The sequence below is a fragment of the Pseudomonas sp. DCA-1 genome, assembly GCF_046523955.1.
Classification (GTDB): Bacteria; Pseudomonadota; Gammaproteobacteria; order Pseudomonadales; family Pseudomonadaceae; genus Aquipseudomonas; species Aquipseudomonas putida_Y.
This window is the reverse complement of record NZ_CP169881.1, coordinates 955920-1183108: the sequence shown is the minus strand read 5'-3', so window position 1 is coordinate 1183108 and position 227189 is coordinate 955920. Positions and strand designations below refer to the sequence as shown.

The 227189-nt window shown below is 61.3% G+C and carries 207 protein-coding genes, 9 tRNA genes, 3 rRNA genes, 6 pseudogenes and 1 riboswitch (2 of these 226 cut by a window edge); of the genes and pseudogenes, 113 read left to right on the top strand and 112 right to left on the bottom strand.

What is annotated here, in order from left to right:
- From ACE4QZ_RS05785 to ycaC, 3 genes are all read right to left on the bottom strand, one after another.
- Positions 1-223, bottom strand: partial view of a monovalent cation:proton antiporter-2 (CPA2) family protein gene (locus ACE4QZ_RS05785; protein ID WP_103463270.1) — the 5' portion only. The gene continues 974 nt to the left of window position 1, outside the view; the window shows 223 of its 1197 coding nt (coding positions 1-223); it begins with the start codon at positions 221-223; its stop codon lies beyond the left edge, outside the window.
- A gap of 36 nt (positions 224-259) precedes the next feature.
- Entirely contained in the window at positions 260-1075 is an 816-nt protein-coding gene (gene ppk2, locus ACE4QZ_RS05780) for a polyphosphate kinase 2 (RefSeq protein ID WP_014755312.1), read from the bottom strand.
- A 106-nt stretch (positions 1076-1181) separates the two neighbouring features.
- Positions 1182-1802: an isochorismate family cysteine hydrolase YcaC gene (gene ycaC / locus ACE4QZ_RS05775; protein WP_003247424.1), complete on the bottom strand. Its 621-nt coding sequence runs from the start codon at positions 1800-1802 to the stop codon at positions 1182-1184.
- Positions 1803-2012: 210 nt separating this feature from the next.
- On the opposite strand from ycaC, the gene ACE4QZ_RS05770 reads away from it, so the two are divergent.
- The 4 genes from ACE4QZ_RS05770 to ACE4QZ_RS05755 all read left to right on the top strand — a co-directional run bounded on the left by ACE4QZ_RS05770 (position 2013) and on the right by ACE4QZ_RS05755 (position 7234).
- On the top strand, positions 2013-2402 hold the full coding sequence (locus tag ACE4QZ_RS05770; RefSeq protein ID WP_103463271.1) for a YybH family protein: 390 nt from the start codon (positions 2013-2015) through the stop codon (positions 2400-2402).
- Positions 2403-2494: 92 nt separating this feature from the next.
- Positions 2495-3994, top strand: a complete 1500-nt coding sequence (locus ACE4QZ_RS05765; RefSeq protein ID WP_021784752.1) for a purine-cytosine permease family protein — start codon at positions 2495-2497, stop codon at positions 3992-3994.
- Positions 3995-4007: 13 nt separating this feature from the next.
- Positions 4008-5438 (top strand): aldehyde dehydrogenase family protein, encoded by a 1431-nt coding sequence (locus ACE4QZ_RS05760; RefSeq protein ID WP_103443474.1) that lies wholly within the window; start codon positions 4008-4010, stop codon positions 5436-5438.
- A 578-nt stretch (positions 5439-6016) separates the two neighbouring features.
- Positions 6017-7234 carry a DUF3422 domain-containing protein gene (locus ACE4QZ_RS05755; RefSeq protein WP_021784750.1) on the top strand — a complete coding sequence of 406 codons (1218 nt, stop codon included), beginning with the start codon at positions 6017-6019 and terminating at the stop codon, positions 7232-7234.
- Positions 7235-7260: 26 nt separating this feature from the next.
- On the opposite strand, the gene ACE4QZ_RS05750 is transcribed toward ACE4QZ_RS05755, so the two are convergent.
- From ACE4QZ_RS05750 to ACE4QZ_RS05740, 3 genes are read right to left on the bottom strand one after another with little or no spacing between them, the layout of a single operon-like run.
- Positions 7261-9672, bottom strand: coding sequence for a DUF3772 domain-containing protein (locus tag ACE4QZ_RS05750; protein ID WP_103463272.1), 2412 nt, complete (start codon positions 9670-9672; stop codon positions 7261-7263).
- Between the two features lie 56 nt (positions 9673-9728).
- The gene (gene ada / locus ACE4QZ_RS05745; protein WP_021784748.1) at positions 9729-10781 is read right to left on the bottom strand and encodes a bifunctional DNA-binding transcriptional regulator/O6-methylguanine-DNA methyltransferase Ada; all 1053 of its coding nucleotides are present in this window, start codon (positions 10779-10781) and stop codon (positions 9729-9731) included.
- A gap of 47 nt (positions 10782-10828) precedes the next feature.
- Complete coding sequence (locus ACE4QZ_RS05740) at positions 10829-11455, bottom strand: DNA-3-methyladenine glycosylase family protein (RefSeq protein WP_103463274.1); 627 nt, start codon at positions 11453-11455, stop codon at positions 10829-10831.
- Positions 11456-11626: 171 nt separating this feature from the next.
- On the opposite strand from ACE4QZ_RS05740, the gene ACE4QZ_RS05735 reads away from it, so the two are divergent.
- Positions 11627-12142, top strand: coding sequence for a sigma-70 family RNA polymerase sigma factor (locus ACE4QZ_RS05735; RefSeq protein ID WP_103463275.1), 516 nt, complete (start codon positions 11627-11629; stop codon positions 12140-12142).
- On the top strand, positions 12129-13085 hold the full coding sequence (locus ACE4QZ_RS05730; protein WP_103463276.1) for a FecR domain-containing protein: 957 nt from the start codon (positions 12129-12131) through the stop codon (positions 13083-13085). The genes ACE4QZ_RS05735 and ACE4QZ_RS05730 overlap by 14 nt, the downstream gene beginning before the upstream one ends.
- 7 nt (positions 13086-13092) lie before the next feature.
- Here ACE4QZ_RS05730 and ACE4QZ_RS05725 read toward each other — a convergent pair whose 3' ends face one another.
- The 3 genes from ACE4QZ_RS05725 to ACE4QZ_RS05715 form a co-directional block, all read right to left on the bottom strand.
- A complete protein-coding gene (locus ACE4QZ_RS05725) occupies positions 13093-14250 on the bottom strand; it encodes an MFS transporter (protein WP_103463277.1) in 1158 nt (385 codons plus the stop codon).
- An 83-nt stretch (positions 14251-14333) separates the two neighbouring features.
- Positions 14334-14471, bottom strand: coding sequence for a hypothetical protein (locus tag ACE4QZ_RS05720; protein WP_003247435.1), 138 nt, complete (start codon positions 14469-14471; stop codon positions 14334-14336).
- Positions 14472-14573: 102 nt separating this feature from the next.
- Positions 14574-15788 (bottom strand): MFS transporter, encoded by a 1215-nt coding sequence (locus ACE4QZ_RS05715; protein WP_103463278.1) that lies wholly within the window; start codon positions 15786-15788, stop codon positions 14574-14576.
- 166 nt (positions 15789-15954) lie between these two features.
- Here ACE4QZ_RS05715 and ACE4QZ_RS05710 point away from each other — a divergent pair.
- Both ACE4QZ_RS05710 and ACE4QZ_RS05705 read left to right on the top strand, forming a co-directional pair.
- Positions 15955-16071, top strand: a pseudogene (locus tag ACE4QZ_RS05710) (peptide ABC transporter substrate-binding protein); the annotation flags it as partial.
- A 95-nt stretch (positions 16072-16166) separates the two neighbouring features.
- A tRNA-Met gene (locus ACE4QZ_RS05705) sits at positions 16167-16243 on the top strand.
- A 126-nt stretch (positions 16244-16369) separates the two neighbouring features.
- Here the strand turns inward: ACE4QZ_RS05705 and ACE4QZ_RS05700 are convergent.
- On the bottom strand, positions 16370-16984 hold the full coding sequence (locus ACE4QZ_RS05700; protein ID WP_021784741.1) for a LysE family translocator: 615 nt from the start codon (positions 16982-16984) through the stop codon (positions 16370-16372).
- Between the two features lie 208 nt (positions 16985-17192).
- Here ACE4QZ_RS05700 and ACE4QZ_RS05695 point away from each other — a divergent pair, with 208 nt between their 5' ends.
- On the top strand, positions 17193-18110 hold the full coding sequence (locus tag ACE4QZ_RS05695) for a LysR substrate-binding domain-containing protein (RefSeq protein WP_103463279.1): 918 nt from the start codon (positions 17193-17195) through the stop codon (positions 18108-18110).
- On the opposite strand, the gene ACE4QZ_RS05690 is transcribed toward ACE4QZ_RS05695, so the two are convergent.
- The 4 genes from ACE4QZ_RS05690 to ACE4QZ_RS05675 all read right to left on the bottom strand — a co-directional run bounded on the left by ACE4QZ_RS05690 (position 18050) and on the right by ACE4QZ_RS05675 (position 21459).
- Complete coding sequence (locus ACE4QZ_RS05690) at positions 18050-18625, bottom strand: D-Ala-D-Ala carboxypeptidase family metallohydrolase (RefSeq protein ID WP_103463280.1); 576 nt, start codon at positions 18623-18625, stop codon at positions 18050-18052. The genes ACE4QZ_RS05695 and ACE4QZ_RS05690 overlap by 61 nt on opposite strands.
- Before the next feature lie 57 nt (positions 18626-18682).
- Positions 18683-19138 (bottom strand): ribosomal protein S18-alanine N-acetyltransferase, encoded by a 456-nt coding sequence (gene rimI / locus ACE4QZ_RS05685; RefSeq protein ID WP_004575708.1) that lies wholly within the window; start codon positions 19136-19138, stop codon positions 18683-18685.
- A complete protein-coding gene (locus tag ACE4QZ_RS05680; protein WP_103463281.1) occupies positions 19135-19917 on the bottom strand; it encodes an energy transducer TonB in 783 nt (260 codons plus the stop codon). Before ACE4QZ_RS05680 ends, rimI begins: the two co-directional genes overlap by 4 nt.
- Positions 19918-20262: 345 nt before the next feature.
- On the bottom strand, positions 20263-21459 hold the full coding sequence (locus tag ACE4QZ_RS05675) for an IS256 family transposase (RefSeq protein ID WP_004575957.1): 1197 nt from the start codon (positions 21457-21459) through the stop codon (positions 20263-20265).
- Positions 21460-22221: 762 nt separating this feature from the next.
- Between ACE4QZ_RS05675 and mksB the strand changes: the two genes are divergently transcribed.
- From mksB to mksF, 3 genes are read left to right on the top strand one after another with little or no spacing between them, the layout of a single operon-like run.
- Positions 22222-23511, top strand: coding sequence for an Mks condensin complex protein MksB (gene mksB / locus ACE4QZ_RS05670; RefSeq protein WP_021784160.1), 1290 nt, complete (start codon positions 22222-22224; stop codon positions 23509-23511).
- Positions 23501-24208, top strand: coding sequence for an Mks condensin complex protein MksE (mksE, locus tag ACE4QZ_RS05665; RefSeq protein ID WP_103463282.1), 708 nt, complete (start codon positions 23501-23503; stop codon positions 24206-24208). Before mksB ends, mksE begins: the two co-directional genes overlap by 11 nt.
- A complete protein-coding gene (gene mksF, locus ACE4QZ_RS05660) occupies positions 24205-27036 on the top strand; it encodes an Mks condensin complex protein MksF (RefSeq protein ID WP_021784162.1) in 2832 nt (943 codons plus the stop codon). Before mksE ends, mksF begins: the two co-directional genes overlap by 4 nt.
- 171 nt (positions 27037-27207) lie before the next feature.
- Here mksF and ACE4QZ_RS05655 read toward each other — a convergent pair whose 3' ends face one another.
- The 5 genes from ACE4QZ_RS05655 to rplU form a co-directional block, all read right to left on the bottom strand.
- A complete protein-coding gene (locus ACE4QZ_RS05655; protein WP_021784163.1) occupies positions 27208-27669 on the bottom strand; it encodes a CreA family protein in 462 nt (153 codons plus the stop codon).
- Complete coding sequence (proB, locus tag ACE4QZ_RS05650; RefSeq protein ID WP_021784164.1) at positions 27666-28784, bottom strand: glutamate 5-kinase; 1119 nt, start codon at positions 28782-28784, stop codon at positions 27666-27668. The genes ACE4QZ_RS05655 and proB overlap by 4 nt, the downstream gene beginning before the upstream one ends.
- Positions 28785-28869: 85 nt before the next feature.
- The gene (cgtA, locus tag ACE4QZ_RS05645) at positions 28870-30096 is read right to left on the bottom strand and encodes an Obg family GTPase CgtA (RefSeq protein ID WP_003247460.1); all 1227 of its coding nucleotides are present in this window, start codon (positions 30094-30096) and stop codon (positions 28870-28872) included.
- Positions 30097-30284: 188 nt separating this feature from the next.
- Positions 30285-30542, bottom strand: a complete 258-nt coding sequence (rpmA, locus tag ACE4QZ_RS05640; protein WP_003247464.1) for a 50S ribosomal protein L27 — start codon at positions 30540-30542, stop codon at positions 30285-30287.
- A 38-nt stretch (positions 30543-30580) separates the two neighbouring features.
- Positions 30581-30895, bottom strand: a complete 315-nt coding sequence (gene rplU / locus ACE4QZ_RS05635) for a 50S ribosomal protein L21 (RefSeq protein WP_003247466.1) — start codon at positions 30893-30895, stop codon at positions 30581-30583.
- Between the two features lie 244 nt (positions 30896-31139).
- On the opposite strand from rplU, the gene ACE4QZ_RS05630 reads away from it, so the two are divergent.
- From ACE4QZ_RS05630 to ACE4QZ_RS05620, 3 genes are all read left to right on the top strand, one after another.
- On the top strand, positions 31140-32108 hold the full coding sequence (locus ACE4QZ_RS05630; protein WP_010951940.1) for a polyprenyl synthetase family protein: 969 nt from the start codon (positions 31140-31142) through the stop codon (positions 32106-32108).
- 159 nt (positions 32109-32267) lie between these two features.
- Entirely contained in the window at positions 32268-32609 is a 342-nt protein-coding gene (locus ACE4QZ_RS05625) for a zinc ribbon domain-containing protein YjdM (RefSeq protein ID WP_021784165.1), read from the top strand.
- Between the two features lie 84 nt (positions 32610-32693).
- Entirely contained in the window at positions 32694-32939 is a 246-nt protein-coding gene (locus tag ACE4QZ_RS05620) for a hypothetical protein (protein WP_021784166.1), read from the top strand.
- Between the two features lie 94 nt (positions 32940-33033).
- Here the strand turns inward: ACE4QZ_RS05620 and ACE4QZ_RS05615 are convergent, their stop codons facing one another.
- The 5 genes from ACE4QZ_RS05615 to ACE4QZ_RS05595 form a co-directional block, all read right to left on the bottom strand.
- Positions 33034-33651 (bottom strand): FKBP-type peptidyl-prolyl cis-trans isomerase, encoded by a 618-nt coding sequence (locus ACE4QZ_RS05615; protein WP_003247482.1) that lies wholly within the window; start codon positions 33649-33651, stop codon positions 33034-33036.
- 85 nt (positions 33652-33736) lie between these two features.
- Positions 33737-34042, bottom strand: a complete 306-nt coding sequence (locus ACE4QZ_RS05610) for a DUF6482 family protein (RefSeq protein ID WP_021784167.1) — start codon at positions 34040-34042, stop codon at positions 33737-33739.
- A gap of 217 nt (positions 34043-34259) precedes the next feature.
- Positions 34260-34748: a TIGR00645 family protein gene (locus tag ACE4QZ_RS05605; protein WP_003247486.1), complete on the bottom strand. Its 489-nt coding sequence runs from the start codon at positions 34746-34748 to the stop codon at positions 34260-34262.
- 101 nt (positions 34749-34849) lie between these two features.
- Positions 34850-35188 carry a hypothetical protein gene (locus tag ACE4QZ_RS05600; protein ID WP_021784168.1) on the bottom strand — a complete coding sequence of 113 codons (339 nt, stop codon included), beginning with the start codon at positions 35186-35188 and terminating at the stop codon, positions 34850-34852.
- Positions 35189-35350: 162 nt separating this feature from the next.
- The gene (locus tag ACE4QZ_RS05595) at positions 35351-37789 is read right to left on the bottom strand and encodes a Lon protease family protein (protein ID WP_021784169.1); all 2439 of its coding nucleotides are present in this window, start codon (positions 37787-37789) and stop codon (positions 35351-35353) included.
- Between the two features lie 250 nt (positions 37790-38039).
- Between ACE4QZ_RS05595 and ACE4QZ_RS05590 the strand changes: the two genes are divergently transcribed.
- The 4 genes from ACE4QZ_RS05590 (at position 38040) to ACE4QZ_RS05575 (ending at position 41590) form a co-directional block, all read left to right on the top strand.
- Positions 38040-38528: a DUF3015 domain-containing protein gene (locus ACE4QZ_RS05590; RefSeq protein WP_021784170.1), complete on the top strand. Its 489-nt coding sequence runs from the start codon at positions 38040-38042 to the stop codon at positions 38526-38528.
- Positions 38529-38599: 71 nt separating this feature from the next.
- Positions 38600-40453: a DUF4105 domain-containing protein gene (locus ACE4QZ_RS05585; protein WP_021784171.1), complete on the top strand. Its 1854-nt coding sequence runs from the start codon at positions 38600-38602 to the stop codon at positions 40451-40453.
- Positions 40454-40668: 215 nt separating this feature from the next.
- A complete protein-coding gene (locus ACE4QZ_RS05580; RefSeq protein WP_003247495.1) occupies positions 40669-41025 on the top strand; it encodes a lipoprotein in 357 nt (118 codons plus the stop codon).
- A 67-nt stretch (positions 41026-41092) separates the two neighbouring features.
- Positions 41093-41590 (top strand): GreA/GreB family elongation factor, encoded by a 498-nt coding sequence (locus ACE4QZ_RS05575; RefSeq protein WP_021784173.1) that lies wholly within the window; start codon positions 41093-41095, stop codon positions 41588-41590.
- 32 nt (positions 41591-41622) lie between these two features.
- Here the strand turns inward: ACE4QZ_RS05575 and gdhA are convergent, their stop codons facing one another.
- The 3 genes from gdhA to ACE4QZ_RS05560 all read right to left on the bottom strand — a co-directional run bounded on the left by gdhA (position 41623) and on the right by ACE4QZ_RS05560 (position 45558).
- A complete protein-coding gene (gene gdhA, locus ACE4QZ_RS05570) occupies positions 41623-42963 on the bottom strand; it encodes an NADP-specific glutamate dehydrogenase (protein ID WP_021784174.1) in 1341 nt (446 codons plus the stop codon).
- A 221-nt stretch (positions 42964-43184) separates the two neighbouring features.
- Positions 43185-44852 (bottom strand): energy-dependent translational throttle protein EttA, encoded by a 1668-nt coding sequence (gene ettA, locus ACE4QZ_RS05565; protein WP_003247499.1) that lies wholly within the window; start codon positions 44850-44852, stop codon positions 43185-43187.
- Positions 44853-45156: 304 nt separating this feature from the next.
- Positions 45157-45558, bottom strand: a complete 402-nt coding sequence (locus ACE4QZ_RS05560) for a hypothetical protein (protein ID WP_103443465.1) — start codon at positions 45556-45558, stop codon at positions 45157-45159.
- A gap of 248 nt (positions 45559-45806) precedes the next feature.
- Here ACE4QZ_RS05560 and ACE4QZ_RS05555 point away from each other — a divergent pair, with 248 nt between their 5' ends.
- The 3 genes from ACE4QZ_RS05555 to ACE4QZ_RS05545 all read left to right on the top strand — a co-directional run bounded on the left by ACE4QZ_RS05555 (position 45807) and on the right by ACE4QZ_RS05545 (position 52398).
- Positions 45807-49637 (top strand): EAL domain-containing protein, encoded by a 3831-nt coding sequence (locus tag ACE4QZ_RS05555; protein WP_021784176.1) that lies wholly within the window; start codon positions 45807-45809, stop codon positions 49635-49637.
- 305 nt (positions 49638-49942) lie between these two features.
- A complete protein-coding gene (glyA, locus tag ACE4QZ_RS05550) occupies positions 49943-51196 on the top strand; it encodes a serine hydroxymethyltransferase (protein ID WP_014589625.1) in 1254 nt (417 codons plus the stop codon).
- 248 nt (positions 51197-51444) lie between these two features.
- Positions 51445-52398, top strand: a complete 954-nt coding sequence (locus ACE4QZ_RS05545; protein WP_279935460.1) for an arsenic resistance protein — start codon at positions 51445-51447, stop codon at positions 52396-52398.
- Positions 52399-52545: 147 nt separating this feature from the next.
- Here the strand turns inward: ACE4QZ_RS05545 and ACE4QZ_RS05540 are convergent, their stop codons facing one another.
- Positions 52546-53430, bottom strand: coding sequence for a homocysteine S-methyltransferase family protein (locus tag ACE4QZ_RS05540; protein WP_279935461.1), 885 nt, complete (start codon positions 53428-53430; stop codon positions 52546-52548).
- A 118-nt stretch (positions 53431-53548) separates the two neighbouring features.
- Between ACE4QZ_RS05540 and ACE4QZ_RS05535 the strand changes: the two genes are divergently transcribed.
- Both ACE4QZ_RS05535 and ACE4QZ_RS05530 read left to right on the top strand, forming a co-directional pair.
- Positions 53549-54370, top strand: a complete 822-nt coding sequence (locus ACE4QZ_RS05535; RefSeq protein WP_279935462.1) for an ABC transporter substrate-binding protein — start codon at positions 53549-53551, stop codon at positions 54368-54370.
- Positions 54367-55188, top strand: a complete 822-nt coding sequence (locus ACE4QZ_RS05530) for an amino acid ABC transporter permease (RefSeq protein ID WP_003247513.1) — start codon at positions 54367-54369, stop codon at positions 55186-55188. Before ACE4QZ_RS05535 ends, ACE4QZ_RS05530 begins: the two co-directional genes overlap by 4 nt.
- 60 nt (positions 55189-55248) lie before the next feature.
- Here the strand turns inward: ACE4QZ_RS05530 and ACE4QZ_RS05525 are convergent, their stop codons facing one another.
- The 3 genes and pseudogenes from ACE4QZ_RS05525 to ACE4QZ_RS05515 all read right to left on the bottom strand — a co-directional run bounded on the left by ACE4QZ_RS05525 (position 55249) and on the right by ACE4QZ_RS05515 (position 56781).
- On the bottom strand, positions 55249-55608 hold the full coding sequence (locus ACE4QZ_RS05525) for a hypothetical protein (RefSeq protein ID WP_020191670.1): 360 nt from the start codon (positions 55606-55608) through the stop codon (positions 55249-55251).
- 5 nt (positions 55609-55613) lie between these two features.
- Positions 55614-55730, bottom strand: a pseudogene (locus tag ACE4QZ_RS05520) (type VI secretion system tube protein Hcp); the annotation flags it as partial.
- Between the two features lie 121 nt (positions 55731-55851).
- Positions 55852-56781 (bottom strand): malate dehydrogenase, encoded by a 930-nt coding sequence (locus tag ACE4QZ_RS05515; RefSeq protein WP_049586352.1) that lies wholly within the window; start codon positions 56779-56781, stop codon positions 55852-55854.
- Positions 56782-57214: 433 nt separating this feature from the next.
- Here ACE4QZ_RS05515 and ACE4QZ_RS05510 point away from each other — a divergent pair, with 433 nt between their 5' ends.
- Positions 57215-58600 (top strand): GntP family permease, encoded by a 1386-nt coding sequence (locus ACE4QZ_RS05510; protein WP_410480417.1) that lies wholly within the window; start codon positions 57215-57217, stop codon positions 58598-58600.
- Positions 58601-58696: 96 nt separating this feature from the next.
- Here the strand turns inward: ACE4QZ_RS05510 and ACE4QZ_RS05505 are convergent, their stop codons facing one another.
- From ACE4QZ_RS05505 to ACE4QZ_RS05470, 8 genes are all read right to left on the bottom strand, one after another.
- Positions 58697-59395, bottom strand: a complete 699-nt coding sequence (locus tag ACE4QZ_RS05505) for a hypothetical protein (RefSeq protein WP_346649011.1) — start codon at positions 59393-59395, stop codon at positions 58697-58699.
- Between the two features lie 245 nt (positions 59396-59640).
- Positions 59641-59853 carry a hypothetical protein gene (locus ACE4QZ_RS05500; protein WP_019750407.1) on the bottom strand — a complete coding sequence of 71 codons (213 nt, stop codon included), beginning with the start codon at positions 59851-59853 and terminating at the stop codon, positions 59641-59643.
- Positions 59846-59974: a hypothetical protein gene (locus ACE4QZ_RS05495; RefSeq protein WP_258036626.1), complete on the bottom strand. Its 129-nt coding sequence runs from the start codon at positions 59972-59974 to the stop codon at positions 59846-59848. Before ACE4QZ_RS05495 ends, ACE4QZ_RS05500 begins: the two co-directional genes overlap by 8 nt.
- Positions 59975-60468: 494 nt before the next feature.
- Complete coding sequence (locus ACE4QZ_RS05490) at positions 60469-60696, bottom strand: hypothetical protein (protein WP_103463290.1); 228 nt, start codon at positions 60694-60696, stop codon at positions 60469-60471.
- A gap of 564 nt (positions 60697-61260) precedes the next feature.
- Positions 61261-61719, bottom strand: a complete 459-nt coding sequence (locus tag ACE4QZ_RS05485; protein ID WP_135192643.1) for a helix-turn-helix domain-containing protein — start codon at positions 61717-61719, stop codon at positions 61261-61263.
- The gene (locus tag ACE4QZ_RS05480; protein WP_392525353.1) at positions 61716-63137 is read right to left on the bottom strand and encodes a type II toxin-antitoxin system HipA family toxin; all 1422 of its coding nucleotides are present in this window, start codon (positions 63135-63137) and stop codon (positions 61716-61718) included. Before ACE4QZ_RS05480 ends, ACE4QZ_RS05485 begins: the two co-directional genes overlap by 4 nt.
- 187 nt (positions 63138-63324) lie before the next feature.
- Positions 63325-63714: a hypothetical protein gene (locus ACE4QZ_RS05475; RefSeq protein ID WP_003247529.1), complete on the bottom strand. Its 390-nt coding sequence runs from the start codon at positions 63712-63714 to the stop codon at positions 63325-63327.
- Complete coding sequence (locus ACE4QZ_RS05470; protein WP_275966838.1) at positions 63707-65107, bottom strand: PAAR domain-containing protein; 1401 nt, start codon at positions 65105-65107, stop codon at positions 63707-63709. Before ACE4QZ_RS05470 ends, ACE4QZ_RS05475 begins: the two co-directional genes overlap by 8 nt.
- Positions 65108-65749: 642 nt before the next feature.
- Here ACE4QZ_RS05470 and ACE4QZ_RS05465 point away from each other — a divergent pair.
- From ACE4QZ_RS05465 to ACE4QZ_RS05435, 7 genes and pseudogenes are all read left to right on the top strand, one after another.
- The gene (locus ACE4QZ_RS05465) at positions 65750-67582 is read left to right on the top strand and encodes an AAA family ATPase (RefSeq protein ID WP_156867338.1); all 1833 of its coding nucleotides are present in this window, start codon (positions 65750-65752) and stop codon (positions 67580-67582) included.
- Positions 67583-68098: 516 nt separating this feature from the next.
- Positions 68099-69814, top strand: coding sequence for an Eco57I restriction-modification methylase domain-containing protein (locus ACE4QZ_RS05460; RefSeq protein ID WP_156867337.1), 1716 nt, complete (start codon positions 68099-68101; stop codon positions 69812-69814).
- A gap of 40 nt (positions 69815-69854) precedes the next feature.
- Complete coding sequence (locus tag ACE4QZ_RS05455) at positions 69855-70022, top strand: hypothetical protein (RefSeq protein WP_410480416.1); 168 nt, start codon at positions 69855-69857, stop codon at positions 70020-70022.
- A 60-nt stretch (positions 70023-70082) separates the two neighbouring features.
- Positions 70083-70235 (top strand): annotated as a pseudogene (locus ACE4QZ_RS05450) (transposase); the annotation flags it as partial.
- Between the two features lie 76 nt (positions 70236-70311).
- A complete protein-coding gene (gene tnpB, locus ACE4QZ_RS05445) occupies positions 70312-70671 on the top strand; it encodes an IS66 family insertion sequence element accessory protein TnpB (RefSeq protein ID WP_009687920.1) in 360 nt (119 codons plus the stop codon).
- Positions 70672-70689: 18 nt separating this feature from the next.
- Positions 70690-72222 (top strand): IS66-like element ISPpu15 family transposase, encoded by a 1533-nt coding sequence (locus ACE4QZ_RS05440; RefSeq protein ID WP_410480278.1) that lies wholly within the window; start codon positions 70690-70692, stop codon positions 72220-72222.
- A gap of 44 nt (positions 72223-72266) precedes the next feature.
- Positions 72267-73282 (top strand): annotated as a pseudogene (locus tag ACE4QZ_RS05435) (IS3 family transposase); the annotation flags it as partial.
- On the opposite strand, the gene ACE4QZ_RS05430 reads toward ACE4QZ_RS05435, so the two are convergent.
- Positions 73221-73676: a hypothetical protein gene (locus ACE4QZ_RS05430; protein ID WP_410480415.1), complete on the bottom strand. Its 456-nt coding sequence runs from the start codon at positions 73674-73676 to the stop codon at positions 73221-73223. The pseudogene ACE4QZ_RS05435 and the gene ACE4QZ_RS05430 overlap by 62 nt on opposite strands.
- A 142-nt stretch (positions 73677-73818) precedes the next feature.
- On the opposite strand from ACE4QZ_RS05430, the gene ACE4QZ_RS05425 reads away from it, so the two are divergent.
- The 3 genes from ACE4QZ_RS05425 to ACE4QZ_RS05415 all read left to right on the top strand — a co-directional run bounded on the left by ACE4QZ_RS05425 (position 73819) and on the right by ACE4QZ_RS05415 (position 76381).
- Positions 73819-74559 (top strand): cold-shock protein, encoded by a 741-nt coding sequence (locus ACE4QZ_RS05425; RefSeq protein WP_185279738.1) that lies wholly within the window; start codon positions 73819-73821, stop codon positions 74557-74559.
- Between the two features lie 660 nt (positions 74560-75219).
- Entirely contained in the window at positions 75220-75462 is a 243-nt protein-coding gene (locus tag ACE4QZ_RS05420) for a hypothetical protein (RefSeq protein WP_128610141.1), read from the top strand.
- Positions 75455-76381 carry a site-specific integrase gene (locus ACE4QZ_RS05415; protein ID WP_185279739.1) on the top strand — a complete coding sequence of 309 codons (927 nt, stop codon included), beginning with the start codon at positions 75455-75457 and terminating at the stop codon, positions 76379-76381. Before ACE4QZ_RS05420 ends, ACE4QZ_RS05415 begins: the two co-directional genes overlap by 8 nt.
- A gap of 337 nt (positions 76382-76718) precedes the next feature.
- Here ACE4QZ_RS05415 and ACE4QZ_RS05410 read toward each other — a convergent pair whose 3' ends face one another.
- The 6 genes from ACE4QZ_RS05410 to ACE4QZ_RS05385 all read right to left on the bottom strand — a co-directional run bounded on the left by ACE4QZ_RS05410 (position 76719) and on the right by ACE4QZ_RS05385 (position 80733).
- Positions 76719-77498, bottom strand: a complete 780-nt coding sequence (locus tag ACE4QZ_RS05410) for a replication initiator protein A (protein ID WP_198035920.1) — start codon at positions 77496-77498, stop codon at positions 76719-76721.
- A gap of 243 nt (positions 77499-77741) precedes the next feature.
- The gene (locus ACE4QZ_RS05405) at positions 77742-77945 is read right to left on the bottom strand and encodes a helix-turn-helix transcriptional regulator (protein WP_128610139.1); all 204 of its coding nucleotides are present in this window, start codon (positions 77943-77945) and stop codon (positions 77742-77744) included.
- A gap of 106 nt (positions 77946-78051) precedes the next feature.
- Positions 78052-78798: a hypothetical protein gene (locus ACE4QZ_RS05400; RefSeq protein WP_280070249.1), complete on the bottom strand. Its 747-nt coding sequence runs from the start codon at positions 78796-78798 to the stop codon at positions 78052-78054.
- Positions 78795-80009 (bottom strand): tyrosine-type recombinase/integrase, encoded by a 1215-nt coding sequence (locus ACE4QZ_RS05395; RefSeq protein ID WP_156867335.1) that lies wholly within the window; start codon positions 80007-80009, stop codon positions 78795-78797. Before ACE4QZ_RS05395 ends, ACE4QZ_RS05400 begins: the two co-directional genes overlap by 4 nt.
- A gap of 166 nt (positions 80010-80175) precedes the next feature.
- Positions 80176-80251 (bottom strand) — tRNA-Thr (locus tag ACE4QZ_RS05390).
- Between the two features lie 71 nt (positions 80252-80322).
- A complete protein-coding gene (locus tag ACE4QZ_RS05385; protein ID WP_012051131.1) occupies positions 80323-80733 on the bottom strand; it encodes a pilin in 411 nt (136 codons plus the stop codon).
- Positions 80734-80949: 216 nt separating this feature from the next.
- Here ACE4QZ_RS05385 and ACE4QZ_RS05380 point away from each other — a divergent pair, with 216 nt between their 5' ends.
- Genes ACE4QZ_RS05380 through yacG form a run of 4 tightly spaced genes read left to right on the top strand, consistent with a single transcriptional unit; the run spans position 80950 to position 83847 of the window.
- Positions 80950-82158 (top strand): type II secretion system F family protein, encoded by a 1209-nt coding sequence (locus ACE4QZ_RS05380; protein WP_021784186.1) that lies wholly within the window; start codon positions 80950-80952, stop codon positions 82156-82158.
- Between the two features lie 2 nt (positions 82159-82160).
- Positions 82161-83027 carry a prepilin peptidase gene (locus ACE4QZ_RS05375; RefSeq protein ID WP_410480414.1) on the top strand — a complete coding sequence of 289 codons (867 nt, stop codon included), beginning with the start codon at positions 82161-82163 and terminating at the stop codon, positions 83025-83027.
- Positions 83027-83650 carry a dephospho-CoA kinase gene (gene coaE, locus ACE4QZ_RS05370; RefSeq protein WP_004575721.1) on the top strand — a complete coding sequence of 208 codons (624 nt, stop codon included), beginning with the start codon at positions 83027-83029 and terminating at the stop codon, positions 83648-83650. The genes ACE4QZ_RS05375 and coaE overlap by 1 nt, the downstream gene beginning before the upstream one ends.
- The gene (gene yacG, locus ACE4QZ_RS05365; protein WP_010951889.1) at positions 83647-83847 is read left to right on the top strand and encodes a DNA gyrase inhibitor YacG; all 201 of its coding nucleotides are present in this window, start codon (positions 83647-83649) and stop codon (positions 83845-83847) included. Before coaE ends, yacG begins: the two co-directional genes overlap by 4 nt.
- Positions 83848-84040: 193 nt before the next feature.
- Here yacG and ACE4QZ_RS05360 read toward each other — a convergent pair whose 3' ends face one another.
- Positions 84041-84748, bottom strand: coding sequence for an energy-coupling factor ABC transporter permease (locus tag ACE4QZ_RS05360; protein ID WP_021784188.1), 708 nt, complete (start codon positions 84746-84748; stop codon positions 84041-84043).
- Between the two features lie 87 nt (positions 84749-84835).
- On the opposite strand from ACE4QZ_RS05360, the gene ACE4QZ_RS05355 reads away from it, so the two are divergent.
- The 4 genes from ACE4QZ_RS05355 to ACE4QZ_RS05340 all read left to right on the top strand — a co-directional run bounded on the left by ACE4QZ_RS05355 (position 84836) and on the right by ACE4QZ_RS05340 (position 87638).
- Complete coding sequence (locus tag ACE4QZ_RS05355; protein ID WP_103443441.1) at positions 84836-85267, top strand: hypothetical protein; 432 nt, start codon at positions 84836-84838, stop codon at positions 85265-85267.
- A 55-nt stretch (positions 85268-85322) separates the two neighbouring features.
- Complete coding sequence (locus tag ACE4QZ_RS05350; protein WP_003247546.1) at positions 85323-85952, top strand: DUF1780 domain-containing protein; 630 nt, start codon at positions 85323-85325, stop codon at positions 85950-85952.
- Between the two features lie 132 nt (positions 85953-86084).
- Positions 86085-86258: a DUF3094 domain-containing protein gene (locus ACE4QZ_RS05345; protein ID WP_008091951.1), complete on the top strand. Its 174-nt coding sequence runs from the start codon at positions 86085-86087 to the stop codon at positions 86256-86258.
- 84 nt (positions 86259-86342) lie between these two features.
- Positions 86343-87638, top strand: a complete 1296-nt coding sequence (locus ACE4QZ_RS05340) for an NAD(P)/FAD-dependent oxidoreductase (protein WP_410480413.1) — start codon at positions 86343-86345, stop codon at positions 87636-87638.
- Positions 87639-87824: 186 nt separating this feature from the next.
- Here the strand turns inward: ACE4QZ_RS05340 and ACE4QZ_RS05335 are convergent.
- The 8 genes from ACE4QZ_RS05335 to rluD form a co-directional block, all read right to left on the bottom strand.
- Positions 87825-87900, bottom strand: a tRNA-Lys gene (locus ACE4QZ_RS05335).
- Between the two features lie 5 nt (positions 87901-87905).
- A tRNA-Pro gene (locus tag ACE4QZ_RS05330) sits at positions 87906-87982 on the bottom strand.
- A gap of 47 nt (positions 87983-88029) precedes the next feature.
- Positions 88030-88105 (bottom strand) — tRNA-Lys (locus ACE4QZ_RS05325).
- A 6-nt stretch (positions 88106-88111) separates the two neighbouring features.
- A tRNA-Pro gene (locus tag ACE4QZ_RS05320) sits at positions 88112-88188 on the bottom strand.
- A gap of 4 nt (positions 88189-88192) precedes the next feature.
- Positions 88193-88268, bottom strand: a tRNA-Asn gene (locus ACE4QZ_RS05315).
- Positions 88269-88630: 362 nt separating this feature from the next.
- Positions 88631-91195: an ATP-dependent chaperone ClpB gene (gene clpB, locus ACE4QZ_RS05310; RefSeq protein WP_274119214.1), complete on the bottom strand. Its 2565-nt coding sequence runs from the start codon at positions 91193-91195 to the stop codon at positions 88631-88633.
- A 249-nt stretch (positions 91196-91444) separates the two neighbouring features.
- The gene (gene pgeF / locus ACE4QZ_RS05305) at positions 91445-92185 is read right to left on the bottom strand and encodes a peptidoglycan editing factor PgeF (protein WP_021784193.1); all 741 of its coding nucleotides are present in this window, start codon (positions 92183-92185) and stop codon (positions 91445-91447) included.
- Complete coding sequence (rluD, locus tag ACE4QZ_RS05300) at positions 92182-93144, bottom strand: 23S rRNA pseudouridine(1911/1915/1917) synthase RluD (protein WP_003247554.1); 963 nt, start codon at positions 93142-93144, stop codon at positions 92182-92184. The genes pgeF and rluD overlap by 4 nt, the downstream gene beginning before the upstream one ends.
- Positions 93145-93291: 147 nt before the next feature.
- On the opposite strand from rluD, the gene ACE4QZ_RS05295 reads away from it, so the two are divergent.
- Both ACE4QZ_RS05295 and ACE4QZ_RS05290 read left to right on the top strand, forming a co-directional pair.
- Positions 93292-94311, top strand: a complete 1020-nt coding sequence (locus ACE4QZ_RS05295; protein WP_021784194.1) for an outer membrane protein assembly factor BamD — start codon at positions 93292-93294, stop codon at positions 94309-94311.
- Between the two features lie 94 nt (positions 94312-94405).
- Positions 94406-94636, top strand: coding sequence for a PP0621 family protein (locus ACE4QZ_RS05290; protein WP_003247559.1), 231 nt, complete (start codon positions 94406-94408; stop codon positions 94634-94636).
- A 59-nt stretch (positions 94637-94695) separates the two neighbouring features.
- Here the strand turns inward: ACE4QZ_RS05290 and thiO are convergent, their stop codons facing one another.
- Genes thiO through ACE4QZ_RS05265 form a run of 5 tightly spaced genes read right to left on the bottom strand, consistent with a single transcriptional unit; the run spans position 94696 to position 97517 of the window.
- Positions 94696-95793: a glycine oxidase ThiO gene (thiO, locus tag ACE4QZ_RS05285; RefSeq protein ID WP_274103381.1), complete on the bottom strand. Its 1098-nt coding sequence runs from the start codon at positions 95791-95793 to the stop codon at positions 94696-94698.
- Between the two features lie 54 nt (positions 95794-95847).
- Entirely contained in the window at positions 95848-96237 is a 390-nt protein-coding gene (locus ACE4QZ_RS05280) for a type IV pilin protein (RefSeq protein ID WP_021784196.1), read from the bottom strand.
- Between the two features lies 1 nt (position 96238).
- On the bottom strand, positions 96239-96703 hold the full coding sequence (locus tag ACE4QZ_RS05275) for a hypothetical protein (RefSeq protein ID WP_103443436.1): 465 nt from the start codon (positions 96701-96703) through the stop codon (positions 96239-96241).
- Positions 96700-97338 (bottom strand): PilW family protein, encoded by a 639-nt coding sequence (locus ACE4QZ_RS05270; protein ID WP_021784198.1) that lies wholly within the window; start codon positions 97336-97338, stop codon positions 96700-96702. Before ACE4QZ_RS05270 ends, ACE4QZ_RS05275 begins: the two co-directional genes overlap by 4 nt.
- Positions 97335-97517 carry a prepilin-type N-terminal cleavage/methylation domain-containing protein gene (locus ACE4QZ_RS05265; protein ID WP_021784199.1) on the bottom strand — a complete coding sequence of 61 codons (183 nt, stop codon included), beginning with the start codon at positions 97515-97517 and terminating at the stop codon, positions 97335-97337. The genes ACE4QZ_RS05270 and ACE4QZ_RS05265 overlap by 4 nt, the downstream gene beginning before the upstream one ends.
- A gap of 109 nt (positions 97518-97626) precedes the next feature.
- Between ACE4QZ_RS05265 and ACE4QZ_RS05260 the strand changes: the two genes are divergently transcribed.
- Positions 97627-98109, top strand: coding sequence for a GspH/FimT family pseudopilin (locus ACE4QZ_RS05260; RefSeq protein WP_103443435.1), 483 nt, complete (start codon positions 97627-97629; stop codon positions 98107-98109).
- A 76-nt stretch (positions 98110-98185) separates the two neighbouring features.
- On the opposite strand, the gene ispH is transcribed toward ACE4QZ_RS05260, so the two are convergent.
- The 6 genes from ispH to murJ all read right to left on the bottom strand — a co-directional run bounded on the left by ispH (position 98186) and on the right by murJ (position 105521).
- Entirely contained in the window at positions 98186-99133 is a 948-nt protein-coding gene (ispH, locus tag ACE4QZ_RS05255) for a 4-hydroxy-3-methylbut-2-enyl diphosphate reductase (protein WP_021784201.1), read from the bottom strand.
- Between the two features lie 14 nt (positions 99134-99147).
- The gene (fkpB, locus tag ACE4QZ_RS05250) at positions 99148-99585 is read right to left on the bottom strand and encodes an FKBP-type peptidyl-prolyl cis-trans isomerase (RefSeq protein WP_010951871.1); all 438 of its coding nucleotides are present in this window, start codon (positions 99583-99585) and stop codon (positions 99148-99150) included.
- Positions 99578-100093, bottom strand: coding sequence for a signal peptidase II (gene lspA, locus ACE4QZ_RS05245; protein WP_014589581.1), 516 nt, complete (start codon positions 100091-100093; stop codon positions 99578-99580). Before lspA ends, fkpB begins: the two co-directional genes overlap by 8 nt.
- Positions 100086-102917, bottom strand: a complete 2832-nt coding sequence (gene ileS, locus ACE4QZ_RS05240) for an isoleucine--tRNA ligase (protein ID WP_103443434.1) — start codon at positions 102915-102917, stop codon at positions 100086-100088. Before ileS ends, lspA begins: the two co-directional genes overlap by 8 nt.
- Entirely contained in the window at positions 102914-103864 is a 951-nt protein-coding gene (ribF, locus tag ACE4QZ_RS05235; RefSeq protein WP_410480412.1) for a bifunctional riboflavin kinase/FAD synthetase, read from the bottom strand. The genes ileS and ribF overlap by 4 nt, the downstream gene beginning before the upstream one ends.
- Before the next feature lie 118 nt (positions 103865-103982).
- Complete coding sequence (murJ, locus tag ACE4QZ_RS05230) at positions 103983-105521, bottom strand: murein biosynthesis integral membrane protein MurJ (protein WP_021784204.1); 1539 nt, start codon at positions 105519-105521, stop codon at positions 103983-103985.
- Positions 105522-105771: 250 nt separating this feature from the next.
- On the opposite strand from murJ, the gene rpsT reads away from it, so the two are divergent.
- The gene (rpsT, locus tag ACE4QZ_RS05225) at positions 105772-106050 is read left to right on the top strand and encodes a 30S ribosomal protein S20 (RefSeq protein WP_003247625.1); all 279 of its coding nucleotides are present in this window, start codon (positions 105772-105774) and stop codon (positions 106048-106050) included.
- A 160-nt stretch (positions 106051-106210) separates the two neighbouring features.
- On the opposite strand, the gene ACE4QZ_RS05220 is transcribed toward rpsT, so the two are convergent.
- The 10 genes from ACE4QZ_RS05220 to ACE4QZ_RS05175 all read right to left on the bottom strand — a co-directional run bounded on the left by ACE4QZ_RS05220 (position 106211) and on the right by ACE4QZ_RS05175 (position 119071).
- Positions 106211-108511, bottom strand: coding sequence for an MlaD family protein (locus tag ACE4QZ_RS05220; protein WP_410480411.1), 2301 nt, complete (start codon positions 108509-108511; stop codon positions 106211-106213).
- Entirely contained in the window at positions 108504-109127 is a 624-nt protein-coding gene (locus tag ACE4QZ_RS05215; protein ID WP_021784206.1) for a paraquat-inducible protein A, read from the bottom strand. The genes ACE4QZ_RS05220 and ACE4QZ_RS05215 overlap by 8 nt, the downstream gene beginning before the upstream one ends.
- The gene (locus ACE4QZ_RS05210) at positions 109114-109773 is read right to left on the bottom strand and encodes a paraquat-inducible protein A (protein WP_021784207.1); all 660 of its coding nucleotides are present in this window, start codon (positions 109771-109773) and stop codon (positions 109114-109116) included. The genes ACE4QZ_RS05215 and ACE4QZ_RS05210 overlap by 14 nt, the downstream gene beginning before the upstream one ends.
- A 271-nt stretch (positions 109774-110044) precedes the next feature.
- Positions 110045-110160, bottom strand: a 5S ribosomal RNA gene (gene rrf, locus ACE4QZ_RS05205).
- Between the two features lie 131 nt (positions 110161-110291).
- Positions 110292-113184: ribosomal RNA gene (locus tag ACE4QZ_RS05200) — 23S ribosomal RNA — on the bottom strand.
- A 243-nt stretch (positions 113185-113427) separates the two neighbouring features.
- A tRNA-Ala gene (locus tag ACE4QZ_RS05195) sits at positions 113428-113503 on the bottom strand.
- A 25-nt stretch (positions 113504-113528) separates the two neighbouring features.
- Positions 113529-113605: transfer RNA gene (locus ACE4QZ_RS05190), tRNA-Ile, on the bottom strand.
- A gap of 84 nt (positions 113606-113689) precedes the next feature.
- Positions 113690-115226, bottom strand: a 16S ribosomal RNA gene (locus tag ACE4QZ_RS05185).
- Together the 16S, 23S and 5S rRNA genes with 2 tRNA genes alongside form the textbook arrangement of a ribosomal RNA operon.
- 931 nt (positions 115227-116157) lie before the next feature.
- A complete protein-coding gene (locus tag ACE4QZ_RS05180) occupies positions 116158-117651 on the bottom strand; it encodes a CoA-acylating methylmalonate-semialdehyde dehydrogenase (protein WP_003255276.1) in 1494 nt (497 codons plus the stop codon).
- A gap of 73 nt (positions 117652-117724) precedes the next feature.
- Positions 117725-119071: an aspartate aminotransferase family protein gene (locus ACE4QZ_RS05175; RefSeq protein ID WP_021783990.1), complete on the bottom strand. Its 1347-nt coding sequence runs from the start codon at positions 119069-119071 to the stop codon at positions 117725-117727.
- A gap of 118 nt (positions 119072-119189) precedes the next feature.
- On the opposite strand from ACE4QZ_RS05175, the gene ACE4QZ_RS05170 reads away from it, so the two are divergent.
- The 5 genes from ACE4QZ_RS05170 to ACE4QZ_RS05150 all read left to right on the top strand — a co-directional run bounded on the left by ACE4QZ_RS05170 (position 119190) and on the right by ACE4QZ_RS05150 (position 123543).
- Positions 119190-120107, top strand: a complete 918-nt coding sequence (locus ACE4QZ_RS05170; RefSeq protein WP_021783989.1) for a LysR family transcriptional regulator — start codon at positions 119190-119192, stop codon at positions 120105-120107.
- A gap of 90 nt (positions 120108-120197) precedes the next feature.
- Positions 120198-120860 (top strand): TetR/AcrR family transcriptional regulator, encoded by a 663-nt coding sequence (locus tag ACE4QZ_RS05165; RefSeq protein WP_003255279.1) that lies wholly within the window; start codon positions 120198-120200, stop codon positions 120858-120860.
- A gap of 9 nt (positions 120861-120869) precedes the next feature.
- Positions 120870-121454 carry a YigZ family protein gene (locus ACE4QZ_RS05160; RefSeq protein ID WP_325950064.1) on the top strand — a complete coding sequence of 195 codons (585 nt, stop codon included), beginning with the start codon at positions 120870-120872 and terminating at the stop codon, positions 121452-121454.
- Positions 121455-121822: 368 nt separating this feature from the next.
- Positions 121823-122509, top strand: coding sequence for an SDR family oxidoreductase (locus tag ACE4QZ_RS05155; protein WP_021783987.1), 687 nt, complete (start codon positions 121823-121825; stop codon positions 122507-122509).
- Between the two features lie 86 nt (positions 122510-122595).
- Complete coding sequence (locus tag ACE4QZ_RS05150; RefSeq protein ID WP_021783986.1) at positions 122596-123543, top strand: adenosine deaminase; 948 nt, start codon at positions 122596-122598, stop codon at positions 123541-123543.
- A gap of 20 nt (positions 123544-123563) precedes the next feature.
- On the opposite strand, the gene ACE4QZ_RS05145 is transcribed toward ACE4QZ_RS05150, so the two are convergent.
- A complete protein-coding gene (locus ACE4QZ_RS05145) occupies positions 123564-124277 on the bottom strand; it encodes an ArsR/SmtB family transcription factor (protein WP_021783985.1) in 714 nt (237 codons plus the stop codon).
- Between the two features lie 490 nt (positions 124278-124767).
- On the opposite strand from ACE4QZ_RS05145, the gene ACE4QZ_RS05140 reads away from it, so the two are divergent.
- Positions 124768-124965 (top strand): hypothetical protein, encoded by a 198-nt coding sequence (locus ACE4QZ_RS05140; RefSeq protein WP_103463468.1) that lies wholly within the window; start codon positions 124768-124770, stop codon positions 124963-124965.
- Here the strand turns inward: ACE4QZ_RS05140 and ACE4QZ_RS05135 are convergent.
- Both ACE4QZ_RS05135 and ACE4QZ_RS05130 read right to left on the bottom strand, forming a co-directional pair.
- On the bottom strand, positions 124916-126097 hold the full coding sequence (locus ACE4QZ_RS05135) for a multidrug effflux MFS transporter (RefSeq protein WP_103463358.1): 1182 nt from the start codon (positions 126095-126097) through the stop codon (positions 124916-124918). The genes ACE4QZ_RS05140 and ACE4QZ_RS05135 overlap by 50 nt on opposite strands.
- 107 nt (positions 126098-126204) lie before the next feature.
- Positions 126205-126402, bottom strand: a complete 198-nt coding sequence (locus ACE4QZ_RS05130; RefSeq protein WP_014589568.1) for a heavy-metal-associated domain-containing protein — start codon at positions 126400-126402, stop codon at positions 126205-126207.
- Between the two features lie 145 nt (positions 126403-126547).
- On the opposite strand from ACE4QZ_RS05130, the gene ACE4QZ_RS05125 reads away from it, so the two are divergent.
- The 5 genes and pseudogenes from ACE4QZ_RS05125 (at position 126548) to ACE4QZ_RS05105 (ending at position 131904) form a co-directional block, all read left to right on the top strand.
- Positions 126548-126934 (top strand): hypothetical protein, encoded by a 387-nt coding sequence (locus tag ACE4QZ_RS05125; protein WP_021783984.1) that lies wholly within the window; start codon positions 126548-126550, stop codon positions 126932-126934.
- Positions 126935-126986: 52 nt separating this feature from the next.
- Positions 126987-129386: a heavy metal translocating P-type ATPase gene (locus ACE4QZ_RS05120; protein WP_410480410.1), complete on the top strand. Its 2400-nt coding sequence runs from the start codon at positions 126987-126989 to the stop codon at positions 129384-129386.
- Positions 129383-129793, top strand: a complete 411-nt coding sequence (gene cueR / locus ACE4QZ_RS05115) for a Cu(I)-responsive transcriptional regulator (protein ID WP_021783982.1) — start codon at positions 129383-129385, stop codon at positions 129791-129793. The genes ACE4QZ_RS05120 and cueR overlap by 4 nt, the downstream gene beginning before the upstream one ends.
- 167 nt (positions 129794-129960) lie before the next feature.
- Positions 129961-130998: pseudogene (locus ACE4QZ_RS05110) on the top strand (cache domain-containing protein); the annotation flags it as partial.
- A 138-nt stretch (positions 130999-131136) separates the two neighbouring features.
- Positions 131137-131904: a methyl-accepting chemotaxis protein gene (locus tag ACE4QZ_RS05105; protein ID WP_370626959.1), complete on the top strand. Its 768-nt coding sequence runs from the start codon at positions 131137-131139 to the stop codon at positions 131902-131904.
- A 66-nt stretch (positions 131905-131970) separates the two neighbouring features.
- Here ACE4QZ_RS05105 and ACE4QZ_RS05100 read toward each other — a convergent pair whose 3' ends face one another.
- Together ACE4QZ_RS05100 and ACE4QZ_RS05095 are read right to left on the bottom strand one after the other, a co-directional pair.
- Positions 131971-132750: an AraC family transcriptional regulator gene (locus ACE4QZ_RS05100; RefSeq protein ID WP_410480409.1), complete on the bottom strand. Its 780-nt coding sequence runs from the start codon at positions 132748-132750 to the stop codon at positions 131971-131973.
- 89 nt (positions 132751-132839) lie between these two features.
- Positions 132840-134117: an acetyl-CoA C-acetyltransferase gene (locus ACE4QZ_RS05095; RefSeq protein ID WP_103443429.1), complete on the bottom strand. Its 1278-nt coding sequence runs from the start codon at positions 134115-134117 to the stop codon at positions 132840-132842.
- Positions 134118-134234: 117 nt separating this feature from the next.
- Between ACE4QZ_RS05095 and ACE4QZ_RS05090 the strand changes: the two genes are divergently transcribed.
- From ACE4QZ_RS05090 to ACE4QZ_RS05055, 8 genes are all read left to right on the top strand, one after another.
- A complete protein-coding gene (locus ACE4QZ_RS05090; protein WP_338444581.1) occupies positions 134235-135587 on the top strand; it encodes a 3-oxoacyl-ACP reductase in 1353 nt (450 codons plus the stop codon).
- Positions 135588-135589: 2 nt separating this feature from the next.
- Complete coding sequence (locus ACE4QZ_RS05085) at positions 135590-136441, top strand: MaoC family dehydratase (RefSeq protein ID WP_410480408.1); 852 nt, start codon at positions 135590-135592, stop codon at positions 136439-136441.
- Between the two features lie 77 nt (positions 136442-136518).
- Positions 136519-136824, top strand: a complete 306-nt coding sequence (locus tag ACE4QZ_RS05080; protein ID WP_021783976.1) for a MazG-like family protein — start codon at positions 136519-136521, stop codon at positions 136822-136824.
- On the top strand, positions 136821-137570 hold the full coding sequence (locus ACE4QZ_RS05075; RefSeq protein ID WP_410480407.1) for a methyltransferase domain-containing protein: 750 nt from the start codon (positions 136821-136823) through the stop codon (positions 137568-137570). The genes ACE4QZ_RS05080 and ACE4QZ_RS05075 overlap by 4 nt, the downstream gene beginning before the upstream one ends.
- Before the next feature lie 22 nt (positions 137571-137592).
- Complete coding sequence (locus ACE4QZ_RS05070) at positions 137593-138228, top strand: DUF4136 domain-containing protein (RefSeq protein ID WP_021783974.1); 636 nt, start codon at positions 137593-137595, stop codon at positions 138226-138228.
- Positions 138229-138247: 19 nt separating this feature from the next.
- Positions 138248-138817 carry a DUF4136 domain-containing protein gene (locus ACE4QZ_RS05065; protein ID WP_021783973.1) on the top strand — a complete coding sequence of 190 codons (570 nt, stop codon included), beginning with the start codon at positions 138248-138250 and terminating at the stop codon, positions 138815-138817.
- A 247-nt stretch (positions 138818-139064) separates the two neighbouring features.
- On the top strand, positions 139065-139535 hold the full coding sequence (locus tag ACE4QZ_RS05060; RefSeq protein ID WP_021783972.1) for a prepilin peptidase: 471 nt from the start codon (positions 139065-139067) through the stop codon (positions 139533-139535).
- 119 nt (positions 139536-139654) lie between these two features.
- Positions 139655-140431: a response regulator gene (locus ACE4QZ_RS05055; RefSeq protein ID WP_410480406.1), complete on the top strand. Its 777-nt coding sequence runs from the start codon at positions 139655-139657 to the stop codon at positions 140429-140431.
- A gap of 74 nt (positions 140432-140505) precedes the next feature.
- Here the strand turns inward: ACE4QZ_RS05055 and ACE4QZ_RS05050 are convergent, their stop codons facing one another.
- A complete protein-coding gene (locus ACE4QZ_RS05050; protein ID WP_103463360.1) occupies positions 140506-142170 on the bottom strand; it encodes a ShlB/FhaC/HecB family hemolysin secretion/activation protein in 1665 nt (554 codons plus the stop codon).
- Between the two features lie 92 nt (positions 142171-142262).
- Positions 142263-144617: a peptidoglycan glycosyltransferase PbpC gene (gene pbpC / locus ACE4QZ_RS05045; RefSeq protein WP_103463361.1), complete on the bottom strand. Its 2355-nt coding sequence runs from the start codon at positions 144615-144617 to the stop codon at positions 142263-142265.
- A gap of 77 nt (positions 144618-144694) precedes the next feature.
- Between pbpC and ACE4QZ_RS05040 the strand changes: the two genes are divergently transcribed.
- Positions 144695-144988 carry a hypothetical protein gene (locus ACE4QZ_RS05040; protein ID WP_004577004.1) on the top strand — a complete coding sequence of 98 codons (294 nt, stop codon included), beginning with the start codon at positions 144695-144697 and terminating at the stop codon, positions 144986-144988.
- A gap of 63 nt (positions 144989-145051) precedes the next feature.
- Here the strand turns inward: ACE4QZ_RS05040 and ACE4QZ_RS05035 are convergent, their stop codons facing one another.
- Entirely contained in the window at positions 145052-149953 is a 4902-nt protein-coding gene (locus tag ACE4QZ_RS05035) for an alpha-2-macroglobulin family protein (protein ID WP_410480405.1), read from the bottom strand.
- Positions 149954-150232: 279 nt separating this feature from the next.
- On the opposite strand from ACE4QZ_RS05035, the gene ACE4QZ_RS05030 reads away from it, so the two are divergent.
- The 3 genes from ACE4QZ_RS05030 to ACE4QZ_RS05020 all read left to right on the top strand — a co-directional run bounded on the left by ACE4QZ_RS05030 (position 150233) and on the right by ACE4QZ_RS05020 (position 152480).
- The gene (locus ACE4QZ_RS05030; protein ID WP_103463363.1) at positions 150233-151588 is read left to right on the top strand and encodes an MATE family efflux transporter; all 1356 of its coding nucleotides are present in this window, start codon (positions 150233-150235) and stop codon (positions 151586-151588) included.
- 96 nt (positions 151589-151684) lie between these two features.
- Entirely contained in the window at positions 151685-152071 is a 387-nt protein-coding gene (locus ACE4QZ_RS05025) for a polymorphic toxin type 44 domain-containing protein (RefSeq protein WP_172402827.1), read from the top strand.
- Positions 152049-152480, top strand: coding sequence for a hypothetical protein (locus tag ACE4QZ_RS05020; protein WP_021783966.1), 432 nt, complete (start codon positions 152049-152051; stop codon positions 152478-152480). The genes ACE4QZ_RS05025 and ACE4QZ_RS05020 overlap by 23 nt, the downstream gene beginning before the upstream one ends.
- 35 nt (positions 152481-152515) lie before the next feature.
- Here the strand turns inward: ACE4QZ_RS05020 and speA are convergent, their stop codons facing one another.
- From speA to ACE4QZ_RS05000, 4 genes are all read right to left on the bottom strand, one after another.
- Positions 152516-154429, bottom strand: coding sequence for an arginine decarboxylase (speA, locus tag ACE4QZ_RS05015; RefSeq protein WP_010951840.1), 1914 nt, complete (start codon positions 154427-154429; stop codon positions 152516-152518).
- 151 nt (positions 154430-154580) lie between these two features.
- The gene (locus ACE4QZ_RS05010; RefSeq protein WP_003255318.1) at positions 154581-154952 is read right to left on the bottom strand and encodes a translation initiation factor Sui1; all 372 of its coding nucleotides are present in this window, start codon (positions 154950-154952) and stop codon (positions 154581-154583) included.
- Between the two features lie 239 nt (positions 154953-155191).
- Positions 155192-155725 carry an NUDIX hydrolase gene (locus ACE4QZ_RS05005; protein WP_021783965.1) on the bottom strand — a complete coding sequence of 178 codons (534 nt, stop codon included), beginning with the start codon at positions 155723-155725 and terminating at the stop codon, positions 155192-155194.
- 2 nt (positions 155726-155727) lie between these two features.
- Positions 155728-156795 (bottom strand): DUF2333 family protein, encoded by a 1068-nt coding sequence (locus tag ACE4QZ_RS05000; protein ID WP_021783964.1) that lies wholly within the window; start codon positions 156793-156795, stop codon positions 155728-155730.
- A 248-nt stretch (positions 156796-157043) separates the two neighbouring features.
- Here ACE4QZ_RS05000 and ACE4QZ_RS04995 point away from each other — a divergent pair, with 248 nt between their 5' ends.
- The 6 genes from ACE4QZ_RS04995 to accC all read left to right on the top strand — a co-directional run bounded on the left by ACE4QZ_RS04995 (position 157044) and on the right by accC (position 165212).
- Entirely contained in the window at positions 157044-158399 is a 1356-nt protein-coding gene (locus ACE4QZ_RS04995) for a diguanylate cyclase (protein ID WP_028697777.1), read from the top strand.
- 143 nt (positions 158400-158542) lie between these two features.
- A complete protein-coding gene (locus ACE4QZ_RS04990) occupies positions 158543-160504 on the top strand; it encodes a methyl-accepting chemotaxis protein (protein WP_410480404.1) in 1962 nt (653 codons plus the stop codon).
- A gap of 342 nt (positions 160505-160846) precedes the next feature.
- Positions 160847-162640, top strand: a complete 1794-nt coding sequence (locus ACE4QZ_RS04985; RefSeq protein WP_410480403.1) for a protein-disulfide reductase DsbD — start codon at positions 160847-160849, stop codon at positions 162638-162640.
- A 179-nt stretch (positions 162641-162819) separates the two neighbouring features.
- Positions 162820-163275, top strand: a complete 456-nt coding sequence (gene aroQ, locus ACE4QZ_RS04980; protein ID WP_003255330.1) for a type II 3-dehydroquinate dehydratase — start codon at positions 162820-162822, stop codon at positions 163273-163275.
- Positions 163276-163374: 99 nt separating this feature from the next.
- The gene (gene accB, locus ACE4QZ_RS04975; protein ID WP_021783960.1) at positions 163375-163839 is read left to right on the top strand and encodes an acetyl-CoA carboxylase biotin carboxyl carrier protein; all 465 of its coding nucleotides are present in this window, start codon (positions 163375-163377) and stop codon (positions 163837-163839) included.
- Between the two features lie 17 nt (positions 163840-163856).
- The gene (accC, locus tag ACE4QZ_RS04970; RefSeq protein WP_003255333.1) at positions 163857-165212 is read left to right on the top strand and encodes an acetyl-CoA carboxylase biotin carboxylase subunit; all 1356 of its coding nucleotides are present in this window, start codon (positions 163857-163859) and stop codon (positions 165210-165212) included.
- Positions 165213-165267: 55 nt separating this feature from the next.
- Here accC and ACE4QZ_RS04965 read toward each other — a convergent pair whose 3' ends face one another.
- On the bottom strand, positions 165268-167121 hold the full coding sequence (locus tag ACE4QZ_RS04965) for a sigma-54-dependent Fis family transcriptional regulator (RefSeq protein ID WP_238090217.1): 1854 nt from the start codon (positions 167119-167121) through the stop codon (positions 165268-165270).
- Between the two features lie 283 nt (positions 167122-167404).
- Between ACE4QZ_RS04965 and ACE4QZ_RS04960 the strand changes: the two genes are divergently transcribed.
- The 7 genes from ACE4QZ_RS04960 (at position 167405) to ACE4QZ_RS04930 (ending at position 175354) form a co-directional block, all read left to right on the top strand.
- Entirely contained in the window at positions 167405-168460 is a 1056-nt protein-coding gene (locus tag ACE4QZ_RS04960; protein ID WP_135192546.1) for an ATP-NAD kinase family protein, read from the top strand.
- A 22-nt stretch (positions 168461-168482) separates the two neighbouring features.
- Positions 168483-169460 (top strand): thiamine pyrophosphate-dependent dehydrogenase E1 component subunit alpha, encoded by a 978-nt coding sequence (locus ACE4QZ_RS04955; RefSeq protein WP_010951830.1) that lies wholly within the window; start codon positions 168483-168485, stop codon positions 169458-169460.
- 33 nt (positions 169461-169493) lie between these two features.
- Positions 169494-170516, top strand: a complete 1023-nt coding sequence (locus ACE4QZ_RS04950) for an alpha-ketoacid dehydrogenase subunit beta (protein ID WP_021783957.1) — start codon at positions 169494-169496, stop codon at positions 170514-170516.
- Positions 170513-171619 (top strand): acetoin dehydrogenase dihydrolipoyllysine-residue acetyltransferase subunit, encoded by a 1107-nt coding sequence (locus ACE4QZ_RS04945; RefSeq protein ID WP_135192545.1) that lies wholly within the window; start codon positions 170513-170515, stop codon positions 171617-171619. Before ACE4QZ_RS04950 ends, ACE4QZ_RS04945 begins: the two co-directional genes overlap by 4 nt.
- Before the next feature lie 52 nt (positions 171620-171671).
- Positions 171672-172736, top strand: a complete 1065-nt coding sequence (locus tag ACE4QZ_RS04940; RefSeq protein WP_223279163.1) for a 2,3-butanediol dehydrogenase — start codon at positions 171672-171674, stop codon at positions 172734-172736.
- Between the two features lie 212 nt (positions 172737-172948).
- The gene (locus ACE4QZ_RS04935; RefSeq protein WP_021783955.1) at positions 172949-174682 is read left to right on the top strand and encodes a C13 family peptidase; all 1734 of its coding nucleotides are present in this window, start codon (positions 172949-172951) and stop codon (positions 174680-174682) included.
- A gap of 27 nt (positions 174683-174709) precedes the next feature.
- Positions 174710-175354, top strand: a complete 645-nt coding sequence (locus ACE4QZ_RS04930) for an oxidoreductase (protein ID WP_021783954.1) — start codon at positions 174710-174712, stop codon at positions 175352-175354.
- Positions 175355-175461: 107 nt separating this feature from the next.
- Here the strand turns inward: ACE4QZ_RS04930 and ACE4QZ_RS04925 are convergent, their stop codons facing one another.
- The 4 genes from ACE4QZ_RS04925 to ACE4QZ_RS04910 form a co-directional block, all read right to left on the bottom strand.
- Positions 175462-175749 carry a YceK/YidQ family lipoprotein gene (locus ACE4QZ_RS04925; RefSeq protein ID WP_021783953.1) on the bottom strand — a complete coding sequence of 96 codons (288 nt, stop codon included), beginning with the start codon at positions 175747-175749 and terminating at the stop codon, positions 175462-175464.
- A complete protein-coding gene (ubiX, locus tag ACE4QZ_RS04920) occupies positions 175746-176375 on the bottom strand; it encodes a flavin prenyltransferase UbiX (RefSeq protein ID WP_021783952.1) in 630 nt (209 codons plus the stop codon). The genes ACE4QZ_RS04925 and ubiX overlap by 4 nt, the downstream gene beginning before the upstream one ends.
- Positions 176372-177721 carry a UDP-N-acetylmuramate:L-alanyl-gamma-D-glutamyl-meso-diaminopimelate ligase gene (gene mpl, locus ACE4QZ_RS04915; RefSeq protein WP_003255349.1) on the bottom strand — a complete coding sequence of 450 codons (1350 nt, stop codon included), beginning with the start codon at positions 177719-177721 and terminating at the stop codon, positions 176372-176374. Before mpl ends, ubiX begins: the two co-directional genes overlap by 4 nt.
- 66 nt (positions 177722-177787) lie before the next feature.
- Positions 177788-179803: a sigma-54-dependent Fis family transcriptional regulator gene (locus ACE4QZ_RS04910; RefSeq protein ID WP_028697783.1), complete on the bottom strand. Its 2016-nt coding sequence runs from the start codon at positions 179801-179803 to the stop codon at positions 177788-177790.
- Positions 179804-180057: 254 nt separating this feature from the next.
- On the opposite strand from ACE4QZ_RS04910, the gene ACE4QZ_RS04905 reads away from it, so the two are divergent.
- The 10 genes from ACE4QZ_RS04905 (at position 180058) to ACE4QZ_RS04860 (ending at position 190300) form a co-directional block, all read left to right on the top strand.
- Positions 180058-181578 carry an aldehyde dehydrogenase family protein gene (locus ACE4QZ_RS04905; RefSeq protein WP_021783950.1) on the top strand — a complete coding sequence of 507 codons (1521 nt, stop codon included), beginning with the start codon at positions 180058-180060 and terminating at the stop codon, positions 181576-181578.
- Positions 181579-181804: 226 nt separating this feature from the next.
- The gene (gene eat, locus ACE4QZ_RS04900; protein WP_021783949.1) at positions 181805-183253 is read left to right on the top strand and encodes an ethanolamine permease; all 1449 of its coding nucleotides are present in this window, start codon (positions 181805-181807) and stop codon (positions 183251-183253) included.
- A gap of 46 nt (positions 183254-183299) precedes the next feature.
- Entirely contained in the window at positions 183300-184694 is a 1395-nt protein-coding gene (locus tag ACE4QZ_RS04895) for an ethanolamine ammonia-lyase subunit EutB (protein ID WP_021783948.1), read from the top strand.
- Between the two features lie 8 nt (positions 184695-184702).
- On the top strand, positions 184703-185521 hold the full coding sequence (gene eutC, locus ACE4QZ_RS04890; RefSeq protein WP_103443583.1) for an ethanolamine ammonia-lyase subunit EutC: 819 nt from the start codon (positions 184703-184705) through the stop codon (positions 185519-185521).
- A 108-nt stretch (positions 185522-185629) separates the two neighbouring features.
- Positions 185630-186088 (top strand): GNAT family N-acetyltransferase, encoded by a 459-nt coding sequence (locus tag ACE4QZ_RS04885; protein WP_021783946.1) that lies wholly within the window; start codon positions 185630-185632, stop codon positions 186086-186088.
- A 189-nt stretch (positions 186089-186277) separates the two neighbouring features.
- Entirely contained in the window at positions 186278-186925 is a 648-nt protein-coding gene (locus tag ACE4QZ_RS04880; protein ID WP_021783945.1) for a DedA family protein, read from the top strand.
- A gap of 24 nt (positions 186926-186949) precedes the next feature.
- Positions 186950-187765: a zinc-dependent peptidase gene (locus tag ACE4QZ_RS04875; protein ID WP_021783944.1), complete on the top strand. Its 816-nt coding sequence runs from the start codon at positions 186950-186952 to the stop codon at positions 187763-187765.
- Between the two features lie 92 nt (positions 187766-187857).
- The gene (gene ppa, locus ACE4QZ_RS04870) at positions 187858-188385 is read left to right on the top strand and encodes an inorganic diphosphatase (protein ID WP_021783943.1); all 528 of its coding nucleotides are present in this window, start codon (positions 187858-187860) and stop codon (positions 188383-188385) included.
- A 186-nt stretch (positions 188386-188571) separates the two neighbouring features.
- Positions 188572-189273 (top strand): XRE family transcriptional regulator, encoded by a 702-nt coding sequence (locus ACE4QZ_RS04865; RefSeq protein WP_053870459.1) that lies wholly within the window; start codon positions 188572-188574, stop codon positions 189271-189273.
- A gap of 568 nt (positions 189274-189841) precedes the next feature.
- Positions 189842-190300 carry a hemerythrin domain-containing protein gene (locus ACE4QZ_RS04860; RefSeq protein WP_021783941.1) on the top strand — a complete coding sequence of 153 codons (459 nt, stop codon included), beginning with the start codon at positions 189842-189844 and terminating at the stop codon, positions 190298-190300.
- Between the two features lie 230 nt (positions 190301-190530).
- On the opposite strand, the gene ACE4QZ_RS04855 is transcribed toward ACE4QZ_RS04860, so the two are convergent.
- Entirely contained in the window at positions 190531-191511 is a 981-nt protein-coding gene (locus tag ACE4QZ_RS04855; RefSeq protein ID WP_031322473.1) for a zeta toxin family protein, read from the bottom strand.
- Positions 191512-191660: 149 nt separating this feature from the next.
- Positions 191661-191802: riboswitch (FMN riboswitch) on the top strand.
- An 80-nt stretch (positions 191803-191882) separates the two neighbouring features.
- On the opposite strand from ACE4QZ_RS04855, the gene ribB reads away from it, so the two are divergent.
- From ribB to ACE4QZ_RS04830, 5 genes and pseudogenes are all read left to right on the top strand, one after another.
- Positions 191883-192533, top strand: coding sequence for a 3,4-dihydroxy-2-butanone-4-phosphate synthase (gene ribB / locus ACE4QZ_RS04850; protein WP_274102520.1), 651 nt, complete (start codon positions 191883-191885; stop codon positions 192531-192533).
- Positions 192534-192778: 245 nt separating this feature from the next.
- Complete coding sequence (locus tag ACE4QZ_RS04845) at positions 192779-193021, top strand: exodeoxyribonuclease VII small subunit (RefSeq protein ID WP_003255380.1); 243 nt, start codon at positions 192779-192781, stop codon at positions 193019-193021.
- The gene (gene ispA / locus ACE4QZ_RS04840) at positions 193018-193905 is read left to right on the top strand and encodes a (2E,6E)-farnesyl diphosphate synthase (RefSeq protein WP_103443416.1); all 888 of its coding nucleotides are present in this window, start codon (positions 193018-193020) and stop codon (positions 193903-193905) included. The genes ACE4QZ_RS04845 and ispA overlap by 4 nt, the downstream gene beginning before the upstream one ends.
- Before the next feature lie 177 nt (positions 193906-194082).
- Positions 194083-195978, top strand: a complete 1896-nt coding sequence (dxs, locus tag ACE4QZ_RS04835; RefSeq protein WP_103470211.1) for a 1-deoxy-D-xylulose-5-phosphate synthase — start codon at positions 194083-194085, stop codon at positions 195976-195978.
- A 103-nt stretch (positions 195979-196081) separates the two neighbouring features.
- A pseudogene (locus ACE4QZ_RS04830) lies at positions 196082-197954 on the top strand (TonB-dependent receptor domain-containing protein).
- Here ACE4QZ_RS04830 and ACE4QZ_RS04825 read toward each other — a convergent pair.
- The 13 genes from ACE4QZ_RS04825 to ltrA all read right to left on the bottom strand — a co-directional run bounded on the left by ACE4QZ_RS04825 (position 197932) and on the right by ltrA (position 208484).
- Complete coding sequence (locus ACE4QZ_RS04825; protein WP_103470212.1) at positions 197932-198744, bottom strand: cobalamin-binding protein; 813 nt, start codon at positions 198742-198744, stop codon at positions 197932-197934. The pseudogene ACE4QZ_RS04830 and the gene ACE4QZ_RS04825 overlap by 23 nt on opposite strands.
- Entirely contained in the window at positions 198744-199163 is a 420-nt protein-coding gene (locus ACE4QZ_RS04820) for a hypothetical protein (RefSeq protein WP_021783934.1), read from the bottom strand. Before ACE4QZ_RS04820 ends, ACE4QZ_RS04825 begins: the two co-directional genes overlap by 1 nt.
- The gene (ribA, locus tag ACE4QZ_RS04815; RefSeq protein WP_003255389.1) at positions 199160-199777 is read right to left on the bottom strand and encodes a GTP cyclohydrolase II; all 618 of its coding nucleotides are present in this window, start codon (positions 199775-199777) and stop codon (positions 199160-199162) included. Before ribA ends, ACE4QZ_RS04820 begins: the two co-directional genes overlap by 4 nt.
- A 180-nt stretch (positions 199778-199957) precedes the next feature.
- Positions 199958-200701, bottom strand: a complete 744-nt coding sequence (locus ACE4QZ_RS04810) for a substrate-binding periplasmic protein (protein ID WP_028697791.1) — start codon at positions 200699-200701, stop codon at positions 199958-199960.
- Between the two features lie 16 nt (positions 200702-200717).
- Positions 200718-201221 carry a phosphatidylglycerophosphatase A gene (locus ACE4QZ_RS04805; protein WP_028697792.1) on the bottom strand — a complete coding sequence of 168 codons (504 nt, stop codon included), beginning with the start codon at positions 201219-201221 and terminating at the stop codon, positions 200718-200720.
- On the bottom strand, positions 201218-202186 hold the full coding sequence (gene thiL / locus ACE4QZ_RS04800) for a thiamine-phosphate kinase (protein WP_028697793.1): 969 nt from the start codon (positions 202184-202186) through the stop codon (positions 201218-201220). The genes ACE4QZ_RS04805 and thiL overlap by 4 nt, the downstream gene beginning before the upstream one ends.
- Before the next feature lie 18 nt (positions 202187-202204).
- Complete coding sequence (nusB, locus tag ACE4QZ_RS04795) at positions 202205-202705, bottom strand: transcription antitermination factor NusB (protein ID WP_003255393.1); 501 nt, start codon at positions 202703-202705, stop codon at positions 202205-202207.
- Entirely contained in the window at positions 202702-203178 is a 477-nt protein-coding gene (gene ribE, locus ACE4QZ_RS04790; RefSeq protein ID WP_003255395.1) for a 6,7-dimethyl-8-ribityllumazine synthase, read from the bottom strand. The genes nusB and ribE overlap by 4 nt, the downstream gene beginning before the upstream one ends.
- A gap of 91 nt (positions 203179-203269) precedes the next feature.
- Complete coding sequence (gene ribBA, locus ACE4QZ_RS04785; protein ID WP_021783930.1) at positions 203270-204361, bottom strand: bifunctional 3,4-dihydroxy-2-butanone-4-phosphate synthase/GTP cyclohydrolase II; 1092 nt, start codon at positions 204359-204361, stop codon at positions 203270-203272.
- Positions 204362-204379: 18 nt separating this feature from the next.
- Positions 204380-205045: a riboflavin synthase gene (locus tag ACE4QZ_RS04780; protein ID WP_003255399.1), complete on the bottom strand. Its 666-nt coding sequence runs from the start codon at positions 205043-205045 to the stop codon at positions 204380-204382.
- 42 nt (positions 205046-205087) lie between these two features.
- The gene (ribD, locus tag ACE4QZ_RS04775) at positions 205088-206218 is read right to left on the bottom strand and encodes a bifunctional diaminohydroxyphosphoribosylaminopyrimidine deaminase/5-amino-6-(5-phosphoribosylamino)uracil reductase RibD (RefSeq protein ID WP_103463370.1); all 1131 of its coding nucleotides are present in this window, start codon (positions 206216-206218) and stop codon (positions 205088-205090) included.
- A gap of 2 nt (positions 206219-206220) precedes the next feature.
- Positions 206221-206685 (bottom strand): transcriptional regulator NrdR, encoded by a 465-nt coding sequence (gene nrdR / locus ACE4QZ_RS04770; protein ID WP_003255402.1) that lies wholly within the window; start codon positions 206683-206685, stop codon positions 206221-206223.
- Between the two features lie 92 nt (positions 206686-206777).
- Positions 206778-208484, bottom strand: coding sequence for a group II intron reverse transcriptase/maturase (gene ltrA, locus ACE4QZ_RS04765; protein ID WP_031637794.1), 1707 nt, complete (start codon positions 208482-208484; stop codon positions 206778-206780).
- A 1152-nt stretch (positions 208485-209636) separates the two neighbouring features.
- Between ltrA and ACE4QZ_RS04760 the strand changes: the two genes are divergently transcribed.
- From ACE4QZ_RS04760 to ACE4QZ_RS04745, 4 genes are all read left to right on the top strand, one after another.
- Positions 209637-210083, top strand: coding sequence for a YbaY family lipoprotein (locus ACE4QZ_RS04760; RefSeq protein ID WP_021783928.1), 447 nt, complete (start codon positions 209637-209639; stop codon positions 210081-210083).
- Positions 210084-210743: a class I SAM-dependent methyltransferase gene (locus ACE4QZ_RS04755; RefSeq protein ID WP_021783927.1), complete on the top strand. Its 660-nt coding sequence runs from the start codon at positions 210084-210086 to the stop codon at positions 210741-210743.
- Positions 210744-210774: 31 nt separating this feature from the next.
- Positions 210775-211647 carry a thioredoxin gene (trxA, locus tag ACE4QZ_RS04750; RefSeq protein ID WP_103463371.1) on the top strand — a complete coding sequence of 291 codons (873 nt, stop codon included), beginning with the start codon at positions 210775-210777 and terminating at the stop codon, positions 211645-211647.
- Positions 211648-212008: 361 nt separating this feature from the next.
- A complete protein-coding gene (locus ACE4QZ_RS04745) occupies positions 212009-213337 on the top strand; it encodes an IS110-like element ISPpu9 family transposase (protein ID WP_230064507.1) in 1329 nt (442 codons plus the stop codon).
- A 157-nt stretch (positions 213338-213494) separates the two neighbouring features.
- Here ACE4QZ_RS04745 and ACE4QZ_RS04740 read toward each other — a convergent pair whose 3' ends face one another.
- Entirely contained in the window at positions 213495-213839 is a 345-nt protein-coding gene (locus ACE4QZ_RS04740) for a hypothetical protein (RefSeq protein WP_021783925.1), read from the bottom strand.
- 129 nt (positions 213840-213968) lie between these two features.
- Between ACE4QZ_RS04740 and ACE4QZ_RS04735 the strand changes: the two genes are divergently transcribed.
- The 5 genes from ACE4QZ_RS04735 (at position 213969) to ACE4QZ_RS04715 (ending at position 217952) form a co-directional block, all read left to right on the top strand.
- A complete protein-coding gene (locus ACE4QZ_RS04735) occupies positions 213969-214544 on the top strand; it encodes a DUF2796 domain-containing protein (protein WP_103463372.1) in 576 nt (191 codons plus the stop codon).
- Positions 214545-215255, top strand: a complete 711-nt coding sequence (locus tag ACE4QZ_RS04730; protein WP_021783923.1) for an ABC transporter ATP-binding protein — start codon at positions 214545-214547, stop codon at positions 215253-215255. It abuts the gene before it with no gap.
- A complete protein-coding gene (locus ACE4QZ_RS04725) occupies positions 215255-216520 on the top strand; it encodes an ABC transporter permease (protein WP_021783922.1) in 1266 nt (421 codons plus the stop codon). Before ACE4QZ_RS04730 ends, ACE4QZ_RS04725 begins: the two co-directional genes overlap by 1 nt.
- Positions 216521-216646: 126 nt before the next feature.
- Positions 216647-217159: a DUF3299 domain-containing protein gene (locus ACE4QZ_RS04720; protein WP_028697796.1), complete on the top strand. Its 513-nt coding sequence runs from the start codon at positions 216647-216649 to the stop codon at positions 217157-217159.
- A 109-nt stretch (positions 217160-217268) separates the two neighbouring features.
- The gene (locus ACE4QZ_RS04715) at positions 217269-217952 is read left to right on the top strand and encodes an OmpW/AlkL family protein (protein WP_021783920.1); all 684 of its coding nucleotides are present in this window, start codon (positions 217269-217271) and stop codon (positions 217950-217952) included.
- Here ACE4QZ_RS04715 and ACE4QZ_RS04710 read toward each other — a convergent pair.
- Positions 217940-219154, bottom strand: a complete 1215-nt coding sequence (locus ACE4QZ_RS04710; RefSeq protein WP_410480402.1) for an MFS transporter — start codon at positions 219152-219154, stop codon at positions 217940-217942. The genes ACE4QZ_RS04715 and ACE4QZ_RS04710 overlap by 13 nt on opposite strands.
- Positions 219155-219256: 102 nt before the next feature.
- Here ACE4QZ_RS04710 and ACE4QZ_RS04705 point away from each other — a divergent pair, with 102 nt between their 5' ends.
- Positions 219257-219700, top strand: coding sequence for a winged helix-turn-helix transcriptional regulator (locus ACE4QZ_RS04705; protein WP_103443409.1), 444 nt, complete (start codon positions 219257-219259; stop codon positions 219698-219700).
- A gap of 30 nt (positions 219701-219730) precedes the next feature.
- On the opposite strand, the gene ACE4QZ_RS04700 is transcribed toward ACE4QZ_RS04705, so the two are convergent.
- Positions 219731-220663: an NAD-dependent epimerase/dehydratase family protein gene (locus tag ACE4QZ_RS04700; protein WP_021783917.1), complete on the bottom strand. Its 933-nt coding sequence runs from the start codon at positions 220661-220663 to the stop codon at positions 219731-219733.
- Entirely contained in the window at positions 220656-221540 is an 885-nt protein-coding gene (locus ACE4QZ_RS04695) for a sugar nucleotide-binding protein (protein WP_021783916.1), read from the bottom strand. The genes ACE4QZ_RS04700 and ACE4QZ_RS04695 overlap by 8 nt, the downstream gene beginning before the upstream one ends.
- A gap of 261 nt (positions 221541-221801) precedes the next feature.
- Between ACE4QZ_RS04695 and ACE4QZ_RS04690 the strand changes: the two genes are divergently transcribed.
- Genes ACE4QZ_RS04690 through ACE4QZ_RS04680 form a run of 3 tightly spaced genes read left to right on the top strand, consistent with a single transcriptional unit; the run spans position 221802 to position 224505 of the window.
- Complete coding sequence (locus tag ACE4QZ_RS04690) at positions 221802-222842, top strand: TauD/TfdA family dioxygenase (protein WP_028697800.1); 1041 nt, start codon at positions 221802-221804, stop codon at positions 222840-222842.
- Positions 222843-222859: 17 nt separating this feature from the next.
- Positions 222860-223651: a TSUP family transporter gene (locus ACE4QZ_RS04685; protein ID WP_021783912.1), complete on the top strand. Its 792-nt coding sequence runs from the start codon at positions 222860-222862 to the stop codon at positions 223649-223651.
- Positions 223652-223659: 8 nt separating this feature from the next.
- The gene (locus ACE4QZ_RS04680) at positions 223660-224505 is read left to right on the top strand and encodes an alpha/beta hydrolase (protein WP_028697801.1); all 846 of its coding nucleotides are present in this window, start codon (positions 223660-223662) and stop codon (positions 224503-224505) included.
- An 11-nt stretch (positions 224506-224516) separates the two neighbouring features.
- Here ACE4QZ_RS04680 and ACE4QZ_RS04675 read toward each other — a convergent pair whose 3' ends face one another.
- Entirely contained in the window at positions 224517-225326 is an 810-nt protein-coding gene (locus ACE4QZ_RS04675; protein WP_021783910.1) for a helix-turn-helix domain-containing protein, read from the bottom strand.
- A 178-nt stretch (positions 225327-225504) separates the two neighbouring features.
- Here ACE4QZ_RS04675 and ACE4QZ_RS04670 point away from each other — a divergent pair, with 178 nt between their 5' ends.
- The gene (locus tag ACE4QZ_RS04670) at positions 225505-226947 is read left to right on the top strand and encodes an alanine/glycine:cation symporter family protein (RefSeq protein ID WP_021783909.1); all 1443 of its coding nucleotides are present in this window, start codon (positions 225505-225507) and stop codon (positions 226945-226947) included.
- A 63-nt stretch (positions 226948-227010) separates the two neighbouring features.
- Positions 227011-227189, top strand: partial view of an asparaginase gene (locus ACE4QZ_RS04665; RefSeq protein WP_021783908.1) — the 5' portion only. Its footprint extends 820 nt past the window's final position; the window shows 179 of its 999 coding nt (coding positions 1-179); its start codon is at positions 227011-227013; the stop codon falls past the right edge of the window.

Here is a 227189-nt window from a genome sequence, read left to right as displayed (position 1 = left end):
CCAGGCCAATCACGAACAGCAGCATGACCACGCCCATTTCCGACAGCCGCGCCACGTTGTCCGGGTTGCCGAGCAGGCCAAACACCGACGGACCAATCAAGATACCCGCCAAGAGGTATCCCGGTACTGCGCCCATTTTCAGACGCTGCGCCAGCGGTACCAGAAGCACCACAGCCAAAAGGAATACCACCGTCGCCTGCAACAGGCTACCGTCATGTGGCATGAGCTCGTACCTTCGCAGCTCCCTGCAGGGAGGGGTTCAGAAACGTTCTTCGACGAACTTGAACGGGTAGGCGACCGCCTTGTACTTGCCGATCTTGCCGCGTTTGGGCAGCTTCACGTGCTGGTCGCGGGTTATATCCTTGTAGGGAATACGGCTGAGCAGATGGCTGATGATATTCAGCCGGGCGCGACGTTTGTCGTTGGAATTGGCCATGAACCACGGCGCCCAAGCGGTATCCGACGCCTGGAACATTTCGTCACGCGCTTGGGTGTATTCATCCCAGCGGCTATACGACTTGAGGTCCATCGGTGACAACTTCCACAGCTTGCGGCCGTCGTTGATGCGATCCTGCAGGCGCCGGGTCTGCTCGTCGGCGCTGACTTCAAGCCAGTACTTGATGAGGATGATCCCTGAATCGACCATGACCCTTTCGAACCCGGGTACTCCGGTCAGAAACTTGTCCACTTGCTCGCCAGAGCAAAAGCCCATTACCCGCTCAACGCCCGCACGGTTGTACCAACTGCGATCGAAGATCACCACTTCACCCGCCGCAGGCAGATGGCCCAGGTAACGCTGCACGTACATCTGGGTCTTTTCCCGCTCGGTCGGTGCGGGCAGCGCCACTACACGAAACACCCGCGGGCTGACACGCTCGGTAATGGCCTTGATGGTGCCACCCTTGCCGGCGCCATCGCGGCCTTCGAAGACAATGCATACCTTCAGGCCCTTGGCGACCACCCACTCCTGTAGCTTCACCAACTCTACATGCAGGTTCTTGAGCGCTTTTTCGTACGCCTTACCGCCCAGCTTTTCTGGCTGTTTTTTGGAGGGCTTCCTGGACGGCTTCGACATGACACGCTCCTGAAGGCGAATGAAGAGTGAGTATGGTCGATTAATGCCAGTTTGCCGCTTCGCTTGCAGATTGATGTGGGGGCTGTCGTGCAGCCCCCGGGAGGCACTATTTGGCCAGCTTGTTGTAACTGGTCATCAGGTTGCGGTAGTCCGGGATATGGTTGGAGAACAGGGTACCCAGCCCTTCGATGTCGTTGCGCCAGTCACGGTGCAGTTCGCAGGCCACGCCGAACCAGGTCATCAGCTGCGCCCCGGCAGCCTCCATGCGTCGCCAGGCCGAATCACGGGTCAGTTCGTTGAACGTGCCAGAAGCGTCGGTGACGACGAATACCTCGAAGCCCTCCTCCAACGCCGACAGGGCCGGGAAAGCCACGCATACTTCAGTGACCACGCCAGCAATCAGCAGCTGTTTCTTGCCGGTGGCTTTTACCGCTTTGACGAAATCTTCGTTGTCCCAGGCGTTGATGTTGCCCGGGCGTGCAATGTAAGGGGCATCAGGGAACTGCTCTTTCAGCTCCGGCACCAGCGGGCCGTTGGGCCCCGTCTCGAAACTGGTGGTGAGGATGGTCGGCAGCTTGAAGTATTTGGCCAGGTCAGACAGGGCCAAGACGTTGTTCTTGAAGCGGTCGGGGTCGATATCCCTTACCAGCGAGAGCAAGCCGGTCTGGTGGTCGACCAGCAGTACGGCTGCGTTGTTCTTGTCCAGACGCTTGTATTGGAAGGTCACAGTGGATCTCCTTGCTTCAGCGGGTTGGGAGTATCAGCGTAGGCAAGGATGGAGGGTGGGAGAGACCGTCAGTCGGCTTGCCTGTACTGCTATGTGCCCCATCACTTCACAAATTCCTGAACTGATTATTTGCCGCCAGCGATTTTTCCCCTCGCCAACCGCCACCAGAATCGCTTCACCACAATCACAAAAAACCGTGAGGCCACTCCCGTGGACCAGACACTCCAAGTGCGGCAAGCTGCCGCCGACCTCGTCGCGGCGTTCGCCAGCAACGACACCGCCCGCTATTTCGCCTGCTTCAGCGAAGACGCCACCTTTCTGTTTCACACCTTGCCGTATCCGCTGCTGTCGCGTCGCGCCTATGAAGAGCTGTGGGCCCAGTGGCAGGCCGAGGGCTTTACCGTGCTTGCCTGCGAATCGGGCAACGCCCATGTAAGCCTGCAAGGCGACGTGGCTATTTTCATGCACGATGTGGCCACGCGTATCCGCATCGCCGGTGAAGAGCAGCAGTTGAGCGAGCGCGAGACCATCGTCTTCCGCCGCCTTGGTGAACAGTGGCTGGCCTGCCACGAGCACCTGTCGGTCGTAACGCCGGCCTGATCACCCTTTACGCGGCGCTGCCGCCCTGCCATCGCACCCACAAAAAGGCCCGCGCACTGCGCTGGCTACAACAACCGCGCTGGAGCACCACCATGAGCCACTCGACCGGTATCGAGACCAACGGCGTCGAACAGATCCCCGCCGATCAACGCGACGCCTCCCCGCTGGACCTGTTCCGCCTGATCTTCGGCGGTGCTAATACCTTCGCTACCGCCGTATTGGGCAGCTTCCCGGTGCTTTTCGGGTTGTCATTCCAGGCCGGTGTGTGGGCGATTCTGCTTGGCGTTGGCATCGGCGCACTGATCCTCGCCCCGATGGGGCTGTTCGGCGCGCTTAACGGCACCAACAACGCCGTTTCATCAGGCGCGCACTTTGGCGTACACGGGCGCATCGTCGGCTCGTTCCTGTCGCTGCTCACGGCGGTGGCGTTTTTCTCGCTTTCGGTGTGGAGCTCGGGCGATGCATTGGTCGGTGGTGCCAAGCGCCTGGCCGGCCTGCCAGAGACCGACCTGACCCTGGGCCTGGCCTACGGCTTGTTCGCGGTGCTGGTACTGGTGGTATGCATCTTTGGCTTCCGCTTCATGCTGTGGGTCAACAAGATTGCCGTGTGGGCCTCGAGCCTGCTGTTCCTGCTAGGCATCGTCGCCTTTGCCGGGCCCTTCGATGCGGGCTACGCAGGCAGCGTCAACCTTGGCCAGGCAGGTTTCTGGGCTGCGTTCGTCGGCGCGGCGATCCTGGCCATGAGCAACCCGGTGTCGTTCGGTGCGTTTCTGGGTGACTGGTCGCGCTACATTCCACGTGAAACACCCAAGGCGCGCATCATGCTGGCCGTGATCGCGGCACAGGGGGCGACGCTGATTCCGTTCCTGTTCGGCCTGTGTACGGCCACCCTGGTCGCCACCCAGGCGCCGGACTACATCGCCGCCAACAATTATGTGGGCGGCCTGCTGGCGGTAGCGCCAAGCTGGTTCTTCCTGCCGGTGTGCCTGATTGCGGTGATCGGCGGCATGTCCACCGGCACCACCGCGCTGTATGGCACCGGCCTGGACATGTCCAGCGTGTTCCCACGCATGCTCAGCCGAGCCGGCGCCACCCTGCTGATCGGCGTGCTGGCGATCGGCTTCATCTTCATTGGCCGCTTCACCTTCAACCTCGTGCAGAGCGTATCGACCTTTGCCGTGCTGATCATTACCTGCACCAGCCCGTGGATGGTGATCATGATCCTTGGCCTGATTACCCGCCGCGGCTTCTACCACGCCGACGACCTGCAGGTGTTCACCCGCGGCCAGCGTGGTGGCCACTACTGGTTCCTGCACGGTTGGAACTGGCGCGGCATGGGGGCGTGGATCCCCAGCGCGGCGGTTGGCCTGTGCTTCGTCAACCTGCCGGGGCAGTTCGTCGGCCCACTGGGTGACCTGGCTGGCGGCATCGACCTGAGCCTGCCGGTCACGCTGGGGCTGGCTGGCGTGCTGTACCTGCTGTTGCTCAACCTGTTCCCTGAACCTGCTGGCGTGTATGGCCCCTTGGGCCCGCGATGGGTGCGTTGCAAAAGCACCGCGCATACGCCTGTGACCACTGCCGAAATGGCCTGACTGGAAACCGACCATGACCACTTCCCACTATATCGCCGGCCATTGGGTCGAAGGCCAAGGCAGCGACTGCATCAGTGTCAACGACCCTGCACTGGGGCAACCGTTCGCCGAGCTGATGGCCGCCAGCGTGAGCCAGGTCGACCAGGCCGTCGCCGCTGCCCGCAGCGCCCTGCCCGCCTGGAAAAGCACCGGCGCCAGTGAACGTGCCGCCTTCCTGCGTGGTTTCGCCGAACAGCTCGGGCAACGCCGTGAAGCGCTTGTCACCCTGCAGATGCGCAATAACGGCAAACCGCGTCACGAAGCGGAAATCGACCTGGATGACGCCATCGCCACCTTTGGCTATTACGCCGAGCTGGCCGAGCAACTGCCATCGAAAAACCGCACTGTGCCGCTGGCTGCGCCGGGTTTCACCGCCCGCACCCGCCTTGAACCGGTGGGCGTGGTCGGCCTGATCGTGCCGTGGAACTTCCCGTTGGTGACCAGCGCCTGGAAACTTGCTCCGGCCTTGGCCGCCGGTTGCACCGTGCTGCTCAAGCCTTCAGAGGTTACGCCGCTGATCGAGCAGGCCTACGGCCAGATCGCCGACGCCTTGGGCCTGCCGGCCGGGGTACTGAACATCGTCAACGGCAAGGCCGAGACCGGCGCCGCGCTAAGCAACCACAACGGCCTGGACAAGTTGTCGTTCACAGGTAGCAACAGCGTCGGCAGCCAGGTGATGCGCAGCGCTTCGGCGCAGTGCCGGCCGGTGACGCTGGAACTGGGCGGCAAGTCGGCCATCGTGGTGTTCGAGGATTGCGATGTCGACCAGGCGGTGGAATGGATTGTGGCCGGCATCAGCTGGAACGCAGGTCAGATGTGTTCGGCCACATCGCGGCTGCTGGTGCAGGACGGCATTGCCGATACATTGCTGCCGCGCTTGCAGGCGGCACTGGCAAACTTGCGGGTGGGTAATCCTTTGACCGAAGAGGTCGACATGGGCCCGCTGACCAGCCAGGCGCAGTGGCTGAAGGTGGCCAGCTACTTTGCCACGGCGCGGGAAGAAGGTTTGCAGTGCCTGGCTGGCGGCCATGCACTGGACCGTGAAGGCTGGTTCGTCAGCCCAACGCTGTATACCGATGTGCCGAAAGACAGCCGCCTGTGGACCGAGGAAATCTTTGGCCCGGTGCTCTGCGCACGGCGCTTTGCCACCGAGGAACAGGCCATTGCCGAAGCCAATGACAGCCGCTTCGGGCTGGTCGCCACGGTGTGCTCCGCCGACCTGGAACGCGCCGAACGCGTGGCCGATGCGCTGGAAGTTGGCCATGTGTGGATCAATTCGGTGCAGGCGGTGTTCGTCGAAACGTCATGGGGTGGCACCAAAGGCAGCGGGATCGGCCGTGAGCTGGGGCCTTGGGGGTTGTCAGCCTATCAGTCGGTCAAGCATGTAACCCGCTGTCTGGGCTGATATCGCAAGGGGCCGCGTTGAAGCTTTTCACCGGTGTCAGTCGGCAGACAGCAACCTGCAGATTCAACGGCGGCAATGCCTGGAAAGGCTTTGAAATCGAGGTGATTAATCATCAAACCGTGGGGCAAGGCGAAATCTATGGTTTTCCGGCCTCCTCGCGGGTAAGCCCCCACAGGTAATCCACAACACCTCAGGCCTGTGGTCATCTTGTGGGAGCGGGCATGCCCGCGAAGAAACCAACGCGGTGGATGGCACCGGCTCTGCCGGTGTTCGCGGGTGAACCCGCTCCTACAACGGCCTGTGCTGTGTGTAGGAACGGGTTTACCCGCGAATACGGTGGCGGCTGCGACGGTGAGCGGCCGGTGGAAATTGGCCAGCAGGGCCGGCCCTTTCGCGGGTAAACACGCGCCTACAGGCGACCGCGAAGGCTTTTCAACTGTTGAGCGCCCACGAGCAGTTTCACCCGCGAAGAGGCCGGTACAGGCCATACAAACATTCCCCCCGCGTGACTTTCTCCAGTGCCCGCAAAGTCCCACTTCCTGGTAGCCCCATAATCACAACACCAGGCCGGACCACCCATGCACCCTCAACGCACCGCCTTGCACAATGAACTGCACGCCCGTCCGTCACTCTATTTCGACGGCCCGGCGCATGTCTTCCACCTGGCCTTGCTCGGCGGCGATGCTGCCTGTACAGCATTGCTACAACGCTGCTGCCCTGATGTTTCGGACACCGGTGCCGCACAAGGCATCACTGACATGGATGGCCACCCGTTCAAATGGGAGCGGCACACCGAGTTCTTCACGTTGACGCTGGTTGTGCCATGCACCACAGCCGATATCACATGGCAAACCCTGCCGCCGGTGCTGGCCGAGGCGATTGCGCCGCAGGCGGCGCAGGTGATCAATGCAGTGCAGGTGCTGGTACGTCACGAACAGGACCTGAACCTGGCCCACTACGGTTTCAAAGACCCGTGCGGCTCGTGCGTGGGTGGTGGCGATGCGGTGGTGTGGAGCGACTTCCGCCTGACCGAGGATGGCACCAACCGCTTCCTGTTCATCAACAGGCGCCTCAATGCCTACCGCCAGGGCCGCATGATCCGCCGCCTGCTGGAAATCGAGACGTACCGCATGATGGCTTCGCTGACCCTGAGCACGGCCAAGCAACTGAGCCAGGAACTGGATGCCTTCGACAATACCCTGGTCTGCCTCTCCGAGCGCAGTGCCGGGGTCGATGGCCATGATTCCAAGGGGCTCTTGGAAGCCATTGCCCACCTGTCACGTCAGGTTGTAAGCCGCACGGTAAAAACCCGTCACCGCTTTGGCGCCACCCAGGCCTACGCACAGCTGGTGTTCGAACGCCTGGGGGAGTTGCGGGAAAGCCATGTGGGTGACTGCCAGCGCCTTGGGGTATTCATCGAGCGCCGGTTCAAGCCGACCGTGCGCTACTGCGCAGCCACCGAGCAACGGCTGGAGCAGTTGGCGAAGAACGTGGCCAACCTGGGCGACTTGCTGCAGGCGCGGGTGCAAGTTGAGATGGAGGAGCAGAACGCCGAGATCTTGCGCAGCCTCAATGCCCGGGCAGATGCCCAGGTGAAAATCCAGCGAGCGGTGGAGGGGCTGTCGATCATCGCCATCACCTATTACCTGCTGAATCTGTTCAAGCTTTTGTATGGCGGGCTGAATGTACTGGGGTTGGGACTGACGGCGCGCGATGGCTTGATGGCCATGGCGCCGCCAGTCCTGCTGGTGCTGCTGGTGATACTGCTGCGTATCAGGCAGGCCAAACAGCATTGAGTTGGGGGTGCCTTGCCCCCCGATGCCTACACCGACTCGTCAGCCGGCCGCGCACCTTCCTGCACCAGCACCATGCTCTGCGGCGAAGACAGTGGAATGCCTTCATCACGCAACCGGCCAAGAATGGTGAACAGAAGGTCGCTGCGGGTGCCGGACACCTGTCGCGGCCCGGCCACGTAGCCACTTACACCAATCACCATACCGCTGGCCGTCAGGTCCTTGAATGACACCGAGGCAGCGGGCGCGTCCAGAATCGCCTCATGCTCATGGTAAGCCGCCAGCAGCAACTCCCGCACACGGTTGGCATCAGTCTCCAGCGGCAGAGTCAGGGTAATGCTGACCACGCCCAGCGCATTGCCCATGGTCACGTTGCGCACGTTCTGCGAGATGAACTGCGAGTTGGGCACGATCACCGTGGAACGGTCAGACATCTGGATCTCGGTGGCGCGCACATTGATGCGGCGGATATCGCCCTCGACACCCGCCAGGCTGACCCAGTCGCCTACCTTGACCGGGCGCTCGGTCAGCAGGATCAGGCCGGAAATGAAGTTCTGCACGATCTGCTGCAAACCGAAACCGATACCGACCGACAGGGCACTGACCACCCAGGTCAGGCTGGTGAGGTTGATGCGCAAGGTCGACATCACCAGCATGGCCAGGAACAGGAAACCCAGGTAGCCCACCAGGGTTACCAACGAGGCCCGCATGCCGGCGTCCATGTCGGTTTCCGGCAGCAGGCGATCGCTTAGCCAGCGCTTGACCACACGGATGGCGAACAGGCCGCCGAGGAAGATCGCCAGGGCCAGCAGGATGTCCTGCGGCACGATGTTCAGGTTGCCGAGTAGCTTGCCCCCGGTCCCATCCCAGTCGCCAAGGCTCAGCAGCAATTCGCTGGGGCTGGTGCCTGACGGCATCAACACCAGCAACAGCGCCAGGAACAGCACGATGGTGCGGCCGACACCGGCCAGTATGGTGCTGACCTGCGCCTGGTGACGAGGCGCCAGGCCCAGGGTCGAGGCCAGTGCCAGGCCACCGGGCTGGCGGGGCGACAGCAGGGTTTCGCACAGGTCGCCGAGGAAGGTGGTCAGCAAGTAGGCACAGGTGATCACCAGGCTGACCCACAACAGCTTGGCGGTGAGGAAATAGGCGAGTGTCAGGTAGCCGGTGAACAGTGCCAGCAGAATCAACGTCAGCCAGATGACCATCACGAACGGGATCAGCCCGGCCAGGCCCGTCGGGCGCTGCAGGTCATGCTTGCGCAGGGTGCGGCGATAACACAGCAGCGCGCTGGCAAAGGTGGACGCCACCACCAGCGCGGTCAGCCCGTTGACGGCCACCGTCAGCGCCAGACTGACGCCGATCACGCTGTTCATGCGCTCCATGGTCATCATGACCATCAGTGCCAATGCCAGCACCTTCGGGAACCAGCCCAACGCACTGGCGACTTGGTCGTGGATCGCCGGCAGCCGCCAGGACGGGCGCTGCAGCATCAGCATGGCGCGGCCCAGGCCGGTAATGAAGGCACTGAACACTACCAGGGTGAGGATGTGGTTGGTCAGGCTGGCGATGTCCGAACCCAATTGCGCATTGCTTTCCAGCCCCCAGCGCAGCAACGAAACCGAGCCGGCGATGGTACCCAGGGTGGCCAGGCTAACGCCCAGAGCCAAGGCGCTGCGGCGCAGGCGGCCGTCGGGCAACCAGCGGACCATGGCACTGGCCAGCATGCGTTCAAGCACGCGCCGCACCAACGTCCACACCAGAATCGCTGCCACCAGGCTGGCAACGAACTGCCAGCGGTTTTCGGCGCTGAAGGCGCTGCCGATGGCATCGGCCGCCTCGCCGCGCAAGTCACGCAGGCGCGCCACGTCATCCTGGGTGGGGCGGATGATGCTCTGCCAGAACGCCGGGCTCAGCGGCGAGGCTGCACGGCTGGTGATTTGCGAGTTGAACTGGCTGCGGCGCAGGTTGACGATTTGCGTGGACAGGTCGCGGGCCGACTGGGTCAGCTTGGTGGCCTGATCCTGCTGGGCTACCAGCGCCTTTTTCTCGGCCTCCAGCGCTTTGCGCTGCTGTGTCAGGGTAGCGGCCTCGTCCGGCTGGGCCGGGCCGATGACCTTCAGCTGGTCGTCGAGCCTTCCCACGTCGGCAGTGCGCTGTGCACTCAATGCATCAGCTTGACGCTGAACCTGCATCGCTGCGAGGCGCAGTTGCGACAGCGCGTCGTCGTTGGCGTCGCTGGTGACGCCCTGGCGGATGAGGTCCAAGTGGTCGCTCAGCTGTTCGAGGCTGGCGTTTTCGTCCAATGCTGGCGCTTCGGCAGCCGTCAGATTGGACAATGGCGTGGCTGGGGCCGACCAGGCCGGGCTGGCAAGTACCAGCATCAGGGCCAGCAGGACCAGCAGGCCCGGGCAATAACGGTCAAGGCTGACACGCCTCATCGAATATTCCTCTTAGCAATTCGATTTGGCGGGGGATTCTACGCGGCTTCGGGCAGTCAGGAGAGTGCCGTTTCTCGCTTCAGCAACTGCTGTTTGCGCTCCACGCCCCAGCGGTAGCCGCTGATATCACCATCCCGGCGTACCACGCGGTGGCAAGGGATGGCCACGGCAATAGGGTTGGCCGCGCAGGCCATGGCTACCGCCCGCACGGCCTTGGGGGCGCCAATGCGCGCGGCGATGTCGGTGTAGCTGACCCGGCTGCCGGCCGGCACCTCACGCAGCGCCTGCCACACTCGCTCCTGAAACGCGGTACCTTGCACATCCAGCGGCAAGGCCAGGCCCAAAGCCGGCGCTTCGACGAAACCGATCACTTCGGCGACCAGCTGTTCGTAAGCGCTGTCACCGCCAATCAGGTGGGCCTTGGGGAACTGGTCCTGCAGATCGTGCAACAGGGCCTCGGGGTCGTCACCCAGCAAGATTGCGCAGATGCCCTTGTCACTCTGGGCTACCAGTATTGCACCCAGCGAGCACTGGCCAAGGGCGAAGTGAATGGTTGCCCCGGCGCCGCCGGCGCGGTATTGCCGGGGGCGCATGCCCAGGCGCTGGTCGGCGCTTTCGTAGAAGCGGCTGTTGGAGTTGTAGCCGGCGTCGTAGATAGCATCGGTGACCGAACGCTGGCCATCTTCCAGGTGCGCACGCAGCCGCCGGGCACGGAAGGCCGTGGCATAGGCTTTGGGGGTGACCCCGGTTTCAGCCTTGAACAGCCGATGCAGGTGGAAAGGGCTGACGGCCAGCCGTGCACCGAGTTGGTCGAGGCTTGGCGCGGGGTCGCTGGCCTCGATCAAGCGGCAGGCATGGGTGACGAGCTGGCTGTGTCGGGTGGCACTGGCCTTGCTGATACAGCGTTTGCAAGCGCGGTAGCCGGCAGCCTCGGCGGCCGCGGCGGTGTCGTAGAACTCGACGTTCATGCGCTTGGCCTGGCGTGATTTGCAGCCGGGGTGGCAGTAGACGCCGGTGGTACGTACGGCATAGACAAAGTGGCCCGTAGCGGCAGTGTCTCGGCACGCTACGGCTTGCCAGCGTTGGTCGGGGGTGGTGTACAGGTTCATCTATGATTCCCGGATATGTTGTTGCCTGTACAGGCGATGCAAAAACCTCAGGCCCGCCACAGGTACCAGGCCGCCACGGTACGAAACGGCCGCCAGGCGCCGCCCAGCGAGCGCATTTGTGCCGGTGTCGGCGCCTTCTCCAGCCCCTTGAGCCGCCGATACCCCTCGCGCACGCCAAAATCGTCCACTGGAAGAATGTCGGACCGCCCCAGGCTGTAGATCAGCAGCATCTCCACCGTCCACCGCCCTACTCCACGCAGCGCTACCAGGCGTTCGATCAACGCCTCGTCAGCCATGGTTAACGCCTGCTCCCGCGTGGGTACCAGGCCCTCCAGGGTGGCTTGAGCAATGCCCTGGACCGTCTCCAGCTTGCTCGCCGAAAAGCCGCAGGCACGCAGGGTTTCCGGGTTTACCGCCAGCAACTGCTCTGGCTGCGGAAAATCATCTGCCGGAAACAGCGCCAGCAACCGCCCCAGGATCGCCTCGGCGGCACGGGCGTGCAGTTGCTGGTAGGCAATCGCCCGCACCAACGCCTCATAAGGCTCACGTCCCGGCGTAGCCTGGTGCAGGCAGGGCCCGATCGCTGCGATGTGCCGCGACCAGTCCGGGTCGAGTGCTGCCAGGTGTTGTGTGGCCTCGCGATAGGCCTCGGGCGAAAGGTCGGCCAGCATCATGGCACCTCCATCAAATCGATTGCAGGTCCAGCTTAGCGCAGCCGTTCATCGGGCAAACGCCGGTTCTTGCGCAGTTAATCTTTGGCATGCCATTGCTCGGCGCCATCTTCCCCGCATAGAATTGAGAACCATTCACAATCGCAAACATCACTGGACTGGGCCTTCTCTACGATGCAGATCAACGACACGCTCAAGCCAACCGAGGTTGCTCTGCTCTACCAGTCTCACCATGCCTGGTTGCGTGGTTGGTTACGCAGCCGGATCGGTTGCAGTGAACATGCCGCAGACCTGGCCCAGGATACCTTCGTGCGGTTGTTGCGCGCCCGCCAGGTGTCGCCGCTCAAAGAACCGCGCGCCTACCTTAGCAGCATCGCCCGCGGCTTGATGATCGACCAGTTCCGCCGCCGTGCGCTGGAGCGGGCCTACCAGGAAAGCCTGGCTCACCTGCCCGAAGCAGAAGTGCCCAGCGAAGAGGATAAGCTTGTCATCCTCGATAGCCTGGAACGCCTCGACCGCGCCTTGCACCAGTTGAAACCGCGCGTGCGCCAAGCGTTCCTGCTGGCCCAGCTAGACGGTTTGAGCATCGCGCAGATTGCCCAACGTCTGGAGGTGTCCAGGGCCACCGTTGAACGCGACCTGGCCAAGGCCCTGGGCGTCTGCTACCGGTTGCGCTATGCCGATGCCTGATGATACGCCCGCACAGGCTCAGGTCGATCAGGCCATCGACTGGCTGGTGAAGCTGCGTTTCGACAGCCCCAGTCCGCGCACCGAGCAGCAGTTTCAACACTGGCTGGCCAGCCACCCACACAACTGCCTGGCCTGGCAGCGGGTCAGTAATCTGGGCGATGAACTGGCCGGGCTGCCCAAGGACCTGAGCCGGCGCACCCTGGACGCGAGCCAGCCCCCCAAAGCCAGCCGCAGGGACCACCTGAAGTTGCTGGGGCTGTTGGCCGTGGGCGGCAGCCTGGGCTGGGCCGCGCGCGAAACGCTAGGCCTGCCACAACTGCTGGCCGACACCAGCACCGCCACAGGCGAGCAGCGCCGATGGCAAGGCAGTGATGGCAGCCGAATCCAGCTCAACACCGCCAGTGCCATCGACTTGCACTACAGCGCGGAGCAACGCCAGCTGAAACTGATCCATGGCGAGGTCAGCCTGGACAGCAACCCCAGCGACAACCGCCCGTTCCACATCGCCACCCGTGTCGGCCCGCTGACCACCTTCGATGGCCAGCTGTTGCTACGCGAAAACGGCCAGGGCCTGCTGCTGTCGGTGCGTCGTGGTGAAGTCACGTTGTTCCCTGCCTTGGCCTCAGCGAGGCAAGTGCTGCCAGGTGAAACCCTGCAAGTCGGAACCAACGGCAGCATTCAGGCCAGAACGCTGCACAACGACCCCTGGGGCTGGACCGAAGGTGTACTCAGCGTGCAGCAGATGCCACTCGCCGAGTTTGTTACCGAACTTGGCCGCTACCGACCGGGCCTGCTGCGCTGCGCTCCAGAAGTGGCGGGCTTGAAGGTTTCAGGCACCTATCAGTTGGCTGACACCGGGCAAATCCTGCAACTGCTCACCCGCAGCCTGCCCGTGCGGGTCGAGTACAGGACGCGCTATTGGGTAAGCATCGGCGCGGCGTAAAGGGATATCACTGCGCCACAGCCCGCATCCGCCCACGTCGCCGGTATGACTGCCTGGCAAAGCACACGAACAGCCCGGCCATCAGCGCCAGCGCCATGGGCAAACCGTGGGGCGCGACATTCATGGCTGCCCCACTGACCAGCGGCCCTACCAGGCTGCCCACACCCCACAGCAAGCCCACACTGGCATTGGCAGTGACCAGGTCCTGGCCCTTGAAGCGCTGCCCGATCAGCACCAGCGCCAGGGTATAAATGCCACCCGCCACCGCGCCCAGCACTACCAACAGCGGCCACAGCAGCCAGGTCAGGTTCAGCAGCCAGGGCAAACCGATGCCGATCACCATCGCCACCAGCCCGCACGCCAGGTGCAGCCCGGTGCGCTCAACCCGGTCGGCCAACCAGCCCAGCGGCAGCTGGAACAGCATGTCGCCGGCAAACACCACCGTCACCATCAATGCCGCCACGCCAACGGCAAAGCCATGGCTGGTGGCGTACACCGGCAGCAGCGACAGCACCACAGCATCGAAGAACGAGAAGAACAGCACCGCCATGCACAACGCCGGAGCCACCCGGAAGAATCCGGCCAGGCCGAAGCTTTTTTCGCCCTCTTCGTGCTCGACATGGTCGTTGGGCACGGTCAGCACGATGCACAGCAACGCCAGCCCATAACAGACCGTGACGACACCCGTGATCCAAGGGCTATCGGCGCCCAGCACTGCCAGCATGGCCGGGCCGAGCACCTGAAAGCCCGTAAAGCTGGTGCCGTACAGGGCCATGATCTTGCCGCGGTTATGCTCGGGGCACAGTTCGTTGACCCACGACTCGCCAAGGATGATGGCGATCCCCATGCCAAGCCCCAGGCTCAGGCGCAGCAGCGCCAGCAGCCACAACGAGCCGAACGCCGACTCGAGCAAGGCGATGCTGACCGTGCACAGGCTGAAACACAGCAGATAGATGGTGCGGCGGGTGAGATGGCGGCAGCAGACGTCGACCAGAAAAGCAGAGAGCATCATGCCGGCGGCTGGGATGGCCGAGATGATGCCGATTTCCAGTGTGCTCGCCCCCGCTTCATGCAGGCGCAACGACACCAGCGGCAAGCTGGCCCCCAAACTGAAACCCACGACAGAAACGGCGAACAACAAGCCCGCCAACAAACGCATGTTCATGTACCACTCCTGGCAAACCGAAAAGACGTGCAGAAACAGGCGCGCACGCCGGGACGGCGAGCGACGCGAAAGCGCAGATCAGTTCAGGCGAGGTGTGGCGAGAAGGTGAAGGCAAACAGCACGCTGCGGCGGCGCTTGAGCACCGTGTCACTCGGCCATGCACGACGCAGTGCCTGGAAGGCAGGCTGGCGGGCGTGTGGGAGGGACTGGGTACGGCGCATTGCTTTGGCTACTACGCAGGTGATTGAAAAAGAGGCGGCACTCTAGCCACCTCCGGGGGGCGAGTCAATTGCCCGGGGGCCTGGCAGAGGCCCCCGGCGCTCTCAGCGTTTACCTGTACTTGGCAGGAACACCGCCAACAACCCGAACAATGGCAGGAACGAGCACAACCCGTACACATACTCGATACCATGCAGGTCTGCTACGTACCCCAACAGCGCAGCGCCAATGCCACCAAAGCCGAACATCAGACCGAAGAAGATCCCGGCAATCATGCCCACGCTGCCCGGCACCAGTTCCTGCGCATACACCACGATCGCGGAAAACGCAGAAGCCAGGATAAAGCCGATCACCACACTCAGTACTGTGGTCCAGAACAAATCGGCATACGGCAGCGCCAGCGTGAACGGCGCCACGCCCAATATTGAAAACCAGATGACTGCCTTGCGCCCGATACGGTCACCGATCGGCCCGCCAAAGAAGGTGCCCGCCGCCACCGCGCCGAGGAACAGGAACAGGTGCAGCTGCGAGCTGGCCACCGACACACCGAACTTCTCGATCAGGTAGAACGTAAAGTAGCTGGTGAAGCTGGCCATGTAGAAGTACTTGGAGAACACCAGCAGGCCCAGCACGATCAACGCCGCAATGACCCGATTACGCGAAATGCCGTGGGTAGCCTGAACCGCCTTGCGCGCCTTGGCCTGATTGAGGTGCTCCTTGTACCAGCCGCGCAGCATCAGGGTGACGCCGAGGAAGAACAGCCCAGCCACGCCGAACCACGCCACATGGGTCTGGCCGAACGGAATGACGATGGCCGCTGCCAGCAGCGGGCCCAGAGCGGAACCGGTGTTGCCACCGACCTGGAAGGTCGATTGGGCCAGGCCGAAGCGCCCGCCCGAGGCCAACCTTGCAATACGCGAGGTTTCCGGGTGGAAGGTCGACGAGCCGATGCCCACCAGCGCCGACGCCAGCAGGATCATCGGAAAGCTGCCAACGAAGGCCAGCATCACAATCCCCACCAACGTGCACAGGGTGCCTAGCGGCAGCAGATTTGGCGTGGGCCGGCGATCGGTGAAGAAGCCGACCCAAGGCTGCAACAGCGAGGCGGTGATCTGGAACGTCAGGGTGATCATGCCGATCTGGGCGAAGCTCAGGTCGTAGTTGGCCTTGAGCATCGGGTAGATCGCCGGCAGCACTGACTGGATCAGGTCGTTGATCAAGTGCGCCAAGGCGCAGAAACCGATGATACGCATCACCAACGGCGTGGCTTGGCTTGCCGCTACCGGGGTGGGTGCGGTGGAGGCACTACTGGTGGCCATTTACCTAAATCTCCGTCCTCAGGTTTGGGATCCGATTATCGGGAAACAAATAGATACATAGCTACCTTTTTATTCGCCTGTTGCCACACGCTTGAAAACGACTGCATCTGGTGCAGGGCACTCGCTTGCAGATAGCCCGCCATGCAGGGCGAGCAGCGGATGGTCTCGGCGGGTGTGCGGCGACTTCTACCTCGACCGGCGTGGCCAAAGCCTGCAATCCCTGGCTGCAACCCAGCAGCTGCAGTTGCTGGACGTGCGCGGGCACTGGCTTCTGGTGCACTGAAACCGGGGCTGGCCGCTAAGTTTTTGAAAGCGTGCAAATTTTTTTTGAAATGAGTGTTGACAGAGGGGGCGTTCAAGAGAATAATGCGCGCCATCGGCTACATAGCTCAGTTGGTTAGAGCATAGCATTCATAATGCTGGGGTCCGGGGTTCAAGTCCCTGTGTAGCCACCAAACAAGACGAAGGGCTTACCGCAAGGTAAGCCCTTTTTCTTTGCCTGCAAAAAAGTTCGCTGGCACCAGCGTAAAACCCTTCCAGCAGCAACCTCGAATCTCAGCTTGGCTACTGCAATCGCCGCCTCAACGCATTCCGGTCACCGCCACAGCCAGGCCCAGCCCGATCAATGCCAGACCAATGGCCCGGTCCACCAGCACTTGCCGCTCGATCATCGCCTTGCGCAATGCCGTACTGGAGAAAAATACCGCCACCAGGCTGAACCACAGCCAATGGGCAACGGACATGAACGCACCGTAGGCGAAGTTCAGCGTCAACGGGCTGCCAGGCTGTACCACCTGGGTGAAGGCACTGATGACAAACAACATGGTCTTGGGGTTGAGGGCATTGGTCAGAAAGCCGGTGCGCAGCGCTTGCAGTACGCCGGCAGCGGACCGGCCAACCCCGTCCAGGCTGATGCGCCGGGTGTTGGTCAATGACTTGTACCCCAGGTAGATCAGGTAGCCCGCACCCAGCACTTTCATGATCAGGAACAGCGCCGGGCTCTGGCTGATGATTACGGCAATGCCCAACACTGTGTACAACACATGCACCTGCACCCCCAGGGCGATGCCTACGGCAGCAGCCAGCCCGGCCTTGCGCCCCTGTGCATAACTGCTGCGGGTGACCATGGCGAAGTCTGCGCCGGGGCTTATGACGGCGAGCAAGGTGAACAGGGCGACGGCAATGAGTTCGGTCATGCTGAGGGTTCTCGATAGGCGATGGAAATGCACAGACCGCCAATTATCAAGCGCTTACCGACGCGGAAAAATCGATTTATGCTGAGATAAATCTGATAGTTTTTTTCACAGACATTTACAGCCTGCCTGGGCCTCTTCGCGGGTAAACCCGCTCCCACATGCCACCTATTTACCCGCGAAGAGGCCGGCAAAGCTGAACCGGGATATCATGAAACTGCCGCCACTCAACGCCTTCCGCTACTTCGACATCGCCGCCCAGACCGAGAGCTTCGTGCGCGCCGCCGAGCACTTGCACGTCACTCACGGCGCGGTCAGCCGCCAAATACGCCTGCTGGAAGAAAGCCTTGGTGTGGAACTGTTCGAGCGCCGCAACCGGGCCATTTTCCTCACCCCCGCCGGCCGTGCCCTGCAAGGCACCACCCAGGCGATCTTCGAGCAGCTGGAGGGTGCCGTGCAGCGTTTGCAGCACCAGGTCCGCGACAATGTGCTTGTGCTGTCCTGCGAGCCGACCATCGCCATGCGTTGGCTGATCCCGCGCTTACCGAGATTCCATGCCGCCCACCCCGACCTTCAGTTGCACCTGGTAGCCGCAGGCGGCCCGCTGGACTTCGCCCGCAGCGGTATCGACCTGGCAATTCGCCGCGACGACTTCCACTGGGACAACCAGCTGTACAGCCAGAAAATCTGCGACGAATGGATCGGCCCGGTTTGCCACGCCGCCTCCCCTGCCCTCCTTGAAGGCCAACGGCTGCTGCACAGCGCCACCCGTCCCACTGCCTGGCCCACCTGGCTGCGGCTGAGCGGCCAGCAGGCACGACACAGCGAACGCAGCGACTACGAACATTTCTACCTGTCGATTCAGGCCGCCAGCGCCGGCCTGGGCCTGGCCATTGCCTCAGCCCTGATGGTGCGCGACGAACTCGACAGCGGGCAGTTGCAGGCGCCGTACGGTTTTGTGCGCGATGGCTCGGCCTACCACCTGCTCAGCCCACAGCCCCTGCCCGACAGCGACAAGTGCCAGCGCTTCGCCGAGTGGATAATGGACGAATGCCGGGGTTGCCTGGCTCATTTGGGCTTGATGCAGAACGACGACCCGGCACTGCCATCGCCACCCCAGGTGCGATAGCCGGCGGTATCCACATGAATGCGGCCTGATGGGTAGCGGCCCAGGCCCATGTTCCAGGTTTGGCCGTGCTGCTGCCAGAAACGGCACAGCGGATTGGGATCGGCCCACGCCGGCAGCAGTATGTCGACGGCGAACGCGCGGGCATGCGCACTGTTGGCTGCCCCGCCCGCACAGGCGTTCAGACGCGGCTCACGGTAAGCCGAAACCACCTCGAACTGGCGCAGGATGCCTTGGTCGTCGAGTGCATTGATCAACGCGAGGGTCGAGCGTACAGCCGCCCAATTGGCGGGGGGCGGTACGGCGAAAGGCGATGCGTGGCACTGTTTCCAGTCCGATGCCGAGCGCAGCAACTGGTGAATTGGCACTACACCGTAAAGCCGGGCATCTACCAGCATTTCACGGAAGGGGCGGGTTTGATGATCACCCGCCCACTGGGCGAACATCCAAACGTCGCGCTCGTCTGCGTGGGCCGCGCTTGCTACACACAGGCCCGCTGCCAAAAGCAGTTTTCTCATTTTTTATCCGCCCCTGCCGAGAACAAAGCCTGCGCGCCCGGGTACACCCCTGCAAAGTCAGTCTTCGAACAGGGTGCAGGCCATCACCAGGGCGTCTTCACGGCCGCCGGCGATCGGATAATAGTCGCGGCGGCGGCCAATTTCGTTGAAACCGTAACGTTCGTATAAACGATAGGCCGACTGATTGCTGGCGCGCACTTCCAGGAAGCATTCGCGGCCATTGAGCTGATAGGCCCGGGCCATCAGGTGCTCGAGCAGACGCAGGCCCAGGCCGCAGCCTTGGTTTTCCGGTTTTACGGTGATGTTGAGCAGGTGCGCTTCGTCGATGATCACGTTGATCACGCCATGACCCACTTGCTGCTGGCCGTCGAACATCAGCCAGACTTCGTACGATTTGAGCGCATCCTGAAAGATTCCACGGGTCCAAGGATGACTGAACGCGGCATATTCGATCTTAAGTACGGCATCCAGATCCGCCTCGGTCATCGGGCGGAAGCTGATTGAGTCACTCATTCAACGCTCTTCCAGCGCGCCATCAGCTGGCGCATGGCTTTCCAGACGTCCGCCTTGCGTTGCGGCTCGTCCATCAACAGTTCAAGGCCCGGCAATGCCCAGGCGTCGCCCAGGCTGTCAAGCGTCAGGGTTTGGTAGTAGGCCTCGGCGTCGGCATTGGCGGCAAAACGCAATGCAGGCAGGCCGACCAGCCACAGACAGGTACACGGGGCGTCTTCCAGGCGGGCCTGAACGAAGCCCTGGACGAAATCGCGCGCAGCCTCCGGCCCCTGGTCCATGTTGCCGCGCACCAGCAGTGGCCAGCGAACCGGCTCGCCGATGATCTGCGGGGCGTCGGGCAGGCCGGCGGCGCGCAGCATGTCCTTGAGCAGCAGGTAGGAGGGGTCGCGGCTTTGGAACGGCTGGCCGGTGGCCAGCTCCACCAGCAGCAAGCAACTGCCGGCGCGCAACAACTGCAGCGAGAAGCGCGGTGGCGGCACGGGCACCGGGCGCGGAGCTGCGGGCTCTGGTGCTTCGGCGGGTTTGACGGCGGGTTTGGGCATACTGCCCGGCCGCGGGATCTCGATTTTCGGCCGCTCGCCGGAACGGGCCTGGGGGATGACGGGCGTTTCGTTGGTTGCCGACGCCGGCCGGACTTCGAAATCGATGTCCTCGACCGGCGCAACCGGCAGCAGCAGTTCGGGCCGCGACGGTGCGGCGAACGGCAGCTCGGCGCGCGGCAGCCAGTGCACCACTTGCATGGCGGAAAGGTAGGCGCGGCGACGGGGTTCGGTCAGCAAGGGGCGGGTATCCGAGGGGGTGACGGCAATTGGGCATTCTAACGTGTACGCCGTGGTTTTTGCAGCGCCTATCAGACCGAGCGCCGCCCGCGCGGCGCATCGCGAGCTACGCTCGCTCCTACGTTTGTTTCGGGCCAATTATTCCTGTGCCATTTGCGCGCGAACGCCTTGGCGCATGGCGCAATATCACGTCTTACAAACAAGGCGGTCGCGCGCGCCCGTCACAGGCGTTACTGGCCCGAAACAAACGTAGGAGCGAGCGCAGCTCGCGATGCGCCGCGCGGGCGGGATCGTGTCCCGGGAAGTGGTGTAACTCATCATGGTTCTGGCCGCTGAGTTCGCCGTTTAGTTGATCACGGCCGACAGCTTGGCCTGTGGATTATCGCTGACTGCCTCAAAGGCCTCCAACTGCATGTAACGCCGTTGCAGGCACCACTCGTCGTTCTGCTCCAGCAGCATCGCGCCTACCAGCCGTGTGATTGCAGGATCGTTGGGAAAGATGCCTACGACGTCGGTGCGGCGTTTGATCTCCGCGTTAAGCCGCTCCAGTGGATTGGTGCTGTGTAATTGCTGTCGGTGCGCTTTTGGAAACGCCATGTGAGCCAGCACTTCATCCTCGCAGCCGTCCATGAGTGTCGCGATCTTGGGGTATTTTTCGCGTAGCTGATCAGCGACCAAACGCCATTGCTGATGGCATTCGGCACGGCTGTCCTGGGCGAAGACTGTGCGCAGTAGGGCCGCCACCATGGTGCGCTGACCTTTGCCGACGTGGGCCATGGCATTACGCATGAAATGCACACGGCAGCGCTGCCAGGTCGCGTTGAAGACCTTGGAAACAGCCGCCTTGAGCCCTTCGTGGGCGTCGGAGATGACCAGTTTCACGCCCCGCAAGCCACGTCGCGTGAGGCTGCGCAGGAAGTCTGTCCAGAACGGCTCAGCCTCTGACGGCCCAACCCGCATGCCCAGGACTTCGCGGCCACCGTCGGTGTTCACGGCCACGGCGATTATTACGGCGACCGAGACGATGCGTCCGGCCTCCCGCACTTTGACGTAGGTGGCATCGATCCAGAGATAGGGCCAGTCGCCCTCAAGCGGGCGGTCAAGGAAGGCGTGAACGCGCTCATCGATCTCACCAGCTAGCCGTGAGACCTGGCTTTTGGAGATGCCGGTCATGCCCATGGCTTTGACCAGCTCGTCCACTGAGCGTGTTGAAACGCCTTGGATGTAGGCCTCCTGGATGACTGCCGCCATGGCTTTCTCAGCGGTGCGTCGAGGTTCAAGGAAACCAGGGAAATAGCTGCCTTGGCGCAGCTTGGGAATCTTAAGGTCGACGTCGCCTGCGCGGGTTTGCCAAAGACGATCGCGGTAGCCATTACGGCTATTTGTCCGGTCTGGGCTTTTGACATCGAAGCCCGCGCCGCACAGGCCTTCGACGTCGAACTCCATCATGCGCTGGGCAACGAACTGGATCATTTGCTTGAGCAGATCAGCGTCTGCCCCTTTCTCAACCAACTCGGTCAATGCGATAGTGGGCTTGGTCATCGTGGTTTCTCTGGTGAGTGTTTGGTCTTCGCAAACTCAACGTTAGCCAAGAACCACGATGACCATCCTCTTTCGCCCGCAGGGCGCCTTCGGCTGGTTCAGTTACACCACTTCCCGGGACACGATCGCGGGCGGCGCTCGATCTCGACCCCACCCTCACCCCCCGCCATACACCTACACACCACAGAATATCGCGTCGTACAAACAAGGCGGTCGCGCACGCCTGCCACAGACATTACTGGCCCGAAACAAACGTAGGAGCGAGCGCAGCTCGCGATGCGCCGCGCAGGCGGCGCTCGGTCTCCCAGGCGACGCACCTCTACCGCCATACCCTCAAGGCCACACCGCCTGGCATGACGTTGCGCAATGGCCGGGTGTGCTTGCCGTGGGTTTTTTGGGGGGGGGCAGAAATCGAGCGCCGCCCGCGCGGCGCATCGCGAGCTGCGCTCGCTCCTACGTTTGTTTCTGGCCAGTAACGCCAGTGACAGGCGCGCGCGACCGTTTTGTTTGTACGACACAATATCGCGCCAAGCGCCAAGGCGCCCGCGCGCAAATCCCCCAGAAATAACTGGCCCGAAACAAACGAGCGAGCGCAGCTCGCGATGCGCCGCGCGGGCGGCGCTCGATCTCGCCCGCACCCTCAAACCCCCGCCATACACCTACACACCACAAGGTTATCCCTCATTACAGACCAAGGGGTAAAAACCACCCCCGCGAATGCAGTACAATCGCCCCCTTTTTCTTGGCAACGAGTCGAAGCCAATGATCGAACCCAAGCGCGTCCTGCGCGCCCTAGCCGAACACTGGGCCCTGATCGAGCCGCTGTGCGAGCGTTTCGACCAGGGCACCCTGAGCCTGGTCGAACTGCGCCAGCATGTGGCTCGCCAGCAGCTCGAAAGCACCCCGCAGGACATCACCCAGCTACTCGACGTTTGGATCCGCCTGGATATCCTGGTCCCGGTGGCCAAAAGCCCGAACCGTTTCGAGCTCAACGCGCAGATCCACGACTTCCTCGCCTACCTGCGCCGCGAACACCGGCTGGGCCTGTGCCTGGAGATCGAAGCCTACTTGCGCCACCTGGAGCGCCTGGCCGGGCACATCCAGGATGCCTTCGACAACCGCGACAGCGACGACCTGGCACGCCAGCTGCGCCTGCTCGACATGCGCGTGCGCGATGTGCTGAAAAAGCTCGACAACGACGAGCAGGCGCTGGTGGCCGTGGCCGAACGGGCCAAGACCAGCAACCGCCAGATTCCGCTGCGCCAGCGTTATGCCGAAGTACTGGCCACCTGGGACGAATACGTCGAGCCGATGATCCAGCTGGTCAACGCCGACGGCGCCTTCGAGCAAGGTGTACGCAAGGTCGAGACCGTGCTGCTGAAACTGCTGGGCGAACAAGCGCGCCTGGGCCACTTGGTCGACGACGACATGCTGCTGCGCACCCACGCGCGCATCCTGGAAATGCAGACCAACGCCCAGTTGACCCTGCGCCACGCCCGCGAACTGCTGCTGCCGCTGCGCGAAGAAGCCCGCCGGCACAACGCCGTGACCCGCGGCGCCGCGCTGGCCCTGTCGGTGATCCGACGCAAGGGCATCGATGCCGTGCCGCAAGCGGCCATGCCGATGTTCACCCGCCCGCAAAGCACCTTCCTTGGCAGTGCCAGCCAGGTCGAGGCCTACGTTTACGCACTGGCCCGCTTCGAGCCCAAACCGGCGCGTTTCCCCAAAGCCCACAAGACCCAGTCCGACGCCCTGCCCCGTGCTCCGCGCACGGTCAAGGAAATGACCGAACGCTGCGAACAGGCCCTGCCACTGCCCGACCTGATGGTCTGGCTGCTGGAGCAGGAGCCCGAAGGCGCCACCGATGAGCTGCTGTACTGGTTCTCGCGTCTTTCGCGGGAAAAGCGCTTCAAGCGCGAACGCCTCGACCGCCGCGAATACACAACTCAGGAACACCTGGTCAGCCTGCGTTCGTTCGCCCTGACCTCCAGCCGCGAAGACGCCCCCAGCGCGCCTACCGAACCCAACGCGAGCCCAGCCCATGCATCTTGATCTTTCCGAACTGTCCCAGCTCGCGCCGATCTTCCGCGAGCTGTTCAAAGGCTTCCACATCAGCCGGCGCGACCCTGAGCTGTACGCCCAGCTGTCGAACTTCCAGGACCAGTACCGCACCCTGTTCAAGGCCCTGGGCTTCGAGCTGGTATGCGACACCCGTGGTTTCTACTACTTCGTGCCGGACATGACCGCCGCGCAGGTCAACAAGACCGCGCAGCGCCTGTCGCTGTTCACCTTCATTCTGGTCGAGCACCTTGCTGACCAGGGCCGCGACCCGATGGCCGTGCTCGACGGCGGTAGCATCGGCCGCGACGAACTGCCCTCGCTGCTGGACAAGTACCGCGACCTGTTCCTGCAGGCCGAAGTGCAGACCGTGGACGAGCTGGAAGAAAAAATCCTGCGGCGCATGACCCAGCTCGGCTTCGCCCATGAGGAAGGCGGCATCTACCGCTTCCTGCCGCCCATGCACCGCTTCCTCGATGTGTGCCTTTCAGTGCAGCAGGACCGCGACCTGGCCGCCACCCTGCACAGCGACCTGCCGCTGCCGACCCCGGTACTGGTCGAGGAAGAAAGCGCCGAAGAACTCAACCGCACCGACGACCCGCTCGACCTCACGCCTTTCCAGGGCGAGGAAAGCGAAGAGGACGCCCTGGCCCGGGCCATCCGCGAAGAGCAACAGGAGATTGACGCATGAGCCAGGAACGCTACGGCATCCGCCGCTTCGCATTGCTCAACACCGCCGGCTACAGCCTTGGCCTGTTCCCGCTGGAGCACCCGCTGTCGGTATACGGCGCCAACAACCTGGGTAAATCGGCGTCGATCAACGCCCTGCAGTTCCCGATCCTGGCACGCATGTCGGACATGAGTTTCGGCAAATACAGCCTTGAGCAGTCGCGCCGCTTCTACTTCGCCAGCGACACCTCGTACATTCTCTGCGAACTGAGCCTGCCCCACGGCCCGCACGTGATCGGTGTGGTCGGGCGCGGCCCGGGCGGCGGTTTCGGCCACCAGTTCTTCGCCTACAAGGGCGAACTGGACCTGGCCCACTACCAGAAGAACGACACCTGCCTGCGTCAGAAAGAGCTGTTCACCAACCTTGAACGCCTGGGTATCAAGGCTTACGAACTGAAGCCGGACGAACTGCGCCGACTACTGGTGGGCGGCCACACCTCGGTGCCGCTGGACCTGACCATGATCCCGCTGCGCTCCACCAGCGAGCAAAGCCTGAAAACCTTCCGCGCGCTGTTCATCAATCTGCTGCACATGCGTGAAATCACCGCCGCCAAACTCAAGCAACTGTTCCTCGACGCCTTCGAGCACAGCCTGCGTTCCGGCAGCGTCGACTACATCGCTGCGTGCGAGGAAGCCTTCCGCGACGTACGCCGCATGGAGCAGGACTACAACGCCCTGGTCGCTGCCGGCCCGCTGGTCGAGGCCCTGGCCGGCGGTGTGGCCCAGCGGGACATCCTGCGTGGCAAGCTGCACCGCATTTCGCCTGTGCTCGACACCCTGCTGGGCACCTGGCAGGAATACGCCATGGCGCGCAAGGAAGAGCTGGTCATCCAGTCCGAGCACTACCGTGGTGAGCAGGACCGCCTGCAAAACGACCAGCGCGGCGGCACCCAGGAGCTGATGCGCCTGGAGCGTGAAATCAGCGGTATCCAGCGCTGGCTAGGCGAGCTGTCGGTGCTCAAGCACCGCTTTGCGCTGGTCGACGACGTCAAGGTGCTGGAACAGCAACTGCTGGCGGCCAAAGACGCCCACGACGAACTGGCCGGTGCTCTGGCCCAGTCACGACAGTTCAGTGCCGAAGACCTCGACGAGCGCGTACGCGACCTGGAAAAACGCCTGAAGCAGGTCAAGCAGCAGCTGGATCACGCTGACAACAACAGCTACGCCCGCCTGCGCGAAGAGTTCTCGCAACAGGACGTGGACCGCCTGATGCGCCTGTTCAACGGCGCATTGTTCAGCCTGCCGCTGGGCGACCGCGGCATCGAGCTGGACGATAGCGACCTGTGGGTGAAGTCGCTGGAAGCGGTGCTCGACGGCTTCAAGGGCGAGCGCTTCGAGGCCCCCGGCCTGGCCATCGATCTGACCCACATCGACCCGCCGGCCCTGCAGGCCCTGGCCGACCGCGCCGCCCTGCGCGACCAGAAAGAGCGCCTGGAAAAAGAGCTCAAGCAGCTAAAAACCCAGCAGGCCGTGGCCGCCGACCGCTCCGCCTCCAAAGCGCAGACCGAAACCCTGTACCAGGAAGTGCTGGACGCGCAGAAGGCGCTGGAAGACTTCCGCCGCAGCCAGACCCTCGCCGCCGAAGAGCCCGAGAAACTGGAACAGCTCTCGCAACTGGAAGCGGCCCAGGACGAACTCAAGCGCTCCAGCGACGCCTTCACCGAGCGCGTCCAGCAGCTGTCAGCCAAGTTGCAACTGGTCGGCCGCCAGCTCGGCGACCTCGAGTCCAAGCAGCGCACCCTGGAAGACGCCCTGCGCCGTCGCCAACTGCTGCCGGCCGACCTGCCCTATGGCACGCCATACATGGAAGCCATCGACGACTCGATGGACAACCTGCTGCCGCTGCTCAATGACTACCAGGACAGCTGGCAAGGCCTGCAGCGGGTGGACAATCAGATCGAGGCGCTGTACGCCCAGGTGCGCCTGAAGGGCGTGGCCAAGTTCGACAGCGAAGACGACATGGAACGCCGCCTGCAACTGCTGGTGAACGCCTACGCGCACCGTACCGATGAAGCCCTGACCTTGGCCAAGGCACGCCGCGCCGCGGTCACCGACATCGCCCGAACCCTGCGCAACATCCGCAGCGACTACGACAGCCTCGAGCACCAGCTGGCCCTGTTCAACCGCGAGATCAACAAGCGCCAGGTGTCCAACCTGGAAAGCTTCCGCGTGGTACTGGCGCCGAACAAGGAAGCGCTCAAGCACATCGACCAGATTATCCACAGTGCCGGTCAGTACGAAGAAGGCGAAACCCTGTCGGTCTTCGACCTGACCCAGAGTGCCGATCAGGACAACAAGAACGAGGAGGCCAAGGAGTACCTGGCACGGCTGGTAGCGGCCAACCACAACCAGCTGGGCCTGAAGGACCTGTTCGAGCTGGCGTTCGAGATCACCAAGGTCAATGGCCAGCCGGTCATCCACGCCGACATCGACGGTGCGGCGTCCAACGGCACCACCATGACCATCAAGGCGCTGACCAACATGTACCTGTTGCTGCACCTGATGGACCGTGACCTGGCCGGGCGCATTCGCCTGCCATACTACCTGGACGAAGCGGCAGACATCGACGAACGCAACCAGGCGGCACTGCTGGAGACCAGCCTGCAACTGGGCTTCGTGCCGATTCTGGCGAGTGTGAAACCACAGGTATCGGCACACGTTGCGATCGACCTGGAAGGTGGCAGCGGGCCGAACGGCATCTACATCGACGAGGCGGACTGGAAGTTCATCAGCCGGCTGGATGAAGTGAAGGCGGTTGTGCGTGAGGATCAGGCCGAGGAACTGGCCTGAGATAGCTGGGGCCGCTTTGCGGCCCTATCCTGCATGCGCTGATCCCTGTGGGAGCGGGCTTGCCCGCGAACACGGGCGAAGCCCGTGCCATCCACGGCGATGTCTTCTTCGCGGGTAAACCGCTTGTGTCGCGATAGGAGGCCGACGGCCTCCCGGCAACCTACCAGGCTATCAATGAGCCCAAGGCAGGATCGGAATGGCAGTCACCGCATTCTGCGGACTGCCTTCGATCATGCGGTCGCTGTACACCAGGTACACCAGCGTATTGCGCTTCTTGTCGAGAAAGCGCACCACCTGCATGGTCTTGAACACCAGCGAGGTACGTTCCTTGAACACTTCCTCGCCATCTTTGAGCTCACCCTTGAAGTTGATCGGCCCGACCTGACGACAGGCAATCGATGCCTCCGCCCGGTCCTCGGCCAGCCCCAAGCCCCCCTTCACCCCGCCAGTCTTGGCCCGCGACAGGTAGCACGTCACGCCCTCTACCTTAGGGTCGTCGAACGCCTCGACCACAATGCGGTCGTTCGGCCCGAGGAACTTGAACACGGTGGACACCCGGCCGACCTCTTCAGCGCCGGCCAGCATCGGCAGCACGAACGCTGCCACAGCGATTACCTTCTTCAGCGGGCTCATACCAGCACCAGGTTGTCGCGGTGTACAAGTTCCGGCTCGGCGCTGTAACCAAGGATCGACTCGATGGCGTCGGACGACTGACCAATGATCTTCTGCGCCTCCAGGGCGCTGTAGTTGGCCAGGCCGCGAGCCACTTCAAGGCCGTCCGGGCCGACGCACACCACCATCTCGCCACGACGGAAGCTGCCCTGCACAGTCTTCACGCCAACCGGCAGCAAACTCTTGTTGGCCTGACGCAGCGCTTGCACGGCACCGGCATCCAGCACCAGGGTGCCACGGGTTTGCAGGTGACCGGCCAGCCATTGCTTGCGCGCCGCGAGCATGCCGCGCTCGGGCGACAGCAAGGTGCCCAGGCGCTCGCCCGCCTTCAGGCGGTCCAGCACGCGCTCGATGCGGCCACCGATGATGATGGTGTGGGCACCAGAACGGGCAGCCAGGCGCGCCGCACGCAGCTTGGTCTGCATGCCGCCACGGCCCAGGGCACCACCGGTACTACCAGCCACAGCATCCAGTGAGGGGTCGTCGGCACGGGCTTCGTAGATCAACTGCGCTTCGGGATTGTTGCGCGGGTCGGCATCGAACATACCATCGCGGTCGGTGAGGATCACCAGCAGGTCGGCCTCGACCAGGTTGGCCACCAGCGCCGCCAGGGTGTCGTTGTCGCCAAAGCGGATCTCGTCGGTGACCACGGTGTCGTTTTCGTTGATCACCGGCACCACCCCCAGATCAACCAAGGTGCGCAGGGTGCTGCGGGCATTCAGGTAACGCTTGCGGTCGGACAGGTCGTCATGGGTTAGCAGGATCTGCGCGGTGTGCTTCCCGTGCTCCCCGAAGCTCGACTCCCAGGCCTGCACCAGGCGCATCTGGCCGAGCGAGGCAGCCGCCTGCAGCTCGTTCATCGCACTCGGTCGCTTGGTCCAGCCCAGCTGGCTCATGCCGGCAGCCACGGCCCCGGAGGAGACCAGTACCAACTCCACGCCTGCCTCACGCAGCGCGACCATCTGCTCGACCCAAACGGCCATTGCACCGCGGTCGAGGCCCTTGCCATCGGCGGTCAGCAGAGCACTGCCAATCTTAACGACCCAGCGCTTGGCGCCCGTCACCTTGCTTCGCATCTTCTTCCAACCTATGTCGAATCTGTAGATACCGTGGATACAAAAACGCCGCTCCAGAGAGCGGCGTTTAGTGTACTGCAACCGATCAGTCGCGCACGTAAATGATTTCCGGACCGTCTTCGTCGTCCTCGAAATCATCGTCCCAACCGTCATCGTCGCCGATGTCGTGCACGCTCTTGACGCCGGTACGACGCAGGGTGCGGGCGTCGTCCAGGGCCTGCAGCTGGGCACGGGCTTCGTCTTCGATGCGCTGGTCAAGGTCGGCCAGCTCTTCGGCGTAGGCCGGGTCGTTGGCCAGGCGGTCGGCGCGGTCTTCGAGGTAGCGCATCAGGTCGTGGCTGAGCTTGTCGGTGCCCTGCTTGGAAATGGCCGAGATCACGTAAACCGGGCCTTCCCACTCCAGACGGTCGATCACTTCCTGCACACGTTCGTCGCGCTCGTCGTCCATGACCATATCGGCCTTGTTCAGCACCAGCCAGCGCTCACGCTCGGCCAGCGACGGGCTGAAGCGGGTCAGCTCGTTGACGATGACTTCGGCGGCATCGGCCGGGCTGCTTTCGTCCAGCGGCGCGATGTCCACCAGGTGCAGCAGCACGCGCGTACGCGCCAGGTGCTTGAGGAAGCGGATACCCAGGCCGGCACCTTCAGAAGCGCCTTCGATCAGGCCGGGGATGTCGGCGATGACGAAGCTCTTCCAGCGGTCGACACTGACCACGCCCAGGTTTGGCACCAGGGTGGTGAACGGGTAGTCGGCGACTTTCGGCTTGGCGGCCGAGACCGAACGGATGAAGGTACTCTTGCCGGCGTTGGGCAAGCCCAGCAGGCCGACGTCGGCCAACACCTTCATTTCCATCTTCAGGTCACGCTGCTCACCCGGTTTGCCTGGGGTGGTCTGGCGCGGCGCACGGTTGGTGCTCGACTTGAAACGGGTGTTGCCCAGCCCGTGCCAGCCACCTTGCGCGACCATCAGCTTCTGGCCGGGGGTGACCAGGTCACCGATCACTTCCTGGGTGGAAGCATCGATCACGGTGGTGCCGACCGGCACGCGCAGGAACAGGTCTTCACCCTTCTTGCCGGTGCAGTCGGTGCTACCGCCGTTGGAGCCACGCTGGGCTTCATGGTGACGGGTGTAGCGGTAGTCGACCAGGGTGTTCAGGTTTTCGTCGGCAATCATGTACACCGAGCCACCGTCACCGCCGTCACCGCCGTTAGGGCCGCCGTTCTCGATGAACTTCTCGCGACGGAAGCTCATGCAACCGTTGCCACCGTCACCGGCCTTGACCCGAATGGATACTTCGTCAACAAACTTCATTAAAACCGCCTCTCGTCGGTAGACGAGCTGAATGACTCAAAAACATGAGGCTCTTGCAAAAATGAGCGCGGCGGCCCCGTACGACCGTAGAAACCAACGCCGGCAACCCAGACAAACAGCTTTGCAAGAGGCTCACCACAAACGAAAAAGCCCCGTCGCATGACGGGGCTTCTGGAGCGACGTCGCGATTAAGCGGCGACGATGCTCACGTAACGGCGCATGAACTCGCCTTTCTTCTCGAACTTGATCACGCCTTCGATCTTGGCGAACAAGGTGTGGTCCTTGCCCATGCCAACGCCGTAGCCAGCGTGGAATTCGGTACCGCGCTGACGGACGATGATGTTGCCTGGCTTGATAACCTGGCCGCCATACATCTTCACGCCAAGGCGTTTCGATTCTGAGTCGCGACCGTTACGAGTACTACCACCAGCCTTCTTGTGAGCCATGGTTCAATTCTCCAAATAAATTCAGGGGATCTAGGGGATTAAGCCTGGATGCCGGTGATTTTGATCTCGGTGAACCACTGGCGGTGGCCCATACGCTTCATGTGGTGCTTACGACGACGGAACTTGATGATGCGAACCTTGTCGTGGCGGCCTTGCGAAACGACTTCGGCCACTACTTTAGCGCCAGCAACAACTGGAGCACCGATGGTGACTTCTTCACCGTTGGCGACCAGCAGAACGCGATCGAAGGTCACGGATTCGCCAGTGGCGACTTCCAGTTTTTCGATCTTGAGGAATTCACCTTCAGCGACTTTGTACTGCTTGCCGCCGGTAACGATTACTGCGTAAGACATGGTATTTCTCCGATAATCCTGCTCACCCAGCGCTTTATATGATGAGTATTGGCTGGCATGGCTGCACAGGGCTGGAACGGCCCGGCGCAATTGCGTAAGGCAGGTGCTGCCCAGGAAGTTAGGGTGCGCGATTGTACGCAACCGCGGTTTTGCTTGCAAGTGCCGCCCCCGGCCAGCTGGCACCGCGCCTTGACACACCGGGACCCGCGACCTAGCATGCCGCGCAACCTCACTGGAGCAGCCGATGCAACCCCAAACCTTCTACCGCGCGGTGGCTGATGATTTCAGCGCCGTCGACGAGATCATCAAGAAGCAGCTGACCTCGCGCGTGCCGCTGGTATCGAAGATCGGCGACTATATCACGTCCGCCGGTGGCAAGCGCCTGCGTCCCCTGCTGGTACTGCTGTGTGGCAAGGCCCTGGGCCGCGAAGGCGACGACCTGCGCCTGCTGGCCGCCACCATCGAGTTCCTGCACACCGCCACCCTGCTGCACGACGATGTGGTCGACATGTCCGGCATGCGTCGCGGCCGCTCTACCGCCAATGCCCTGTGGGGCAACGCGCCAAGCGTACTGGTGGGCGACTTCCTTTATTCGCGCTCGTTCGAAATGATGGTCGAACTGGGCTCGATGCCGGTCATGCAGATCCTGTCCAAGGCCACCCGCGTGATTGCCGAAGGTGAAGTGCTGCAACTGTCGCGTGTACGCGACGCCAGCACCACCGAGGAAGTCTACATGGAGGTCATTCGCGGCAAGACGGCGATGCTGTTCGAAGCGTCGACCCACAGCGCTGCGGCACTGGCCCAGGCCACCGACGAGCAGCGCGAAGCCCTGCGTACCTTCGGCGACCATCTGGGCGTGGCCTTCCAGCTGGTCGACGACCTGCTGGACTACAAGGGCGACTCGCAGACCTTGGGCAAGAACGTCGGTGACGACCTGGCCGAGGGCAAGCCTACCCTGCCGCTGATCTACACCATGCGCGAAGGCACTGCCGAGCAGGCGGCGCTGGTACGCCAGGCGATCCAGAAGGGTGGCCTGGAAGATCTGGAACAGATTCGCGTCGCGGTCGAGGAATCGGGTGCGCTGAAGTACACCGCCGAGCTGGCGCGCGATTACGTGAAGCGTGCCATCGCCTGCCTCGAAGTGCTGCCTGCCAGTGAATACCGGGATGCGCTGGTTGAACTGAGCGAATTTGCGGTCGCGCGTACGCACTGACAGACCGAGTCGTCTTCATTCGCGGGCAAGCCCGCTCCTACACCATCTGTGGGGAGCAGGCTTGCCCGCGATGCTTTTGTCCGGACATAATCACTTCCGGGAAAATACCTTTTACAATGTGGGCTTTTAACCGCCCGTCTGTTTGTTTGAGGAACCGAAGTGAGCACTCTGCCACCCTGCCCAAAATGCAACTCCGAATACACCTATGAGGATGGCACTCAGCTGATCTGCCCTGAATGCGCCCACGAGTGGTCGGCCAGCGGCGATGCCGAGGCGACCAGCGACGAGGTGGTGAAAAAGGACTCGGTCGGCAACATCCTGCAGGACGGTGACACCGTCACCGTGATCAAGGACCTCAAGGTCAAAGGTTCGTCCCTGGTGGTCAAGGTCGGCACCAAGGTCAAGAACATCCGCCTGTGCGATGGCGACCACGACATCGACTGCAAGATCGACGGCATCGGCGCCATGAAACTGAAGTCCGAGTTCGTCCGCAAAGTCTGATCACACAAAAATCTGGCAATCGGCGCTTGCCATTTAGGTAATAGGAATTATTCTCATTGGAACCGCTATCCAAGGAGAATCTCCATGACTTACCTGATCGACGCCTGGCTGGAACGCCCCCACCCCTACCTGCGCATTCTTCATCGGGAAACCGGCGAAGTGTGCGCGGTCCTTGAAGAAGAAGCCCTCGACGAACTGCGTGACCAGGGTGACCTGGACATGAGCGGGCTGAATTCGAGTGAACCGGGGGTACTCAAGGAACTGGTACGGAATCTGTTTCTGTTCTGCTATGCGCGGGCATTGCACCCTGGGGGGACAGACTGGAATTGAGGCCGGCAGGGCCGGCCTCTTCGCAGGTGAACCCCACCCCTACAGAAAAAGGTGGGCTTACTCGCGAATGGGCCGCAAAGCGGCCCCAACGACCTTACAGAACGTCGAGCAGTTCGACGTCGAACACCAGTACGCTGTGCGGTGGGATGCTGCCAACGCCTTGGGCGCCGTAAGCCAGCTCGCTTGGCACGTACAGGCGCCATTTGCTGCCAGCGTTCATCAGTTGCAGGGCTTCGGTCCAGCCAGCGATCACGCCGCCTACCGGGAACTCAGCCGGCTGGCCACGCTCGTAGGAGCTGTCGAACACGGTGCCGTCGATCAGGGTGCCGTGGTAGTGGGTACGCACGTTGTCTTCGCGGGTCGGCTTGGCGCCTTCACCAGCGGTCAGCACTTCGAACTGCAGGCCCGAAGCCAGTGTGGTGATGCCTTCACGCTTGGCGTTCTCGACCAGGAATTCCTTGCCAGCAGCAGCGGCGGCTTCGGCCTTGGCTGCAGCTTCGGCTTGCATCACCTCGCGGATGACCTTGAAGCTGGCCGACAGGTCGGCTTCGCTGACGCGGCTGTCGGCACCGTTGAAGGCATCGGTCAGGCCGGCCAGGATGGCTTCCAGGCTGACGCCCGGTGGCGGGTTGTCGCGCAGCTGGCCGCCCAGCTGACGGCCGATACCGTAGCTGACGCGAGTTTCATCGGTAGACAGGTTGAGTTCGGACATTGTCGTGCTCCACTGCAGGGCGCAGTGCAGCCGCGCCCTTGATAAAAAGGGCGAGCAGCCTAGCACACTGAGGCGTTGTGAGCAGCTACCAGGCCGAACGCTGGGAAATCGGCAACTTCAGGTCTTCTTCCGGGTGCGTACCCATACCGCACATTTCATCCTGCACCGACCAGTGCACCAGGTTCATCGAAACCATGGGGATGGTTTGCAGCAACTTGCGCGCATCTTCCACCGAGTGCACGCGCAAGCGCTCACCGCGGGTATCGGACAGGGGGTGAGGATGGCCTTTGACCCGGGCCTCGAGCAGGTAGTCACCGCCTTCGATGGCGATCAGGTTCAGTTCGTCGACATGGCCAGCCCTGGCCTCGGTATTGAGCTGATGCAGGTTCATGAGAGCACCTCGCGATGGGAACCACGCATGAGAGCTCATTTTTTGTACAGGAAGGGAGAATGCGCAAGGCATGACTGACGCCACTCGTCAGTTGAGCCTAGATCTCTGTGGGAGCGGGCGTGCCCGCGAAGCAGGCCACGCGGTGGCTGCCACCGGCTTTGCCGGTGTTCGCGGGCATGCCCGCTCCCACGGGAGTTGCAGTGAGGCCTGGCGGGACTCAGTGCTTGGTCAGCTTGTCCAGGTAGCCCATGCAAAACGCCGAGACCACGAAGGTCATGTGGATGATCACGTACCACATCAGGTAATCGGTGGAGATGTTCTGCGCATCCATGAACACCCGCAGCAGGTGAATGGACGAAATCGCCACGATCGACGCGGCAACCTTCATCTTCAGCGACGAGGAGTCCATCTTGCCCAACCAGTTGAGCTTTTCCTTGCTTTCATCGATGTCCAGTTGCGAAACGAAGTTCTCGTAGCCGGAAATCATCACCATCACCAGCAAGCCACCGACAAGCGACATGTCGATCAGTGAAAGGATCACCAGGATCAGGTCAGCTTCGCTCAACGCAAAGACATTGGGCAGGACGTGGACCACTTCCTGGAAAAATTTCAGCGCCAGGGCCAACAGGCCGAGGGACAAGCCGAAGTAGATCGGTGCGAGCAGCCAGCGCGAGGCATACATCGCGTTTTCGAGGATACGTTCCATGAAGTTCAGGACTCATCAGGTGACTAAAAAAGCGACGGCGAGTATAGCCAGCCACCTGTTACAGCAAAAGCCCGGGGGCTGCTCCGCAGCCCCGGCATTCTTCAGTTCTCAGGATGAAACTGGTAATCCCCCAGGTTGCGACACCGCTCACCATTGATCCGCCGCAACTGCGCCTGCAAATGCAGACACCAGATCTGCGGGTCTTCCGCCACCTGATAACCATGCAGGGTCAGGCTGTCGACAATGGCATTGAGCACCGACTCAGCCACCAGCGGCCCATGAAACGGCCCCTGTGCCTTGATCGCGGAGGGTTGTTCACCGGCCATGCCGGCGGCGAACAGCAGGGTCCACATGCCGTTATCCCCGGCCAGTGGACGAATGCTGCATTCGATACGAGTCACCAGGCCCAGGCACTGGCGTGTGAGGCTGAGGTTGCGCATGGCCGCGTCCCCTCCAATGAGCCTTGTTCAGCCCGAAACCCTCAGGCTGTTTCCATCCTGAACGCTGTACCGTCCTTAAGTTCCAGCATAGAAGAACAGTTCAGAAAGATGGAAAACTGGCGCTGAACGGTAGCACATCGCCGCCAGCGCCAGTTTGTTGACTCAGGCCGGTTTGGCTTGGGCAATCACGTCTTCAAGGCGTTCCTTTTCTGCCTTCTCGATGTCTTCCTCGCTGATCATCTCGGCAATTTCCCGCAGGCGCTCCACCACACGGGCATTGACGCTGCCCTCGGTGAACAGCCCCTTGTCGTCGAGTACCCCGGCCTCCTCGCCCACCAGCAGGCTCAGCGCCTCATCCGCCTGACTGACCGCGTAGACGTGGAACATGCCGTTCTCCACCGCCTGCAACACGCGCTCGTCAAGCATCAAGGTGGCAACGTTGGCACGCGGAATGATCACCCCCTGCTCGCCGGTCAGGCCACGCGCCTCGCAGAGGCGGAAGAAGCCCTCGATCTTCTCGTTGACCCCTCCCACCGCCTGTACTTCACCGAACTGGTTGATGGAACCTGTGATTGCGAAGCACTGCTTGAGCGGCGTGCGCGACAAGGCCGAGATCAGCGTGCAGGCTTCGCCCAGCGAGGCGCTGTCGCCGTCCACGTAGCCGTAGGACTGCTCCAGGGCGATGCTCGCGGAGATCGCCAACGGGAATTCCTGGGCATAGCGGCTGCCCAGGTAACCGGTGAGGATCATCACCCCTTTGGAGTGGATCGGCTGGCCAAGGTTGACCTCACGCTCGATATCGACAATACCGCTGCCGCCCGGGTACACGGTGGCCGAAATACGCGCTGGCATGCCGAACGCCGAGTCGCCCACTTCCAGCACGGTCAGCCCGTTGCACTTGCCGATGGCCGCGCCTTCTGTGTCGATCAGGATGATGCCGGCAAGCATGTCGTCCAGCACCCGTTGCGACACACGCCCGGTACGGGTGGCCTTGGCCTTGAGCGCCCGCTCGATGTGGCCCGCATCGGTCATTTCGTCACTGGCCAGCTGGCGAATGAAATCAGCCTCGCTGACCAGCTGGAACAGGTCACCGATACGCGCCGACAGGCGCGACTGGTTCTCGGCCAGACGAGCACTGTAGGTGGCCAGACGCGCCACCGCGTCGCTAGTCAGCGGCGCCATGCCCTCTTCGTTGGTGCGGGTGCGCAACAGTTGGGCGAACTGCTCCAGGTTCTCGTCGACCATCGGCATGTCTTCATCGAAGTCCACCAGCACGCGGAACATCTCCTGGAAGTCCGGGTCGTGGTCCTGCAGTGCGTAGTACAGCTGGCGCGAGCCGATGATCACCAACTTGACGTTCAGCGGAATCACCTGCGGCTGCAGGCTGACGGAGGCAACACGGCCCAGCTCACCGATTGGCGACTCCATCTTCAGCTTGCGCGACTGCAACGCTCGCTTGAGCGCATCCCATACGAACGGCTCGCCCAGCATCTTCTCGGCTTCCAGAATCAGGAAGCCGCCGTTGGCGCGGTGCAGCGCGCCTGGGCGCAGTTGGCGATAGGAGGTATACAGCGCACCTTGGTCGGTGCTGTATTCGATACGGCCAAACAAATTGTCGTAGGTCGGGTGCGGCTCGAACACCACCGGCGCGCCACCGTCAGCGTGGTGGCCCACCACCAGGCTAGGCGCGTACTGCTCTTCGAGCAGCTTGCGGGCCACGGCGTCGGACTTGCTGTCATCGACCAGTTGCTCGACCAAGGTACGCAACAGGTTCAACTGCACCGATTGCAGGTAGGCGCAAACCGCCGCGTTTTCGGCGTACTTTTCCGAAAGCGGCGCCAGCAACGGCTGCAGCGCCAGGGTGATGGTTTCTTCGTTGAGCTGACGCAGCTGGTTGTTCGATTCGCGCTTCCATTGCGGCAGGCTGGCCAGTTCTTCGTTAAGGCGCTCCTCAAGCAGGGCAATGTCCTCGTGGAACTGCTCGCGCACCTCTTCCGGCAATTGGGCAAATTCCGCTTCATCCAGCGCCTTGCCATCGGCCATCGGCGTGAAGGCGACGTTGCTGGCATCGCGGTACAAGGCCACGTCCTTTTCCAGCGACGCGCGCTCGATCACATCCAGCGCGCGGTCATAGCGCTGGTTGAAAGCGCGGTCGATGGCGCCCTTCTTCTGCTGGTAGGACGGGTGTTCGAACACCGCCGGGAACGTCGACAGCAGGTTGTCGATCAATCCGCCCATGTCGCTGATGAACTCGGCGGCGCTTCCGGACGGCAGCTCCAGTGCACGTGGTTCACGGGTGTCGTCGAAGTGGTTGACGTAAACCCAGTCGGCCGGGGTTTGCTGGCGCTTGCCCTCGGCCTTGAGGTAGCGCTTGACGAACGAGAAGCGCCCGGTGCCGGGCTCGCCCATTACGTACACATTGTAACCGGGGCGCGGCATGGCCACGCCAAACTGCAGGGCCTCGACAGCACGTTCCTGGCCCAGGACTCCGCGAAACGGCTCCAGATCGTCGGTATGGGTAAAGGCAAACTGCTCGGGTGAGAAACGCCGGGTCAGGGCTTCAGGCGCAAGACGCAGGCGCGCAGCGACAGGATCGGGCATTGGGTTTCCTTACTTCGGCGGGGCAGATACGCAGCATTCTGGCGCTGCCCGCGCGCGCCTTGCAAGGCTCCACGGGACTTTATGTCGCAGCCGGTGCAGTCATGTGACAGCAAATTTTTCGCAATCAACAACGCAACCTTTAGATCGTGCCTAAACTCCAAGCTGCGCGGGTGGGTGAAAAGCTTTCCCGACCTGGCAACCGAGTTGCCAGAAACCCTGACCCTTGGTTAAGACAAAGAGAACAAATGCTATGAAACGGATTCTTCTGGGTACTCTGTTCACCGTGGTCTCGCTGAACGCCATGGCCGAAGCGCCAGGCGGCCCGAACTGCGGCTGGGGCAACATGCTGTTCGAAGGCCAGCGCGGCACGCCGGCACACTTCCTGGCTTCTACCACCAACGGCACCTCCGGTAACGCCACCTTTGGCATGACCTCCGGCACCAACGGCTGCTCGACCAGGGCTTCGCTGACCTACGGCGGCAAGTCCTGGTTCGCCATGAACGGCATGATGAACGAGCTGTCCGAAGACATGGCCATGGGCCAGGGCGAAGCTCTGACCACCTATGCCGTCGTTCTCGGCGTAGCACCGGAAGACCGCAGCTACTTCAACTCGGTCACCCACCAGCACTTCAACCAGATCTTCAGCAGCGCCGACGTCACTGCCGAAACTGTCCACAGCAACACCCTGGCCGTTCTGAAGAGCGACCCACGCCTGGCCAAATACGCTACCGAGGCCTAAGCACAGCTGCTCCCGCCCCACCCGGGGCGGGTTTCGCCTTTTTCGGCATCGTCAAGAAGTAGTTGCCCGATATGCTCAAACGCTTTGCTTGCCTGGCGCTGTGTGCCTGCGCCCCTGTTCATGCCGCCCCTGTGCTGGATCCAGGCCGTCTCCAGCAATTGGCCAATACCCCTTACTGGCTCGCCATTGGTCATTATGAAACCGCCAAGCTAGGCGGCTGGCGCAGCTATGTGGATGATGATGCGTTCTTCCTCGCCGAAGATGGCGCGCACCATCCGGACCAGGAACTCAAGGCTACGGTCGATGCGCTGTATGCCCCGGCCAGTCTCGGTGACAAGCACGCCCAGTGCGTATTCCCCGCGCGCACCCGCTGGCTTCGTGAACAGCTAGACCTGCAAGACTTGCCACAACCGGACTGCCAGGAATTCAAGACCTGGTACCAGTCGATCGACCCGCACAGCGCCGCGTTGATCTTCCCGGCAGCCTACCTGAACAGCCCGTCGTCGATGTTCGGTCACACCCTGCTGCGCATCGACCAGTCCAACACCCGCAGCGACGACACCACGCTGCTGAGCTACGCCATCAACTTCGGTGCCTATATCGAAGGCAGCGACAACAGCATCCTGTACGCCTGGAAAGGCCTGATGGGTGGCTACCCGGGGCTGTTCGCGCTGATGCCCTACCAGGAAAAACTGTCCGAATACCGCAGCCTGGAAAACCGCGACCTGTGGGAATACCAGCTAGACCTGACCCCCGAAGAAACCGGACGTATGGTCGAGCATGTGTGGGAGCTGAAGCAGATCCAGTTCGATTACTTCTTCTTCGACGAGAATTGCTCCTATCGCCTGCTGGAGCTGCTGCAAGTGGCCCGGCCGAGCCTGGACCTGACGTCTCAGTTCCCGCTGACCGCCATTCCCACCGACACGGTAAAAGCCGTGAAGCAGTCCGGCCTGGTCGCCAGCGAAACTTACCGCCCCTCTCGTGAGCGTGAATTGCTGGCCAGGGCCGAGCCACTCGACCACAACGAAAAGCGCCAGGTGCTGGCTGTAAGCGCCGACACTGCGCAATTGCAAAGCCCTGAATTCCAGGCCTTGCCTCGCGAACGCCAAGCGTTGGTGCAAGATGCCGCGTATCGTCTTGAGCGCTATCGGGCCAATGGCCAGGAACGCGACCCAGGGCAGGCCAAACGCAGCTTCGAGTTGCTGCGGGCGATCAACAGCAACCCGCCGCGCCCCCTGCAAATCGAACGCCCCGGCCTGCCCGAAGATGGCCATGACTCGCGCACCTGGCAGTTGGGCGTGGGTACCCGCGAAGACCGCGCCTACGCCGAATATGGCTTGCGCATGGCCTACCACGACCTGAATGACAACGCCTATGGCTTCCCGCTGGGCGCACAGATCGAAATCCTGCAATTGAAGCTGCGCCAGTATGAAGGCAACGATTGGCAGGTGCAGCGCCTGGACCTGGCCACCATCCGTTCATTGACACCCCGTAACGAGCTGCTCAAGCCTTGGTCATGGCAAGTGGCTGGCGGGCTGGAGCGGGTGCCGGGCAAGCATGATGACGAAGTGCTGGTGAGCCATGTGAATGGTGGCGCTGGCGGCACCTGGCAGCTGGCCGACGGTTTGCTGGGGTTTGCCTTGGGCACGGTGCGGGTCGAGCATCACAACGACTTCGCACAATTCATTGCCCCGGCGGCTGGCTTCAATGGCGGCCTGCTGTGGCGCAATGGGTTGGGCAACATGACGCTGGAGGCCAAGGGCGATTACTTCACCAACGGCGAGGTGCGGCGCAGTTTAAGCCTGAACCAGCAGTGGGAAATCAGCCAGAACCTTGGGCTTCGGTTGAGCGCTTCGCGTGAGTTCAGCCACCTGGCCACGGCACAGAACGAGGTGATGCTCGAGCTGAAGTGGTATCACTACTGAAGCTGCTTTGCGGCCTTTCGCGGGCACGCCCGCTCCCACAGGGTCTCCACACGATTCGAGGCCTGTGAAGTCCCTGTGGGCGCGGGCTTGCCCGCGAATTGGTCTGTTAGGCTGGCAAAGCAGTGTGACTGAACCAACTCTTTGACACTGTTTTGACATCTACCCGACAAATCGCCACCTAGACTTTCCACCATCAACTGGAGGGCTTTGTGGCTATGTCGCGGTACTGGTTCGGCGTGTGCATTGCGTTGTTGCTGTCAGGTTGCGAAACCACCCACGAGCAGATGGTCAACCACGGTTACCCTCCCGCCTATGCGGATGGCTTCCAGGACGGCTGCAGCAGTGGCCGCCAGGCGGCCGGGCTGATGGTGGGCAACTTCCGCAAAAACGTACCCCGCTACCTGCACGAGCGTCAGTACGAGACCGGCTGGGACGATGGCTTCCGCCAGTGTCATGCCATGCAGAACAGCGAAGAACAGCGCCAATACCACGAGCGTTTCTGGGACCAGCGTGACCGCGAGTGGGAGCAGGAAAAAGACCGCGGCGCTGCCAAGGCCTATCGCCACAACTGAGTCGCAAACGGACATTCCTTTAAACCGGCGGCCTGCCATGATGGTCTCACGCACAAGGAGGCCTTGCATGAGCCGAGCATTCGTCAACGAAGACCAAGCCGCCGCCCAGGCCGACCAACCGGTTGAGCGGCGCATCAGCGAACAACCCAACTACGTCACCGCCAGCGGCCTGCGCCAGCTGCAAGCCCACTTGGCCGAGCTGAATACCTTGCGCAGCGAACTGCAGGCTCAGGGTGAGCGTGGCGACAAGCAGCAGCTGGCCGATACCGAACGCGACCTGCGTTACTTCAACGCACGGGTGCAGAGCGCACAGGTGGTGCCGGCGGCCACTTCTCGCAGCAAGGCGCAGATTGGTAGCCGGGTGCGATTTGTCGATGCGCAGGACCAGGAGCATGTTGTACGGCTGGTGGGCGAGGATGAAGCAGATGCCGGGCGAGGCCTGATCAACTGGGGCTCGCCATTGGGGCGTGCCTTGCTGGGCGCGGGGCCTGGAGATGAGGTGGTATGGCGCCGGCCGATGGGCGAGCAAGTAATTGAAGTGCTCGAGATCGAGGGTGAGCCCTGAGGGGGCCGCACAGCGGCCCCAAGAACTTCAGGTCAGACCACGCCTTGCGCCAGCATCGCATCGGCCACTTTCACGAAGCCCGCGATGTTCGCCCCTTTGACGTAGTTGATACGGCCATCAGCCTCTTCACCGTAGTGCACGCATGCATGGTGAATCGACTGCATGATGCTGTGCAGCTTGCTGTCCACTTCACCGGCAGTCCAGAGCAGGCGCATGGCGTTCTGCGACATTTCCAGGCCCGACACGGCTACGCCGCCGGCATTGGAGGCCTTGCCTGGGGCATACAGAATGCCGGCGTCCAGGAAGATGTCCACAGCCTCGAGGGTAGTCGGCATGTTGGCGCCTTCGGCCACACAGATGCAGCCGTTACGCAGCAAGGTGCGGGCATCTTCGGCGCCCAGCTCGTTCTGCGTGGCGCATGGCAGGGCGATATCGCACGGCAGGCTCCACGGGGTCTGGCCCTTGCGGAACTCCAGGCCGAACTGCCCGGCCAGCTCGCTGATACGGCCACGCTTGACGTTTTTCAGCTCCATCAAGGCGTCCCACTGGGCATCGGTCAGGCCGGCCTCGGCATACAAGGTTCCTTCAGAGTCAGACAGCGAGATCACCTTGCCGCCCAGGTCCATGACCTTGCGCGCAGCATATTGGGCGACGTTGCCCGAACCGGACACCGCCACGCGGCGGCCGTCGATACGCTTGTCCTGACGCTTGAGCATTTCTTCGGCGAAGTAAACGCAGCCATAGCCGGTGGCTTCCGGGCGGATCAGGCTGCCGCCATAGGTCATGCCCTTGCCGGTCAGCACCGAGGTGAACTGGTTGGCCAGGCGCTTGTACTGGCCGAACATGAAGCCGATTTCGCGGGCACCCACGCCGATGTCACCGGCCGGTACGTCGCAGTCGGCGCCGATGTGACGATACAGCTCGCTCATGAACGCCTGGCAGAAGCGCATCACTTCGGCGTCGCTCTTGCCTTTGGGGTCAAAGTCCGCGCCGCCCTTGCCGCCGCCCATGGGCAACGAAGTCAGCGAGTTCTTGAACACCTGCTCGAAGGCCAGGAACTTCAGCACGCTTAGGTTCACCGACGGGTGGAAGCGCAGGCCGCCCTTGTACGGGCCAATGGCACTGCTCATCTGAATGCGATAACCGCGGTTGACCTGCACCTTGCCCTGGTCATCGACCCAGGATACGCGGAACAGCAAGGCGCGCTCAGGCTCGACCATGCGCTCGAGGATACCGGACTGCAGGTAGCGGGGGTTGGCTTCAAGGAATGGCCACAGGGTGCGAAGCACCTCTTCTACGGCCTGGTGGAATTCTGGTTGGCCAGGGTCACGCTGCTTTAGGCGTGCAAGAAAATTGTCGACAGATTCGATCATGGTAGACATCTCACCAAGAGGATTGGACTTATTGGTTTTTTCAGGAATGTACCAAGAAGCAATCGCACCGGAACAGGGCGAAATGTCGTTTTTATGAAATTATTTGGTGCGTTTTATGTAAGTGTATACAAAACACGCTCCCAATTACCCGTTTTCAGCCTTCCACCAAGCACAAAAATGGGGCTCCTTTGAGCCCCATTTTTGTGCATCAGAAAACCGGCTTACTGGGCCAGCTTCTTGTGCCGTACACGGTGCGGCTGGGCAGCAGCATCACCCAGACGCTTCTTGCGGTCGGCTTCGTACTCGGTGTAGTTACCCTCGAAGAAGACCACGTTAGAGTCGTCTTCGTACGCCAGGATGTGGGTAGCCACGCGGTCCAGGAACCAACGGTCGTGGGAAATCACGATCGCGGCGCCCGGGAAGTCCAGCAGGGCTTCTTCCAGCGAACGCAGGGTTTCGACGTCAAGGTCGTTGGACGGTTCGTCGAGCAGCAGAACGTTACCGCCTTCCTTCAGGGTCAGGGCCAGGTGCAGGCGGCCACGCTCACCACCGGACAGGTCCTTGACGAACTTCTGCTGATCGCCACCTTTGAAGTTGAAGCGGCCAACGTAGGTACGCGAAGGGATCTCGTAGTTGCCGATGCGGATCTGGTCGGAACCGTCGGAGATCTGCTGGAACACGGTCTTGGCGCCGTCCAGGTCCTCGCGGCTCTGGTCCACACAGGCCAACTGCACGGTTTCACCGATCTCGATGCTGCCCGAGTCCGGCTGCTCCTTGCCCATCAGCATGCGGAACAGGGTCGACTTACCGGCACCGTTACCACCGATCACACCAACGATGGCACCTTTGGGCATGGCGAACGACAGGTTGTCGATCAGCACACGGTCACCGTAGCCCTTGGTGACGTTCTTGAACTCGATAACCTTGTCACCCAGGCGCGGACCGGCCGGGATGTAGATTTCGTTGGTTTCGCTGCGCTTCTGGAATTCCTGCGACTGCATTTCTTCAAAGCGCTGCAGACGGGCCTTGGACTTGGACTGGCGGGCTTTGGCGCCTTTGCGCACCCACTCCAGTTCCTCTTTCATGGCCTTCTCGTGGGCGCTCTGCTGCTTGGACTCCTGCGCCAGACGCTCCGACTTGGCTTCCAGCCAGCCCGAGTAGTTGCCTTCGTACGGGATGCCGGCGCCGCGGTCCAGCTCCAGGATCCAGCCGGCGACGTTGTCGAGGAAGTAACGGTCGTGGGTAATGGCTACCACGGTGCCCGGGAAGTCGTGCAGGAAGCGCTCCAGCCAGGCCACCGAGTCGGCGTCCAGGTGGTTGGTCGGTTCGTCGAGCAGCAGCATGTCAGGGGCCGACAGCAGCAGGCGACACAGAGCCACACGGCGCTTTTCACCACCGGACAGGTGTTCGATGCGCGCATCCCAGGCAGGCAGGCGCAGGGCGTCGGCAGCGACGTCCAGCTGGCGCTCCAGGTTGTGGCCATCAGCGGCCTGCAGGATGGCTTCCAGCTTGGCCTGCTCGGCGGCCAGCTTGTCGAAGTCGGCATCCGGCTCGGCGTAGGCCGCGTAGACCTCGTCCAGGCGGGCCTGGGCGTCCTTGATCACGCTGACCGCTTCCTCGACCACTTCACGTACGGTCTTGGTTGGGTCCAGTTGCGGTTCCTGTGGCAGGTAACCCACGTTGATGTCGGGCATCGGACGGGCTTCGCCGTCGAATTCCTTGTCGACGCCCGCCATGATCCGCAGCAGGGTCGATTTACCGGCGCCGTTCAGGCCAAGTACACCAATCTTGGCGCCTGGGAAGAACGACAGGGAAATGTTCTTGAGAATTTCCCGCTTCGGCGGCACGACCTTGCTCAGCCGATGCATGGTGTAGACGTATTGAGCCAAAACCAAGCCCTCTAATCAGATAGGTAAAGACATCGCCGATCGCCCCGGCACGCAGTGGCCAGGGGGATGTGTTTACGGGGTGTCATTGAACAAAGTCGACCATTCTACGCCAACGCGCGGCGTTGCATAGGAGGGGCCGATGGTGGGGTGTGATCAGTGCGGTCACTGGGATGAATTCATTGCCTGTGCCGGCCTCTTAGCGGGCACGCCCGCTCCCACAGCGTCACCACAGAGTCTGAAGAATCCGCGATTCCTGTGGGAGCGCGCGAGCCCGCGAAAGGGCCGGCACAGCAGCAGAAGAGGCTCAGACGTGACGCTGCTTGACCTTGCCCCGCGGCAACCGGCAACGGTCGCCCTGCTCGGCCAGGCGCGCGGCCCAGGCGGACTTCACGCTGAAGCCGCCGCTGCGGGCAGGTTGCTGCTCGGCCACCTTGGCCGGTTTGGCAGGCGCTGTGCTGACCACCTTGGCTGCCGGCTTGGCCGCAGTCACTGTCGGCGTTGGTGGCTCTACTGCCACCTTGGCAGTCTTGCGCAGTTCAGCCAGCGACGGGGCCTTGCTTTTGGCGGCAGCGGCCGCCTCGGGTTTGCCCAGCGAACGCTGGCAAGACTTGCAGGATACGTCCTCGGTCACGGCAGTGCTGACAAGGGTCTGACTGCTGCGCCCGCAGGCGGAATCGAGGCCATTGGAGGAAAAGTGAGTAACCAAAACCGAACATCTCCGATGCGTTGTCATGTGAAGCGGGCGCTATTCTCGCACAGGTTGCAGGGGCTTGCCGAACCACCGGGCAGCCACCACCGGTCAACACGGCTGGCACTTTGCCATAATCCGAGGCATGCTAGCCGGTTTCGGGTATCCGGCCTTATAGTGCGCCTCCGCGGTGCGCAAGCCCGGTGCCGGCACGCGCCGTGCAAGATCATTCCCTGCCATCGCCAGCCCAATCGCAGGATCAACGCTTGACCAACCTTACTCATTCGTCGTCATTGCGTTCCGCACCACAAGCACCCGCCACCATACTGCGCGGGTCGATCAAGGGTGCGCTGGCGCTGCTGGCCCTGATCCTGCTGGGACTGCTGGTGTGGCAGCTATTCGCCCAGTTCAAACATACTCAGGCCGACTTGCGCAAACAGAGCCTGGACGCCTCTGCGGAACTGGCCGACCACCTGAGCCTGAACATGGCGCTCAAGGCGCAGCAGGCCGTGAACGTGGTGCAACCCTACCCAGATGCCCCCACCCCTGCCGCCCTGCCCAGCCTGCTCGGCACCCTACGCCAGCGCCTCCCCGCCCTGCAGAGCGCGGCCTGGCTGGACAACACCGGGCAACTGCGCGCCGACAGCCTGGCAGGCAGCCCCGACCGCAAGCTGTTTGATGAGTTGCTTGCACTTAGCCAGGGACGCCCGTACTTCTTCACCAATTCGGCCGACAACCACATCCTGTACCTGCTGCTGCGCCAGGATGCCGCACAGGGTCACGGCTACTGGCTACTGCGCCTGTCACCGGACTATTACCGCGAGCTCACCCTCCACCTGGAGGGTAGTGGGCACCCGCAGTGGCTGCTGGAGAACAGCCGCAGCGGCGAAGTGCTGCTGCGCAATGTCGCAACCGATACCAGCGACGAGCCGCTGCAAAGCGTGATGCTGGCCTTTATCGAAAACAGCACCTGGCAGCTACACGGCCTGTTCGACGCCAAACTGGCCCGGCAAACGTTGTTGCCGGCGCTGATCGGCAAATGCCTGCTGGTACTGTTCTGCGCCCTGCTGCCGGTACTGGCGCTGATCAACATGCGGCGCCGCCAGCGGGCGCTGCAGGAAGACCGCAGGCGCTATCAGGAAATTTTTGAAGGCACCGGCGTGGCCCTGTGCGTGCTCGACCTGTCCAGCCTGCCCGGTCAGCTCGATCGCTACCACCTGCGCAACCGGGCCGCACTCAAGCACAGCCTGGCGCTGGACCCGAACCTGCGCCGCTCGCTGCTGCTGGAGCTGAAGATCACCGAGGTCAACCAAGTGGCGCGCCAGCTGCTGAACATCGACTGCCACGAAGGGGCCTGGCAGCGGCTGATCGATGGCACTGGCGACAGCCGCGACAGCATTGGCATGCAACTGATCGATGCACTGATCGAACAACGCCCGTTGCTGGAGCTGGAAGTGCGTCTGCCGACACCCCAGGGAGACGAGCTGCACCTGTGGCTGATGGCTCGCCTGCCGCTGCAGCGTCGTGATTACCAGGCAGTGATCCTCAGCATCAGCGATATCACCAGCCGCAAACAGGTGGAGCTGTCGCTACTGGAACGCGAAAGCTTCTGGTCGGACGTGGTACGCACCGTACCCGACCAGTTGTATGTGCAGGATGTGCCCAGCCAACGGATGATCTTCAGCAACCGCCACCTCGGCCAGACCCTGGGCTACGACCGCACCGAGCTGGCACAGATGGGCGACCGCTTCTGGGAGCTGCTGCTGCACCCCGAGGACGCCGCACACTACCAGGCACTGCGCCAGCAACAGCGCGACAGCGGTCATGACCAACCGCTGCACTGCCAGCTGCGCTTCCGCCACCGCGACGGAGGCTGGCGCTGCTACGACATCCGCGAGCAGGTGCTGACCCGCAACGCCGAAGGCCTGGTTACGCGCATCATCGGTGTGGGCAAGGATGTGACCGTTCAGATCGAGGCCAGCCAGTCGCTGCGTGACAGCGAGCAACGCTACCGCATGCTCGCCGAAAGCATCAGCGACGTGATTTTCTCCACCGACAGCCAGCTCAAGCTCAATTATGTCAGCCCCTCGGTAAAGAGCGTGCTGGGCTACCAGGCCGACTGGATCTTCGCCAACGGCTGGCAATCCATCGTCGCCAACCCGGCCCAGCTCACCGGTATCTACAGCCTGATGGAGCGTGTCAGCAAGGCCATGGGCGATCCGGCGCAAATGGCGCAATTGTGCAGCCAGTTACCCACCCAACTGTTCCTGTTCGACTGCCTGCGTGCCGATGGCCGCAAGATCCCGATCGAGCTGCGCCTGGTGCTGGTGTGGGACGATGACCAACGCTTCGAAGGCGTACTTGGGGTGGGCCGCGACATCAGCCAGCAACGCCGCGCCGAGAAAGACCTGCGCATGGCCGCGACCGTATTCGAACATTCCACGTCAGCGATCCTCATCACCGACCCGGCCGGCTATATCGTCCAGGCCAACGAAGCGTTCAGCCGCGTGAGCGGTTACGCCGTCAGTGAAGTGCTCGACCAATTGCCGGGCATGCTCACTGTCGACGAACAGCAGGAAGGCCACCTGCGCTATGTGGTCAAGCAACTGCACCAGCGCGGCAGCTGGGAAGGTGAGGTGTGGCTCAAGCGCCGTGACGGCGACCATTACCCGGCCTGGGTCGGCATCACGGCGGTACTGGACGACGAAGGCGACCTGGCCAGCTACGTGTGCTTCTTCACCGACATCAGCGAACGCAAAGCCAGCGAACAGCGCATCCACCGCCTGGCCTACTACGACGCCCTTACCCACCTGCCCAACCGCACACTGTTCCAGGACCGTTTGTACAATGCCCTGCAGCAGGCCGAGCGGCAGAAGGCCTGGGTTGTGCTGATGTTCCTCGACCTCGACCGCTTCAAACCGATCAACGACTCCCTCGGCCATGCGGCCGGCGACCGCATGCTCAAGGACATGGCCCTGCGCCTGCTGGCCTGCGTGGATGACGATGACACGGTGGCACGCATGGGCGGCGACGAGTTCACCCTGCTGCTGCAGCCGCGCCCCACCCGCGAAATGGCCCTGAACCGCGCCATCCACGTGGCCGAGAACATCCTCGGCAGCCTGGTGCGGCCGTTCGTGCTGGAAAACCGCGAGTTCTTCGTCACCGCCAGCATCGGCATCGCCCTCAGCCCACAGGATGGCAGTGAGCTGAGCCAGCTGATGAAGAACGCCGACACCGCCATGTACCACGCCAAGGAGCGCGGCAAGAACAACTTCCAGTTCTACCAGGCCGAAATGAACGCCAGCGCCCTGGAGCGCCTGGAGCTGGAAAGCGACCTGCGCCATGCCATGGAGCAGAACGAGTTCATCCTCTATTACCAGCCGCAGTTCAGCGGCGACGGCAAGCGCCTGACCGGCGCCGAAGCGCTGCTGCGCTGGCGTCACCCGACCCGCGGTCTGGTGCCGCCGGGCGACTTCATCCCGGTGATCGAGGAACTGGGCCTGGTGGTGGACGTGGGCGATTGGGTGCTGCGCGAGGCCAGCCGCCAGCTCAAGGCCTGGCACAAGGCCAAGGTGCGAGTGCCGAAAGTGTCGGTGAATATTTCGGCGCGGCAGTTCTCCGACGGCCAGCTGGGCACGCGGATTGCCAACATCCTGGATGAAAGCGGCCTGCCGCCGGCATGCCTGGAGCTGGAGTTGACCGAAAGTATCCTGATGCGCGAGGTAAACGAGGCGCTGCAGATTCTTGCCAGCCTGAAGAACCTCGGCCTGAGCATTGCGGTAGACGACTTCGGCACCGGCTACTCGTCGCTCAACTACCTCAAGCAGTTCCCCATCGACGTACTGAAGATCGACCGTACCTTCGTCGACGGACTGCCCGAAGGCGAGCAGGACGCGCAGATTGCCCGGGCGATCATCGCCATGGCCCACAGCCTCAACCTGGCAGTCATCGCCGAGGGCGTGGAAACCCACGAACAGCTGGAGTTTCTGCGCGAGCATGGTTGCGACGAGGTGCAGGGCTATCTGTTCGGGCGGCCGATGCCGGCGCATCAGTTCGAGGCGCAATTCTCCAACGAGACCTTGTTCATGTTCCATTGACCCGCACGCTGCCTGTTCACAAGGTTCCCGTAGGAGCGGGTTTACCCGCGAACACCGGCGAAGCCGGTGCCATCCACCGCGCCGGCTTCTTCGCAGGTAAACCCGTTCCTACAAGTACGGTGCCGCAACCGAATCCTGCATAAAAAGCGGACCTGCGAGTCAACTCCTGCCCGCGCCCAGCCCAGAAACGGCGCGGGATGCAAGATGAAGCCCATTGGTCCGCGACTTGATGCCACTTCATATGCCAGCCGCGAATCAATCGGTTAGAATGCACACCCAAATTACCCCGATCCTTGAGGACCGCCATGTTCAGCCGTGATTTGACCATTGCCAAGTACGACGCCGAGCTCTTCGAAGCCATGCAGCAAGAAGCTCTGCGCCAGGAAGAGCATATCGAGCTGATCGCTTCGGAAAACTACACCAGCCCGGCAGTCATGGAAGCTCAGGGCTCGGTCCTGACCAACAAGTACGCCGAAGGCTACCCAGGCAAGCGCTACTACGGCGGTTGCGAATACGTCGACGTCGTCGAGCAACTGGCCATCGACCGTGCCAAGGAGCTGTTCGGCGCCGACTACGCCAACGTACAGCCGCACGCTGGCTCCCAGGCCAACGCTGCCGTCTACCTGGCCCTGCTGTCGGCCGGTGACACCATCCTGGGCATGAGCCTGGCACACGGTGGCCACCTGACCCACGGTGCTTCGGTAAGCTCCTCGGGCAAGCTGTACAACGCCATCCAGTACGGCATCGACGGCAATGGCCTGATCGACTACGACGAAGTCGAGCGCCTGGCTGTCGAGCACAAGCCGAAGATGATCGTTGCCGGCTTCTCGGCCTACTCGCAGGTTCTGGACTTCGCCCGCTTCCGCGCCATCGCCGACAAGGTCGGTGCCTACCTGTTCGTCGACATGGCCCACGTTGCCGGCCTGGTTGCCGCTGGCGTGTACCCGAACCCTGTTCCGTTCGCTGACGTGGTCACCACCACCACCCACAAGACCCTGCGCGGCCCGCGCGGTGGCCTGATCCTGGCCCGTGCCAACGCCGACATCGAGAAGAAGCTGAACTCCGCCGTCTTCCCGGGCGCCCAGGGCGGCCCGCTGGAGCACGTCATCGCGGCCAAGGCCATCTGCTTCAAGGAAGCCCTGCAGCCAGAGTTCAAGGCTTACCAGCAGCAGGTCGTGAAGAACGCCCAGGCCATGGCCAGCGTGTTCATCGAGCGCGGTTTCGACGTGGTTTCCGGTGGCACCCAGAACCACCTGTTCCTGCTGTCGCTGATCAAGCAGGAAATCTCCGGTAAGGATGCTGACGCCGCCCTGGGCAAAGCTTTCATCACCGTCAACAAGAACTCGGTACCGAACGACCCGCGTTCGCCGTTCGTCACCTCGGGCCTGCGTTTCGGCACCCCAGCCGTTACCACCCGTGGTTTCAAAGAAGCCGAGTGCAAGGAACTGGCGAGCTGGATCTGCGACATCCTGGCCGACCTGAACAACGAAGCGGTGATCGACGCCGTTCGTGAGAAGGTCAAGGCCATCTGCAAGAAGCTGCCGGTTTACGGCAACTGATTGGCGCTTGCCTGAAGTGAAAGAGCCCGGCCCAGTGCCGGGCTTTTTCGTGAACGGACCATGAAACACGTTCGCAGGCCTGATACACATCCTGTGGGAGCGGGCGTGCCCGCGAAGAAGGCTACGCGGTGGATGGCACCGGCTGCGCCGGTGTTCGCGGGCACGCCCGCTCCCACAGGGAATGATTTCGAGCAGCCACGTGCCATCACGTATTACCCTGTTTGACACCACCAACCACAGGCCACACCTTGACCAGAGAGCAACTCGAAACCCGGCAGATCCCCATCTACTTCGCCGCCGTACTGGCCGCTATCGCCTTCGGCCTGCTGGCCAGCGACACTGCGCGCCAGCTTGAAGCCCTGATCACCCCCGCCATCGCCGTGCTGATGTACGCGATGTTCCTGCAAATACCCTTCCTCGACCTGCGCCAGGGCCTGGGTAACCGCCGCTTCATCACCGCCCTGCTACTGGCCAATTTCGTTCTCGTTCCGCTGCTTGTCTGGGCCATCACCCGCGGGCTGGTGGAACACCCGGCGATCCTCGTCGGTGCCTTGCTGGTACTGCTCACGCCCTGTATCGACTACGTGGTGGTGTTCACCCACATTGGCAAAGGCGACTCACGCCTGACCCTGGCCGCAACCCCCGTATTATTGCTGGCGCAACTGGTGCTGCTGCCGGTGTATCTGGCCCTGATGCTGGGTGGCAGCAGCCAGGTGGCAATCTCCATCACCCCGTTCCTGGAAGCCTTCGTGCTGTTGATCGTGTTGCCGATGGCCCTCGCGGTGCTCACCAGCGCCGGTGCCCGGCGCTCGCGCGCCGTCGCGGCCTGGAACGACGCCTGGGCGTGGTTGCCGGTGCCGGCCATGGCCTTGGTGCTGATGGTGGTGATCGCTTCGCAGATTGTCGTGGTACTGCGTGATTTCGACCGTCTGCTGCCGGTGGTTCCGGTATACATCGGCTTCATGCTGCTGGCGCCGGTGCTTGGCTTCATCTGTGCGCGCCTGCTGCGCCTGCCGGCCAGCGAGGCACGCTCGGTGACGTTCAGCGCAGCCACGCGCAACTCGCTGGTGGTGCTGCCGCTGGCGCTGGCGCTGCCAGAAGAGATGCGCGGGTTGGCAGCGGCAGCCGTGATCACGCAAACCCTGGTAGAGCTGGTCAGCGAACTGATCTATATACGAGCGGTACCACGGTTTGTGCGCTGACCCGTGCCACTCGTCATAGAGAAAAGACTATTCGGGGCACACAGCGAACACCCGCACCTCTTCCAGATAGCCGACCTCGATACGCCGGGCCAGGCTCAACGTCAGCGACTGTTCGCCTCTAGCAAAGCCGCCCGGCCACGTGGGCGCTTAAGCCAGGTTGCGCTTCAGCTCGGCGATATGCTCCGGGCCGATGCCGCAGCAACCGCCGACCATGCTGGCACCACGCGCACGCCAGTCCTTGGCCCATGCCAGGTAACCCGGCGGATCGAGGTCTTCGCGCAGTACGTCCAGGCCATCGTTGGCAGTGGCTTCTTTGGGCTGCGGCGGGAAGGCGTTGGCATAGGCACCGATGGCAATCTCGGCGTTGTGTCGCTCGATGACCGAGCGCGCGACATCAATGGCGGCGCCGATCACCTCAGGCTGGCTGCAGTTGAACAACACCGCAGCCACCCCCAGGCTGACTGCGGCCTCGATGGCTTCGGCCACTGGTTCTCCGGAACGCAGGCGCGGTACGTCGTCGACGTCCTCGTCCTGCAGGGTGAAGGACACCCAGAACGGCCTGCCGTCTGCCGGCAAATGGCTATGAATGGCCCGCACTTCGGCCACGGAACTCTGGGTTTCGGCTAGCCACAGGTCAACATGCGGGGCCAGGCCCTGGAGCAACGGGGTCAGCACCTCTGCCACACGCTCGGGCTGGAACAGGTCGGGGCGGTAGGACCCGAACAGCGGCGGCAGCGAACCTGCCACCCTGACCGGGTGCGCGCCGCTATCTGCCGCGTGCCGCGCAAGCTGGCCGGCGATATGGGCCAGCTGTCGCCCTTCGGCGGCAAAGCGTTCTTCACCGATGTGGAACGGCACTACTGCATAGCTGTTGCTGGTGATGACCTGCGCACCCGCATCGATGAAGGCTGCATGCACGCCCACGACCGCCTCCGGCGCCTCGCTCAGCGCCAGCGCCGACCACTCGGGCTGGCGAAACGGTGCACCGCTGCGCTGCAGCTCTCGGCCCATGCCACCGTCCAGAATTACCATCGTTCGCTCTGCCATATAACTTCTCTGAAGGTTCTTATGAATAAAATTCATTATGGGGATTAGGGTTATAACTATTAAATACCCTATCACCCATTTGCCCAACATATCAGGTATGTACATGCGATTTTCTTCTCTGCTGGGTGCGGGCCTTGTACTGCTCGCAACTGCCACCCAAGCCTTTGCTGGCGCCACGTTGGAGCGGGTTGAATCGCGCAAGGAAATGGTCAACGTGCTGATGGAAAGCTACCCGCCGTTTTCCTTCCTCAATGACCACAACCAGCTCGACGGTTACGACGTGGACGTGGCCAAGGCAGTGGCCGACAAGCTCGGCGTCAAACTGCGCATGGAAACACCGTCCTGGGACGTGATTGCCGCTGGCCGCTGGAGCGGGCGCTACGACATCTGCATTTGCTCGATGACCCCGAGCAAGGCGCGCGCCGAGGTATTTGACTTCCCCGTGGAGTACTACGCATCGCCCGCCGTGATCGTGGTCAATGCCTCGGATGAGCGCATCCATGGCGCCAAAGACCTGGAAGGCCGCAAGGTGGGTTCGATCAGTGCATCGAGCTACGAAAGCTACCTGAACAAGAACCTGGTCATTGAAGGCAAGGAAGACCAGAAGATCGATTACCCGTTCGACTTCGTGCAGGCTGCGCCCTACGACACTGAAAACGTCGCCTTCCAGGACTTGGGCCTGGGCACTGGCGTGCGCCTGGACGCCATCATTACCAACCTGGTGACCGCGCAGCCGCGCCTGCAGCAAGACAAGCGCTTCAAGCTGGCCGGCGCGCCGCTGTATGAAGAGCCCAACGCGGTGGCCATCGAAAAAGGCGACCCTGAGTGGGATGCCAAGGTACGCCAGGTGTTCGCCGAGCTGAAGGCTGATGGCACCCTGGCCAAGCTGTCGCAGAAATGGATTGGCGCCGACATCAGCAAATGAGCACCTTCCCCCCCTCCCCCAAGCCCGTGGCAAAGCCAGCGGGCGCCGGCCTGTTCGGCTTTCGCACCCGGTTATTGCTGACCTGGCTGGCGCTGTTCGGGCTGTTTGTCGCCTTCTTCCTCAGCTTTGACCTGAAGTTCGCCATCATTCTGGAGAAGTTTCCCAACCTGGCCGGTTTCAAGCTGGGGCCCAATGGTTTTCTGCAAGGCGCCGCACTGACCCTGTTCCTGTGCCTGTGCTCGATGGTGGTATCCGTGCTGCTCGGTTTTGCCGCCGCGCTGGCACGGTTATCCAACAGCGCGGTACTGGTGGGTGTGGCCAGCTTCTACACCTCGTTCTTCCGTGGCACGCCGCTGCTGATCCAGATTCTGCTGATCTACCTGGGGCTACCGCAGGTGGGCCTGGTACCCGGCGCCATCAGCGCCGGCATCATTGCCTTGTCGCTGAACTACGGGGCCTACCTGAGCGAAATCTTCCGCGCCGGCATCCTCGGCGTCGCCCGCGGGCAACGTGAAGCAGCATTGGCGCTGGGTATGCGCACGCCGCAGATCTTCTGCCACATCATCCTGCCCCAGGCCATGCGGGTGATCATTCCGCCCACCGCCAACCAGTTCATCTCGATGCTCAAGGACTCGTCGCTGATTTCCGTGATGGGGGTTTGGGAGGTGATGTTTCTGGCGCAGTCGTATGGGCGCTCGAGCTATCGCTACCTGGAAATGCTGACCACCGCCGCCGTGATCTACTGGGTGCTGTCGATACTGCTGGAACTGCTGCAGGCGCGGCTGGAACGGCATTTTGGCAAGGCTTATCAGCGCTGAGGGCTGCGGCTCGTGCAAAAACCGACAGGCCTGACCGCGCCCCATGCAGGAGCGGCCAGGCTACGCGTAAGTAAAAATAATCAGCGCGGTGGCCAGCAGGATGTGAATGACCAACAGACTCACCAGCAGTCGTCTCATGCTTGAGGGGAAACGTTTGACTTCATCGAAGTCAATCAACCCCCTGCGCACGAAGAGGCTCGGGATAGCCAGCACCATGGAGATCAACCCCGTACGCATAACCTTGCCCAGAAGGCCTGCATGTTGAAACGTGATTTTATTGCCGGTCACGAAGCTACAGCGCGTTAGCAACGACTCGTAGTACTCAGTGTATTTATGTGCGATGAAACACTGTACGACCATCGCCAGCATCATGGGGGCAAGAATCAGAATCGCAATTAGCCCAGGCTCAACTTCATTCACTCCGATACTTCCTTGAGATGCTGGCCCGAGCATCTGGCTTCCAGCAGCTTACAACTCGCGCGGTCGAGAAACTTGGTGAACGTGAAGTTGGTCAAGGTGGTACGTCCCGATGTTGCACCGCCCATGCCTACCTCTCCTTGGTAATGGTGGGTCTGAACCCCAATGAACGGGTGTGACAGGTACGGAGGCAAAGTGTTCCCCCACTGCCCGAGCCGCCACACCCGATGCATGACGCTTCAAGCTCTACAACGCCTTCATCTCTGCAATATCCCGCGCCACCTGGTCGGCAGAGTGGTCGAACATCGCCTGTTCCTGCGCATCCAGCGGCAACTCGATAATCCGCGCAAGCCCCTTCTCTGCCAGTACACAGGGCACACCCATGGCGATATCCGTTCGCCCATACTCGCCCTCAAGAATCGCCACCGCCGGCAAAATACGGTTCCGCCCATTGGCGATCGCATCGACCATCTGCGCAATGGCCACGCCCGGTGCATCGCAGGCGCTCCCCGTCTTCTTCAACCCCAGAATCTCGCCGCCGCCCTTACGGGTGCGCTCGACAATCTGTTCGATCTGCTCGCTGGACAGGAAGTGCGACAATGGCACCGAGCCAATCTGGCAGTAGCGCATCAGCGGCACCATGCTGTCGCCATGCCCGCCCAGCACCAACGCCGTGATATCCCGTGCAGAAAACCCGGTTTGCTCGGCGATGAAGCACTTCATGCGCGCGGTATCCAGCACCCCCGCCTGCCCGAACACCTTGTCGCGCCCCTGACCGCTCACGCTCCAGGCGCGGTAGGTGAGCACATCGACCGGGTTGGACACCACCAGCACCGTCGCTGTCGGCGCGTGGTGCTTGATATCCGCCATGATGCTGTCGAGGATTGGCAGGTTGGTACTCAATACATCCTGGCGCGACTGGCCGGGCTTGCGCGGCACGCCCGCCGTGATCACCACCAGCTCGGACCCCTCCAGCATCTCGGCTTTGGCCCCGCCGTGAACATGGGTATCGGAACCTGAATCCACAGCCGCCTGCCAAACGTCCAGCGCCTTGCCCTGCGCCAGTTCACCCTGCACGTCCATCAACACCAGCTCACGGCACAACTCATCCCGGGCGATGATCTGCGCCGCCGCCTCGCCGACCAGGCCGGCACCCACAATCGTTAATTTGTTCACCAGACACCTCCCAGCGGCGCGCGCCACCAGGAACACGCCTGCGTATAGAGAGAAGTATTGCCTGCCGGGGCTAAATGGCCACCCAAGATGATGCGACGACCTTCACTTGACAGTGTTCCACGGCAGCGCAAATACTTTGGCCAGATTCATATAGATGACCATACAACAAGGTGAATCAACCAATGACCATGCTGCCCAAGCGCCCCGTCGCCACACCACCGCCCACCGGCCTCAGCGCCACGCCTCCCTGCTGCCCATCTTCCGTTACCAGGCGGCCGCCTGTGAGCGGCAGCTAGCGCAAAGCTGCGTTCCCTTCCTCGAAACCGTAGCAGCAGCCGCAACGGCAGCCACCTGGGCATGCCCCGTGGAAACGCCCGTCACGCCTTCAAACCCTGAGTGCAGCCCGAGCGCCAGCCCAACCGAGACTCCTTGAATGACTCCCTTAGATATACAGCTATTACTGACGGCACTGGCCAGTGTTCTGGTGCTGGTGGCGCTCATCGTTTCGCGCCTGAAAATGCATCCGCTGCTGGCCTTGCTGGTGGTGTCCATTGGCGTGGGCTTCGCGACGCATATGGCGCCAGGCAGCATCGTCGCCCACCTGCTCACCGGCGCCGGCAAGACACTGGGCGCAGTGGGGGTGGTGATTGCGCTGGGTGCGATGCTCGGCAAGATCCTGGCTGACGCTGGCGTCACGGAACAGGTCGCGGATGTCATCCTCAAGCGCACCTCCGACCGCATGATCCCTTGGGCCATGATGCTGGTTGCCTTCGTCATTGGCATCCCCATGTTTTTCGAAGTCGGCCTGGTGATCATGCTGCCGCTGATATTCAGCGTGGCGCGCAAACTGGAAAGCAAGGCGCGCTTCAAAGGCTCGGCGTATGTGTATGTAGGTGTGCCGGTCATTTCGGCGCTTGCCGCCATGCACGGCATGGTACCGCCGCACCCAGGCCCACTGACCGCCATCGCCGTGCTCAAGACCTCGGTTGGGCCCACCATGCTCTATGGCTTCCTTGCCGCCATTCCGGCAATGATCCTGGGCGGCCCGCTGTACGGCATGTTCATTTCACCGCGCATGAACACGCGGCCCGATCAGGCATTGCTGGACCAGTTCACACTGGCTGAAAAAGCCGATGGCCAACCCCGCCCCGGGGTAATGGTCGGCATGCTGGCCGCATTGCTGCCGGCCATCCTGATGCTGGTGCATGCCGTCGCCGAGATGCTGCTGCCCAAAGGCAATGCGCTGCTGGAACTGGCCAGTTTCCTGGGCAACCCGCTGATCGCCATGCTGCTGGGCGTGCTGTTCGCCGGCGCCAGCCTGGTGCTTGCGCGCGGCGGCGACGCCGAACAGCTGCGCGATGCACTGGGCAAAAGCCTCAAGCCGATTGCCTCGATCATCATGATCATTGCCGGTGGCGGTGCCTTCCAGGAGATGCTGACCAGCGCCAAGGTAGGCGATGCCATTGTGCACCTGACCCAGCAATCTGCCTTCCCTCCCCTGATTCTGGGGTGGCTGATCGCGATGTTGCTCTCGGTGTCTACCGGTTCCGCCACGGTCGGTATCGTGGGTGCTGCAGGCTTGCTGGCACCGCTGGCAGGTGCAGACCCCAGCCTCAACCTGCCTTTGCTGGCCTTGTCCATCGGCTGCGGTTCGCTGTTCTTCAACTATGCGAACCATGCAGGCTTCTGGATGGTGAAAGAATCCTTTGGCATGACCATGGGCGAAGCCACCAAGACCATCTCGGTGGTGCAGTCCATTGTGGCGGTGGTTGGCTTGATCGTGGTGTTGCTGCTGAACACGGCGTTTGCTGTGAGCTGAAGCGGCTTGCAACAACTGCCCTAGATCATCCCAAGGTCTGCACGGATGGTGCGGACCTTGGGTCACGATGAGCTGCAGAGCAGGTTCACACCGACGTCAGTACTGGTTTTTGTTCAGCTTCTCGGCCAAGGGCGGATAGTAGATCTGGCCGATCTCATCCGATGACCACCACGCCCAGTGCAGCAGGCACAGGGTGACGATGCTCAGTAGCGCATAGCCCTTCCAGCCAAACCAAAAGGTGAAATAGGCCATTAATCCGGGCAGTTGGAAATGAGCACTAACCCCAGCATCTGCAATTGCCATCAGCACCAGGCCGAACACCAGTACCCCGGCTTGGAAGCGCTGTTGCCGCCACTCCTCGCGCTGCGTGGTCCTGCGTTTCCAATAGTTGTAGAGGAATTCGTTGCCTTCACGAAGGCTGTGCTCTCGCAGTGCACTGAAGGTCACGTAGTTGGGAAACAGCGAATAATCTCGCGGGCCCTGAAGCCGCTGCCACGGAATAAAGCTGCCCATGATCGCCGCCACCCGCGCCAGCACCGGGATTACCACCGACACCACCAGGCAGAAGAGCATGATGCCCACGAATATACGCCCGACATTTTCCCAGACGATCGCCATGTCCCCCGAGAAATCCAGCAAGGTTGTACCCAGTGAGTGCATGAGCGCGATATCGATGAAAAAGCCTACATAGGCCAGCTTCAATGCCCAGCGTACTTCCCACGCCTTTTCGAATACCGCGCCCGGCAGCCCGGCGATAGGGTTGGTGGTTTTCAGGCTGTCTCTGTTTTGATCCATGCAGAATCCTCGGTAGTTGGCACATGGCCAGGCAAATGGTCAGGGCAAAGCGCATTAAGTGCGCTTTGCCTGATTACCATGCACTACAGAGGCGCGAGCGTTCTACTCAACTTGAGGCAGTTGCTACCATCCCCGCAGAAGGGGCTGCTTTTGTGTTGCATGTCCAAGGGCTGCAAAGCAGCCGTTCATGCATCCACACCGCAGTGCCATGCCATCTTCCGCGGTGCCCGCTAATCAGCCGGGTCCTACCCACCCTGCTCCATCACCTTCCCACACTGCTCACTGGCCAATCGGCTGATGATCCGGATCGCTTGGTGGATACCGGCCGTGTTGCGAAAACTCAGCCGCGGGTTGTGTTCGCACTCGAGCATTTCGTCGTGCTGGACCAGGGCCTCGCCTAGCAGTTCGAGGGTCCAGGCGTAGCTTTGGATGGTGGAGAGGCGTTCTTGGTCAGTCATGGCGGGCCTCCGATTGGACGGAGGTGAAGAAAGGTGTGCCGACGCTGCGCTCACTCAGGGCCGCCGAAGAACGACGGCGGCGGACGGATACGCGGATCTGTAACGGATTTACGGTGGTCATGCATGAGTTCCTTTCGTGATGGAACTGCCACCGCTCGCGGCCAAGCAAGTTAAGGTGGCAGCAGTACGCGGGTTGGCCGACCGGGACGAAAGGAGCCCGGCACACCCGAAGGTGTCCCGCGCACCACCGCCATAACGCAGCACCGCGGGCACAAAAAAAGCGCCTGCGATTAAGATTGGGCGCTGATGCGCCTTTCGATTCCGACCGGCCAAGGTCGCATCGCCGATGCTTCGGCGACGTAGGGACTTTATTCCTGGGTGGCGGTTTTCGCAAGTTTCTCGGGGTACGAATAGCCAACGCACGCCGTAGGAAAACGGATTACCACAGGTCACATGCACTTCCCAAGATGAATGCGATCCGTGTAGGAGCTGGCTTGCCTGCGAAGGGCTGCGCAGCAGCCCCATACCCCGACATGACTGCAACAGTCCATCAGCGGCCTTCAACAGACTAAGCCAGGCGCAACCTGCGATACCTGGCCTAATCAACCTCATCGCCTAACCCTCCAACTCCTGACCACCGCGTTCCAACACCTTCCCACACTGCTCACTGGCCAACCGGCTGATGATCCGAATCGCTTGGTGAATCCCAGCCGTATTGCGAAAGCTCAGTCGTGGGTTGTGTTCGCATTCCAGCATTTCGTCGTGCTGGACCAGGGCTTCGCCTAGCAGTTCGAGGGTCCAGGCGTAGCTTTGGATGGTGGAGAGGCGTTCTTGGTCAGTCATGGCCGCACCTCCGAATGACCGGGGACGGAGCGGGATTGGCTGACGGCAAGGTAGCTGATGGCCGTTGAAGAACAACGGTGGAGAACGAATGCGAGGGTCCTGCTTGGACTTGAGGTAAGCATGCATGAGGCTCCAAGTTTTAGTTGGAGCTGCCACGATCCTTCCTACGGGATTGGGTGGCAGCTGTGTGCAGGGTAGGAATACCGGGAAACTTGGAAACCCGGCCAGGCCGAAGCCTGCCCACACACAGCCGCCATGACACAGCACGGCAGACACAAAAAAAGCGCCAGCTGTGGTGCAGGGGCGCCTAGTGCATGCGCCAAGTTTACCAACGGGTTCCTACGCCCGGTCACGGGATTTACCGTGACGCAGAGATTTAGCCTCACATTGCTTGGCGGGGCAAGTATGGAAGTTGTAGGAAACGTCTCTTAATAATGTACGAACGGCGCCGAAGCAGCTGTTATTGCTTATAAACGAACGCGAAGTTTCAGCACCGAACTTCGCGTCGGGGACAAATCCTTACAGGAACATGGGATGAGACTTTATTTGCATCCCACATCAATCTCACTGTTCCTGACTGCTTTTCCGTGCCCGTGGCGATGCCGGCCTCGACACTGTCTTCTTCGCTTTGGCTGCCGCAGGGCTTTTCCCGCGTTTGGGTCCGGCCACCACCCCGGAACTGGCCAGCGGCGCGCCCACCGCCATTGGCCCACCAGGCTTCGTCTGGCCGACGAGCGTTGCAGTGGGCTGATCTTTGGCTGTCATCACCATACCCATCCGCACGCCAAAAAGCCGAAGCACGGCCTCCAAAGTGCTGAGCTTCGGGTTCGACTTCCCGCTTTCCAGTTCGTACAGGCTTTTCGTGGACATCTTGCACATGGCCGCGAAGGTCTCTTGGTCAAGCCCGGTGACTTCGAGCCGTAGACGGCGGATGGATGCCCCAATTGGATCGAGCCCCGCCGCGTTGCGCTTGACGATATCCTCTACAAGCTGGGCGCGCTCTTCAGGCTGTAGTTTTTTCATCGCAGTCCCCACTCCACGAGTCGCTTGTCCAGGTTATTCACGGGTAGAGAGGCTGCATTGCGCATCGATTCGGGCGCATCGGTCAGCAAATCGGGCAACGCCCGGAATGCCTCAGCCGCATGCATCAACCGTTGCAGCAGGACATCGGGATCGGTGTAACCAACCAGCTCAGCGCAGTTATCGCGCCAATTGGAAGACCCCTTGCGCTCCGCCGCCCACTTCGTCGTCCGCGTGATGCCCTCTTCATCCAGGATCATTGGCGCGAGGTCATAGATTGGCGCCAAACGAAACTTCCCACCCACACGCATGATGGAGGTGTTGCGGCCGTGGTTATCGGTGTTCCCTAGAATGCGGTTCAGCAGATCGCGCCGCACGTACTCGAACACCAGGTCGTCCACCTCATCCTGCTGGCCGTTATCGATCCATAGGCCTACCAGTCGGTGAACCACTTCGGCATGCGCCATCGGATGCGCGTAGCCGGTAATGCCGCAGATCGAGTACACCGACTCCAGCGGTATACGCTCCACCACGCCATCCACTACTCGGCGATCAAATCGTGGCATCCAGAGGCTTGGCTTCAATGCCTCTTCAAGCGCCAAGCCATCAGTGGCAACCGTATCAAGGCCGAGGGCAGCAACCGCCTTGTAGTAATGAAACTCTGTTCGCAGGATGTCTTGGTCGCGCTCGCCGCCTCGATTACGCGCGAACTTTATCAGCCAGTGACGGCACGCCTGGTCATCGGGGAGCATCGCATCCGCATACAGAGCACCGCCGTGGGCTTCGGTCATGACTAGCTTGGGGGCTTGCCCGTTGGCACCGGTAGCACCGCCCAACGCCGCGCCGGTTTCATAGGCGTACTCAAGAAATTCGTTCGTTCTGTCCACGACCTCAGCACGCGCGAAAGCCTCGTTTCGATCCGGCTGAAGGCCTTCCACCGATTCCTTGATGCGCAGGTGCCCAATAGGCGCCGGGGTGAAGCGCTCCAGAAGGTACAGCCCCATTTCCACACCTTCGGGCTTAAGACGCCCATAGCGGGATTCAAGAGAGTCCTTGGCAGCACCAGAGGGAATGATGTCGTAGAGGAATGCTGGATACCCTTTGACGTCATGGTGGTCCCAGTTCAACGGAAGGTTAACGCTTAGGGCGAGTTCGCAACGATCCTCCATGCGATCAACGTTCGCGATGATGTAGTCGCCGTCGTAGGCGACAAGGCATCTTCCATCAGCAACACGCTCGGGGTTCTCAACCGTGAGTGTCGCTGCATCGCGCCATGCACCATCGGAGAAAGCCTGGATCGTGAGTCTGAGCGGCATCGCGACACCATTAATCAGTACTTTAATGCTGATTATCATAGTGTGCATGGCTGGAATCAGCAATATTTTGCCGATTAAAAGCTTAAGCACGGATAAAACCGGCATCACACTACCGATTATGCATTCGCAGCGCGCGGGAGGGGGCTAGAGGTCGTTGCTGCGCCTGGAAGGCAGGAAGTGTGATTCAACCTTTGGGTTATAGGACCATGTTTAATTGCGTTGGGTAGGTGGTGGATGGCACGGGCTTCGCCCGCGTTCGCGGGTAAACCCGCTCCTACAGGGGGGGGAACGGCTACGCCTTGATGAATCCATAGGTCACCCACATCCAAGCGAAGCCAAAGGCCGTCAGCCACGTGGATACCTGTAGAGCCAACTTAAGTTTTGCAGGGAAGTTTTCTAGTTCTTCGATGTCCAGATGCCCTCGGCGCATATGTACGCCAGGCCAAATGAGTATTCCACAAAGAAACGTTATCAGCAGCCACCGAGCGCCAAAGCGCCGCGTGCCCAAAAACAGTTTCATTTGCTCCAGGCCGGGATGACTTTGGATAGCCGAGGTTGCAACAGTGAAATTTCTTGTACCCGCGATGAATGCACTGACCGCGCAACCGGCCAACGCGATCACGAACGGACACGCCAGCATTATCCACTTCAGCCACACGGGCCAACTCTCGAACTCAGTCATAATGTGATTCGTAGATCAGCTCGCCCATTTGCTCACCGCCCTCCGCACCGGCGATGCTCCCAGCAAAAGCCCCTCCCCCGACCAGCGCAATGCCACATACCGGCGCCCCGAAACCCGCGGTACCAGCAGAGAACACCCCACATACAGCGAGCGCAGTGATCCCAGCAATCTTGCCACCCACGATCCCTCCCGCCAGCCCCCCAGTGAAAGCACCTGCCTCAGACAAACGAATTTTTTTGCAGGCTTCGGTTTCCCCTGCACGGCAGGCCTCTTGGACTTTCAGATAGGAAGATGTACCACCTAAGCCAATTCCGACATGCCCACCATACCGAAGGTACTTACTAAGCTTCGCCACTTTGTCCAAGTACGTGGCGTACCCAGGAATCTGCCCTGGCCCGCCGGCTTTCGACCAATGATGCACAAGGCTCTTGGTCGAGATATTCAAGCTTTTCTTCAGCCGCTCGTAGGCCCCTAGATTCAGATGTTTATTTAGAAAAGTCGCTTTCAACTGACCATCTAGCTGCTCCAATAACAGCCGTCGTTCGGCGAAGAACGATGGACTATTCAGATGGCCATGGCGCAGAAATTCTTGCTGATGCAAACGCTCGATGTTGCCAAGTGTGCTGCGAAGCTGCCGGAGGCCGTGGTCCATCATGTCCTTACCCACACCCATGGAGAGACTGGCGTCACTAAGCAGTCCGGCAATTTCAGCCTGATACTCCATCATGAAATCTGACTCGGCAAAATCGAGTACAGCCAAGGAACGTCGCGCGCGCTCGGCGGCCGCCATTAGTTGTCCCTCCTCCTGGGTGCAGGCATAACCGTTATCCGGATCGCCGATGACGAAGATTTCCCCTGCCTTGAACCCCTGCTCGAAAGTCGGGTTCAGGCGTTGCAGGTACGAAATGGGCAAGGTCGAATCATGGCTAGCCAGCTCCAACAGAATCTGCGGGAACGACATGCTCCGGGGCACCACATAGAATCCCGGCTGCATCTGCCCAGGCAACCCGCCAACCATGGCGTGCGAAGCCCCTGCCAAAGCGCTAGAGCTCCCAGGGCCAGCGGGTTTGAGGCTAGTGCGTACGGCAACCGGCAGCCGCGGCGGGGGCATTTCCCCTAAAGGCGCCACCACCCGGTTGCTACCCTCTGGGCAACCGCAATCAACTAACGCGCCATCCATGGCGACTGGCTGGCCATCCGAGATGAAGTGCCACACCCCTTCGACGACCTTTCCTTCCAGCCCGCAAAGTGGACAAGGTGTGGTGGGATCCCCCATCCTCAGGACCATTCGTCCCTCGTCGAGGTAACCTTCCCCAGTGGCGATGCAAATCGCACCTGTGGTGGTTACATCACCGTCTACTGCTTGGCCAAGCCCATCCAGACTGACGCGCATTTCAGAGTCCCTTGCGAACTGTAGGAGCGAAAGAACCTAACAGCTAAGAAGGGGCAAATGAGGCCTCGAGCAGCTAACGAGACGATTCCTACGAGCAACGCGGATTTAGGACTAGGCACGACCTAACGGTTTGAGAACGGGACAACGGGAACAAAAAAGCCCGCACAAGGCGGGCTTCTATTGGTGCCAGGTAGCGAGAAATCGCCATAGGCCAACTGATTCTGGTGCGGAGACAGGAATCGAATCCGGACGATACAGACCCCATAAACAAAGGCTATGATGCGTTCCGAATTCCATTAAGGTACTCAATTAGGTACTCATACCCTCGAGACAAACCGTTTACCCGGCAAATCCAACATGAACTGTGTGACGGCCAAATAATATCTATGGGCCACCCGCCCACCCTGGCGCTTTGCCATCCTCTACCTATAATCGATGCGCACCCCAGCGACTAACCACACCGCTGCGACCTACAGATTGTGATTCGAAGATCCACTGGCTCAGTGGAGCCTCGGGTTCACATCAATGCCTGAGGCCTCTTGATGATATTTCCTTCCGGCAGAATGGACATCACTTTTGGCCGTTGAGGACTGACAGCGGTTGGTAAGGAAACGAAGACATACACAGATCAGGGATCTCACGATGCGCCTTAAGACCGTCAAGCTCAGTCATTTTCGCGGCTATAGCACACCCACCGTCATTCCTATCGATTCATCTATGACCGGTATTGTGGGTCGAAACGACTTTGGGAAGTCGACCATCCTGGAAGCTTTGGCCATCTTCTTCGACAGCGCGGACATCAAACCCGACAAGAGTGATATGAACTGCTTCAGTCTAGCGGAGGGTCACACTCAGTTCGAGATTGCCTGCGAGTTCGACGACCTGCCTGAGGCTTTGGTGCTGGATGAAAATGTACACACCTCGCTATCACAGGAATACCTGCTGAATGCGGCTGGCGTCCTGGAGGTCGTCAAAACGTTCAAAGCGAGCACCGGCAAACTGGACAGTACAGCCATCCGCTGTGAGCATCCGTCTGATAAAGCGCTCGCTAGCCTACTCAGTCTGAAAATGGTCGACCTGAAAAAGCTCGGCGCACAATTTGAGATCGCTGATCGAGTAGCAGATCAGCGGGTGGCATCCCAATGGCGGAAAGCCATTCGCGATGCGGCCGGAGATGTTGCCTGCCAAGAGACGCTTCTTGATGTAGGCAAGGGGCTGTCCACAGAAGGCAAATCTGTTTGGGATAAAATCGAGGCGCTGCTGCCAACTTTCGCGCTCTTCAAGGCGGACAGGGAGAGCAGTGACGGTGACGCCGAGGCCAAGAACCCTCTACAGCAGGCGGTCAAGGAAGCCCAAGCAGCGCTACAGGAGCAGATCAGTGAGCTAGAGCGGCAGATCGAGAGCAGTGTGTTGGACGTTGCTGGACGCACCCTCGACAAACTTCGAGAAATGGCTCCGGAGTTGGCTAATGAATTGACTCCCCGTTTCAAAGAAAAGCCCAAGTGGAGCTTCAGCTTTACTCTTGAGGGCGAGAATGGCATCCCCATAAATAAACGCGGCAGCGGGGTACGTAGGCTCATTTTGCTCAACTTCTTCCGAGCTGAGGCCGAAAAAAATGCAGTGGCTGGTAGCCCACGCAACGTGATCTACGCAATCGAAGAGCCGGAAACCTCACAGCACCCCAACTATCAGATGATGTTGATGAAGGCGCTTCTGGAGCTATCCAATCAGACCAATAGGCAGATCATCGTCACCACCCACGTCCCTGCGTTGGCCGGCCTGATGCCCATCGACGGCATCCGTTACGTAACCAAGGACGAACACGGCGTCCCCATTGTAAAAATGCCAACCAAGGAAGTACTCACGGAAGCCGCCGAGAGTCTAGGCGTACTGCCCGAGACAGGAATGGAACGAGCAAAAGGGGTCGTCCTGGTGGAGGGCAAGTCCGACGTCACCTTCCTCCGTCACACTTCAAATACCCTCAAAGCAGGGGGACACCTCCCATCCAGCTTGGAAGACGCAGGAATCGTCCCGATCCTAATTGGTGGCTGTGGCAGCGTTAAGCATTGGGTAACCCTCAATCTTGCGGACGATCTTGGACTGCCTTGGTGTGTGTTTTTGGACTCCGACATTGGCGGAAGCCCGGAGCAGGTTGCAGCCATCTTGAAACGTAAGCAAGAAGTCGAGGGACAGGGACGAGCGTTCTACTCGACTCGTAAACGTGAGATCGAAAACTACTTGTGCCCCGACATGATCGATGCCCAAAGTGGAAAAAGAGTTACGTTCACAGACACTTGCGACGCCAAGAAAATCATCGGCAAGGCAGTTGGCATGAAGCCAGACGATGTGATTGACAAGTTCTGGCCGCTAATGACTGCTACGCAGATCATTGATCGCTCTACGTATCATGACAATGGTGTAGATCGCGCTGAACTCAAGGACCTGTTGGAGAATCTGCTCAAGCTAGTTGCCTGAACTCTGCAACTGCTAACGAGCCTTACAGGCAGCAGTCGCTGCGCGGCCGTACGCTTCGGATTGACATCGGACGGCCGCACCCAACCTATTTCGAACCAAATCGAAACAAGATGTCGCCCAACCCGCGACCTTCGTAACACCCATGCCACCTTCCCGGTATGACGACGGCGCGTCAGGTAAGAGGTCGATAAAATCAAGCTATGTGGCCGTACCCATGACGACGAAGCTCTAGAACGAGAGCGAGATGGACGCCCACCTCAGCATGTGCCTTCTCTGTCATTCCGATCTGGTGTCCAACACGGCTTCTGCATGTCGATCAGCTCGTCGTTGGTCATCCCGTAACACTCTGGGAAAAGGATTCAGGTATCCTAGATCGTTTGCGGGAACCCCACGTGTCGCCCTCAAGGCAGCCCCAAATACCCTAAAGCATGCCATCAAATTGCAGATGGCCATGGCAACGGGATCCCCGTGAAAGCACTTTTTCTACGGCATTTACCGCAATCGACGAGGTAGACGATGCACCCGCAGCCAATTTTCTTTCAGGCTTCGTTCCCTTTGGTGGAGTGCCCAATTGCCACTGCGACGGAAGCCTTGGCATCGGGTGGTGGCATCGAAGCACTAGGTGCGATTTTTACTCGTATCGAGGTCGTGAATTTTATTTTGGATCTCGCTGGGTATACCTGTGATCAGCCGCTCCACAAACAAAGATTGCTAGAGCCATCGTTCGGCGCAGGCGACTTCCTCTTGCCTGCCATTGAGCGCTTGCTAACTGCTTGGCGCGCAGATGAGGAGAGAGAGTCTGGTATTGAAGGGTTAGCAAATGCAATCTGTGCCGTTGAGCTTCATCGCGACACTTTTAGCAGAACTTATTCGGCAGTAATCGACCTACTTGCACAGAATGGATTTTCACCAGATTCAGCTGAGAAACTAGCCGACGGCTGGCTAATTCAGGATGACTTCCTGCTTCAGTCCTTCGAAGAAGGCTTTGACTATGTTGTAGGTAACCCACCGTACGTGAGGCAAGAGCTCATACCCGCACCGCTGCTCGCGGAATATCGTCGCCGCTACAAAACCCTATATGACCGTGCTGACCTGTATGTTCCCTTCATCGAGCGCTCACTGTCACTTCTGACTAAATGCGGGAATTTAGGCTTCATATGTGCAGATCGCTGGATGAAAAACAAATACGGTGGCCCTCTGCGCCAGATGGTTGCTGACAGTTTTCACCTTAAGGTCTATGTGGATATGACAGACGCACCTGCATTCCATACGGATGTCGTCGCCTATCCCGCAGTAACGATTATATCTAGAGAGAAAGCGGGAAAAACGATGGTTGCGCATCGGCCAGCCATTGAAAAAGCCAGCCTGACAGCGTTAACGCATAAACTTTTAGCTAAAGAGCAAACAGCACAATCGGCAGATGTTAGGGAAATAGCTAAAGTTACCAACGGGTCTGACCCATGGCTATTGGAATCATCTGACCAAATCGCTCTGATACGTAGGCTGGAGAATGAATTCCCCTGCTTGGAGGACTCAGGCTGCAAAGTAGGCATAGGCGTAGCTACAGGTGCAGACAAAGCCTTTATTGGTCCATTTAACTCACTAGATGTTGAACCAGATAGAAAGCTTCCGCTTGCGACTACAAAAGACATAGTTTCAGGGGAAGTAGCATGGACGGGGCTTGGCGTAATAAACCCATTCAAGGATGAGGGTGGGCTTGTCGACCTGGAAAATTATCCTCGATTAAAAAAATACCTAGAGGCACGCCGGGACGTTATTGCAAATCGTCATTGCGCGAAAAAAACACCCGCTAGCTGGTATAAAACCATTGATAGAATCACTCCTTCACTAACTAGCAAACAAAAGCTTCTAATCCCTGATATCAAAGGAGAAGCTCACGTTGTCTATGAGGCAGGGGAGCTTTACCCACACCACAATTTGTATGTTGTGACATCGGAGTCTTGGAACTTACGAGCATTGCAAGCTGTTCTGATGTCAGCCGTATCTAGGCTATTCGTAGCGACGTACTCTACGAAAATGCGAGGTGGCTTCCTTAGATTCCAGGCTCAGTATCTTCGGAGAATTAGACTTCCCCTCTGGGAAAGTATTCCCGAAGAGCTGCAAAGAGAACTAATCTACGCTGCAGAAAGCCTAGACATCAACGCCTGCAATGTGGCGACATTCAAAATTTATCGCATGACTACAGAAGAAATCAGATCAATCGGCGGGTAGTGCCAGCTGTAGTACTAAAGATCTAATTAAGGGAATAAACGTGAATTTTGACTGGCTAGATGAACGAGTTAAAGACGCCATTGGCAAATTTTGGACTACGCGTGATGGTGGCAAGGGTGTCTTGGCGGGAAAAACACTGGACGCTTTCGTTCACATCATAGAGAAGACTGTCCAAGATAGTGGCCTGAAAGACGCTAAAGCATACTGAATCGCCCCTGGTTTCGTAGACACCTCCAAGCCTCATAATGAGGCCCAAATAGGAGGTGCCATGAGTCGTCAGCGTTACCCCGAAGAGTTCAAGATCGAAGCGGTCAAGCAAGTGACCGAGAAAGGCAAACCCGTCGCCGATGTCGCCCAGCGCCTGGGCATGTCCGTACATAGCCTTTACGCCTGGATCAAGGTCTACACCAAGGTAAGGGATCCATCATCCCCACATTCCAACCGTCCACCTGATTCCCGATGCTGTGCTCCCGATTTCTTTCTGGAGCCAGCCCACCATGATGCGCCCCGACAGCAAAGTCGAAAAAGTCTACCTCTACCCCAAGCCCGTGGACTTTCGAAAGTCCATCGACGGCCTCACTGCCCTGGTCGAACTGGACATCAAGGTCGCCGTGTTCGACCCGGTACTTTTCGTCTTCCTCAATAAAGCCCGTAACCGCATCAAGGTGTTGTATTGGGAGCGCAACGGCTTCTGCCTTTGGCTCAAGCGCCTCGAAGCCGAGCGTTTCAAAACTTCACCCGACGCGACCGACGAAGCTATCGTACTGACCGTCCAGGAGCTGAATTGGCTACTCGACGGTTTCGATCTCTGGCGCAACCGTCCGCATCAGGTTTTGACTCCTCGTTTCGTCGCCTGAGCGGGTATAATCCGGGCCATGATTTCAGTGCCCGATAACCTTCCTGACGACCCTGTCGCGCTCAAACTACTGCTTGCGCAGTTGTTGGCCGAGCGCACGGTCGACAAAGGTCAGATCGTCGACCTTAAGGAACAGGTCAAGCTGCTGCGTGACCGATTATTCAATCGCAAGTCCGAGCAAACCGTCGAGTCCAACACGCCCCAACTGGCGTTGTTCAATGAACCCGAAAGTCAGTGGGTACCTACCGCTGATGATGCCGACGAAGAAGTTGTTGCGCCAAGCAAGCAGCGCGGCAAACGCAAGCCACTGTCGGCTGACCTGCCACGCATTGAAGTCATTCATGACTTGCCCGAGCACGAACTGACTTGCGCCTGTGGTTGCCGCAAACACGTGATTGGCGAGCAAACCAGCGAACAGCTCGACATCGTGCCGATGCAGATCCGTGTGCTCAAACACGTACGCAAAGTCTATGGCTGCCGTGGCTGCGAAACCGCGCCGGTCACCGCTGACAAGCCGGCCCAATTGATTGAAAAGAGCATGGCCAGCCCCAGCGTGCTGGCGATGTTGCTGACCACCAAGTACGTCGATGGCCTGCCGCTGCACCGCTTCGAGACGGTGCTGAACCGACATGGTATCGAGATCCCCCGGCAAACCCTGGCCCGCTGGGTCATCCAGTGCAGCGAACACTTTCAGCCACTGCTGAACCTGATGCGTGACCGCCTGCTGGAAAGCCCGGTGATCCATTGCGATGAAACTCGCGTGCAGGTGCTCAAAGAGCCGGATCGTGATCCGACCAGTCAATCCTGGATGTGGGTGCAGGCCAGTGGCCCGCCTGATCGACAAGTCGTGCTGTTCGATTACACCACCAGCCGCGCGCAGGAGGTGCCGCTGCGCCTGCTGGAGGGCTATCGCGGTTACGTGATGACCGATGATTACGCCGGTTACAACGCGTTGGCGCTACAGCCGGGCGTTGAACGACTGGCGTGCATGGCGCATGTCCGGCGTAAATTCGTCGAAGCGCAGAAGGTGCAGCCTAAGGGCAAGACCGGTCGCGCCGATGTTGCGCTGACGATGATCAACAAACTGTATGGCATCGAACGCGACCTCAAGGATGCCAGCGATGAACAGCGATTCCTCGGTCGTCAGGAACGAAGCCTGCCGATCCTTGAGCAGTTGAAAAGTTGGCTCGACAAGACGCACTCACAGGTGACACCGCAAAGCGTACTGGGCAAGGCGGTGCTTTACCTGGCAAACAACTGGAACCGCTTGGAGCGGTATGTCGAGGCGGGCCACCTGCCGATCGACAACAACCTGGCAGAGCGGGCCATAAAGCCGTTTGTGATCGGGCGCAAAGCTTGGCTGTTCAGTGACACGCCCAAGGGAGCCACGGCTAGCGCGCAGATCTACAGCTTGGTCGAAACCGCCAAGGTCAACGGCCAAGAGCCCTATACGTGGCTGCGCCACGTCCTGGAGCGACTGCCGCACGCCTCATCGGTAGCAGACTACGAAGCGCTGCTGCCATGGAACTGTTCGCCAGAGATGCCACGGTAGCCTTGGCTTCCACCTTGTGGAAGGTGGGGTTCATGGATCGGTTACACACCAAGCCCCAAGAGCAGCGTCAGCAAGACGACGATCAGCAGGCCGAATTGCGCAAGCTACGCGCTGAACTCAAGCGCGTGACTGAAGAGCGAGACATCTTAAAAAAGGCCGCCGCGTACTTTGCCAAGGAGTGCGGCTGAAGTACGCCTTCATCAAGAAGCACTCGACTGATTACCCGGTGCGGCGCCTTTGCCAAACCCTCAAGGTGCACCCCAGCGGCTACTACGCCTGGCTGGCCGAGCCTCAATCTGCCCGAGCAAAAGAAGATCAACGTCTGCTTGGCTTGATCAAGCACGCTTGGCTAGAAAGCGGAGGTGTATACGGCTACCGCAAAATTCACGATGACCTACGTGAGCTGGGAGAGGAATGCGGACGAAATCGAGTCGGGCGCTTGATGCAGGCGGAGGGGCTGCGTTCGCAAACGGGCTATCGGCGGCGTCCAGGGTTTTACGGTGGAAAACCAACAGTGGCCTCGCCCAACCACCTCGCGCGGCAGTTCAAGGTCAGTGAGCCGAACAAGGTCTGGGTGACAGATATCACTTACATCCGCACCTATGAAGGATGGCTCTATCTAGCGGTAGTGCTGGATCTGTTCTCACGCCAAGTAATTGGTTGGTCAATGAAGCCAAGGATGTGCAGCGACCTGGCTATCGACGCAATGTTGATGGCTGTGTGGCGACGCAAGCCACAGCAGCAAGTGATGATTCACTCAGATCAAGGTAGTCAGTTCAGTAGCTCAGATTGGCAAAGCTTCTTGAAGGCTAACAATGTAATCAGCAGCATGAGTCGGCGGGGAAACTGCCACGACAATGCCGTAGCCGAGAGCTTTTTCCAACTTTTGAAGCGGGAGCGCATCCGACGAAAGATCTACACAACCCGTGAAGAAGCCCGAAGTGATATTTTCGATTACATCGAAATGTTCTATAACCCTAAACGCCGACACAGCAGTGCTATGCAGCTGTCTCCAATAGAGTATGAGAAACGCTATTTCCTGAGCTTGGAGAGTGTCTAGGAAACCAGGGGCGATTCAGATCGATCAGCATTGCCTGCCTTGCTTCTAGAATGTAAATTCTAAGTGGCATTGTCGATTCAATATTATACATGTTTGGAACAGAAGAGACCTCTACAGGTCGCAATAGAAAATCACTCCTAGTTACTTCATCCACCAGATAGATAAGTCGTTCCTTACAGCCAACCAGACCAAACGCTAAATACATCCCCTTTGAAACCCCCAAAACATTAATTCTCTTACCACTTTCTTCACTGGGAAAAAAGCTAGCAATTTGGATTTTCTCTCCACGCCGATAAACTATCCCGCCCCACGATTTCTTATTTATGAATCCAGGCATGTTATTAGCAAAAGGACTCTCAATAAATCCATCATCATCGATAAGAATTTTGCGCATGTTATTGAACCAAGTCCGCGAGTAGTCGAGTCAGCATAAGGATGCCGCCCTCGCCTCACAACCGAAGTCCTCACAGTTACTCGGTGGTGACACCTGATACCCTGAGATACCATGGCTGCCTTCCAAAAAGGACAGCAGGTTCATGAGCGAGAAACCAGATCAGGAAGATACCCTCACCTCAGGCATCGTACGCAGTTTCATGCCCGAGAAGGGGTTTGGCTTCATCCAAGGAGATGATGGACGCAGCTACTTCGTCCACATCAAAAACGTAGAGGGCGGAGAGCTGTTCGATGGGCAGTCAGTAGCATTTGAAGGGCAGCCGGGTCCGAAAGGATACAGAGCAGTGAGGGTCAAACCAGGAGAGCGCCCACCGCCTCCAGGCTATGCCTACGAGTCTCCGAATCACTTCATATGGACAAGAGATTCGAAGGCACGTGGTTTCGACACCATTTTCACTTTTGGGAGTGGCTGGGCTGAATCCAACAATCCAAATGAGGCTCGGGCTCTACTAGAGAAAGCAAGCATGGAGCGCGGAGGCAACGCCGTCTTGAATGTACAGCTTGAGAAGTACAGCCGCAGTGATGGCTGCTCCAACTATCACTACACCGTGCACCGTTTCACAGGCGACTACGCGAATGTCCAGAAAATCGTGACCACCACGGATCAAAACTGGATAGCAGTCTGCGCTCAATGGGAGCGGGATGTTTTGGCTCGCATCGAAAATGAAAACGCCCAGATCACAAGTTGGGATAGCGGCGTAACCAGCCTGGTACCACCCGGAGCATTCAAACACGGAGCTATTCTGCTCTTGAGCTGGACGGCCACCTTCATAAAAATCCTGGGCCTCGCCATTTTGGCCTTAGCTAAGCAGATGCGTCGCTAGCAGGATCAAAGGCCTCAACTCCTCATAGCGTGAATGCAAAGTCGGCTGAAGCTGTCACCGTAAAAACTCCCCACACAGGATGTGCTCAGCACATCTGACTGAATACTGTCCCCTATCGCGTCACAACGCTTTGTGCCCGCTATGTAACGCGCCTTCTTGGCGCGTTACATAGCGGGCACACTCGACCATTCCAATTTGACGCAACAAATACAACGCAGCGACATTGCGTTGTTTGGCCATCCCCATTTCCGTAAGCTGAACACGAACCAAACCGCACTGCCCGGTGGTCTCGTTACCCGTGTGACTCACGGGTTGGGACTGTGGCAGGGGGCCCGGCCTGCGTCATCGCGGGCCCTAGCCCATCGGCCATACCTGCGTCATCGCGTGTGTGCCCGTGTTAACGCCGACTATGTGTCGGAACCATCAACGACCAATCACCAAAGGAGAAAAGACAACCCAACATAATCAGCCAGATCCAATGGCAGCCGAACCTGAGCGGACACTCAGGAACTCACTCGGAGACTCCGAGTAGGCGTGAACAGTCCCCGCCTGCATCTGATGCAAAGGGGGGCGAACAGGCACACATCGAACCATCTGCGGATGGTGTGCCGCTGAACCACTATCGGTCAGGAGTTCTTACACCCGGATGGAGAGAACCACATGAGCGATTTCGATGCGCAGAGTATTACTGCACGCCTAAAAGCCGAGTCTAGGATTCGAAGAAAACCGCGAACATACGCCCAGCGTCGTTCATTGTTGGACAACTACAAGTATGAGCTGTTGCAACTCGATCAAGCAGGTTGCAATGGCAGTGAACTGCAACGCTGGGTAGCTGAAAAAGGCATCAAGATCCAACGCTCGACCGTGCACCGATGGCTACACCGGAACCGACAAAGTGGCTAAGTTTGCCAAGCCGGCGAAGCAAGCTGCATCGGTGATGAAAAAGCTCCAGGGCACCTACATCCGTTCGGTGGGCACTGTCCGTAACTATGAGCAGCGATTGGTACGCATCACCGCTTACCTGCGCGAGCATCGCTTAGGCAGCCTCCGTGGAATGACACCTGACCGCGCTATTAGCTACCTCCAGCAACGAGCCACGACCGTAGGCCAGAAAACTTTGGATATGGAGCGTCAGGCTCTCCAAGCGATGATGCAACACGTCACCCTCCAGCTGCCACCAGGCAAGACACTAGAAGTAGTCAAGAGCAGCGCGACTGCTCGCACGAGCACAAAGAAGCACCCGACGCTGGGTCGCCGCTTGGCCGACCAAGCACGAGCATATAACCGCGAGCAGATTACGCTGATCGCATCTCGCCAAGCTCCGCACAACGCTCTTGCGACAGAGATTGCGTACGCAGCTGGTCTCCGTGCTCATGAATTGCTGAGCCTGCAGAGGACTCATCGGCGTGGAGCGGATGAACGTCCGGCGCACGGGATGAAATTCGCGGGAATTCGGGAAACCACGATCAGCTACACCGTTCACGGCAAGGGTGGACTGGTTCGCGAGGTGCGTATCCCGATTCCACTGGCTCAACGCTTGGAAAGGAGCCGGCTGGCAGCGCCGCGCGTCATAAAGGATCGCGGCATCAACTACCAGCAATTCTATGAGATCGGCGGCGGACAGCCGTGGAGCAAAAGCGTTAGCACTGCCTCGAGGCAGGCTCTCGGCTGGTCAAATGGCGCCCACGGATTACGACACACGTACGCTCAAGAGCGAATGGCTTCACTACAACGTCAACTCACACGGAAACAAGCACTGGAGGTGGTTTCACAGGAACTGGGCCACTTCCGCCCAGAAATTAGCGAGGTCTATCTACGTTGACCACCACCGTCGAAGCGAACCTGACTCACAGCAGCTTTCTCTTCGTTTTCGGTACGTCACTGATTCTCATCGTTGTGCATCTCCTTCTCCTTGCCGAAAGCAGAAAGGCGAGAGCGCAATCTCAAATCAACGCTTTCAAGCAGAGCCTGGCTAGCATGTGAGGAAGCTATGTTTTACAGGGTTTTTGAAGGATTCAAAGCTTTAGACCTGAAAAGGCCGATTAATCCCTTATTTTTCAACGATATAAAAATTTCAGGAGTGGGCAATGGACGGGCCCTAGTGGTTAATCGACGGAAAATGGTGTGCAATGGACGGAATGTGGTGGGTAATAGACGGGTTATCCACAGCCTGAATCCCAGCCTCGTCGTGTCATGATCAGTTGCGGCCCGGATTGTCCAGCCTCCTCGTATAATTCATATTCAGGGAGATTATTCAACCTGATTAGAACCCTTAGAGTTCGACAGAACTCCTTAAAGCTTGTAACCCCGCTTCGCTCATAAACGGTTCTAAATCCCCACCGAGCCCTATCATTCCCCGCTGCACGTCGAGCCAAACGATAAATAAAGCGCCCAATAGCTGATTCGATTAGAAAATAGTCTGCACCGACAGTGAGAACTGTAGATTTTGGACTGCGCGTCACTTGCGAGTAGATCCAATTAGGCGCCTCAATTTCAACGCGATCTAGTCTGCCGCTGCCTGTGACGGAAAGCACACGATACCCACTAATAAGGCTTTCACTTTTCACCTCACGCATTATGAGCTTACTCTTATGTACAGCACGAGAAACCACACTTTTAATTACGGTTCCCTTTAAGCGATCCAATGCTGACTCAATTCTTCCCGACTGACCACCACCATCGCCGCGCTGACTAAACCTCAGCATATCCGAGACATGCATGGTAAAAACACGACTCGGCATTGCGCTGTGGCCTTTTTTATGGCGATTCATCGATTCGGTCAAATGCGATATCAACATCAACACAATATCGTAGTCCCAGATCGTTGCCATCCCATCTGGCCCTGCCTTCACCTCGACATAGCCATCTTTCAAGTTATACCGTATAACTTCACCTGCACGCTTTTCCTTTTTGGACATTCGAAACAGCGCAATATCCATAAAGTGTCGACTATCTTTGGCCGCGATGCTTTCAGCTGTTACAAAAAAATCAACTAGCTCTACTTCTTCCGCGCTTTTACTTATGCTAGCTTCACGACACCTAGAATTTAATTCCTCCCAGGACTCACCAGGACGAGCTTGATCTTGGATTCGCGTCCCACTAACCCTAGCCTTAACTTGCGCCCAGGACTCACCTGGACGCGCCTCCTTTAGTAATCGTTCATGACTGGATGACAATTTGCATCATCCCTGCGACGCGTTAATTTTCTCAGCGATCCACGCATTCACATGCTCCGCTGGCCATGCCACAGAATTCGCTCCGAGAGAGATTCCAGGAGGAAACTCACCGGCTCGAATCAAGCGGTAGATCTGAGACTTGCTCAGCCCCACAAGGGCACAGACTCCCGGCAGGCGAAGCAGTAGAGGTGAGACAGGTTGGATAGCCATCTTGGCGGATCTCCTTGGAACCGGATTGGATGGCTATCGATTGAATGGCACCTGAGGCTGTGAGTCTTGGCAATTGCCATTTTTACAGGGAAATGCCAAAAAAACTCTAGCGAGGTTTCTTTGTACCCTTACGAAAACTATCATCCATGTATTTTTCTAGCGTTTTATGACTTCTAGGCATATCGGCTTCCGCGGCATCTGCAAGGTTTAAAATTGTCGTGCACAGGTTATATATTGAACTAGAGTCATGTAGCCTAGCGGCACGTAACTTGATAGTATCAGCACGCATTCTGGCCTTATCATCTACAGGCTGCTCAGTGTGAGCCCTGTCAACTTCCTTAATCAAATCAACCAAACCACTGATTATCTGACCAATCGACGCCATCTCTTTTGCCCGAGACGCCTTCCCTTCATTACTGATTTCGATTTTTGCACTAGCCTCCTCAACCAGAAAGTATTTAGGAACTTCAATTCCTGCCTGCCCAAACCACTCAGCCAAAGTCTTCTTGGACAAGAATATTAGGCCTGCCGGCACATCCCTAGTATCTCGACAACTTTCAGAGTATGTAGTAACAAGATCAAACCCTTCCTTAGATACAGAACCATACAAACCATAAAAATAGTTCAAGACACCTTCAAAAAAAAGCTTATATTTTCGAATCGAATGTCGCGAAGAATCTACCCTCCCGACCCAGAATACATGGCTAGGCAGTGCAAACCTTCCTTGGGCCTTATACTCTTGGTGTAGCTCGCCAATCAACTCATGTAGAGCGTGCGCTGCATCGGGAACATCAACGCCGTAATATTTAGCATATTCAGAAACCAGCTCAGGCAGACGTATTTCATCACTCATACGGCACTCTCCCTCATCTTTCTATAAGCGTCAGTAGTTGACGACAATTCATCAAGATGATCGGCATACCATTGAAGCATTTCGCGACGCCCCTCTAAGTACTGAGCGTGGTTATAGGTGCCGCGAATACTATTTTTGTCTACATGTGCAAGCTGAGTTTCGACCCACTCACTGCGATACCCCTGCTCATGCAGAGTGGTGGACATCGTGTGGCGGAATCCGTGTCCAGTAGCCCTGCCATCGTAGCCGGAGCGCTTGAGCAATTGATTAATAGCAGCTTCGCTCATCGCCTTCGCCGGATCGTTCCGACCTGGGAAGGCAAGCGTGTAGCCGCCTGTAATGCCTTGGAGTTCACACAAAGCGGCGATTGCTTGCTTGGACAAAGGGACTAGGTGGGCGCGGCGCATCTTCATCCGGGCGGCCGGAATCATCCAGAGCTTTTGTTCCAAGTCAAACTCAGACCAGGGGGCGCCTCTCAATTCAGCGGTCCGTACCCCCGTCAGAATGAGCAGTCGGGTAGCAATCTTCACTACATCATGGCCAGGACACTCCTGAAAGCTGCGTATCAACTCAGGAAGCTCGGAGATAGGCAGAAACGGATAGTGTCGAGACGTCGGGGTCTGCAGTGCTCCTCCGATGTCTGCGATTGGGTTGTACTCGATACGTCCAGTGGCAATCGCAAAACGATAAACTTCTTGGCAACGTTGCCGAACCTTACGCAGCTTCTCCAGAGCGCCCCTGGACTCGATACGGCGGAAGACCTGCAACCACTGCATGGGCTTGATATCAGCTAACGGGAAAGACCCGACTTGCGGAAAGATATCGAGCTCGAAGGCCTCGATTACATCAGTGGCATAACCTGCTGACCAACGAGGCGACTTGTGCTGATGCCACTCCAACGCCAGGCTCTTGAAAGTATTCGCACGTGAGACCGCTGCCTGTGCTCGTGCAACCTTTCGCTCAAGCCCAGGATGTCGCCCCTGCGCCACAAGCTGACGGGCCTCTGAGGCATGCTGTCGCGCCTGCGCAAGAGTTACTTTTTCGATGGTGCCAAGCGAAATGTGTGACTGCTTGCCATCCAAGCGGAATCGAAAGCGCCACGACTTGCCACCCGCTGCACGAATCCAGAGAAACAAGCCTCCCCCGTCGGCAAGCCCATAGTCCCGTTCACGTGGAGCGGCATTCTTAACCTGTAGTGCCGTCAAAGGCATGCTGAGTACCCATGGATTATTGAACCACAGTAAGGTACTCGCACAGGTACTCAAAGGACAAGCACTGGGATGGAACTGGATGGCACTGCATAAAACAGAAAGCCCGCACTAGGTGGGCTTTTGAGGAGTTTCATGCGACTGCTTGGCACTGCATGAATCTATTGACTGGTGCCGGAGACAGGAATCGAACCTGCGACCTTCGCGTTACGAGTGCGCTGCTCTACCGACTGAGCTACACCGGCGTGTAGCGCAACGTACCACTGCTCACACCCGCAACGCAAACCCCTGTTTCCGCTGGTTTATTGCCCTGCCCTCAAGCCCCCTTGCACCCTTTGGGCGCCAGGTCTTCCTCGATGTCGGTCGTGCACGCCCAGCCGCTGGCCGAACGCGTCAGGGTCAGGGCCTTGCCCAGCGCGTTGGCAGGCGCATCCACCAGGGTGCAAACAATGCTGCCGCTACCATCCGCGGCCTTGCCGCTCGCCGTGATCGCACAATGCGCCGTCGCCGGCTGGCCACCCAGGGCGGCAACATCCGCTACATCCTTGCCATCATTCAGCCGCAGATCCATCGCCGTCTTCAGCGCGCTGATCTCCAGCAACCCGGCCGCGGCCTTGGAGCGTGCCTGGTGGTTGGTGTACATCGGTAAGGCGATGGTCGCCAGAATGCCGATGATCGCGACGACGATCATCAGTTCGATCAGGGTGATACCGCGTTGCCCTTTCATGAACGTAGTTCCTTTTTGATTCGCTTACACATTGAGGTCAGTTGCGCCCCAACCGGCAGCGGCGCAGTAGGCCTGAACAGACACCTTTTGTCACCCCTGCCCGCACGGGCGTCATCTTCGCTGAACTACTCTAGTGAGCATCACGGACGCCTGCCCTTGCATGGACGCGGCAAGCTGTTTCCAGGCTTGTCGCCGGGGCTGAACAAGGACCTTTGCATGACTTCATCTTCACTTCTCTACCGCTGGCACGGCACCGACGCCAATGGCACGCCGGTCAGCGGCCAAACACCCGGGCGCAGCCCGGCTTATGTGCGCGCCGGGCTGATTCGCCAGGGCATCACTGTGGCGAGTTTGCGGCCGGCCAGCGGGCTGGCGTTCAGCTTGCCAAAGCGGCGCGAAAAGGCTGACCCGGCGGGGTTCAGCCGGCAGTTGGCGACGTTGCTCAAGGCCGGGGTGCCGCTGCTGCAGGCGTTCGAGGTGATGGGCCGCAGTGGTTGCGATGCGGCGCAGGCGGCGTTGCTGGAAAGATTGAAACAGGATGTGGCCTCGGGCCTGGGGTTGGCGGATGCGTTGCAGCGTCACCCGGCATGGTTCGATGCGCTGTATTGCAACCTGGTACGGGTGGGCGAGCAGTCCGGTACGCTCGACCGGCAGCTGGAGCAGCTGGCCGGCATGCTGGAACAGCGTCGGGTGCTGCACAAGAAGGTGCGCAAGGCGATGATCTACCCGCTGCTGCTGTTGCTGACCGGGCTGGGGGTGTCGGCAATCTTGTTGCTGGAGGTGATTCCTAAATTCGAGAGCATGTTCTCGGGCATGGGTGCGGCGTTGCCGGCATTTACCCAATGGGTGATCAACTTGTCCACAGGGCTGAGCCGGTTTGCGCCGCTGCTGCTGGTGATGGGCGTGGTGCTGGGTGTTGCCGTGCGCCAGCTTTACCGGCAGCACGCGCCAGCGCGCCTGTGGATATCTCGGCGGGTGCTGGGCTTGCCCGTGTTTGGCAAGTTGCTGGGGCAGGCCGCGCTGGCGCGGTTTGCGCGTAGCCTGGCAACGTCCTACGGCGCCGGGGTGCCGTTGCTGGATGCGCTGGGGACGGTGGCGCGGGTAACGGGTGGCGACCTGCACGAGCAGGCGGTGTTGCGGCTACGCCAAGGCATGGCCAATGGGCAAGGGCTGAACCAGGCGATGGCCGGTGAACCGCTGTTTCCCCCCTTGCTGGTGCAGTTGACGGCCATCGGTGAATCCAGCGGCACGCTGGACCAGATGCTGGAAAAAGCCGCCAGCCATTACGAGGAACAGGTCAGCCAGGCGCTGGACCAGTTGACCAGCCTGCTGGAGCCGGCCATCGTGCTGATCCTGGGCTTGCTGGTGGGTGGCCTGGTGGTGGCGATGTACCTGCCGATCTTCCAGTTGGGTAGTTTGATCTGAACATGACTTTATGGGCTTTGCTGGCTGAACAGCCAGCGTATTTCCTCACCCTTGCCACGGCGCTCGGCCTGCTGGTGGGCAGCTTTATCAACGTGCTGGTGTATCGCCTGCCGATCATGCTGGAGCGCCAATGGCAGCGTGAGGCGCAAGAGGTATTGGGGCTGCCGACCACGCAGCACGCGCGTTTCGACCTGTGTCTGCCCGCCTCCCGGTGCCCACACTGCGCACACCGGATTCGTGCGTGGGAGAACATTCCAGTCATCAGCTACCTGGCCTTGGGCGGGCGCTGTTCGTCCTGCAAAAACCGCATCAGCCTGCGTTACCCGGTAGTGGAAGTGGCCAGCGCGCTGCTGTCGCTGGTAGTGGCCTGGCGCTTTGGCGCTTCGGTAGAGGCGTTGCTGGCTCTGCCGCTGACCTGGTGCCTGCTGGCACTGAGCCTGATCGATGCGGACCACCAGTTGCTGCCGGATGTGCTGGTGTTGCCGACCATGTGGCTAGGGCTGATCGTCAATGCCTTTGGTATCCATGTGGCCCTGGCCGACGCACTGTGGGGCGCAGTGGCCGGGTACCTCAGCCTGTGGACGGTGTACTGGGTGTTCAGGCTGGTCACCGGCAAGGAAGGCATGGGCTATGGCGATTTCAAGCTGATGGCGCTGATCGGGGCGTGGGGGGGTTGGCAGGTGCTGCCGTTGACGCTGCTGTTGTCGTCGGTGGTTGGGGCGCTTGTTGGCCTGTGCCTGCTGCGTTTTCGCCGGCATGCCATGGGCACGGCAATCCCGTTTGGCCCTTATCTGGCAATTGCGGGGTGGATTGCCGTGCTCTGGGGTGATGAAATATACGCCTCATACATACAACTGCTTGGATACTGATGACCACTGCGGCCTTTACCCCCTGGATTCTCGGCCTGACCGGCGGCATTGGTAGCGGCAAAAGCGCCGCTGCCGAGCGCTTTGTCGAGCTTGGCGTGCACCTGGTCGATGCCGACCAGGCGGCGCGCTGGGTTGTCGAACCTGGTCGCCCGGCCCTGGCCAGCATCGTCGAGCGCTTCGGCCCGGGCGTGCTGCAGGGCGACGGCCAGCTCGATCGCGCCGCCCTGCGCCAGCTGATTTTCGCCGACCCGGCGCAACGCAAATGGCTGGAACAACTGCTGCACCCGCTGATCGGTCAGGAGATTTTCAGCTATCTGGCCAAGGCGCAGTCGCCTTATGCGGTCTATGTGTCGCCGCTGCTGATCGAATCGGGCCAGCACCACAAGACCCAACGCGTGCTGGTGATCGATGCGCCGCAGGACCTGCAAATAGCCCGAACCCTGGCGCGGGACAACACCAGTGCCGAGCACGTGCAGGCCATTTTGCAGGCGCAGTTGGCCCGTGAGGATCGCCTGCGCCATGCCGATGATGTGGTGGTCAACGACGGCGGCCTGGCCGCGCTGCATGAGCAGATTGACCGCCTGCACCACTTTTACCTGACTTTGAAAGGAGGCCAGCCATGAGCCAGCCATTGACCGTCGATTGCCCAACTTGCGGCGCGCCTGTGGAATGGAGCGAAAAAAACGCGTTCCGACCGTTTTGTTCGGACCGTTGCAAGCTGATCGACCTGGGCGCCTGGGCGGCTGAGGAGCACAAGATTGCGGGGTCGGAAGAGTCCGAAGATGAGCTGTATTCGGGGGACCTGGAGCCGCGGCATTGAGCTGATCCACAAATACAACGCGGGCCCACAACCCGCGCGGTACCTGTGGGAGCGGGCAAGCCCGCGAAGCAGGCGGCGCAGTGGATGGCACGGGCTTCGCCCGTGTTCGCGGGCATGCCCGCTCCCACAGTGAGAGTGCAACCTCTGAGTGCTGTGCATTACCCCCGAAGAGGCCGGCACAGCCACCACACACTCACCGCTCATCTTCCTTCCACGGCGCCTGCAGGTACCGCGTCCGGTTGAAGGTTTCCAGCCACTCGGGGCAAAACACCACCAGCGCACTGATCACCATGCCGTTGATGAACGCCTCGGGGAACATCATCAGCCACAGGTAGCCCACAAAGTCGCTGAGCCACTCCGGCAGGGCAAAACGCCCGTCCAGCCACAACACCCCTAGCGCTGCGGGGACGCAAACCAGCACGGTCAGCGCGGCCGGAAAAAAACCCGAACAAAAGATGTAAACGAACAGGTTGCGGGGCTGGGCACGCTCCACCAATACTGCGCACACCTCGGTAATCAGCACCGGCAAGCCAACCAGCAACAAACCATTCAACCCCAGCGCCGCCAGGTCCTGACGCCCCAGCGCCAGCAAGCCTAGCTGGGCCATGAACCCACCCAGCACCGCCAGCGGCCAGTCCAGCAACAGGGTGACCGCCGTCATGCCAATAAAGTGGTACGACACCCCGGTATCAAAGTCGCGCCGCACCAGCCACAGCGCAAACAGGCAGAACACCGTGCCAAACAGCAAATGCTGGCGGCGCCGGTCGGTAAACAGTTCAACCCAGCGAACCTGGCTGACCGCCCAGATCAGCAACGGCACATAACCCAGCCAGCCGAGGGTAAGGGTGGTGCCGGATAACACCTGCGCGCTGATCACCTGAACAATACCCTTTGCAGCCATGTGGATAAAACCGAGTCTACACCCATTCTCCCATGCCTTCGGCTGCGGTAGGCTGTCGCCTTCCATTCGATGCAGGAAGCATTGGTCATGCTGGAAGGAACCAACCCCGCCCTGCTACTGGCAGCGGCACTCAACGCCATCATCGGCGTAATTCACCTGGCCATCATCGCCGTGGGGCCGCGTTGGTACCGTTTGTTCGGGGCCGGCGAGCGCATGGCGGTGGCCGCCGAAAAGGGCCGCTGCTACCCGGCGCTGATCACCGCCGCCATCGCCTGCGTGTTGCTGGCCTGGTCGGCCTATGCGCTGTCGGCTGCCGGGGCGATCGGGCGGCTGCCCTTGCTGCTGCCAGTCATTTGCCTGATCACCCTGGTGTATTTGCTACGCGGTCTGCTGGGGCCAGTATTGCTGGCGGGCACCGGGCGTTCGCAGCGTTTTATCGTGGTCAGTTCGCTGATCTGCCTGGGCTTTGGCCTGGTGCATCTGGTCGGGCTGGTGCAGCAGTGGCCAGTGCTGGGCTGATTCTCACGCTTAAACAGCATCTTACCGTCATCGATTAGCGGCTAAGCTTGTCTGCATGGATGACTCAGACTACCTGCGCCTGCTTACCATCCAGGCCGAACAAGCCAATGCCTTTCTCTCCAACGCCCGTAAGTGGGAGCGGGAGCGTTGGGTGTGCCAGCGCCTGTTGCAGGGGCTGAACATTCCCTACCGCAGCGAGGACTTCACCCCGGCGGGGCAGGAGCCACCAGACGTGCTGTTCCGCGACGCCGCCTTCGAGGTGTTTTTCGTGCTCGACGAGGGCCGCCGGCTGAACGATGAATGGCGCGAGGAGCTGCAGCGGCGGCGCAGTGCGTTTTCCCTGGCGCAACTGGTACGCCGCGAAGCACGCCCACGGCGCATCAGTGCCACCGAACTGCTGGGGCGCCTGGCGCCCACCTTGCGCAAGAAGGCGCACAATTACCGGGAACGCGGGCTGGAGCTGAACGAGCTGGACATCATCGCGTTCTCCAGCCTCAAGCGCGAAGTGCTCGACCTCAACACCCACTTCCCGCCGCCTACCGAATACCTGCGCCAGGGCTGGCGCTCGCTGTCGCTGGTCGGGCCAACCTTTGCCCGGGTACTGTTTGCCCACCCCGATGCGCCGGATTTCCTGCGCGGCAACCTGGGCCGCAGCATCGTCTTCGACGTAGGCATCAGTCTTTGATCCAGTGCAGCGACTGTTTGCGATGGCGTACACTCGGCGCCAGGGATAGAAAGCATTATCATTTGTTTCAAGCGCCTGCGCGAACGCTGTAGCGTTTGCACAGTCACAAACGTCTACCTGACGAGGCCCACCATGACCAGCCGCCTGAACCCGGAAGATCAGCGTCGTGTCGATGAGTATCTGCGAGCCCCCCAGCACCAAGTCGAGCGCAGGCCCTTCCGGCCGTGGCTGCTCCTTGTGCTGGTGCTGGCCGTGACCATCGGGTTGGGTCTCATCAGCCGCCTGCTGAGTGGACTGGTGCTATGAGCTGCTTAGCGCTCGCCCTCCCCTCGTGCAGTTTGCGGCCGGCCCCCAGGGCCACGAATTCCGTAAACCTTATGAGATATTCCCATGACTCATCGCATCGTGATTGTCGGCGGCGGCGCCGGCGGCCTGGAACTGGCGACCCGCCTGGGTAAAAGCCTGGGCAAGCGCAAGCAGGCCGAAATCACCCTGGTCGACACCAACCTCACGCACATCTGGAAGCCACTGCTGCACGAAGTGGCCGCCGGCTCGCTGAACTCCTCGGAAGACGAACTGAACTACGTGGCTCAGGCCAAGTGGAATCACTTCAATTTCCAGCTGGGGCGCATGAGCGGCCTGGACCGTGAAGGCAAGCAGATTCAACTGGCTGCCACCCTCGACGAAGTGGGCCGCGAGCTGCTGCCTGCGCGCACCCTGGGCTACGACACCCTGGTGATCGCCGTGGGCTCCAACACCAACGACTTTGGCACCCTGGGCGCAGCGCAGCACTGCCTGTTCCTGGATACCCGTAAGCAGGCCGAGCGTTTCCACCAGCAACTGCTGAACCACTACCTGCGTGCCCACGCCGGCGACGTGGCCAGCGAAAAAATCAGCGTAGCCATTGTCGGCGCCGGTGCCACCGGTGTAGAGCTGGCGGCCGAGCTGCACCACGCTGCCCACGAGCTGGCGGCCTATGGCCTGGACCGCATCCAGCCCAAGGACATGCACATCACCCTTATCGAGGCGGGCCCGCGTGTTCTGCCGGCGCTGCCGGAGCGCATCAGCATACCGGTTCACAAGACCCTGGAAAAACTCGGGGTGAAGGTGATGACCAACGCCGCGGTCAGTGAAGTGACCGAGGACGGCCTGAAAACCAAGGACGGTGAAGTGATCCAGGCCAGCCTGAAAGTGTGGGCAGCCGGTATCCGCGCGCCAGGTTTCCTCAAGGACATCGATGGCCTGGAAACCAACCGCATCAACCAGTTGGTCGTGCGCCCTACCCTGCAAACCACCCGCGACGACAACATCTTCGCCTTCGGTGACTGCGCCGCCTGCCCGCAACCTGGCAGCGACCGTAACGTGCCGCCGCGTGCACAGGCAGCGCACCAGCAGGCTTCGATGCTGGCGCAAAGCCTGAAGGCGCGCCTGGAGAACAAGGCCCTGCCGACGTACGAGTACAAGGACTATGGCTCGCTGGTATCGCTGTCGCGCTTCTCGGCGGTGGGCAACCTGATGGGTAACCTGATGGGCAGCGTGAAGCTGGAAGGCTGGCTGGCGCGCATGTTCTATGTGTCGCTGTACCGCATGCACCAGATGGCGCTGTACGGGTTCTTCCGCACGGCGTTGATGATGCTGGGCAGCAAGATTGGCCGGGGTACCGAGCCGCGCCTGAAGCTGCACTAACAGGCGCCCGCATGCCCTGTATGGCGCGGGTTTACCTGTGAATGCGATGGTGGCTGCACTGCCGCATTCGCGGGTGAACCCGCTCCTACAAAGGGGCGGTGTGGCAAACAGGTGGGATTTGCACCGATGGGCGCATTTTTCGAGGCAAAAGAAAAAGGGCATCTCATGCGAGATGCCCTTTGTTCATGGTGGGTCGTGTAGGATTCGAACCTACGACCAATTGGTTAAAAGCCAACTGCTCTACCAACTGAGCTAACGACCCAAAAATGGTCGGGGTGAGGGGATTCGAACTCCTGACATCCTGCTCCCAAAGCAGGCGCGCTACCGGACTGCGCTACACCCCGAGTGTTTCAAAAAAAAGGGCATCTCTTTGGAGATGCCCTTTTCTACATGGTGGGTCGTGTAGGATTCGAACCTACGACCAATTGGTTAAAAGCCAACTGCTCTACCAACTGAGCTAACGACCCGGAAAATGGTCGGGGTGAGGGGATTCGAACTCCTGACATCCTGCTCCCAAAGCAGGCGCGCTACCGGACTGCGCTACACCCCGAGATTGGCTCCGCGACCTGGACTCGAACCAGGGACCCAATGATTAACAGTCATTTGCTCTACCGACTGAGCTATCGCGGAACTGAACTTCGGCACAACTCCGAAGACTGTGTTCGCTTCGGACTCTTTAGCTTCTTCGCTTTTGCGTTGTCGCTGCTGAGGCCGGCTATTCTACATTCTTCGTTTTGCTTGTCAACCACTTTTTTTCATTCAACTTACTGATTTGTAAGTTGTTTTGCGATCACTGATGTTGCTGGTGATTCGCTTAGTGCCTGACAACGCGGCGTATATTAGGGGCACTCTAAATTTGATGCAAGCAAAAATTTCAAAAATTTCAGGCGGTTACCCCGGATTGGCGCAAAGGCCCGAAATAGCTGGGCTGGACCGGCATTTGTAACAGGCAAAAAAAGCCCCGCAAACGCGGGGCTCATGGTGCAACACAATCAGCCGAAGACGATTTCGTCGCCTTCCACCCTGGCGGTGATCGCCGTACCGGGCAGGAACTTGCCGGCCAGAATCAGCTGCGCCAGCGGGTTCTCGATCCAGCGCTGGATCGCCCGCTTCAGCGGCCGTGCGCCGTATACCGGGTCGTAACCCACGGCAATCAGCTTGTCCAACGCCTCTGGGCTCAGGCTCAGCGACAGTTCGCGCTCCAGCAGGCGGCTGCGCAGGCGGCCGAGTTGGATTTCGGTAATACCGGCAATCTGCTCGCGGCCCAATGGCTCGAACACCACCACTTCGTCGATGCGGTTGATGAACTCCGGACGGAAGTGTGCCCCCACCGCATCCATCACTGCCGCACGCTGTGCCTCGCGGTCACCCACCAGTTCCTGAATCTGCGCCGAGCCCAGGTTGGAGGTCATCACGATCACGGTGTTGCGGAAGTCCACGGTGCGCCCGTGGCTGTCAGTCAAGCGGCCGTCTTCCAGCACCTGCAGCAGCACGTTGAACACATCCGGGTGGGCTTTTTCCACCTCGTCCAGCAGCACCACCGAGTAAGGCTTGCGCCGCACGGCCTCGGTCAGGTAACCGCCCTCTTCATACCCGACATAGCCTGGCGGTGCACCGATCAGGCGCGCTACGGAGTGCTTCTCCATGAATTCGGACATGTCGATGCGCACCATCGCCTCTTCGGTGTCGAACAGGAACTCGGCCAGCGCCTTGCACAGTTCGGTCTTGCCCACACCGGTCGGGCCGAGGAACAGGAACGAACCACTCGGCCGGTTCGGGTCAGACAGCCCGGCACGTGAGCGGCGTACGGCGTTGGCGACGGCGGTTACCGCCTCGCCCTGGCCAATCACGCGCTGGTGCAGCAGCTCTTCCATTTTCAGCAGCTTCTCACGCTCGCCTTCGAGCATCTTGGCCACAGGAATGCCGGTCCACTTCGACACCACTTCGGCAATTTCTTCCTCGGTGACCTTGTTGCGCAGCAACTGGTTGTCGGACTTGCCGTGCTGGTCGACCATCTGCAGGCTGCGCTCCAGGTCCGGGATCACCCCGTACTGCAGTTCGGCCATGCGGTTCAGGTCGCCTTTGCGACGGGCGGCTTCCAGTTCCTGGCGAGACTGCTCGATCTTTTGCTGGATCTGCGCCGAGCCCTGCACTTCAGCTTTCTCCGAAGCCCAGATTTCTTCCAGGTCGGAATACTCACGCTCCAGCCGCTCGATTTCCTCGGTCAGCTTCTCCAGGCGCTTTTTCGCCGCTTCGTCTTCCTCTTTCTTCAGCGCCTGCGACTCCACCTTCAGCTGGATCAGGCGGCGATCAAGGCGGTCGAGCACTTCCGGTTTGGAGTCAATCTCCATGCGGATGCGGCTGGCCGCTTCGTCGATCAGGTCAATGGCCTTGTCCGGCAGTTGGCGGTCGGTGATGTAGCGGTGGCTGAGCTTGGCCGCAGCGATGATTGCACCGTCGGTGATGGCCACCTTGTGGTGCACTTCATAGCGCTCTTTCAGGCCACGCAGGATGGCGATGGTGTCTTCCTCGCTCGGTTCCTCGACCAGCACCTTCTGGAAGCGGCGCTCCAGGGCGGCGTCCTTCTCGATGAACTGGCGGTACTCGTTCAGCGTGGTGGCGCCAACGCAATGCAGCTCGCCGCGGGCCAGGGCCGGTTTGAGCATGTTGCCGGCGTCCATGGCGCCCTCGCCCTTGCCGGCGCCGACCATGGTGTGCAGTTCGTCGATGAACAGGATGATCTGGCCTTCTTGCTTGGAAAGCTCGTTCAGCAGGCTTTTCAAGCGCTCTTCGAACTCACCGCGGTACTTGGCACCGGCAATCAGCGCGCCCATGTCCAGCGCCAGCAGGCGCTTGCCTTTGAGGCCGTCAGGCACTTCACCATTGATGATGCGCTGGGCCAGGCCTTCGGCAATGGCGGTTTTACCCACGCCAGGCTCACCGATCAGCACCGGGTTGTTCTTGGTACGGCGTTGCAGCACCTGCACGGTACGGCGGATTTCATCGTCACGGCCAATGACCGGGTCCAGCTTGCCCTCTTCGGCACGCTTGGTCAGGTCGACGGTGTACTTGTCCAGCGCCTGGCGCGATTCCTCAGCGTTGGCGTCATTCACTGCCGCGCCGCCACGCAGGTTGTTGATGGCATTTTCCAGCGCTTTCTTGCTCACGCCCTGGCTCAGCAGCAGCTTGCCGAGCTTGCTGTTTTCGTCCATGGCGGCCAACAGCACCAGCTCGCTGGAAATGAACTGGTCACCCTTCTGCTGTGCCAGACGGTCTGCCTGGTTAAGCAGGCGCGCCAAGTCCTGCGACATGTTCACGTCGCCGGTAGGGTTCTGTATTTTTGGTAGTTGGTCGAGCTCTTTCACCAGCCCCTGGCGCAGGCCATTGATGTCGAAGCCTACCTGCATCAGCAGCGGCTTGATGGAACCGCCCTGCTGTTCGAGCAGCGCCTGTAACAGGTGCACGGGCTCGATGGCAGGGTGGTCCATGCCAACGGCCAAAGACTGGGCATCGGATATTGCAAGTTGCAGCTTGCTGGTTAAACGGTCTATTCGCATGGTGTACCTTCCTTTAAAGGGCAGGTCGGAGCGATGGACAGCGCCTGTTTATAAAGAAACCTGCCTGAGATGACTTTATAGATAAGGCTGATTCTGGAAGATTCAAGCTTAGCGGGGTTGACCGAAGTCAACCTGTTGGATTAATGGGGGCCATTCGCGGGCATGCTCGCCCCCACAGGTACACCACCAGTTTCAACGTTTGCGGAACCTCTGTGGGAGCGGGCGTGCCCGCGAAGAGGCCGGTACAGGCTAGCGCGGGTCCAGCCAGACCAACGATGCGAAGCGCCCACCCTGCGGGGTACGGCGATAGGAGAAGAACCGTGCATCACTGACCGTGCACAAGCCACCGCCATAAACAGCAGTCACTCCACGGGCAGCCAGGCGAATACGCGCCAGCTCATAGATATCCGCCAACAGCTTGCCTGGCCGTTCGCCATCAACGAATGCCCGAGCTGCTTGCGGGTGCACGGCGGTAAAGGCATCACGCACTTCCAGCCCCACTTCGAACGCTTGCGGGCCGATGGCAGGCCCCAACCACACCAGCACCTCTTCTGGCGGCAGCGCCAGCCGGTCCAGCGTGGCTTCCAGCACGCCACCCGCCAGCCCGCGCCAACCAGCATGCGCCGCCGCCACGCGGGTGCCGGCGCGGTCGCAGAACAGCGCAGGCAGGCAATCGGCGGTCATCACGGTGCAGGCAATGCCAGGCTGGCGGGTCCAGCTGGCATCGGCCTCGGCGACCACAGCCGGGTCGGCATCCGCCACCACCAGGCCATGTACCTGCTTGAGCCAGGCCGGTTGGATGGCGAACTGTTCGCTCAGGCGGCGGCGGTTCTCGGCGACCGCGGCAGGGTCATCCCCAACATGGTCGCCGAGGTTGAAGGTTTCATAGGGCGGCAGGCTGACGCCGCCCTGACGGGTGGTGACACAGGCGCGCACCGAGGCCGGGGCCGGCCAGTCGGGGAACAGCAACGCCTGTGTCAGGCCACTCATCCGATGAAACTCTCGCGGTCCTGGTTCAGCAGCGACAGCAACCAGACGAAGTCATCCGGCAGTGGCGATTCCCACTTCATGACTTCACCGGTAATCGGGTGGGCCAAGGCAAGGAAACGCGCGTGCAGCGCCTGGCGCGGGAAGGTCTTGACCGCTTCGACCATGGTCGGGCTGGCAGCGGGCGGAATACGGAAGCGCCCGCCGTACGTCTGGTCGCCTACCAGCGGGAAACCCACATGGGCCATGTGCACGCGAATCTGGTGGGTACGGCCGGTTTCCAGCTTGACCCGCACATGGGTGTGCGAGCGGAAGCGCTTGAGTACACGGTAGTGGCTGACCGCCGGCTTGCCGCCGTCGGTTACAGCCATGCGCTGGCGCATGCCGCCGTGGCGGCCGATGGGCGCGTCGATCTTGCCACCGGCAGTCACCACGCCGATCACGATGCACTCGTAGATGCGGCTGACCTTGCGGGCCTGCATCTGCTCGACCAGCTTGGTCTGCGCCTGCAGGGTCTTGGCCACCACCATCAGGCCGGTGGTGTCCTTGTCCAGGCGGTGCACGATACCGGCGCGCGGCACGTTGACGATGTCTGGCACATGGTGCAGCAGCGCGTTGAGCAGGGTGCCGCTGGCATGCCCGGCCGCCGGGTGCACAACCAGCCCGGCAGGCTTGTTGATCACCAGGATGTGGTCGTCTTCGTAGACGATATCCAGTTCGATATCTTCTGCGATCCACTCACCCTGGGCCTCTTGCTCGGCCTCCAGGGCAAGCAGAGAACCACCATGAACAAGGTCTCGAGGGCGCACGACTGCACCATCGACCGTCAGGCGGCCCTCTTTGATCCACGAAGTTAGCCGCGAACGCGAGTACTCGGCGAACAATTGGGCGGCGACCTGGTCGAGGCGTTGGCCGCCCAGTTCGGACGGTACCTCTGCGCTAAGTTGAATGATCTCGGACATGCTCGATTCGGCGGGCGCACAGCCTTTGGTTTCGGCTGCGAGCTTGTGGTTAAATACGGCTTCTTTTGTCCCGGGGTTGGCCGGGGCGCTCATCATAACAGGACGGCACCGCCCAAGACAGCGGCCGTCAAAGGGACGCAAGCCGCCATGCAAGTGAAACACCTGCTGCTGATCGCCATCCTCGGGCTTACCGCGGCCTGTTCCTCTAATAAAGAGGTCATTGACGAGAACCTCAGCGAGGCCGAACTGTACCAGCAGGCCCAGGCTGATCTGGACAATTCCAGCTACACCAGCGCCGTGAACAAGCTCAAGGCCCTGGAGTCGCGCTACCCGTTCGGCCGCTATGCCGATCAGGCGCAGCTCGAGCTGATCTACGCCAACTACAAAAACTCCGAGCCCGAGGCCGCCAAGTCGGCCGCCGAGCGCTTTATCCGCCTGCACCCGCAGCACCCGAACGTCGATTACGCCTACTACCTCAAAGGCCTGACCTCGTTCGACCAGGACCGCGGCCTGCTGGCGCGCTTCCTGCCGCTGGACATGACCAAGCGTGACCCGGGCGCCGCCCGCGACTCGTATAACGAGTTCGCCCAGCTGACCAGCCGTTTCCCCAACAGCCGCTACGCACCAGACGCCAAGCAGCGCATGATCTACCTGCGCAACCTGCTGGCTTCGTACGAAATTCACGTGGCCGACTACTATCTGGGCCGCCAGGCTTATGTAGCTGCTGCCAACCGTGGCCGCTACGTGGTCGAAAACTTCCAGGAAACCCCGTCCGTCGGTGACGGCCTGGCAGTGATGGTCGAGTCGTACCAGAAGCTGCACCTGGACGAACTGGCCGCCACGAGCCTGGAAACCCTCAAGCTCAACTACCCGGACCACCCGAGCCTGGTCGATGGCGAGTTCCAGCCCAAGCAGACCGAGTCTGACGGCCGCGGCTGGCTGTCCAAGGCCACCTTGGGCCTGATCGAAACCGATACCCCGCTGCCGCCAGGCGAAACCCGCGCCAATCAGGACGTGGTCAAGCAGTTCCAGGACGCGCGCGACGAGATGCCGCGAGAGCTGCTGCCTAAAGACGAGAACGGCGACCCGATCGTGCCGGAAGGCCCGAAAGAAGCCGAGAAAGACCGTTCCTGGTTCAGCTACATGACCTTTGGTCTGTTCGACTGACCTTCGGCGGTGAATGAAAGGGAGGCCTTGGGCCTCCCTTTTTTATTGGCCGCGTCCTAGACTGTCGGCTTCTTCAATCGACAAGCTGGACACCATGGTTCGCCTACTTTTCTGGATCGCCCTGATCGCCGCCGCGTTCTGGCTGTGGCGCAAGTTCAAAGTCAGCCAGCAGTCGCACCCCGAGGCGAAGCTGGATGCGCCGCTGAAGATGGTGCGCTGCGCCCATTGCGGCGTGCACCTGCCCAACGACCGGGCGCTGCAGCAGGGTAATGAGTGGTACTGCAGCCAGGCACACCTGCAGCAGGGCCCTGGCCACAAGGGTTGAGCGCAAAACCCGCGGATGCACACAGAACCCGCTCCCACCGTGGGAGCGGGAAGATGCTCTCAGCCCAAACGCCCTTCTGGCGCATAGGGTGCCGGGTCGATGATCGGCTCGGCACCAGTCAGCAAATCGGTAAACAGCTGGCACGAAGCCGGCGCCAGCACCAGCCCATTGCGATAATGCCCGCAGTTCAGCCACAACCCTTCATGCCCTGGCACAGGCCCAATGTAAGGGATGCCTTCTGGCGACCCCGGCCGTAGTCCCGCCCAGTGCGCCACCACTGTGGCGCCTTCAAGCTCAGGCAACAACTCCACCGCCGATGCCTTCAGGCTTTCCAGCGCATCCCCGGTCGGGGTCTTGTCATACCCGGCGTGTTCCAGCGTGCTCCCCACCAGAATGTGCCCGTCACGTCGCGGAATCGCATAGCGCCCCTTGGCCAGCACCATGCTCGGCAGGAAATCTTCAGCGCACTTGAACAGGATCATCTGGCCCTTCACGGGCTCAACCGGCAGCTCAAGGCCAAGGGTACGCAACAGGTCGCCACTCCAGGCGCCTGCGCTGAGCACAACCTCATCCGCCGCCAGTACGCCATCGGCAGTCTGCACACCGGTCACGCGCCCCTTTTCTTGCTCGAAGCCGGTGATCTGGCAATGTTCGCGCAAGGTCACGTTCGGCAGCGCCAGCAACGCCGCCTTCAGCGACTTGACCAAGCGCGGGTTGCGCACATTGGCCACGCCAGCCATGTAGATGGCGTGCTTGAAGCCCGGGCCCAGCACCGGGACCGCATCGTAGGCCGCCGAAATATCCACGGCACTCAGCGGCCGCTGCTCGCGCGCGGCCCAGGCCAACGCTTCGGCCTCGTCGTCCAGGTCGAGCCAGTACAGCCCGGTGGTGTGAACTTCGGGGTCGACACCGGTGCTGGCGAACAGGCGCTCGCCCAGCTGTGGATAAAAGTCCTGCGACCAGTGCGCCAGAGCGGTCACTGCGGGGCTGTAGCGCCACGGGTACAACGGCGAGACAATGCCTCCGCCAGCCCAGGACGACTCTCGGCCAACCTCACCCTGATCGCACACCACCACCTGGCCGACCTTAGCTGCCAGGTTGAATGCCGTCAGCAGGCCGATCACCCCGCCGCCGACCACCACTACTTGCTTGCTCATCTGTCGATCCAACACCTGAAGTAAAACCGCGATGCACCGGGCATCATTCAACCTTCAGCTTCCCCAGCAGTGTGCGCTGTGCTCAACGGCGCCCGGATTGCGCTGCACGCCAGCCTGGTCGAGCTGGAAATCGCCACAGCCATCCTGCGCCATCAGCCCATGCGGTAGCCGCCGGGCGCGCAGCGTGAAGGTGTCACTGTCGCGCTGGGCCTGAAGGCTGTAGTAGCGGGTACCTTCGGGCAAGACCAGGTCGCCCTCGGCGTATTGGCCAGTGCGCACGCGGTGGCGCTCCAGGCGCAGGGCGGCATCATGCAGCAGGCCAACCACTTCGCTGCGCGCGGCTCGCCGAAGCTGGTCGCTGTAACTGGGGTAGGCAATGGCTGCCAGAATGCCGGTCACGGCCAGCACAATCAACAACTCGATCAGGCTCAAGCCTTGCTGCATGTCAGTCTCCTCGCAATCTTTGTCGCCAGGTGATGCGTTGGGTTTGATTGCCAGCCACGGCGTAGACCGCTTCCAGCACATGCCGTGAGCGGCTTTGCTTACTGACGGCGGTAATCCGGAACAGACTAACCGGCTGCCCTTCGGGCATGTGCGCGGCACATTTGCTGACACCCAGGTTCTGCACTTGGAAAAAACCGGTCTGGGTACCTTGCCACTGCCCAACCAGATCGTGCGGCTTGGGCGGCGGCAGGCACGCGTTACAAGCGTCAGGGGGCGCCCGTTCAAGTTCGCGTACCCCGGCCAGCAAAGTGGCTTCTGCCTCTTCCAGCGCCAGCAGGCCATCGCTCAGGTAGCCGGTCATCCGTGTTTCCACCAACGCGTCACGCAGGGCAGATGTGGCAAGCAGGCCCAGCAGGACGCTCAGGATCAAGGCCAGTAGAAGAACCACGCCACGCTGGCGAGTCATGAAGCGGGGACCGGGTTGCGAATTGCGACGCTCAGCGCATGGTGCTGCTCAAGCTGCAAGGTCGGCTCATACAATGTCAGCTGAAGATCGATCCGCTCTCCAGCCACCTGCACTACACGCAGTTCGCGCACGTGATCGACCAAGGGCTGATTACGGCCGCGCCGCTCGAAGTAAAGCGTACTTCCAACGTGAACATAGCGATGCCGGCTGACAGGCACAGCCATAAGCGTGTCGCTACCTTGCGCGCGCTCCTTGTGTACCTCCACCGTGTTGATACAGTTTGTCAGCAAGGTCCAGTCGGGGTCGCCGGCATACCCTGGTAACTCAGCGACAACCAGGCTCAAACTTGACGGGCCACTCGCCAAGGGCCGGGCAAAGGCCTGCTCCGCGCCGGGGACCAGAAAGTCGCCTGGGCTCAGACGCAGGCAACCGAACATCCCGGCCATGCGGATATCCTGCGCCATGCGCAGCAATGCAAGCCGCGCAGAATCCTGCATGCGCACTGCCGTACTTTGCAGGCGCCAAGTCTGGTGCGCGGAGACAAAAAGCTGGCTGGCCGCCGCCAGCAGCATCAATCCGATCGCCAGCGCCACCACCATCTCAAGCAAGCCAAGCCCTGCCTGACAGCGCCTCATCGCCGCCTGCGCTCATGTTCGCTGTGCAGCGCCATCGCCGCCTGGCCGTCACGGCGCGCGCTGTCCACAGCCTGCAATGCCTGCAATTGCGTCGCAGCCGTTGCGAACAGACCCACGGCCACGACCACAACCGCCAACAACACTTCCAGAAGCGTCATGCCCCCTTGCCTTGCGTGCATCCCTGCACCTCCTGCGACTTTTCCCGTCATTGCTTTCAACTTGGGCGACTGGATCTCTTGTCCAACCGCCAGGAAGCTATAGCCAAGCACGTCCAGGGAGGAATGCACGGTGAAGCAACGCGGCGTAACACTGATACAAATGTTGTCGGCCTTGGCCGTGGCGGTGTTGCTGACGCAGTTCGGCATACCGGCCTACGCCAGAATGAGCGATGACCTTCACAGGGCAGCAGCAGCGCGTGATCTGGCCCAAGCGTTGCGTAGTGCACGCAGCCATGCGCTGTTGCAGGGCCAGCCGGTGCTGGTGTTGGCGCTGGACGGTAATTGGGGGAATGGTTGGCGGGTAGTGCTGGAGCATAACCGGCAGGTGCTGCGTGAGCAGCGGCTGGCAAAGCCCCTGAAAATAGTCAGCAATCGTGGTGAGCAGTTCAAATTCAGTGCGCTGGGCGTGCCAATGACGTCGGGCAACGGCTGGCTGGGTGCAACACTGGAAATGTGCGAACGCTCCTCTGCTCGCAGCCGATATCAAGTGGCGCTGGCATCAAGCGGCAGAGTCAGGTTGGTTACAGAGGACCTGAGCACTGGCCGCTGCTAGGGCGGTCATTGCAGGAGCGGTCTTGTGTCGCGAAAGGGCTGCAAAGCAGCCCCTGCATTGGCGGCGATGCAGCCCCTTAGATCAGCGAGCGAACCCGCAGCTCTTTGGGCATTGAAAAGGTGATGTTCTCTTCACGCCCGTCCAGCTCTTCAGCGCCAGTGGCGCCCCAGGCCTTGAGCTGTTCGATCACGCCGCGCACCAGCACTTCGGGTGCCGAAGCACCGGCGGTGATGCCGATCCGCGCGGTCTGCTCAAACCAGCCGCGTTGCAGGTCCTCGGCACCGTCGATCAGGTAGGCCGGGGTGCCCATGCGCTCAGCCAGCTCGCGCAAACGGTTGGAATTGGAACTGTTCGGGCTGCCGACCACCAGCACCACGTCGCTCTCGCCAGCCAGTTGCTTGACGGCATCCTGGCGGTTCTGGGTGGCGTAGCAGATGTCGTCCTTGCGCGGGCCGCCGATGTTCGGGAAGCGCGCACGCAGCGCATCGATGACGCGGCTGGTGTCGTCCATCGACAGTGTTGTCTGGGTGACGAAAGCCAGGTGGTCCGGGTCGCGCACCTGCAGGTTGGCAACATCTTCCTCGTCTTCGACAAGGTAGATGGCGCCGCCGTTGCAGGCATCGTACTGGCCCATGGTGCCTTCGACTTCGGGGTGCCCTTCGTGGCCGATGAGAATGCACTCACGACCATCGCGGCTGTACTTGGCCACTTCGATGTGAACCTTGGTCACCAGCGGGCAGGTGGCATCGAACACTTTCAGGCCACGGCCAGCAGCTTCCTGGCGCACGGCCTGGGAAACACCGTGGGCACTGAAGATGACGATGACATCGTCCGGTACCTGGTCCAGCTCTTCGACAAAGATGGCGCCGCGGTTACGCAAGTCTTCCACCACGAACTTGTTGTGCACCACTTCGTGGCGCACATAGATCGGCGGGCCGAAGACTTCCAGCGCGCGGTTGACGATCTCGATCGCCCGGTCGACCCCGGCGCAAAAGCCGCGAGGGTTGGCGAGTTTGATTTGCATGCTCGGCTCCAGGCTTACAGGGCCTTCACCTCGAGGATCTCCACCTCGAAGGTCAGGGTCTTGCCAGCCAGTGGGTGATTGAAGTCGATGGTGACCTGGTCGTCATCGAACGCTTTGACCACCCCCGGCAACTCGGTGTTGGCGGCGTCGTTGAAGATGATCAGCAGCCCTTCGGACAACTCCATGCCTTCGAAGTTGGACCTCGGCATGACCTGCACGTTCTGCGGGTTAGGCTGGCCGAAGGCGTTCTCCGGGGCCACTGCCACGGTTCGCTTGTCGCCGGCCTTGAAGCCGAACAGGGCGTTTTCAAAGCCCGGCAGCAGGTTGCCATCACCCACTTTGAAGGTGGCTGGGGCTTTATCGAATGTGCTGTCGACGGTGTCGCCGTTTTCCAGGTGCAGCGCGAAGTGCAGGGTGACTTCGGTGTTCTGGCCGATACGGGTGTCAGTCATGGACCGGATCCTCGGACTTCTTGCTCTTGAACATATCCAGCGCCAGCATCACCGCACCAACGGTGATGGCGCTGTCGGCCACGTTGAAGGCCGGGAAGTAATGGCGGTTCTGCCAGTGCACCAGGATGAAGTCGACCACATGGCCCAGCACGATACGGTCGTACAGGTTGCCAATCGCCCCACCCAGCACCAGCGCCAGCGCCACGGCCAGCCAGGTCTCGTTGCGCCCCAGGCGCTTGAGCCACACCACCAGCACCGCGCTGACCACTACGGCGATCAAGGCGAACAACCAGCGCTGCCAACCTGCACCATCAGCCAGGAAGCTGAACGCGGCACCGGTGTTGTAGGCCAGGGTCCAGCTGAAGTAGTCAGGAATGACCACGATCTGCTGGTACATGGTCAGGGCGTTGTTGAAGTACAGCTTGGTGGCCTGGTCGACGACCAGGACCAGCAAGCTCAGCCACAGCCATGCAAGGCGCCCGAAGCGCCCCGCTGCAGGGTTAGGCATAGTGGCGCACCTCACCCTGGCCGCTCAGGTTGTCGACACAACGGCTGCAGATTTCCGGGTGCTCCGGGTGGCTGCCGACATCGGCGCGGAAGTGCCAGCAACGGCCGCACTTGGCGTGGCCGGACTTGACCACTTTCAGCTTGAGGCCTTCGACTTCGGTGGCGACGGCTTCGGCAGGCGCCTGTGCAAACGGCACCACGCTGGCGGCCGAGGTGATCAGCACGAAGCGCAGCTCGTCGCCCAGCTTGCCCAGGTCGGCACTCAGGCCTTCGTCGGCATACAGGGTAACTTCAGCCTGCAGGTTGCCACCAATGACCTTGGCGGTACGCTGGTTTTCCAGCTCTTTGTTCACCGATGCCTTCACCGCCATCACACGGTCCCAGTAAGCGCGGCCCAGCTCGGTACCTTCCGGCAGCTCGCTCAGGCCTTCGTACCAGCCGTTGAGCATCACCGACTCGTTGCGCTCGCCCGGCAGGTACTGCCAGATTTCGTCGGCGGTGAATGCCAGGATCGGCGCGATCCAGCGCACCAGCGCTTCGCTGATGTGATACAGCGCAGTCTGGCAGGAACGGCGGGCGACACTGTTGGCGCCGGTGGTGTACTGGCGGTCCTTGATGATGTCGAGGTAGAAGCCGCCCAGTTCCTGTACGCAGAAGTTGTGCACTTTGGAGTAGACGTTCCAGAAACGGTACTCGCTGTAGTGCTCTTCCAGCTCGCGTTGCAGCAGCAGCGTACGGTCAACGGCCCAGCGGTCCAGCGCCAGCATGTCTTCCGAGGCCAGCAGGTCGCGGGCCGGGTCGAAGCCGGACAGGTTGGACAGCAGGAAGCGGGCGGTATTGCGGATACGCCGGTAGGCGTCGGCACTGCGCTGCAGGATCTGCTCGGAAACGGCCATTTCACCGGAATAGTCGGTGGCCGAAACCCACAGGCGCAGGATATCGGCACCCAGGGTGTTGTTGACCTTCTCCGGCTCGATGGTGTTGCCCAGCGACTTGGACATCTTGCGGCCGTTCTCGTCCACGGTGAAGCCGTGGGTCAGCAGCTCGCGGTACGGCGCGTGGTTGTCGATGGCGCAACCGGTCAGCAAGGACGAGTGGAACCAGCCGCGGTGTTGGTCGGAACCTTCAAGGTACAGGTCAGCGCGCGGGCCGGTGGCGTGGCCAATGTCGTGCGAGCCACGCAACACGTGCCAGTGGGTGGTGCCCGAGTCGAACCACACGTCGAGGGTGTCGGCGATCTTGTCGTACTGCTCGGCTTCAGCGCCCAGCAGTTCGGCGGCGTCCAGCTTGAACCAGGCCTCGATGCCCTGCTGCTCGACACGCTTGGCCACTTCTTCCATCAGCTCGACAGTGCGCGGATGCAGCTCGCCGGTCTGCTTGTGCAGGAAGAACGGGATCGGCACACCCCAGTTGCGCTGACGCGAGATGCACCAGTCCGGGCGGTTGGCGATCATCGCGTGCAGGCGCGCCTGGCCCCAGGCCGGAACGAACTTGGTGTCTTCAATGGCTTTCAGCGCACGCTCACGCAGCGGCTCGCCGGTAGTCGGCTGCTTGTCCATGCCCACGAACCACTGCGCGGTGGCGCGGTAGATCAGCGGGGTCTTGTGGCGCCAGCAGTGCATGTAGCTGTGGCTGATGGTTTCGGTGTGCATCAGCGCACCGACTTCGCTCAGCTTCTCGACGATGGCCGGGTTGGCCTTCCAGATGAACTGGCCGCCGAAGAATGGCAGCGACTCGACATACACGCCGTTGCTCTGCACCGGGGTGAGGATGTCGTCGTTGACCATGCCGTAGCGCTTGCAGGTGACGAAGTCGTCCTCACCGTAGGCTGGCGAGGAGTGCACCACGCCGGTACCGGCGCCCAGTTCGACGTAGTCGGCCAGGTAGATTGGCGACATGCGATCGTAGAACGGATGGCGGAAGTTGATCAGTTCCAGCGCAGAACCTTGGGCGGTGGCAAGGACCGAGCCTTCCAGGTTGTAACGCTTCAGGCACGACTCGACCAGCTCTTCAGCCAGCACCAGCAGGCGCTCGCCGGTGTCGACCAAGGCGTACTTGAATTCCGGGTGGATGTTCAGGGCCTGGTTGGCCGGGATGGTCCACGGGGTGGTGGTCCAGATCACGATGGCGGCCGGCTTGGCCAGAGAGGCCAGGCCGAAGGCGGCGGCCAGCTTGGCCTCATCGGCAACCGGGAAGGCCACGTCGATGGTCTGCGACTTCTTGTCGGCGTACTCGACTTCCGCTTCAGCCAGCGCCGAACCGCAATCAAAGCACCAGTTCACCGGCTTCAGGCCCTTGAACACGAAGCCTTGCTTGACCATCTCGGCCAGGGCGCGGATTTCACCGGCCTCGTTGGCAAAGTTCATGGTCTTGTATGGGTTGTCCCAGTCACCCAGCACGCCCAGGCGAATGAACTCGGTCTTCTGCCCTTCAATCTGCTCGGCAGCGTACTCGCGGCACAGCTCGCGGGTACGGTCGGCGGAAAGGTGCTTGCCGTGGGTAACCTCCACCTTGTGCTCGATCGGCAGGCCGTGGCAGTCCCAGCCTGGCACGTACGGCGCATCGAAGCCGGCCAGGGTCTTGGAGCGGACGATCATGTCCTTGAGGATCTTGTTCAGCGCATGACCGATGTGAATCTTGCCGTTGGCATAGGGCGGGCCGTCGTGCAGGACGAACTTGGGACGATCCTTGCCAATTTCGCGCAGCTTCTGGTACAGGCCAATGCTGTCCCAGCGCTGCAGGATCTGCGGTTCGCGCTGAGGCAGGCCGGCCTTCATGGGGAAGGCGGTGTCCGGAAGGTTAAGCGTGGCTTTGTAGTCGGTCATTTCAGGCTCTTCGTTAGCGGTTGAGCGTGCCAATGTGCACGTGCGGCGGCGATATCCGCATCGATCGCCGACTTCAGCGCCTCCAGGGAGGCGAATCGCTGCTCTTCACGCAGCTTGTGGTGGAACTCCACCGTCAGGCGCCGGCCGTAAAGGTCGCCGGCAAAGTCCAGAAGATGAATCTCCAGGTGCGGGCGCCCATCACCGGCAACGGTGGGGCGCACGCCGATATTGCCGACACCCGGCCAAGCCTTGCCGTCGATCACGATGCTGGCCAGGTATACCCCGGACAGCGGCACGCGGCGGCGCTTGAGCTGAATGTTGGCGGTAGGTGTGCCGAGCTGGCGGGCCAGCTTCTGGCCGTGCAGCACGCGGCCTGTAATGCGGTACGGGCGGCCCAGCAGGTGTTCGGCCAGCTCGAAGTTGCCCTCGGACAAGGCCTTGCGCACTTCGGTGCTGCTGACCCGCAGGCCGTCCTGGATTACCGTGTTGGCGGCCTCGACGGTGAAGCCGTACGCGCTGCCGGCCTCGACCAGGAAAGCAAAGCCGCCAGCGCGGTCGCAGCCAAAGCGGAAGTCATCGCCCACTTCGAGGTGACGCACGCCCAGGCCGTCGACCAGGATGGCCTTGACGAAGGCTTCGGCACTGAGCTTGCTCAGTCGCTGATTGAAGGCCAGGCACAGCACCCGGTCGATGCCTTCGGTCGCCAACAGCTCAATCTTGTCACGCAGCCGAGCCAGGCGCGCCGGCGCGGTATCAGGTGCGAAGTACTCGCGTGGTTGCGGTTCGAAGATCACCACGCAGGTCGGCAGGCCCAAGGCCTGACCACGCTCGCGCAGGCGCGCCAGGATTGCCTGGTGGCCACGGTGAACCCCGTCGAAGTTGCCAATGGTGGCGACACAGCCCCGGTGCTCGGGGCGCAGGTTGTGAAGACCTCGAACCAGCTGCATAACGCGCTTCTTGCTCATAAAGTGGCCGATTATAACCACACCCGGGCGCTGGTGACAGGCAGCAGCGCCCAAGGGCGGCGTGGAATGCGAAAAACCGACGCCTGACCCGCCAAAAGCCTCAGTGCAAGGCTTTGCGAGCGAAATGCCGGGGCCGGAAGCCGCACAGGTACAGGCAGCCAAAATACGTCACGACGCCCGCCAGGATCAGCGCCCCAAGCCGCAGGAAGCGCTCAAGCATGATGCCCTGTTCCCAGGCCGGCATATAGTGCATGCCCGCCAGCAGTACTGCCGACATCAGCGCCACCGCCAACACAAGCTTGAGCAGGAACACTGCCCAGCCAGGCTGAGGCTCGAACAACCGCTGACTGCGCAGTTTCCAGAACAGCAGGCCGGCATTCAGGCAGGCACCGAGGCTGATCGCCAATGCCAGGCCGGCATGTGCAAGCGGGCCGACCAGGGCAAGGTTGAACAGCTGGGTGCAGACCAGGGTGAAGACTGCAATCTTCACCGGCGTGCGGATATTCTGCTGCGCGTAGAAGCCCGGTGCCAGTACCTTGACCAGAATGATTGCCAGCAAGCCCACGGAATAGGCGATCAGCGCCCGCTGGGTCATGGCCGCATCAAACGCGCTGAACTTGCCATATTGGAACAGCGCGACGGTCAGCGGCTCGGCAAGAATGGCCAAAGCCAGGGTGCATGGCAGCACCAGCAGGAAGCACAGGCGCAGGCCCCAGTCGAGAATCCGCGAGTACTCCTCGCGGTCCTTGTTGGCGTAGGTCTTGGCCAGGGTCGGCAGCAGGATGGTGCCCAGGGCCACGCCCAGCACGCCCGAAGGCAGCTCCATAAGGCGGTCGGCGTAGTACATCCACGACACCGAGCCGGCGACCAGGAAGGAAGCAAAAATGGTGTTGATGATCAGCGAGATCTGGCTCACCGACACCCCCAGGATCGCCGGCAGCATCTGTTTCAGAACCCGCCACACACCCGCGTCCTTGAGGTTCAGACGCGGCAGCACGAGCATGCCGATCTTCTTCAGCGCTGGCAGCTGGTACAGCAACTGCGCCAGGCCACCCGCCAGCACGCCCCAGGCCAACGCCATGATTGGCGGGTTGAAATACGGTGTCAGCAACACGGCGAAGGCGATCATCGCCACGTTCAGCAGGGTGGGCGTGAAGGCCGGCACCGAAAAGCGGTTCCAGGTATTGAGGATCGCGCCGGCCAGGGAAGACAGCGAGATCAGGAATATATAAGGAAACGTCACCCGCAACAGGGCGGTGGTCAGCTCGTATTTTTCGGTGCTGTCGACAAAACCTGGGGCCGTCGCCCACACCACCCAGGGTGCAGCGAGGATGCCGATGGCGGTCACCAGGGCCAGCACCAGGGTCAGAAGGCCACTGATATAGGCGATGAAAGTGCGTGTCGCCTCCTCGCCTTGCTGGGTCTTGTACTCGGCCAGAATCGGCACGAAGGCCTGGGAGAATGCACCTTCGGCAAAAATGCGCCGTAACAGGTTGGGCAGCTTGAACGCGATGAAGAAGGCGTCGGTAGCGACACCAGCACCAAAAATACGGGCCAGGATGGTGTCGCGTACAAAGCCAAGCACCCGCGAAATCATGGTGATCGAGCTTACTGCAGCCAGGGATTTGAGCAGGTTCATCGAAAAGATTCACGCCAATGACAGAGGACGCTGCCAGACAGCGTCCGAATGTGCGATACTCCCGCGCCTTCGCAGGGGAGCCAAAAATTCCCGAGTGTACAGGTCGCGCAGCAGAAAGGAATCTTTCCCGCTTGTTGGCGCACCGCTCGGCGGAACCTTGCAGGTGGCCTTGACATCCGCTCGACTGATCGGCATGATTCGCGGCCTATTTTGTTTGCTATTTACCTAAAGTCTTTCGAGGAGCTCGACGGTGGCCAACACACCTTCCGCCAAGAAACGTGCAAAACAGGCTGAGAAGCGTCGCAGCCACAACGCCAGCCTGCGTTCCATGGTCCGCACCTACATCAAGAATGTAGTTAAAGCCATCGACGCAAAAGACGCCGAAAAAGCGCAAGCCGCTTACGTTCTGGCTGTACCTGTAATCGACCGTATGGCCGACAAGGGTATCATCCACAAGAACAAGGCTGCTCGTCACAAAGGCCGTCTGAATGGCCACATCAAGGCGCTGAAAGAAGCTGCAGCTGCCTAAGCGACGCGCTAGTCGAAAAACCGACCCTAGGGTCGGTTTTTTGTTGCCTGCGATTTATACACCGTCACCGATGCGCGTTGCTGCAACCTGCACATGATGACCGATATGCTTTGGGCAGCGCCACAAAGCAGGGGCCGCGCCAGGCGGCCCTACCCTTGCATCACTTGGCTATCTGAATCTTCGGCGCCCATTGCAGCCATTCATCCTCGGCCTTGTCGAACAAGGCAAAGGTCTGCCGCGGCCGTGCCGGGTTACCCATCTGCTCGCCATCTGGCGTTGCGAAGGCGATACCGCCATCAATCAGGGTTTCCACCGACTCGGTACGCACTGTAGCGCCCTTGAACAGCCCCCAGTCGAAACCGAAACCACTGCTGTTCCAGAAGCGGCTACCACTGCGCACCAAGGCGGCATAGCGCGGCTCGATGAGGATATGAATCAGCACGCGATCAGCGTTCTGGCCCAGCTCGAAGCCTGTCACCTTGCCCACCTTGACCTCACGATAGGTAACCGGCACGCCCGGCTTGATCGAGCCGCGGCGTGGCGCACTGAGCGTCAATGGCAGGCCGACCTCTGGCCCTGCGACCTGTGGGGCATCGGCCAAAGCGATGAAATCGCGCTGTGGCCCACGGTCCTTGGCTGCTGGCTGCACCTCCAGGTACTGCCCACCAATCAGGGTATCGAGGTTTTCAGTGCGCACCAGGCCCAGCGCCGGTTTGACCACCCAGAACTGCGTACCGGCACGTGCAATACGATCCGCCGCTTCGGTAATACGCGCCCGCAGCAGTACCGCCTGCAGGTCATCGGTGAGGTCAACGCTCTCGATACTGCCCACATCCAGGCCGCGGAAGCGGATGGCCGTGCCCGGTTTCAAGCCATCGGCACGCTCTACACGGATGGTGATCAACGTACCCGCACGGTTTACCGCTTCCTGACTGCCATGCAGACGGAAGCGTGGAATGTGCCGCTTCAGCGGTACATCGGGTCGTGGCGTATCGAAGGCAATACCGCCGGCCATCAGTGTTTGCAGCGATTCACTCTTGATCTTGATACCCGACAGGCCGCCGGTCAGGGTGATCCCACTGACATTCCAGAAGCGGGACGAACCATTGACCAGTTTCTCGTACTCCTTCTCGATATGCACACCGATCAGGATTCGATTACTGTTACGAGCGAACTGATAGCTCTGCACGCTGCCCACCTTCACCTGGCGGTACATCACCGGGCTGCCGACTTCCAGCGAACCCAAGGTGTCGGCGAACAACACCATGTGCAGGCCCGGCGCCTTGAGGTCGAGTGGCGGCGCCTTGGCACGCGCCTCGAACTCACGCTCTGGCCGTGCGCCCTTCTCACCGGGACGAATGGCGATGTAGTTACCTTTGACCAGCGCTTCCAGGCCAGTGATTCCCGCCAGGGAAATCGACGGCTTGACTACCCAGAACTGGGTCCCGTCTACCAGGTAGTCCTCGGTCAGTGGGTCGAGTGTCAGCTCGGCCGAAGCGCTGGCCAGGTTGTCTTCCATCTTCAGGGCTTTCAGCGAGCCCACCTGGATGCCCTTGTACATGACCGGCGTGCGACCCGCCTGCAGGCCTTCATAATCGCTCAGCTTCACTTTTACCCGGATACCCGCCTGGGCGGCATCGAAGTCCTCGTACAGGCGGAACGGCAGGCTCGGATCGGTGGGCGGGCTGTCCTTGCGGTACTCCGGCGTGGCGAAAGCGATACCACCCGCCACAATGCTCGACAACGACTCACTGCGCACCTTCACACCCGAAAGCGAAGCATCGATGCTGACACCGCTGGCGTTCCAGAAACGTGTGTGCTTGCGCACCAGGCTGGCGTAAGCCGGCTCGATGAAGACTTTTACCTCTACTGTGCTCTGGTCCTCGGACAGGCGGTAGCTTTTCACCCGGCCAACCTGAATCTGCTTGTAGAACACCGGGCTGTCACGGTTGAGCGAGCCCAGCCTGTCGGCCTTGAGGGTCAGGTGCAGGCCTGGCTCAGAGTCCGAGAGCGGTGGTGCCACCTTCAATGCCACAAAGCGTTTGGTACGCTCCCCCTCCCCCGGACTAACAGCGATGTAATTGCCCGAAACCAGTGTTTCAAGGCCGGATATTCCGGCCAGGCTGACGCTCGGCTTCACCAGCCAGAAACGCGTGCCTTTGTTCAGATGGGGCTCGGCGGCCTTGTTCATCTCGATGGTAGCGATCACCCCCTGCGTGTCGCCCTTGGCGTCGAGCACCAGGCTTTTCACCTTGCCAACCGGCATGCCCTTGTAGATGACCTCGGTCTTGTTGGCGACGATACCCTCTCCCGACTCAAAGCGGACTTCAATTTCCACGCCAGCGTCGCGGTAGGCCTGCCACGCGAGCCAGCCACCGATCATCAGCGCAATCAAAGGCAGGATCCAGATGGCCGACCAGTTCGAGGCTGGGCGGGTTTTAGCCGTTGGCAGGTCACTCATGGTCGTCATCCGACTCCGTGTTATCCCAAATCAGTCGGGGATCGAAAGTTAAAGCGGCAAGCATTGTCAGGATCACCACAGTTGCGAAGGCGACAGCGCCCAGGTTGGCTTCGACACTGGCTATTCGGCCAAAATTCACCACTGCCACCAAGATGGCAATGACGAAGATATCCAGCATGGACCAGCGCCCAATGAATTCGATGAAGCGGTACATCAGTATCCGCTGCCGGGCTGAAAGCGGTTGCCGCCGCTGAACGGAATACAACAGCAAGCCGATGCCCACCAGCTTGAACGTGGGGACCAGGATACTGGCAATGAACACCACAGCCGCAATGGGCACCATGCCGTGTTTGAGCAGGGTGATGACCCCGGACATGATGGTGTCCGGGCTGCCCTGACCGAGGGTACTCACGGTCATGATCGGCAATATGTTGGCTGGGATGTAGAGGATCGACGCCGCAATCAGCAACGCCCAGGTACGCACGATACTGTTCGGCCGGCGTGCATGCACGATAGCGCCGCAGCGTGTGCAGGTTTGCGAAGTACTGTCAGCCTCTTGCCTGTTCAGTTCGTGACACTCATTGCAGACAAGAATGCCTGCGTCAATCGCCCGCATGCAGGTCCTCCCCCGATAACGCACTCCAGATCTGGTGGGGCGACATCACCACCTCGAGCCATACCTGGATCAATAACAGACTGATGAAACAGAACAGCCCAAGGCCCACGGTCAGCTCGGCCAGATCCACCAGCTTTACGATGGCCACCAGCACCCCCATGAAATAGACCTCGAGCATGCCCCAGTCACGTAGGTGGTGATAGATACGGTAGAAGACCAGGCCGTAGTCACGCCCGAAGTTCAGGCGGATGCTCAACAGGACGACCAGCTGACAGAGCAGTTTCGCCAGTGGAATGACCATGCTACAGAGCAAGACCACCACGGCAACACCGCGCATTCCCGAGTTGTACAGGCCTAGCACGCCACTCCAGACCGTATCGTCTGAAGTCTGACCAAGCAGGTGCAACTGCATGATCGGCAGGAAATTGGCCGGCACGAACAGCAAAAGGGCCGCCAGCACCAAGGCCAGGCTGCGATTGACCACATTGTGCCGGTGGGCATAGAGCTCGTAGCCGCAGCGCGGGCATTGGGCTTTTTCATCATGCTGCAGCACGGGCTTGCGTAGCAGCAGGTCGCATTCATGGCAGGCGACAAGCTCGTCCAACGGCAACTGTGCCAGGGTTTCAGGTTCGACAGAATTGGACATATAGCGCTTCTGAATAGGTGCGTGGGGCTATTCTAGTGTTCTGGCTCGAATTGTGGGAGGCGACGTTGGCCTGGAGGGTATACGCCCCTGCCTGCCGCTGCACCATTCTCTGTAGGAGCGGGTTTACCCGCGATCACCGGCGAAGCCGGTGTCCTCCACCGAGTTGCCTGCTTCACGGCATGCCCACAGTGATTCAAACAAGCCCTGGCTTTTTTGCCCACAAAGACAAAACCCCTACCTGCATGCGCAGATAGGGGTTTTGCGAAATGAATCTTGACGATGACCTACTCTCACATGGGGAAACCCCACACTACCATCGGCGATGCATCGTTTCACTACTGAGTTCGGGATGGGATCAGGTGGTTCCAATGCTCTATGGTCGTCAAGAAATTCTGTAGCCAGAATGTCCAGATGGACAGCCCAGCGAATTCGGATATGCGATATTTGTGGTCTTACGAATTTTCGGGTATTTCGTCTTCACCACCACAATCTGCGTCAGCAAATTGCTTGGGTGTTATATGGTCAAGCCTCACGGGCAATTAGTATTGGTTAGCTCAACGCCTCACAGCGCTTACACACCCAACCTATCAACGTCGTAGTCTTCGACGGCCCTTTAGGGGATTCAAGATCCCAGTGAGATCTCATCTTGAGGCAAGTTTCCCGCTTAGATGCTTTCAGCGGTTATCTCTTCCGAACATAGCTACCCGGCAATGCCACTGGCGTGACAACCGGAACACCAGAGGTTCGTCCACTCCGGTCCTCTCGTACTAGGAGCAGCCCCTCTCAAATCTCAAACGTCCACGGCAGATAGGGACCGAACTGTCTCACGACGTTCTAAACCCAGCTCGCGTACCACTTTAAATGGCGAACAGCCATACCCTTGGGACCGGCTTCAGCCCCAGGATGTGATGAGCCGACATCGAGGTGCCAAACACCGCCGTCGATATGAACTCTTGGGCGGTATCAGCCTGTTATCCCCGGAGTACCTTTTATCCGTTGAGCGATGGCCCTTCCATACAGAACCACCGGATCACTAAGACCTACTTTCGTACCTGCTCGACGTGTTTGTCTCGCAGTCAAGCGCGCTTTTGCCTTTATACTCTACGACCGATTTCCGACCGGTCTGAGCGCACCTTCGTACTCCTCCGTTACTCTTTGGGAGGAGACCGCCCCAGTCAAACTACCCACCATACACTGTCCTCGATCCGGATAACGGACCTGAGTTAGAACCTCAAAGTTGCCAGGGTGGTATTTCAAGGATGGCTCCATGAGAACTGGCGTCCCCACTTCAAAGCCTCCCACCTATCCTACACAAGCAAATTCAAAGTCCAGTGCAAAGCTATAGTAAAGGTTCACGGGGTCTTTCCGTCTAGCCGCGGATACACTGCATCTTCACAGCGATTTCAATTTCACTGAGTCTCGGGTGGAGACAGCGCCGCCATCGTTACGCCATTCGTGCAGGTCGGAACTTACCCGACAAGGAATTTCGCTACCTTAGGACCGTTATAGTTACGGCCGCCGTTTACCGGGGCTTCGATCAAGAGCTTCGCTTGCGCTAACCCCATCAATTAACCTTCCGGCACCGGGCAGGCGTCACACCCTATACGTCCACTTTCGTGTTTGCAGAGTGCTGTGTTTTTAATAAACAGTCGCAGCGGCCTGGTATCTTCGACCGGCATGGGCTTACGGAGCAAGTCCTTCACCCTCGCCGGCGCACCTTCTCCCGAAGTTACGGTGCCATTTTGCCTAGTTCCTTCACCCGAGTTCTCTCAAGCGCCTTGGTATTCTCTACCTAACCACCTGTGTCGGTTTGGGGTACGGTTCCCAGTTATCTGAAGCTTAGGAGCTTTTCTTGGAAGCATGGTATCAACCACTTCGTCGCCTAAAGGCAACTCGTCATCAGCTCTCGGCCTTGAAATCCCGGATTTGCCTAAGATTTCAGCCTACCACCTTAAACCTGGACAACCAACGCCAGGCTGGCCTAACCTTCTCCGTCCCTCCATCGCAATAACTGGAAGTACAGGAATATTAACCTGTTTTCCATCGACTACGCTTTTCAGCCTCGCCTTAGGGACCGACTAACCCTGCGTCGATTAACGTTGCGCAGGAAACCTTGGTCTTTCGGCGTGCGAGTTTTTCACTCGCATTGTCGTTACTCATGTCAGCATTCGCACTTCTGATACCTCCAGCAAGCTTCTCAACTCACCTTCACAGGCTTACAGAACGCTCCTCTACCGCATCATCATAAGATGATACCCGTAGCTTCGGTGCATGGTTTGAGCCCCGTTACATCTTCCGCGCAGGCCGACTCGACTAGTGAGCTATTACGCTTTCTTTAAAGGGTGGCTGCTTCTAAGCCAACCTCCTAGCTGTCTAAGCCTTCCCACATCGTTTCCCACTTAACCATGACTTTGGGACCTTAGCTGACGGTCTGGGTTGTTTCCCTTTTCACGACGGACGTTAGCACCCGCCGTGTGTCTCCCATGCTCGGCACTTGTAGGTATTCGGAGTTTGCATCGGTTTGGTAAGTCGGGATGACCCCCTAGCCGAAACAGTGCTCTACCCCCTACAGTGATACATGAGGCGCTACCTAAATAGCTTTCGAGGAGAACCAGCTATCTCCGAGCTTGATTAGCCTTTCACTCCGATCCACAGGTCATCCGCTAACTTTTCAACGGTAGTCGGTTCGGTCCTCCAGTCAGTGTTACCTAACCTTCAACCTGCCCATGGATAGATCGCCCGGTTTCGGGTCTATACCCAGCGACTAAACGCCCTATTAAGACTCGCTTTCGCTACGCCTCCCCTATTCGGTTAAGCTCGCCACTGAATATAAGTCGCTGACCCATTATACAAAAGGTACGCAGTCACCTAACAAAGTAGGCTCCCACTGCTTGTACGCATACGGTTTCAGGTTCTATTTCACTCCCCTCTCCGGGGTTCTTTTCGCCTTTCCCTCACGGTACTGGTTCACTATCGGTCAGTCAGTAGTATTTAGCCTTGGAGGATGGTCCCCCCATATTCAGACAAAGTTTCTCGTGCTCCGTCCTACTCGATTTCATTGATAAGAGATTTTCGTGTACGGGGCTATCACCCACTATGGCCGCACTTTCCAGAGCGTTCCACTAATCTCAAATCAACTTAAGGGCTGGTCCCCGTTCGCTCGCCACTACTAAGGGAATCTCGGTTGATTTCTTTTCCTCAGGGTACTTAGATGTTTCAGTTCCCCTGGTTCGCCTCTTGCACCTATGTATTCAGTACAAGATACTCAGCTTATGCTGAGTGGGTTCCCCCATTCAGAGATCTCTGGATCACAGTCTGTTTGCCGACTCCCCAAAGCTTATCGCAGGCTACCACGTCTTTCATCGCCTCTGACTGCCAAGGCATCCACCGTATGCGCTTCTTCACTTGACCATATAACCCCAAGCAATCTGGTTATACTGTGAAGACGACATTCGCCGAAAATTCGTACGTTGCTCTTTCGAGCAGAACTCACAAATTTTACCTTAGCCTGATCCACCAGCAGTGAAACTGGTGTTCAGTCTATATCTATCACATATCCGAATTTTTAAAGAACGATCTGACAAAAGTCAGAAATCAACATTCGAGGTGAATGTTCATTTCTAAGTTCTGACAAGCTACTGCATACGGCGAAAGTGGTGGAGCCAAGCGGGATCGAACCGCTGACCTCCTGCGTGCAAGGCAGGCGCTCTCCCAGCTGAGCTATGGCCCCGTATTCAACGGCGAATACCATGTAATGGTAGGTCTGGGCAGATTTGAACTGCCGACCTCACCCTTATCAGGGGTGCGCTCTAACCAACTGAGCTACAGACCTATAACAGGGTCGCTTACAGCATCGTCTTTTACAATGAATCAAGCAATTCGTGTGGGAGCTCATCAGCAGGCTGATGTCGTCGATTAAGGAGGTGATCCAGCCGCAGGTTCCCCTACGGCTACCTTGTTACGACTTCACCCCAGTCATGAATCACACCGTGGTAACCGTCCTCCCGAAGGTTAGACTAGCTACTTCTGGTGCAACCCACTCCCATGGTGTGACGGGCGGTGTGTACAAGGCCCGGGAACGTATTCACCGCGACATTCTGATTCGCGATTACTAGCGATTCCGACTTCACGCAGTCGAGTTGCAGACTGCGATCCGGACTACGATCGGTTTTGTGAGATTAGCTCCACCTCGCGGCTTGGCAACCCTCTGTACCGACCATTGTAGCACGTGTGTAGCCCAGGCCGTAAGGGCCATGATGACTTGACGTCATCCCCACCTTCCTCCGGTTTGTCACCGGCAGTCTCCTTAGAGTGCCCACCATTACGTGCTGGTAACTAAGGACAAGGGTTGCGCTCGTTACGGGACTTAACCCAACATCTCACGACACGAGCTGACGACAGCCATGCAGCACCTGTGTCAGAGTTCCCGAAGGCACCAATCCATCTCTGGAAAGTTCTCTGCATGTCAAGGCCTGGTAAGGTTCTTCGCGTTGCTTCGAATTAAACCACATGCTCCACCGCTTGTGCGGGCCCCCGTCAATTCATTTGAGTTTTAACCTTGCGGCCGTACTCCCCAGGCGGTCAACTTAATGCGTTAGCTGCGCCACTAAAATCTCAAGGATTCCAACGGCTAGTTGACATCGTTTACGGCGTGGACTACCAGGGTATCTAATCCTGTTTGCTCCCCACGCTTTCGCACCTCAGTGTCAGTATCAGTCCAGGTGGTCGCCTTCGCCACTGGTGTTCCTTCCTATATCTACGCATTTCACCGCTACACAGGAAATTCCACCACCCTCTACCGTACTCTAGCTTGCCAGTTTTGGATGCAGTTCCCAGGTTGAGCCCGGGGCTTTCACATCCAACTTAACAAACCACCTACGCGCGCTTTACGCCCAGTAATTCCGATTAACGCTTGCACCCTCTGTATTACCGCGGCTGCTGGCACAGAGTTAGCCGGTGCTTATTCTGTCGGTAACGTCAAAACAGCAAGGTATTAACTTACTGCCCTTCCTCCCAACTTAAAGTGCTTTACAATCCGAAGACCTTCTTCACACACGCGGCATGGCTGGATCAGGCTTTCGCCCATTGTCCAATATTCCCCACTGCTGCCTCCCGTAGGAGTCTGGACCGTGTCTCAGTTCCAGTGTGACTGATCATCCTCTCAGACCAGTTACGGATCGTCGCCTTGGTGAGCCGTTACCCCACCAACTAGCTAATCCGACCTAGGCTCATCTGATAGCGCAAGGCCCGAAGGTCCCCTGCTTTCTCCCGTAGGACGTATGCGGTATTAGCGTTCCTTTCGAAACGTTGTCCCCCACTACCAGGCAGATTCCTAGGCATTACTCACCCGTCCGCCGCTGAATCAAGGAGCAAGCTCCCGTCATCCGCTCGACTTGCATGTGTTAGGCCTGCCGCCAGCGTTCAATCTGAGCCATGATCAAACTCTTCAGTTCAATACTGCTTGGGTTTTTAAGAAACCCTAAACTTGGCTCAGCAATCTCAAATGACTATGTGATTTCTCGCATGGTCACTTGTGATGCTGATAATCTTTTTGACTATCAGTCCGTACTCACAAGCACCCACACGAATTGCTTGATTCGATTTGTTAAAGAGCGTTTGGTTAAGAGCTTTTCGTCTCAACCGAGGCGCGCATTCTACGCATTCCTCAGAGCCTGTCAAGCGTTTATTTTGAAGTTTTTTGCGAGAAACTCGTTTAGCTTCAAACACTTGGCTCGCTGCGATCTCTCGTAGCGGGAGGCGAATCATACAGCACTTAGAAGCACTGTCAACCACCTTTTCAACCGCTTTCGACCATTTGATCGTAGCCCCTCCAGTTTTTGCCTTAACTACTTAACTCTTTGAATATCAAGGAGTTTTTCGTTCCGGTGTCGCTGGAAGTGGGGCGCATTATAAGGGGATTCGAAAGCGCGTCAACCTTTAATTTCATTTATTTGAAATATTCCAGGTGAAGACCGTATCAAGGCCACCAGGTGCTCGCCGCAACACATTCAGCGCCTGTGAGATCGAGCGCCGCCCGCGCGGCGCATCGCGAGCTGCGCTCGCTCCTACGTTTGTTTCGGGCCAATTATGCCTGGGGGATTTGCGCGCGAACGCCTTGGCGCATGGCGCGATATCGCGTCGTACAAACAAGGCGGTCGCGCGCGCCTATCACAGGCGTGACTGGCCCGAAACAAACGTAGGAGCGAGCGCAGCTCGCGATGCGCCGCGCGGGCGGCGCTCGATCTCACAGGCACTGCAAAGGTGATGGCGGACACATCTCATAGCCAACGCCCTCTCAAAACAGCCCCCCCTACAACAGCAACAACCAAACCCCAAAAACAAAACGGGGAGGCCTGACGGCCTCCCCGCTTTGCTTACCCCACCTTAAAGGCTAGGGAATGCAAACTGCGACGCTTCATGGCTGGCCCGCTGTGGCCAACGCTGGGTAATTGCCTTGCGACGGGTATAGAAGCGCACACCATCCGGACCATAGGCATGCAGGTCACCAAACAGAGAACGCTTCCAGCCACCAAAGCTGTGGTAAGCCACCGGCACCGGCAGCGGTACGTTAACACCCACCATACCCACCTCGATCTCGTCGCAGAACAGACGGGCCGCTTCACCGTCACGGGTAAAGATGCAGGTACCGTTGCCATACTCGTGATCGTTGATCAGCTGCATGGCCTGCTCCAGGCTATTCACCCGGACCACGCACAGCACCGGGCCAAAGATCTCCTCTTTATAGATGCGCATCTCCGGGGTCACCTTGTCGAACAGGGTGCCACCCACGAAGTAACCATCTTCATTACCTGCCACACGGAAGCCACGGCCATCCACCACCAGCTTGGCGCCAGCAGCAACACCGTCATCGATGTAACCCACGACCTTGTCACGCGCTGCCGCGGTCACCAGCGGGCCCATGTCCAGGCCGCACGAGGTGCCGGCACCAATCTTCAGCGCCTTGATCTGTGGCTCCAGCTTGGCAATCAGGGCATCGGCCACTTGGTCGCCCACGCACACGGCTACCGAAATGGCCATGCAACGCTCGCCACACGAACCGTAAGCCGCGCCCATCAGGGCACTGACTGCGTTGTCCAGGTCGGCATCCGGCATCAGCACCGCGTGGTTCTTCGCGCCCCCCAAGGCTTGTACACGCTTGCCACGCTTGGTGCCTTCGGCATAGATGTACTCGGCGATCGGGGTAGAACCCACGAAGCTCAGTGCTTTCACTTCCGGTGCTTCAATCAGCGCATCCACCGCTTCCTTGTCACCGTGCACCACGTTGAGGATGCCCTTCGGCAGCCCGGCTTCCAGCAGCAACTGGGCAATGTACAAGGTCGAGCTCGGGTCACGCTCGGAAGGCTTAAGGATGAATGCGTTGCCGCAGGCGATGGCCAGTGGGTACATCCACAGCGGCACCATGGCTGGGAAGTTGAATGGGGTGATACCGGCAACCACGCCCAGCGGCTGGAAGTCGGACCAGGCGTCGATGTTCGGACCGACGTTGCGGCTGTACTCACCCTTCAGCACTTCTGGGGCTGCACACGCGAACTCGACGTTCTCGATACCACGCTTCAGTTCGCCGGCGGCGTCTTCCAGGGTCTTGCCATGCTCTTCGCTGATCATCTGCGAAATCTTGGCTTCGTTCTGCTCCAGCAGTTGCTTGAAGCGGAACATCACCTGGGCACGCTTGGCCGGTGGGGTGTTGCGCCAGGCCGGGAAGGCAGCCTTGGCGGAATCGATCGCTTCCTGAACAGTTGCGCGGCTGGCCAGTTCGACCTTGCGAACGGCCTGGCCAGTGGACGGGTTGAAGACATCGGCGGTGCGCTCACCTTTGGTAACCAGTTCGCCGTGAATCAGGTGCTGAACAATGCTCATGCAAAACTCCAGATAAACATAGGAGAGCCAGGCGCCCGCAGCGGGCATGCGCCTGGCATCAAAATCGGAAAGATCAGTCGATCAGGTTCAGGGTTTCGCCTACCGCATCGAACAGGCGATCCAGTTCCTGCGGCTTGGTATTGAAGGTTGGGCCGAACTGCAGGGTGTCGCCACCAAAGCGTACATAGAAGCCAGCTTTCCACAGCTTCATGGCCGCTTCGTATGGGCGAACGATGGCGTCACCGTCACGGGCGGCGATCTGGATGGCGCCGGCCAGGCCGTAGTTGCGGATATCGACGATATTCTTGGTGCCCTTCACGCCGTGCAGCAGCTTCTCGAAATGCGGCGCCAGTTCAGCAGCAGACTGCACCAGGTTTTCCTTCTGCAGCAGGTCCAGCGCGGCGATACCGGCGGCACAGGCTACCGGGTGCGCCGAGTAGGTGTAGCCGTGTGGGAATTCCACGGCGTATTCCGGGGTCGGCTGATTCATGAACGTCTGGTAGATCTCGCTGCTGGCAATCACTGCGCCCATCGGGATGGCGCCGTTGGTCACCTGCTTGGCGATGCACATCAGGTCCGGGGTAACGCCGAAGGCTTCCGAGCCGGTCATCGCGCCCATGCGGCCGAAGCCAGTGATCACTTCATCGAAGATCAGCAGAATGTTGTGCTGGGTGCAGATTTCACGCAGACGCTTCAGGTAACCCTTCGGCGGCGGCAGCACACCGGCCGAACCGGCCAGCGGCTCGACGATGACTGCTGCGATGTTGGAGGCATCGTGCAGCTCGATCAGCTTGAGCATTTCGTCAGCCAGAGCGATACCGCCCTCTTCCGGCAAGCCTTTGGAGAAGGCGTTCACCGGCAATACAGTGTGAGGCAGGTGGTCGACGTCCAGCAGCTGACCAAACATCTTGCGGTTACCGTTGACGCCACCCAGGCTGGTACCCGCGATGTTCACGCCATGGTAACCACGGGCACGGCCGATGATCTTGGTCTTGGTGGCCTGGCCTTTCAGGCGCCAGTAGGCACGCACCATCTTCAATGCGGTGTCGGCGCATTCGGAACCGGAGTTGGTATAAAAGACGTGATTCAGATTGCCCGGAACCAGCTCGGCGATCTTTTCCGCCAGCTGGAACGACAGCGGGTGGCCGAACTGGAATGCTGGGGAATAGTCCAGCGTACTCAATTGGCGGGTCACCGCGTCAGCGATTTCCTTGCGAGTGTGCCCTGCGCCGCAGGTCCACAGGCCGGACAGGGCGTCGAAGATCTTGCGCCCGTGGTCATCGACCAGGTAGTTGCCTTCGGCCGCCACGATCAGGCGAGGGTCGCGCTGGAAGTTGCGGTTGGCGGTGTAGGGCATCCAGTGGGCGTCCAGCTTGAGCTGGCTGGCGATACCGGCAGGGGCGGTTTCGGGCATGTTCATCGGCGGTTCCTCGGAAGACGATTAGGCAACGATGTATCTTGTTGCAGCTAAATTGGCACGGCGATAGAGTCAGAAAAAGCCTACATTTCTAATCTTCAGACAGGCCGAGACTAAACTAATGAGCCGACGACCCGATCCACTCGCCCAAGTCAGCGACTTCGACATCCGCCTGCTGAAGATCTACCGCAGCGTCGTCGAGTGCGGTGGCTTCTCGGCTGCCGAGAACGTACTGGGCATTGGGCGCTCGGCCATCAGCCAGCAGATGAACGACCTTGAGCAACGCCTCGGCCTGCGCCTGTGTCAGCGCGGACGCGCCGGTTTCTCGCTGACTGAGGAAGGCCGCGAGGTCTACCATTCAGCCCTGCAACTGCTCAGCGCGCTGGAAAGCTTCCGCACCGAGGTCAACGGCCTGCACCAGCATTTGCGCGGCGAGCTGAACATTGGTCTGACCGACAACCTGGTGACCTTGCCGCACATGCGTATCACCCATGCCCTGGCGGAACTCAAGGACCGCGGCCCTGATGTGCGCATCCAGATCCGTATGATCGCCCCCAGCCAGGTCGAGCACGGCGTGCTCGATGGCAGCCTTCACGTTGGCGTCGTACCCCAGACCAGCCCGCTTTCGGGGCTTGAGTACCAACCGTTGTACAGCGAACGCTCGCTGCTGTACTGCGCCGTCGGCCACCCGCTGTTCTATGCCGATGACCAGCAGATAGACGACGACCGCCTCAATAGCCAGGAAGCCATCACCCCCACCTTCCGTCTACCCGCCGAAATCCAGGCGCATTACCAGGCGCTGAATTGCACCGCCAGTGCTTCTGACCGCGAGGGCATGGCGTTTCTGATCCTCACCGGGCGTTACATCGGCTATCTGCCCGACCACTACGCCATGTTCTGGGTACAACAAGGCCGTTTGCGTGCGCTCAAGCCCAAGGAGCGTTTTTATGACCTGAGCCTGAGCTGGGTTACCCGCAAAGGCCGGCGCCCCAACCTGGTGCTGGAAAGCTTCCTCGAAAGCCTGGCTGCGACACGTTGATGCCAGTCTGTGCCGCAAACGCTTGTCACTTCGGCACAGGCAGGTAATCTTGTCCCACAGCCGCAGCCACTGCCTCGTACGGAATCGCCCATGACCCTAGAAGTCCCTGCGCATCGCCTCTCCGCCTCGGGCAAGCCCGCGGGCCGTATCCGCCAGAAGAACGAACAGGCCATTATCCAGGCCGCCGAAGATGAATTCGCCCGCCATGGTTTCAAGGGCACCAGCATGAACACCATCGCGCTCAAGGCGGGGTTGCCCAAGGCCAACCTGCATTACTACTTCACCAACAAGCTGGGCCTGTACATCGCCGTGCTCAGCAATATCATCGAGTTGTGGGACAGCACCTTCAACGCCTTGAGCGTCGATGACGACCCCGGTGAAGCCCTGAGCCAGTACATCCGCACCAAGATGGAGTTCTCCCGGCGCAACCCGCAAGCTTCGCGCATTTTCGCCATGGAAGTGATCAGCGGTGGCACCTGCCTGACCGAATACTTCAGCGCCGATTACCGCGAATGGTTCCGCGGCCGTGCTGCGGTCTTCCAGGCCTGGATCGAAGCAGGCAAAATGGACCCGGTCGACCCGGTGCACCTGATCTTCCTGCTCTGGGGCAGCACCCAGCACTATGCAGACTTCGCCACCCAGATTTGCCAGGTGACTGGCCGCAGCCGCCTGACCAAGCAGGACATGGAAGACGCGAGCAACAACCTTATCCACATCATTTTGAAGGGCTGCGGCATCAAGCCGGCTGCCTGACCGTCCTTTATGCCTTCTACCCTGCTCGACCTCTGCGAATACCGCGAGGAAATCCGCAAAAGCCGCTTCATCACCCTCGCCGGGCCAATCAGCAGTGCCGCCGAAGCGATGAGTTTCATCGAACGTCATAGCGACCTGGCCGCAACCCACAACTGCTGGGCCTGGAAACTCGGCGCGCAGTACCGCAGCAGCGACGATGGCGAACCCGGCGGCACCGCTGGGCGGCCGATCCTGGCGGCCATCGAAGCGCAGAACTGCGACCAGGTGGTGGTGCTGGTGATCCGCTGGTACGGCGGCATCCAGCTGGGTACCGGCGGCCTGGCCAGGGCCTATGGCGGCGGCGCCAACAAGTGCCTGCAACAGGCGCCCAAGCGCCTGCTGGTACAGCGCAGCAATTTCAGCTGCAGCTGCAGTTTCAGCGAGCTGGCGCTGGTGAAGCTGCGCCTGGCCGAGGTTGACGGCCTGGTCCTGGATGAACAGTTCACCGCCAATGGCGTTAACCTGCTGATTGCCCTCGGTGACGCCCACCTGGCGCCATTGCAACAGCAACTGGCGGATTTGAGCCGCGGACGTATTTTGCTCGAAGCACGCTGAACATTGCCCACAACAACTGTGGGCCTGCCTGTGGATAAGCTTGGGGCATTCTCTTGCAGGCTAGTGATTTCAAGGCCTTCAGGGCTTTGATCATATTTTGATCACGATTTGATGACCGCCGTAAACTGCTGAATGCGCGCGACTTATCCCCAGCGAGCCTCCCATCCAAGCCGCACCCCGCTTGCTCACCTTGCACACAATAACTGTGGACCAGCTTGTGGATAACCCGTGCGCCAACAGGCGAAGCGCCCGGCCCCGCAAGGCCCGGACATAACTGATCATTTTTTGACCACAAGCAAACCAGGCACGCGTATCCGCCGTGACGTATGCTCAATTCCTTTCTCCTACACCGATAAAGGAATGTTCCTATGGCCAATTCAAGAACTGCCCTCATCATCGGCGCCTCGCGCGGGCTTGGCCTGGGCTTGGTACAACGCCTGCACGAAGACGGTTGGCACATCACTGCCACCGTCCGTAACCCGCAGCAGCCCGGCGCCCTGGCGAACGTGCCCGGCGTGCGTATCGAGCAGCTGGAAATGAACGACACCGTTCAGCTCGACAGCCTGAAGCAACGCCTGCAAGGCCAGGTGTTCGACCTGATATTCGTCAACGCCGGGGTCATGGGCCCCTTGCCGCAAGACCTGGAGGCCGTAAGCAACAGCGACATTGGCGATCTGTTCATGACCAATGCCGTAGCGCCGATACGCGTGGCTCGCCGCCTGGTGGGTCAAATACGTGAAGGCAGTGGTGTGCTGGCCTTCATGAGCTCGATCCTGGGAAGCGTTACCATCCCCGACGGTGGCGAAATCTGCCTGTACAAGGCCAGCAAGGCGGCACTGAACTCGATGATCAACAGCTTCTTCGTTGAGCAGCAGCGCCCGGACCTGTGCGTGCTGGCCATGCACCCAGGCTGGGTGAAAACCGACATGGGTGGCGAAAACGCCGATATCGATGTGCTCACCAGCACCCGAGGCATGATCGAACAGATCAAGGCCCAAAGCGGCAACGGCGGCCTGCGTTTCATCAACTACAAGGGCGAACCCTTGGTCTGGTGATTCACCAGGTCGCAGCCCGGCTGGGCGCATTGCCCGGCCGGCCCCTGTAGAATGGCCGCAACCGTACCTGATTGAGATGAACCACTATGTATGACTGGTTGAACGCCCTGCCCAAGGCCGAACTGCACCTGCACCTGGAAGGCTCACTGGAGCCCGAGTTGCTGTTCGCCCTGGCCGAGCGCAACAAGATCGCCTTGCCCTGGGCCGATGTGGAAACCTTGCGCGGTGCCTATGCCTTCAACAACCTGCAGGAGTTCCTCGACCTGTACTACCAGGGCGCCGACGTGCTGCGCACCGAGCAGGACTTCTATGACCTGACCTGGGCCTACCTGCAACGCTGCAAAGCCCAGAACGTGATCCACACTGAACCCTTCTTCGACCCACAGACCCATACCGACCGTGGCATTGCTTTCGAAGTGGTGCTCAACGGCATCAGCCAGGCGCTCAAGGATGGTCGCGAACAACTGGGCATCAGCAGCGGCCTGATCCTCAGCTTCCTGCGCCACCTCAGCGAGGATGAAGCGCAAAAGACCCTCGATCAGGCCTTGCCGTTCCGCGATGCCTTCATTGCCGTTGGCCTGGACAGCTCGGAGATGGGCCACCCGCCAAGCAAGTTCCAGCGTGTGTTCGACCGCGCCCGCAGCGAAGGCTTCGTCGCCGTTGCCCACGCTGGCGAAGAAGGCCCACCCGAGTACATCTGGGAAGCCCTCGACCTGCTGAAGATCAAACGTATCGACCATGGCGTACGTGCCATTGAGGACGAGCGCCTGATGCAGCGCATCATCGACGAGCAGATCCCGCTCACGGTGTGCCCGCTGTCCAACACCAAGCTCTGCGTGTTCGAGCACATGAGCCAGCACAACATCCTCGACATGCTCGAGCGTGGTGTGAAAGTCACGGTCAACTCGGACGACCCGGCCTACTTCGGTGGCTATGTCACGGAGAACTTCCACGCCCTGCACACCCACTTGGGCATGACCGAGGACCAGGCACGTCGCCTGGCGCAGAACAGCCTGGATGCACGGCTGGTCTGAGTAGCATGAAGACGTTGCGCTCAACCGACCTGCAACGTCGCCACGCGGGCGATGCGATTGATCTGCTGGATACCCAGCGCCGAAATATGCAATGCCCGCGTGTCCTCTAACTCGCGCATCCAGCCAGATTGCAGGAACAACCTGAACAAGGCCTGGCCAAGTACGCCCCCCAGGTGAGGGCCCTGGTCATTCCACTCGGTGCAGCGGCAGATCACGCAACCTCGTTGCTGGTGTGGCGCCAAGGCATCGATGTATACCCCGACCAAGGCCAACTGCGCCCGCCCCTCGTCACTGACCATCAACTGCCGACCGCTGCCTTCCAGCCAGCCGGCCACCACCATGCGATGATATAGCTCACTGGCCAACTCCCCACCCAGATGATCGCCACAACGGCGCGCCCGGCGCATCGACATGGGCAGTGACGATACTGGCGCTTCGGCACGCTCTCCCCTGGCGCTTTCCAGCTGCACGCTGGCCAAGGCTTCTACCGCCGCTCCGACCTGCGGGGTTGCCAGGCAAAAGTAGCGTTTGCGGCCCCTGGCTTCATGCTTGAGCAAGCCGGCCGACGACAGCAACGAAAGGTGTGCGCAGGCGGACGATGAAGTCAGGCCAGTCATTATCGCGAGTTCATTGGCCAATCTAGGTGTGCCATCGATCAATGCCCACAACATGGCACTGCGCTTGGGATCGGCCATCAGGCTGGCGATCTGGCTGATACTGCTGGCTGCGTTCATGTCCTTGTAACTCCCTGCAATTTCACGGTGGGGATGCGATGGCCAACCCTGCCAGGGAAGCGCCTCTCGCTGGCACTGGCCTGGTTCGCCAGTATAAGCCGCAGAAAAACGCCGGTCAGACGACCACGTGCCACCCTACCCAAGATGAAAAACCACTGGGTATATCTACCCATGGCAAGCAGCAAAGCGGCTTCGAAAAACTCCTCGGCACCAAGTCAGCCAAGGCACCGGTACGCCCACACCGCCACGCTGAAACATCTTGATGAAAACAAACTTGCAGCCATTTCAGATGTGGCCCACAGCAACCTTCCACAAATAGCGCAAAACAAAGCGAAGGTTCTGGGGCTTTACAGGCATTGGGCCCAAAGCAGGAAACACCGCCAGGGAAATGCACACACTTACCGTCAGTCAGGACGCTGAAGCCGTGTCATGGCAGGCTGGCGGGCCAGCGCTACACTTGATCGGCTCCCCTTCCTGGAGGTATGCCGCGATGAAAATTATCGTAAGTGCGTCGAGCCGAAACCCCGCCTGCCCTTGGCAGGTCCAGCTTGATCAGCATGTGGTCAGTTTCCGCAGCGAAGCCGAGGCACGTGCCTTCGTCGCCACGCTGGAAACCCGGCTGCAGGCACCTCATCCGCTTATGCGGGAGCCCTGGCCTGCAAACGCCGGGTCAACAGCGCGACACTGACCACCAGCGCCCCGCACAGGCTGATCACGATTGCCATTGGCACTGCACTGCCATCATGCAGCAGCCCGACCAGTGCCGCCGCGCCCGCAGCTACGCTGAACTGCACACAGCCCATCAGTGCCGAGGCGCTGCCGGCGCGCGCGCCCTGTCCACTCATGGCGCAGGCCGAAGCATTGGGAATGATGCAACCAAGGCTGGCGATACAGATGAACAGCGGCACCAGTAGCGGCCACAACTGCGCAGGGCGCAAGGCCGCCACGCCCAGCAGCACCAGGCCCGCAACCAGATACAGCCACACCGCGCGCCCCAGCAGGAAGGCCGGTCCGCGTTTGGCCAGCAGGCGGGCGTTCACCTGCGCCACCAGAATAAAACCTGCGGCGTTGGTGCCGAACAGCCAGCCGTAGTGCTCAGCGGGCACGCCATACAGTTTGATGAACACGAAAGGCGAACCGGCGATATAGGCAAACATGCCGGCAATGGCGATACCACCGGTCAGGGCATGGCCGAGGAAAACCCGGTCAGCCAGCAGCCGCAGGTACTGGCGCAAGGCGCCAGACAGCGGCTGACGCGGTATATGCTCAGGCAGGCTTTCCGGCAGGCCCAGGCTTACCGCCAGCAGGCAGCCGGCACTGAACAAGCTCAGAGCGAGGAAGATCGACTGCCAGCCGGCCAGATTCACCAGCACCCCACCCAGCATCGGTGCCAGGATCGGCGCGAGGCCCATGACCAGCATCAGTTGCGAAAACACTTTGGCTGACGCTACCGGATCGCACTTGTCGCTGACGATGGCCCGCGAAAGCACCATACCGGCACAACCACCCAGTGCCTGGATGAAACGCGCCACCACCAAGGTATCGAGGTTGGGGGCGTAGGCACAGGCCAGTGATGCCAAGGTGAACAGCGTAACGCCGAACATCAGCGGTTTGCGGCGGCCAAAACGGTCGGCAACCGGCCCATAGGCCAGCTGCCCGATAGACAGGCCCAGGAAGTAGGCGGCCAACGTGGCCTGGACGTGTTTTTCATCGGTGGCGAACGCTTGCGCCATGGCCGGGAAGGCTGGCAGGTAGAAGTCGATCGCCAAGGGCCCGAACGCACTGAGTGCGCCCAGGATGAGCACCATTCGCAGGTTCATCAGGAATCCATAGCAGGCTAAGCAAGTGACTGATTCTACCTGCTGTGGACCCTATCGATGTGAAAACATTTGCAACACTGTTACCTCCGGCGGGAGCAATCAGGTCTTCAGGCGAGTTCGGCCTGATACCCCTCATCCCGAATCGCAGTGAGAATCTGCTCCTGCGCCAACTCGCTCTGCACACGCACCTGTTTGCCCGCCAGATCAACTTCCACCCTGGCTGCCGCATCCTGCTCCTGCACCGCGCGGGTCACGGCTTTCACACAATGGCCGCAGGTCATGCCTTGTACATTGAACACTTGCATAGGGGTTGCCTCCTTCAGGTTTTCCACAAGTCTCAAGCTTGCCATCAGGGCAAGGTCAAGCCCTCCCTGCAACACCCGGGGTGGAAATCCGCGTCCGCGTCGGCCAAGCTGCGCCTTTGACGATCAGGCAAGCAGGAGATTTTTCATGTTCAGGGCAGCATTGGGCGTCGTCGGGCTATTGGGCGCGCTGGCTGTGGTGCCACCGGCCTTCGCCGAGGGCAACTCAGCCTACAGCGTACTGATCATTTCCCGGGAGCGCCTGGAAGTGGCCACCAATTGCGAAATCGGCGTGTACCTCAACGACCAGCTTTCCGGGCGCGTTTTCCAGGAGCAGTCCACCTCGTTCAACCTGCCGCCTGGCCCGGTGGATGTGCGTCTGCGCCTGCTACCTGGGCAAATGCCGGGTTGCGCAGCAGGTATAGAGGACCAGCGCAGCACGCGGTTGAATCTGCAGGCGGGCCAGATCAACAAATACCGCATCGCCATGGGGCAATATGGGCTGGAGTTGAAACGAGCCGACCTGGGCTATTGACCTTGCCTGCGTGGCAAGGTTGATGCTGGAGGCCTGTCCAAGGAGGAGAGCCATGCCCGCATCCACCACATACGACCTGCCGATCTCCGGCATGACCTGCGCCAGCTGTGCTGGCCGGGTCGAGCGCGCCCTGCGCAAGGTCACCGGCGCTGAACAGGTCAGCGTAAACCTCACCACTGAAAAAGCCCGGGTTGTAGCCCCGCCTGCCAGCCTGCCAGCGTTGGTCGAAGCCGTGCGCGAGGCCGGTTACGGGGTACCAACCCGCACCCTCGAACTGCAGATAGGCGGCATGACCTGTGCCAGTTGTGTCGGCCGAGTAGAGCGCGCCCTGGGCAAATTGGCCGGGGTCAAGCAGGTCAGCGTCAACTTGGCCAGCGAACGCGCGCACCTCGAAGTGCTTGCGGCCCTGGATGACAACCTGCTGATCGACGCTGTGCAAAAGGCAGGCTACAGCGCCAGCCTGCCACAATCGACCAAGGACGACCAAAGCGCTGTCCAGCGACGCCTGCGCAACGAGCGCCTGGCAGTTGGTGCAGCCTTGCTGTTGGCCCTGCCGCTGGTATTACCCATGCTGGTACAACCGTTCGGCTTGCACTGGATGCTACCCGCCTGGGCGCAGTTCCTGCTGGCCACCCCCGTGCAGTTCATTCTCGGTGCCCGCTTCTACATTGCAGCCTGGAAGGCCGTGCGCGCCGGTGCCGGCAACATGGACCTGCTGGTGGCCCTGGGCACCAGCGCTGGCTATGGCCTGAGCCTGTACCAATGGGCACAGGCTCCCGCCGGCATGGCCCCGCACCTGTACTTTGAAGCCTCGGCCGTGGTTATTGCCCTGGTATTGCTGGGCAAGTACCTGGAAAGCCGCGCCAAACGCCAAACCGCCAGTGCCATCCGCGCCCTCGAAGCCCTGCGCCCGGAACGCGCCGTGCGTGTGGTCGACGGCCTGGAGGAGGACGTGGCGATCGCCCAGTTGCGCTTGGGCGACCTGGTACTGGTCAAGCCCGGCGAGCGCTTCCCGGTCGACGGCGTGGTCGAAGACGGCAGCAGCCACGCCGATGAGGCCCTGATCAGCGGCGAGAGCCTGCCAGTGCCCAAGCAACCCGGCGACAGCGTCACCGGTGGCGCCATCAATGGCGAAGGCCGGCTGCTGGTGCGTACCCAGGCGCTGGGCACCGAGACCGTGCTGGCGCGCATCATCCGCCTGGTGGAAGACGCACAGGCCGCCAAAGCGCCGATCCAGAAGCTGGTCGACCGTGTCAGCCAGGTGTTCGTCCCCGCTGTGCTGGTACTGGCCCTGATCACCCTGATTGGCTGGTGGCTGGCGGGGACACCGCTGGAAACCGCGCTGATCAACGCCGTCGCCGTGCTGGTCATTGCCTGTCCCTGCGCCCTCGGCCTGGCCACGCCCGCCGCGATCATGGCCGGCACCGGGGTCGCCGCCCGCCACGGCATCCTGATCAAGGATGCCGAAGCCCTGGAGCGTGCCCATGCGGTCAACCGCGTCGTGTTCGACAAAACCGGCACCCTCACCTCCGGCAGCCCGCGGGTGGTTCACAGTCAGGCGCTGGACGGCAACAGTGCCGACCTGCACCGCCTGGCCGGCGCCCTGCAACGCGGGAGTGAACACCTGCTGGCCAAGGCGGTGCTGGTGGCCTGTGCAGAGCAAGGGCTGGACGTGCCAACCGTTGCCGACAGCCAGTCGCTGACCGGGCGCGGCATTGCCGGTCGCGTTGAAGGCCGTGAACTGGCGCTGGGCAACCGCCGACTGCTTGACGAAAGCGGCCTGCAGCCCGGCGAATTGGCCGCCCAGGCCCAGGCCTGGGAAGCCGAAGGACGCACACTGTCGTGGTTGATCGAACGCGGTACGCAAGCAAGAGTGGTGGGCCTGTTCGCCTTTGGTGACAGCCTCAAGCCCGGCGCCGCGCAGGCCATCGCCACCCTGCACGCCCAACACATCAGCAGCCACCTGCTGACCGGTGACAACCGTGGCAGCGCCAGAGTGGTTGCCGAGGCCCTGGGCATCGACGATGTGCATGCCGAAGTGCTACCGGCCGACAAGGCCGCAACCGTGACCGCGCTCAGGCAGGATGGTGTGGTCGCCATGGTTGGCGATGGCATCAACGATGCACCGGCGTTGGCCGCGGCCGACATCGGCATTGCCATGGGTGGCGGTACCGACGTGGCCATGCAGGCCGCCGGCATCACCCTGATGCGTGGCGACCCGCGCCTGGTGCCCGCCGCGCTGGAAATCAGCCGCAAGACCTACGCGAAGATCCGCCAGAACCTGTTCTGGGCATTCATCTACAACCTGATCGGCATCCCGCTGGCCGCGCTGGGTTACCTCAACCCGGTACTGGCGGGTGCTGCCATGGCCATGTCCAGCGTCAGCGTCGTCAGCAACGCACTGTGGCTCAAAACGTGGAAACCCACCAGCAGTACCCAGGAGGCGCCATGAATATCGGTCAGGCCGCCCGCCGCAGCGGGCTCAGCACCAAGATGATCCGATACTACGAATCCATCGGCCTGCTCAAACCGGCCACACGCAGCGACAGCGGCTACCGGCTGTACCAGGCGGAGGACTTGCACAACCTGGCCTTCATCAAACGCTCCCGCGATCTGGGCTTTTCCCTTGAGGAGGTCGGCAAGTTACTGACCTTGTGGCAGGACCGCCAACGTGCGAGCGCCGATGTGAAGGCGCTCGCCATGCAGCACATCGATGAACTGAACCGGCGCATCGAGGAACTGGTGAGCCTGCGCGACACCCTCGGCGAACTGGTTTCGCATTGCCAGGGCGACGATCGCCCGGACTGCCCGATCCTCAAAGACCTGGCCAATGGCGCTCCTGGCAACTGCTGTCACTGAGCTGCCACGAGCTTTTGGTATGCCATAAATGTCCAAACACGACCGAATAGTCACCAACCACGACTTTATCCAATAAATACAGGCGTTTTGGCTTCATTAAACCCGGATGCTGCCGATGTAGTTGCTACCTGCCTCGTGTGTCAAAAATAAAAGTTCCGGGAGCGTCGATGAACATCAAACAGAAACTGACCTGGGCATTCGCGGTCATCGCCGGCTTGCCCATCGTTCTCGTGGCCACCTTGGTGGTCATCAACCTGCGCGGCGAAGCCCGCGATGGATTCCTCGACAGCAGCAGCCGGGAAATCCGCCAGGTCAGCAACGCGATGAACATCTTCTTCCAGGGGATCAACCAGAACGTCGAGTACATGGCTTCCCAGCCAATGGTCGCCGCCACGGGTAGCGAGCTGAACAAATACATGAGCGCAAACCCGTCCTACGAACTGGGCGAGCAGGCCAGCAAAATACTCGATTTCATGACCCGCCTGGCCAACTCACATCCCGCCTACGCCTACCTGTCCTACGGGGTGAGTGACGGCGGCTACACTGGGTGGCCGGCCGGCCAGAAGTTTGTCAATTATGACCCACGCACGCGCCCCTGGTACCAACTTGCCATGGCCAACCCTGGCAAGACGTTGCGCACCGGCGCCTACTACTGGGCCGCCGACGATGCGGTGCTGGTCAGCACCGTGCGCACCGTGGCCAACCAGCTGGGCAACCCCGGCGGCGTGGTCAACATCGACGTGTCGCTCAAAGGCCTGACCGAGATCGTCAAGCAGATCAAACTGGGCGAAAGCGGCTACCTGATGCTGGTGGAAAGCAACGGCAACGTGATGGTCGACCCACGCGACGCCGCCCACAACTTCAAGCAGCTGGGAAGCTTTGGCGACGGTTACGCCAAGCTGGCCAAAGCCGGCAAAGGCCTGGTCGAGGTCGAACTCAATGGCGTGCACTACATGGCCAACGTCTACCCCGACCAGCAACTGGGCTGGACCTTCATCGGCCTGATCGAACAAAGCGAAGTGATGCAGACCACCACCCGGCTCACTTGGCTGATCGGCGTCATCGCTGTCGTGTTGGCCGCACTGTTCGCGGTGGTCGGTGCGGCCTTTGCCAAGCTGATCGTGCGCCCGATCAACAGTGTCACCAATGGCCTGGAAGACATTGCCCAAGGTGAGGGTGACCTGACCCGCAACCTGGAAATCCGCGGCCGCGACGAAACCGCCCAACTGGCCAGCTGGTTCAACCAGTTCCTCGGTGCCATTCGCAGCCTGATCCAGCATATCGGCGCTGCTGCCAGCAAGATCCTCAGCACGTCCAGCAGCTCGACCCGCGTCTCCAGCGACATGGCCGAGGCGGCCGGCCGCCAGCGCGAAGCCGTGGACATGGTTTCCACTGCTTTCCACGAAATGGTCGCCACCGCCAATGAAGTGGCACGCTCCTGCAGCCAGGCGGCGCAGTCGGCCGACAGCGGCCAGCAGCAGGCCCGCGAAGGCCAGCAGCAGATCGATGCGGCGGTACACAGCGTTGATCGCCTGAGCCAGGAAATCGAGCAATCGGCGCAGTCTATCCAGCAGCTGGAGCGTGACAGCAACGCCATTCAGTCGATCCTCGGCACCATCCGTTCGATTGCCGAACAAACCAACCTGCTGGCCCTCAACGCCGCCATCGAGGCGGCCCGTGCCGGTGAGCAGGGCCGTGGCTTTGCCGTGGTGGCCGACGAAGTGCGGGCGCTGGCCAAGCGTACTGCCGACTCCACCGCCGAAATCGACGGTTTGCTGGGCAACCTGGCCAGCCGTACCGCCGAAGTGGCCGAGCAGATGCACGCCAGCCTGGAAGTTTCGCAGCAGTCGGTGAGCCGTATTGGCCTGGCCCGCGACAGCTTCGGGCAGATCCGTGAGTCGGTGGACGTCATCCGCGACATGAATACCCAAATTGCTACGGCGGCCGAAGAACAGCATCAGGTGGCCGAGGACATCAACCGGCACATCAGCCAGATTCACGGGGATGCGCAGTTGGTGGCCGAGCTGGCCCAGGCAGCGCGCCAGGACTCCGAGAGCCTGGCCGGGCTGTCCAATGAGCTGGATACGCTGGTGCGCAGGTTCCGCACCTGATGTATCTGCCTGTGCCGGCCCTTTCGCGGCTAACCCCGCGAAAGGGCCGGCACAGGCCACCGAAAATCAGAGCTTCAATTCCCCCGGTGTCGCGCCAAACAGCTGCTTGAACGCCGCAATGTAGGCCGACGTGGAGTCATACCCACACCCCAGCGCCGCCTCGGTCACATTCTCCCCCGCCTCCAGCAACGCCAGCGAAGACAACAGCCGCATGCGCTGGCGCCAATTACGAAAGCTCAACCCGGTTTCCCGTTGAAACAGCCGCATCAGCGTCTTCTCCGAACACCCCAGCTCCCGCGCCCATTGCTGCAAGGTCTGCGACTGATCTGGTGCAGCGATCAAGCCATTGCACAGCGCCAGCAAACCAGGGTGGCGGGGCAACGGCAGCGAAAAACCGACTTCCGGCAAGGTGCGCAACTGGTCGAGCAGCACCGCCACCAGACGCGCCTCGGAGCTGTCGTCTTCTGGGTAATCCGCCGGGAACAGGCAGAACTGCTTGATCAGCTCGCGCGCCAGCGGCGTCACTTCCAGAACCCGGCATTGTTCCGGCGCCCATGGGCAGGCATCGCGGCGCACATACAGGCTGCGCATCTCGGCTTGCATCGAGGTGACCACTTCATGCTCGGCATCGGCAGGGATCCATACCCCCCACTGCGGAGGGGCAAAGTAACTGCCGTCGCGTGTGTACACGCCAAGTACGCCGCTGATGGCATAGGAGAACTGTACCCAGTCGTGCTGGTGGCGAGTGGTCCAGGAGCCGGCGCCAAGGCTTTCGGCACGGGCGTAGAGCGGTCTGGGCAGGTGTTCCAGCGCGGGGATGGCGCGGGGGTGTCCGATGATCGGCATGGTTTCTTCTTTTAGTTCTGACCAGACAAGCCTAACAGCTGGATCATGATCAAGGCACTCGCCGCCTCTGCAGTTACCCTGGAGGGGCTTCAGCGCTCGACGATAACGGTCACCCCCTGCCCGCCTGCCGCACAGATCGAAATCAGCCCGCGCCCCTTACCCGCCGTCGCCAGCAGCTTGGCCAGGCAGGCCAATATCCGCCCACCGGTTGCCGCAAACGGGTGCCCGGCCGCCAGCGAACTGCCCTTGACATTGAGTTTGCTGCGGTCGATCGCGCCAAGCGGCGCCTCCAGGCCCAACCGTTCACGGCAGTAATCGGCATCCTCCCAGGCCTTGAGCGTGCACAGCACCTGGGCAGCAAAGGCTTCGTGGATTTCGTAGTAGTCAAAGTCCTGAAGCGTCAGGCCATTGCGTGCCAGCAAGCGCGGCACGGCATACACCGGCGCCATCAATAACCCTTCGCGCCCCGTGACAAAATCCACCGCAGCGGTTTCGCCATCGACCAGATAGGCAAGCACCTGCAACCCCTGCTGCTGCGCCCACGCCTCGCTGCCCAACAGCACCAGCGAAGCACCATCGGTCAACGGCGTGGAATTACCCGCCGTCAATGTGCCTTGCCCGCTGCGGTCAAAGGCTGGTTTGAGCCTGGCCAACTGCTCAAGGCTCAGGTCGGGGCGCAGGTTGTTGTCCTGTGTCAGCGAAAGAAACGGCGTCAACAGGTCGTCCTGCCACCCCTCGGCATAGGCCGCTGCCAGCTTCTGGTGGCTGAGCAGCGCCAGTTCGTCCTGCTCGGCGCGGCCAACGCGCCAGGTGTGGGCCATGCGCTCGCAATGCTCGCCCATCGACAACCCCGTACGCGGCTCGCTATTGCGTGGTAGTTCGGGTTTCAGGTGATGAGGCCGCAGCTTGAGGAAGGGCTTTAACCGTTCGCCAAGGCTTTTGCCACGGTTGGCCTGCAGCAATATATGGCGCAAGCCTTCGTTGACGGCGATGGGCGCATCGGAGGTGCTATCGACACCGCCAGCAATACCGCAGTCGATCTGCCCCAGGGCAATCTTGTTGGCCACCAGCAGCGCAGCCTCCAGCCCGGTACCGCAGGCCTGCTGAATGTCATAGGCCGGGGTCTGCGGTGACAGGCGCGAACCCAACACGCACTCGCGGGTCAGGTTCATGTCGCGCGAGTGCTTGAGCACGGCACCGGCCACCACCTCGCCCAACCGCAGCCCGTGCAGGCAATAGCGTTCGATCAAGCCTTCAAGCGCGGCCGTGAGCATCGCCTGGTTGCTGGCCGTGGCGTAGGCGCCATTGGAGCGGGCGAAGGGGATCCGGTTGCCGCCTAGGATCGCGACCCGGCGAGTTGAACGCATGCGCTGGTTCCTCCTGAAACAATTTGATCGGTACAGCCTAGGTGTTTTTACCGCATTCGAACGACCCTGCCGCAAAGTTGGTCCACACTTTCAAGCTTGCCTTTCGGGAGACCCCTCATGAGCGATCGCTACCTCGGTTTTGCCAACTCCAATCTCGGCCGCCGCCTCGTGGATGCCCTTGGCCTGCCACGCCCGGCGCCACTGGAGCGCTGGCAGGCTGGCCGCCTGCGCCCGGTAGAAGGTGCCCTGATACTGGGTGGCGGGCCACTGGCGAAGCAGGTCGAAGCCATCGCCCCGCGCCTCACTGACGAGGTATACAGCTTCAATGCCGACAACCTGCAGGCTGAAGCCTGGGTGGCCGGCCTGGGGCCGAAAATCAAGGCCGTGGTATTCGATGCCAGTCACTTGTCCGACAGCGATGCACTGAAGCAGTTGCGTGAATTTTTCCAGCCGCTGCTACGCAGTCTGGCCCCATGCGCCCATGTACTGGTGCTGGGCCGTGCACCGGAAGGCCTCGACAACCCACTGGCCAGCGTTGCACAGCGTGCCCTTGAGGGCTTCAGCCGCTCACTGGCCAAGGAACTGCGCAACGGCGCCACTGCCCAGCTGTTGTATGTCGCCCCCGGTGCCGAAGATCAGCTGGAAGGCGCCCTGCGCTTCTTCCTCTCGCCAAAGAGTGCCTTCATCTCTGGCCAGGTTCTGCGCCTGCAAGCCTGCACCAGCCAGGTGGAAGACTGGACCCGCCCACTGGGCGGTCGCCGTGCGCTGGTCACGGGGGCTGCGCGCGGTATCGGCGCCGCCATTGCGGAAACCTTGGCACGGGACGGCGCCGATGTACTGCTGCTGGATGTACCGCAGGCCAGCCAGGACCTAGACGCCCTCGCTGCACGCCTCGGCGGCAAGGCACTGCCACTGGATATATGCGCTGGCGATGCGGCAACGCAACTGCTCGCGGCCCTGCCCGACGGCATCGATATTGTGGTGCACAACGCCGGTATCACTCGCGACAAGACGCTGGCCAACATGACTCCGGAATACTGGGACGCCGTGCTGGCCGTGAACCTCAAGGCACCGCAGGTGCTCACCCAGGCGCTGTATGACAATGGCGCGCTGGGGGAAAACGCGCGCATCACCCTGCTGGCCTCGGTCAGCGGCATTGCCGGCAACCGCGGGCAGGCCAACTATGCCGCGAGCAAGGCCGGGCTGATTGGCCTGGCCCAGGCCTGGGCGCCACGGCTCGCCGAGCGCGGTGGCAGCATCAACGCCATCGCTCCCGGTTTCATCGAAACCCACATGACTGCAGCCATGCCCATGGGCCTGCGCGAGGCAGGGCGGCGCTTGAGTTCGTTGGGCCAGGGTGGGCGCCCGCAGGACGTCGCCGAAGCCATTGCGTGGCTCAGCCAGCCAGGCTCCGGGTCGGTCAACGGCCAGGTGTTGCGGGTGTGCGGTCAGGCACTGATGGGAGCTTGAGCATGAGCCGACAATGGCACGATCTGCACAACCCGGCCGCCCGCACCAGCCTGTACCTGCGCGCAGCCAGCAAACGCACCATCAGCGGCGACCGGCTGCCGGACGATGGCCTGCGCTGTTTCATTCGGGTTCAGCCGGGCAACCTGGGGGCGTATCGAAGGCTTTGCCACTTTCCCGATGATGGTCGCCTGCCGGGGACTTATCCACATGTGATGGCGTTTGCCCTGCAATTGCAGTTGATGACTGCCGATGATTTCCCCTTTCCACTGCTTGGCCTGGTACACCTGCACAACCGCATCGAAGTGCTGCGCCCCCTTGGTGCTGTCGAAGGGCTACGTTTTGCGGTGCACGCGCACAACCTGCAGCGCCATGCCAAAGGTGGCACCTTCGACCTGGTCACCGAGGCTGAAGATGGCATCGGCCTGCTCTGGCGCGAGACCAGCCGCATGTTGGTGCGTGGCTTGACGCTGGAAGGCGAGGCAAGTGAGACCGCCGACACTGAGCCTGTTCCATTGCCCGAGGCCACCCGCTGGTATGCCGACAGTGATATCGGCCGGCGTTATGCCAAGGTGTGCGGGGATTACAACCCTATCCACCTCAGCGCGGTCAGTGCGCGGTTGTTCGGCTTCCCAAGGGCCATTGCCCATGGCATGTGGACCAAGGCCATGGCCTTGGCCGCGCTGCGCGGGCACCTGCCGCACAGTGGCTATGCCTTTGAGGTGGACTTCCGCAAGCCGGTAAGGTTGCCTTCGGAGGTGCTGCTCAGTGCCAGTGAAGCGGGCCCTTCGGGCCAACTGCGCCTGGATGGGCACGGGGGCGTGCTGCATATGGTCGGCCGTTGGGAGTACCTGTAGGCCGGGCCTGTCCTGGCGGTATACGCTTGCTTTGCATCGGGCCTGGGCAGAAGCTATGCAGCAATAGGAGACCCCCGATGAACCTGCAAGAAATCACCCAACGCCTGCATCAGATCCGCGATACCAACGACTGGCGCGGCTTCCACAGCCCGAAGAACCTGGCCATGGCCGCCAGCGTCGAAATGGCCGAGCTGGTAGAAATCTTCCAGTGGCTGAGCGAGGACGAATCGCGCCAACTGCCTGCCGACAAACTGGCCCACGCCGGCCAGGAAATCGGTGACGTGGTGCTCTACCTGTTGCTGCTGTGCAGCGAACTGGGTCTGGACATGGACCAAGTGGTGCGTGCCAAGCTGGCCGACAGCGAGAGGCGCTTCGCCCGATGAACGATCGTCATTTCGATGAGCTGGCCACCCGCTTTGCCGAAAAGATCTATGGCGGCGCCAAGGGCGCGATCCGCCTGGCGGTGTTGCAGGCCGACCTGGCCGAAGCGCTACCCGACCGCCCGCTACGCATCCTCGACATCGGCGCCGGGTTGGGCCACATGGCCTTGTGGCTGGCCGAGCGCGGCCACCAGCTGACCCTGGCCGAACCCGCGGCGCCCATGCTCGACGGCGCCAGAGCGCGCTTTGCCGAAGCCGGCCAGGCCGCCACTTTCATCCAGGCGCCCTGGCAAGACCTGCTCGGCCAACTGACCGAGCGCTACGACCTGGTGCTCTGCCACGCCGTACTCGAATGGCTGGCCGAACCCGAGAGCATCCTGCCGGTGCTGCACCAGCTCACGGCCCCCGGCGGTTGGTTATCGCTGGCCTTCTACAACCGCGACGCCCTGGTCTATCGCAACCTGCTCAAGGGCCATTTCCGCAAGTTGCGCAGCAACCGGCTGGAAGGTGAAAAGCAGAGCCTGACCCCACAGAAACCGCTTGATCCACGCGAACTCAAGGCGCAACTTGAGCCTATGTGGCAGGTTGAAAGCGAAAGCGGCGTGCGGGTGTTTCACGACTATATGCCCAAGGAATTCCAGGGCAAGGCCGAGCTGCTCGACCTGCTGGAAATGGAACTGGCCCACCGTCGCCACCCCAGCTTCGCCGGGCTTGGCCGCTACCTGCACTGGGTTTGCCGCCCCCGCTAATCCGCCGCGCCGGGAGGAACACATGCCGTACCGTTTGTTGTGCCTGGCCTTGCTGCCCATTGCCCTGGCTGGCTGCCAGGGCAGCAACCCGTATGTGGCCAGCAGCCGCCCGTTACCACCGGCCCCTGCCCAGGCGGCCACCACCTTCGACGCCAGTGCCTACCCAGCGCCCGTTCGCGATTACGGGCACTACCGCAGCTGGAGCTGGCGCAACGGGCAGTTGCCCAGCGGCGCTGTAGGTGCCGACCCGGCGCAACTGGCCGATGCGGTGAGCGGCGCGCTCGATCAGCATGGCCTGCGCCCCTCTCGCGCAGGCCCTGGCGATTTGCTGGTAAGCGCCGGTATACGCCTGGAAAAACGCTTGCGCCAGGTGCGTGACTACGACAGCTACGACCCCTACTACGGGCCGTACCCTTATGGTGGTGTGGGCTATGGCGGCTATCACCATGGTTATGGGGGCTATGCCAGCGTGCCCATCGTGCGTACCTACGAGGTCGAAGTCCTGGTGGTGCGCATCGACCTGTACGACGCCCGCAGCGGCCAGCCGGTCTGGAGCGCCAGCGCCGAAAGCAGCAGCAACAAGGACTCGCCCCGCGAGCGCGAAAGTGCCTTGCGCGATTCTGTGCACAAGGCGCTCAGCGGCTATCCTCCCAGTTAATAGCTAACGGAGAACCATCATGTTGCGCCGTCTCGTTCTACTGTCATTCGCGTTGTTGCTCGCTGCCTGCTCAAGCAACAACGTCCAGCAGGATTTCGATGCCAGCCGCGATTTTGCCGCCTACCGTAGCTGGGCATGGCAGGAGCCGGGCCTGCAGTACCGCCCGGATGACCCACGGATCAAGAGCGACCTTACCGAGCAGCGCATTCGCCAGGCGGTGGCAGACCAACTCGACCAGCGCGGCCTGCGTCCTGTACAAGGCGGAGCGCGGCCGGACCTGACCGTACGCACGTACCTGATCGTGGAACAGCGCCAACAACAGATCACCACCAACTACGGCGGTGGCTGGGGTGGCTACTGGGGCGGCTACTGGGGTGGCCCGATGTACAACGAAACCCGCAGTGTCGACTACAAGGTCGCCACCATTCAGGTCGACCTGTTCGATGGGCGTGACGGCAAGCTGGTATGGCGCGGCAGTGCCGAGCAGATCATGAACAACTACCCGCCAAGCCCAGAAGAACGTAACAGCGCTATCCAGAATACCGTGGCCAAGGTGCTGGGCAACTACCCACCGGGGAGCAAAAAATAGCGCTAGAACGCGGCTTTTGCATACGCCGTGGCACTGTGGGAGCGGGTGCACCCGCGCCCACAGAGATCGCGATTCCAAGTACGACTGCAACCCCTGCCAGGCCTGTGTCAACTGCGACAAAATCCGTTTCGACAGCGCCTTTTTCTATTGCCAACTGCACTCCCCCGCATGTTCCCGTCTATCTTCATTTAAGGAAACCTGACTGACCGGGTAGATGTGTTCAACATTTGGGAAGGGCGACCTGCCAATGCAAAGCATTGTTCTCCTGCTGTGGCTTGCCTTGTGCTCCGAACAGGATGTGCGTCAACGCCAGATCTCCAACGTGCTGACCCTGGGGGTGGCGAGCTGCGCCCTGGCCTGGTTGTTCAGCACTGGTCACAGCTGGATAGGCGCCGATGCCAGCGATGCCGGCTGGGCGCTGGCCATCGTCATGCTGCTGACCTTGCCAGGCTACATGCTCGGCCGCTTCGGTGCCGACGACGTCAAGCTGATGGGCGCCCTGGCCCTGGCCACCAGCCCGCAGTATGTGCTCGGCACCTTCATTGGCGCGGGCGTCAGTGTGCTGGTCTGGCTACTGACACGCCGGCGTCTGTGGACGCTGCTCAACCCCAAAGTGAAAAAACGTTTGCAGGAACTGACCGAGGAAATGGGTGATAAGCAGGCATTTGTCCCCTATGTGTTATCAGGTTTTCTTCTGACGGCCGTATGGATCCAATAAGCCTTCCAGTGGTCCGATGACTTGTACACACCTTGTACATTGTCGCCTGGTGCGACTACTTTTAAGCTGCCAGAGCGTCTGGCATGGGAGCAGGGCCGTATAAGAACAGGGAGTTGATCGTGTCCAGATCAGTGAGTGAAGTGAAGGTGTTGGTGGTTGATGACCAACCGGTCATTGTCGAGCAACTGAGTGAATTCCTCGAAACCAAGGGCTATGCCTGCGTTACAGCCCTCTCAACCGACGAAGCCATCGAGCACTATGTGGCAGACCCGACTATTGGCTTGCTCATCTGTGACCTGCACATGCCAGATCGGGATGGCATCGAGCTGGTACGCGCATTGAAAGAGATCAACGGTAGCCAGCGCATGTTCGAAGCCATCATGTTGACTGGGCGTGCCGAGAAGCAGGACTTGATCCGGGCGCTACGCGAAGGTTTCGCCGATTACTACCAGAAGCCGATGGACCTCGATGAACTGCTGGAAGGCGTCCGCCGGCAGGAAGAGGCCTTGCTGGAGCGGCGGCGCAACCTCAGTGATCTGGGTGGCTTGAACCAGCGCTTGCAGGAACTGGCCGAGTCGGTGGACGAACTGTATCAGGACCTGGAAAAAGCCCGTGGCCAAGGTGCCCACCGGCGTGCCAGTGATGCAGAAGAAAGCGAAAGCGAGCTACCGGCAGCGTTCGAGAAACTGTCACCACGCCAGCTGGAAGTGGCGCGCCTGGTAGGCAAGGGCAAGACCAATTACCAGATCGCCTGCGAACTGGGCATTACCGAAAACACCGTGAAGCTCTATGTGTCTCAGGTATTGCGTTTGACGCATATGCACAACCGCACCCAACTGGCTCTTGCGCTGCCCCCCAGCTCGTCGCCCGTGCACCAGCGGTTCACGACCCATTGAGTGAAGGCGCGGCACACCATTTTGGAGCAGCCCCGCGCTGCGAAACGCTGCTCCGGCAAGCCCATATTTGCCTGCTACAACTGAATTGCCAGGTTCAATGTCAGCCGAGGCCCACGGTCCAGGCTATCCAGCGCCACATCCGCCAACGGCTTGGCCACTTCCAGCGCCACATTGAACAAGTGCCCACCCCCTAACCGCACACCCAGCGCCACCGAAGCCAGATGGGCGTCCTCCACCGGCCCCCGGTTATGCCAGGCCTGAGCGGTATCCACCACCGCATAGGGTTGAACCCGCGCAAGCCAGCTACTGCGCACGCTGTAGTTGAGCTCGTAAGCCACCCCCCAGCCCTTGTCACCGTCCGCCTGATCGCGCGGGTAACCGCGCCCGAAATTCTGCCCGCCAAACCCCGCTCGCTCGCTGTCAGGCAATCGATCATCACTCCAGTACAACGCCCCGGACACCACCCCCTGCCAGTTATCCAACAGCCTGTCGCTCTGCAGACCGGAAAGCCGCAAGCGCAGGAAATCGAGATCGTAGTCAGCATCGCTGCGTGCTCCCAGGTAGTCCAGCCCCTGATGGACCCCGGCACTGACGATACGCAAACGCCCCTGCTCCACCATGCGCCAGTCACCTTCAAATGACAGCGCCCGCACATAGGTGTCGTACTTGCGAGACGGTGGCTGTTCGGCCATCCGGTCTTCACCATGCTCACTGACTGAATACACGTGGCCCTGCACCGCCAGCCACTCATTCGGCCTTACAACCACCGGCTGACGCAGGCCGATCGCATAGCGCTCACTGTCGTGCTTGCGGGTGATATCGCGGCCATCGTCCAAACGTATGCGCGTGCCGGGCTCGCTGCGGTAGCGCGACGCCGACAGCAGCAGTTGGCTTCCGGCGGCGTCCAGGTATTGGCTGTAATCGAGACGCTGGTAGTAGACCCGGTCATTGCCAGGGGGCAGCAGCCAGCTGGCCGTTACGCGTTCGCCATGGCGGGTCTGGGCATTGCTGGCTACGGTGATCAGGGCCTGTGCAGCATCACGGCTGGAGTCGGCCACGGTCACAGCGGCGCTGAGTGGCTTGCGCCGTGCATGCACGGTCAGCTGGGCGACACCATCGGCAGCACGCGCCATTGCCAGTTCGGCCTCTACCACGACCCCTGGCATGCGCGTAGCCAGGCCCAGATAGCGCTCCAGCGTTTTGCGGGTCAGTGGGCGCTCGGCCTCGATGCGCGCCAGCAACTGCTGCAAATACTCATTGGCCGATCCAATATCGCCGTCCACGTGGTAATCACGTACGTAACCTTCGACCAGCACCACATTGACCCTGCCATCGGCCACATCCTGAGGCGGCAGGTAGGCATACGACAGCAAGTAGCCCTCCTGCCGGTAGCGTTGGGTCAGGCGCTGGGTGTATTGCTGCAATTCACCCAACGTGGTTTCGCGCCCGATCAGCGGCTGATAGTGTTCGCGCAGGTCGCCCAAGGGGAACACCGTGCCGCCCTCGAAGCGCACTTTATGCAGCACCAGCCGGGTGTTGGCCGGGGCCCAGCTGGGATTGTCGATAGCCGCCCCTGCCAGCCGTATGCTGGGGCGCACAGGGGAGTAGTCCGTCATCGGCAGGTTGGCGCTGGGCAGACGCCGCTCGTATTCATGGCTGTCGAGAAACCCCGGCAACGGCTCGGCGTGGGCAGCAAGTGCCCAAAGCAGCAACATCAGGGGCACGAGCAGAGGACACATAGGGCACTCCATGTTCCCATGGGTTGCGGGGCACCAGCCGGCCACACCCGTCACTTGCAAGCGTAGGTGCTGGCCCGGCTGCCGTCGAACATCTACTCGCTGACCTGGAACGCCACCCGCGCCGTCTGACCGCTTTCGTCCAGCGCGCTGAGTTCAGCCTGCCCGACCTGTGGCAAACGCAGCAACAGGCTGTCTTGCCCTTGGGTTTCACCCAGCGGCTGGCCGTTGAGGAACCACCAGCGCCGTCCACCACCACCCAAGGCAGAGACCTGCAATTGCAGCGGCTCAGTGCTGGTGGCCGGGCGACGCAGATTGTCGCCTGGGCGCACACCGACGATCGACAGCGGTGGTGCACTGGCCGGCGCCTGCGGCGGGCAGGCCGGGTCGATGGCCGGCAATCGCGCCAGGCGCCGCTCGACACGGGGTAGCCACGGCTCCAGTGGCGCCGGCCACAGGGCGATGTCACGAGCCCTGGCGCCCGGGCAGCTACCATCGACCCGCAAGCCCTGCTCGTTGACCCACACTTTTTCACGCAAGCCCAGGCCCAGCGGCTGGTCGGCTGCCTGCAAGGTTGGCGGCGTGGTGCCGTCCAGGGTCCATGCAAAGCGCTGACGCCGACAGTTGGTGTCCTGCTTGCTCATCGGCTGGCCCAGCGGCCAACAGATCGCCGCAACACCGATATTCGCAGGTACCCGCTCTACAGGGACGCTGATGCCGCGTTGGCTGTCGCGATTGCTCAACAGATCGTGCACCTGCAACATCAGCGGCGCCGCCGACGCCAGGCCGAACTGCCCGGGTACCGGTGTACCGTCGGGGCGGCCAATCCATACGCCGATCAGGTAGCGCGGCCCCACGCCAATCGACCAGGCATCGCGAAAGCCGTAGCTGGTGCCGGTTTTCCAGGCCAGTTGCGGGCGCTGCACCAGTTCGGCGTGCGGGTCGCGGTCCGGGCGCGCCTGGCCACTGAGGATACGCCGGATGATCCACGCCGCCCCTGGCGACAGCAACCGGTGCTCCACCAAGGGGGCCTGTGGCTGCAGGCGCACCTGCGCACTGTTGCCCCCCCGCGCCAGCGCCGCGTAGCCGCCGACCAGGTCTTCCAGCCGGCTGCCGGCCCCCCCCAGGATCAACGACAGGTTGGGCTCGGCAAGGGGCGGCAGTATCAGCGGCATGCCCGCCATGCGCAGTTGCGCGGCAAAGCGTTTCGGGCCGTAGGCTTCCAGCAATTGCACGGCGGGCAGGTTGAGCGACAGGGCCAGCGCCGAGCTGGCCGACACAGGCCCGCTGAAACCCATGGAGAAGTTGCCGGGGCGGTAGTCGCCGTAGCGTCGCGGAACATCCTGCAACAGCGATTCGGAATGGATCAGGCCATCGTCCAGCGCCATGCCGTAGAGAAAAGGCTTGAGGGTGGAGCCGGGCGAACGTAGCGAGCGCACCATGTCGACATGGCCAAAGCGGCGCTCATCAGACAAATCTACCGAGCCCAGGTACGCGCGCACCGCCATGCTCTGCGCTTCAACCACCAGAATGGCGGCCGAAGTACGCTCCGGCAGCCGCGCGCGCCAGCCCAGCAGCAAGTCTTCGAGGCGCCGCTGAAGCGCAGCGTCAAGCGTGGTGCGGATCAGCGGCGGGCTGTCCGCGCGGTTCAGGCGCCGGGCCAGTAATGGCGCCAGGGCCGGTTCCTGCCGCGGCGCCAGCACCAGCGGCTCCTCGGCCGCCTCGCGGATTTGCTGGGCCGGCCATACCTGGTATTCAGCCAGGCGCTGCAGCACCTTGTCCCGGGCACGCTGGGCACGCTTGGGGTGGCGGTCCGGGCGCAGCCGGCTGGGTGCCTGGGGCAGCACGGCCAGCAATGCCGCTTCGGCAGGTGTCAGGTGCCGGGGGGACTTGCCCAGGTACGCCCAGCTGGCTGCCGCCACGCCCTGAAGCGTGCCGCCGAAAGGTGCGCGGTTCAGGTAGATCTGCAGGATGTCGCGCTTGGACAAGTGCCATTCCAGCTGCAACGTGCGCCATAGCTGGCGCAGTTTGCCAACCAGGGTACGGTCGTGCGGGTCGAGCAGGCGTGCCACCTGCATCGACAATGTGCTGCCGCCCGACACGACACGCCAGCCGCGCAGGTTCAGCCAGGCCGCGCGGGCCAAGGCCAGCGGGTTGACCCCTGGGTGGTTGTAGAACCAACGGTCCTCGTAAGTCAGCAAGGCCTGCAGGTAAAGCGGCGAAACCTCTTCGGGGCTTACGGGGTAGCGCCACACGCCATCAGCATCAGCAAAGCGCCACAACGGCGTGCCGTCTTCGGCCAGCACTACCCGGGCCAGGTCATCACCCGGCAGCGGCAGCGGCCAGATACGATCAGCCAGCCACAACAGGCCGCCCAGCACCAGCAAACTGATCAATGCAGCACGCAACAACCTGCCCGCACGGCTGCGTGGTCGCGCTAAGCTTGGCATCGGGAACCGACCTGGCCAGGTAATGGCCAAAGGCTTTGGGACGACAACCTCGCCGATTTTTTCATCAGGAAGCAACTATGCATGTAGAAGGTTTTTTCGAGTGGCTGGGCCAGGCACTGGGGTCGTTGATCCGCTTCATCGTCGACGCATTGAGCGGGCTGTTCAACCTGCTGGCCAATGCCGGTGGCAACTTCATCGATGGTCTGTCGCGCACCTTGGGCATGGACACCTCGCTGCTGAGCATCCTGGCCCTGATCATCGGCCTGATGCTGCTGTACTCGGCAATCCGCGCATTCATGCGCGCCTCGATCATCCTCGGGATCATCTGGCTGGTGCTGGGGCTATGGGTGATGAGCTGGGTGATTCACTGAACGCACAATGGCATACCCTTGCAGGAGCAGCACGCGGCTGCTCCTGCAGATAAGCGTGCTGCGTCAGCGGGCTTTCACGGTCATCTCCCCTTGCCCATCCCCCACGGCCTGCAAGTTCGGCCGATACATCGACTCGACCTGCGGCGGCGGCACGCGGTAGGTGCCAGGGGTCACCGCTCGCGCCAGGTACAGCAGGTGGGTGGTGCCATAGCCGTCGAGCTTGAGCGCCGCGACATAACGGTCATCACGATACTCCTGATGCACCACGCTGGCGTTCTGCATCGACTCGCGCCACGCCTTCACTGCACTGCTGGCATTGTCCAGGCTGGCGGCGCTTTGAGCCAGGTTCTGGTTTTCCAGCTCCAGGCCTGCCGGCAGCAGGTCCACCACCAGCGCGTCCGGCACGCGGTCCTCAGCTTTCAGCGCCAGGTGCACGAGCACAAGGTCGCCACTGCGCAGGTTGTGCAGGTCCAGCGGCTGGCCATTCATGCCCAGGTACTCTCTGCGAATCTGCAGGCCGTTGCCGCCAGCAGCAGGCGCCTGTCGTGGGTAGCCCGACAGAGTCAGCTGCTGGTACAACGTCTCGCTGCCCTCGTTCTGCACGCTCAGTGGCGAGGCCAGTAACGGGCCTTCCAGCTTCATACCGGCCTCGGCATTGTTCAACTCGCGCACTTCACCGGCGCTGTCCAGGCGTGCCTGCCACTGGCCTTCCGGCTTGCCCAGCAGGCCACGGCCCGCGAGGAACAGTGCATTGCGCTCTTGGGTCGACAGCCAACGGTTGGCCGCCAGTTCATCCGACAACGCGAACAGGCGCTGATCGACCTGGCTGCTGGCCAGGTTGCTTTCCTGCAGCAGTGCCAGGATCAGCGCCTGGTCACGCAGGGCGCTGCCGTAATCGGCCAGCCAGCCTTTGCCACGGCTGATGCCCAGGCCCGCCTGCAAGGCTTGCTCGGCACGCGGTTTGTCGCCCATTTTGTCCAGCGCCACCGCCAGTTGTACCAGCGGCAGACCGGAGCGGGCATCGGCGCGACGTTCGAACAGGCCGCGCAGGGCACCCAACGGCGCCTGCTGGCTGCGCGATAGCACCAGCGCCGCATAGGCCTGCACGGCAAAGCGCGTGTGGTCGGCATTTTCGCTGTAGTCGACTTCGATCAGGTTGCGTTCCTGCAGGTAACGCAGCAGGCGCTCACTGGCCTTCTTCAGTGCCTCGGCAGGCACGCCGTAACCTTGGTCACGGGCACGCAGCAGGAAGTCGGTCACATAGGCGGTGAGCCAGTACTCTTCTTCGCTGTCCGAACTCCACAGGCCAAAGCTGCCGTTGTAGCGCTGCATCCCCAGCAAGTGCTCGATGCCCATTTCGATCTTGCGCTTGCGCACATCTGCCGGCTCGCCCTTGATGCCCAGGCGCTTGAGGCTGTCGGCATCGGCGTACAGCGAGGGGTACAGGCCACTGGTGGTCTGTTCGAGGCAGCCGTAGGGGTAGGCTTGCAGCGCGCGAATCTGCTCGGCAAGGTTCAGCGGCGGCCGGCTCGACAAGGCCAGGCTGGCTTCCAGGCCAGCGGGTTCGAAGGCGGCCAGGTCTGCTTCGGGCAGGGTCCACGGCTGGTCCTTCAGGGCCACACGGTAGTGCTTGAGCATTGCCGGGTAGGCCGGTCGCACACCCAGCGTCCAGTCACGCTCGAACGCTGTGATCGGCTCGTTCGGCAGTTGCAGGCCAGTCACCCGGACATGCACCTTGCCCTGCCCCAGACCACCCTGGGCCTGCACCGGAATCATCAGCGTCGAGCGCTGCCCTTCGCCCAGGCTAACGCTCTGCACGGCGTTGGCCGCCAGGCTCAGTTGCCCTTCTGTGGTGATTTCGACGTTCAGTTGCTGAGCGCGGCCGGACAGGTTGGCCAGGTCCAGTGCCAGGCTGGTACGGTCGCCACCGGCCAGGAAGCGCGGGGCCGAAAGCTCGGCAATCAACGGTGCGGCGACCACGGTCTTGCCTTCGGCCATGCCGAAGTGCTCTTCGGTCCAGGCCTGGGCCATCAACCGCAGTTCGCCGTTGAAGTCGGGGATATCGACCGTGACCTGGCCCTCACCCTTGTCGTCCAGCGTCACCGGCAGGCTCTGTTGGGCAACGATGGTTACCGTAGTGTTGGGTCGCTTGCCCCCCTTGGCCATCGCTGCGTCACCACCGAACGCCAGGCTGGCCAGGCGGCCCTGCCCGGCCTCGATCAATTGGCCGTAGATGTCCAGTTGATCGGCACCATAGGCCTTGCGCCCGAACAGGCTGGCGAACGGGTCGGGGGTTTTGAAATCGGTGATGTTGAGGATGCCCACGTCCACCGCCGACAACAGCACATGCACCTGTTTGGGCACACTGCCATCGGCGTTAGCGGCCTTGATCTTCACCGTCAACGGCTGTTTCGGTCGCATTTTCTCCGGTGCCTGCAGGCTCAGCGCAAGCTTGCGCTCGGCGCGGTCCAGCGGCAGGTGCAGCACGCCCACGGCGCGCTTGGGCGTGGCATTGGCCTTGCGCTCACCAGGGCGGATAACCAACGCGCTGATGTACAGATCGTGGCGGGCCCAGGCCTTGTCCAGTTGCACGTCAAAGGTCTTGCCTTCGGCGGGCACATCGATTTCCTGCCACCACAGCGGGCCATCGCTGGACTCGATCATCAGGTAGCCACTGCCCGCAGCGGGCGGGGTGACGGTGACCTTGGCGGTAGCGCCATCGGCGTAGGAGGGTTTGTCCAGCGCCAGCTTGACCTGGTCCGGTCGCACCGCGCCGCCCTCAGCGTTGTCCTGGGCGCGATAGCCGGCCCAGAAGCGCTCGCTGGATACCAGACCGGTCTGCGGGTCTTCGACCTCGACGCGGTAAGGGCCCCATTCAACCTGGAAGCTGAGCTTGGCAGTGGAACCTGCCTTGACGCTGATCGTCTCTTCGTTCTGGGTCAGGAATTTCTCATTGTAGGCGTAACTCCAGCCGTCACTTTGCGAGTAATTCCAGTAGTAATCGCGGCGTTCGCGAACAAGGCGCACCTTGAGCGCATCGGCCGCCAGTTTGTGACCGTCGCGGTCGGCCAGCAGGAATTCAAATTCCACCGGCCCGTTGCTATCAGTTTCCTCACCTTCGAACAGGCCTCGCAGGCCCGGCAGGCGCTCAGCCGGCCAGATAGGCTGCTCCAGGCGCCGGGTGATCGGCCGGCCACCCGACTCCTGCAGGCTGGCCTGCACGGTCAGTTGCAGCGGAGAGCGGGCTTCGGCCCAACGGCTTTCGATATCGACCACCGCCTTGCCGGCCTGGTCAAGGGTGACCTCGTCCAGTTCCAGGTCCTGCTTCAGATCGGTTTCGGTGACCGAACCGAACTGGTAGCCAGGCAACGCCGGTACCGCCTCACGCAGCGGGCGTACATAGGCCTGACCGCTCAGGCGATTGCCGGCGGCCGGGGCGCCATAGAGGTAACGGCCATTGACCTGGATGCGCGCATCTTCATCCGGCGAAAGCGGTTTGCTGCTGCCCTTGAGTTCCAGCGCGAGGCGCTCGGGCAGGAAGTCTTCGACAAGAAATTCATAGACCTGCTTGCGCCCGCCCCCCAGGTCGAGCAGCAGTTGCCAACGGCCCGTCGGGGCCTCGGTGGCCAATTGCAACTGGTACTGGTACAAGCCATTGCTGTCGGCTTCCCAGACGAACTTGCGGCTCACCTGTTCATCCGGGCGACGCACTTCCACGCTCACCGGTTGGGCTTTGACCGGCTTGCCGTCCTGGTCGCGCAGCAGACCGTTGAGCAGCACCGTCTCACCCGGGCGGTACAGGTCGCGCGGGCCGAAGATGAAGAACTGCAGCGGGTTGGCCTGAGGCCCGGTGATGTCGAATTCGGCCAGGTCCAGGGCTGCGGTGTTCAGGCGCAACAACGTGGTATGCACGCCCTGGGTGGCGATCAGGGTATCGGCCTTGGGCGTGATTGGCAGCTGGGCATGCCCCTTGCCATCGGTAGTGGCCTGGGCCAGCAGCTTGCCCTTTTCATCATGGATTTCCAGGTTGACGTCGCTCAACGCTTTGCCGCCTTCCAGGGCTTGAGCAAACACGTCGATGCGGTCGCGGTAGCGGTGGGCCGACACGCCGATGTCGCTAAGGGTGAACAGGGTTGCCGGCTGAGAATAATCGTAGGTACCCGAGGCGCGCATCACGGCCAGGTACACACCTGGCGCCTGCAACGGCTTGATGCCGGCAATTGGCAACAACACGGTCTCACGCGTGTTGCGTGCCGGGTTGAGATCGAAGCGGCCGCTGTAGACCAGCTCGGCCATGTCCAGGGTTTCCTTGGACTGGTAGTAGTACAGGCTGCTGTTGCGCCCCCAGTTGGCCAGGAAAGTCGAGAGCATGTCTGGCTTGACGCGAAAGAACTCGACATCCACCTTGTCGACGTTCAGGGCAATCACCGGCAGCCCTTCGGCCAGACGCGTAGGCAGCAGCGAGCCGCGGCTGGCAAAGCCGATGGTCGGCTGCATGTCGCGGGTTTCCAGGCGGGTGATCGACTCGCTGTCCAGCTGCTTGCCATTGACTGCCAGCAGCCCCTTGTCGACGGTCAGCACCAGCTTGCGCTGCGGCTCCAGGTGGCGCAAGCGCAGCTCCATCTGGTTGTCGGAGAGTTCCCAGGCACCGTCGAGCTTGCCTTTGACGGTGTCGACCAGGTGCACTTTGTTGGTGAAGTCCTGCTTGGCATCCAGCGGTACGGAAAAGCTGATCGACAGCGTTGCCGCGCCATCGAGCTGCACTTCCGATACGTCCAGCACCGTGAGTTCGCGGCCCTCGTAGCGCTTGGCGAGCACGGTCGGGTCCTCACGCTTGGGGGCGGAGGCTTCGGCGGGCGCGGGTGCCATAGACTTCTCGGCCGGTGCTGGTTTACCCGGCGTGGAAGAGTCACAGGCACTGAGCAACGCCAGCGCGCAGGCCAGCAACAATCCTTTGTTGAACATGAGATAGGAACTCTTGGGCAGCGTGTACGTGAGGGCAGCAACTATAGCGCAACGTCAGGTGCAGCACCCGGCGTTGCGCGCCAGGTCAGACCATGGTCGCGCTAAATGGTTGCCTGGTCGGTACACTGTGGCCATTCGTTAAAAGGGGGCCGCGTTGCGCCCCTTCGCGGGCTCGCCCGCTCCCACGGGTTTGGCGCCGGCCACCAGAGCAACACTTTCCTGTGGGGGCGGAAGCCCGCGAAGGGGCACACAGCGGCCCCAAAATCTCATGGAATGCACATGCCCCAACTCGCTGCCGACTGGCGCCACCGCCCCACCCACCGCAAGGTCTGGGCGTTGGCCGCGCCGATGATCCTGTCCAACATCTCGGTACCGCTGGTGGCGCTGGTCGACAGCACGGTCATCGGTCATCTCCCGCACGCCCACCAATTGGGCGCGGTAGCTGTGGGCGCCACCTTGTTCACCTTCATGGTCGGCCTGATGGGCTTCCTGCGCATGGGTTCCACCGGCTTCGCTGCTCAGGCCGCCGGCCGTGGCGACGGTGCAGCGCTACGCCAGGTCCTGGTGCAAGGGCTGCTGCTGGCGGTCGGCTTCGCCCTGTTGATCGGCCTGCTGGCCCTGCCCTTCAGCCAGCTGGCACTCCATGCGATGCAACCCAGCGCAGCCCTGCAGCAATCCACCGAAGACTTCTTCCATACCCGCCTGCTTGGCCTGCCTGCGGCGCTGGCCAGTTACGCGCTGGTCGGCTGGTTCCTCGGCACGCAGAACGCCAGGGCTCCACTGGCAATCCTGCTGACCACCAACCTGCTGAACATCGCCTTGAACCTGTGGTTCGTGCTGGGCCTGGACTGGGGTGTACTGGGCTCGGCGCGGGCATCGGTGATTGCCGAATGGACTGCCGCCCTGCTCGGCCTGGCCCTGACCCGCCCGGCCCTGCGGGCCTACCCGGGGCAGATCGTGTGGGCAGCGCTCAAGCGCTGGCAGGCCTGGAGGCCACTGCTGGCGGTGAACCGCGACATCTTCCTGCGTAGCCTGGCGCTGCAACTGGTGTTCCTGCTGATTACCGTGCAAGGCGCACGCCTGGGCGAAGCGACCGTGGCGGCCAACGCCCTGTTGCTCAATGGCCTGCTGCTGACGGCCTATGCGCTGGATGGGCTGGCCCATGCGGTGGAGGCCTTGTGCGGCCATGCCATTGGTGCCCGTGACCGCGACACCTTGCGCCGCTCGCTGGTGGTCGCTTGTGCTTGGTCACTGATCACCAGCCTGGGCTTTGCCGGGCTGTTCCTGCTGGGTGGGCACCTGTTCATCGACTTGCAGACCGACATCGAAAGTGTGCGGGCGGCGGCTTATCCGTATTTGCCCTACCTGGCGTTGCTGCCGCTGATCGCGGTGTGGAGTTACTTGCTGGATGGCTTGTTCATCGGCGCGACCCGGGCGCGGGAAATGCGAAATGCAATGCTGGTTTCGGTGTTGATTGCGCTGCCGGTGGCAGTGGCCATGAGCGGGTTGGGCAACCATGGGTTGTGGATGGCGTTTCTTGGGTTCATGGGGTTGCGGGCGGTGACGTTGGGGTGGGTTGGATGGAAACTGAAACTGGAGGACAAGTGGGTCACAGGGCCCGGAAACACAATATGAAAAATATGCTCGATTGACTGCTTCCAAGCCTCTGGCCGATAAAAGCAGAACCCATGGAGGGGGCTCACACCAACGGCCTATGAGCAAGGAGCCATCATGTACCCTCCACCCGCGCCATCAGGTGTCTCAGTACTTAGCAACATGCACGCTGCAAGCAAAGAGCGTAACTACTTTAAAAATGGCGGCAGTGCTTTTCTAGTGTCGTGGTTCTATTCGAAGGTTCGTAATCGAGGCGAGTGGGATTACAAGCAACAGGGAAGGCAATATGAGGCTTTAGGTAATTTCAATTATGGCGCAACTGGAACTGCTGCTGGCCTTTCGGAGGAATTCCTGTTGAGGGGGGCGGGATGGGCACAGAGCCGCGCGGGGACCAGTAATTCAGCATTTGGATCATGGTGGGGCAGCTCCCCTTATGGCGACGACCCCGAGGATCAGGAATGGATCAAGAAAGGGATCGAATATGCCAAGTCATACGGGTATTAGATGGCTGATTGCTTGCCTGCTTCTGCTTATCCTCGGTCAAACCCTATGGATCTTCTCCAGAGATGCAAGGCCTGTGTTGACCAAGATTGTTTCTGAAACTCCAATTGGCAAGCAGAGTGCCATTTATGAGGTGCTCAGCGATGCTGGTGGGGCGACAGTGCCGCTGATCTACTTGTACTTTGTGGCTGAAAAACAACAGCACGATGATCAGGTCTTGAAGGGCCTTGAAAGGCTGACGCCTTTCCTGGTCACTCGACAATCGGGCGCCGTGCTGCACGTGGAGGGCCTGAAAATAACGGCGCGGACTGAGGAGCAGGTCTACAGCTATTCGAGTACCACTCTTCTCGAAGAGGGTGGCGCAGTATTGCCTATTACAATCGAACTCACCGCGACGTCTCACCGAGAGTGATAGTCAAAGGGGCCGCGCAACGGCCCCTTTGCATTTCAGGAGGACAGGTACGAAGACCGGGTCAAGCCCAGGCGCAAGGCATCCAGATACTGGGTCCGCTCACGCGCAGTGATCTTGGCGCTGGCAACCTTGTCGCGGTAATGCGTCATCAACTCTTCCGGCGACAGGTGCACGTAGCGCAGCATGTCTTCGATGGTGTCGTGGGTTTCGATACCGGCGTGGTACACGCTGCCGTCGGCATTCTGGTAGATGTTCACCGAATCGGTATCACCGAACAGGTTGTGCATGTCACCCAGGATTTCCTGGTAGGCACCCACCAGGAACACGCCCAGCAGGTAATCCTCACCCTCCTTCACCGCATGCACCGGCATGCTGGTTTCGATGCTCTGCTCGTCAACGTACTGGTTGATCTTGCCGTCGGAATCGCAAGTCAGGTCCTGCAATACCGCACGCCGCATCGGCTCTTCGTCCAGGCGGTGCAGCGGGATGATCGGCAGGACCTGGCCGATGGCCCAGGTGTCTGGCAGGCTCTGGAACACCGAGAAGTTGCAGATGTACTTGTCGGCCAGCTTGTCGTTCAGCTCGTCCAGCACCTGGCGGTGCGAGCGCTGGCGGGCTTTCAGCGAGTTGTGCAGGCGGCGGCACACGGCGAAATAGCACTGCTCGGCCAGGGCCTTCTCGCCCAGGCTCAGCTTGCCATCGGCGTACTGCGCGGCCACATCACCCATGTAGTGGGTGGCGCGCCAGTAGGTCTCGGTGACCATCTCGATGTCGGTCGGGCCAAGCAGGTCGACCAGCCACTGCACGGTCTCGGGCAGGGCTTCCTTGTTCTCGATGGTCGGTACGTCGTCGTTGTGTTTCTCGACGTCGGTTACCTGGATCACCAGCATGGCGTGGTGCGCGGTCAGCGAACGGCCACTCTCGGAGAAGATGTGCGGGTGCGGCAAGCCCTGCGCGTCGCAGAACTCCTTGAGCATGCCCACCACCACGCCGGCGTAGTCGTCCATGTCGTAGTTGATCGAGCTGGCATTGCGCGAGTGGGTGCCGTCGTAGTCCACACCCAGGCCGCCACCCACGTCGATGTGGTCGACCGGCAGGCCCAGCGCACGCAGTTCGCCGTAATAACGGATGGCTTCCTTGAAACCGTGCTGGTAGTCAGCCAGGTTGGCGATCTGCGAACCCATGTGGAAGTGCAGCAGGCGGATGCCCTGATCCAGGCCCGCATCGCGGAAGCGCTGCACCACCGAAAGCAACTGGGCGGCGGACAAACCGAACTTGGACTTCTCGCCACCGGTGTCGGCCCACTTGCTCGAGGCCAACGACGACAGGCGAACGCGCAGGCCAACCTGTGGTTTCACCTTGAGCTCGGCGGCCTCTTCGATCACCAGGGCCACTTCCGACTCTTTCTCGATGACGATGAACACATTGTGGCCAAGCTTCTGACCCATCAGCGCCAGGCGAATGAACTCACGGTCCTTGTAGCCATTGCAGACGATGGTGCCGCCCTTCGGCGCCAGCGCCAGCACTGCCAGCAACTCGGGTTTGGAGCCGGCTTCCAGGCCGATGGAAACGTTTTGCGTGGCGATGATGTTTTCCACCACCGCTTCCTGCTGGTTGACCTTGATCGGGTACAGCGCGGTGTACTGGCTCTGGTATTCCAGGCGCGCGATGTTGGCGTCGAAGGCACCGGTCAGCTGGCGCACACGGTCCTGCAAAATGTCAGGGAAGCGCACCAGCAAGGGCAGCGACAAGCCGCTCTGGCGCAGTTCGTCGACCTGTTCGAACAGGTCGATCGGAGCGCTTTGAGGGCCGTTGGGGCGCACTTCGACGCGCCCGGCTTCATTGATGGCGAAATAACCAGCGCCCCAATGGCGGATGCCATAAACACTGCGGCTGTCGGCCACGGTCCATTGGCTACCATCGTCTTTGCGTGTGCGTCGTACGGACATTCAAGTCCCCTATAGATAAGTCGAAGACACTGCCCCGCAGGCAGCGGAGCGAGTGTAAAAGCTGAAAATGACGATTCATCCGTGCTCAGGCATAGACCCTGACCACGAGAACGAGTTTAGAAAGCGCTGGGCAAAAAATCGCGCGATGGCCTCAGCCGCCGGACTTTTTCGCCTTGAAACCCTGTTTGGTCAGCTCGCCGATCAACAGCTCGACATGGTCGCCCTGGATCTCGATAACCCCGTCCTTCAGGGCGCCGCCGGTGCCGCAGCGGCGCTTGAGCGTGGTCGCCAGTTCTTTGAGCTGGTCGGGCGGCAGCGGCACGCCGGTGACGGTGGTCACGGTCTTGCCGCCACGGCCTTTGCTTTCGCGGCGCACGCGGGCAATGCCGTCGCCTTCGGGGATGATTTGCTGCTTGCAGGTGCAGGCGTCCACCGGCTGGCCACAGTCGGGGCAGTGCCGACCGGCGTCGGTGGAGTACACGAGACCGCCAAGGGCGGAAAAGGAAGAAGCTTTCTTGGCCACTTTTGTTCCTCGGTGCTGAGGACAAAAACTGGTCGTGCCTTGGGGTTGAGGCCGACCGCGAAGCCCCACTCTGGCAGGGGCGGCGCTACTGCTGCAAGAATTGCGGCAGCCCGAAAAGGGCGCGCAGTGTAACGATAAATACGGCGATTGTGTAGGAGCGGGTTTACCCGCGAATAAGGGCAAAGCCCTTGCCCTGCGAAACGGGTGTCTGGGCCGGTATTTCGCGGGCAAACCCGAGCCTACAAAGTGGCCTTATAGCGCTGCAACGCCGCCAACGAGTCCGGGCAATAAGGCTTGCTCAGGCTTTCCTGCTCAGCCTGTTCCAGACCGATGAAGCGCGCCTCGATCACCTCTTCCGGCTGCAACCGCAACGGTGCATCCGACACCGCCGAATACACCGCACACCACAAGCGGTTATCAGGCTGGTCGAAGTAGAACCGCTCGTGAAAGCGCAGCTCGGCGCCCTCGATGCCCAGCTCTTCGGCCAGCTCGCGCGCGGCCGACTCGGCATACGCTTCGCCAGCCGCGACCATGCCGCCCGCCGCCACATCCCAATACCCCGGGTACAGCGCCTTGCTCAGCGTACGGCGGTGTACACACAGTTCACCGGCACTGTTGAACAGCAGAATGAATGTGCAGCGCCCGATCAGGCCACGCTCGCGCAGCTCGGCACGAGGCAAGGCGCCCAGTACCTGGTCGGTTTCGTCCACCCAGGTCACCAGCTCGCGGTCGGAAGCCGCCCGATGGGCGGCCTCGGCTGGGCTGATAGCCATCATCAACCCTGCGACAGCAACTGACGCAGGTCGATAACCGCGGCGTTGGCCCGGGAAATGTAGTTGGCCATGACCAACGAGTGGTTGGCCCACATGCCGAAGCCACTGCCGTTGAGCACCATCGGACTCCACAGCGGCTCTTGCGAGGCTTCCAGCTCACGGATGATCTGACGCACGCTGACCGTGGCATTCTTCTTCGCCAGCACGTCGGCGAAGTCCACCTCGATGGCACGCAGCAGGTGCGACAGCGCCCAGGCTTGGCCGCGGGCTTCGTAGAACACGTTGTCGATCTGCAGCCATGGCGTTTCCACCAGCTCCTCATCCACCTGCGGCGCCTGGCCGGCAACGACCGACTCGGTCTTCAGCGTGGAGTTGAGCTTGACCCGGCCAACGCTGGCCGAGAGGCGCTGCGACAGCGAGCCCAGACGGGTTGCCACGTCACCCAGCCAGTTGTTCAGGTTGTCGGCGCGGGTATAGAAGATCGCGCCCTTGTCGCCGGCAGCCAGGCGGGTCTGGTAGCGGGTCAGCGACTTGATGCCTTCTTCGAACTCCGACTCGCTCGAAGGCAGAATCCAGCTCTTGTTGTCGAAGTTGAAGCGGGGCTCGGCCTTGGCCAGGTCGGCGTCTTCGGTAGACTGCGACTGCGAACGGGCGAAGTCTTTACGCAGAGCACGGGACAGGTCGCGGACCTGGACCAGCACGCCATATTCCCAGCTTGGCATGTTGTCCATCCACAGCCCCGGCGGGAAGCGGTCGTTGGAAATGTAGCCGCCCGGCTTGTTCAGCAAAGTGTTGGCCACGGTCTTGAGGGTTTCGACGGTGGTATAGCCCACCACCATCTGCTGGCCAGCACGTTCGGCTGCAGCCTGGGCGTTTTGCTGCACCGGGAACAGAGCCGGCTCCTGGCTCCAGTACCAGCCCAGGCCGATACACACCAGCAGGTACAACCCGATCAGGGTCCCCAAGGCACGGCTCCAAAGGCCGCCAAGGTAGCTACGGGCGGCAGCGCCGCGCCCGTCGACACGCTCACGGGGCTCGGCTTTGGCCTCTCGGTTTTTCCAGTCCAGCATGGCTTTGTCCTTAATCAGTCACGACGGTTCAGGGGCTTTGACCACAGGCCTGCGCTAGGGTGCCACGGTAAGCCCGCATGCCAGCACTATAAAGCAGACACCACCGTACGCATAAGCGACCATTCAGTCAGCAACTGAATATTCGTTCTACCCGCTTTGTTGACGCAGGGCACTCACGCACTTGAAAAGAGCTGCTAGCATAGAGCCATCATTGCCCCTGCACATCCCAACCTATAAGTAGCCAGGACATGAGCCAAGCAGTCGAGCCAAGCCCGCAGTGCCCCGTCCAGCCGCTGACGCGTAACGGCCTGCGCAAGGACGATCCGCTCGACCAGCTGCTGCTGCCCGTGCGCAAACCGGTGTACATCCTGCTGCAGGACCACGAGCGTGCCCAGCGCCTGGCCCAGCAACTGGAATTCTTTGGTCTGGTAGTGCAAGCGTTGCCCAGCGCCGCAGCGTTTCTCGCCTCGATCAGCGAGTACCCGCCGTCGGCCATCATCATGGATGTCGACTTCACCGGCGCCGGCCTGGGCTTGCTGCTGGCCGCCCAGGTGCAGCAGGGCCTGGCACGCTCCATTCCGTTGTTGTTCTTCAGCCATCACGAAGCCGACACCCCAACCCGCCTTGCCGCAGTACGCGCCGGTGGCCAGGACTTTCTCACCGGCAGCCTGGAAGCTTCCAGCTTGCTGGAAAAGGTCGAACTGCTGACCAACACCGCCCCGCACGACCCGTTGCGCGTGCTGATCATCGACGACTCGCGCACCCAGGCCCTGTACACCGAGCGTGTACTGGCCGGCGCCGGCATGCTCACCCGCAGCCTGACCGACCCGATCCGCACGATGGCAGAGCTTGCCGACTTCCAGCCCGACCTGATCATCCTTGACCTGTACATGCCGGCCTGCACCGGCCCGGAGCTGGCCAAGGTAATCCGCCACAGTGACCGTTATGTGAGTGTGCCGATCATCTACCTGTCTGCCGAGGACGACCTGGACAAGCAACTGGATGCCATGAGCGAAGGCGGTGATGACTTTTTGACCAAGCCGTTTCGCTCACGCCACCTGATCACTACCGTGCGCAACCGCGCCGCCCGCGCCCGCCATTTGAAGGCGCGCATGGTTCGCGACAGCCTGACCGGGCTGTACAACCACACTCATATCCTGCAGCTGCTGGAAGACTGCAGCTTCCGCGCCCGCCGTGAGCAGCAGCCGTTGAGCTTTGCCATGCTCGACATCGATCACTTCAAGAAGATCAACGACCGCCATGGCCACCCCATGGGCGACCGAGTGATCAAGAGCCTTGCTCTATTCCTCAAGCAGCGCTTGCGCAAGACCGATTTCATTGGCCGCTACGGTGGCGAGGAGTTCGCCATCGTCATGCCCAATACCGCGCTGGATGCCGCACACAAGGTGCTGGACGAAATTCGCCGGCGCTTTGCCGAAATTCTCTACCCGGCGCAGCCGCGGGACTTGCAGTGCACCTTCAGTGCAGGGGTGGTGCAACTGGACGAGGGGCTGGATGCACTGACCATGGCCAGTGCAGCGGACGAGGCGCTGTACCGGGCCAAGCATGCGGGGCGTAATTGCGTCGTTCGTGTAGAGCCCTGAGATTCGCACTCACTGTGCCGGCCATACCAATAGAGGCACTGTGCCACTTTTTTCTGACTCCAAGCCCCTGGCGTCATCACCCCGTCACAAAATCGCAATAACTTCAGGCGCCTACCTCTCCCCTGCGCAGGAAGTTCGTGGCTATGCGCCTGAAGTGGCTGACCAATTTCAACACCCTGTTGCTGGTGACCGTGTGTATCGCCTTGGGCGCCACCCTGTGGTGGTCGCAGCGCGCCCTCGAGCGCCCCTACCAGATGATGGAGCGCTATCTGGGCCTGTCCCAGCAGTTTCAGAACCAGGCGGCGCGCAATATCCAGGCCTACCTGGGCAACGGCGATGCCCTGCGCCAGGCCGCCGCCATGGAGGCGAACCAGCAGTTGCAGACCGCACTGGCGGACTGGCCCGTTGAGCTGGCCGAGAAGTTGCGCCCCAGTCTGGATAGCCTGCAGGCCTTCACCGCCAACGAACTGCTGGCCGCCGGCAAGCTGGCCGGCGACCCGCAAGCCCTGTTGCTGCAAGCCGAACGGGAGCTAGGGGCGAACTTCGAGCAAATGGCCAGCTACGCCCGCGACAGTGGCAACGCCGAGGCCAATCGCTACTTGCTGCCCTTGCTCGACGCAACCGTGCACCTGAGCCGGCTGTCGTTGGCTCGCGACAAGCTGGTCAGCAGCGGCCGCCCGGAACTGGCCGATGAGGTGGAGCGCGAGCTACAACTGATCCGCGCCCAGGCCCAGATAGTCGACGGCCTGCCACTGCTCGGCGTAACCCGCACGGCCGAATCCGGTGCAGACGACTTCGCTGAAATGATGGGCCTGGAATCCCAGGCCAGCGCCCAACAGGAAGACATTGCCGTGGGCCTTAAGCGTGAATTGCAAAGCCTGCTCAATCGCTACCCGGCCGAACTGCAACGCACCCGCGAACAGATCGAGCGCCGCGCCGAGCTGGCCGCCAGCACCGGCCAGCGCCTGGAAGCAGTACAACAGGCCATCGCCGCGCTGGAGCCCGAAGTACGCGGCCAGCATGCAAAAATCGCTGCCGAGGTGCGCATCATCCAAGGCCTGATGATCGGCCTGATCCTGCTGATCGCCCTACTGATCGACACGCTGCAACGGCGCCTGGCACGCACCCTGACCGGCCTGGCCCCGGCCCTGTCACGCTGGGCCGAGGGCGACTTCGCCCAGGCCATCGTCCTGGGCAAGACCAACCGCGAACTGCATGACATTCAGGAGTCGCTCAACCGCCTGCGTCAGTACCTGGTGGAGCTGGTAGGCACCATTCGCCATAACGCCGAGCAGGTGGCCGGCAGCAGCCACGCCCTGGCCGGCATGAGCGCCGCGCTGCACGGCGGCGCCGAACGCCAGGCCGGCGATACCGGGCAGATCCGCGATGCCTTGGGCGAACTGGAAGCGACCATTCAACAAGTGGCCGGTGACGCCAGCGCAGCCGCCGAGGCCAGTCGCGATGCCGGGCGTGCCGTGGAACAAGGCCAGGCGGTAATTGGCCAGAGCCTGTCGGGCTTGCGTGAACTGGTCGATGAAGTGCAAGGCAACGCCCGCATGATCGAGCAACTGGCGGAAGAGTCGGCAACCATTGGCGGGGTGCTGACGGTGATCCGCTCGATTGCCGAGCAGACCAACCTGCTGGCACTGAACGCCGCGATAGAAGCGGCCCGTGCCGGCGAGATGGGCCGTGGCTTTGCCGTGGTTGCCGATGAGGTGCGCTCACTGGCCCAGCGCACCACGGGCGCTACCGGCGAGATTCAGGCATTGATCGACCGCTTGCAGCAGGCCGCCAGAAGTTCGGTGGCGGGGATGCGCGCGCAACTGGAACACGCCGAGGCCACGGCCAATCAAGCCCAAGCCGCGGATGGGGCACTGGATGAGATTGTCTGTGCCATTCGAACCATTTCCGATACGGCGGTGCGGATTGCCGATGTCACGGCGCAGCAGAGTGGCGCGGTGAGCGAGATTCGTGATCACAGCGAGCGGATTCACGAATTGGGTGAAGACAACCTGCAACGCATTGGCGAGGGGCGTGAACAGGGCGAACAGTTGCTGAGCCTGGGCGGTGAGCTGAACCGGGCGGTGCGAGCGTTCAGGGTTTGAGTTGAGCTTTTCAGCGCCTGGGCGATCGAGCGCCGCCCGCGCGGCGCATCGCGAGCTGCGCTCGCTCCTACGTTTGTTTCGGGCCAGTAACGCCAGTGACAGGCGCGCGCGACCGCCTTGTTTTTACGACGCGATATCACGCCATGCGCCAAGGGGGTCGCGCGCAACTCCCCCAGGAAAAATTGGCCCGAAACAAACGTAGGAGCGAGCGCAGCTCGCGATGCGCCGCGCGGGCGGCGCTCGATCGCCCAGGCACTGCACATGTCATGTGCGAGCACTACTGGCCCCAACCCACACCAACTCCGCTATCATGCGCAGCAAGTTCCACCTCGCGAGTCCGCCATGCGCCGCCTGTTTTTCATGCTGTTACTGCTGCTGGCCAGCCCTGCCTTCGCCGCAGGCCTGCTCGACAACCGCCCCAGCGCCACCCTCGGCGCCGCTTCGCTGGCCAACAACGCCGACTTCCTGCCGGTACACGAGGCCTTCAAGCTCAACCTTGTCCAGGCCGATGCGCAAACCATCAAGCTGCGCTTCGTCGCCACCGATGGCTACTACCTCTACCGGCACCGCTTCCAGTTCCACACGGAACCGGCCGATATCACCCTGGGCACGCCGAACATCCCCAAGGGTGAGCCCAAGCACGATGAATTTTTCGGCGACGTCGAGGTTTACCACGGCGTGCTCGATATCGAGTTGCCACGCAAAGACCCACGCGCCTTCACCCTGCTGGTGGGCTACCAGGGTTGCGCCGACAAGGGCTTGTGCTACCCACCGGAAACCGCACGCCTGAGTATCGATGGCGAAGGCGTTGCAAACGCGCCGGCCACCCGCGAACACGGCTGGAACTGGAAGTCGCTACTGCTGTTCTTCCTCGCCGGGGTCGGCCTGACCTTCACCCCCTGTGTCCTGCCGATGTTGCCGATCCTCTCCGGTGTGGTGTTGCGCGGCCAGGTTGGCGGCGTGCGCGGCCAGGTTGGCGGCGTGCGCGGCCTGGCGCTGTCGCTGGCCTACGTGCTGCCAATGGCGGCCAGCTTCGCGGTACTCGGCGCACTGATGGGCCTGTTCGGTGCAAGCCTGAACCTGCAGGCGCGCCTGCAGTCGGCCTGGGTGCTGGTTCCCTTCGCGCTGTTCTTCGTGGTGTTCGCCCTGGCCATGTTCGGCCTCTTCGAGCTGAAGCTGCCCCAGGCCCTGAGTAACCGCCTGAACAACGTCGCCAACCACACCCGGGGCGGCTCGCTGCTGGGCGCAGCAGTGCTCGGTGTGCTCTCCAGCTTGCTGGTTTCTCCGTGTGTATCGGCGCCCTTGGCCGGTGCCTTGCTCTATATCAGTGCCAGTGGCGATGCCCTGGGTGGTGCGCTCAAGCTGTTCGCCCTGGGTTTGGGCATGGGTGCGCCGTTGCTGCTGGTGGCCACCGGGGGCGCGGCCTGGCTGCCCAAAAGCGGCCCATGGATGAACACGGTGAAAAACGCCATCGGCGTACTGCTGCTGGGGCTGGCCATCGGCTTGCTCAGCCGTGTACTGCCTGGCCCTGTGACCTTGCTGCTGGTCGGTTTCCTCGCTGCGGGTGTGGCACTGTTCCTCGGCGCCCTGGAATTCGTCGTCAAGACGACGCCCCAGCGCCTGGCGCAACTGCTCGGTCTGGCCTTGCTGGTGTACGCGCTGGCTTGTTGGTACGGCGCCCTCACTGGCCAGGGCGACCCACTGCGCCCACTGCCGGTTGCGTCACTGGCCGCCAGCGGCGGTCTGCCGGCAGCAAAAGCCGATGCCTGGCAGACCATCACCACACCTGGCGCCATGGACGCAGCCCTGGCGCAAGCCAAGGCCGCCGGCCAGCCAGTGCTGCTGGACTGGTACGCCGACTGGTGCATCAGTTGCAAGGTGATCGAGCATGAGGTGCTCAATGCACCGCAGGTGCAAACTCAGCTGTCCGGCTTCAAACTGCTGCGTTTCGACATCACCGAAAGTAATGCCGAGCAACGCAAGCTGCTCGACCGCTACCAACTGTTCGGCCCACCCGCCCTGCTGTTTTTTGCTGCGAACGGCAGCGAAATTACCGCTGATCGGGTGATTGGCGAGATAAATGCCGGTGAATTTGCGCAGATTCTGACGCGCGTACGCGGCAAAGTCGGTCTATAACTTCCCGCGAGCCGGGAAAAATCCTGAAATGAATGACCGGATTTAATTATCCGGTCACATACTTCGCGCGAACCTCGGACATCGTGCTGGCTATTGCCGGGAACTGGACACTTGCCGTTGCTTTACGGCACACTCGCCGCGCTGTGTCGAATTGCCCTACAAATCCAAGGAATCCGCAGATGGCAACGCTACTGGTGCTCCACGGCCCCAACCTCAACCTGCTCGGTACTCGCGAGCCAGGCCACTATGGCGCCGTGACCCTGGCTCAGATCAACCAGGACCTGGAGCAACGTGCCCGCGCCGCAGGCCACCATCTGCAGTACCTGCAGAGCAATGCTGAATACGAACTGATCGACCGCATTCACGCCGCACGCAACGAGGGTGTGGACTTCATCCTGATCAATCCGGCTGCTTTCACCCACACAAGCGTCGCATTACGTGACGCATTGCTTGCGGTGAGCATCCCATTCATCGAAGTGCACCTGTCCAACGTGCACAAACGCGAACCGTTCCGTCACCACTCCTACTTTTCCGATGTTGCCGTAGGGGTGATCTGCGGTCTGGGCGCCAGCGGTTATCGACTGGCCCTGGAGTCCGCACTGGAACAACTGGCTGCCAACGCACAGCCCAAATGATGAAAACCCTGGCCTAAATGGGCCGGGGTTCGAGAGAAACGTTTCAGATACGTTTTTTGTATTTCGCCCCCTGACCGAACCTTTGGGAGTTGATGATTAATGGATATCCGTAAAGTCAAGAAACTGATCGAGCTGCTGGAAGAGTCTGGCATCGACGAACTGGAGATCAAGGAAGGCGAAGAGTCGGTCCGTATCAGCCGTCACAGCAAGACTCCAGCTGCCCAGCAGTTCTATGCACCGGCGCCTATGGCTGCCGCCCCTGCCGCAGCTCCGGTCGCCGCTGCTGCCCCAGCCGCCGAAGCCGCTGCTGTTGCCGCCCCGGCCCTGAAAGGCACCGTGATCCGTTCGCCAATGGTAGGTACCTTCTACCGCAAGCCTTCGCCGACCTCGCCTAACTTCGCTGAAGTTGGCCAGTCCGTGAAGAAAGGCGACACCCTGTGCATCGTCGAAGCCATGAAGATGATGAACCACATCGAAGCCGATATTGGCGGTGTCATCGACGCCATCCTGGTAGAAGACGGCCAGCCGGTTGAGTTCGACCAGCCGCTGTTCACCGTCGTTTGAATCGCGGAGAGCCAACGATGTCTGGGAAGCTCGAAAAAGTCCTGATCGCCAACCGCGGGGAAATTGCCCTGCGGATCCTGCGTGCCTGCAAAGAGCTGGGTATCAAGACCGTCGCCGTGCACTCCACTGCCGACCGTGAACTGATGCACCTGGGCCTGGCAGACGAGTCGGTCTGCATCGGCCCTGCATCGTCCAAGGATTCCTACCTGCATATCCCTGCGATCATCGCTGCCGCCGAAGTGACTGGCGCCACTGCGATTCACCCGGGTTACGGCTTCCTGGCAGAAAACGCCGATTTCGCCGAACAGGTGGAAAAATCCGGTTTCGCCTTCATCGGCCCGAAAGCCGACACCATTCGCCTGATGGGCGACAAGGTTTCGGCCAAGGACGCGATGATCAAGTCGGGCGTACCGACCGTACCGGGCTCCGATGGCCCACTGCCAGAAGACGAAGAAGTTGCCCTGGCGATTGCCCGTGACGTCGGCTACCCGGTGATCATCAAGGCCGCCGGTGGCGGTGGTGGTCGCGGCATGCGCGTGGTGCACAAGGAAGAGGACCTGATTTCCTCGGCCAAGCTCACCCGTACCGAAGCCGGTGCAGCCTTCGGTAACCCGATGGTTTACCTGGAGAAGTTCCTGACCAACCCACGCCACGTGGAAGTACAGGTACTGTCCGACGGCCAGGGCAACGCCATTCACCTGGGCGACCGCGACTGCTCGCTGCAGCGCCGTCACCAGAAAGTACTGGAAGAAGCACCAGCCCCGGGCATCGATGAGAAAGCCCGCCAGGAAGTGTTCAAGCGCTGCGTCGATGCGTGCATCGAGATCGGCTACCGTGGTGCGGGTACTTTCGAGTTCCTGTACGAAAACGGCCGCTTCTACTTCATCGAGATGAACACCCGCGTGCAGGTTGAGCACCCGGTATCGGAGATGGTCACTGGCATCGACATCGTCAAGGAGATGCTGAGCATCGCCGCTGGCAACAAACTGTCGTTCCGCCAGGAAGACGTGGTGATCCGTGGCCACTCGCTGGAGTGCCGGATCAACGCCGAAGACCCGAAGAAGTTCATCCCGAGCCCAGGCAAGGTGAAGCACTTCCACGCCCCAGGCGGCAACGGCGTACGCGTCGATTCGCACCTGTACAGCGGTTATTCGGTTCCGCCGAACTACGACTCGCTGATCGGCAAGCTGATCACCTACGGCAAGGACCGCGACGAAGCCATGGCGCGCATGCGCAATGCCCTGGACGAGATCGTCGTCGACGGCATCAAGACCAACATCCCGCTGCACCGCGACCTGGTGCGTGATGAAGGCTTCTGCAAAGGCGGCGTCAACATTCACTACCTCGAGCACAAACTGGCCAACCAGGAGTGATCGTGTAGTGTGATGTACCAGAACCCCGGCCCTGTGCCGGGGTTTTTTATTGCCCCTAGCTCTTCATCCGCGGCATGTCGATACGATGCTCATGCACTCGCCGATAAAGCGTCGCACGCGAAATACCCAAAGCCCGCGCCGCATCCGCCGGCTTCCAGCGATGGCGGATCAGCGCGTCCAGCAACAGCTGCCGGGCCGGGCACGACACCCCGCTTTCAGCCGAGCCAACCGCTTCACCACGCACCTCCTGCGGCAGATCCTGTAGGCGCACCTGCCCGCCCTCACTCACCGCACAGGCATACCGCAACACCTGCCGCAGCTGGCGCAAATTGCCCGGCCAGCGATAAACCAGTAACGCCTGCAGCGCGTCATCCGCCAACACCACCTCCACCCCGCAAGCCGCAGCCTCCTCGGCCAGCAACTGGTGAATCAGCCCCAGCCGGTCATCACGCTCACGCAAGGGGGGTAGCTCAAAGCGGGCATTGGCCAGGCGGAAGTACAAGTCTTCACGAAATCGCCCGTCCTCCACCATCGACGCCAGATCGCGATGGGTCGCACAGATCACCTGAATATCCACCCGCTCCCGCCGTGCCGCCCCCAGCGGCGCCACCTCCCCCTCCGCCAGCACCCGCAGCAGGCGGGTTTGCAGGTTCAGCGGCATGTCCCCGATCTCGTCGAGGAACAACGTGCCGCCATCGGCCTGCTGCAACAGCCCTTGCATGCCTTTGCTGGAAGCCCCGGTGAAGGCCCCGGCCACATAGCCGAACAACTCGCTTTCGATCAGGGTTTCCGGGATGGCCGCGCAGTTCAGGGTAACGAATGGGCCATCACAGCGCTGGCTTTGCTGGTGCAGTTGGCGGGCGAATACTTCCTTGCCGGCCCCGGTCTCCCCCAGTACCAGCACCGCCAGGTTGCAGTCCTTGACCCGCGTGGCCAACCGCAGGTGCTGCTCGATGCGGGTGTCCTGGGCCTGGCGCACAGGCTGCGCACGCTGGCGTTGCTGCGGTGCGCTGACCCTGCCATACAAACCGCCCAGACCAGGCAGACGCTGGGCGGACGACGCGCTCACCCGGCGCAGCTGGTCGATGTCGAACAGTTCACCAATGTGCTCGGGCAAGCGTCCCAGGCGTTCCACCAGCCGTTGCCGCGCCAGGCTGTTTATTGCCTGCAAGCGGCCATCGGCATCCCAGGCCAGCAGGTAGTCGGGTTGGCTCTCCACATAGCCAGGCGTGCCGTGGGCGCGCATCACCCAGTGGCCCTGGGCGCTGTGCATGAAGAAGGCGTTTTCAATCTCGCGGGCCGTCTGCTCGACCAGTTGGCGGATCAGGTGCTGGCTGCGCCGATCGTCCGGCGACTGCAAGGCCGACACATCAACCACGCCCAGCAGCTCGCCCAACGGGTCGAACACCGGCGCCGCTGTGCAGGTCAGGCCAATGAAGGCGGCGCGAAAGTGATCGCGCTTGTGCACCGTGACCGGGGCCTTGCTGGTCAGTACCGCCGCCACGCCGCATGTGCCCTCCTCGCCCTCCGACCAGCAGGTCCCCAGATATAGCCCAGCCTTGCGACAGTCGTTACGGATGGCCGACTCGACCCGGTAATCGATGGTTCGCCCCTGGGCATCGGTAAGCAGCACGCAGTAGTCAGCGCCGCGCACCCGTTCGTGCAAGCGCGCCACGGCATCGCTGGCGATGCGCAGGAACAGCTCGGCGCGTTCGCGGCATTCGTTGAGCAGGCTTTGGGAAAGGATACGCGGCCCCTGCTGAGAACCGGGGTCGAGGCGGTACACATCCATGGAGCGACGCCATGAATCGAGAATCAGTGGTGGTACCGGCGCCTGCGGCAGGCGGTCGGCATTCTTCAACACCCTGCTGACGCAGTCCACATGGGCTCGGGAGTTCGCGGCAAGCATTCAGGCCCTCCGGTTCTCGTTACTGTTTTTATCGTTGTCCGGCCATTAAGCGCCTCTGGGCATGCCCCGACAAGCACTGTGTGATTACCGGCTGGCTTGAGACGCAGCGTCTCAGCGTCTCGGCAACGCTGGCCCGGCGCTGGCACCCGGCGTCTCGCCGCCACACCCGTGAAGACCTGCCCGAACACGACCAGAACCCTCTAGTCCGGCAACTTCAGCCATCGCGAAGAAAGCTGGCACCCCGCTTGCTCCTCCCCTTGCAAACAAAAATATGAGGTGCGCCATGCCGCTACCCGCCCCGATTGTCGGGATCATTGCCAACCCTGCCTCTGGCCGCGACCTGCGCCGCCTGACCGCCAATGCCGGGCTCTATTCAAGCACCGACAAGGCCTCGGCTATCCAGCGCCTGCTGGCCGCTTTCGGCGCCACCGGCATTGGCCAGGTGTTGTTGCCCAGCGACATGACCGGCATCGCTGCCGCAGTGCTCAAGGCCAGCCAGGGCCCAGGGGCCCGTGACCAGCACTGGCCGGCCATCGAGATCCTCGACCTGCCACTGAGCCAGACCGTGGCCGATACCCGCCTGGCTACCCGGCGCATGGTCGAGCGCGGCGTGGCGATGATCGCCGTGTTGGGTGGTGATGGCACCCACAAGGCGGTCGCCGCCGAGGCCGGTGACGTGCCGCTGCTGACCCTGTCCACCGGCACCAACAACGCCTTCCCCGAACTTCGTGAAGCCACCAGCGCGGGCCTGGCCGGTGGCCTGCTTGCCAGTGGCCGGGTACCGGCCAGCATCGGCTTGCGCCGCAACAAACGCTTACTGGTGAACGTGCCTGAACAACAGCTGGCCGAATGGGCCTTGGTCGAGGTGGCCGTGTCGCCGCAGCGCTTCATCGGTGCCCGTGCGCTCAGCCGCAGCGAGGACCTCTGCGAAGTCTTCGCCTGCTTCGCCGAACCCCACGCCATCGGCCTGTCGGCCCTGTGCGGCCTATGGTGCCCGGTGTCACGGCAAGATCCGCACGGCGCCTGGGTACGCCTGGCCCCCGGTGCCGAACAGGCGTTGTTGGCGCCATTGGCGCCCGGCCTGCTGCAAGCCTGCGGCATCTCCGCCTGCGGTCCGCTGACGCCCGGCGTCGCCCATCGCCTGAGCCTGGCCAGCGGCACCCTGGCCCTGGACGGCGAACGCGAAATCGAATTTGCCGAGCATGACACGCCCACCATCACCCTCGACCACCAAGGCCCACTCAGCGTGGACGTCGAGGCCGTGCTGGCGCATGCCGCCCGCCACCACTTGCTGGCCGTCCCGCGCGGCCACCGCCTGCACCCTGCAAACCCGTGTTGAGACAACCCCGGAGAACAACAAGATGTCCAATCAACTCAGTACTGAACAACTGCTGCATGCCTATGAAGTCATGCGGACCATCCGCGCCTTCGAAGAACGCCTGCATGTGGAGTTCGCCACCGGCGAAATTCCCGGTTTCGTCCACCTGTATGCCGGCGAAGAAGCCTCTGCCGCCGGGGTCATGGCCCACCTGCGCGACAGCGACTGCATCGCCTCGACCCATCGCGGCCATGGCCACTGCATCGCCAAAGGCGTGGACGTGTACGGCATGATGGCCGAGATCTACGGCAAGAAGACCGGAGTATGCGGCGGCAAGGGCGGCTCGATGCACATTGCCGACCTGGAAAAAGGCATGCTCGGTGCCAACGGTATCGTCGGCGCCGGCGCACCACTGGTGGCCGGGGCGGCGCTGGCGGCCAAGCTCAAGGGCCGCGATGACGTGTCGGTAGCCTTCTTCGGCGATGGGGCATCCAACGAGGGCGCCGTGTTTGAAGCCATGAACATGGCGTCGATCATGAACCTGCCCTGCATCTTCGTGGCCGAGAACAACGGCTACGCCGAGGCCACTGCCTCCAACTGGTCCGTCGCCTGCGACCATATTGCCGACCGCGCTGCCGGCTTCGGCATGCCAGGCGTCACCATCGACGGCTTCGACTTCTTTGCCGTATACGAGGCCGCCGGCGCCGCCATCGAGCGCGCCCGTTCCGGGCAAGGGCCGTCGCTGATCGAGGTCAAGCTCAGCCGTTACTACGGCCATTTCGAAGGCGATGCGCAAACCTACCGCGCCCCTGATGAAGTGAAGAACCTGCGCGAATCCCGCGACTGCCTCATGCAATTTCGCAACAAGACCACCCGCGCCGGCCTGCTCACGGCCGAGCAACTGGACGCCATCGACGCCCGCGTCGAGGACCTGATCGAAGACGCCGTTCGCCGCGCCAAGTCCGATCCCAAGCCACAGCCCGCCGACCTGCTCACCGACGTCTACGTCGCCTACCCCTGAGCCGCGGATTACAAGAACAACAGGAGAACCACCATGGCAAGAAAGATCAGCTACCAGCAGGCCATCAACGAAGCCCTGGCCCAGGAAATGCGCCGCGACAACACGGTGTTCATCATTGGCGAAGACGTCGCCGGCGGTGCCGGTGCGCCCGGCGAGGATGACGCCTGGGGTGGCGTGTTGGGCGTGACCAAAGGCCTGTACCACCAATTCCCCGGCCGCGTGCTTGATGCACCGCTGTCGGAAATCGGCTACGTCGGCGCGGCCGTCGGTGCTGCCACCCAGGGCCTGCGCCCGGTGTGCGAACTGATGTTCGTCGACTTCGCCGGCTGCTGCCTGGACCAGATCCTCAACCAGGCCGCCAAGTTCCGCTACATGTTCGGCGGCAAGGCAGTGACCCCGCTGGTGATGCGCACCATGTATGGCGCCGGCCTGCGCGCGGCGGCCCAGCACTCGCAAATGCTCACCTCGCTATGGACGCACATCCCCGGCCTGAAGGTGGTGTGCCCCTCCTCGCCTTACGATGCCAAGGGCCTGTTGATCCAGGCGATCCGCGACAACGACCCGGTGATCTTCTGCGAACACAAGCTGCTGTACAGCATGCAGGGCGAGGTGCCGGAAGAGGTGTACACCGTACCGTTCGGCGAAGCCAACTTCGTGCGCGACGGCGACGATGTGACCCTTGTTACCTACGGGCGCATGGTGCATGTGGCGCTGGAGGCCGCCAACAACCTGGCCCGCCAGGGCATCGACTGCGAGGTGCTGGATTTGCGCACTACCAGCCCACTGGACGAAGACAGCATTCTGGAAAGTGTGGAGAAGACCGGCCGCCTGGTAGTGATCGATGAAGCCAACCCGCGCTGCTCGATGGCCACCGACATCAGCGCGTTGGTGGCGCAGAAGGCTTTTGCCGCACTCAAGGGCCCGATCGAAATGGTCACCGCGCCGCATACTCCGGTGCCGTTCTCCGATGCCCTGGAAGACCTGTACATCCCTGACGCGGCGAAGATCGAAGCCGCCGTGCGCAAGGTGATCGAAGCCGCAAGGAGTGCCGCATGAGCCAGATCCATACCCTGACCATGCCCAAGTGGGGCCTGTCGATGACCGAGGGCCGGGTGGACACCTGGCTCAAGCAGGAAGGTGACGAAATCAGCAAGGGCGACGAGGTGCTGGACGTCGAGACCGACAAGATCAGCAGCAGCGTCGAAGCGCCGTTCAACGGCGTGCTGCGCCGCCAGGTGGCCAAACCGGATGAAACCCTGCCCGTCGGCGCACTGCTGGCGGTGGTCGTCGAAGGCGAAGCAGAAGAGGCCGAGATCGATGCTGTGGTACAGCGCTTCCAGGCCGAGTTCGTCGCCGAAGGCGGCACCGACCAGAGCCAAGGGCCGGCCCCTCAGAAGGCGGAAGTAGGCGGGCGTCTGCTGCGCTGGTTCGAGCTGGGTGAAGGCGGCACACCGCTGGTGCTGGTGCACGGGTTTGGCGGTGACCTCAACAACTGGCTGTTCAATCACCCGGCACTGGCTGCCGAGCGGCGGGTCATCGCCCTCGACCTGCCGGGCCACGGCGAGTCGGCCAAAGCCCTGCAGCGGGGCGACCTGGATGAGTTGAGCGAAACCGTGCTCGCCCTGCTCGACCACCTGGACATCGCCAAGGCCCACCTGGCCGGCCATTCCATGGGCGGTGCCGTCAGCCTCAACGTGGCGCGCCTGGCACCGCAACGGGTAGCCAGCCTGAGCCTGGTGGCCAGCGCCGGGCTGGGCGAAGCGATCAACGGGCAGTACTTGCAAGGTTTCGTCACCGCTGCCAACCGCAATGCACTCAAACCGCAGATGGTGCAGTTGTTTGCCGACCCGGCGCTGGTCACCCGGCAAATGCTGGAGGACATGCTCAAGTTCAAGCGCCTGGAAGGTGTGGACCAGGCCCTGCAGCAGCTGGCAGGCGCGCTCGCCGACGGCGACCGGCAGCGCCACGACTTGCGCGGGGTACTGGGCAATCACCCGGCACTGGTGGTGTGGGGTGGCAAGGATGCGATCATCCCGGCCAGCCATGCCGAGGGCCTGGAAGCCGAAGTACTGGTGCTGCCAGAGGCCGGCCACATGGTGCAGATGGAGGCGGCCGAACAGGTCAACCAGCAACTGCTCGCATTCCTGCGCAAGCACTAAGCCCTTTTCGTGAGCCTGGAGAACAACAATGAATGACCTGAGCCACACCCACATGCGCGCGGCCGTCTGGCATGGCCGCAACGATATTCGTGTCGAACAGGTACCTTTGCCGGCCGACCCTGCGCCGGGCTGGGTGCAGATCAAGGTGGACTGGTGCGGCATCTGCGGCTCCGACCTGCACGAGTATGTTGCCGGCCCGGTGTTCATCCCGGTAGAGGCCCCGCACCCGCTGACCGGCATTCAGGGCCAGTGTATCCTCGGCCACGAATTCTGCGGCCACATCGCCAAGCTTGGCGAAGGCGTGGAGGGCTATGCCGTAGGCGACCCGGTGGCGGCAGACGCCTGCCAGCATTGCGGCACCTGCTATTACTGCACCCATGGCCTGTACAACATCTGCGAGCGCCTGGCGTTCACCGGCCTGATGAACAACGGTGCGTTCGCCGAGCTGGTCAACGTGCCCGCCAACCTGCTCTACCGGCTGCCGCAGGGCTTCCCTGCCGAAGCCGGGGCACTGATCGAACCACTGGCGGTGGGTATGCACGCGGTGAAAAAGGCCGGCAGCCTGCTTGGGCAAACCGTTGTAGTGGTGGGGGCCGGCACCATCGGCCTTTGCACCATCATGTGCGCCAAGGCTGCGGGGGCGGCGCAGGTCATCGCCCTTGAGATGTCCTCTGCGCGCAAAGCCAAGGCCAAAGAGGTTGGCGCCAACGTGGTGCTGGACCCCAGCCAGTGCGATGCCCTGGCGGAAATCCGCGCACTGACAGCAGGGCTGGGCGCCGATGTGAGTTTTGAGTGCATCGGCAACAAACATACGGCCAAGCTGGCCATCGACACCATCCGCAAAGCAGGCAAGTGCGTGCTGGTGGGTATTTTCGAAGAGCCCAGCGAGTTCAACTTCTTCGAGCTGGTGTCCACCGAGAAGCAGGTGCTGGGGGCGTTGGCGTACAACGGCGAGTTTGCCGACGTGATTGCCTTCATTGCTGATGGTCGTCTGGATATTCGCCCGCTGGTAACCGGTCGGATCGGATTGGAGCAGATTGTCGAGCTGGGCTTCGAGGAACTGGTGAACAACAAAGAGGAGAATGTGAAGATCATCGTTTCACCGGGTGTGCGCTGATTGCACCTTGAAGGCAACGTGGCACCTGTGGGAGCGGGCGCGCCCGCGAAGAAGCAACACGGTTGAGGGCACCGGCTTCGCCGGTGTTCGCGGCTGAAGCCGCTCCTACAGGGCACGCGCAAGGTTCCAAGGCTGTGCGCCGACACATGGGCTCGCTGTCTCAGGATCCCATTCTGCGTCATACTCGGCAGACCTATTGCCCGGTCCTTGCCATGCGTCCATTGCTCCCCATTACCCTGGTCCTGCTGCTCGCCGCCTGTGGCGATGGCGAATCGCTGCTCCCGCCGGACGCACGGCTGCCTGACGGTGGGCGTTACCGGGGGCAGGTGGTCAATGGCCTGCTGCAGGGCGAGGGCCGAATCGACTACCCCAACGGCAGCTGGTACGCCGGCAGCTTCAAGGACGGCCAGTGGCACGGCCAGGGCGAATGGCATGGCCAGAACGGCGAGGTCTACCGCGGCCAGTTCGCCGAGGGGCTGTTTCAGGGCCTGGGCGACCTGACCACCCCGGGCAGCCACTATAGCGGCACCTTCCGCCACGGCCGCCGCGACGGCGAGGGCACCCTCAAACAAGCCGACCAGACCTACCGCGGCCAGTTCAAGGACGACCTGTACGACGGCGCAGGCCAGCTGGAGCTGGCCGACGGCAGTCGCTATCAAGGCTTGTTCGCCAAGGGCAAGCCCAACGGCGCCGGGGTGCGCAGCGATGCCAGCGGCAACCAGTTCAGCGGCCTCTTCGTCAACGGCCAGCTACAAGGCGCCGGCACCTACGACAGCGTTGATGGCGAGCAGTACATCGGCGAGTTCAAGGACAACCGCCTGGAGGGCCGTGGCCGCTACGAAAATGCCGATGGCGATGTGTGGATCGGGGAATTCAAGGACGGCTCGCTGAACGGCGAAGGGGAACTGCTGGGCAGCGATGGCAGCCACTACAAGGGTGAGTTCGCCGACTGGCACCTGTCGGGCCAAGGCAGCCTGCAACTGCCCGACGGCAGCAAGTACATCGGCGGGTTCCTGAACGATGCCTACCATGGCCACGGGCGACTGATCCTGGCCAGTGGCAAGGTCGAAAGCGGAACATGGGCCAACGGCGTGCGCGTGCGCGACCAGAATGGCAAGCTGCTACCAGACCCACTGGACCTGGCTTTGCTCAACCAGGGCCGGTTGCTGAACGAGGCACTGGCTCGGGTACCACGCTCGGCGCCACCGATCCAGCTGTATAGCCTGGTAGTGGCCGGCGATGGCCAGCAAAGCGTATTCCTGCGCGAAGCCGACTACGTCAGCAACATGCTCAAGGTGCGCTTTGGCGCGAGTGGCCAGGTCACGCTGGTCAACCACCGCGACCACATGGCCACACGCCCCATGGCCACACGCGAGAACCTGTCCCGCGCCGCCACCACCCTGGCAGAGCGCAGCGGCCCCGAAGACCTGGTGTTCATCTACCTCACCAGCCATGGCAGCCAGGACCACCAACTGGTGCTCGACCAGCCCCGCCTGCAACTGGCCGATCTTTCTGCTGACGAGCTGGCCACTGCCCTGGCCCCGCTGAAGGATCGCGACAAGGTAATCGTCATCTCTGCCTGCTATTCAGGGGGCTATATCGCCCCGCTCAAAGACGAGCGCACGCTGATCATGACCGCTGCCCGGGCCGACCGCGTCTCCTTCGGTTGTTCGGAAGAAGCCGACTTCACCTACTTTGGCGATGCCCTGTTCGCGGAAGCGCTGAACCAGACCGACGACCTGAAACAGGCGTTTGAACTGGCGCGCGCCAGCGTTGCCGAAAGAGAACATAGGGAAGGCTTCGAGGCCTCCGAGCCGCAGCTGTGGGCTCCGCCCGCCGTGCTTGAGCACTGGCAGCACCTGCGCCAGCAACAAGCCGAAGAAGCGTTGCGTAACGCCGCACAGGCCAACGTGAGGGAACAGGCAAAAACGCCCGGCACTCACTAGACTTGTGTGTAACAAGGGAGAGACATCATGTACTTGACGCCTCAGCATGTCCTGCTTGCCGGAGCCACCGGCCTGACCGGTGAACACTTACTGGACCGCTTGCTCAACGAGCCCACCATCACCCGTGTACTGGCGCCTACGCGCCGACCATTGGCCGAGCACCCGCACCTGGAAAACCCGGTGGGCGACCCGGCGGTGTTCCTTCCGCAACTAGCCGGGCGGGTCGACATCGCCTATTGCTGCCTGGGCACCACGCTGAAGCAGGCGGGTTCCGAATCGGCTTTTCGCGCAGTGGATCTGGACATGGTGGTCGCCTTCAGCAAGCGTGCCCGGGAAATGGGTGCGCGGCATCTGCTGGTGGTCAGTGCAGTGGGCGCCGACCCCAAGTCGTCAATTTTCTATAACCGGATCAAGGGCGAGATGGAAGAAGCGCTCAAGGCTCAGGACTGGCCACAGCTGACCATCGTGCGGCCCTCATTCCTGCTGGGCGAGCGGCTGGAGCCACGGCTGACTGAACAGCTTGTGGCGCCGTTTTCCAAGTTGATACCCGGGAAGTACCGGGGAATCGAGGCTTGTACCCTGGCGCGGGCCCTGTGGCGGCTGGCGCTGGAGGAAGAAGACGGCGTGCGGGTTGTGGAGTCGGATGAGTTGCGCAAGCTGGGCAGGATCTAGGCTTCGCTTGTGCAGGCCTCTTCGCGGGCACGCCCGCTCCCACAGGGTCTCGATAATCTTCCAGTGACTACTCAACAGTAGCAATGGGCGTGCCTGCGAAGAGGCCATCACAGGCCGCCGGTAGCCTGGAAGCCTATGCCGGCCGCTGTCAGCAAAGACAACGGCAGCAACAGGGTATCGAGCAGCATGCTGCCGGGCAGATCCAGGCGCGGATACGCCGGAGCGTCCGCCCCGTAATGATCCCGCGGGCAACACCCGCCATTGATCACATACAAATCCAGCCGGGTACCGGCATACACCACTGGTGCGCCGGGCTTGTTGGCATCCAGCGTGCGCACAGTGGCGCACCCACTCAGCATCACAAGCGCCAGCAACCCCGCCAGTGCTCGCTTCAATCATCCACCCCGAAGTGGTGCTCGCCCCAACGTGGCAACATGTCCTGGGGGATGTTCAGCAGGTTGAGGATACGCGCCACGACAAAGTCGACCAGGTCGTCGATGGTCTGCGGCTGGTGATAGAACCCCGGAGCCGCCGGCAAGATGACCGCGCCCATTTGCGACAGCTTGAGCATGTTTTCCAGGTGGATGGTGGAGAATGGCGCTTCGCGTGGCACCAGGATCAGTTGACGCCGCTCCTTGAGGGTGACGTCGGCAGCCCGCTCGATCAGGTTGTTGCAGGCGCCAGTGGCGATGGACGACAAAGTGCCAGTGGAACAGGGGACCACCACCATTGCCGCCGGGGCGCCAGAACCCGAGGCTACCGGCGACATCCAGTCTTCCTTGCCATACACGCGGATCTGCCCGTCGGCCGCGCCGGTGTATTCAGTCAGAAACGCCTGCATCGCCTGGGGCTTGGCCGGCAACACAACATCCGTCTCAGTGGCCATCACCAACTGTGCGGCCTTGGAGATCAGGAAGTGCACCTCGCGGTCTTCGCGTACCAGGCAATCGAGCAGGCGAAGGCCATACTGGGCACCCGAGGCGCCCGTCATGGCCAGGGTGATGCGTTCCGGCCCGCTCACTTCAGCGCCTCGGCCAGCTTGCCGTGCAGGCCGCCGAAGCCGCCGTTGCTCATGATCACCACATGGGTGCCTGGGCGAGCCTGGCCTTTGATCCGCTCGATGATCGCTTCGAGGCTATCGGCCACCACGCTCGGCACCTTGCACTGCGCGGCGGTGGCAGCCAGGTCCCAGCCGAGGTTGGCCGGCGCATACCAGATCACCTGGTCGGCGTCGTTGACGCTTTCTGGCAGGCCGTCACGGTGGGCACCGAGTTTCATCGAGTTGGAGCGTGGCTCGATCACCGCGATCACAGGCGCCTCCCCCACCCGCTTGCGCAGGCCGTCGAGCGTGGTGGCAATGGCAGTCGGATGGTGGGCGAAGTCATCGTAGATGGTCACACCTTGTACTTCGGCAACCTTCTCCATGCGCCGCTTGACGCTCTTGAAAGCACTCAGGCCGTCAATGCCCATGGCTGGCACCACGCCCACATGACGCGCGGCTGCCAGGGTGGCCAAGGCGTTGGCGACGTTGTGCTGGCCGGTCAGCGCCCAGTCCACCACACCCTGCACTTCGCCCTCGAACAGTACTTCAAAGCGCGAGCCATCGGGGCTGAGCAGGCGGGCTTGCCACTGGCCGCCCTCACCGGTGGTTTGCACAGGGGTCCAGCAGCCCATGCCGATCACACGCTCCAGCGCTTGCTCGGTGGTCGGGTGGATGACCAGGCCTTCGCTGGGGATAGTGCGCACCAAGTGGTGGAACTGCCGCTCGATCGAGGCCAGGTCCGGGAAGATGTCTGCGTGATCGAACTCAAGGTTGTTGAGGATCGCAGTACGCGGGTGATAGTGGACGAACTTCGAGCGCTTGTCGAAGAAGGCGCTGTCGTACTCGTCGGCCTCCACCACAAAGAACGGCGTGTCGCCCAAACGGGCCGACACCGAGAAGTTCTGCGGCACACCACCAATCAGGAAGCCCGGGCTCATGCCAGCGTGCTCCAGCACCCAGGCCAGCATGCTGCTGGTGGTGGTCTTGCCGTGAGTGCCGGCAACGGCCAGCACCCAGCGACCTTGCAGCACGTGATCGGCCAGCCACTGCGGGCCGGAGACGTAGGGCAGGCCCTTGTTCAGCACGTATTCAACCGCTGGGTTGCCGCGCGACATGGCGTTACCGATGACCACCAGGTCTGGCGCCGGGTCCAGCTGGGCCGGGTCATAGCCTTGGGTCAGCTCGATACCCTGGGCTTCGAGCTGGGTGCTCATCGGGGGATAGACGTTGGCGTCGGAGCCGGTGACGCGGTGGCCAAGTTCCTTGGCCAGCACCGCCAGCGAACCCATGAAAGTGCCGCAAATACCGAGAATGTGAATATGCATGGTCGACCTCGCAAAACATCGAGGCAGGGTAGCCCAGGGCGCGACAAATCGCACCCGCTGTTTCGCTCAGTCGCCCCTGGTAATGCCGTGTTTGCGCAGTTTTCGATACAAGGTATTGCGGCTGATGCCCAAGTGCTCGGCGACGCGGGTGAGATGCCAGTGTTTTGCCTCCAGGACCTCCTTCAGCGCTTGCCGCTCCGCGTCGAGCAGAACCTCGGCCCCTACAGATTCACCCTCAATCTCTGCGGCACCGCCGGACCTGTGGGAGCGGGCTTGCCCGCGAACGAGGGCAACGCCCTCGCCCTCTATTGCCTGGTCGGACATCTTCACGGGCTCACCCGCCCTCACGGTAGGTGGGCTGGAGCGGATGACCGCGGGGAGGTCCGCAAAGGTAATGCGGGCATCTTCGCAAAGCGCCACCAAAGTACGCAGCACATTGCGCATCTGCCGCACGTTCCCCGGCCAGGTAAATTCGAGCAACGCCTGTCGCGCCCTGGGCTCGATGTCTATGCGTTGCCCCTGCGTCTCCTGGCGTAGCAGAAAGTCCAGCAACTGCGCCTTGTCACTGCGTTCTCGCACCGCCGGCAACGCCACCTCCAGGCCATTGAGGCGGTAATACAGGTCCTCGCGGAAACTGCCCTGTTCAACCCGTTCCAGCAGGTCACGGTGCGTAGCGCTGACGATGCGCACGTCCACCGCCTGTGGCTCTCCCCCGATCGGCACCACCTGGCGCTCCTCCAGCACCCGCAGCAGGCGGGTTTGCAGGGCAAGCGGCATGTCGCCGATCTCGTCCAGCAGCAAGGTGCCGCCGTCGGCCTGCAACAGCTTGCCGCGCATGCCCTCCTTGCGCGCGCCGGTAAAACTGCCGCCGCGGTACCCGAACAGCTCACTCTCGATCAGGCTTTCCGGGATAGAAGCGCAGTTGATGGCGACGAACGGTTTGCCGCGCCGCTCACTGGCCTGGTGCACAGCCTGGGCGAACGCCTCCTTGCCACAGCCGGTCTCGCCGCGCAGCAGCAATGGCACATCGCGCTCGAACACCCGCACGCTGCGGCGGAAATCATTTTGCAACGCAGGGTCCAGCAGACAGACCAGCGGCTCCACTTCACGTGCAGGCCGCGGCTGGGCGGCCGGCACTGACCAAACCGGCGCCCGGGCCTGCCCCCGCAGGCTGGCGAACACCTGGCGACCATCCAGGGTGCGCAGCGGCCAGGCAGTGCTGCCTCCGGGCGTGGCACGGCTGAACATTTCGTCATGGCTGCACGCGAAAAAGCACTCCAACGGTTTGCCCAGCACGCCACCCCGTACCGTGCCCAGCAGGTTCAGTGCGCTTTGGTTCGCAGCGCAAATGCGGCCATCGCCGTCGAACGCCAGCAAGCCTTCACTGAACAGGCCGACCGACTCGGCTTGCAGGTGAAAACGCAATAACCATTGCTGCTCGAAATGGCGCAGGAAATAGCAGCTTTCGATCATCTTCGCCGACAGGTTGACCAATGCCATGGTGTGGAACTGGCTTTGCCGCGATACGTCGGGGCGCGCCGAGGACACGTCGAGTACCGCCAGCAGTTCGCCATGCGGGTCGAACACCGGGCTGGCCGAGCAGGTCAGGCCGGTGTGACGGCCACGGAAGTGCTCGTTCTGGTGGATGGTCAGCGCCTGGCGTTCGACCAGGCAGGTGCCGATGCCATTGGTGCCCTCGCGCGCCTCGCTCCAGTCGGCGCCCAGCCACAGCCCGGCCTGTTCGAAGCTGCGCCGCTCGGTGGGGGCACTGACGCAGTTGAGGATCACCCCGCGGGCGTCGGTCAGCAGCACCGCGTGGCCCGCACCGGAAAGCTGCTGGTGCAGGCTGTTCATTTCATGGTCGGCAATTTGCAGCACCTGGTGCAGGCGCTCGCGGCTTTCCAGCAGGCGCCCATGCTCAAGCACCACCGGGGCTTCGATCACCGCCGGGTCGAGGTGGTAGTCCTCCAGGCAGCGCAGCCAGGAACGGGCGATGGACGGGTCACTGCCGCCCTCCCCAGCCCCACCATGGGCAACGCTATGGACCTGCCGGGCATGGCGAGTGAAGTGATTGCTCTGCATTGTTGTAATTCTCCGCAGATAGAGCGTCAGCCCAGCATCCTCCACCCGGGTAGGCTTTGCAATGCACACACCGGTGACGTGTCGCAAACGGCACAAAGTGTCACCCCTGGCGTACCGACGCCGGCACAGCCCTCCTTGATCAGGCCGGTAAAAATGACCCAAGTCATTGATTTGCCTGGCACGGCCAACACTGGCCCAACCCTTGCTCTATGCTTTTCAACTCCCTAAAAAGCACAATACCAAGGAGACACACCATGCGTTATGCACATCCCGGTACCGAGGGCGCGAAGGTTTCCTTCAAGAACCGCTACGGCAACTACATCGGTGGTGAGTTCGTTGCTCCGGTAAAGGGGCAGTACTTCGAAAATACCTCCCCGGTGAATGGCAAGCTGATCGCTGAATTCCCCCGTTCTACTGCCGAAGACATCGAGAAAGCCCTGGATGCCGCCCATGCTGCGGCCGACGCCTGGGGCCGCACTTCAGTGCAGGATCGTTCCAACGTTCTGCTGAGGATTGCCGACCGTATCGAGCAGAACCTCGAACTGCTGGCCATCACCGAAACCTGGGACAACGGCAAGCCGATCCGCGAAACCCTCAACGCCGACATTCCGCTGGCAGTCGATCACTTCCGCTATTTCGCTGGCTGCATCCGCGCCCAGGAAGGCGGCGCTGCCGAAATCAATGAAGGCACCGTGGCCTACCACATCCACGAGCCACTGGGCGTGGTCGGGCAGATCATCCCCTGGAACTTCCCGATCCTGATGGCTGCCTGGAAGCTTGCCCCGGCACTGGCCGCTGGTAACTGCGTGGTGCTCAAGCCTGCCGAACAGACGCCGCTGGGCATCACCGTCCTGCTCGAAGTCATTGGCGACCTGTTGCCACCTGGCGTGCTCAACGTGGTGCAAGGCTACGGCCGCGAAGCCGGTGAAGCCCTGGCCACCAGCAAGCGCATCGCCAAGATCGCCTTCACCGGCTCTACCCCGGTGGGCTCGCACATCATGAAATGCGCGGCCGAGAACATCATCCCGTCCACCGTCGAACTGGGTGGCAAGTCGCCGAACGTGTACTTCGAAGACATCATGCAGGCCGAGCCAAGCTTCATCGAGAAGGCGGCAGAAGGCATGGTGCTGGCGTTCTTCAACCAGGGCGAAGTGTGCACCTGCCCGTCGCGTGCCCTGGTGCAAGAGTCGATCTACCCGCAGTTCATGGAAGTGGTGATGAAGAAGGTGCTGCAGATCAAGCGCGGCGACCCGCTGGACACCGACACCATGGTCGGCGCCCAGGCCTCGCAGCAGCAGTTCGAAAAGATCCTCTCTTACCTGCAGATTGCCCAGGACGAAGGCGCCGAGCTGCTCACCGGCGGCAAGGTCGAGAAGCTGGAAGGTGCGCTGGCTACCGGTTACTACATCCAGCCGACCCTGCTCAAGGGCAACAACAAGATGCGCGTGTTCCAGGAAGAAATCTTCGGCCCGGTGGTCAGCGTCACCACCTTCAAGGATGAAGCCGAAGCACTGGCGATTGCCAACGACACCGAGTTCGGCCTGGGTGCCGGCGTGTGGACCCGCGACATCAACCGTGCCTACCGCATGGGCCGCGGGATCAAGGCTGGCCGTGTGTGGACCAACTGCTACCACCTGTACCCGGCGCATGCCGCATTCGGCGGGTACAAGAAGTCGGGGGTCGGGCGTGAGACGCACAAAATGATGCTGGATCACTATCAGCAGACCAAGAACCTGCTGGTGAGCTACGACATCAACCCGTTGGGCTTCTTCTAGACCGCGTCGCCTTCTTCGCGGGTAAACCCGCTCCTACAGGTCCTGCGCTGGTCTTGAATTTTGCGCAATCCCTGTGGGAGCGGGTTCACCCGCGAAGAGGCCAGGCCGGCATACCCTGAACCCAGGGCGGCAACCGTGCACCAGCCGCTCTGGCTCGCTTCCTGCAGCACCCATCACCATCGGCCCGGAACCCTTCCGGCCACCAAGAAAAACAACAGGTGAATCTATGCCAAGCGAACATTCCGCCGGATCGCCGGCAGGCTCTTCCGTCGACTTCGAGAAAGTCGGCTCTGACTATTTCCAGCAACGTGAACTGAAAAAAGGCGCTGCCGGCTGGGTACTGCTGGTCGGCCTGGGCGTGGCGTACGTCATTTCCGGCGATTACGCCGGCTGGAACTTCGGCCTGGCGCAGGGCGGCTGGGGCGGCATGTTCCTGGCCACCTTGCTGATGGCCACCATGTACCTGTGCATGTGCTTCTCGCTGGCCGAGCTGTCGTCGATGATCCCCACCGCTGGCGGTGGCTATGGCTTTGCCCGCAGTGCCTTCGGCCCATGGGGCGGCTTTTTGACCGGCACGGCGATCCTTATCGAATACGCCATCGCCCCTGCCGCCATCGCGGTGTTCATCGGCGCCTACTGCCAATCGCTGTTCGGTATCGGCGGCTGGATGATCTACCTGGCGTTCTACATCGTGTTCATCAGCATCCACATTTTCGGCGTGGGTGAGGCACTGAAGCTGATGTTCATCATCACCGCCATCGCCGCCATTGCCCTGGCCGTATTCCTGATAGGCATGGTGCCCCATTTTGATGCAGCCAACCTGTTCGACATCGCCAAAACGGACGCCGTCGGCGCCAGCAGCTTCCTGCCGTTTGGCTATGTCGGCGTGTGGGCAGCCATCCCCTACGCCATCTGGTTCTTCCTTGCCGTCGAAGGCGTGCCGCTGGCCGCAGAAGAAACCAAGAACCCCAAGCGTGACCTGCCTCGCGGCCTGATCGGCGCCATGCTGGTACTGCTGGCCTTCGCCTTGCTGATCCTGGTGGTCGGCCCGGGCGGCGCAGGCTCCGAGGCGCTGAAGGCCTCCGGTAACCCGCTGGTCGAAGCCCTGTCGAAGGCCTACGGCGGCTCCACCTGGATGGGCGGCTTCGTCAACCTGGTCGGTCTGGCCGGGCTGATCGCCAGCTTCTTCTCGATCATCTATGCCTATTCCCGGCAGATCTTCGCCCTGTCCCGCGCCGGTTACCTGCCGCGCAAATTGTCGGAAACCAACAAAAGCAAGGCCCCGGTAATGGCCTTGGTCATCCCGGGCATCATCGGCTTTGCCCTGTCGCTGACGGGCCAGGGTGACTTGCTGATCCTGGTGGCAGTGTTTGGCGCTACCCTGTCTTACGTGCTGATGATGGCTGCGCACATCACCCTACGCATCCGCCGGCCAAAGATGGAACGCCCCTACCGCACCCCAGGTGGCATCTTTACTTCCGGCCTGGCGCTGGTGCTGGCGTGTATCGCCGTGGTCGCCGGATTCCTGGTTGACCCGCGGGTAGTCATTGGCGCTGCAGTGATCTATGCGGTATTAATTGCCTACTTTGCTTTCTACAGCCGCCACCACCTGGTTGCGGGCACACCGGAAGAGGAATTCGCCGCGATCCAGAAGGCCGAAGAGGCCCTGCACTGATCGCCGCCACCCGCCGCGGGGCAACCCGCGGCTCTGGAGATTCTGTATGGCAAGTTTCGTACACACGGTCGGCCACCTGGTCTACCGCTTCGACAGCCTCAAGGACGTGATGGCCAAGGCCAGCCCGGCACGCTCCGGGGACTGCCTGGCAGGCGTGGCGGCCAGCAACGACGGCGAGCGTGTCGCCGCGCAGATGGCGTTGGCCAATATTCCGCTGACGCACTTTCTCAATGAAGCACTGATCCCTTACGAAGCAGATGAAGTGACCCGCCTGATCATCGACACCCACGATGCCCAGGCCTTCGCCCCGGTCAGCCACCTGACCGTGGGTGGTCTGCGCGACTGGCTGCTGAGCGAGGAAGCCAATGAAGACAGCCTGCGCGCCCTGGCGCCCGGGCTGACCCCGGAAATGGCCGCTGCCGTGTCGAAGATCATGCGCGTGCAGGACCTGGTGCTGGTGGCGCAGAAAATCCGCGTGGTCACCCGGTTCCGCGGCACCATGGGCCTGCGCGGGCGCCTGTCGACCCGGCTGCAACCCAACCACCCGACAGACGAACCGGCCGGTATTGCCGCCAGCATTCTCGACGGTTTGCTGTACGGCAACGGCGACGCCATGATCGGCATCAACCCGGCCACCGACAGCATCGCTTCGATTTGCGCCCTGCTGGAAATGCTCGACGCCATCATCCAGCGCTACGACATCCCCACTCAGTCCTGCGTGCTGACCCACGTCACCACCTCGATCGAAGCGATCAACCGTGGCGTGCCACTAGACCTGGTGTTCCAGTCCATCGCTGGCACAGAGGCGGCCAACGCCAGCTTCGGCATCAACCTGAACGTGTTGCAGGAAGGCTACGAAGCAGGTCTGTCGCTGAAACGTGGCACCCTCGGGCAGAACCTGATGTATTTCGAAACCGGCCAGGGCAGCGCGCTCTCGGCCAACGCCCACCACGGCGTCGACCAGCAGACCTGCGAAACCCGCGCCTATGCCGTGGCCCGTCACTTCAAGCCGTTTCTGGTCAACACCGTGGTCGGTTTCATTGGCCCGGAATACCTGTACAACGGCAAGCAGATCATCCGCGCCGGCCTCGAAGACCATTTCTGCGGCAAACTGCTGGGCGTGCCGATGGGTTGCGATATCTGCTACACCAACCATGCCGAAGCCGATCAGGACGACATGGACACCTTGCTGACGCTGCTGGGTGTGGCCGGCATCAACTTCATCATGGGCATCCCCGGCTCCGACGACATCATGCTCAACTACCAGACCACCTCGTTCCATGACGCGCTGTACGCGCGCCAAACCCTGGGCCTGAAGCCTGGGCCGGAATTCGAGGCATGGCTGGCCCGCACCGGCATTTTCACCCAGGCCGACGGCCGGGTGCGTTTCGGTGACAACCTGCCGCCGGCCTTCCGCCAGGCCTTGGCACAGCTTGCATAGGGATGACCATGGACCATCGCACGCCTACCCCCGACAACCCTTGGCTGGCCCTGCGCAACCTGACCCCGGCGCGCATCGCCCTGGGCCGCACTGGCACCAGCCTGCCGACCGGGGCGCAGCTGGACTTCCAGTTCGCCCATGCCCAGGCACGTGATGCCGTGCACCTGGCTTTCGACCACGCCGGCCTGGCCAGCCAGCTGAGTGACCGCGGGCGCGAAAGCCTGGTGTTGCACAGCGCTGCCAGCGACCGCCACCAGTACCTGCAGCGGCCGGACCTTGGCCGCCGGCTGAACGAAGACTCGATTGCGACCCTTCGCCAGCACGCCCAGGCCAACCCCGGCGGCGTCGACCTGGCCATCGTGGTGGCTGACGGCCTCTCGGCACTGGCCGTGCATCGCCACACGCTACCGTTCCTGACCCGCTTCGAGGAACAGGCTGCCGCCGACGGCTGGACCAGCGCCCCGGTGGTGCTGGTGCAGCAGGGCCGTGTGGCAGTGGCCGACGAGGTCGGCGAGCTGCTGGGCGCCCGGATGACGGTGATGCTGATCGGTGAACGCCCGGGGCTGAGCTCGCCCGACAGCCTTGGCCTGTATTTCACCTATGCACCCAAGGTCGGCCTGACCGATGCCTACCGCAACTGCATTTCCAATATCCGCCTGGAGGGGCTGAGCTATGGCATGGCAGCGCACCGCCTGTTGTACTTGATGCGCGAAGCCTGCCGGCGCCAGCTTTCCGGGGTGAATCTGAAGGACGAAGCCGAGGTACATAGCCTGGAGAATGAAGACAGCGCCAGCCAGAAAGGTAACTTCCTGCTCGGCAAAGGGTAAAAAACCTGTCACGGAAGGCGGATTGCACTTGTGCCGTGCATTGGGGCAGCATGCCCTTGAACGCTGCTGGCATTCCGCTGTTTCCCAAATGGACTCTGAGGGCCGCACATGCGCATCATCAAGGCAACCCTGGAACACCTCGACCTGATCACGCCGTTGTTCGTCAAATACCGTGAATTCTACGGGCAGTTGCCCTACCCCGACAGCTCGCGCAACTTTTTGGAAAAGCGCCTGAAGCGGGATGAATCGGTGATTTACCTGGCACTTCCGGATGATGACGACGGCAAACTGCTGGGCTTTTGCCAGCTGTACCCGAGCTACTCGTCGCTGTCGTTGAAGCGGGTATGGATTCTCAACGATATCTATGTAGCTGAGGACTCCCGGCGCATGCTGGTGGCCGACCACCTGATTCGCGAAGCGAAGAAAATGGCCAAAGAGACCAATGCTGTGCGCATGCGGGTGTCGACCAGCGCGAACAATGAAGTGGCGCACAAGACTTACGAATCCATCGGTTTTCGCGAGGATACCGAGTTCAAGAGCTACATCCTGCCGATCAGTCAGGATTGACCCGCACCAGCCTCTTAGCGGGCGTGCCCGCTAAGAGGCTGGTAAAGGAATACCCCTCTACCGTAACCCCCCGCTACAAACTCCTCGGGCATGATCCTCACTTAGCCGTATAATGGCGCACCTGTCATGTGTGAAAATTTACCCCTCCCCCGGTAACCAAGCCTACGCCCAAGAACACAGGTGCTGTACATGGATTTCAACCCGCTGGACCTTATCCTGCATCTCGATGCCTACCTCGATCTGCTGGTCACCAACTACGGTCCCTGGATCTACGCCATCCTGTTCACCGTGATCTTCTGCGAAACCGGCCTGGTAGTCATGCCATTCCTGCCGGGCGACTCGCTGCTGTTCATCGCCGGCGCCGTTGCGGCGGGTGGTGGCATGGACCCGGTGCTGCTGGCCGGCCTGCTGATGGCCGCTGCAATCCTGGGCGACAGCACCAATTACGTGATCGGCCGAACGGTCGGCGAGCGGTTGTTCAACAACCCCAACTCCAAGATCTTCCGCCGCGACTACCTGCAGCGTACCCACGATTTCTATGAACGCCATGGCGGCAAGACCGTGACCATGGCGCGCTTTCTGCCTATCTTGCGTACCTTTGCACCGTTCGTCGCGGGCATCGCTCACATGCACTACCCACGCTTCCTCGGCTTCAGCGTTGCCGGTTCGCTGCTATGGGTCGGCGGCCTGGTCACCTTGGGCTACTTCTTCGGCAACGTCCCGTTCATCAAGCAGCATCTGTCGCTGATGGTGGTGGGCATCATCATCCTGTCGCTGGTGCCGATGATCATCGGCTTGCTGCGTGGCCGCCTGGGCCGTACGGCCAAGGCTCACTGAACAAACAGGTAAAGAACAAACGGCATGTGGTCATTCAGCGCCTGGCGGCGCAAGCGTACTCTGGCGCGCTACCCGATCACGCCACAGCAATGGCAGGCCGTACGCGAGCGGCTGCCGATGCTGGACGGCATCAGCGACGCTGAAGACCACTGGCTGCGCGAAGCCTGCATCCTGTTCCTGCTCGACAAGCACCTCACCTGCCTGCCCGGTGTCGAGCTGGACGACGAGCAGCGCCTATTGCTGGCTGCCCAGGCACAGTTACCGCTGCTTCACCTGGGTGAGCTGAACTGGTACCAAGGCTTCCACGAAATCATTCTGTACCCCGACGACTTCAAGAGCCCCCAGCGCCACCGCGATGCCAGTGGCGTGGAGCATGTATGGGACGGCGAACACAGCGGCGAGGCGTGGCAGCAGGGGCCGATCATACTGGCCTGGAACGGCGTGCTGGCCAGTGGTGGCTGGGAGGCCTACAACCTGGTCATCCATGAGCTGGCACACAAGCTCGACATGCTCAATGGCGATGCCAACGGCCTGCCACCGTTGCACAGCGGCATGCCAGTTGATGAGTGGGCAAGCGCCATGCAGCAGGCTTACGACGATCTCAACCAGCAACTGGACGCCAACCCCGACGCCGAAACTGCCATCGACCCTTACGCTGCGGAAAACCCGGCAGAGTTCTTTGCCGTTACCAGCGAGTACTTCTTTAGTGCCCCCGACCTGCTTCATCAGGCTTATCCACAGGTCTACCACCAGTTGTCGCTGTTCTACCGGCAAGACCCGCTGGCGCGCCTGTGCCGGCTGCAGGCGGAACATCCCGAGTACCGCGAAAGCCAAGCCTGACGGGCCCGCACATCAGGCCAAGCGTGGCATGCCCCGGCAGAATGTGCCTATAATCGCCGCCACTTTTTGGTCAAACACGGGGGCACTGCCCAATGAGCTACAGCAAGATTCCGGCGGGCAAAGACCTGCCGAACGACATCTACGTCGCCATCGAGATCCCGGCCAACCACGCGCCGATCAAATACGAAATCGACAAGGACAGCGACACACTGTTCGTCGACCGTTTCATGGCTACCCCAATGTTCTACCCAGCCAACTATGGCTTCATCCCGAACACCCTGGCTGACGACGGTGATCCGCTGGACGTGCTGGTGGTTACCCCTTACCCGGTGGCCCCAGGCTCGGTTATCCGCGCCCGTCCGGTCGGTGTGCTGAACATGACCGACGACGGTGGCGGCGACGCCAAGGTCGTCGCTGTTCCTCACGACAAGCTGTCGCAGCTGTACGTCGACGTCAAGGAATACACCGACCTGCCAGCCCTGCTGATCCAGCAGATCGAGCACTTCTTTGCCAACTACAAAGATCTCGAGAAGGGCAAGTGGGTCAAGATCGAAGGCTGGGAAGGCGCCGACGCCGCCCGTGCCGCGATCACCAAATCGGTCGCTGCCTACAAGGGCTGATTCCGACTGCAGAAAAAACCCCGCTTTGGCGGGGTTTTTTTATGCCTGAATGGGCAACGCGCGCATTACCGAGAATAAATCCTACACAGTCCTACGCTAGCATCCTACAAGCAGCCTATTTTCTTACAAGTTCAATCAACATCCGGTTCATATCCTTGCTGACAACTCGCCGCTACACTCGCTGCCATGAACACTTCCGGCGACCGACTCAGAGCCCTGCTCCATGAATGTGGCCTGACCCCTTCCGATTTCGCCGCTCAGCGCAGCGTCACAGCACAGCACGTCAACAACTGGTTCAAGCGCGGTGTGCCTTTGGCCCGGCTGGACGAACTGGCCGATTTGTTCTGTGTACACCGCCGTTGGCTACGCACCGGTGAAGGTCCCAAACACCCCCACCCGCTCCTGCGTAACGGCTGTCCACGGCCAGTGCCCGCCAACCCGCTTACCCCGCTTTCGGAACATCGTGGCCGGGTACTGAAGGTGCCCTACTACGAAGTGCACAACGGCTTGCTGTCGCCGGTGGGCAGCAAGCACCTGCGCTTGCCGGCAAACACCCTGAAGGGCTTGGGTGTGCAAGCCGGCAACGCAATCTGCGTGGCAATGCCGGCCAGCAACATGCTGCCGCTGATTCCGCTGGAAGCTACCCTGGCCATCGACCTGGGCATGACCAAGGTGGTCGAGGGCGAAACCTATGCCCTGCTGCAAAACGGCATGCTCAGGGTGAACAACCTCAGTCTTGGCCCGCACGAAACCCTTTACCTGCACAGCCATGACCGGCGCAACTACGCGGTCGAACGCTACACCCCTGCTCAGCGCCAGGCGCAGGGCCTGGAAATTCTTGGCTGGGTGTTCCATTGGTCACATTTGCGCCAGCAGCGGCCCAGTTGAAGCACCCTGCGCAATTTTTTGCTGGGCATCCTGCGCCCGCCCTTGTATGCTACGCCGCACATTAAGCCCCGACCGGCGCAAGCCGCGGTCCAGAGGGCTCGGCGATATCCCACACGGGCATCTGCCATCTCTTTCAGGCCCTTGATGGCCACACAGTTAAGGCGATTGCGGCTTACCATAAATTAGTCGGAAGCGTCCCCGAGAAGCCGGCCACAAGCCGGCTTTTTAATTTAACAAACCTTCAAAAACAGCATTCACAACCCGCGGGTTTCCAACCCCTACCTCCGTGCATAGAACGCAGCCCTTTGCGCCTCCCGCTCTGCTCAGCCCCCGCTGTTGAAGGGCAGCCCGCAACCGATCCTGGTGTGTCTGTTTCTTCTTGTAACGCATATAAACATCAAATTGATATTTCGAAATCTTCCAATGGGGCGGTTTTTTCGAAGGTGGGTGTTTCGCTCTTGACTATAATTAAACGATTAGATGTATGCCACACGTGCAGCTATCATTAGAGATTGCTTAATAATAATATTTAATCTGTAACGGCTTGGTGTATTGATGAGGACTTAGCATGAACGCCTTATTGAAAGAGCTGCACGCCTATCATCATGAGGTGGCTACCAAAATTACTCAGATCAAAGAGTTACTGGAGAGGATTAGGCACGGATCTGCGGGTGCCGATGACCGCAAGCTGTTGTTTAAGCAACTGGAAGCCTTGCATGGCGATGCAGAGCGGCACCACCATGAAAATGAAGAGCTTATTCGGCTGGCCTTGCTGACGACCGAGGCCCCGATCCACCAACGGGTCATGGCTATCGAGCAAGATCATCAAGCCTTCAAGCGAATTGCTGGACAACTCAAGATGTTGGAGCAGTCAACGCAGGAAGCGAGAGTAATCGCCGACACGATCGAAGACTTCATCAAGAAGTACTATGATCATATGGATGCCGAGGAGAATATTTTCTTTCCGGTGGCAGACAAGTGGTTATCAGAAATTCAATGGCAGGACATAAAGCGCCAGTGGCATTGATCGAATGCTTTAAGTATATTGCATTAAAACCAGATCACTGTTTAACGCCGTGACTTTACCGTCACTGACAATGCATACACCCTGTAGGATTACTTATATATAGTTACACACGGGGTGATTTGTGAGCATTATAACTTTCAATGGCCTGGGGCACGGCCCCATACTGGCCACTTCCCTGCGCAGGGCAATCGAAGGCGTACTTGGCCAGCGACTGCCCTGCCTTGGTCAAATCAAGGTTGCGCGTACTTGAGCACGTACAGGCACAGCTCGCGATAGACATCGACAGGCAACTGCGACATCAGCTTCTGAGCCTGACCGAGGGTTTTGCAATTGAGTTCGGCCATCGTCCGACGGTGTTCCGAACCCAGCAGGCCGGCATGCACCACCTGCGCATACTGAATATAGGAACAGGGGAAATCGGCCTGGGGACTGCGCTGGACCTTGAAGTTGATCTTCAGGTCCGCCCCGCGGAAGAATGCCCTGCCCTGGTAGGTCTGCTGGGGCACGAGGAGCCCTTTTTCAGGACAGGTGCTGTGACAGACCGGCAGGCTATTCCTGTCCGTCTCCAGGCCACGTCGATAGATCACGATTTCGGAACCCGGCACCTCGATACAGGCGTTTTCGAAAGCATCGATGATGGACCTGCCATTGATTTGCGCCTCTTCGATCTGCGTCAGGCTGACCACACGCTCGATCTCATGATTGCCAACGCTGTTGACCACACGGTCCAGGGTCGACCAGTGGCTGAACTCTTTCTGGCACGCTATCAGATGGACCTCGCTCTGATAGCCCTGCCGGGCGGCTTCAGGTGGAAAATCAGCGAAATGAGGGCTGTCGAGGGCGGTCTCCATGATGATGTTGTATTTGTTTTCCATCGCATACGTGCAAATCATTGCCCCCAGGCGCCAGATGAACGACTCGGTATGCTCATAGACATGCAGCACGCCTTTGTCTTCCATCGCCCGATAATGAGGGTGCAGTTCACGAAAATGGGTTTCGTAAAGGCGAACATAATTGTCGTAGCGCCCGCTCTTCAGCAGCGTGTTTTCCAGCAAGTACGTCTTACCCGAGCCCTGTGCACCGGCAATGATGAGCATTTTGGGCTTGAGCACGCCGTCGACGTAGTCGCGCTTCTTGTCGAACAATGTGTCGACGACCTTCCTGAATGCGAGATGGAGATCGGTATCGGTAAAAGGATAGAGAGAGGACATGACGGTTCGTTTCCTGGGTTTGCCAATGTGACCGTCACGAAGGTAGGCGCTGCGGCAGGTGAAAAGGGGTAGATGGTTACTGCTGCAAGTCTCATCGAAGGTAGTAGAACAGCGGGTTGCCAGTGAGGTGGCACTGTGCTGTATGCTTGGGCGGTCTTCAGGGCGGGGTGAAAGTCCCCACCGGCGGTAAATCGAAAGATGAGCCCGCGAGCGCCCCGACCATGTCGGGGGTCAGCAGATCTGGTGCAACTCCAGAGCCGACGGTCATAGTCCGGATGAAAGAAGGCGTTATGCAGGGGCCATCCGGGCGCCCTTGCGCGCGCATTTTGTTCGCCCCGAGACGTTCATCGATCATTCACGAGGAGCGTTTCATGTTCACCCAGCACCACGCGCAATTCCCTAATGTTTCCGCCGCCATCGCCGCTTTCAAGGCCGGGCGCCCTGTACTGTTGCTCGACGATGACGACCGCGAGGACGAAGCGGACATCATTGCCGCCGCCGAGAACATTTCGCTGCAGACCATGGCCATGATGATTCGCGATTGCAGCGGCATCGTCTGCCTGTGCCTGGACGAAGCCACCGTCGACGAACTGCAGCTGGCGCCCATGGTGCAGAATAATCAGGCCAGGCACGGCACCGGTTTCACCGTTACCATCGAAGCGGCCGAAGGTATCACCACAGGGGTTAGTGCCCAGGACCGCATCACCACCATTGGCGCAGCACTGCGCTCCAGCGCCGAACAGCACCATATCGTCAGCCCGGGGCATGTTTTTCCGCTGCGCGCCCGCAATGGCGGGGTGCTGACCCGCCGTGGGCACACCGAAGGCTCGGTAGACCTGGCGCGCCTGGCCGGCCTGCGCCCGGCAGCGGTCTTGTGCGAGCTGATGAACCCCGATGGCACTATGGCCCGTGGTGAGCAGGTGGCGGTATATGCACGGCAGTACAATTTGCCGGTGCTGACCATCGAGGAACTGGCGCGGTACCGTGAAGCGATGGTGGAACGGGAAGCTGCTACGGCTTGATGGTTTTCTGCGCCTGACTCGAGGTAGATGGCGGCGCTGAAATCGAGCGCCGCCTGCGCGGCGCATCGCGAGCAAAGCTCGCTCCTACATTTTTTCGGGCCAGAAACATCTGTGCTGCGCGTGATCGCCTTGTTTGTTTCATACAGTATCGAGGTTCGCCCCAGAGGCCTGCTCCACACAAGTTTGCTCCCCCCGCCCCGCTCTGCTAGTGTCGCGCCGTTCTGAATGCCACCGAGACAGTCGCCATGGCCCGCAAAAAAGCCTCCCTCGATTTCGAGCAATCCCTCGCAGACCTGCAAGCACTGGTCGAGCGCCTGGAGAACGGCGAGTTGTCGCTGGAAGAGTCGCTGGCCGCCTTCGAACAAGGCATCGCCCTGACCCGTGATTGCCAGGGCGCCCTGGCCCAGGCCGAACAGAAGGTGCAAATTCTGCTGGAGCGCGACGGCGAACTGGCTGCCCAGCCCTTCGACGCGGAGCCCGAAGCATGATTGGCACCTACCAGGCCAGTTGCCAGGCGCGCGTCGACGCAGCCCTCGAACCGCTGTTCATCGCCCCGACCAAAGAGCTGGAACGCCTTTACGCCGCCATGCGCTACAGCGTGATGAACGGCGGCAAACGCGTGCGCCCGTTGCTGGCCTACGCGGCCTGCGAAGCCTTGGGCGCCCCGGCCGAGCAGGCCAACGGTGCAGCCTGCGCGGTCGAGCTGATCCATGCTTACTCGCTGGTACATGACGACCTCCCGGCCATGGACGACGACGATTTGCGTCGCGGCCAGCCAACCACCCACAAGGCTTTTGACGAAGCGTGCGCCATCCTTGCTGGCGACGGTTTGCAGAGCCTGGCTTTCAGTGCCCTCCTCGACCCATGCCTGAGCCCGCAGATCGACAGCATTCGCCTGGCCATGGTTCAGGTACTGTCCAAAGCTGCCGGCCCGGCCGGCATGGTCGGCGGCCAGGCCATCGATCTCGGTTCGGTGGGCCAGAAGCTGGACCAGCAGGCGTTGGCGTTCATGCACCGGCACAAGACCGGCGCGCTGATCGAAGCCAGCGTACGCCTCGGCGCCCTGGCCAGCGCCCGCGCCGAACCGGCACAGCTGGATGCCCTGCAGACATATGCACAGGCCATTGGCCTGGCATTCCAGGTGCAGGACGACATACTCGACGTGGAAAGCGACACCGCCACCCTGGGCAAACGCCAAGGTGCAGACATAGCGCGTGACAAACCGACCTACCCGGCCCTGCTGGGCCTGGAAGCCGCCAAAGCCTATGCAATCGAACTGCGCGACCAGGCGCTGGCCGCACTGCAAGGGTTCGGCGAAACGGCCGAACCTCTGCGGGCTTTGGCGCGTTACATCGTCGAACGCCGTAACTAAACAGCTTCACCTATCCCCGTAGGATCGGGTTTACCCGCGAATGCGATCTTGAATTTGCCAACGCATTCGCGGGTAAACCCGCTCCTACAGGGGGCCGCGTAACCTGTGGTCGAATGGGCACTTTTCCCACAATGGGGTAAACTGCCGCGTCTTCACACACCTATAACGACTCGCCTGATGCCCACGACGTTTCAAGAGATCCCCCGCGAACGCCCGGTCACGCCGTTGCTCGACCGCGCTGACACGCCTGCCGGCCTGCGCCGGCTGGCCGAAGCCGACCTGGAGACGCTGGCCGACGAACTGCGCCAGGAACTGCTCTACACCGTCGGGCAGACCGGTGGGCACTTTGGTGCCGGCCTGGGCGTGATCGAGCTGACCATCGCCCTGCACTACGTGTTCGACACCCCGGACGACCGGCTGGTGTGGGACGTGGGGCACCAGGCCTACCCGCACAAGATCCTCACCGGGCGCCGTAACCGCATGCTCAGCCTGCGCCAGAAGGACGGCATCGCGGCCTTCCCGCGCCGCAGCGAAAGCGAGTACGACACCTTTGGCGTTGGCCACTCCAGCACCTCGATCAGCGCCGCGCTGGGCATGGCCATTGCTGCCCGCCTGCAGAACAGCGCGCGCAAGTCGATCGCGGTGATCGGTGATGGCGCGCTGACCGCCGGCATGGCATTCGAGGCGTTGAACCACGCCCAGGAAGTCAATGCCGACATGCTGGTGATCCTCAACGACAATGACATGTCGATTTCGCGCAACGTCGGCGGCCTGTCCAACTACCTGGCCAAGATCCTCTCCAGCCGCACCTACGCGAGCATGCGCGAAGGCAGCAAGAAAGTGCTGTCGCGACTGCCAGGTGCCTGGGAAATCGCCCGTCGCACCGAGGAGTACGCCAAGGGCATGCTGGTGCCAGGCACGCTGTTCGAAGAGCTGGGCTGGAACTACATCGGCCCGATCGACGGCCACGACCTGCCCACCATGATTGCCACTCTGCGCAACATGCGTGATCTGAAGGGCCCGCAGTTCCTGCATGTGGTCACCAAGAAGGGCAAAGGCTTCGCCCCTGCCGAGATCGACCCGATCGGCTACCACGCCATCACCAAGCTGGAGCCGGCCAACAAGCCCGCCGCGCCGAAGAAAGCCAGCGGCCCGAAATATTCCGCGGTGTTCGGCCAGTGGCTGTGCGACATGGCCGCCGCCGACAACCGCCTGGTGGGCATTACCCCAGCGATGAAGGAAGGCTCGGACCTGGTCGACTTCAGCGAGCGCTACCCTGAGCGCTACTTCGACGTTGCGATCGCAGAGCAGCATGCCGTGACCCTGGCGGCCGGCATGGCCTGCGAGGGCAGCAAGCCGGTGGTGGCGATTTACTCCACCTTCCTGCAGCGTGCCTACGACCAGCTGATCCACGACGTGGCGGTGCAGAACCTCGACGTGCTGTTCGCCATCGACCGTGCCGGCCTGGTCGGCGAGGATGGCCCGACCCACGCCGGCAGTTACGATCTGTCGTACCTGCGCTGTATCCCAGGCATGCTGGTGATGACCCCCAGCGACGAGAACGAGCTGCGCAAGATGCTCACCACCGGCCACCTGTACAACGGCCCGGCAGCTGTACGGTACCCGCGTGGTACCGGCCCGAATGCGCCGATCAGCGGTGACCTGCAACCACTGGAGATCGGCAAGGGTGTGGTCCGCCGCCAGGGCGAGAAAGTGGCCCTGCTGGTGTTCGGCGTACAACTGGCCGAGGCCATGCAAGTGGCCGAACAGATCAACGCCACAGTGGTCGACATGCGCTTCGTCAAGCCGCTGGACGAGGCACTGGTGCTGGAGCTGGCAGGCAGCCATGAGTTGCTGGTAACCATCGAAGAAAACGCCATCATGGGTGGCGCGGGCGCTGCTGTGGGTGAGTTCCTTGCCAGCCAGGCAGTGCTCAAGCCGCTTCTGCACCTGGGGCTGCCGGATATCTATGTCGAGCATGCCAAGCCTGCGCAAATGCTGGCTGAGTGCGGGCTGGATGCGGCCGGGATCGAGGCCTCGGTGAAGGCCCGCATGGCCAGGCTCGGCCTCTAGGGCTCTTTCGCGGGTGCCCCGCTCCTACAGGGACTGCACAGTGCTCAAGATCTGTGGAAGTCCTGTGGGAGCGGGTTGACCCGCGAATGCTTTGGAACTGCCCATGAAGAAGTCTGCCTGCGCCGCAATTCTCTGCGCTCCAACATTCCTTCTGGCCGCTGAACGCGACGACGCCCTCAAGCTCCCCGACGTGCTGATCAGCGCCAGCCGCCAGGTCGAGTCGCGTACCGCCACCAGTGCTGCAAACACGGTTTTCACCCGCTCCGACATCGACCGCCTGCAACCCACCAGTGTCACCGACCTGCTCTCCCGCGTACCGGGCGTGCAAGTGGCCCCCACCGGTGGCCGTGGCAGCCTGCCTGGCATCTTTATCCGTGGCACCAAGGCGGCGCAAAGCCTGGTGCTGGTCGATGGCGTACGCATCGCCAATGCCACTTCGGGCGACAGCGGCCTGCAGTTTCTGGACGTCGACCAGATCGAGCGGGGTTGAAGTGCTGCGTGGCTCGCGCTCGGCGATGTACGGTAGCGATGCCATTGGTGGGGTGATCCAGATCTTCACCCGACGTAGTAATGGCCCCGGCCTGCAGCCACGCCTGCGCATGGCCGCCGGCAGCAACCAGACATTCCAACGCAGCCTGGGGCTTTCTGGCGGCAACGACACGACTCGCTTCAACCTTGGCGCCAGCCTGGATGAAACAGCCGGCATTGACTCGACCGGGCCATCCTTCGCCAGCGATGGTGACCACGACGCCTACCGCAACAAGGCGTTGAACCTTAGCCTGAGCCATACCTTCGGTGAGCGCTTCGAAGCCGGCCTGAACCTGCTCGATAGCCGTGGTCGCAGCGAGTACGACAACCCGTTCGGCGGCTTCGACCCCGTGACCTTCGAGAGCTTCGGTCAACAACCCTACACCGACTTCAGCGTCAGCAGCCTGGGCAGTTACGTTGACGTTCAGTTCACCGAAGCCTGGCATTCACGCCTAGAACTGGCACATAGCGAGAACCGTGACGACAAACGCGACAAACTCAGCGCTGAGCGCTTCGTGTTCAACACCTACCGCGATCAGGCTACCTGGCAGAACGACTTGGCCTTTGGCGAGCAGAACACAGTACTGATCGGTGGCGACTGGTACGAAGACCGCGTACACGGCAGTACCGATTTCACTGAGGACAGCCGCTGGAACCGTGCCGTGTTCGCCCAGCACCGCTATCAGGGCGAGCAGTTCTCCACTGAGCTGGGCGTGCGCCATGACCGCAACCAGCAGTTTGGTGGCCAGACCACCTGGAGCGGCAGCCTGACCGTACCGCTGAACGCGCACAACGATGTGCTGCTTTCCTACAGTGAAGGCTTCCGTGCGCCAACATTCAACGACCTGTATTACCCACAGTTCAGCAACCCGAACCTGGACCCAGAGCACTCCAGAAGCTACGAGCTGCAATGGCGCAGCCAGCTGACTGCAGAGAGCCGGCTGGAGACTTCGCTGTACCGCACCGACCTGCGCGACGCGATCATCTTTGGCCAGGACTCGATACCCCGAAACGTCGCCTCGGCACGAATCAATGGCGTGGAAATGGCGCTGGCGCAGCAATGGGGCGCCTGGCACAGCCAGCTTGGCCTGGCGCTGATCGACCCCCGCGACCGCGACACTGGCCACACCCTCGCACGCCGCGCCCGCCGCACCATGAGCCTGGACCTGGACCGTGAGTTCGGGCGCTTCAGCGTGGGCGCCAGCTGGCAGGCGGTCAGCAGCAGTTATGACGATGAGGCCAACCGCAACCGCATCGGTGGCTATGGTCTGCTGGGATTGCGCGGCAGTTGGGCGGCTAGCGACGACCTGAAACTCGAAGCCAAACTGGATAACCTGCTGGACCGCAGCTACAGCCGCGCCCTTTACAGCTACGAGGGTGCGTATCACCCTTACCGCGAAGAGGGCCGCACTGTACTCTTGAGCATCACCTGGACCCCGGCGCTTTAGCGTCCAGCAACGCACACAAGCGGGCGGTGGCCTCGATCATCTGCCCGCTGGGGCGCTCCAGCCCTTTGTCCGGCACCACCAGCAGGCGACCATCAGCAACCGCTCGAATCTGCGGCCAGGCTTTCCAGCTGGCCAATTGCGCCTCATTGGCTGCCAGGATGACCTGCGGATTACGCAGCAGCACGGACTCCACATTCACCTGTGGCGCCGGCTGGCCAAGGTCGGCGAACACATTGCGCGCCCCGCACACGGCCAGGGCGTCGGTCACCACCTGGCGGCCACCGAGCGTGTACAACGGTCGATCCCAGACTTGATAGAACACCTGCAAGGGTTCATCACGCCGATACTGCTGGCGCAGCTGCTGCAGCCGCTCACGGAGGGCTCGCGCGTATGAATGACCTTGCTCGGCACGCCCGATACGCCCGGCAATGGCCTCGATCTGCTCGATCAGCTGGCTGATGTCGTGGGGTTCGGCGCTGAAAGTGGCGATACCCAGGCGCTTGAGCTGGTCGCGCTGGGCCGGTGGCACACTGTCTGGCCACAGCAGCAACAGGTCGGGGCGCAGGCTGAGCAGGCGCTCCATGTTCAGTTGCCCCTGGCGCCCGACCGAAGGCAAGTGGCGCAGCGCAGCCGGCCGTTCGCCGCCATCGAGCACGCCCACCAGCAGGTCGTCGGCCTGCAGCTCAAGCATGATCTCGCTCATAGAAGGGGCCAGACTGACAACACGCAGCGGTTCTGCAGCCAGCACGGTACAGGCGAACAACGCCAGCAGGCCAGGTAGCAGTCGCATCAGCCTAACTGGCGCGGAATACGATAGAGGTACAGCACTACAACCGTCGACAGTGCGAGCAGAATCTGCGGCACAGCCTCCAGGCCGACCAGCACCGACAGTGCGGCGACCCAAGCCGGAAAGCAGGCATACAGCATGGCCATGCGCCGTACCCGCGCCAGTTCGATCCAGGCAGTGGGTTCTTCGCCCGTGCCAAGCACCTTGGAGGTGGCAATAAGTGCGCGCTTGTAGGCGCCGAAGCGCGGCAGGCTGAGGAACATGGTAGCCGCACCGGCGATGAACAGTGGCATGGCCAGCACCGGGATCAGCGCATCGCCTCCCCCAAAGGCCCAAGCCATGACGGGCAGCGGCACCAGGCCCACCGCCAGGTACTGCCACCAGGCCAGCGCCAGGCGCCGCTTGACCTCGGCGCGGGTCACGCCTGGGGCACCTCGCCCTGGTGTTCATTGCCCAGCATGTGGCCCAACTTGCCGGCCTTGGTCGCCAGGTAGTAGCGGTTGTGCGGGTTATGCCCGGTGTGCAGCGGCACACGCTCGGCAACCACGATGTTCATGTCGGTCAGGGCTTTGACCTTGCGCGGATTGTTGGTCATCAGGCGCAGCGACTTCACGCCCAGGTGCTCGAGCATCGGCAGGCATATGGCGTAGTCACGCTGGTCGGCAGCAAAGCCCAGGCGTTCGTTGGCCTCTACGGTGTCGGCGCCGCCATCCTGCAGTTCGTAGGCGCGAATCTTGTTCAGCAAGCCGATGCCACGGCCTTCCTGACGCAGGTACAACAGCACCCCACGGCCTTCGCGGGCGATGGCCTGCAGCGCGGCTTCCAGCTGCGAACCGCAGTCGCAGCGCTGGCTAAACAGTGCATCGCCGGTCAGGCACTCGGAATGCAGGCGCCCCAATACCGGCTGGCCGTCTGCGATATCACCCAGGCTGAGCACCACATGCTCACGGCCTGTGGCTTCGTCTAGGAAACCATGCATGGTGAAGGTCGCGAAGGGCGTCGGGAGTTTAGAGGCGGCAACAAAGACGACGGGCACGTTGTGCTCCTGGAATAAGTAGGAAATTTCTCGTGGGCCGATTGTATCAGCAGGTTGGGGGATGTGGGCTGGCTGTATACAGTGGGTTAAGATCGAAAAATTCGATACTTATTAAAAGCCACCCCTCAATCAAAAGCCCGCTGCCACAGCGGACCGCGCTATACCTTGATGTATTCAGTCTCAGTGCGGGCGACTATCCGCATTGAATGGATAGGGCTGTTTCCAGTGCTCGAAAATCGGCTTCAGCTCGCCGCTACGTACCAGCTCTTTCATGCGCTTGTCGAACAGGTCGCGCAGGGCCTTGGCTTGGTCGTTACGGGCGAAGGCCAGGTACAACGGCAACTCGGCCACATGAGTACGGCGGAAGCGCTCGGGCTGGGAGGCTTGCCCGAGCACGTAGTCGATCTCGGTCAGTGCATCGATGTAGTAGTCCACCCGGTCATGGTCGAGCATTGGCAAAATGCCCTCGCGACGCTGGATTTCGCGGAACTCGTGCACATTGGGCAAGTAGCTGCCGTAATCGTAACCACGCACCCAGGCCAACCGGTACTTGCCGATGGTCTCCAGGGTAGGCGCAGGTTTGCTGGCCAGCCCCAGGGCATAGATATGGTCCATATCGAAGTGCCAGCGCGGGTACAGATTGTAGTCGTTCTCTTCCTTGTACGAGCCAACCCAGGCGTCAGCCTCGCCGCGCTTGACCAGGCCAACCGCCCGGCTGTAGGGCGCGCTCTGGGTAACCACCTTGACCCCGGCCGGCTCGAACACTTTGCGCAGCACATCCCAGGCTACCCCGGTACCGTCGGCGTTGGTGTAGTCGAGCCACTCCTCGCTAACCAGATGGATCTGTTTCGGCACGCCCTCGGCAGCCATTACCCACGGGGCAACACTCAGCAGCATTGCCAGCAGCACAGTCCTTATGGCCATTCACGCGCCCCCTGTTTCAGGCAACCGCCCACACCAGAACCTGCATGCCCAGCCAGGCAAACACGCCGGCCAGGATATCGTCGAGCATGATGCCGACGCCCCCGTGCACATGGCGGTCGATCCAGCGAATCGGCCACGGCTTGAGGATGTCGAAGAAGCGGAACAGCAGGAACCCTGCCAACAGCCACTGCCAGCCCTCCGGCACCAGCCAGAGGGTGATCCACATGCCGACAATCTCGTCCCAGACAATGCCTTCATGGTCGTGTACGCGCAAGTCATTGGCAACTTTGCCACACAACCAGAAGCCAAACAGCATGCTCACGCCGAGCAACAACCAGTAACCCCAGTCGGGCAGCATCTGCCACAGCGGGATGAACGGTATGGCCACCAGCGAGCCCCAGGTACCCGGCGCCTTGGGCAAGGTGCCAGAACCAAAGCCAAAAGCGATGAAGTGCCACGGGTTGCGCCAGACCGAAGGCGGAACGAACTCCGCAGGCACCTGATTGGGGTGATCGGTCACGGTATCTCCCTGAAGTGTTGATAGCCCCGCTGAACGGGAGTGATGTCCTGGCCCTGCGCGTCGCGCAAGGTCACGCCTTGCCCTTCGAGCACACGGCCGACGGTATGCACTTCGATAAAATCGAAGGCTGCCAAGGGCGCCAGCGCCTCTGGTGGCAAGGTGAAGGCCAGTACGTAGTCGTCGCCACCGGTAAGCGCCGCCTTCACCGCTGCTTCCCGGCCGAGGAAGGCCTCCAGAGCAGGAGACACTGGCACTTGCGCCAGGTTCACCTCCAACGCGACACCGGATGCCTTGGCAATATGCCCACAGTCGGCGAGCAACCCGTCAGAGATGTCGAGCGCCGCCGTGGCCCGGCCACGCAGCAGGGCACCGAGTGTGAGCTGCGGCATCGGTGACCAGTAATGGGCCAGCAGCGGTTCGGCCTGCGCGGCAGGCGCCTCGCGCTCACCCAGCACCAGCGGCAATGCACCGGCGGCCTTGCCCAGCGAACCACCGACACACAACAGGTCACCCGGCCTTGCACCGCTGCGGCGCAAGGCCTGGCCAGCCGGCACGCGGCCGAACACGGTGACGGTGATACTCAGCGGGCCGCGCGTAGTGTCACCACCGATCAGGCTCATGCGGCAACGGTGGGCCATGCGACCAAGGCCGTCGGCATAGGCCGCCAGCCAGTCAGGGCCAACGTCAGGCAGGGTCAGTGCGAGGGTGAAGCCGATTGCAGTCGCGCCCATGGCTGCCAGGTCACTGGCCGCCACAGCCAATGAACGCTGGCCAAGCAGCAACGGATCGCAAACAGCAGGAAAGTGCACCCCGGCGACCAGGGTATCGGTCGACACCGCCAGTTGCTCACCGGGGGGAAGGTCCAGCAGGGCGCAGTCGTCACCGATACCCAGCGCCACGCCCTCGCCGCCCTGCGCACAAGGCGCAGCGGCGAAGTAATGGTTGATCAGCTCGAACTCACCCATGGCCAGGCAGCGCCAGGATCAGCGCTTGTTCGCCTTGACTTCTGCTTCACGCAGCGCCGGAGCGAGCTTGTCCAGTACGCCGTTGACGAACTTGTGGCCGTCAGTGGCACCGAAGACCTTGGCCAGTTCCACACCTTCGTTGATCACGACGCGGTACGGCACGTCGACGCGCTTGATCAGCTCCCAGGTGGACAGGCGCAGCACGGCCAGCTCGACCGGGTCGAGCTCTTCCAGTGCGATGGTCATGCAAGGCACCAGCGCCTTGTCGATTTCGCCCTTGATTGCCGGGACCCCATGCAGGATCTCGCGGAAATAGGCACCGTCGACATCGGTGAAATCGTTATCCACCCGGAACTGCGCTTCGATCTCGTTCAGCGAATGCTGGGCCATGTGCCACTGGTAGAGGGCCTGGGTCGCGAGCTTGCGGGCTTCGCGGCGCTTGGCGCTCTTCGAGGGCTTGCCGGCATCCGCAGGTTTTGGATCGCGCGGGTTGAAACGATCGCTTTCGTCGCTAATCACTTGGCCTCCAACTGCGCCAGCAGGCTGACCATTTCCAGTGCGGACAGGGCAGCTTCAGCACCTTTGTTGCCGGCTTTGGTGCCAGAACGCTCGATGGCTTGCTCGATGGAGTCGACGGTCAGTACGCCGAAGGCCACCGGAACACCGAACTCCATGGACACCTGGGCCAGGCCCTTGGTGCATTCGCCCGCCACGTATTCGAAATGCGGGGTACCGCCACGGATCACGGCGCCCAGGGCGATGATCGCGTCGTAGGCGCCTTGCTGGGCGACCTTCTGTGCCACCAGCGGGATCTCGAATGCACCCGGGGCACGGATGATGGTGATGTCGCTTTCGCTGACACCATGGCGTACCAGGGCGTCAACGGCACCGCTTACCAGGCTTTCGACAACGAAGCTGTTGAAGCGGCCAACCACCAAAGCATAGCGACCTTTGGGGGCGATGAAGGTACCTTCGATGGTCTTCAGGGTCATTCCGATATTCTCATCTTCAAGAGCGAGGCCGCATACAAGCGGCCTCGACAGGGGTCTGGACTCGAGCAGAGGGCGTCAATGCCGCCTCAAGTCACTCGGAGGGCACGTATTCTACAACTTCCAGATCGAATCCGGATATCGCGTTGAACTTCATAGGCGAACTCATCAGGCGCATCTTGCGCACGCCGAGGTCGCGCAGGATCTGCGAACCGGCCCCCACAGTGCTGTAGGTGGTCGGTGCCTTGGTCGGCGCATCGCCCGCACTTTCGCGGATGTGCGCCAGCAGCACATCGCCGTCCAGCGGATGGCCCAGCAGCAAGACCACACCGCTGCCGGCCTCGGCCACGGCGGCCATGGCCGCGCGCAGGCTCCAGCGGCCTGGCTGCTTGACCAGCAGCAGGTCACGCAGTGGGTCCATATTGTGTACCCGTACCAAGGTCGGCTCTTCGGCGCAGATCTTGCCCAGGGTCAAGGCCATGTGCACGTCGCCTTCGACCGCGTCACGGTAGGTGACCAGGTTGAACTCACCCAGCTCGCTCTCCACCGATTGCTCGGAGACACGCTGCACGGTGCGCTCGTGGATCATGCGGTAGTGGATCAGGTCGGCGATGGTGCCGATCTTCAGGCCGTGCTCGGCGGCGAACACTTCCAGTTCGGCGCGGCGCGACATGGTGCCGTCGTCGTTCATCACTTCGCAGATCACGCCGCTTGGCTCGAAACCGGCCATGCGCGCCAGGTCACAGGCGGCTTCGGTGTGGCCGGCACGCGCCAGCGTACCGCCTGGCTGGGCCATCAGCGGGAAGATGTGACCTGGGCTGACGATGTCTTCGGCCTTGGCGTCCTTGGCAGCAGCAGCCTGCACAGTGCGTGCGCGGTCGGCGGCGGAAATACCGGTGGTGACGCCTTCGGCGGCTTCGATCGACACGGTGAACTTGGTGCCGAAGCCCGAGCCGTTGCGCGGTGCCATCAGCGGCAGCTTCAGCGTTTCGCAACGCTCGCGGGTCATCGGCATGCAGATCAGGCCACGGGCGTGCTTGGCCATGAAGTTGATGTGCTCGGGCAGGCAGCATTCGGCTGCCATGATGATGTCGCCTTCGTTCTCGCGGTCTTCGTCATCCATCAGGATGACCATTTTGCCCTGGCGGATGTCTTCGACCAGTTCTTCGATGCTGTTGAGCGCCACGCGGCACCCCCTTCTCAATCAGGATTTCAAGAAGCCATTGGCGGCCAGGAAGCTTTCGGTAATGCCACTGCCCTTGCTCGGTTCGGCGGCCTTGTCACCCAGTAGCAAGCGCTCCAGGTAACGGGCCAGCAGGTCGACCTCAAGGTTTACCCGACGCCCTGCACGGTAATCGGCCATGATGGTTTCGGACAGAGTGTGCGGGACAATGGTCAGCTCGAACTCGGCGCCATTGACCTCGTTGACCGTCAGGCTGGTGCCGTCGACGGTGATCGAACCCTTGTGGGCGATGTACTTGGCCAGTTCCTTTGGTGCACGCACACGGAACTGGATGGCGCGAGCGTTATCGCTGCGCGAAATGATTTCGCCGACCCCGTCGACGTGGCCGCTGACCAGGTGCCCGCCCAGGCGGGTGGTGGGCGTCAGGGCTTTCTCCAGGTTGACCTTGCTGCCGCTCTTGAGGTCGATGAAGGCGGTACGCTTGAGGGTTTCGACGCTGACATCGGCCCAGAAGCCGTCGCCCGGCAGCTCTACGGCCGTGAGGCAAACACCGTTGACGGCGATGCTGTCGCCGAGCTTGACGTCCCCCAGATCGAGCTTGCCGGTCTCTACGTAGACGCGCACGTCACCACCCTTGGGGGTCAGACTGCGGATGGTGCCGATGGATTCGATGATGCCGGTGAACATGGGGTCTTCCTCAAAAACGGTTTGCGCGGGGCAAGCCCGGCATTATACGCCGGGCGCCGGCAGGGGGATGGCCGTGACCCGCCAGTCATCGCCCACTGCGCGCATTTCGGTAATTTTCAGCCGCGGGGCCTCGCTCATCTTTTCCAGTGGCCAGTCCAGCAATGGGCGGGCCTGGGAGCCGAGGAAAGTGCCGGCGACGAACAGCTGGAACTCATCGACCAGGCCCAGCCGGGCAAAGGCACCCACCAGGCCGGCACCAGCTTCCAGCAGGATTTCGTTTACGCCGCGGGCGGCCAGGGCCTGCATCAGCGCCGCAAGGTCGACCTGGCCATTGTCGCCCGGCAAGCTGAGCAATTCGTGGCCGGCAGCGGCATAGCGCGGGTCATCTGCGACAGCAGTCACCACAAGAGCCGAGCCGGCCTGGAAGAACGGCGCAGCCAGTGGCAGGCGCAGGCGGCCATCGATCAACACTCGCAAGGGTGTGCGGCTGAGTGCCAGGGCGGTGGTTTCGGCATCCAGGCCCAGCTCGGCGCCACGCACGGTCATGCGTGCGTTGTCTGCCAGTACACTGGCGGCGCTGGTCAGCACCACGCTGGAACGGGCGCGCAGGCGCTGTACCGCCGAGCGGGCGGCCGGGCCGGTGATCCACTGGCTTTCACCACTGGCCATGGCGGTGCGGCCATCCAGGCTCATGGCCAGCTTGGCGCGAACGAACGGCAGGCCGTGCTCCATGCGCTTGAGGAAGCCTGGGTTGAGGGCGCGAGCCTCGGCTTCGAGCACCCCGCTGGCCACTTCGATTCCGGCTTCGGCCAGGCGCCGCAGGCCCTGTCCCGCCACTTGCGGATTAGGGTCCTGCATGGCGGCTACTACACGCGCCACACCGGCCTTGACCAGCGCTTCGGCACACGGCGGCGTACGGCCATGGTGGCTGCATGGCTCCAGGGTGACGTAGGCACAAGCCCCGCGGGCAAGCTCACCGGCCTGACGCAGGGCATGTACTTCGGCATGCGGCTCGCCGGCGCGTACGTGCCAGCCTTCGCCAACCACCTCGCCATCACGTACGATCACGCAGCCTACCCGCGGGTTCGGGTGGGTGGTGTACAAGCCTTTGCGCGCCAGCTCCAGCGCGCGGGCCATGTAGTGGGCGTCAAGGATGGCGGCTTGGCTGGGCATGTTCACTCTTTAGCTGGCTCACGGGCCAGGCGGTCGATTTCTTCGCGGAACTCGTCGAGGTCCTGGAAGCGCCGGTACACCGAGGCAAAGCGGATATAGGCCACTTCATCGAGCTTGCGCAGCTCGGCCATGACCATTTCACCGACCACCAGCGATTTGACTTCGCGCTCGCCAGTGGCACGCAGCCGACTCTTGATGTGCGCCAACGCAGCCTCCAGGCGCTCGACGCTGACCGGACGCTTTTCCAGCGCCCGTTGCATACCGGCGCGCAGCTTTTCTTCGTCGAAGGGCTGGCGTGTGCCGTCCTGCTTGATCAGCCGGGGCAGCACCAGCTCGGCGGTTTCGAAGGTGGTGAAACGCTCGCCGCAGGCCACGCATTCACGGCGGCGGCGCACCTGCTCGCCCTCGGCGACGAGGCGAGAGTCGATGACCTTGGTGTCGTTGGCACCGCAAAAGGGACAGTGCATGGTGGCAGGCAACAAAAAAGTCGGGTGGGGATGAGCCATTGCTGGCTGATCCCCCCCTAAGAACCGTACGTGCGCCTTTCGACGCATACGGCTCAAGCCGTCATTAAGCCCCCAGTGGGAGCCGGTTTATCCACGTGCAGACCACGGGTGTGGAGCTGATGGTGGCAGTTGGGGTGCAAGAGTACCCGATTCTCCATTGAGTCACTACCGCCCTGAGTGCGGAAGATTATGTGATGGTCATGCCATCCCGTCTCTCTGGTGATAGCTTGCTTACACAGCAGACACAGACCTTTTTGACTTGCGTAAAGACTGCCGATTTGTTTCCGGTACTTCAGCTTATTCAGCATCCGGTCCATCCGCAGCTTTTCACCTAGCGCCTCCATGGCAGGATCGTAGGGGTTGTATTCCCCACTCACCTTCTTGTGCCGCTCGATCGGTGTATCCGCGAGGGAATACAGCACGACCTCCCTTTTCTTGCCGTTCTCCTCCAGAACCGTGGTGGCGAACATCCAACTTTTCCCTGCAATGGTCCGAAAATACTTCTGTCGAACCCACTGCAACGATTTGTTGGGGTGCCGCCTTTTCGCCCAACGCCAGAGTTTTACAAAGACCCTGTGGTCCATCCAGCTATACGCTTGCTTGGCTACTACGGGCTGGTGGTATAGCGCCCAACCCCTCAGCATCGGATTCAGCAGTCGGATTAGATCCTCTTGCTTACTCGTCCTGTGGGTGTCGATTGCCTCTCTGATCTTGCTGTAGAACGCCTTGACGTTTTTCTTGCTCGGCTTGATCAGTAACGTTCCTTCGTATTTCCGGAAATTCCATCCCAGGAAGTCGAAGCCTTCATCGATATGGGCGACACGTGTTTTCTTGGCAGACAACTGCAGCCCCCGTGTAGCGAGGAACTGTTCTACCCAAGGTTTCACCTCGTTTTCCAGGACCTCCGGGGAGGTACCTGTAATCACAAAGTCGTCCGCGTATCGCACCACATTCACCTTCAGCTTCTTCGCCCTTGTCACTCCTAGGTGTTGCTTGAGGAGTGTTTCCAGACCATCCAGTGCCAGATTCGCTAACACGGGGGAGATAATTCCCCCTTGTGGCGTACCTGCGTCCGTTGCGTGTAACTGCCCCTTGTGGACGACCCCAGCTTTTAACCATTGCTGAAGCATCCGTGTATCCGTAGGAGCACTCCTTAGCAGCCATTCGTGGTTGATGTTGTCGAAGAACCCTTCGATGTCTGCGTCCAGCACCCATTGGGCCGAGGCTTTCTGGGATAGGCATACGAACAATTGCGCCATCGCATCTGCCGTACAACGTTCGATCCTGAAGCCGTAGCTATTCGGATCGCCTCGGGTTTCGGCGATGGGAGACAGGGCCAGCATGTACAGCGCTTGCATGGCCCTATCCGTCATGGTCGGTATGCCCAGAGGGCGCTCCCGTCCATCCGACTTCGGGATGTAGACGCGCCGTAGTGGCCGTGCCTTGTATCCCCGCACCTTCAACAAACCAACCGCATTCCATTTCGCGTTGGGTGTATCCCAGAGTTGCTTATCGACTCCCGTCGTGCGGCTTCCCTGATTTTCCGTGACTCTCCGTACAGCCAAGTATCTGGCTGACTTCGAGCGGGTGAGCATCCGTTGCAGGGATTTAACCCTGCGCCATTTGCCTTCCCGACAAGCCTTCGCAATTCGCACCTGCATTCCCCGGACGTTCCGCTGAACCCGACACCAATCGATGTCGTGCCACTGCTGCGGAGTGCCGGAAAGCGCAGGCTCACCTTGCTGGCTGAGCTCTTTCATGCTGCTTTCCTCTCAAAGTGAAACCACCCGAGCGGAAGGCGCACGTACCCCCTGAGGGGTGCATGCACCCCGTCAGGGTAGGATTATCAAGGGCCGATGAAGCTATAAGCCCTGAAGTTAATGAGACGGTCTCAGTCAGAGTCATTGCGACAGAAGACCACGCAGAAGTCTGCCCGGTTTCCCGTGGGGTGATGTTCCAACCCCTATCCCGGCCATTACAGCCTGGCATTCGCTTTCTCTGCGATCCCATACCCGCACTGCCAACAGTGTTCCTTGCGGTTCACCTGCCCAAGGGCAGCAATACGGGCTTACCACGTTCCCTGTCTGTCACACGACTGGGTTAGGATCCGCCTTTTCACCGGTGGTCTGCATGGCGACGTATCTCCACTCCCTACAGGGATAACCGACCACGTACCTTTTGGTTAGAGCCTAACAGCAGCTTTGGCTCCTTCATGCTCACGGTGTTTATCAGCGGTTCACGTTAGTTATCCGTACCAGTCAGCCTAGCGCCTCAACCCGGTGCTGCTCCGAGTGTCTGCATTCCACCTCGCGGAAGAGATGCACCCATTAAGGGGGCTACATTGTCTGACGGGCTTCAAACATCACCGTTGCCAGTGATGCATGCCGTCATAGGCTACCGTTGGTCGCACAACGAGTCCGCTACTGCTCCATACAGGCGGCAGTTGGACAATGACAGACAGAGCTTTCGCCCATGTCTCCAGAGGAAGGACCGAACCAAGACGGTGAAATTAACCGTTGGTCGGGAAGTTGTTACCTCCTGTCTCAAATGCGCAGGAGGAGACCCCTGCGGGGATCATCACTCCCGCATGGGTTAGGTTTAGAGGGCTCTCCAAAACCGGGGTTACCGGTTCTGCGGTCGTGCTTCCGAGAGCTAAACGACCTTGGGTTATGCCGTCCGCCGCAGCGGTAAATCCTTGAAGGCATTGGACTTCAGGGCTGGCTTTGTTCCTTGGGGATGGGTACCCAAGCATTCGATTTCCTTGCGGAAATCCCATCAAGCTGACCATACAGCTTGGTGGCGGAGACACGCTACGCGTGTCGCACAGGGAGGACCATGGTAGCGCATTGCACTGGCAAGACAAGCCAAAGGGGTTAACATCCATGGGAAATATGCCCGTGAAGGACTCCCCCATGCACTACCGAGCGCTCGTCGTGCTGTGCTGCGCCGCTCTGCTCGCTGCCTGCGGCAGCGACAGGCCAAAGACCGACAACCCGGCGCCCACGCCAGCCCGCTCGGCCAAGGCCGAGGTACTGGGCCCGCTACCGGCCTACCAGCGCGAGCTGAGCGGCACCTTGCTGGAAGTCCCGGCGGGTGCCGACGTGGAACTGGCCTTGCTGGTCATCGACGAACGCGACCGCCCGCAGCGCCTGCTGGCCAGCAGTAACCTGACCGGTACTGGCCAGGCACTGCCCTACCACCTGCGTTTCAACCCCGAAGCCTTCCCGCCCGGTGCCCGAGTCGAACTGCGTGGCCGCGCCAGCAACTCCGGCCAGCTGATCATGCACCTGCCCCCGGTGCGCATTACCCAGGCACAGACCCAGGCCACCGGCCCGTTGCGTTTCGAGAAGGCGCCTTAAGTGGCGCCGCTGGCCCTGCAACAGGCCCTCAGCGGCCTGATCGGCGAAGCGCGCCTGATCGTCAGCGAACTGCCCGATTGCGACCTGAAGCTATGGCTGATCGACGACCAGAACATGGATCGCGCCTTCAGCAGCGAAGAAACCCGGCGCATTCTCGAAGAGCCGCCCTATTGGAGCTTCTGCTGGGCCAGTGGGCTGGCAATGGCCCGCTACCTGGCCGAACGCCCGGAGTGGGTGGCGGGCAAGCGCGTGCTGGACTTTGGTGCCGGCTCTGGTATCGCCGGCATTGCTGCTGCACGCGCCGGCGCACTGGAAGTGATGGCCTGCGACCTCGACCCGCTGGCCCTCGATGCCTGCCGTGCGAATGCGGCACTGAACGGGGTGACACTAAGCTACAGCAGCGATTTCTTTGCCGAGGAAGACCGCTTCGACCTGATCCTGGTTGCCGATGTGCTGTACGACCGCGCCAACCTGCCGCTGCTGGATGCCTTCCTGAGCCGCGGTCGCCAGGCCCTGGTGGCCGACTCGCGAGTACGTGACTTTCGCCACCCGTTGTACCAGCAATTGGGCGTGCTCGAAGCACTGACCCTGCCGGACCTGGCCGAGCCACACGAATTCCGCCGGGTCAGCCTGTACCACGCCAGCCGCGACACCTTATAGTGTTGCCATACACGAGTTTGCGAGAGTCGCGATGACCCAAGACACGCCTTACATTTTCGACGCCACCGATACCAACTTCCAGCAACTGGTGATCGAGAACTCCTTCCACAAACCGGTGCTGGTGGACTTCTGGGCCGAGTGGTGCGCACCCTGCAAGGCACTGATGCCATTGCTGGCAAAGATTGCCGAGGGTTACCAGGGCGAGCTGCTGCTGGCCAAGATCAACTGCGACGTGGAGCAACAGGTGGTTGCCCAGTTCGGCATCCGTAGCCTGCCGACAGTGGTTCTGTTCAAGGACGGCCAGCCGGTAGACGGCTTTGCCGGGGCACAACCGGAATCGGCGATCCGCGCCATGCTCGAGCCGCATGTACAAATGCCAGCCGCGCCCACCGCCTCGCCACTGGAGCAGGCGAAAGCGCTGTATGCCGAAAGCCGTTTTGCCGAAACCGAAGCGCTGTTGCACACGCTGCTGGGTGAGGACAACAGCAATGCCGAAGCGCTGATTCTGTATGCCCGCTGCCTGGCCGAGCGTGGCGAGTTGGGCGAAGCGCAAGTGGTACTGGATGCGGTCAAGACTGACGAACACAAAGCTGCACTGGCCGGTGCCAAGGCCCAGCTGACCTTCCTGCGCCAAGCCGCCAGCCTGCCGGAAGTGGCTGACCTTAAAAGCCGTCTGGCACAGAACCCGCAAGACGACGAGGCGGCTTATCAGCTGAGCATTCAGCAACTGGCGCGCCAGCAGTATGAGGCGGCGCTGGAAGGGCTGCTGAAGCTGTTCCAGCGTAACCGTGGCTACGAGAACGGGCTGCCGCAGAAGGCGCTGTTGCAGGTGTTCGAATTGCTGGGTGGCGATCACCCGCTGGTTGGTGTTTATCGTCGCAAGCTGTCGGCGGCGATGTTCTGAGTGACCTTGAAGCCTGCGCTGTACCTGTGGGAGATCACCCAGCCCTTCCGGGCTGCGCTGTCGCGCAGCAAACATGAGGTGTACGGCTTTAGATCCGCAGCGACGCTGACATTTTGAAAAAGAAAAGGCGGTTGGCCCGGTAGGGCCAGCCGCCTTTTGCTTTGTTAGGGTTCGTGTGCGCGGGACAGAGATCGTAGCCAGCACTGGTGTGTGTCCGCACACCCGCGTGGGAGAGTGATCCGCACGGTATCGGCGTGAAGTCCCTGTAGGCATCAGCTGATTCAGCTGTGACCACGTATGAGAGAGTGAACCCTTTCGCCACCGTGTGCCCCGCGCGCCCTTTATCCTGCGAGGATTCATCATGGCGCGCAAGCCTTCCAAGCAACGCTTTACCGTCGTCCATCCCGATTGCGCAGCGATCGATGTCGGTGGTCGAGAGCATTTCGTGGCGGTCGATCCCCGGCACGAAAATCCCGTCCAGTCGTTCACGTCCTTTACTGACGACCTGCTCAAGATGGCTAACTGGCTTGAAAGCCTGGGGATCAAGGTCGTTGCCATGGAATCCACGGGGGTTTATTGGATTCCAATTTACGAGATTCTCAGCGAGCGCGGTTTTGAGGTTTATCTCGTCAATGCCAGAGCAACTCGGCAAATCACGGGCCGTAAATCAGATGTGCTGGATTGCCAGTGGATTTGGCAGCTGATGACTCATGGACTGCTCAGAGGCGCATTCCGCCCCGATGATCTGACCTGCTGCGTCCGGTCATTGGTCAGGCAGCGTGCTTCCAAAGTGAAAGACCAGGCGCAGACGCTGAACCGGATGCAAAAGGCCATGAGCCAAATGAACATCCAGCTGGCCAATGTCATCAGTGATATTTCCGGCGTAACTGGCATGAAGATTTTGCGAGCCATCTGCGCAGGTGAACGGGACCCAGTGCAACTGGCTGAACTGACCGACCGCCGCATCAAGGCAGGCAAGGAGGCTGTCGCTCGGAGTCTTCATGGCAATTGGCGACGCGAGCATTTGCATGCGCTAACTCAGGAATTGGCTGCCTATGACTTCCTGGAGCAGCAAATTGCTGATTGTGACGACGCCATAAAAGCCGCGTTAGAGCAGTTGCCGGTGCTGCAAAACAAGCCAGAGCCATCCAATAAGCCTTTACGGAGCCCGCACCGAAACGGTGCCCAACAGACTGAACTGCATCAGACATTATGGAAAGTTCTTGGCGTGGACCTAACCGCAATTCCAACCATTGGGGTGGACACTGCATTAGTGCTGGCAGGGGAGATCGGTACAGATCTATCACGTTTCCCGTCCTCACAGCACTTCTGCTCTTGGTTGGGACTGGCTCCCCCTACTCGAATTTCCGGCGGTCATCGACTGGCAGGTGGTGGGCCAAAAATAGTCAATCGAGCAGCTCAAGCACTCAAGCAGGCTGCATCCAATGCCCGTAACGACAAGGGTTTCATTGGTGCATCGCACCGAGCCAGACTGACTCGAATGGATACCAGCTGCGCCATCAAGGCCACTGCGCATCAGTTGGCACGTCTGGTGTACAACCTTTTAACCAAGAAGCAGGCTTATGTTGAAAAAGGTCTTGAGGAGTTCGAAACCAGAAGCCAGGACCGGCAGGTCCGGGCTTTGCTCCGCAAAGCCCGGAAACTGGGGTATCAGCTGGTGGCCGCTTGAGTGCTTAGAAAACAGTGGGTTGTATTTTGTTTGATGAGAGCGGGCATGCCCGCGAAGAAGCCAACGCGGTGGATGGCACCGGCTCCGCCGGTGTTCGCGGGTAAACCCGCTCCTACAGGCGACCGCGCAGGCTTTGCTCCAACAGCGAAAACAGCGCTCACCCTAACCAGTGATAAACCGGCGCATCCACGCCACTCTCCACCTTGACCTCACTGCTGTGCCGCAAACGCACCAGCAGCCGTTTGCCCGCCGCCGTACTCCCGGCCAATCCTTCGAGCCGGTCCAGCAATTCCGGCCCGCTCATCTGTCCTGCCAGACGCAACACATCACGCGCCGCAGCCCACTGAGCGTCATTTTGGCGCGGCCCGGCCACCGCAGCTGTCGCAGCCGCCTGGGCTGCCACCGGCACCTCGGTCTGCCGCCCCAGTTGCCCCCACTCCTCAGGCGTCAGCTCGATGGTCAGGTCCACCGGCCAGTCACCAATCTGTCCACGAATTCTCACGATGCTTTCCTTGAGGTCACGTCAATGTCCCCATGCTACCGCAACATGAAACTTGGCCACACAGACTGGCAGCACGCAGAAAAGTTGTTATAACATAACCAAATCTTTCAGCCCGCTCCGGAGTCGTCCATGCGTCGCCTGCTGCTCGCCCTGCCCTTCGCCTTGCTGCCACTGGCCGTTGCCCATGCCCACGATGACCATGATCATGACCACGCCCACGGCTCGCTCGGCGCCCACGAGCATGGCGTGGCCAAGCTCAACGCGGTACTCGATGGCAATACCCTGGAACTGGAGCTGGATAGCCCGGCAATGAACCTGGTCGGCTTCGAGCATGCCGCCAGCAGCGATGCCGACAAGGCCAAAGTCGCCGCCGTGCGTCAGCAACTTGAACAACCACTGAAGCTGTTCGGTCTTTCTGGCGCCGCAAACTGCAAAGAAGACCAGCAGGCACTGGAAAGCCCTCTCTTCGGTGACGCCTCCAAGGCCGATGACGAGAGTGACGAACACGAACACGGCCATCAGCACAGCGACATCGGCGCCCACTATCAGCTGACGTGCGCCAACCCCGACAAACTGACCCAACTGGACCTGGCGCCGCTGTTCAAGGCCTTCCCCGCCACCCAGAAAATCAACGTGCAACTGATCGGCCCCAATGGCCAGAAAGGCGTGGAAACCACGCCGGCCAAGGCAGCGGTCGCCTTCTGAATGAACCAGCCGTTGATCGATCTGCATGACCTGGTGTTCGCCTGGCCAGGCCACCCGCCGCTGCTGGATATTCCGGCATTGCGCCTGGACGCTGGTGAAGCACTGTTTCTCAAAGGCCCTAGCGGCAGTGGCAAGACGACCTTGCTGGGCCTGCTGGGCGGGGTGAACGTGCCGGCCCAGGGCCGCATCCAGTTGCTCGGCCAGGATCTCGGCAGCCTGAGCCAGGGCGCCCGCGACCGCTTTCGGGTCGATCACACAGGGTACATCTTCCAGCAGTTCAACCTGCTGCCGTTCCTCTCGGTACGTGAAAACGTCGAGCTGCCCTGCCGCTTCTCGCGCAGCCGCAAGGCACGTGCCGAGCAGCGCCATGGCAGTGTTGACCAGGCGGCCAGCACGCTGCTGACCCACCTGGGCCTGGGCGACCCTGCCATCCTTGCCCGCCGCGCCGACAGCCTGTCGATCGGCCAGCAGCAGCGGGTCGCAGCCGCCCGCGCACTGATCGGCCAGCCTGAGCTGGTGATTGCCGACGAACCGACCTCGGCTCTGGATGCAGACACCCGCGAAGCGTTCATCCGCCTGCTGTTCGATGAGTGCCGCGCCGCCGGCGCCAGCCTGCTGTTCGTCAGCCACGACCAGAGCCTGGCACCGCTGTTCGACCGCCACCTGTCGCTTGCTGAACTGAACCGTGCCGCCAAGCCCCGGGAGGCCTGATGTACCTGCTCCGCCTTGCCTTGGCCAGCCTGGCCAACCGCCGCTTCACCGCGTTTCTGACCGCCTTCGCCATTGCCCTGTCGGTGTGCCTGCTGCTGGCTGTAGAGCGTGTCCGTACCGAAGCCCGTGCCAGCTTCGCCAGCACCATCAGCGGCACCGACCTGATCGTCGGTGCACGCTCTGGCTCGGTGAACCTGCTGCTGTATTCGGTGTTCCGCATTGGCAACGCGACCAATAACATCCGCTGGGACAGCTTTCAGCACTATGCGCAGGACCCACGGGTGAAGTGGGCAATCCCGATCTCGCTGGGCGATTCGCACCGTGGCTACAGAGTGATGGGTACCACCACAGATTACTTCAGCCATTACCAGTACGGCCGCCGCCAGCATCTGGAACTGAGCCAGGGGCGTGAGTTTGCCAACGACCCCTTCGAGGTGGTGCTCGGCGCAGAAGTGGCCGAGGCATTGCACTACAAGCTGGGTGACAGGCTGGTGCTGGCCCACGGTGTGGCCGCGATCAGTCTGGTCAAGCACGACGACAAGCCGTTTACCGTGGTCGGCATACTCAAGCGCACCGGCACACCTGTCGACCGCACCTTGCATATCAGCCTGGGCGGCATGGAGGCGATCCATATCGACTGGCACAACGGCGTACCCGCCCGTGGCGCCGGGCGCATCAGCGCCGAGCAGGCCCGTACGATGGACCTGCAACCTGCTGCCATCACTGCATTCATGCTTGGCCTGAACAGCAAGATCGCAACCTTCAGTCTGCAGCGGGAAATCAACGAATACCGCAGCGAGCCATTGCTGGCGATCCTGCCTGGGGTAGCCCTGCAGGAGCTGTGGAGCCTGATGGGCACTGCAGAGCAGGCATTGTTCGTGGTGTCACTGTTCGTGGTGCTGACCGGTTTGATCGGCATGCTCACGGCGATTCTCACCAGCCTCAACGAACGCCGCCGGGAAATGGCGATCTTGCGCTCGGTCGGGGCCCGGCCTTGGCATATTGCAGGGTTGCTGGTAATGGAAGCACTGTCACTGGCGTCGGTCGGGATCGTGGCCGGGCTTGGCTTGCTATATGCGGGTATCGCCCTGGCACAGGGGTATGTGCAGGCCAACTATGGTTTGTATTTGCCACTGGCTCTGCCGAGTGCTCATGAATGGACCTTGCTGGCTATCATCCTGGGGGCGGCGTTGCTGATGGGCAGCGTGCCGGCGTGGCGGGCCTACCGGCAGTCGCTGGCCGACGGCCTGTCCATCCACCTCTGAGTGCGCGTAATGATCAAACACCTCACCGCCTGCTTCGCGGGCTCGCCCGCTCCCACAGCAAGCCCCGCAGGCTTCGGACCTTGGGCAGTACCTGTGGGGGCGGGCATGCCCGCGAAGAGGCCGGCAATGCAAATGCTGCTGGCCCTGCTGTTGCTGGTAGCGATGCCTCTATGGGCCGCCGAACCCAAGGAGCTGGACTGGCCCGCGCTGATCCCTGAAGGTGCACCGGTCATCCCGCCGCAACTCACCCCGCTGCACGATATGTCACAGCTCAGCAACGCCCTGTCTGCCGAATCCGCCCCACCCGCGCGCCAGCAGGCGCCCGATGCGCCAGTGGTAAAAAGCCTCGACGGCCAACAGGTCAAGCTGCCCGGCTACATCGTGCCACTGGAGGTCAGCGAAGAAGGCCGCACCACCGAATTCCTTCTGGTCCCTTACTACGGTGCGTGCATCCACGTGCCGCCGCCACCGCCGAACCAGATCGTGCATATCTTCAGCGAGATGGGCGTGCGCGTCGAAGACCTCTACCAGCCCTACTGGATCGAGGGAAAGATGCAGGTTAGAGCTTCCAGCAGCGAGCTGGCCGACGCCGGTTACCAGATGGAAGCCGAGAAAATCTACGCTTATGAGCTGAGATGAGAACTGTTTCGAATTCGTGAAGACGCTTCGTTGAGCTGGGTCAAACTTTCCGCTCAACCAGCTCCGTACCATTGGACTACTCGATTAATAACGTCCTTTGGGAGCTTCCATGAACAAGTCCTTGCTGGGTGCCTCGCTTGTGGCCCTTGCGCTCGCCGCCCCTGCCGCCCACGCCTATCAGGCGGGGGACATGATCCTGCGCGCAGGCGCCATCACCACCGCCCCGAACGAGAGCAGCGGCGACCTCAAGTTCGACGGTAACAAGGTGTCGGGCACCAAGGCGACCCTGGACAGCGATACCCAGTTGGGCCTGACCTTTGCCTACATGCTCACCGACCACATCGGCCTGGAGCTGCTGGCAGCTACCCCGTTCAAGCACACCGTCGCCGTAAAAGGTCTGGGCGGCGGGCTGGACGGCAAGCTGGCGGACATCAAGCAACTGCCGCCGACGCTGTCGCTGCAGTACTACCCAATGGAGCCGAATTCGCGCTTCCAGCCGTACGCTGGCGTCGGTATCAACTACACCCTGTTCTTTGACGAAGACTTGAGCAGCGCACGCAAGCAACAAGGCTTCAGCAACCTCAAGCTGCAGGATTCGGTAGGTATCGCCGGCCAACTGGGCATGGACTACATGCTGACCGACAACCTGCTGGTAAACGCCTCGGTCTGGTACGTCGACATCGATACCAAGGCCAGCGTCAACGGCCCGACCGCCCTTGGCTACAGCAAGACCAAGGTCGACGTTGACGTCGACCCGTGGGTATATATGGTCGGCCTTGGCTACAAGTTCTGACCTGAACATTGCAGGGCGGCCTCGGCCGCCCTCGCGCGTTGCAGCCATAGCCAGTAGCACAGTGCGACCGCACTGATGCCCATGCCAAGCCCACACACGGCAACCCAGCCCCAGTGTGCAAACACCCAGCTCGCCAACACCGCCCCCAAACCGCTGCCCAGCGAATAGCAACACATGTAGGCGCCGATCAAACGGCTAGCCATCGCACCACGCCCGGCCAGCAACAGGCTCTGGTTGGTGACATGTACTGCCTGCACGGCAAAGTCCAGCATCAGCACACCCAGCACGAAGGCCAGCAGTGAATGCTCGACGAATGCTGTTGGCAGCCACGACAGCGTCAGCAGGGCCAACGACACCCCGGTGGTACGCTCACCCCGCCCATGGTCGGCCAGACGACCGGCATGCGAAGCCGCCAGCGTACCCGCCACACCTGCCAGGCCAAACAGGCCAAACAGGCCGATCTCGGTATGGCTCAGCGCCAACGGCGCAGCGCTTAGCGGCATGACCATGGCACTCCACAGCACGCTGAATGCGGCGAAGATCAACACACCGAACACGCCGCACTGGCGCAGCAACCTGTCGTGCCGATACAAGCTGAACTGGGCCACGATCAGCGCCCGGTAACCTGGCCGGCTTCCCATCGGCTGCCCGCCGGGCAGACTGCGCCACAGCACCAGCGCCAGCAACATCAACAGCCCTGCGGCGACCAGGTACACACTTCGCCAACCGGCCAGGTCGGCAAGCCCGCCCGAAGCCAGCCGTGCCAGCAGGATACCCAGCACCACACCACTGGTGACAGTGCCTACCGCCTGCCCTTGCTGGCCAGGTGAGGCCAGGCTCGCGGCATGAGCCACCATCACCTGCACCATGACGGCCATCAACCCGGTGATAGCCAGCGCCAGCAGCAATATTGCCCAGTTCGGCGCCGTGCCAACGCCGACCAGCGCAAGCGTCGAGAACAGCAACTGGCCAAGCAACAGACGTTTACGGTCGACCAAGTCTCCGAGCGGCACAATCAGTAGCAGCCCCAAAGCGTAGCCCGCCTGGGTCGCGCCGACTACCCAGCCAATCTGCTGCTGCGCCACCCCCAACTCAGCAGCCATCGACTCAAGCAGCGGTTGAGCGAAGTACACCGTCGCCACAGCCATCGCACTGGTGGTGGCAAGCAACAGGGTTAACCAGCGTGTCAGCGAAGGTGTCATCGAGCAAGCCTCTGGAATCTGGTTTCAATTTGAAACCACCCGCTGGATATTTAACAAATGTGGTTTTAATCTGCAACCAGATAATCAAGACAGGCGTGCCCCATGCTCGATGAAAACAATGCGCAGTGCCCCGTGGCCCGGGCTCTGGAGGTGCTGGGTGACCGTTGGGCGCTGATGATCCTGCGCGATGCCTTTGACGGCCTACGGCGTTTCAGTGAATTTCAGAAGAACCTGGGGCTGGCGAAGAACATCCTCACCTCGCGGCTAAAGCTGTTGGTGGAAAGTGGGTTGCTGATGACACAGCCGGCGTCGGATGGCAGTGCCTACAAAGAGTACGTGCTGACCGACAAAGGGCAGTCGGTCTTTCCAGTGGTGGTTGGTTTGAGGCAGTGGGGGGAGCGGTTTCTGTTCGAGGCGGGTGAAACGCGTTCGGAGCTGGTGGACGGCGTGACGGGGCAAGCGCTTCAAATATTGCAGGTCCGCAGCCAGGATGGGCGGGCCTTACATCCCGAAGATTGCCAGCGCAGAAGGGTGCGGCATGGGTGATTTCAGGGCCGCGGCGCAGCCCCGAGGGGTTCAGCCTTTACCGAGAAGCTTTGCCAGGCCTTCAACCATCGGCGTCACCTGCGCAAACTCGAACCGCGCCAACAACCGCTGGTTATCCGCTCGCGAATGGCGGATATCACCCGATCGCGCCGCCGCATAGCTGATCGCTGGCAAGCTCCCCACAACCTTCTCCAGCGCAGCCAGCAACTGGTTCAGTGAGGTCGCCTGGTTCAGCCCGATGTTCACCGCCCCCTCCTCGACCTGCGGCTGCTCCAGTGCCTGCACCATCACCTGCACCAGGTCGCCCACGTAAAGGAAGTCCCGGGTCTGCTCGCCGTCCCCGAACACTGTAATCGGCAAGCCCTGCACAGCACGCTCGCAGAAGATGCTGATCACTCCGGAATACGGCGAGGAAGGGTCCTGCCGTGGCCCGAAGATATTGAAGAAGCGAAACACCACCGGCTCCAGGCCATGCTGGCGGCGGTAGAAGTCCAGATACTGCTCACTGGCCAGCTTGTCCACGGCATAAGGGGTCAACGGCGCCTTGGGCGTGTCTTCGGAAATCGACTCCCCTTCACCATTGTTGCCGTACACCGCTGCGCTGGAGGCGAACAGCACCCGGCGCAGGCCATGCACGCGCATGGCTTCGCAAACGTTGAGGGTACCGATGAAGTTACTCTGGTGGGTACGCACCGGGTCTTCGACCGAGGCCTGAACCGACGCTACCGCTGCCAGATGCACCACAGCACGGCAGCCAGCCGCAGCCTGAGTGACCAGCCCTGCATCGGCAACATCACCTTCGATCAGTTCCAGCCGTGGGTGGTCGACCTGCAGGTTGCTTCGCCGGCCGGTGGAGAAGTCGTCGAGAATGCGTACGGCGTAGCCTTTGCCCAACAACGCATCGCACAGGTGGGAGCCAATGAAGCCGGCACCGCCGGTGATCAGGATGGGGGCGTCAGCCATGGCGGTAGAACCGGTCCAGTAGAGGTGGCAAGCCAGCGCGCCAGGCACGCGGCTTGATACCGAAGGTATGAAGGATTTTCTTGCAGGCAAGTACCGCGTGCTGTGGCTCTTCGCTGGCATCCGGGCGCGCGGCATGGGCCTGCGGCGTGGGGGCCTGAACGGCCAGCTGGCGGTATTGGCCGGCCTCGGCGAGGATCGCCTGGCCCAGCGCCAGCGGCGTGGTCGCCTCATTGCCAGCGTAATGGTAGGTGCCCCACAGCGGCGCATTGCAGTCGAGTTGCTTGAGCACCGACAGGATCACTCGGGCGGCATCATCGACCGGCGTCGGATTGCCACGTCGATCATCGGCCAGCAGCAGCTCCTGTGGCTGCTCGGCACGGGTCAGGAAGCGTCCCAACGCGCCATCGATACTCTCGTCCAGCAACCAGCCAAAGCGCAGCAGCACATGCTGCGGGCACGCCGCGCGCACGCTCTGCTCGATGCGCCAAAGGGCCTGGCCACGCAAGCCCAGCGGCACTGGCTCGTCCTTTTCGCTATAGGCCGTTGCCCGCGCACCATCGAACACACGGTAGCTGGATGGCTGCACCAAGGTGATCTGATGGTGCTGGCACAGCTCTGCCAACCGCTCCACCGCCCGCTCCTGTTGGGCCAGGCGCTGCTCGCTGACCGACTCGGCCTGGAACCAGTCGAAGTAATAGGCCAGGTTGACCAGCGCGTCGGGGCGATGGTCATCGAGCAGCTGAGTAAGGCTTGAGGGCGCCCAGCCGTTCTCGGGCGGGCGCGGTGCCAGGAATGCGATGTCCTCCTCGGCCCCAAGACGAATCAGCGCTTGCCCGAGGGCATTGCCACCACCCAACAGCATTAGGCGCATACGCATAGAGTCAGCAGATCCGGAGAGGTTGATGAAGTAAAGGGGTTATTTTGCGGTTTCCTGCCCGGGAAGTCCAACACCGGCCCCGTTGGATGCCGCAGGCGGGAGCGATTCCACAGTTTCACCGCTCAATACCGCCACAGACAGAAATCTCCTACGACATACGAGGAATGGGCTGACTTCCACGTATCGGCATAACTGCATTGAATAGTCGACTCCCCACTTGCCGGCCAGGGAGTTTCACATAAAAACGACAAGGAACGTTCAATGCCTCATTCGGAAGCTGCCTACCTGGATTTCTACCCAGAGCAAAGCCAGGCCATAGCCTTTGCAAGCCAAACCCTTGCTGATTTGGGTGGACCGGAGGCTAAAGGAGTAGCACTTCAGGCTCGTATATTCGCCGATCAACTCGAAAAAGCCTTGAGTGAAGAACAGCGTGCGCTCCTCCGGCGCTTCAGTGAAGGCCATCTATCTGCCTTGATGTACAGGCAGATGCACTGTGCCAACGAGCCAATACCAGAATACCTACCCGACATTACCGCCCTGGCGCAAAGCCCTCGCTGCCAATACCTTGCCTCGCGCAATCAACTGCTGCTGGAACTCGTACGCCACCGCAGTTTCGCCTTCGATATCGACAACGATGGCAAACAGGTCCGCCTGGTCGGCAACTTCAAGGGCGGTGGCCGCGTCCCGCGCCCCGACGAAGATCCCTGCCTGGAGGTTGAAACCAGCTCGCATGCGGGCTTGCGCTTGGGGCCACACACTGAAGCACCTTACAACTGCTCAACAAACGCCAGCAACGCTCACTCCCCTGCTCCCTCAGCACTGATTCTCACTGCGCGCTGGAACCCCGCCAATGAACCTACGAATGTCTTCCCACTCCGGGAAATCATCGAACGCTTGAGTAACCTGGACACACTTGCGCTGACTTCAAAGTCTTTCGACTTCACACGCAGTGACTGCTTCGCTCAGGGACAGGGCAATGCTGGCAAAGCAGTTTCAATGCTGCAGTTCGAGCCCAATGGTGGTTTCTCTGTTCGATACAACAGCTATCGCTTCAGCCTGAATGAACGTGCCTGCAACGCTGCGGCGCGCGCGTTCAACGCCTTTCAAAAAGCACTGAGCACTGCGCAACCGCTGACGTTTGCCCTGCAACCTGACAGCGCATTGTTGATCAACAACAGCCGAGCCTTGCACGGCCGCGACAAGGTCCAGGACAACCGGCGCCTGCTTATCCGTCAATTCGGATACTCCCCCTTCGCCGTACCGTTGGTGCTCGCTGAAGACCCGCTGCTGGTCCGTGGTTGAGCACAGGAAAATACCCCATGATCGAAATCGACTTGACGTTTGTTCTGCTACTCGCACTGGTTGCACTGATGGCCGGCTTTTTTGATGCTATCGCCGGCGGCGGTGGCCTTATCACGCTCCCGGTGCTGTTTATTGCCGGTGTAGAACCCTTGGCAGCTATTGCCACTAACAAGTTCCAGGCAGCTTCGGCTACGGTTTCGGCTACGTGCGCCTTCGCCCGCAAAGGCATGATCGACTGGAGACGAGGCAGTCCCATGGCTGTCATGTCGTTCATCGGTGGGGCGTTGGGAGCCTTGTCGATAACTTACGTCCCCAAAAGCGTTTTGCAGGCGTGCGTCCCACCACTGCTGATCCTGATCGCCGCCTACTTTGCCTTCAGTCCAAAGCCGAATGAACAAGCGCGCAAGGCAAAGGTATCGACTAGCCTATTCTGCGTGACGGCTGCACCAATCATTGGCTTTTATGACGGCATCTTCGGCCCTGGAGTCGGCTCGTTCTTCATGCTGGCTTGCGTGGTCCTCTTGGGCCAGCACCTCATTCAAGCCGTATGCACCAGCAAGCTTTTGAACGCAGCCTGTAACCTGGGCGCATTGTCAGTTTTTTCTCTCAGCGGGGCGATCATCTGGCCGCTGGCGCTGGCAATGGCGCTCGCCGCCTTTCTGGGCGCGCAATTGGGGGCACGCTGCGCAGTACGCTTCGGCTCACGCCTCATAAAACCGCTGCTGGTCAGCGTCTGCTGCATCATGGCACTCAAACTGCTGCTCGATACGGGCAACCCGCTCGGCGAATGGCTCAACCAGTTCTTCTAGAGAGCACCATGCACATTCAAAAGGCTTCCCCGCAGCGCGTGAAGTGGCAGTTTGATGAGCCCGCCCCAGGCAAAGAGCTGTTCATCAATGAAGTCTTTGGAAACTACCAGCAACAGGCGCGATTGCTGGTACCTGATATCGAGCGCGCAGCTCCAGCATTCGTTTTGGGGGGCGCGCGTTCCGACTTTACCCGGCTCAACCCCCTGCTTTATCGCCTGCAAGCCGCAGGCATTGGTTCACTCACTGGCAATCTGTCAGGCCATAGCCTCGCCAGCGAGCCAGGCGCATTGTCACCGTCACTGGCTACGAACCTTGATGAAGCACAGCGTTTCCACGCGCATATCGCGCCTCGATGCCGAACGCTCATAGGCCACAGCCTTGGCGCGGCAATTACGCTCAAGCTTGCAGCACAGTTGCCACAAGTGGACAACATCGTATTGATCTGTCCAGCAGTTTATCCAGACCACGCCTACCAGGCGCCGTTCGGCCCAGCATTCACTGCTGCCATCAAAAAGCCTTTCGGTTTTCTGGAGAGCGATAGCTACACCTTCCTCAACCAGTTTCGTGGAAGAGTATTGATGGTGATCGGCGAGTACGACGGGCTCAACTCCCAGAGATTCGGCAAAGGCCCTGGCACCAGCGCTGGCAACCTGTGGATTGCCGGCACTGAACGCTATAGCCCGATTCCTGAAGAAGTTACCCTCGCCTTGATGCGAGCAGTTTCAGCATCGCGCTTGCAATGCCTGTTTCTTACCGACTGCGACCATGGCATCGCGGCACATTTGCGCAGGGCTCCCGCGATAGCGGACCAGGTTGCGGACGCAGTAGCAGCGTTCATCCTCGACAATGCTTAAGGCGTTGAGCATTACTCGATCTCGAACAGACCATCGCGCAACGGCGCCACACTCAACCGCTTACGCACATCGTCGTCTATGCGTGGATCATCCGGCCGGTACAGTTTCACCTGCCGATACGCATTGATGCGATTGATCTCCTCGCCCAGGTATTCCCATACCACCCGGGTACAGGCAGGGTTGCGCCGGTCGCCGCTGGATACGCCGGCCTTCAGGCCATTCAACCGGGTGATGCGGCTTTTGAAGCTGGGGATGAGGATGGTCTGGCTCATCTCGTTGAACGTCAGCGACTCGTAGTCGATGAGGAACATCCGGTCCTGCAACTGGAACGCCGCCCCCAGGTAGCGACAGCGTACCTCGGCATGCTGATCGGTAGCACTGGAGCGTTCCTGCCGTTCCTGGCGCTCGAACAGAAAACGGCCGCGCTCTTCCCACAGGTGCACCAGCGACACGAGGATCGTGCCCGGTACCGACATGCAGTTGGAATACTCGAAGTAGTAACCGCAATAGCGCGACAGATTGCCCGCATGTTCGTGCAACGGGCGAAACAACTCGCTGATCGGGTCACTGGGCTGCTCGGCCAGGGTCGATACCCGCGCACCGATCAGACGGGCGAACTGCTCGGCGGGCAGGTTCAGTTCGTAATCCTCGACACCGAAGAAGTCGCCAATGCGCTTCAGGTTGAAAGCCGTCGGACGGCTTTGCCCGCTCAGGTACTTGTTGAACTGCGCGCGGTTGATCGAGAGCTGGCGGCAAACTTCTGAAATAGAGCGGTAGTGGCTGCAGGCGAGTTTGAGGTTGGTAGCGAAGTGATCGCTCATATGCGGAATCCAGGTGACGCGAATGACGCCATTGTAGCATCAAGTCGCATCAAGTCAGAGCAATCCGCGAAATTGTAACCAGTCTTGTCATAGCCAACCATGCGCCCCAACGAATAGCGGTGCGCCTGCCGTCCGCTGGTCTTTCCACACGAAGAATAAGAATCGAGGTCATTTTCCAATGCTCGAAGTAATCAACGATTTCCTTTCGGGGAAACTCCTCATCGTGCTGATCGTAGGGCTGGGTAGCTACTTCACCATCCGCTCCCGGTTCGTCCAGTTCCGCCACTTCACCCATATGTTCAGCGTGTTCAAGGAATCGCTGCGTGGCCAGGCAGGCCAGCTGAGTTCCTTCCAGGCCCTGATGCTGAGCCTGGCCGGCCGCGTGGGTGCCGGCAACATCGCCGGTGTCGGTATCGCAGTGACCCTGGGCGGCCCAGGCGCCGTGTTCTGGATGTGGGTCACCGCACTGGTGGGCATGTCCAGCAGCTTCTTCGAATGCACCCTGGCCCAGGTTTACAAGCGCGCTGATGGCGACGGCCTGTACCGTGGCGGCCCGGCCTACTACATCCAGCACGGGCTGAAGCGCAAGAGCATGGCCATCGTGTTTTCGCTCTTGCTGCTGGTCACCTACGGCTTCGCCTTCATCGGTCTGCAGTCGTACACCATGACCCACTCGCTGCAGAACGCCTTTGCCTTCGACCCAAGCCACAGCGGTATTGTCCTGGCCGTGCTGCTGGCCATCACCTTCATCGGCGGTATCAAGCGCATCGCGGCGGTGTCGGACCTGCTGGTACCCGTCAAGACCCTGGCCTACATCGGCGTAACCTTGTACGTGATCGGCACCCAGATCGAACACGTGCCAGCCATGCTGGAAACCATCTTCAAGAGCGCCTTCGGCCTCGACCCTGCTTTCGGCGGCCTGCTCGGCAGCGCCATCGTCATGGGTGTGAAGCGTGGCGTGTTCGCCAACGAAGCAGGCCTGGGCAGTGCGCCGAACGTCGCTGCCGTGGCTGCCGTGAAACACCCGGGCGCGCAGGGCGTGGTCCAGGCCTTCAGCGTGTTCCTCGACACCTTCCTGATCTGCACCTGCACCGCACTGCTGATCCTGCTTTCAGGCTTCTACACCCCGGGCTTCGAGGGCGACGGCATTGTCCTGACCCAGAACTCGCTGGCCGCCGTAGTCGGTGACTGGGGTCGCGTGTTCGTCAGCGTGGCGCTGTCGCTGTTCGTCTTCACCTGCATCCTCTACAACTACTACCTCGGCGAGAACAGCCTGCAGTTCCTCAGCCGTAACCGCGTAGTGTTGATGGTGTTCCGTGGCCTGGTCCTGGCACTGGTCGTGTGGGGTTCGATGCAAGACCTGTCGACCGTGTTCGCCTTCGCCGACATCACCATGACCTGCCTGGCCTTCGTCAACCTGGTGGCCCTGGCCCTGCTGTTCAAGGTCGGCCTGCGAGTCATGCGCGACTACGACGACCAGCGCAAGGCCGGTGTAAAGCAGCCTGTGTTCGACTCGTCCAAGTTTGCCGACCTGGACCTGGACCGCAATGCCTGGCCTGCCAATCCTCAGGTGGAAACAGCCACTGACAAAGCAGTCGGCCAAGTTCAGCCGCAGCGCTGATATCCTCCCCTGCCCAGCCGCCCCTTCCGCGGGCGGCTTTTCTTTCTCCGCTCACCGCTACGGATGCTTTCCATGCGCGCAGTAAAGAATCTTCTCGTTCTCTATACCGGTGGCACCATCGGCATGCTCGAAACCCCCGAAGGCCTGGCACCGGCCGGTGGTTTTGAAGCGCGGATGCGTGAACACTTTGCCCAGATGGCCAATGCACCGCGGGTGCAATGGACGCTGCAAGAGCTGGACCC

What these genes read in the sequence shown, in the direction of transcription:
- ppk2 (WP_014755312.1), bottom strand. Translation starts at nt 1,075, where the DNA reads ATGTCGAAGCCGTCCAGGAAGCCCTCCAAAAAACAGCCAGAAAAGCTG.
- ACE4QZ_RS05765 (WP_021784752.1), top strand. Translation starts at nt 2,495, where the DNA reads ATGAGCCACTCGACCGGTATCGAGACCAACGGCGTCGAACAGATCCCC.
- ACE4QZ_RS05760 (WP_103443474.1), top strand. Translation starts at nt 4,008, where the DNA reads ATGACCACTTCCCACTATATCGCCGGCCATTGGGTCGAAGGCCAAGGC.
- ACE4QZ_RS05755 (WP_021784750.1), top strand. Translation starts at nt 6,017, where the DNA reads ATGCACCCTCAACGCACCGCCTTGCACAATGAACTGCACGCCCGTCCG.
- ACE4QZ_RS05750 (WP_103463272.1), bottom strand. Translation starts at nt 9,672, where the DNA reads ATGAGGCGTGTCAGCCTTGACCGTTATTGCCCGGGCCTGCTGGTCCTG.
- ada (WP_021784748.1), bottom strand. Translation starts at nt 10,781, where the DNA reads ATGAACCTGTACACCACCCCCGACCAACGCTGGCAAGCCGTAGCGTGC.
- ACE4QZ_RS05740 (WP_103463274.1), bottom strand. Translation starts at nt 11,455, where the DNA reads ATGATGCTGGCCGACCTTTCGCCCGAGGCCTATCGCGAGGCCACACAA.
- ACE4QZ_RS05735 (WP_103463275.1), top strand. Translation starts at nt 11,627, where the DNA reads ATGCAGATCAACGACACGCTCAAGCCAACCGAGGTTGCTCTGCTCTAC.
- ACE4QZ_RS05730 (WP_103463276.1), top strand. Translation starts at nt 12,129, where the DNA reads ATGCCGATGCCTGATGATACGCCCGCACAGGCTCAGGTCGATCAGGCC.
- ACE4QZ_RS05725 (WP_103463277.1), bottom strand. Translation starts at nt 14,250, where the DNA reads ATGAACATGCGTTTGTTGGCGGGCTTGTTGTTCGCCGTTTCTGTCGTG.
- ACE4QZ_RS05720 (WP_003247435.1), bottom strand. Translation starts at nt 14,471, where the DNA reads ATGCGCCGTACCCAGTCCCTCCCACACGCCCGCCAGCCTGCCTTCCAG.
- ACE4QZ_RS05715 (WP_103463278.1), bottom strand. Translation starts at nt 15,788, where the DNA reads ATGGCCACCAGTAGTGCCTCCACCGCACCCACCCCGGTAGCGGCAAGC.
- ACE4QZ_RS05700 (WP_021784741.1), bottom strand. Translation starts at nt 16,984, where the DNA reads ATGACCGAACTCATTGCCGTCGCCCTGTTCACCTTGCTCGCCGTCATA.
- ACE4QZ_RS05695 (WP_103463279.1), top strand. Translation starts at nt 17,193, where the DNA reads ATGAAACTGCCGCCACTCAACGCCTTCCGCTACTTCGACATCGCCGCC.
- ACE4QZ_RS05690 (WP_103463280.1), bottom strand. Translation starts at nt 18,625, where the DNA reads ATGAGAAAACTGCTTTTGGCAGCGGGCCTGTGTGTAGCAAGCGCGGCC.
- rimI (WP_004575708.1), bottom strand. Translation starts at nt 19,138, where the DNA reads ATGAGTGACTCAATCAGCTTCCGCCCGATGACCGAGGCGGATCTGGAT.
- ACE4QZ_RS05675 (WP_004575957.1), bottom strand. Translation starts at nt 21,459, where the DNA reads ATGACCAAGCCCACTATCGCATTGACCGAGTTGGTTGAGAAAGGGGCA.
- mksB (WP_021784160.1), top strand. Translation starts at nt 22,222, where the DNA reads ATGATCGAACCCAAGCGCGTCCTGCGCGCCCTAGCCGAACACTGGGCC.
- mksE (WP_103463282.1), top strand. Translation starts at nt 23,501, where the DNA reads ATGCATCTTGATCTTTCCGAACTGTCCCAGCTCGCGCCGATCTTCCGC.
- mksF (WP_021784162.1), top strand. Translation starts at nt 24,205, where the DNA reads ATGAGCCAGGAACGCTACGGCATCCGCCGCTTCGCATTGCTCAACACC.
- ACE4QZ_RS05655 (WP_021784163.1), bottom strand. Translation starts at nt 27,669, where the DNA reads ATGAGCCCGCTGAAGAAGGTAATCGCTGTGGCAGCGTTCGTGCTGCCG.
- proB (WP_021784164.1), bottom strand. Translation starts at nt 28,784, where the DNA reads ATGCGAAGCAAGGTGACGGGCGCCAAGCGCTGGGTCGTTAAGATTGGC.
- cgtA (WP_003247460.1), bottom strand. Translation starts at nt 30,096, where the DNA reads ATGAAGTTTGTTGACGAAGTATCCATTCGGGTCAAGGCCGGTGACGGT.
- rpmA (WP_003247464.1), bottom strand. Translation starts at nt 30,542, where the DNA reads ATGGCTCACAAGAAGGCTGGTGGTAGTACTCGTAACGGTCGCGACTCA.
- rplU (WP_003247466.1), bottom strand. Translation starts at nt 30,895, where the DNA reads ATGTCTTACGCAGTAATCGTTACCGGCGGCAAGCAGTACAAAGTCGCT.
- ACE4QZ_RS05630 (WP_010951940.1), top strand. Translation starts at nt 31,140, where the DNA reads ATGCAACCCCAAACCTTCTACCGCGCGGTGGCTGATGATTTCAGCGCC.
- ACE4QZ_RS05620 (WP_021784166.1), top strand. Translation starts at nt 32,694, where the DNA reads ATGACTTACCTGATCGACGCCTGGCTGGAACGCCCCCACCCCTACCTG.
- ACE4QZ_RS05615 (WP_003247482.1), bottom strand. Translation starts at nt 33,651, where the DNA reads ATGTCCGAACTCAACCTGTCTACCGATGAAACTCGCGTCAGCTACGGT.
- ACE4QZ_RS05610 (WP_021784167.1), bottom strand. Translation starts at nt 34,042, where the DNA reads ATGAACCTGCATCAGCTCAATACCGAGGCCAGGGCTGGCCATGTCGAC.
- ACE4QZ_RS05605 (WP_003247486.1), bottom strand. Translation starts at nt 34,748, where the DNA reads ATGGAACGTATCCTCGAAAACGCGATGTATGCCTCGCGCTGGCTGCTC.
- ACE4QZ_RS05600 (WP_021784168.1), bottom strand. Translation starts at nt 35,188, where the DNA reads ATGCGCAACCTCAGCCTCACACGCCAGTGCCTGGGCCTGGTGACTCGT.
- ACE4QZ_RS05595 (WP_021784169.1), bottom strand. Translation starts at nt 37,789, where the DNA reads ATGCCCGATCCTGTCGCTGCGCGCCTGCGTCTTGCGCCTGAAGCCCTG.
- ACE4QZ_RS05590 (WP_021784170.1), top strand. Translation starts at nt 38,040, where the DNA reads ATGAAACGGATTCTTCTGGGTACTCTGTTCACCGTGGTCTCGCTGAAC.
- ACE4QZ_RS05585 (WP_021784171.1), top strand. Translation starts at nt 38,600, where the DNA reads ATGCTCAAACGCTTTGCTTGCCTGGCGCTGTGTGCCTGCGCCCCTGTT.
- ACE4QZ_RS05580 (WP_003247495.1), top strand. Translation starts at nt 40,669, where the DNA reads ATGTCGCGGTACTGGTTCGGCGTGTGCATTGCGTTGTTGCTGTCAGGT.
- ACE4QZ_RS05575 (WP_021784173.1), top strand. Translation starts at nt 41,093, where the DNA reads ATGAGCCGAGCATTCGTCAACGAAGACCAAGCCGCCGCCCAGGCCGAC.
- gdhA (WP_021784174.1), bottom strand. Translation starts at nt 42,963, where the DNA reads ATGATCGAATCTGTCGACAATTTTCTTGCACGCCTAAAGCAGCGTGAC.
- glyA (WP_014589625.1), top strand. Translation starts at nt 49,943, where the DNA reads ATGTTCAGCCGTGATTTGACCATTGCCAAGTACGACGCCGAGCTCTTC.
- ACE4QZ_RS05540 (WP_279935461.1), bottom strand. Translation starts at nt 53,430, where the DNA reads ATGGTAATTCTGGACGGTGGCATGGGCCGAGAGCTGCAGCGCAGCGGT.
- ACE4QZ_RS05535 (WP_279935462.1), top strand. Translation starts at nt 53,549, where the DNA reads ATGCGATTTTCTTCTCTGCTGGGTGCGGGCCTTGTACTGCTCGCAACT.
- ACE4QZ_RS05530 (WP_003247513.1), top strand. Translation starts at nt 54,367, where the DNA reads ATGAGCACCTTCCCCCCCTCCCCCAAGCCCGTGGCAAAGCCAGCGGGC.
- ACE4QZ_RS05510 (WP_410480417.1), top strand. Translation starts at nt 57,215, where the DNA reads ATGACTCCCTTAGATATACAGCTATTACTGACGGCACTGGCCAGTGTT.
- ACE4QZ_RS05505 (WP_346649011.1), bottom strand. Translation starts at nt 59,395, where the DNA reads ATGGATCAAAACAGAGACAGCCTGAAAACCACCAACCCTATCGCCGGG.
- ACE4QZ_RS05500 (WP_019750407.1), bottom strand. Translation starts at nt 59,853, where the DNA reads ATGACTGACCAAGAACGCCTCTCCACCATCCAAAGCTACGCCTGGACC.
- ACE4QZ_RS05495 (WP_258036626.1), bottom strand. Translation starts at nt 59,974, where the DNA reads ATGACCACCGTAAATCCGTTACAGATCCGCGTATCCGTCCGCCGCCGT.
- ACE4QZ_RS05490 (WP_103463290.1), bottom strand. Translation starts at nt 60,696, where the DNA reads ATGACTGACCAAGAACGCCTCTCCACCATCCAAAGCTACGCCTGGACC.
- ACE4QZ_RS05485 (WP_135192643.1), bottom strand. Translation starts at nt 61,719, where the DNA reads ATGAAAAAACTACAGCCTGAAGAGCGCGCCCAGCTTGTAGAGGATATC.
- ACE4QZ_RS05480 (WP_392525353.1), bottom strand. Translation starts at nt 63,137, where the DNA reads ATGCCGGTTTTATCCGTGCTTAAGCTTTTAATCGGCAAAATATTGCTG.
- ACE4QZ_RS05475 (WP_003247529.1), bottom strand. Translation starts at nt 63,714, where the DNA reads ATGACTGAGTTCGAGAGTTGGCCCGTGTGGCTGAAGTGGATAATGCTG.
- ACE4QZ_RS05470 (WP_275966838.1), bottom strand. Translation starts at nt 65,107, where the DNA reads ATGCGCGTCAGTCTGGATGGGCTTGGCCAAGCAGTAGACGGTGATGTA.
- ACE4QZ_RS05465 (WP_156867338.1), top strand. Translation starts at nt 65,750, where the DNA reads ATGCGCCTTAAGACCGTCAAGCTCAGTCATTTTCGCGGCTATAGCACA.
- ACE4QZ_RS05460 (WP_156867337.1), top strand. Translation starts at nt 68,099, where the DNA reads ATGCACCCGCAGCCAATTTTCTTTCAGGCTTCGTTCCCTTTGGTGGAG.
- tnpB (WP_009687920.1), top strand. Translation starts at nt 70,312, where the DNA reads ATGATGCGCCCCGACAGCAAAGTCGAAAAAGTCTACCTCTACCCCAAG.
- ACE4QZ_RS05440 (WP_410480278.1), top strand. Translation starts at nt 70,690, where the DNA reads ATGATTTCAGTGCCCGATAACCTTCCTGACGACCCTGTCGCGCTCAAA.
- ACE4QZ_RS05430 (WP_410480415.1), bottom strand. Translation starts at nt 73,676, where the DNA reads ATGCGCAAAATTCTTATCGATGATGATGGATTTATTGAGAGTCCTTTT.
- ACE4QZ_RS05425 (WP_185279738.1), top strand. Translation starts at nt 73,819, where the DNA reads ATGAGCGAGAAACCAGATCAGGAAGATACCCTCACCTCAGGCATCGTA.
- ACE4QZ_RS05420 (WP_128610141.1), top strand. Translation starts at nt 75,220, where the DNA reads ATGAGCGATTTCGATGCGCAGAGTATTACTGCACGCCTAAAAGCCGAG.
- ACE4QZ_RS05410 (WP_198035920.1), bottom strand. Translation starts at nt 77,498, where the DNA reads ATGGATATTGCGCTGTTTCGAATGTCCAAAAAGGAAAAGCGTGCAGGT.
- ACE4QZ_RS05405 (WP_128610139.1), bottom strand. Translation starts at nt 77,945, where the DNA reads ATGGCTATCCAACCTGTCTCACCTCTACTGCTTCGCCTGCCGGGAGTC.
- ACE4QZ_RS05400 (WP_280070249.1), bottom strand. Translation starts at nt 78,798, where the DNA reads ATGAGTGATGAAATACGTCTGCCTGAGCTGGTTTCTGAATATGCTAAA.
- ACE4QZ_RS05395 (WP_156867335.1), bottom strand. Translation starts at nt 80,009, where the DNA reads ATGCCTTTGACGGCACTACAGGTTAAGAATGCCGCTCCACGTGAACGG.
- ACE4QZ_RS05385 (WP_012051131.1), bottom strand. Translation starts at nt 80,733, where the DNA reads ATGAAAGGGCAACGCGGTATCACCCTGATCGAACTGATGATCGTCGTC.
- ACE4QZ_RS05380 (WP_021784186.1), top strand. Translation starts at nt 80,950, where the DNA reads ATGACTTCATCTTCACTTCTCTACCGCTGGCACGGCACCGACGCCAAT.
- ACE4QZ_RS05375 (WP_410480414.1), top strand. Translation starts at nt 82,161, where the DNA reads ATGACTTTATGGGCTTTGCTGGCTGAACAGCCAGCGTATTTCCTCACC.
- coaE (WP_004575721.1), top strand. Translation starts at nt 83,027, where the DNA reads ATGACCACTGCGGCCTTTACCCCCTGGATTCTCGGCCTGACCGGCGGC.
- yacG (WP_010951889.1), top strand. Translation starts at nt 83,647, where the DNA reads ATGAGCCAGCCATTGACCGTCGATTGCCCAACTTGCGGCGCGCCTGTG.
- ACE4QZ_RS05360 (WP_021784188.1), bottom strand. Translation starts at nt 84,748, where the DNA reads ATGGCTGCAAAGGGTATTGTTCAGGTGATCAGCGCGCAGGTGTTATCC.
- ACE4QZ_RS05355 (WP_103443441.1), top strand. Translation starts at nt 84,836, where the DNA reads ATGCTGGAAGGAACCAACCCCGCCCTGCTACTGGCAGCGGCACTCAAC.
- ACE4QZ_RS05350 (WP_003247546.1), top strand. Translation starts at nt 85,323, where the DNA reads ATGGATGACTCAGACTACCTGCGCCTGCTTACCATCCAGGCCGAACAA.
- ACE4QZ_RS05345 (WP_008091951.1), top strand. Translation starts at nt 86,085, where the DNA reads ATGACCAGCCGCCTGAACCCGGAAGATCAGCGTCGTGTCGATGAGTAT.
- ACE4QZ_RS05340 (WP_410480413.1), top strand. Translation starts at nt 86,343, where the DNA reads ATGACTCATCGCATCGTGATTGTCGGCGGCGGCGCCGGCGGCCTGGAA.
- clpB (WP_274119214.1), bottom strand. Translation starts at nt 91,195, where the DNA reads ATGCGAATAGACCGTTTAACCAGCAAGCTGCAACTTGCAATATCCGAT.
- pgeF (WP_021784193.1), bottom strand. Translation starts at nt 92,185, where the DNA reads ATGAGTGGCCTGACACAGGCGTTGCTGTTCCCCGACTGGCCGGCCCCG.
- rluD (WP_003247554.1), bottom strand. Translation starts at nt 93,144, where the DNA reads ATGTCCGAGATCATTCAACTTAGCGCAGAGGTACCGTCCGAACTGGGC.
- ACE4QZ_RS05295 (WP_021784194.1), top strand. Translation starts at nt 93,292, where the DNA reads ATGCAAGTGAAACACCTGCTGCTGATCGCCATCCTCGGGCTTACCGCG.
- ACE4QZ_RS05290 (WP_003247559.1), top strand. Translation starts at nt 94,406, where the DNA reads ATGGTTCGCCTACTTTTCTGGATCGCCCTGATCGCCGCCGCGTTCTGG.
- thiO (WP_274103381.1), bottom strand. Translation starts at nt 95,793, where the DNA reads ATGAGCAAGCAAGTAGTGGTGGTCGGCGGCGGGGTGATCGGCCTGCTG.
- ACE4QZ_RS05280 (WP_021784196.1), bottom strand. Translation starts at nt 96,237, where the DNA reads ATGCAGCAAGGCTTGAGCCTGATCGAGTTGTTGATTGTGCTGGCCGTG.
- ACE4QZ_RS05275 (WP_103443436.1), bottom strand. Translation starts at nt 96,703, where the DNA reads ATGACTCGCCAGCGTGGCGTGGTTCTTCTACTGGCCTTGATCCTGAGC.
- ACE4QZ_RS05270 (WP_021784198.1), bottom strand. Translation starts at nt 97,338, where the DNA reads ATGAGGCGCTGTCAGGCAGGGCTTGGCTTGCTTGAGATGGTGGTGGCG.
- ACE4QZ_RS05265 (WP_021784199.1), bottom strand. Translation starts at nt 97,517, where the DNA reads ATGCACGCAAGGCAAGGGGGCATGACGCTTCTGGAAGTGTTGTTGGCG.
- ispH (WP_021784201.1), bottom strand. Translation starts at nt 99,133, where the DNA reads ATGCAAATCAAACTCGCCAACCCTCGCGGCTTTTGCGCCGGGGTCGAC.
- fkpB (WP_010951871.1), bottom strand. Translation starts at nt 99,585, where the DNA reads ATGACTGACACCCGTATCGGCCAGAACACCGAAGTCACCCTGCACTTC.
- lspA (WP_014589581.1), bottom strand. Translation starts at nt 100,093, where the DNA reads ATGCCTAACCCTGCAGCGGGGCGCTTCGGGCGCCTTGCATGGCTGTGG.
- ileS (WP_103443434.1), bottom strand. Translation starts at nt 102,917, where the DNA reads ATGACCGACTACAAAGCCACGCTTAACCTTCCGGACACCGCCTTCCCC.
- ribF (WP_410480412.1), bottom strand. Translation starts at nt 103,864, where the DNA reads ATGCAGCTGGTTCGAGGTCTTCACAACCTGCGCCCCGAGCACCGGGGC.
- murJ (WP_021784204.1), bottom strand. Translation starts at nt 105,521, where the DNA reads ATGAACCTGCTCAAATCCCTGGCTGCAGTAAGCTCGATCACCATGATT.
- ACE4QZ_RS05220 (WP_410480411.1), bottom strand. Translation starts at nt 108,511, where the DNA reads ATGAGTGACCTGCCAACGGCTAAAACCCGCCCAGCCTCGAACTGGTCG.
- ACE4QZ_RS05215 (WP_021784206.1), bottom strand. Translation starts at nt 109,127, where the DNA reads ATGCGGGCGATTGACGCAGGCATTCTTGTCTGCAATGAGTGTCACGAA.
- ACE4QZ_RS05210 (WP_021784207.1), bottom strand. Translation starts at nt 109,773, where the DNA reads ATGTCCAATTCTGTCGAACCTGAAACCCTGGCACAGTTGCCGTTGGAC.
- ACE4QZ_RS05180 (WP_003255276.1), bottom strand. Translation starts at nt 117,651, where the DNA reads ATGAGCATTGTTCAGCACCTGATTCACGGCGAACTGGTTACCAAAGGT.
- ACE4QZ_RS05175 (WP_021783990.1), bottom strand. Translation starts at nt 119,071, where the DNA reads ATGAACATGCCCGAAACCGCCCCTGCCGGTATCGCCAGCCAGCTCAAG.
- ACE4QZ_RS05170 (WP_021783989.1), top strand. Translation starts at nt 119,190, where the DNA reads ATGAGCCGACGACCCGATCCACTCGCCCAAGTCAGCGACTTCGACATC.
- ACE4QZ_RS05165 (WP_003255279.1), top strand. Translation starts at nt 120,198, where the DNA reads ATGACCCTAGAAGTCCCTGCGCATCGCCTCTCCGCCTCGGGCAAGCCC.
- ACE4QZ_RS05160 (WP_325950064.1), top strand. Translation starts at nt 120,870, where the DNA reads ATGCCTTCTACCCTGCTCGACCTCTGCGAATACCGCGAGGAAATCCGC.
- ACE4QZ_RS05155 (WP_021783987.1), top strand. Translation starts at nt 121,823, where the DNA reads ATGGCCAATTCAAGAACTGCCCTCATCATCGGCGCCTCGCGCGGGCTT.
- ACE4QZ_RS05150 (WP_021783986.1), top strand. Translation starts at nt 122,596, where the DNA reads ATGTATGACTGGTTGAACGCCCTGCCCAAGGCCGAACTGCACCTGCAC.
- ACE4QZ_RS05145 (WP_021783985.1), bottom strand. Translation starts at nt 124,277, where the DNA reads ATGAACGCAGCCAGCAGTATCAGCCAGATCGCCAGCCTGATGGCCGAT.
- ACE4QZ_RS05140 (WP_103463468.1), top strand. Translation starts at nt 124,768, where the DNA reads ATGAAAATTATCGTAAGTGCGTCGAGCCGAAACCCCGCCTGCCCTTGG.
- ACE4QZ_RS05135 (WP_103463358.1), bottom strand. Translation starts at nt 126,097, where the DNA reads ATGAACCTGCGAATGGTGCTCATCCTGGGCGCACTCAGTGCGTTCGGG.
- ACE4QZ_RS05130 (WP_014589568.1), bottom strand. Translation starts at nt 126,402, where the DNA reads ATGCAAGTGTTCAATGTACAAGGCATGACCTGCGGCCATTGTGTGAAA.
- ACE4QZ_RS05125 (WP_021783984.1), top strand. Translation starts at nt 126,548, where the DNA reads ATGTTCAGGGCAGCATTGGGCGTCGTCGGGCTATTGGGCGCGCTGGCT.
- ACE4QZ_RS05120 (WP_410480410.1), top strand. Translation starts at nt 126,987, where the DNA reads ATGCCCGCATCCACCACATACGACCTGCCGATCTCCGGCATGACCTGC.
- cueR (WP_021783982.1), top strand. Translation starts at nt 129,383, where the DNA reads ATGAATATCGGTCAGGCCGCCCGCCGCAGCGGGCTCAGCACCAAGATG.
- ACE4QZ_RS05105 (WP_370626959.1), top strand. Translation starts at nt 131,137, where the DNA reads ATGGCCGAGGCGGCCGGCCGCCAGCGCGAAGCCGTGGACATGGTTTCC.
- ACE4QZ_RS05100 (WP_410480409.1), bottom strand. Translation starts at nt 132,750, where the DNA reads ATGCCGATCATCGGACACCCCCGCGCCATCCCCGCGCTGGAACACCTG.
- ACE4QZ_RS05095 (WP_103443429.1), bottom strand. Translation starts at nt 134,117, where the DNA reads ATGCGTTCAACTCGCCGGGTCGCGATCCTAGGCGGCAACCGGATCCCC.
- ACE4QZ_RS05090 (WP_338444581.1), top strand. Translation starts at nt 134,235, where the DNA reads ATGAGCGATCGCTACCTCGGTTTTGCCAACTCCAATCTCGGCCGCCGC.
- ACE4QZ_RS05085 (WP_410480408.1), top strand. Translation starts at nt 135,590, where the DNA reads ATGAGCCGACAATGGCACGATCTGCACAACCCGGCCGCCCGCACCAGC.
- ACE4QZ_RS05080 (WP_021783976.1), top strand. Translation starts at nt 136,519, where the DNA reads ATGAACCTGCAAGAAATCACCCAACGCCTGCATCAGATCCGCGATACC.
- ACE4QZ_RS05075 (WP_410480407.1), top strand. Translation starts at nt 136,821, where the DNA reads ATGAACGATCGTCATTTCGATGAGCTGGCCACCCGCTTTGCCGAAAAG.
- ACE4QZ_RS05070 (WP_021783974.1), top strand. Translation starts at nt 137,593, where the DNA reads ATGCCGTACCGTTTGTTGTGCCTGGCCTTGCTGCCCATTGCCCTGGCT.
- ACE4QZ_RS05065 (WP_021783973.1), top strand. Translation starts at nt 138,248, where the DNA reads ATGTTGCGCCGTCTCGTTCTACTGTCATTCGCGTTGTTGCTCGCTGCC.
- ACE4QZ_RS05060 (WP_021783972.1), top strand. Translation starts at nt 139,065, where the DNA reads ATGCAAAGCATTGTTCTCCTGCTGTGGCTTGCCTTGTGCTCCGAACAG.
- ACE4QZ_RS05050 (WP_103463360.1), bottom strand. Translation starts at nt 142,170, where the DNA reads ATGTGTCCTCTGCTCGTGCCCCTGATGTTGCTGCTTTGGGCACTTGCT.
- pbpC (WP_103463361.1), bottom strand. Translation starts at nt 144,617, where the DNA reads ATGCCAAGCTTAGCGCGACCACGCAGCCGTGCGGGCAGGTTGTTGCGT.
- ACE4QZ_RS05040 (WP_004577004.1), top strand. Translation starts at nt 144,695, where the DNA reads ATGCATGTAGAAGGTTTTTTCGAGTGGCTGGGCCAGGCACTGGGGTCG.
- ACE4QZ_RS05035 (WP_410480405.1), bottom strand. Translation starts at nt 149,953, where the DNA reads ATGTTCAACAAAGGATTGTTGCTGGCCTGCGCGCTGGCGTTGCTCAGT.
- ACE4QZ_RS05030 (WP_103463363.1), top strand. Translation starts at nt 150,233, where the DNA reads ATGCCCCAACTCGCTGCCGACTGGCGCCACCGCCCCACCCACCGCAAG.
- ACE4QZ_RS05025 (WP_172402827.1), top strand. Translation starts at nt 151,685, where the DNA reads ATGTACCCTCCACCCGCGCCATCAGGTGTCTCAGTACTTAGCAACATG.
- ACE4QZ_RS05020 (WP_021783966.1), top strand. Translation starts at nt 152,049, where the DNA reads ATGCCAAGTCATACGGGTATTAGATGGCTGATTGCTTGCCTGCTTCTG.
- speA (WP_010951840.1), bottom strand. Translation starts at nt 154,429, where the DNA reads ATGTCCGTACGACGCACACGCAAAGACGATGGTAGCCAATGGACCGTG.
- ACE4QZ_RS05005 (WP_021783965.1), bottom strand. Translation starts at nt 155,725, where the DNA reads ATGGCTATCAGCCCAGCCGAGGCCGCCCATCGGGCGGCTTCCGACCGC.
- ACE4QZ_RS05000 (WP_021783964.1), bottom strand. Translation starts at nt 156,795, where the DNA reads ATGCTGGACTGGAAAAACCGAGAGGCCAAAGCCGAGCCCCGTGAGCGT.
- ACE4QZ_RS04995 (WP_028697777.1), top strand. Translation starts at nt 157,044, where the DNA reads ATGAGCCAAGCAGTCGAGCCAAGCCCGCAGTGCCCCGTCCAGCCGCTG.
- ACE4QZ_RS04990 (WP_410480404.1), top strand. Translation starts at nt 158,543, where the DNA reads ATGCGCCTGAAGTGGCTGACCAATTTCAACACCCTGTTGCTGGTGACC.
- ACE4QZ_RS04985 (WP_410480403.1), top strand. Translation starts at nt 160,847, where the DNA reads ATGCGCCGCCTGTTTTTCATGCTGTTACTGCTGCTGGCCAGCCCTGCC.
- aroQ (WP_003255330.1), top strand. Translation starts at nt 162,820, where the DNA reads ATGGCAACGCTACTGGTGCTCCACGGCCCCAACCTCAACCTGCTCGGT.
- accB (WP_021783960.1), top strand. Translation starts at nt 163,375, where the DNA reads ATGGATATCCGTAAAGTCAAGAAACTGATCGAGCTGCTGGAAGAGTCT.
- accC (WP_003255333.1), top strand. Translation starts at nt 163,857, where the DNA reads ATGTCTGGGAAGCTCGAAAAAGTCCTGATCGCCAACCGCGGGGAAATT.
- ACE4QZ_RS04965 (WP_238090217.1), bottom strand. Translation starts at nt 167,121, where the DNA reads ATGCTTGCCGCGAACTCCCGAGCCCATGTGGACTGCGTCAGCAGGGTG.
- ACE4QZ_RS04960 (WP_135192546.1), top strand. Translation starts at nt 167,405, where the DNA reads ATGCCGCTACCCGCCCCGATTGTCGGGATCATTGCCAACCCTGCCTCT.
- ACE4QZ_RS04955 (WP_010951830.1), top strand. Translation starts at nt 168,483, where the DNA reads ATGTCCAATCAACTCAGTACTGAACAACTGCTGCATGCCTATGAAGTC.
- ACE4QZ_RS04950 (WP_021783957.1), top strand. Translation starts at nt 169,494, where the DNA reads ATGGCAAGAAAGATCAGCTACCAGCAGGCCATCAACGAAGCCCTGGCC.
- ACE4QZ_RS04945 (WP_135192545.1), top strand. Translation starts at nt 170,513, where the DNA reads ATGAGCCAGATCCATACCCTGACCATGCCCAAGTGGGGCCTGTCGATG.
- ACE4QZ_RS04940 (WP_223279163.1), top strand. Translation starts at nt 171,672, where the DNA reads ATGCGCGCGGCCGTCTGGCATGGCCGCAACGATATTCGTGTCGAACAG.
- ACE4QZ_RS04935 (WP_021783955.1), top strand. Translation starts at nt 172,949, where the DNA reads ATGCGTCCATTGCTCCCCATTACCCTGGTCCTGCTGCTCGCCGCCTGT.
- ACE4QZ_RS04930 (WP_021783954.1), top strand. Translation starts at nt 174,710, where the DNA reads ATGTACTTGACGCCTCAGCATGTCCTGCTTGCCGGAGCCACCGGCCTG.
- mpl (WP_003255349.1), bottom strand. Translation starts at nt 177,721, where the DNA reads ATGCATATTCACATTCTCGGTATTTGCGGCACTTTCATGGGTTCGCTG.
- ACE4QZ_RS04910 (WP_028697783.1), bottom strand. Translation starts at nt 179,803, where the DNA reads ATGCAGAGCAATCACTTCACTCGCCATGCCCGGCAGGTCCATAGCGTT.
- ACE4QZ_RS04905 (WP_021783950.1), top strand. Translation starts at nt 180,058, where the DNA reads ATGCGTTATGCACATCCCGGTACCGAGGGCGCGAAGGTTTCCTTCAAG.
- eat (WP_021783949.1), top strand. Translation starts at nt 181,805, where the DNA reads ATGCCAAGCGAACATTCCGCCGGATCGCCGGCAGGCTCTTCCGTCGAC.
- ACE4QZ_RS04895 (WP_021783948.1), top strand. Translation starts at nt 183,300, where the DNA reads ATGGCAAGTTTCGTACACACGGTCGGCCACCTGGTCTACCGCTTCGAC.
- eutC (WP_103443583.1), top strand. Translation starts at nt 184,703, where the DNA reads ATGGACCATCGCACGCCTACCCCCGACAACCCTTGGCTGGCCCTGCGC.
- ACE4QZ_RS04885 (WP_021783946.1), top strand. Translation starts at nt 185,630, where the DNA reads ATGCGCATCATCAAGGCAACCCTGGAACACCTCGACCTGATCACGCCG.
- ACE4QZ_RS04880 (WP_021783945.1), top strand. Translation starts at nt 186,278, where the DNA reads ATGGATTTCAACCCGCTGGACCTTATCCTGCATCTCGATGCCTACCTC.
- ACE4QZ_RS04875 (WP_021783944.1), top strand. Translation starts at nt 186,950, where the DNA reads ATGTGGTCATTCAGCGCCTGGCGGCGCAAGCGTACTCTGGCGCGCTAC.
- ppa (WP_021783943.1), top strand. Translation starts at nt 187,858, where the DNA reads ATGAGCTACAGCAAGATTCCGGCGGGCAAAGACCTGCCGAACGACATC.
- ACE4QZ_RS04865 (WP_053870459.1), top strand. Translation starts at nt 188,572, where the DNA reads ATGAACACTTCCGGCGACCGACTCAGAGCCCTGCTCCATGAATGTGGC.
- ACE4QZ_RS04860 (WP_021783941.1), top strand. Translation starts at nt 189,842, where the DNA reads ATGAACGCCTTATTGAAAGAGCTGCACGCCTATCATCATGAGGTGGCT.
- ACE4QZ_RS04855 (WP_031322473.1), bottom strand. Translation starts at nt 191,511, where the DNA reads ATGTCCTCTCTCTATCCTTTTACCGATACCGATCTCCATCTCGCATTC.
- ribB (WP_274102520.1), top strand. Translation starts at nt 191,883, where the DNA reads ATGTTCACCCAGCACCACGCGCAATTCCCTAATGTTTCCGCCGCCATC.
- ACE4QZ_RS04845 (WP_003255380.1), top strand. Translation starts at nt 192,779, where the DNA reads ATGGCCCGCAAAAAAGCCTCCCTCGATTTCGAGCAATCCCTCGCAGAC.
- ispA (WP_103443416.1), top strand. Translation starts at nt 193,018, where the DNA reads ATGATTGGCACCTACCAGGCCAGTTGCCAGGCGCGCGTCGACGCAGCC.
- dxs (WP_103470211.1), top strand. Translation starts at nt 194,083, where the DNA reads ATGCCCACGACGTTTCAAGAGATCCCCCGCGAACGCCCGGTCACGCCG.
- ACE4QZ_RS04825 (WP_103470212.1), bottom strand. Translation starts at nt 198,744, where the DNA reads ATGCGACTGCTACCTGGCCTGCTGGCGTTGTTCGCCTGTACCGTGCTG.
- ACE4QZ_RS04810 (WP_028697791.1), bottom strand. Translation starts at nt 200,701, where the DNA reads ATGGCCATAAGGACTGTGCTGCTGGCAATGCTGCTGAGTGTTGCCCCG.
- thiL (WP_028697793.1), bottom strand. Translation starts at nt 202,186, where the DNA reads ATGGGTGAGTTCGAGCTGATCAACCATTACTTCGCCGCTGCGCCTTGT.
- ribE (WP_003255395.1), bottom strand. Translation starts at nt 203,178, where the DNA reads ATGACCCTGAAGACCATCGAAGGTACCTTCATCGCCCCCAAAGGTCGC.
- ACE4QZ_RS04780 (WP_003255399.1), bottom strand. Translation starts at nt 205,045, where the DNA reads ATGTTCACCGGCATCATCGAATCCATCGGCACCATCCGCAGTCTGACC.
- ribD (WP_103463370.1), bottom strand. Translation starts at nt 206,218, where the DNA reads ATGCCCAGCCAAGCCGCCATCCTTGACGCCCACTACATGGCCCGCGCG.
- nrdR (WP_003255402.1), bottom strand. Translation starts at nt 206,685, where the DNA reads ATGCACTGTCCCTTTTGCGGTGCCAACGACACCAAGGTCATCGACTCT.
- ltrA (WP_031637794.1), bottom strand. Translation starts at nt 208,484, where the DNA reads ATGAAAGAGCTCAGCCAGCAAGGTGAGCCTGCGCTTTCCGGCACTCCG.
- ACE4QZ_RS04760 (WP_021783928.1), top strand. Translation starts at nt 209,637, where the DNA reads ATGCACTACCGAGCGCTCGTCGTGCTGTGCTGCGCCGCTCTGCTCGCT.
- trxA (WP_103463371.1), top strand. Translation starts at nt 210,775, where the DNA reads ATGACCCAAGACACGCCTTACATTTTCGACGCCACCGATACCAACTTC.
- ACE4QZ_RS04745 (WP_230064507.1), top strand. Translation starts at nt 212,009, where the DNA reads ATGGCGCGCAAGCCTTCCAAGCAACGCTTTACCGTCGTCCATCCCGAT.
- ACE4QZ_RS04735 (WP_103463372.1), top strand. Translation starts at nt 213,969, where the DNA reads ATGCGTCGCCTGCTGCTCGCCCTGCCCTTCGCCTTGCTGCCACTGGCC.
- ACE4QZ_RS04730 (WP_021783923.1), top strand. Translation starts at nt 214,545, where the DNA reads ATGAACCAGCCGTTGATCGATCTGCATGACCTGGTGTTCGCCTGGCCA.
- ACE4QZ_RS04725 (WP_021783922.1), top strand. Translation starts at nt 215,255, where the DNA reads ATGTACCTGCTCCGCCTTGCCTTGGCCAGCCTGGCCAACCGCCGCTTC.
- ACE4QZ_RS04720 (WP_028697796.1), top strand. Translation starts at nt 216,647, where the DNA reads ATGCAAATGCTGCTGGCCCTGCTGTTGCTGGTAGCGATGCCTCTATGG.
- ACE4QZ_RS04715 (WP_021783920.1), top strand. Translation starts at nt 217,269, where the DNA reads ATGAACAAGTCCTTGCTGGGTGCCTCGCTTGTGGCCCTTGCGCTCGCC.
- ACE4QZ_RS04710 (WP_410480402.1), bottom strand. Translation starts at nt 219,154, where the DNA reads ATGACACCTTCGCTGACACGCTGGTTAACCCTGTTGCTTGCCACCACC.
- ACE4QZ_RS04705 (WP_103443409.1), top strand. Translation starts at nt 219,257, where the DNA reads ATGCTCGATGAAAACAATGCGCAGTGCCCCGTGGCCCGGGCTCTGGAG.
- ACE4QZ_RS04700 (WP_021783917.1), bottom strand. Translation starts at nt 220,663, where the DNA reads ATGGCTGACGCCCCCATCCTGATCACCGGCGGTGCCGGCTTCATTGGC.
- ACE4QZ_RS04695 (WP_021783916.1), bottom strand. Translation starts at nt 221,540, where the DNA reads ATGCGTATGCGCCTAATGCTGTTGGGTGGTGGCAATGCCCTCGGGCAA.
- ACE4QZ_RS04690 (WP_028697800.1), top strand. Translation starts at nt 221,802, where the DNA reads ATGCCTCATTCGGAAGCTGCCTACCTGGATTTCTACCCAGAGCAAAGC.
- ACE4QZ_RS04685 (WP_021783912.1), top strand. Translation starts at nt 222,860, where the DNA reads ATGATCGAAATCGACTTGACGTTTGTTCTGCTACTCGCACTGGTTGCA.
- ACE4QZ_RS04680 (WP_028697801.1), top strand. Translation starts at nt 223,660, where the DNA reads ATGCACATTCAAAAGGCTTCCCCGCAGCGCGTGAAGTGGCAGTTTGAT.
- ACE4QZ_RS04675 (WP_021783910.1), bottom strand. Translation starts at nt 225,326, where the DNA reads ATGAGCGATCACTTCGCTACCAACCTCAAACTCGCCTGCAGCCACTAC.
- ACE4QZ_RS04670 (WP_021783909.1), top strand. Translation starts at nt 225,505, where the DNA reads ATGCTCGAAGTAATCAACGATTTCCTTTCGGGGAAACTCCTCATCGTG.